The organism is Yeosuana aromativorans, assembly GCF_014646655.1.
GTDB lineage: Bacteria > Bacteroidota > Bacteroidia > Flavobacteriales > Flavobacteriaceae > Yeosuana > Yeosuana aromativorans.
On the sequence record NZ_BMNR01000002.1, the window covers coordinates 1 to 213,223 of the forward strand.

General features: G+C 34.9%; 199 protein-coding genes, 1 tRNA gene, 1 rRNA gene and 1 pseudogene. 109 read left to right on the plus strand and 93 right to left on the minus strand.

The genetic code is table 11. The features are described 5' to 3' along the window. Together rrf and IEW94_RS03315 are read left to right on the plus strand one after the other, a co-directional pair. A 5S ribosomal RNA gene (rrf, locus tag IEW94_RS03310) occupies nucleotides 1-95 on the plus strand; the annotation flags it as partial. Between the two features lie 118 nt (nucleotides 96-213). Beyond that, complete coding sequence (locus IEW94_RS03315) at nucleotides 214-714, plus strand: hypothetical protein (RefSeq protein WP_188649991.1); 501 nt, start codon at nucleotides 214-216, stop codon at nucleotides 712-714. Here IEW94_RS03315 and IEW94_RS03320 read toward each other — a convergent pair. The 12 genes from IEW94_RS03320 to IEW94_RS03375 form a co-directional block, all read right to left on the minus strand. Beyond that, entirely contained in the window at nucleotides 711-947 is a 237-nt protein-coding gene (locus IEW94_RS03320) for a DUF6095 family protein (protein ID WP_188649993.1), read from the minus strand. The genes IEW94_RS03315 and IEW94_RS03320 overlap by 4 nt on opposite strands. Continuing rightward, entirely contained in the window at nucleotides 934-1,755 is an 822-nt protein-coding gene (gene murQ / locus IEW94_RS03325; RefSeq protein WP_188649995.1) for an N-acetylmuramic acid 6-phosphate etherase, read from the minus strand. Before murQ ends, IEW94_RS03320 begins: the two co-directional genes overlap by 14 nt. 38 nt (nucleotides 1,756-1,793) lie before the next feature. After that, nucleotides 1,794-2,609: a DUF4249 family protein gene (locus tag IEW94_RS03330; RefSeq protein ID WP_188649998.1), complete on the minus strand. Its 816-nt coding sequence runs from the start codon at nucleotides 2,607-2,609 to the stop codon at nucleotides 1,794-1,796. Between the two features lies 1 nt (nucleotide 2,610). Beyond that, entirely contained in the window at nucleotides 2,611-4,986 is a 2,376-nt protein-coding gene (locus IEW94_RS03335) for a TonB-dependent receptor (protein ID WP_188649999.1), read from the minus strand. 73 nt (nucleotides 4,987-5,059) lie between these two features. Further along, on the minus strand, nucleotides 5,060-7,279 hold the full coding sequence (locus IEW94_RS03340; RefSeq protein WP_188650001.1) for an NADP-dependent isocitrate dehydrogenase: 2,220 nt from the start codon (nucleotides 7,277-7,279) through the stop codon (nucleotides 5,060-5,062). Between the two features lie 865 nt (nucleotides 7,280-8,144). After that, the gene (gene rplS / locus IEW94_RS03345; RefSeq protein ID WP_188650003.1) at nucleotides 8,145-8,495 is read right to left on the minus strand and encodes a 50S ribosomal protein L19; all 351 of its coding nucleotides are present in this window, start codon (nucleotides 8,493-8,495) and stop codon (nucleotides 8,145-8,147) included. A 209-nt stretch (nucleotides 8,496-8,704) separates the two neighbouring features. After that, nucleotides 8,705-9,382 (minus strand): tRNA (guanosine(37)-N1)-methyltransferase TrmD, encoded by a 678-nt coding sequence (gene trmD / locus IEW94_RS03350; protein WP_188650006.1) that lies wholly within the window; start codon nucleotides 9,380-9,382, stop codon nucleotides 8,705-8,707. A gap of 106 nt (nucleotides 9,383-9,488) precedes the next feature. After that, nucleotides 9,489-11,186 (minus strand): hypothetical protein, encoded by a 1,698-nt coding sequence (locus IEW94_RS03355; protein WP_188650008.1) that lies wholly within the window; start codon nucleotides 11,184-11,186, stop codon nucleotides 9,489-9,491. A 225-nt stretch (nucleotides 11,187-11,411) separates the two neighbouring features. Next, the gene (locus IEW94_RS03360) at nucleotides 11,412-11,972 is read right to left on the minus strand and encodes a type 1 glutamine amidotransferase domain-containing protein (protein WP_188650010.1); all 561 of its coding nucleotides are present in this window, start codon (nucleotides 11,970-11,972) and stop codon (nucleotides 11,412-11,414) included. A gap of 235 nt (nucleotides 11,973-12,207) precedes the next feature. Further along, nucleotides 12,208-12,846, minus strand: a complete 639-nt coding sequence (locus IEW94_RS03365) for a tRNA (guanine-N1)-methyltransferase (RefSeq protein ID WP_188650012.1) — start codon at nucleotides 12,844-12,846, stop codon at nucleotides 12,208-12,210. Between the two features lie 142 nt (nucleotides 12,847-12,988). Next, complete coding sequence (locus tag IEW94_RS03370) at nucleotides 12,989-14,437, minus strand: glyceraldehyde-3-phosphate dehydrogenase (protein WP_188650014.1); 1,449 nt, start codon at nucleotides 14,435-14,437, stop codon at nucleotides 12,989-12,991. Between the two features lie 140 nt (nucleotides 14,438-14,577). Further along, entirely contained in the window at nucleotides 14,578-15,987 is a 1,410-nt protein-coding gene (locus IEW94_RS03375) for a trypsin-like peptidase domain-containing protein (RefSeq protein WP_188650017.1), read from the minus strand. Between the two features lie 156 nt (nucleotides 15,988-16,143). Here IEW94_RS03375 and dapF point away from each other — a divergent pair, with 156 nt between their 5' ends. The 5 genes from dapF (at nucleotide 16,144) to IEW94_RS03400 (ending at nucleotide 20,166) form a co-directional block, all read left to right on the plus strand. Then, entirely contained in the window at nucleotides 16,144-16,917 is a 774-nt protein-coding gene (gene dapF, locus IEW94_RS03380; protein WP_188650019.1) for a diaminopimelate epimerase, read from the plus strand. After that, a complete protein-coding gene (locus tag IEW94_RS03385; protein ID WP_188650021.1) occupies nucleotides 16,914-17,438 on the plus strand; it encodes a GNAT family N-acetyltransferase in 525 nt (174 codons plus the stop codon). Before dapF ends, IEW94_RS03385 begins: the two co-directional genes overlap by 4 nt. Further along, nucleotides 17,439-18,482 (plus strand): endolytic transglycosylase MltG, encoded by a 1,044-nt coding sequence (gene mltG / locus IEW94_RS03390; protein ID WP_188650023.1) that lies wholly within the window; start codon nucleotides 17,439-17,441, stop codon nucleotides 18,480-18,482. 8 nt (nucleotides 18,483-18,490) lie between these two features. After that, nucleotides 18,491-19,393 carry a DUF2279 domain-containing protein gene (locus IEW94_RS03395; protein ID WP_229669436.1) on the plus strand — a complete coding sequence of 301 codons (903 nt, stop codon included), beginning with the start codon at nucleotides 18,491-18,493 and terminating at the stop codon, nucleotides 19,391-19,393. A gap of 110 nt (nucleotides 19,394-19,503) precedes the next feature. After that, nucleotides 19,504-20,166: a peptidoglycan-binding protein LysM gene (locus IEW94_RS03400; RefSeq protein ID WP_188650026.1), complete on the plus strand. Its 663-nt coding sequence runs from the start codon at nucleotides 19,504-19,506 to the stop codon at nucleotides 20,164-20,166. An 8-nt stretch (nucleotides 20,167-20,174) separates the two neighbouring features. On the opposite strand, the gene IEW94_RS03405 is transcribed toward IEW94_RS03400, so the two are convergent. The 3 genes from IEW94_RS03405 to dnaA all read right to left on the minus strand — a co-directional run bounded on the left by IEW94_RS03405 (nucleotide 20,175) and on the right by dnaA (nucleotide 22,844). Further along, a complete protein-coding gene (locus tag IEW94_RS03405; protein ID WP_188650028.1) occupies nucleotides 20,175-20,891 on the minus strand; it encodes an SAM-dependent methyltransferase in 717 nt (238 codons plus the stop codon). 61 nt (nucleotides 20,892-20,952) lie between these two features. Beyond that, entirely contained in the window at nucleotides 20,953-21,405 is a 453-nt protein-coding gene (locus tag IEW94_RS03410; protein ID WP_229669437.1) for a low molecular weight protein-tyrosine-phosphatase, read from the minus strand. A gap of 11 nt (nucleotides 21,406-21,416) precedes the next feature. Then, the gene (gene dnaA, locus IEW94_RS03415) at nucleotides 21,417-22,844 is read right to left on the minus strand and encodes a chromosomal replication initiator protein DnaA (protein WP_188650030.1); all 1,428 of its coding nucleotides are present in this window, start codon (nucleotides 22,842-22,844) and stop codon (nucleotides 21,417-21,419) included. A gap of 183 nt (nucleotides 22,845-23,027) precedes the next feature. On the opposite strand from dnaA, the gene IEW94_RS03420 reads away from it, so the two are divergent. Next, on the plus strand, nucleotides 23,028-23,426 hold the full coding sequence (locus IEW94_RS03420) for an acyl-CoA thioesterase (RefSeq protein ID WP_188650032.1): 399 nt from the start codon (nucleotides 23,028-23,030) through the stop codon (nucleotides 23,424-23,426). A 1-nt stretch (nucleotide 23,427) separates the two neighbouring features. Here the strand turns inward: IEW94_RS03420 and IEW94_RS03425 are convergent, their stop codons facing one another. Genes IEW94_RS03425 through ribD form a run of 3 tightly spaced genes read right to left on the minus strand, consistent with a single transcriptional unit; the run spans nucleotide 23,428 to nucleotide 25,644 of the window. Further along, nucleotides 23,428-24,036 carry an IMPACT family protein gene (locus IEW94_RS03425; RefSeq protein ID WP_188650035.1) on the minus strand — a complete coding sequence of 203 codons (609 nt, stop codon included), beginning with the start codon at nucleotides 24,034-24,036 and terminating at the stop codon, nucleotides 23,428-23,430. Between the two features lie 5 nt (nucleotides 24,037-24,041). Next, on the minus strand, nucleotides 24,042-24,653 hold the full coding sequence (locus IEW94_RS03430) for an HAD-IA family hydrolase (RefSeq protein WP_188650037.1): 612 nt from the start codon (nucleotides 24,651-24,653) through the stop codon (nucleotides 24,042-24,044). After that, the gene (ribD, locus tag IEW94_RS03435; RefSeq protein ID WP_188650039.1) at nucleotides 24,646-25,644 is read right to left on the minus strand and encodes a bifunctional diaminohydroxyphosphoribosylaminopyrimidine deaminase/5-amino-6-(5-phosphoribosylamino)uracil reductase RibD; all 999 of its coding nucleotides are present in this window, start codon (nucleotides 25,642-25,644) and stop codon (nucleotides 24,646-24,648) included. Before ribD ends, IEW94_RS03430 begins: the two co-directional genes overlap by 8 nt. A 22-nt stretch (nucleotides 25,645-25,666) precedes the next feature. Here ribD and IEW94_RS03440 point away from each other — a divergent pair, with 22 nt between their 5' ends. The 4 genes from IEW94_RS03440 (at nucleotide 25,667) to IEW94_RS03455 (ending at nucleotide 29,807) form a co-directional block, all read left to right on the plus strand. Further along, nucleotides 25,667-26,158 (plus strand): GNAT family N-acetyltransferase, encoded by a 492-nt coding sequence (locus IEW94_RS03440; RefSeq protein ID WP_188650041.1) that lies wholly within the window; start codon nucleotides 25,667-25,669, stop codon nucleotides 26,156-26,158. Beyond that, entirely contained in the window at nucleotides 26,155-27,024 is an 870-nt protein-coding gene (prmC, locus tag IEW94_RS03445; protein ID WP_188650043.1) for a peptide chain release factor N(5)-glutamine methyltransferase, read from the plus strand. Before IEW94_RS03440 ends, prmC begins: the two co-directional genes overlap by 4 nt. Further along, a complete protein-coding gene (gene ligA / locus IEW94_RS03450) occupies nucleotides 27,021-29,018 on the plus strand; it encodes an NAD-dependent DNA ligase LigA (RefSeq protein WP_188650045.1) in 1,998 nt (665 codons plus the stop codon). The genes prmC and ligA overlap by 4 nt, the downstream gene beginning before the upstream one ends. Before the next feature lie 84 nt (nucleotides 29,019-29,102). Beyond that, nucleotides 29,103-29,807, plus strand: a complete 705-nt coding sequence (locus IEW94_RS03455; protein WP_188650047.1) for a hypothetical protein — start codon at nucleotides 29,103-29,105, stop codon at nucleotides 29,805-29,807. A gap of 4 nt (nucleotides 29,808-29,811) precedes the next feature. On the opposite strand, the gene IEW94_RS03460 is transcribed toward IEW94_RS03455, so the two are convergent. After that, on the minus strand, nucleotides 29,812-30,201 hold the full coding sequence (locus IEW94_RS03460) for a DoxX family membrane protein (protein WP_188650050.1): 390 nt from the start codon (nucleotides 30,199-30,201) through the stop codon (nucleotides 29,812-29,814). Nucleotides 30,202-30,378: 177 nt separating this feature from the next. Between IEW94_RS03460 and IEW94_RS03465 the strand changes: the two genes are divergently transcribed. From IEW94_RS03465 to IEW94_RS03535, 15 genes are all read left to right on the plus strand, one after another. Then, a complete protein-coding gene (locus IEW94_RS03465) occupies nucleotides 30,379-31,128 on the plus strand; it encodes a hypothetical protein (RefSeq protein ID WP_188650052.1) in 750 nt (249 codons plus the stop codon). A 262-nt stretch (nucleotides 31,129-31,390) separates the two neighbouring features. Continuing rightward, on the plus strand, nucleotides 31,391-31,921 hold the full coding sequence (locus tag IEW94_RS03470) for a DUF6913 domain-containing protein (protein ID WP_188650054.1): 531 nt from the start codon (nucleotides 31,391-31,393) through the stop codon (nucleotides 31,919-31,921). Next, complete coding sequence (gene dapA, locus IEW94_RS03475) at nucleotides 31,911-32,789, plus strand: 4-hydroxy-tetrahydrodipicolinate synthase (RefSeq protein ID WP_188650056.1); 879 nt, start codon at nucleotides 31,911-31,913, stop codon at nucleotides 32,787-32,789. The genes IEW94_RS03470 and dapA overlap by 11 nt, the downstream gene beginning before the upstream one ends. A 1-nt stretch (nucleotide 32,790) precedes the next feature. Beyond that, complete coding sequence (locus IEW94_RS03480; RefSeq protein ID WP_188650058.1) at nucleotides 32,791-33,714, plus strand: ion channel; 924 nt, start codon at nucleotides 32,791-32,793, stop codon at nucleotides 33,712-33,714. 108 nt (nucleotides 33,715-33,822) lie between these two features. Beyond that, complete coding sequence (locus IEW94_RS03485; RefSeq protein ID WP_188650060.1) at nucleotides 33,823-34,629, plus strand: outer membrane protein assembly factor BamD; 807 nt, start codon at nucleotides 33,823-33,825, stop codon at nucleotides 34,627-34,629. Nucleotides 34,630-34,634: 5 nt separating this feature from the next. After that, the gene (locus IEW94_RS03490) at nucleotides 34,635-34,964 is read left to right on the plus strand and encodes a DNA-directed RNA polymerase subunit omega (protein ID WP_188651316.1); all 330 of its coding nucleotides are present in this window, start codon (nucleotides 34,635-34,637) and stop codon (nucleotides 34,962-34,964) included. A 7-nt stretch (nucleotides 34,965-34,971) separates the two neighbouring features. Next, the gene (coaBC, locus tag IEW94_RS03495) at nucleotides 34,972-36,183 is read left to right on the plus strand and encodes a bifunctional phosphopantothenoylcysteine decarboxylase/phosphopantothenate--cysteine ligase CoaBC (protein ID WP_188650062.1); all 1,212 of its coding nucleotides are present in this window, start codon (nucleotides 34,972-34,974) and stop codon (nucleotides 36,181-36,183) included. Then, nucleotides 36,176-37,063 (plus strand): type IX secretion system protein PorD, encoded by an 888-nt coding sequence (gene porD / locus IEW94_RS03500; protein WP_188650065.1) that lies wholly within the window; start codon nucleotides 36,176-36,178, stop codon nucleotides 37,061-37,063. The genes coaBC and porD overlap by 8 nt, the downstream gene beginning before the upstream one ends. Before the next feature lie 62 nt (nucleotides 37,064-37,125). After that, the gene (gene recN, locus IEW94_RS03505; RefSeq protein ID WP_188650067.1) at nucleotides 37,126-38,778 is read left to right on the plus strand and encodes a DNA repair protein RecN; all 1,653 of its coding nucleotides are present in this window, start codon (nucleotides 37,126-37,128) and stop codon (nucleotides 38,776-38,778) included. A gap of 55 nt (nucleotides 38,779-38,833) precedes the next feature. Continuing rightward, nucleotides 38,834-39,649 carry an enoyl-ACP reductase FabI gene (locus IEW94_RS03510; RefSeq protein WP_188650069.1) on the plus strand — a complete coding sequence of 272 codons (816 nt, stop codon included), beginning with the start codon at nucleotides 38,834-38,836 and terminating at the stop codon, nucleotides 39,647-39,649. A 208-nt stretch (nucleotides 39,650-39,857) separates the two neighbouring features. Continuing rightward, on the plus strand, nucleotides 39,858-40,862 hold the full coding sequence (locus tag IEW94_RS03515; protein ID WP_188650071.1) for a glycosyltransferase family 2 protein: 1,005 nt from the start codon (nucleotides 39,858-39,860) through the stop codon (nucleotides 40,860-40,862). Nucleotides 40,863-40,918: 56 nt separating this feature from the next. Beyond that, nucleotides 40,919-41,827, plus strand: a complete 909-nt coding sequence (locus tag IEW94_RS03520) for a CdaR family protein (protein WP_229669438.1) — start codon at nucleotides 40,919-40,921, stop codon at nucleotides 41,825-41,827. After that, nucleotides 41,824-42,411, plus strand: a complete 588-nt coding sequence (gene coaE, locus IEW94_RS03525) for a dephospho-CoA kinase (RefSeq protein ID WP_188650073.1) — start codon at nucleotides 41,824-41,826, stop codon at nucleotides 42,409-42,411. Before IEW94_RS03520 ends, coaE begins: the two co-directional genes overlap by 4 nt. A gap of 77 nt (nucleotides 42,412-42,488) precedes the next feature. Continuing rightward, complete coding sequence (locus tag IEW94_RS03530) at nucleotides 42,489-44,060, plus strand: sensor histidine kinase (protein ID WP_188650075.1); 1,572 nt, start codon at nucleotides 42,489-42,491, stop codon at nucleotides 44,058-44,060. A gap of 2 nt (nucleotides 44,061-44,062) precedes the next feature. Further along, nucleotides 44,063-44,767 carry a response regulator transcription factor gene (locus tag IEW94_RS03535; RefSeq protein WP_188650077.1) on the plus strand — a complete coding sequence of 235 codons (705 nt, stop codon included), beginning with the start codon at nucleotides 44,063-44,065 and terminating at the stop codon, nucleotides 44,765-44,767. A 110-nt stretch (nucleotides 44,768-44,877) separates the two neighbouring features. Here IEW94_RS03535 and IEW94_RS03540 read toward each other — a convergent pair whose 3' ends face one another. From IEW94_RS03540 to IEW94_RS03565, 6 genes are all read right to left on the minus strand, one after another. Further along, nucleotides 44,878-46,626 carry a thiamine pyrophosphate-binding protein gene (locus tag IEW94_RS03540; RefSeq protein ID WP_188650079.1) on the minus strand — a complete coding sequence of 583 codons (1,749 nt, stop codon included), beginning with the start codon at nucleotides 46,624-46,626 and terminating at the stop codon, nucleotides 44,878-44,880. Between the two features lie 268 nt (nucleotides 46,627-46,894). Beyond that, nucleotides 46,895-47,086, minus strand: coding sequence for a hypothetical protein (locus IEW94_RS03545; RefSeq protein WP_188650080.1), 192 nt, complete (start codon nucleotides 47,084-47,086; stop codon nucleotides 46,895-46,897). Nucleotides 47,087-47,122: 36 nt separating this feature from the next. Further along, entirely contained in the window at nucleotides 47,123-47,782 is a 660-nt protein-coding gene (locus IEW94_RS03550; protein ID WP_188650082.1) for an alpha/beta hydrolase, read from the minus strand. Further along, complete coding sequence (locus IEW94_RS03555) at nucleotides 47,783-48,115, minus strand: hypothetical protein (RefSeq protein WP_188650084.1); 333 nt, start codon at nucleotides 48,113-48,115, stop codon at nucleotides 47,783-47,785. 5 nt (nucleotides 48,116-48,120) lie between these two features. Then, nucleotides 48,121-49,374 (minus strand): dihydroorotase, encoded by a 1,254-nt coding sequence (locus IEW94_RS03560; protein WP_188650086.1) that lies wholly within the window; start codon nucleotides 49,372-49,374, stop codon nucleotides 48,121-48,123. Then, nucleotides 49,371-51,290, minus strand: a complete 1,920-nt coding sequence (locus IEW94_RS03565; protein WP_188650088.1) for a vWA domain-containing protein — start codon at nucleotides 51,288-51,290, stop codon at nucleotides 49,371-49,373. Before IEW94_RS03565 ends, IEW94_RS03560 begins: the two co-directional genes overlap by 4 nt. Before the next feature lie 243 nt (nucleotides 51,291-51,533). Here IEW94_RS03565 and IEW94_RS03570 point away from each other — a divergent pair, with 243 nt between their 5' ends. Continuing rightward, nucleotides 51,534-53,426, plus strand: coding sequence for a M61 family metallopeptidase (locus IEW94_RS03570; RefSeq protein WP_188650090.1), 1,893 nt, complete (start codon nucleotides 51,534-51,536; stop codon nucleotides 53,424-53,426). Nucleotides 53,427-53,478: 52 nt separating this feature from the next. On the opposite strand, the gene IEW94_RS03575 is transcribed toward IEW94_RS03570, so the two are convergent. Further along, a complete protein-coding gene (locus tag IEW94_RS03575; RefSeq protein ID WP_188650092.1) occupies nucleotides 53,479-54,963 on the minus strand; it encodes a S10 family peptidase in 1,485 nt (494 codons plus the stop codon). A 43-nt stretch (nucleotides 54,964-55,006) separates the two neighbouring features. Further along, nucleotides 55,007-55,771 carry a TIGR02757 family protein gene (locus tag IEW94_RS03580; RefSeq protein ID WP_188650094.1) on the minus strand — a complete coding sequence of 255 codons (765 nt, stop codon included), beginning with the start codon at nucleotides 55,769-55,771 and terminating at the stop codon, nucleotides 55,007-55,009. A 104-nt stretch (nucleotides 55,772-55,875) separates the two neighbouring features. On the opposite strand from IEW94_RS03580, the gene IEW94_RS03585 reads away from it, so the two are divergent. Next, nucleotides 55,876-57,165, plus strand: a complete 1,290-nt coding sequence (locus tag IEW94_RS03585; protein ID WP_188650096.1) for an MgtC/SapB family protein — start codon at nucleotides 55,876-55,878, stop codon at nucleotides 57,163-57,165. Nucleotides 57,166-57,167: 2 nt separating this feature from the next. On the opposite strand, the gene IEW94_RS03590 is transcribed toward IEW94_RS03585, so the two are convergent. Next, nucleotides 57,168-57,830 (minus strand): ABC transporter ATP-binding protein, encoded by a 663-nt coding sequence (locus IEW94_RS03590; protein ID WP_188650098.1) that lies wholly within the window; start codon nucleotides 57,828-57,830, stop codon nucleotides 57,168-57,170. Nucleotides 57,831-57,880: 50 nt separating this feature from the next. Continuing rightward, the gene (locus tag IEW94_RS03595) at nucleotides 57,881-60,316 is read right to left on the minus strand and encodes a DUF5916 domain-containing protein (RefSeq protein ID WP_188650100.1); all 2,436 of its coding nucleotides are present in this window, start codon (nucleotides 60,314-60,316) and stop codon (nucleotides 57,881-57,883) included. Nucleotides 60,317-60,487: 171 nt separating this feature from the next. On the opposite strand from IEW94_RS03595, the gene msrA reads away from it, so the two are divergent. Genes msrA through IEW94_RS03610 form a run of 3 tightly spaced genes read left to right on the plus strand, consistent with a single transcriptional unit; the run spans nucleotide 60,488 to nucleotide 61,929 of the window. Beyond that, a complete protein-coding gene (msrA, locus tag IEW94_RS03600) occupies nucleotides 60,488-61,039 on the plus strand; it encodes a peptide-methionine (S)-S-oxide reductase MsrA (RefSeq protein WP_188650102.1) in 552 nt (183 codons plus the stop codon). 1 nt (nucleotide 61,040) lies between these two features. Then, nucleotides 61,041-61,628 (plus strand): GTP cyclohydrolase I FolE, encoded by a 588-nt coding sequence (gene folE / locus IEW94_RS03605; RefSeq protein WP_188650104.1) that lies wholly within the window; start codon nucleotides 61,041-61,043, stop codon nucleotides 61,626-61,628. Between the two features lie 37 nt (nucleotides 61,629-61,665). Further along, nucleotides 61,666-61,929 carry a hypothetical protein gene (locus IEW94_RS03610; protein WP_188650106.1) on the plus strand — a complete coding sequence of 88 codons (264 nt, stop codon included), beginning with the start codon at nucleotides 61,666-61,668 and terminating at the stop codon, nucleotides 61,927-61,929. Nucleotides 61,930-61,971: 42 nt separating this feature from the next. Here IEW94_RS03610 and IEW94_RS03615 read toward each other — a convergent pair whose 3' ends face one another. The 8 genes and pseudogenes from IEW94_RS03615 to IEW94_RS03650 form a co-directional block, all read right to left on the minus strand. Next, on the minus strand, nucleotides 61,972-64,149 hold the full coding sequence (locus IEW94_RS03615; RefSeq protein WP_188650108.1) for a TonB-dependent receptor: 2,178 nt from the start codon (nucleotides 64,147-64,149) through the stop codon (nucleotides 61,972-61,974). A 60-nt stretch (nucleotides 64,150-64,209) separates the two neighbouring features. Then, nucleotides 64,210-64,542: a hypothetical protein gene (locus IEW94_RS03620; protein ID WP_188650110.1), complete on the minus strand. Its 333-nt coding sequence runs from the start codon at nucleotides 64,540-64,542 to the stop codon at nucleotides 64,210-64,212. Further along, nucleotides 64,539-65,036: a DUF6787 family protein gene (locus IEW94_RS03625; RefSeq protein WP_188650112.1), complete on the minus strand. Its 498-nt coding sequence runs from the start codon at nucleotides 65,034-65,036 to the stop codon at nucleotides 64,539-64,541. Before IEW94_RS03625 ends, IEW94_RS03620 begins: the two co-directional genes overlap by 4 nt. Nucleotides 65,037-65,069: 33 nt before the next feature. Then, nucleotides 65,070-65,510, minus strand: a complete 441-nt coding sequence (locus IEW94_RS03630) for a DUF6146 family protein (RefSeq protein ID WP_188650114.1) — start codon at nucleotides 65,508-65,510, stop codon at nucleotides 65,070-65,072. Between the two features lie 126 nt (nucleotides 65,511-65,636). After that, nucleotides 65,637-66,275, minus strand: a complete 639-nt coding sequence (locus tag IEW94_RS03635) for a DUF937 domain-containing protein (RefSeq protein ID WP_188650116.1) — start codon at nucleotides 66,273-66,275, stop codon at nucleotides 65,637-65,639. Between the two features lie 100 nt (nucleotides 66,276-66,375). Further along, a pseudogene (locus IEW94_RS03640) lies at nucleotides 66,376-67,327 on the minus strand (D-2-hydroxyacid dehydrogenase). A gap of 163 nt (nucleotides 67,328-67,490) precedes the next feature. Beyond that, nucleotides 67,491-68,555: a 3-phosphoserine/phosphohydroxythreonine transaminase gene (gene serC, locus IEW94_RS03645; protein WP_188650118.1), complete on the minus strand. Its 1,065-nt coding sequence runs from the start codon at nucleotides 68,553-68,555 to the stop codon at nucleotides 67,491-67,493. Between the two features lie 77 nt (nucleotides 68,556-68,632). Further along, nucleotides 68,633-69,691 carry an acyl-CoA reductase gene (locus IEW94_RS03650; protein WP_188650120.1) on the minus strand — a complete coding sequence of 353 codons (1,059 nt, stop codon included), beginning with the start codon at nucleotides 69,689-69,691 and terminating at the stop codon, nucleotides 68,633-68,635. Between the two features lie 67 nt (nucleotides 69,692-69,758). On the opposite strand from IEW94_RS03650, the gene IEW94_RS03655 reads away from it, so the two are divergent. The 10 genes from IEW94_RS03655 to IEW94_RS03700 all read left to right on the plus strand — a co-directional run bounded on the left by IEW94_RS03655 (nucleotide 69,759) and on the right by IEW94_RS03700 (nucleotide 78,059). Then, entirely contained in the window at nucleotides 69,759-70,112 is a 354-nt protein-coding gene (locus IEW94_RS03655) for a 4Fe-4S dicluster domain-containing protein (RefSeq protein ID WP_188650122.1), read from the plus strand. A gap of 70 nt (nucleotides 70,113-70,182) precedes the next feature. Further along, nucleotides 70,183-71,139, plus strand: a complete 957-nt coding sequence (locus IEW94_RS03660; RefSeq protein ID WP_188650124.1) for an L-threonylcarbamoyladenylate synthase — start codon at nucleotides 70,183-70,185, stop codon at nucleotides 71,137-71,139. A gap of 171 nt (nucleotides 71,140-71,310) precedes the next feature. Then, nucleotides 71,311-72,150 carry a 5'-nucleotidase, lipoprotein e(P4) family gene (locus IEW94_RS03665; protein WP_188650126.1) on the plus strand — a complete coding sequence of 280 codons (840 nt, stop codon included), beginning with the start codon at nucleotides 71,311-71,313 and terminating at the stop codon, nucleotides 72,148-72,150. Between the two features lie 150 nt (nucleotides 72,151-72,300). Next, on the plus strand, nucleotides 72,301-72,624 hold the full coding sequence (locus IEW94_RS03670; RefSeq protein WP_188650127.1) for an ArsR/SmtB family transcription factor: 324 nt from the start codon (nucleotides 72,301-72,303) through the stop codon (nucleotides 72,622-72,624). Continuing rightward, nucleotides 72,621-73,496 carry an SRPBCC family protein gene (locus tag IEW94_RS16875; protein ID WP_229669439.1) on the plus strand — a complete coding sequence of 292 codons (876 nt, stop codon included), beginning with the start codon at nucleotides 72,621-72,623 and terminating at the stop codon, nucleotides 73,494-73,496. Before IEW94_RS03670 ends, IEW94_RS16875 begins: the two co-directional genes overlap by 4 nt. A gap of 11 nt (nucleotides 73,497-73,507) precedes the next feature. Next, nucleotides 73,508-74,005 (plus strand): SRPBCC family protein, encoded by a 498-nt coding sequence (locus tag IEW94_RS03680; protein WP_188650129.1) that lies wholly within the window; start codon nucleotides 73,508-73,510, stop codon nucleotides 74,003-74,005. Between the two features lie 4 nt (nucleotides 74,006-74,009). Continuing rightward, complete coding sequence (locus IEW94_RS03685; RefSeq protein WP_188650131.1) at nucleotides 74,010-74,516, plus strand: SRPBCC family protein; 507 nt, start codon at nucleotides 74,010-74,012, stop codon at nucleotides 74,514-74,516. A gap of 182 nt (nucleotides 74,517-74,698) precedes the next feature. Beyond that, nucleotides 74,699-75,799: an SGNH/GDSL hydrolase family protein gene (locus IEW94_RS03690; protein ID WP_188650133.1), complete on the plus strand. Its 1,101-nt coding sequence runs from the start codon at nucleotides 74,699-74,701 to the stop codon at nucleotides 75,797-75,799. 261 nt (nucleotides 75,800-76,060) lie between these two features. Next, on the plus strand, nucleotides 76,061-76,696 hold the full coding sequence (locus IEW94_RS03695) for a class I SAM-dependent methyltransferase (protein ID WP_188650135.1): 636 nt from the start codon (nucleotides 76,061-76,063) through the stop codon (nucleotides 76,694-76,696). A 190-nt stretch (nucleotides 76,697-76,886) separates the two neighbouring features. Continuing rightward, complete coding sequence (locus tag IEW94_RS03700; protein ID WP_188650137.1) at nucleotides 76,887-78,059, plus strand: DUF4062 domain-containing protein; 1,173 nt, start codon at nucleotides 76,887-76,889, stop codon at nucleotides 78,057-78,059. Between the two features lie 36 nt (nucleotides 78,060-78,095). Here IEW94_RS03700 and IEW94_RS03705 read toward each other — a convergent pair whose 3' ends face one another. Next, entirely contained in the window at nucleotides 78,096-79,568 is a 1,473-nt protein-coding gene (locus IEW94_RS03705) for a carboxypeptidase-like regulatory domain-containing protein (protein WP_188650139.1), read from the minus strand. Between the two features lie 132 nt (nucleotides 79,569-79,700). On the opposite strand from IEW94_RS03705, the gene ychF reads away from it, so the two are divergent. The 4 genes from ychF (at nucleotide 79,701) to IEW94_RS03725 (ending at nucleotide 86,599) form a co-directional block, all read left to right on the plus strand. Then, nucleotides 79,701-80,795: a redox-regulated ATPase YchF gene (ychF, locus tag IEW94_RS03710; protein ID WP_188650141.1), complete on the plus strand. Its 1,095-nt coding sequence runs from the start codon at nucleotides 79,701-79,703 to the stop codon at nucleotides 80,793-80,795. A gap of 96 nt (nucleotides 80,796-80,891) precedes the next feature. Next, a complete protein-coding gene (locus tag IEW94_RS03715; protein ID WP_188650143.1) occupies nucleotides 80,892-81,791 on the plus strand; it encodes a DMT family transporter in 900 nt (299 codons plus the stop codon). Nucleotides 81,792-81,938: 147 nt separating this feature from the next. Further along, nucleotides 81,939-83,795, plus strand: a complete 1,857-nt coding sequence (locus IEW94_RS03720; protein WP_188650145.1) for a DNA topoisomerase IV subunit B — start codon at nucleotides 81,939-81,941, stop codon at nucleotides 83,793-83,795. 143 nt (nucleotides 83,796-83,938) lie between these two features. Then, nucleotides 83,939-86,599, plus strand: a complete 2,661-nt coding sequence (locus tag IEW94_RS03725; protein WP_188650147.1) for a DNA gyrase/topoisomerase IV subunit A — start codon at nucleotides 83,939-83,941, stop codon at nucleotides 86,597-86,599. 18 nt (nucleotides 86,600-86,617) lie between these two features. Here the strand turns inward: IEW94_RS03725 and IEW94_RS03730 are convergent, their stop codons facing one another. The 13 genes from IEW94_RS03730 to IEW94_RS03785 form a co-directional block, all read right to left on the minus strand. Further along, nucleotides 86,618-87,919 carry an alpha/beta hydrolase family protein gene (locus tag IEW94_RS03730; RefSeq protein WP_188650150.1) on the minus strand — a complete coding sequence of 434 codons (1,302 nt, stop codon included), beginning with the start codon at nucleotides 87,917-87,919 and terminating at the stop codon, nucleotides 86,618-86,620. Continuing rightward, complete coding sequence (locus IEW94_RS03735; protein ID WP_188650152.1) at nucleotides 87,912-90,317, minus strand: ABC transporter permease; 2,406 nt, start codon at nucleotides 90,315-90,317, stop codon at nucleotides 87,912-87,914. Before IEW94_RS03735 ends, IEW94_RS03730 begins: the two co-directional genes overlap by 8 nt. 17 nt (nucleotides 90,318-90,334) lie before the next feature. Further along, nucleotides 90,335-91,030, minus strand: a complete 696-nt coding sequence (locus IEW94_RS03740) for an ABC transporter ATP-binding protein (protein ID WP_188650154.1) — start codon at nucleotides 91,028-91,030, stop codon at nucleotides 90,335-90,337. Nucleotides 91,031-91,042: 12 nt separating this feature from the next. Further along, nucleotides 91,043-92,305, minus strand: coding sequence for an efflux RND transporter periplasmic adaptor subunit (locus IEW94_RS03745; protein WP_188650156.1), 1,263 nt, complete (start codon nucleotides 92,303-92,305; stop codon nucleotides 91,043-91,045). Nucleotides 92,306-92,399: 94 nt separating this feature from the next. Continuing rightward, nucleotides 92,400-92,528, minus strand: coding sequence for a hypothetical protein (locus tag IEW94_RS16960; protein WP_262890494.1), 129 nt, complete (start codon nucleotides 92,526-92,528; stop codon nucleotides 92,400-92,402). Nucleotides 92,529-92,903: 375 nt separating this feature from the next. Further along, a complete protein-coding gene (locus IEW94_RS03750; protein WP_188650158.1) occupies nucleotides 92,904-93,695 on the minus strand; it encodes a TerC family protein in 792 nt (263 codons plus the stop codon). Between the two features lie 71 nt (nucleotides 93,696-93,766). Continuing rightward, nucleotides 93,767-94,678 (minus strand): tRNA (adenosine(37)-N6)-dimethylallyltransferase MiaA, encoded by a 912-nt coding sequence (gene miaA, locus IEW94_RS03755; protein ID WP_188650161.1) that lies wholly within the window; start codon nucleotides 94,676-94,678, stop codon nucleotides 93,767-93,769. Then, the gene (locus IEW94_RS03760; RefSeq protein ID WP_188650163.1) at nucleotides 94,671-95,522 is read right to left on the minus strand and encodes an ion transporter; all 852 of its coding nucleotides are present in this window, start codon (nucleotides 95,520-95,522) and stop codon (nucleotides 94,671-94,673) included. The genes miaA and IEW94_RS03760 overlap by 8 nt, the downstream gene beginning before the upstream one ends. Before the next feature lie 28 nt (nucleotides 95,523-95,550). Beyond that, nucleotides 95,551-96,924: an exonuclease domain-containing protein gene (locus IEW94_RS03765; RefSeq protein ID WP_188650165.1), complete on the minus strand. Its 1,374-nt coding sequence runs from the start codon at nucleotides 96,922-96,924 to the stop codon at nucleotides 95,551-95,553. 96 nt (nucleotides 96,925-97,020) lie between these two features. Further along, the gene (locus IEW94_RS03770; RefSeq protein ID WP_188650167.1) at nucleotides 97,021-97,689 is read right to left on the minus strand and encodes a YggS family pyridoxal phosphate-dependent enzyme; all 669 of its coding nucleotides are present in this window, start codon (nucleotides 97,687-97,689) and stop codon (nucleotides 97,021-97,023) included. A gap of 4 nt (nucleotides 97,690-97,693) precedes the next feature. Further along, nucleotides 97,694-98,938, minus strand: coding sequence for a DUF1015 domain-containing protein (locus IEW94_RS03775; RefSeq protein WP_188650169.1), 1,245 nt, complete (start codon nucleotides 98,936-98,938; stop codon nucleotides 97,694-97,696). Nucleotides 98,939-99,042: 104 nt separating this feature from the next. Then, complete coding sequence (locus tag IEW94_RS03780) at nucleotides 99,043-99,930, minus strand: 3-hydroxyacyl-CoA dehydrogenase family protein (RefSeq protein WP_188650171.1); 888 nt, start codon at nucleotides 99,928-99,930, stop codon at nucleotides 99,043-99,045. A gap of 2 nt (nucleotides 99,931-99,932) precedes the next feature. Further along, complete coding sequence (locus IEW94_RS03785) at nucleotides 99,933-100,904, minus strand: Gfo/Idh/MocA family protein (RefSeq protein WP_188650173.1); 972 nt, start codon at nucleotides 100,902-100,904, stop codon at nucleotides 99,933-99,935. 156 nt (nucleotides 100,905-101,060) lie between these two features. On the opposite strand from IEW94_RS03785, the gene IEW94_RS03790 reads away from it, so the two are divergent. Then, entirely contained in the window at nucleotides 101,061-101,702 is a 642-nt protein-coding gene (locus IEW94_RS03790) for a protein-L-isoaspartate(D-aspartate) O-methyltransferase (RefSeq protein ID WP_188650175.1), read from the plus strand. Here IEW94_RS03790 and IEW94_RS03795 read toward each other — a convergent pair. From IEW94_RS03795 to smpB, 3 genes are all read right to left on the minus strand, one after another. After that, the gene (locus IEW94_RS03795; protein ID WP_188650177.1) at nucleotides 101,699-102,142 is read right to left on the minus strand and encodes a YybH family protein; all 444 of its coding nucleotides are present in this window, start codon (nucleotides 102,140-102,142) and stop codon (nucleotides 101,699-101,701) included. The two genes, IEW94_RS03790 and IEW94_RS03795, sit on opposite strands and share 4 nt — an antisense overlap. Nucleotides 102,143-102,148: 6 nt before the next feature. After that, nucleotides 102,149-104,182: a M61 family metallopeptidase gene (locus IEW94_RS03800; protein ID WP_188650179.1), complete on the minus strand. Its 2,034-nt coding sequence runs from the start codon at nucleotides 104,180-104,182 to the stop codon at nucleotides 102,149-102,151. Nucleotides 104,183-104,254: 72 nt separating this feature from the next. Continuing rightward, nucleotides 104,255-104,713, minus strand: a complete 459-nt coding sequence (gene smpB / locus IEW94_RS03805; protein ID WP_188650181.1) for an SsrA-binding protein SmpB — start codon at nucleotides 104,711-104,713, stop codon at nucleotides 104,255-104,257. Nucleotides 104,714-104,878: 165 nt separating this feature from the next. On the opposite strand from smpB, the gene lpdA reads away from it, so the two are divergent. Both lpdA and IEW94_RS03815 read left to right on the plus strand, forming a co-directional pair. Beyond that, a complete protein-coding gene (lpdA, locus tag IEW94_RS03810; protein WP_188650183.1) occupies nucleotides 104,879-106,279 on the plus strand; it encodes a dihydrolipoyl dehydrogenase in 1,401 nt (466 codons plus the stop codon). 259 nt (nucleotides 106,280-106,538) lie between these two features. Next, nucleotides 106,539-108,062: a T9SS type A sorting domain-containing protein gene (locus IEW94_RS03815; RefSeq protein ID WP_188650185.1), complete on the plus strand. Its 1,524-nt coding sequence runs from the start codon at nucleotides 106,539-106,541 to the stop codon at nucleotides 108,060-108,062. Nucleotides 108,063-108,108: 46 nt separating this feature from the next. Here the strand turns inward: IEW94_RS03815 and IEW94_RS03820 are convergent, their stop codons facing one another. Both IEW94_RS03820 and IEW94_RS03825 read right to left on the minus strand, forming a co-directional pair. Further along, nucleotides 108,109-108,825: a LytR/AlgR family response regulator transcription factor gene (locus IEW94_RS03820; protein ID WP_188650187.1), complete on the minus strand. Its 717-nt coding sequence runs from the start codon at nucleotides 108,823-108,825 to the stop codon at nucleotides 108,109-108,111. Then, entirely contained in the window at nucleotides 108,822-109,874 is a 1,053-nt protein-coding gene (locus tag IEW94_RS03825) for a sensor histidine kinase (protein ID WP_188650189.1), read from the minus strand. The genes IEW94_RS03820 and IEW94_RS03825 overlap by 4 nt, the downstream gene beginning before the upstream one ends. Nucleotides 109,875-110,063: 189 nt before the next feature. Between IEW94_RS03825 and IEW94_RS03830 the strand changes: the two genes are divergently transcribed. Beyond that, the gene (locus tag IEW94_RS03830; RefSeq protein ID WP_188650191.1) at nucleotides 110,064-110,486 is read left to right on the plus strand and encodes a MotA/TolQ/ExbB proton channel family protein; all 423 of its coding nucleotides are present in this window, start codon (nucleotides 110,064-110,066) and stop codon (nucleotides 110,484-110,486) included. Between the two features lie 80 nt (nucleotides 110,487-110,566). Here the strand turns inward: IEW94_RS03830 and IEW94_RS03835 are convergent, their stop codons facing one another. The 3 genes from IEW94_RS03835 to IEW94_RS03845 form a co-directional block, all read right to left on the minus strand. Next, nucleotides 110,567-111,346, minus strand: a complete 780-nt coding sequence (locus IEW94_RS03835; protein ID WP_188650192.1) for a S1/P1 nuclease — start codon at nucleotides 111,344-111,346, stop codon at nucleotides 110,567-110,569. A gap of 68 nt (nucleotides 111,347-111,414) precedes the next feature. Then, entirely contained in the window at nucleotides 111,415-111,903 is a 489-nt protein-coding gene (locus tag IEW94_RS03840) for a threonine/serine exporter family protein (RefSeq protein WP_188650194.1), read from the minus strand. A gap of 1 nt (nucleotide 111,904) precedes the next feature. After that, the gene (locus IEW94_RS03845) at nucleotides 111,905-112,672 is read right to left on the minus strand and encodes a threonine/serine exporter family protein (RefSeq protein ID WP_188650198.1); all 768 of its coding nucleotides are present in this window, start codon (nucleotides 112,670-112,672) and stop codon (nucleotides 111,905-111,907) included. Nucleotides 112,673-113,007: 335 nt separating this feature from the next. Between IEW94_RS03845 and IEW94_RS03850 the strand changes: the two genes are divergently transcribed. The 5 genes from IEW94_RS03850 to IEW94_RS03870 are packed head-to-tail and all read left to right on the plus strand — an operon-like array spanning nucleotide 113,008 to nucleotide 115,805. After that, on the plus strand, nucleotides 113,008-113,601 hold the full coding sequence (locus tag IEW94_RS03850) for a Crp/Fnr family transcriptional regulator (protein ID WP_188650206.1): 594 nt from the start codon (nucleotides 113,008-113,010) through the stop codon (nucleotides 113,599-113,601). Between the two features lie 25 nt (nucleotides 113,602-113,626). Then, the gene (locus IEW94_RS03855; RefSeq protein ID WP_229669440.1) at nucleotides 113,627-114,016 is read left to right on the plus strand and encodes a cupin domain-containing protein; all 390 of its coding nucleotides are present in this window, start codon (nucleotides 113,627-113,629) and stop codon (nucleotides 114,014-114,016) included. Between the two features lie 30 nt (nucleotides 114,017-114,046). Beyond that, nucleotides 114,047-115,009: a zinc-dependent alcohol dehydrogenase family protein gene (locus IEW94_RS03860; protein ID WP_194446397.1), complete on the plus strand. Its 963-nt coding sequence runs from the start codon at nucleotides 114,047-114,049 to the stop codon at nucleotides 115,007-115,009. A gap of 57 nt (nucleotides 115,010-115,066) precedes the next feature. Then, on the plus strand, nucleotides 115,067-115,354 hold the full coding sequence (locus IEW94_RS03865; protein ID WP_188650211.1) for a YciI family protein: 288 nt from the start codon (nucleotides 115,067-115,069) through the stop codon (nucleotides 115,352-115,354). A 13-nt stretch (nucleotides 115,355-115,367) separates the two neighbouring features. Beyond that, on the plus strand, nucleotides 115,368-115,805 hold the full coding sequence (locus tag IEW94_RS03870; protein WP_188650213.1) for an SRPBCC family protein: 438 nt from the start codon (nucleotides 115,368-115,370) through the stop codon (nucleotides 115,803-115,805). Nucleotides 115,806-115,961: 156 nt separating this feature from the next. Here IEW94_RS03870 and IEW94_RS03875 read toward each other — a convergent pair whose 3' ends face one another. Together IEW94_RS03875 and IEW94_RS03880 are read right to left on the minus strand one after the other, a co-directional pair. Next, nucleotides 115,962-117,302, minus strand: a complete 1,341-nt coding sequence (locus IEW94_RS03875) for a DEAD/DEAH box helicase (RefSeq protein ID WP_188650215.1) — start codon at nucleotides 117,300-117,302, stop codon at nucleotides 115,962-115,964. A 42-nt stretch (nucleotides 117,303-117,344) separates the two neighbouring features. Further along, nucleotides 117,345-118,238 carry an aldose 1-epimerase family protein gene (locus IEW94_RS03880; RefSeq protein ID WP_188650218.1) on the minus strand — a complete coding sequence of 298 codons (894 nt, stop codon included), beginning with the start codon at nucleotides 118,236-118,238 and terminating at the stop codon, nucleotides 117,345-117,347. Nucleotides 118,239-118,315: 77 nt separating this feature from the next. On the opposite strand from IEW94_RS03880, the gene pabB reads away from it, so the two are divergent. Next, nucleotides 118,316-119,608, plus strand: coding sequence for an aminodeoxychorismate synthase component I (gene pabB / locus IEW94_RS03885; RefSeq protein WP_188650220.1), 1,293 nt, complete (start codon nucleotides 118,316-118,318; stop codon nucleotides 119,606-119,608). Here the strand turns inward: pabB and IEW94_RS03890 are convergent. Continuing rightward, nucleotides 119,605-120,297, minus strand: a complete 693-nt coding sequence (locus tag IEW94_RS03890; protein ID WP_188650222.1) for a hypothetical protein — start codon at nucleotides 120,295-120,297, stop codon at nucleotides 119,605-119,607. The genes pabB and IEW94_RS03890 overlap by 4 nt on opposite strands. 124 nt (nucleotides 120,298-120,421) lie before the next feature. Between IEW94_RS03890 and tilS the strand changes: the two genes are divergently transcribed. The 8 genes from tilS to IEW94_RS03930 all read left to right on the plus strand — a co-directional run bounded on the left by tilS (nucleotide 120,422) and on the right by IEW94_RS03930 (nucleotide 129,989). Further along, nucleotides 120,422-121,735, plus strand: a complete 1,314-nt coding sequence (gene tilS / locus IEW94_RS03895; protein WP_188650230.1) for a tRNA lysidine(34) synthetase TilS — start codon at nucleotides 120,422-120,424, stop codon at nucleotides 121,733-121,735. A gap of 38 nt (nucleotides 121,736-121,773) precedes the next feature. Further along, on the plus strand, nucleotides 121,774-123,393 hold the full coding sequence (ade, locus tag IEW94_RS03900) for an adenine deaminase (protein WP_188650232.1): 1,620 nt from the start codon (nucleotides 121,774-121,776) through the stop codon (nucleotides 123,391-123,393). A gap of 4 nt (nucleotides 123,394-123,397) precedes the next feature. Beyond that, nucleotides 123,398-124,357, plus strand: coding sequence for a YheT family hydrolase (locus IEW94_RS03905; RefSeq protein WP_188650234.1), 960 nt, complete (start codon nucleotides 123,398-123,400; stop codon nucleotides 124,355-124,357). A gap of 50 nt (nucleotides 124,358-124,407) precedes the next feature. Then, nucleotides 124,408-125,946 carry a YifB family Mg chelatase-like AAA ATPase gene (locus tag IEW94_RS03910; RefSeq protein WP_188650236.1) on the plus strand — a complete coding sequence of 513 codons (1,539 nt, stop codon included), beginning with the start codon at nucleotides 124,408-124,410 and terminating at the stop codon, nucleotides 125,944-125,946. A gap of 497 nt (nucleotides 125,947-126,443) precedes the next feature. Further along, nucleotides 126,444-127,676 (plus strand): Nramp family divalent metal transporter, encoded by a 1,233-nt coding sequence (locus IEW94_RS03915; RefSeq protein ID WP_188650238.1) that lies wholly within the window; start codon nucleotides 126,444-126,446, stop codon nucleotides 127,674-127,676. Continuing rightward, on the plus strand, nucleotides 127,676-128,416 hold the full coding sequence (gene pxpA / locus IEW94_RS03920) for a 5-oxoprolinase subunit PxpA (protein WP_188650240.1): 741 nt from the start codon (nucleotides 127,676-127,678) through the stop codon (nucleotides 128,414-128,416). The genes IEW94_RS03915 and pxpA overlap by 1 nt, the downstream gene beginning before the upstream one ends. 3 nt (nucleotides 128,417-128,419) lie before the next feature. Beyond that, nucleotides 128,420-129,151 (plus strand): 5-oxoprolinase subunit PxpB, encoded by a 732-nt coding sequence (pxpB, locus tag IEW94_RS03925; RefSeq protein WP_188650242.1) that lies wholly within the window; start codon nucleotides 128,420-128,422, stop codon nucleotides 129,149-129,151. Continuing rightward, a complete protein-coding gene (locus tag IEW94_RS03930; RefSeq protein ID WP_188650244.1) occupies nucleotides 129,144-129,989 on the plus strand; it encodes a 5-oxoprolinase subunit C family protein in 846 nt (281 codons plus the stop codon). Before pxpB ends, IEW94_RS03930 begins: the two co-directional genes overlap by 8 nt. Here the strand turns inward: IEW94_RS03930 and deoD are convergent. The 4 genes from deoD to clpB all read right to left on the minus strand — a co-directional run bounded on the left by deoD (nucleotide 129,986) and on the right by clpB (nucleotide 135,075). Further along, the gene (deoD, locus tag IEW94_RS03935) at nucleotides 129,986-130,684 is read right to left on the minus strand and encodes a purine-nucleoside phosphorylase (RefSeq protein WP_188650246.1); all 699 of its coding nucleotides are present in this window, start codon (nucleotides 130,682-130,684) and stop codon (nucleotides 129,986-129,988) included. The genes IEW94_RS03930 and deoD overlap by 4 nt on opposite strands. A 19-nt stretch (nucleotides 130,685-130,703) precedes the next feature. Next, complete coding sequence (gene deoC, locus IEW94_RS03940; protein WP_188650248.1) at nucleotides 130,704-131,369, minus strand: deoxyribose-phosphate aldolase; 666 nt, start codon at nucleotides 131,367-131,369, stop codon at nucleotides 130,704-130,706. A gap of 127 nt (nucleotides 131,370-131,496) precedes the next feature. Continuing rightward, the gene (gene deoC, locus IEW94_RS03945) at nucleotides 131,497-132,159 is read right to left on the minus strand and encodes a deoxyribose-phosphate aldolase (protein ID WP_188650250.1); all 663 of its coding nucleotides are present in this window, start codon (nucleotides 132,157-132,159) and stop codon (nucleotides 131,497-131,499) included. Between the two features lie 306 nt (nucleotides 132,160-132,465). Next, entirely contained in the window at nucleotides 132,466-135,075 is a 2,610-nt protein-coding gene (gene clpB, locus IEW94_RS03950; protein ID WP_188650252.1) for an ATP-dependent chaperone ClpB, read from the minus strand. Nucleotides 135,076-135,231: 156 nt separating this feature from the next. On the opposite strand from clpB, the gene ytxJ reads away from it, so the two are divergent. Then, complete coding sequence (ytxJ, locus tag IEW94_RS03955; RefSeq protein WP_188650254.1) at nucleotides 135,232-135,621, plus strand: bacillithiol system redox-active protein YtxJ; 390 nt, start codon at nucleotides 135,232-135,234, stop codon at nucleotides 135,619-135,621. Nucleotides 135,622-135,728: 107 nt separating this feature from the next. Then, on the plus strand, nucleotides 135,729-136,358 hold the full coding sequence (locus IEW94_RS03960; protein ID WP_188650256.1) for a metal-dependent hydrolase: 630 nt from the start codon (nucleotides 135,729-135,731) through the stop codon (nucleotides 136,356-136,358). 57 nt (nucleotides 136,359-136,415) lie between these two features. Here the strand turns inward: IEW94_RS03960 and IEW94_RS03965 are convergent, their stop codons facing one another. Both IEW94_RS03965 and fahA read right to left on the minus strand, forming a co-directional pair. Then, the gene (locus IEW94_RS03965; RefSeq protein WP_188650258.1) at nucleotides 136,416-137,591 is read right to left on the minus strand and encodes a hypothetical protein; all 1,176 of its coding nucleotides are present in this window, start codon (nucleotides 137,589-137,591) and stop codon (nucleotides 136,416-136,418) included. 106 nt (nucleotides 137,592-137,697) lie between these two features. After that, entirely contained in the window at nucleotides 137,698-138,981 is a 1,284-nt protein-coding gene (gene fahA, locus IEW94_RS03970) for a fumarylacetoacetase (RefSeq protein WP_188650260.1), read from the minus strand. A gap of 203 nt (nucleotides 138,982-139,184) precedes the next feature. Between fahA and glyA the strand changes: the two genes are divergently transcribed. Next, the gene (gene glyA, locus IEW94_RS03975; RefSeq protein WP_188650262.1) at nucleotides 139,185-140,456 is read left to right on the plus strand and encodes a serine hydroxymethyltransferase; all 1,272 of its coding nucleotides are present in this window, start codon (nucleotides 139,185-139,187) and stop codon (nucleotides 140,454-140,456) included. Between the two features lie 274 nt (nucleotides 140,457-140,730). On the opposite strand, the gene IEW94_RS03980 is transcribed toward glyA, so the two are convergent. From IEW94_RS03980 to IEW94_RS03995, 4 genes are all read right to left on the minus strand, one after another. Then, on the minus strand, nucleotides 140,731-140,898 hold the full coding sequence (locus IEW94_RS03980; protein ID WP_188650264.1) for a hypothetical protein: 168 nt from the start codon (nucleotides 140,896-140,898) through the stop codon (nucleotides 140,731-140,733). A 1-nt stretch (nucleotide 140,899) separates the two neighbouring features. Next, nucleotides 140,900-141,592, minus strand: coding sequence for a hypothetical protein (locus IEW94_RS03985; RefSeq protein WP_188650266.1), 693 nt, complete (start codon nucleotides 141,590-141,592; stop codon nucleotides 140,900-140,902). Nucleotides 141,593-141,763: 171 nt separating this feature from the next. Then, the gene (locus IEW94_RS03990) at nucleotides 141,764-143,326 is read right to left on the minus strand and encodes a hypothetical protein (RefSeq protein WP_188650267.1); all 1,563 of its coding nucleotides are present in this window, start codon (nucleotides 143,324-143,326) and stop codon (nucleotides 141,764-141,766) included. Between the two features lie 51 nt (nucleotides 143,327-143,377). Next, nucleotides 143,378-143,761: an acyl-CoA thioesterase gene (locus IEW94_RS03995; protein WP_188650269.1), complete on the minus strand. Its 384-nt coding sequence runs from the start codon at nucleotides 143,759-143,761 to the stop codon at nucleotides 143,378-143,380. A 194-nt stretch (nucleotides 143,762-143,955) separates the two neighbouring features. Here IEW94_RS03995 and IEW94_RS04000 point away from each other — a divergent pair, with 194 nt between their 5' ends. The 17 genes from IEW94_RS04000 (at nucleotide 143,956) to IEW94_RS04080 (ending at nucleotide 165,376) form a co-directional block, all read left to right on the plus strand. Next, entirely contained in the window at nucleotides 143,956-146,217 is a 2,262-nt protein-coding gene (locus IEW94_RS04000; protein WP_229669441.1) for a tetratricopeptide repeat protein, read from the plus strand. A gap of 275 nt (nucleotides 146,218-146,492) precedes the next feature. Further along, the gene (locus tag IEW94_RS04005; RefSeq protein WP_188650271.1) at nucleotides 146,493-147,794 is read left to right on the plus strand and encodes a site-specific integrase; all 1,302 of its coding nucleotides are present in this window, start codon (nucleotides 146,493-146,495) and stop codon (nucleotides 147,792-147,794) included. A 95-nt stretch (nucleotides 147,795-147,889) separates the two neighbouring features. Next, on the plus strand, nucleotides 147,890-148,654 hold the full coding sequence (locus IEW94_RS04010) for a hypothetical protein (protein ID WP_188650273.1): 765 nt from the start codon (nucleotides 147,890-147,892) through the stop codon (nucleotides 148,652-148,654). 17 nt (nucleotides 148,655-148,671) lie between these two features. Then, nucleotides 148,672-149,568: a hypothetical protein gene (locus IEW94_RS04015; protein WP_188650275.1), complete on the plus strand. Its 897-nt coding sequence runs from the start codon at nucleotides 148,672-148,674 to the stop codon at nucleotides 149,566-149,568. Nucleotides 149,569-149,649: 81 nt separating this feature from the next. Continuing rightward, nucleotides 149,650-149,946 carry a helix-turn-helix domain-containing protein gene (locus IEW94_RS04020; RefSeq protein WP_188650277.1) on the plus strand — a complete coding sequence of 99 codons (297 nt, stop codon included), beginning with the start codon at nucleotides 149,650-149,652 and terminating at the stop codon, nucleotides 149,944-149,946. A gap of 2 nt (nucleotides 149,947-149,948) precedes the next feature. After that, nucleotides 149,949-150,239: a helix-turn-helix domain-containing protein gene (locus IEW94_RS04025; protein ID WP_188650279.1), complete on the plus strand. Its 291-nt coding sequence runs from the start codon at nucleotides 149,949-149,951 to the stop codon at nucleotides 150,237-150,239. A 10-nt stretch (nucleotides 150,240-150,249) separates the two neighbouring features. Continuing rightward, nucleotides 150,250-150,975: a hypothetical protein gene (locus tag IEW94_RS04030; RefSeq protein ID WP_188650281.1), complete on the plus strand. Its 726-nt coding sequence runs from the start codon at nucleotides 150,250-150,252 to the stop codon at nucleotides 150,973-150,975. A 292-nt stretch (nucleotides 150,976-151,267) separates the two neighbouring features. Further along, the gene (locus IEW94_RS04035; RefSeq protein ID WP_188650283.1) at nucleotides 151,268-155,503 is read left to right on the plus strand and encodes a DUF6079 family protein; all 4,236 of its coding nucleotides are present in this window, start codon (nucleotides 151,268-151,270) and stop codon (nucleotides 155,501-155,503) included. A gap of 3 nt (nucleotides 155,504-155,506) precedes the next feature. After that, entirely contained in the window at nucleotides 155,507-157,999 is a 2,493-nt protein-coding gene (locus IEW94_RS04040) for a DNA methyltransferase (protein WP_188650285.1), read from the plus strand. After that, nucleotides 157,999-159,438 carry a PglZ domain-containing protein gene (locus IEW94_RS04045; RefSeq protein ID WP_188650287.1) on the plus strand — a complete coding sequence of 480 codons (1,440 nt, stop codon included), beginning with the start codon at nucleotides 157,999-158,001 and terminating at the stop codon, nucleotides 159,436-159,438. The genes IEW94_RS04040 and IEW94_RS04045 overlap by 1 nt, the downstream gene beginning before the upstream one ends. Continuing rightward, nucleotides 159,435-160,142, plus strand: coding sequence for a hypothetical protein (locus IEW94_RS04050; protein WP_188650289.1), 708 nt, complete (start codon nucleotides 159,435-159,437; stop codon nucleotides 160,140-160,142). The genes IEW94_RS04045 and IEW94_RS04050 overlap by 4 nt, the downstream gene beginning before the upstream one ends. Nucleotides 160,143-160,186: 44 nt before the next feature. Continuing rightward, nucleotides 160,187-160,711, plus strand: a complete 525-nt coding sequence (locus IEW94_RS04055; protein ID WP_188650291.1) for a hypothetical protein — start codon at nucleotides 160,187-160,189, stop codon at nucleotides 160,709-160,711. 23 nt (nucleotides 160,712-160,734) lie between these two features. Next, nucleotides 160,735-161,535 (plus strand): hypothetical protein, encoded by an 801-nt coding sequence (locus IEW94_RS04060; protein ID WP_188650292.1) that lies wholly within the window; start codon nucleotides 160,735-160,737, stop codon nucleotides 161,533-161,535. A gap of 61 nt (nucleotides 161,536-161,596) precedes the next feature. Next, complete coding sequence (locus tag IEW94_RS04065; RefSeq protein WP_188650294.1) at nucleotides 161,597-162,568, plus strand: SMEK domain-containing protein; 972 nt, start codon at nucleotides 161,597-161,599, stop codon at nucleotides 162,566-162,568. Nucleotides 162,569-163,617: 1,049 nt separating this feature from the next. Beyond that, on the plus strand, nucleotides 163,618-163,911 hold the full coding sequence (locus IEW94_RS04070) for a helix-turn-helix domain-containing protein (protein ID WP_188650296.1): 294 nt from the start codon (nucleotides 163,618-163,620) through the stop codon (nucleotides 163,909-163,911). A 253-nt stretch (nucleotides 163,912-164,164) separates the two neighbouring features. Then, nucleotides 164,165-164,578 carry a DUF6943 family protein gene (locus IEW94_RS04075; RefSeq protein ID WP_188650298.1) on the plus strand — a complete coding sequence of 138 codons (414 nt, stop codon included), beginning with the start codon at nucleotides 164,165-164,167 and terminating at the stop codon, nucleotides 164,576-164,578. A gap of 156 nt (nucleotides 164,579-164,734) precedes the next feature. Next, complete coding sequence (locus tag IEW94_RS04080; RefSeq protein ID WP_188650300.1) at nucleotides 164,735-165,376, plus strand: DUF6266 family protein; 642 nt, start codon at nucleotides 164,735-164,737, stop codon at nucleotides 165,374-165,376. A gap of 156 nt (nucleotides 165,377-165,532) precedes the next feature. On the opposite strand, the gene IEW94_RS04085 is transcribed toward IEW94_RS04080, so the two are convergent. Beyond that, nucleotides 165,533-165,617 (minus strand) — tRNA-Ser (locus tag IEW94_RS04085). Between the two features lie 103 nt (nucleotides 165,618-165,720). Between IEW94_RS04085 and IEW94_RS04090 the strand changes: the two genes are divergently transcribed. From IEW94_RS04090 to IEW94_RS04105, 4 genes are all read left to right on the plus strand, one after another. Next, the gene (locus IEW94_RS04090; protein ID WP_188650302.1) at nucleotides 165,721-166,476 is read left to right on the plus strand and encodes a sulfite exporter TauE/SafE family protein; all 756 of its coding nucleotides are present in this window, start codon (nucleotides 165,721-165,723) and stop codon (nucleotides 166,474-166,476) included. A 12-nt stretch (nucleotides 166,477-166,488) separates the two neighbouring features. Further along, nucleotides 166,489-167,124 carry an NAD(P)H-dependent oxidoreductase gene (locus tag IEW94_RS04095; RefSeq protein WP_188650304.1) on the plus strand — a complete coding sequence of 212 codons (636 nt, stop codon included), beginning with the start codon at nucleotides 166,489-166,491 and terminating at the stop codon, nucleotides 167,122-167,124. Nucleotides 167,125-167,135: 11 nt separating this feature from the next. Then, nucleotides 167,136-168,332 carry a DegT/DnrJ/EryC1/StrS family aminotransferase gene (locus IEW94_RS04100; protein ID WP_188650307.1) on the plus strand — a complete coding sequence of 399 codons (1,197 nt, stop codon included), beginning with the start codon at nucleotides 167,136-167,138 and terminating at the stop codon, nucleotides 168,330-168,332. Between the two features lie 115 nt (nucleotides 168,333-168,447). Further along, complete coding sequence (locus IEW94_RS04105) at nucleotides 168,448-169,542, plus strand: glycoside hydrolase family 16 protein (RefSeq protein ID WP_188650309.1); 1,095 nt, start codon at nucleotides 168,448-168,450, stop codon at nucleotides 169,540-169,542. On the opposite strand, the gene ribB is transcribed toward IEW94_RS04105, so the two are convergent. The 6 genes from ribB to tpx form a co-directional block, all read right to left on the minus strand. After that, nucleotides 169,539-170,699 (minus strand): 3,4-dihydroxy-2-butanone-4-phosphate synthase, encoded by a 1,161-nt coding sequence (ribB, locus tag IEW94_RS04110; RefSeq protein WP_188650311.1) that lies wholly within the window; start codon nucleotides 170,697-170,699, stop codon nucleotides 169,539-169,541. The genes IEW94_RS04105 and ribB overlap by 4 nt on opposite strands. Before the next feature lie 16 nt (nucleotides 170,700-170,715). Further along, the gene (locus tag IEW94_RS04115; RefSeq protein WP_373286589.1) at nucleotides 170,716-172,656 is read right to left on the minus strand and encodes an LptF/LptG family permease; all 1,941 of its coding nucleotides are present in this window, start codon (nucleotides 172,654-172,656) and stop codon (nucleotides 170,716-170,718) included. Between the two features lie 61 nt (nucleotides 172,657-172,717). After that, on the minus strand, nucleotides 172,718-173,353 hold the full coding sequence (gene lolA1, locus IEW94_RS04120; protein WP_188650315.1) for an outer membrane lipoprotein periplasmic chaperone LolA1: 636 nt from the start codon (nucleotides 173,351-173,353) through the stop codon (nucleotides 172,718-172,720). A gap of 18 nt (nucleotides 173,354-173,371) precedes the next feature. Next, on the minus strand, nucleotides 173,372-175,738 hold the full coding sequence (locus IEW94_RS04125) for an FtsK/SpoIIIE family DNA translocase (RefSeq protein ID WP_188650317.1): 2,367 nt from the start codon (nucleotides 175,736-175,738) through the stop codon (nucleotides 173,372-173,374). 137 nt (nucleotides 175,739-175,875) lie between these two features. After that, the gene (locus IEW94_RS04130; protein ID WP_188650319.1) at nucleotides 175,876-176,250 is read right to left on the minus strand and encodes a diacylglycerol kinase; all 375 of its coding nucleotides are present in this window, start codon (nucleotides 176,248-176,250) and stop codon (nucleotides 175,876-175,878) included. A 19-nt stretch (nucleotides 176,251-176,269) separates the two neighbouring features. Next, a complete protein-coding gene (gene tpx, locus IEW94_RS04135; RefSeq protein ID WP_188650321.1) occupies nucleotides 176,270-176,770 on the minus strand; it encodes a thiol peroxidase in 501 nt (166 codons plus the stop codon). A 322-nt stretch (nucleotides 176,771-177,092) separates the two neighbouring features. Here tpx and katG point away from each other — a divergent pair, with 322 nt between their 5' ends. Continuing rightward, on the plus strand, nucleotides 177,093-179,258 hold the full coding sequence (gene katG / locus IEW94_RS04140; RefSeq protein ID WP_188650323.1) for a catalase/peroxidase HPI: 2,166 nt from the start codon (nucleotides 177,093-177,095) through the stop codon (nucleotides 179,256-179,258). A gap of 80 nt (nucleotides 179,259-179,338) precedes the next feature. Here katG and IEW94_RS04145 read toward each other — a convergent pair whose 3' ends face one another. From IEW94_RS04145 to IEW94_RS04165, 5 genes are all read right to left on the minus strand, one after another. After that, complete coding sequence (locus tag IEW94_RS04145) at nucleotides 179,339-179,596, minus strand: DUF6952 family protein (protein WP_188650325.1); 258 nt, start codon at nucleotides 179,594-179,596, stop codon at nucleotides 179,339-179,341. Further along, a complete protein-coding gene (locus tag IEW94_RS04150; protein ID WP_188650327.1) occupies nucleotides 179,577-179,891 on the minus strand; it encodes a thioredoxin family protein in 315 nt (104 codons plus the stop codon). The genes IEW94_RS04145 and IEW94_RS04150 overlap by 20 nt, the downstream gene beginning before the upstream one ends. Before the next feature lie 5 nt (nucleotides 179,892-179,896). After that, the gene (locus tag IEW94_RS04155) at nucleotides 179,897-180,541 is read right to left on the minus strand and encodes a peroxiredoxin (RefSeq protein WP_188650329.1); all 645 of its coding nucleotides are present in this window, start codon (nucleotides 180,539-180,541) and stop codon (nucleotides 179,897-179,899) included. Between the two features lie 140 nt (nucleotides 180,542-180,681). Further along, nucleotides 180,682-182,172, minus strand: coding sequence for a Na+/H+ antiporter NhaC (nhaC, locus tag IEW94_RS04160; RefSeq protein ID WP_188650331.1), 1,491 nt, complete (start codon nucleotides 182,170-182,172; stop codon nucleotides 180,682-180,684). A gap of 103 nt (nucleotides 182,173-182,275) precedes the next feature. Then, nucleotides 182,276-183,481, minus strand: a complete 1,206-nt coding sequence (locus IEW94_RS04165; protein WP_188650333.1) for an aminotransferase class I/II-fold pyridoxal phosphate-dependent enzyme — start codon at nucleotides 183,479-183,481, stop codon at nucleotides 182,276-182,278. Nucleotides 183,482-183,640: 159 nt separating this feature from the next. Between IEW94_RS04165 and IEW94_RS04170 the strand changes: the two genes are divergently transcribed. The 5 genes from IEW94_RS04170 to IEW94_RS04190 all read left to right on the plus strand — a co-directional run bounded on the left by IEW94_RS04170 (nucleotide 183,641) and on the right by IEW94_RS04190 (nucleotide 186,798). Beyond that, on the plus strand, nucleotides 183,641-184,099 hold the full coding sequence (locus IEW94_RS04170; protein WP_188650334.1) for an Lrp/AsnC family transcriptional regulator: 459 nt from the start codon (nucleotides 183,641-183,643) through the stop codon (nucleotides 184,097-184,099). A 1-nt stretch (nucleotide 184,100) separates the two neighbouring features. Beyond that, nucleotides 184,101-184,727 carry a CPBP family intramembrane glutamic endopeptidase gene (locus IEW94_RS04175; RefSeq protein WP_188650336.1) on the plus strand — a complete coding sequence of 209 codons (627 nt, stop codon included), beginning with the start codon at nucleotides 184,101-184,103 and terminating at the stop codon, nucleotides 184,725-184,727. Nucleotides 184,728-184,791: 64 nt separating this feature from the next. Continuing rightward, the gene (locus IEW94_RS04180) at nucleotides 184,792-185,289 is read left to right on the plus strand and encodes a hypothetical protein (protein ID WP_188650338.1); all 498 of its coding nucleotides are present in this window, start codon (nucleotides 184,792-184,794) and stop codon (nucleotides 185,287-185,289) included. 58 nt (nucleotides 185,290-185,347) lie between these two features. Continuing rightward, nucleotides 185,348-186,016: a hypothetical protein gene (locus IEW94_RS04185; protein WP_229669442.1), complete on the plus strand. Its 669-nt coding sequence runs from the start codon at nucleotides 185,348-185,350 to the stop codon at nucleotides 186,014-186,016. Further along, on the plus strand, nucleotides 185,992-186,798 hold the full coding sequence (locus IEW94_RS04190) for a sensor histidine kinase (RefSeq protein ID WP_188650342.1): 807 nt from the start codon (nucleotides 185,992-185,994) through the stop codon (nucleotides 186,796-186,798). Before IEW94_RS04185 ends, IEW94_RS04190 begins: the two co-directional genes overlap by 25 nt. On the opposite strand, the gene IEW94_RS04195 is transcribed toward IEW94_RS04190, so the two are convergent. The 3 genes from IEW94_RS04195 to panB are packed head-to-tail and all read right to left on the minus strand — an operon-like array spanning nucleotide 186,795 to nucleotide 189,713. After that, nucleotides 186,795-188,165, minus strand: coding sequence for an aldehyde dehydrogenase (locus IEW94_RS04195; protein ID WP_188651326.1), 1,371 nt, complete (start codon nucleotides 188,163-188,165; stop codon nucleotides 186,795-186,797). The genes IEW94_RS04190 and IEW94_RS04195 overlap by 4 nt on opposite strands. Before the next feature lie 34 nt (nucleotides 188,166-188,199). Beyond that, nucleotides 188,200-188,895: an RluA family pseudouridine synthase gene (locus IEW94_RS04200; protein ID WP_188650344.1), complete on the minus strand. Its 696-nt coding sequence runs from the start codon at nucleotides 188,893-188,895 to the stop codon at nucleotides 188,200-188,202. Further along, on the minus strand, nucleotides 188,895-189,713 hold the full coding sequence (gene panB / locus IEW94_RS04205; RefSeq protein WP_188650345.1) for a 3-methyl-2-oxobutanoate hydroxymethyltransferase: 819 nt from the start codon (nucleotides 189,711-189,713) through the stop codon (nucleotides 188,895-188,897). The genes IEW94_RS04200 and panB overlap by 1 nt, the downstream gene beginning before the upstream one ends. Nucleotides 189,714-189,835: 122 nt before the next feature. On the opposite strand from panB, the gene IEW94_RS04210 reads away from it, so the two are divergent. Then, nucleotides 189,836-190,297, plus strand: a complete 462-nt coding sequence (locus tag IEW94_RS04210; RefSeq protein ID WP_188650347.1) for a nuclear transport factor 2 family protein — start codon at nucleotides 189,836-189,838, stop codon at nucleotides 190,295-190,297. 28 nt (nucleotides 190,298-190,325) lie between these two features. Here IEW94_RS04210 and IEW94_RS04215 read toward each other — a convergent pair whose 3' ends face one another. Further along, complete coding sequence (locus IEW94_RS04215; protein ID WP_188650349.1) at nucleotides 190,326-191,747, minus strand: L-serine ammonia-lyase; 1,422 nt, start codon at nucleotides 191,745-191,747, stop codon at nucleotides 190,326-190,328. 214 nt (nucleotides 191,748-191,961) lie between these two features. Between IEW94_RS04215 and dnaK the strand changes: the two genes are divergently transcribed. Both dnaK and IEW94_RS04225 read left to right on the plus strand, forming a co-directional pair. After that, on the plus strand, nucleotides 191,962-193,872 hold the full coding sequence (gene dnaK, locus IEW94_RS04220; protein ID WP_188650351.1) for a molecular chaperone DnaK: 1,911 nt from the start codon (nucleotides 191,962-191,964) through the stop codon (nucleotides 193,870-193,872). Between the two features lie 82 nt (nucleotides 193,873-193,954). Next, nucleotides 193,955-194,983: an NAD(P)H-dependent flavin oxidoreductase gene (locus IEW94_RS04225; RefSeq protein ID WP_188650353.1), complete on the plus strand. Its 1,029-nt coding sequence runs from the start codon at nucleotides 193,955-193,957 to the stop codon at nucleotides 194,981-194,983. 3 nt (nucleotides 194,984-194,986) lie between these two features. Here IEW94_RS04225 and IEW94_RS04230 read toward each other — a convergent pair whose 3' ends face one another. Next, nucleotides 194,987-197,047: a DUF3857 domain-containing transglutaminase family protein gene (locus tag IEW94_RS04230; protein ID WP_188650355.1), complete on the minus strand. Its 2,061-nt coding sequence runs from the start codon at nucleotides 197,045-197,047 to the stop codon at nucleotides 194,987-194,989. 279 nt (nucleotides 197,048-197,326) lie between these two features. Here IEW94_RS04230 and IEW94_RS04235 point away from each other — a divergent pair, with 279 nt between their 5' ends. Next, nucleotides 197,327-198,769, plus strand: a complete 1,443-nt coding sequence (locus IEW94_RS04235) for an MFS transporter (protein ID WP_188650357.1) — start codon at nucleotides 197,327-197,329, stop codon at nucleotides 198,767-198,769. A gap of 98 nt (nucleotides 198,770-198,867) precedes the next feature. Then, nucleotides 198,868-199,551, plus strand: a complete 684-nt coding sequence (locus IEW94_RS04240; protein ID WP_188650359.1) for an SGNH/GDSL hydrolase family protein — start codon at nucleotides 198,868-198,870, stop codon at nucleotides 199,549-199,551. Nucleotides 199,552-199,562: 11 nt separating this feature from the next. On the opposite strand, the gene IEW94_RS04245 is transcribed toward IEW94_RS04240, so the two are convergent. Together IEW94_RS04245 and IEW94_RS04250 are read right to left on the minus strand one after the other, a co-directional pair. Next, nucleotides 199,563-200,126 (minus strand): GNAT family N-acetyltransferase, encoded by a 564-nt coding sequence (locus IEW94_RS04245; protein WP_188650361.1) that lies wholly within the window; start codon nucleotides 200,124-200,126, stop codon nucleotides 199,563-199,565. Then, complete coding sequence (locus tag IEW94_RS04250) at nucleotides 200,123-200,770, minus strand: alpha/beta hydrolase (RefSeq protein WP_188650363.1); 648 nt, start codon at nucleotides 200,768-200,770, stop codon at nucleotides 200,123-200,125. The genes IEW94_RS04245 and IEW94_RS04250 overlap by 4 nt, the downstream gene beginning before the upstream one ends. A gap of 53 nt (nucleotides 200,771-200,823) precedes the next feature. Here IEW94_RS04250 and IEW94_RS04255 point away from each other — a divergent pair, with 53 nt between their 5' ends. The 7 genes from IEW94_RS04255 to IEW94_RS04285 all read left to right on the plus strand — a co-directional run bounded on the left by IEW94_RS04255 (nucleotide 200,824) and on the right by IEW94_RS04285 (nucleotide 208,288). Further along, on the plus strand, nucleotides 200,824-201,249 hold the full coding sequence (locus IEW94_RS04255; RefSeq protein WP_188650365.1) for a PaaI family thioesterase: 426 nt from the start codon (nucleotides 200,824-200,826) through the stop codon (nucleotides 201,247-201,249). A gap of 2 nt (nucleotides 201,250-201,251) precedes the next feature. Beyond that, on the plus strand, nucleotides 201,252-202,370 hold the full coding sequence (locus tag IEW94_RS04260; RefSeq protein WP_308423681.1) for a chorismate-binding protein: 1,119 nt from the start codon (nucleotides 201,252-201,254) through the stop codon (nucleotides 202,368-202,370). Between the two features lie 50 nt (nucleotides 202,371-202,420). After that, nucleotides 202,421-204,181, plus strand: coding sequence for a 2-succinyl-5-enolpyruvyl-6-hydroxy-3-cyclohexene-1-carboxylate synthase (menD, locus tag IEW94_RS04265; RefSeq protein WP_188650367.1), 1,761 nt, complete (start codon nucleotides 202,421-202,423; stop codon nucleotides 204,179-204,181). 86 nt (nucleotides 204,182-204,267) lie between these two features. After that, nucleotides 204,268-204,606: a DUF2853 family protein gene (locus tag IEW94_RS04270; protein ID WP_188650369.1), complete on the plus strand. Its 339-nt coding sequence runs from the start codon at nucleotides 204,268-204,270 to the stop codon at nucleotides 204,604-204,606. Nucleotides 204,607-204,691: 85 nt separating this feature from the next. After that, a complete protein-coding gene (locus IEW94_RS04275; protein ID WP_188650371.1) occupies nucleotides 204,692-205,522 on the plus strand; it encodes a CvfB family protein in 831 nt (276 codons plus the stop codon). Between the two features lie 55 nt (nucleotides 205,523-205,577). Beyond that, nucleotides 205,578-206,966 (plus strand): tRNA uridine-5-carboxymethylaminomethyl(34) synthesis GTPase MnmE, encoded by a 1,389-nt coding sequence (gene mnmE, locus IEW94_RS04280; protein WP_188650373.1) that lies wholly within the window; start codon nucleotides 205,578-205,580, stop codon nucleotides 206,964-206,966. 164 nt (nucleotides 206,967-207,130) lie between these two features. Then, the gene (locus IEW94_RS04285) at nucleotides 207,131-208,288 is read left to right on the plus strand and encodes a site-specific integrase (RefSeq protein WP_188651329.1); all 1,158 of its coding nucleotides are present in this window, start codon (nucleotides 207,131-207,133) and stop codon (nucleotides 208,286-208,288) included. A gap of 200 nt (nucleotides 208,289-208,488) precedes the next feature. Here the strand turns inward: IEW94_RS04285 and IEW94_RS04290 are convergent, their stop codons facing one another. Together IEW94_RS04290 and IEW94_RS04295 are read right to left on the minus strand one after the other, a co-directional pair. Next, nucleotides 208,489-209,286, minus strand: coding sequence for a phospholipase D-like domain-containing protein (locus IEW94_RS04290; protein ID WP_188650375.1), 798 nt, complete (start codon nucleotides 209,284-209,286; stop codon nucleotides 208,489-208,491). A 270-nt stretch (nucleotides 209,287-209,556) separates the two neighbouring features. After that, on the minus strand, nucleotides 209,557-210,369 hold the full coding sequence (locus tag IEW94_RS04295) for a hypothetical protein (RefSeq protein ID WP_188650377.1): 813 nt from the start codon (nucleotides 210,367-210,369) through the stop codon (nucleotides 209,557-209,559). Between the two features lie 468 nt (nucleotides 210,370-210,837). On the opposite strand from IEW94_RS04295, the gene IEW94_RS04300 reads away from it, so the two are divergent. The 3 genes from IEW94_RS04300 to IEW94_RS16840 all read left to right on the plus strand — a co-directional run. Then, entirely contained in the window at nucleotides 210,838-211,128 is a 291-nt protein-coding gene (locus tag IEW94_RS04300) for a helix-turn-helix domain-containing protein (RefSeq protein ID WP_188650379.1), read from the plus strand. A 57-nt stretch (nucleotides 211,129-211,185) separates the two neighbouring features. Next, entirely contained in the window at nucleotides 211,186-212,391 is a 1,206-nt protein-coding gene (locus IEW94_RS04305; protein WP_188650381.1) for a primase-helicase family protein, read from the plus strand. A 123-nt stretch (nucleotides 212,392-212,514) separates the two neighbouring features. Continuing rightward, on the plus strand, nucleotides 212,515-213,223 hold a 709-nt coding region (locus tag IEW94_RS16840), incomplete at its 3' end, for a DUF8464 domain-containing protein (RefSeq protein WP_194446398.1).

Sequence of the window (213,223 nt, forward strand, 5' to 3'; positions counted from 1 at the left end):
GCGACGGGGCTCACCTCTTACCTTTCCGAACAGAGAAGTTAAGCCCGTTAGCGCCGATGGTACTGCATTTGTGGGAGAGTAGGTCGTTGCCTTTCTTGAATCCCGATTCTTTTTAGAGTCGGGATTTTTTTTGTCTTATTGTAAGGTATTGTTTCTTGTTAGACTAATGTATTTATTATTTTAAATCCATTTATTTTAGTTAAATTGGCCTACATGAATAAAATTTTACAATCTACTTTAAAAACACTCAATCGGACCGATTTTATATTATCGCTTTTAAATGATGAATTATTAAGTGATGCTACTATTCCACCATATAAATCCAGTATTGGTTCACATATCCGACATATTTTAGATTTTTATAACTGTATCTTAAACTTAAATTCAGAAAACAGGGTTGATTTAACCTTGCGAAAGCGGGATTTATTAGTTGAATCAAATTGTTATGCTGCTTTACAGTATTGTAATCACATAAAAGATAAACTTATGCTAATCAATTATGATTTTGATAAGAGTGTGACTGTTGTGGATGATTTGGGTATGGGAAAGATTGAGATTAATTATACGTTAGGGGCTCTATTTGCCCAAGCTAATAGCCACACAATTCATCATTATGCCATTATTAACTATATTATGGAAGGCTTGAGAATAACAGTAAATGATGCAGATTTTGGTTATAACCCAACAACGCCTAAACCAAGTGCTCTTAATTAAGGTTTATTGTTGAACATGCTGTTAATAATTGTTTTTATTCCTTTAAAAATTAAAAATACTGCCATTGCAGAAATCAAGCAACCAACAATCAATATTGGAATATAAAGTGGTTTTTCTTTATTGCTAAAGGCAACATTTAAAAACATAGGCCCTAAAAAAAGGGTCATTATTGCAAATATTAGTGTTTTGATACCTTGTACTAGTACTTTTTTATCTGTTTTATTTGTTTCCATCTTTGTAGTTTTTAATTGCTAAGCGTACATTTTTAAAAGTTTTAAGTAATTCACTGGCTTCTTTTTGTGATATATTAAGTTCATTCATAATCATTTTTGTACCTCTATCTACCAGTTTATTATTACTCAATTGCATATCTACCATTTTATTACCTTTTACATGGCCTAATTGGATCATGGTTGTTGTTGTTATCATATTGAGCACTAATTTTTGTGCTGTTCCAGCTTTCATTCTTGAACTTCCGGTAACGACTTCTGGTCCAACAATAACTTCAATTGGAAATTTTGCGGTTCTTGATAACGGACTATTATGATTGCACGTAATACAGCCTGTTGTAATATTATGTTCATTACAGGCTTTTAAAGCACCAATAACATATGGGGTTGTTCCTGATGCAGCAATGCCAACAACTATATCATTTGTATTAATGTTTTGTGATTTTAGGTCTTCCCAGCCAAGGGTTGTGGAATCCTCTGCAAATTCAACTGCTTTTCTAATGGCTTTATCACCACCAGCTATGATTCCAATGACCAATTCGTGAGGAACTCCAAAGGTTGGTGGGCATTCAGAGGCATCTAAAATCCCTAATCTGCCACTGGTTCCAGCTCCTATATAAAATAATCGACCTCCTTTTTTAAGCTGGGCAACTGCTGCTTCAATCAGTTTTTCAATTTGAGGTAGTGCTTTTTCTACGGCACTAGGTACCGTTTTGTCTTCGGTGTTTATATTAACCAATAATTCCTTAATGCTCATCTGTTCTAGATGATTGTAATAGGAATCTTGTTCGGTGGTTTTTATAAAATCCATATTTCAAAAATACGTTTTTTTGCTTGTGTTATAAAGGTTTATTTGGTGGTATAAATATATTCATCAACTTGAGAAAGTCTAAAGTAACCTAGCGGATAATTCTCCGGATTAGTCTGATTAATGCAATTACCACGAACAGTGGCAGGTTGTGTTTCAAAAGGACCACCACCTTCTTGGCTATTTTGCTGTAACAAAACAAACATATAATTATAAAATTGTTCGGAAATACCATAATTGCGAATTGTAACAATGTCTCCAGTAGTCAAATCCTCTTCGGTGTAAAAACCAAACATTTCATTACCATTGGTAAACTCGTCTTTATAGACTTCCAAACTTGGTATTACGGGAATATCACTAATAAATTCAAAGAAATAATAATTTTTCTCATCTGCAGGGTCTTTATAGAAGGCTTTTAACTCTGTTTCATTTCCAGAAAAGCCACCATTGTCATTTTGGTCTACATAATCAATACTGGCCACAGATTTTAGTGTTTCGGTTGCTGTATAGGTTTCGTTTTTATAGATAATGGTTAATGTATACGTTTCATCTATTACAGGAATAAAATTATTGTTTGTATAAATACCGGTTTGGCCGTCTTCAATAAAATTAAATACTTGATTATTTGAATCAACTACTAAAACTTGTGCCCCATTTGCAGGTGGTACCGAATTGTTAAAATAAGGCGCTGTGAGTGTAAGTTTAATGTCTTGTTCGTTACCTGTAGTTCCTTTAAACCAATTTATGGATGCATCAATAACTAGTCTTGGTTTTTCAGTAGGGGTTTTGACATCTATAACATCTTCACAAGATATTATGAGTATGGAGAGTAATATTAAATATGCGACTTTTTTCATTCTAAAATTTAAAATTATATGAAAAAGAAGGAATTATTCCAAATATCGATAGCCTAATGGCCTCGTTATTTCTTGTGTTTCTGTTCTGCCTAAATGTTATTGAACTAGCATTTTTCCTATTGTAGGCGTTGTAGATACTAAACACCCAGTAACTTTGATAGCCATGATTTTTATTGGGTTTTGGTGTGTATTTCATAGACAAATCCAAGCGATGATAGGATGGAAGCCTGCTAGCGTTTCTGCTATTAAAATTAGCTATGGTTACACCATTATATTCATATTGACTGACAGGAAAGCTAGTTGGTTGTCCTGTTTGAAAGATAAAATTAGAGTTCAGTTCCCATTTATCATTGAATGTATACTGTCCTGTAACAGAAATATCGTGGGTTTTGTCATATGGGGTATTGTACCAATTGCCGTTATTGATACCAAGTTCAGAGGGTGTTCTACCTTTTGTTTGCTGTTCTGATTTTGATAGGGTATAGGCAAGCCATCCGTTAAACCGTCCTTGGTTTTTTCTTAATAGCAATTCCAAACCATATGCCCTTGCTTTGCCGTTTAAAATAACTTGTTCAATGGCATCATTGGCAATTAAATCGGCTCCATCAATATAATCAATCCTGTTTTGTATGGTTTTAAAAAAACTTTCAATTTCTAAGGAATAGCTGTTTTTGTCGAAATTTTTATAATAGCCAATTGCAATTTGATCTAAAAGTTGTGGTTTTATGTACTTGCCACTGGGTGTCCAAACATCTAATGGTGTTGGTGAACTGGTATTGGATAACAAGTGTGAATATTGACTTAATCTATTGTAACTGGCTTTTATTGACGAATGGTCACTTACTTGATAAGCTATGGAAAAACGTGGCTCAAGATTGTAAAACGACTTAATAACATGACTCTTTTTAAAAGTTTCCACTCCCGTTGGTTCTGCCTTTTCATAAATTTGAAGTTCCTCATTGAAATTAACCGCTTGATTGTTGCTGTAGGTATTTAGTTCTGATTGCCCCAAGCGTAAAAAGGAACTTAAGCGCAAACCGTATGAAAGCTGTATTTTATCAGACAGTTGATGTTCTATATCAACATATAAGTCATTTTCAAAAGCAAATTTATCAGTAAGTTTATAAGGGTTGATGCCTGAAGTTTCAGATGAAGGTTCTATTTTGCCTGGATTAAACTTGTAATAAATACTGTTCAGTCCATAATACAGTTTAAATTTATCATTTAAATAATCCTTAAAATCATACTTCACATTAAAATTTTGAATGCCAGAATTCCAATTGAACTCAACAAAATTAAGTTTGAGTCCGTAATAGTAATCCGAATAAATCAATGAAAGATTGGAGAATAATTTGTTTGAAAATAGGTGGTTCCACCTTAGATTAATGACCGAATTTCCATACGTGTTTTCAAAACTATCAGCAATACTAAATACATCGCGACCAAAATAGCCAGACAGATACATGTTATTTTTACTGTTTATTTTATAACTTAATTTGGTGTTTAAGTCGTAAAAATAAGCAACGTTATCACTGTTAAACAATGGCAAAAACAAATGCGCATAAGATGACCTGCCTCCAAAAAGAAAGGAACCCGTATTTTTTTTAATGGGACCTTCAGCCAAAAGCCTGCTTGCCACAAGTCCAATGCCTCCGTTGGCATGAAATTCATTACTATTCCCTTCCTTTTGATAAATATCCAAAACGGATGAGACCCGCCCTCCATAACGGGCAGGAATGCCGCCTTTGTATAATTTTAAATCCTTAATAGCATCTGGATTAAAAACAGAAAATAGACCAAACAAATGTGATGAGTTATAAATTGTCGCCTCATCCAACAATATTAAATTTTGATCCGCTGCGCCCCCGCGAACGTTAAAACCTGATGAATTTTCTCCGGCATTTGAAACGCCCGGAAGCAATGTGATTGCTTTTATAACATCGGCTTCTCCCAATACTACCGGAATTTGTTTTATGGTATTTGCAGATAGTACATTCACACTCATTTGAGGTTTTGAAATATTTATTTCCTCTATGTTCTTGGTAATTACAACTTCATCCAGATTTTCCAGGGTTTCTTCCAACTGAAAATCCTGCTTTAAATTAGTTGACAGATTAATGGTTTTGGAGATATTGGTATACCCCAAATAACTTACAATGATTTTATAGTTGCCTTTGGGAATTGTTATGGAATAAAAGCCATATTCATTGGTTACAGTACCTGTGTTAAGTTCTGGAAATAAAATATTGACACCAATAAGGGTTTCGTTATTATTTTGATCAGAAACAACACCACTGATTGTAAACTTTTCTTGCGCAAGCGTCATAGAAACATTTAGACAAAACCCTAAAAGGCAGCAAGCCAAAATGTATTTCATAAAAGGCAATTTTTTATAAAAATATTAAAAAAGCCCCTAAAAAAAGGAGCTTTTAATATTAACTTTATTTAATTTAAGCAATCTTGCTCAGTATGGTATTAAATGTTTTACTGGGGCGCATACTGGCATTTACCAGTTTTTCATTGGGTATATAATAGCCGCCAATATCAACAGGAGAACCTTGGGCGTCATTTAACTCTTTTATAATTTTCGCTTCATTGTCAACCAAAGCTTTAGAGATTTCAGAAAAATGATTTTTCAATTCAGTATTTTCATTTTGTGAAGCCAAAGCCTGTGCCCAATACATAGCCAGATAAAAATGGCTTCCTCTATTGTCCAATTCTCCAACAACACGAGATGGCGATTTTTTATTGTCAAGGAATTTATCTGTAGCTTCATCTAAGGTGTCTGCTAAAACCAGCGCTTTTTTGTTATGCTGTTTTTCACTTAAAAACTCTAGGGATACAGCCAATGCTAAAAACTCTCCAAGGGAATCCCAACGTAAGTGGCCTTCATGCAAAAACTGTTCTACGTGTTTGGGAGCAGATCCACCTGCGCCTGTTTCAAACAAACCACCACCATTCATTAATGGAACGATCGATAACATTTTTGCACTGGTTCCAACTTCCAAAATAGGGAATAAGTCTGTTAGATAATCCCTTAAAACATTTCCTGAAACTGAAATGGTGTCTTTACCGTCTTTAAGTCTTTGGCAAGTGTAAGTAGTTGCTTCGATGGGTGATAGAATTTTGATGTCCAACCCAGTAGTATCATGATTAGGTAAATACTTGTTTACTTTTTTAATTAATTCTTTATCATGGGCTCGTTTGCTGTCCAACCAAAAAACAGCAGGTGTGTTAGTGGCTCTCGCTCTACTTACCGCTAATTTTATCCAGTCTTGAATAGGGGCATCTTTTACTTGACACATTCTCCAAATGTCACCAGCTTCAACCGTGTGTTCCATCAAAACTTTTCCAGATGCGTCAACAACTTTGACAACACCATCCGATTGGATTTCAAATGTTTTATCATGAGAGCCATATTCCTCGGCCTTTTGTGCCATCAAACCTACATTAGGTACAGTTCCCATGGTGGTAGGGTCAAAAGCACCATTCTTTTTGCAAAAATCAATGGTTGCTTGATAGATTCCAGCATAACTACTGTCTGGAATAACGGCTTTTGTGTCTTGAGCCTTTCCTCGCGCATTCCACATCTGACCAGAGTTACGAATCATTGCTGGCATGGAGGCATCTACAATCACATCACTTGGGACATTTAAATTGGTGATTCCTTTTTCGCTATTGACCATGGCCAAAGCAGGACCATTTTTAAGTGCTAATTCAATATCAGCTTCAATTTCTTCTCGTTTAACTTCAGGCAGTTCCTGGATTTTTGATAATAAATTACCAAAGCCATTGTTTGGATCTACGTGTAAACTTTTTAATACTGCTTCATGTTTTTCAAAAACGGATGCAAAGAATACTTTAACAGCGTAACCAAACATGATGGGGTCAGACACTTTCATCATGGTCGCTTTTAGATGCAGTGAAAACAAAACGTTTTTGGCCTTGGCATCGGCAACTTGCTCTTTTAAAAACTTGATTAAAGCTTTTTTGCTCATTACCGTAGCATCTATGATCTCGTCTTTTAGAATAGATATGTTGTCTTTTAAAACGGTTTTGTGACCGTTAGTGTCATAATGTTCTATTGATACAGTTGTAGCTGCTTTAAGTGTCAGGGATTTTTCATTGTGTGCAAAATCGCCTTCAGTCATGGTAGCAACATGAGATTTAGAGTCTTTGCTCCAAGCTCCCATGCTGTGTGGATTTTTTCTGGCGTAATTTTTAATGGCTTTAGGTGCGCGTCTATCAGAGTTCCCTTCTCTTAAAACAGGGTTTACGGCACTTCCCTTTACCTTATCATACGCTGCTTTTATAGCTTTTTCTTCATCATTGCTGGGAGTGTCAGGGTAGTCGGGTAACGCATAACCTTTTGCTTGCAATTCCTCTATAGCATCTTTTAATTGAGGGATTGAGGCACTTATATTTGGCAGTTTTATAATATTGGTGTCTGGTTTTTTAGCAAGTTCAGCTAATTCAGCCAAGTCATCCGATACTTTTTGGCCTTCAGATAAGAGGTCGGGAAAATTGGATAAAATTCTGCCGGCCAAAGAAATATTTTTGGTTTCAATGGTGATTCCTGAAGATTTTGTGAATGCTCGTATTATAGGTAAAAGTGAATGAGTTGCCAAAGCAGGTGCTTCGTCTGTTAATGTGTAAATAATTTTTGACATTGTTGTCTCTCTGTTTAATTAATATACTATGAGAAAATCAGTAAAATAATCGATTATTTTTTTGCTCTGCGAATATACAAAATTTGACTTTTAAACAGAGGTTATTGACCAAATGAACTACAATAAAACAGGATATTTTATAAAAAAACAAAAATTCAAATATTAAAAACAAATTAGGCAAGAAAAGAGTAGGAAATTCATAAAAAAACAAAAGCCATATCACTGTAGAACTTAATCTACTCTGACATGGCTTTCTTTGAAACAATTTCCCGTGATCTATTTAGTATTGCTACTAAAATCAATTTACGCTTTCGCACAAATCTTTTCGATTCAAGTTCCATCATTTCAATGAAACATTTTGTGATGTAATTTTCAATATGCATTGACCTATTACCAAAATGCTTCAGTTTTAATTGTTTTTCTTGATGCCGATTGTTTACCTTTCGTTTTCACGTTGGGCTTACGTACTGCATTGCTTTTAGTCTGGCATTTACTTTCGCTCCTGCCAACTTTCAAAGCTTTCAACCGCACTAGTTGCCATCTACTTGCGCATCTGGGACTTTTTACAGTATCTTGGTTCTTTGCTCACACACGCTTACACGTGGCACATCCAAACCTCAAAAAACAATTAGTATAAAGAACGTTACTTCATATAGAATTTAATATTAATTCACTTTTGAAATGAAAACAACATTTAGCTGTTATTAAATTCTTAAGCTAAGATAGTTTAAGAAACCAAAAAAGCAAATTTTTTAAGGTATTAGATATCAACTTTTTATAAACCATACTTATTAACAAATGTTCATAAAAAAAGCCTTGATAATTCAAGGCTTTAATGCTTCTGCAAGAGCAGTAATACGTTTTATTAATGTCTGCTTTCTTTGATTCTTGCTTTTTTACCGGTAAGATCTCTAAAGTAGAATATACGCGCTCTACGCACTTTACCTCTTTTGTTGACCTCGATTTTTTGTAAAGCAGGAAGGTTGATTGGGAAGATACGCTCTACACCAATGGTTCCAGACATTTTTCTAATGGTAAAAGTCTCAGTAGATCCTGATCCTCTTCTTTGAATGACTACACCTCTAAAAAACTGAGTACGCACTTTTTCGCCTTCTCTAATTTCATAGTAAACGGTAATTGTGTCTCCAGCTCCAAACTCTGGAAAGTCTTTTTTTGCTACAAACTCGTCTTGTACAAATTTTACTAAAGATTCCATATCTTTAAAAATTAAATGGTTGATTCAGAACAACATTCACGATTTTCGCCAGAGGTTAACCCGAAATTGGGTGCAAAGATAATTAATAAATGCAAATGAACAATTAATATTTTTTAAATTTTTGGTGTTTCCTTTTGCTATGCAAAAAGGCCAGGCTATCCGCTATATCTTTTGTGTTCACAAAAGGATGCCGCTGCTATCCTTAACACTTACTCATCCAATAAATCGGGACGTCGTTCTTTTGTTCTTAAGTAGGCCTGCTCTTCGCGCCATTTTTCAATTTCAGGTAAATTACCGCTAAACAACAATTCAGGCACTTTCATGCCTTTGTACTCGCGCGGTTTGGTATAAATGGGTGGCGCCAATAAATTATCCTGAAACGAATCCGTTAGGGCAGAGGTCTCATTGCCTAAAACACCTGGTATTAAACGTATCACGGCATCGCACAATACAGCAGCAGCCAATTCGCCACCGGACAACACATAATCGCCAATAGAGATTTCCTTGGTTATATAATGGTCCCGTACCCGTTGGTCAACGCCCTTATAATGTCCGCATAAAATAATGATGTTTTCCTTGAGTGATATTTGATTGGCAATACCTTGTTTTAAGGTTTCGCCATCAGGTGTCATGTAAATCACCTCGTCATAATGGCGTTCTGCTTTTAAGGCAGAAATACATTTGTCAATGGGTTCTATCATCATGACCATGCCAGCACCTCCGCCAAATTGAGTATCATCAACTGATTTGTAATTGTCGGTCGTGTAATCACGTAAGTTATGAAAATGGATTTCAACCAAATTAGCTTCAATGGCACGTTTTAAAATAGACGCTTCAAAAGGGCTTTTAAGCAGTTCTGGTAATACGGTAATGATATCGATTCGCATTGGTTTGTTTTAAGACATGCAAAGATAATTGAATAGTTTAAGAGTTCTTATGATTTTGAAAACTTCTGTAATTGTTTTTTATTTGAGTTATGGTAGACTTTTAGTGCTATTCATTTAATAAATTATCAGAACCTTCTTTTAATTCTGGGTCTCCATAATTGCCACTTTGTAAGTTCATAAGGTAAGGTGTTAGGTTGTGTTTAAATTCATTTATAATTGAATTCATTAATTCATCATTCTTTTCAATATTTACAACAAACCTTGGGATACTTTTGATTTTAGAACTGACCAAATAAGGATGTACGAATATGCTACTTGTCACTTTGCAAACCTCAATATCGGGTGTAAAATCTGTAAATGTATCCTTTCTTTTCATGCCTCCAGTTTTATGCTCGTACTCATCATAATTTCCATAGGCTTTAAAAAGAATGAGATCCGAAGAAAAGAAAATTTCGGTATTAAAAAATAAAAATATTTCATAAACCAATCGGTTTCCAAAAAAGTATATGGCGGTACCAAACAAGATTAAAAAGAGACTTATAAGAATTTTAGGGGCATAAGCGATCAGTAATTCATTGGTATCATGAATTAATGCTTCGTTATATAAACTAGGCACTTTAATAATACCCATAAAAAAAATAATCAAACCTAAACAAATAAGAATGGTTCCAGTTTTATGAATGTTTGAAAGTTTATTTTCAATTTTTTTGTCATAAGTGGTTGAAATTAATTTTGGATTTGTTTCATAAACATATTCAAAATTAAAATGGCCTTTATGGACTTGGTCACCTGCTAGCAAACCACCTGTTTTTTCTGTTGAGCTTTTAAAATACCATCCTGTTTTTCTCTTAATGATATTATCAAATTGTTGTTCAATATTATTTGGCTGAGTTGCAACGCGATGTGTGGTTAAATCTATATCAGATACTTGAACATCAATTTCCTTACGGTTAGAAAACGTGTTTTCTATGAGTTTGAATGATACCAAAGACGTATAAATAATGACTACTGCTAAAACAAGGATAGATGTCAATAAGGCAACGTTAATGGTTCCGTTGTATGGTTTGAACAAAAAAATAGTTATTAAATAGAATGTGATAAAAAACAAAATTCTATTTCTTATTTCATTTTTAGAATTCTTGCTAATTACAGAATCTATTTTAGAAGGTCTCCATAAGGTTAGCAAGCCAATAAGAATAAAAAGATTGACCCAAACCATACTGAAACTAATGATTTCTAAATATGCAATAAAACCAAATACCATTAGAATAAACAAGAAAAAGCCAATTAATGAAACAGGCCTCGATTGGTTTGAAATAAAATTGGTAATTGGATACGGTACATACTCAAATATATCTGACAATCCTTTTTTTGAAACAAGCTTGTAGAAAATAAACTGCCAGTCTTTAACAGTTCCTTTTTCATTACTGGAAAAACTAAAATTTTTACTTCTAAAAATATTGGCGTATTCTTTTGCTAGTTGTTGCGAATCAGAAGACCGTTGCCCTAGTAAATTCTTTATGTATATTTCCCTGGTAGGATCAAATATGTCTTTAGCGCTAAAGCTGTATTCGTTTTTATAACCTCTCCAAACTGATTTTATTCCCATGAATAAAAACCCTAATGCAGAAGCCATTTTTACAATGGTTAAAAAAACATCTTTATTTTTAAAATCTGTTTTAACTAGAAAAAGAAGAGCTAATCCAAAAAGTATTGAAATGACCCCTTTAATAAACGAAACCTTTGATAGTTTTCTAAAAGGAAATGTTTCTGTAATTAGATTTTCGGTTGGTTGAGTGTCCATATTTCAAATGTTGTTTAATTGTCTAAAAAAAAACCATTATTATTTTAGATTGAGTAAATGATTTGAAATGGGACTTTTTTTACTTTGTAATGGATTAATTATGTGCTTATTACATGTTTGGAACTAAAAATAGTATATTTTTTTTAAAAATTCAATATAAATGTTTTTTTTGAAAAAGCGCGAATTGTTACATTCGCGCTTTATATAATATGATTATTGATTTCATTATGCCATATGCACAGCATACTTGTCTTCATAAATTTCTTCAATTAACTTGGCATTAAAGGCTTCAATATCTTGTGGATTTCTACTGGTGATAAGCCCTTGGTCTACAACAACTGCTTCATCAAGCCAATGGGCTCCAGCATTTTCAATATCTTTTTTTATGGAATTATAAGAGGTCACTTTACGGCCTTTAAGTACATCTGCTTCAATCAATAATGATGGGCCATGGCAAATTGCCGCAATGGGTTTTCCATTTTCAAAAAATGATCGTACAAATGATACGGCCTTTTTATTTTTTCTAAGTGTATCAGGATTGATTACACCGCCTGGAAGCATTAAAGCATCATAATGGTCTTGGGTAACATGGTCTAAAGTGGTATTTACATCATACGATTTGCCCCAATTACCGTTGGCCCATGATTTAATGGTGCCTTCATTTTCAGAAACAATGTCAACGTGAGCACCAGCTTGTTCTAAAGCTTTTTTTGGTTCGCTTAATTCACTTTCTTCAAATCCGTTGGTTGCAAGGATAGCAACGCGTTTTTTGCTTAATTTTTCCATTTTTAAAGATTTTAAATTAATAATTTATTTATTTAAAAGTACTTTAAAATGAAGGCTTGAAAGAATTTTAAAAGCGGTTTAACTTGAATTTATCACCTAGTGTTAAAGCGGTGAAAAGATAACGTTAAAGGCTCTGTTAAATTTATATTTTTGTTTAGAATCGCTAAAAAGGCCAATAAAAAAATCCGTAAGGTTTAGTTACGGATTTTAAATAAGTGTGGTTTTATTTTAAAGATTACTTACTACTGCCTTTGGTTGTTTTTTGCTTGTTGATTTCATCTTGTAATTGGCGTCTTACTTTTTGTTCGCGTTCCAAAGCAGTTTTACGGTGTTCTTCAAATTCTTCTTCCATTTCAGAAAGGGCCCGTTTGGCTTCTTTGGTCACTACATTACTATTGTTAAACTTATAGACAAATAACAAGAACAAAGCCAATAAGGCAGCTATAATAGTCCACATTAACCCATTGTAGCCACTTTTACTCATTTGCAATCCAAACAATGACATACTGTCTTTCTCTTTGTTAGTTTTGTCTAAATCATTTTGGGTATTGGCAAGATTGTTTTTTAAATCTGTTATTTCTTTTGATTGATCACTAACCACTTTTTGTGTTTCCAGTAATTCTTTATGAACAGCTTTTAAAGAGTCCAATGTATGGGCTTTTAATTCATCCAGCCAATTACGTTTGGTAACTTTGTAGGTTTGGCCGCGTTCATCTCTCCAACTACTTGATTTTTGAATAACGTACTCAAATTGGTTGTCAATGCTGCCACTATCTAGTGAAAGTGATTCTTCTTCTTGATCTGTTTGTGCAAAAGCGCTAAGGGTAACTAGTGAAAAAAACAATATAGCGGCTAATGATTTCATGTGATTCATGATAGAATTGGTTTAATTAGATTAAATATGATTTACGAAGTTATAAAATATTGTCAAGTAATATGATTAAATTTTAACAAAAAGCCTCACTATGTGAGGCTGAATTATATACGGAACAAACAAAAATTTGGATGTTTCAATATTAATAATAGGTATAACGCCTAACTTTTGAAATATATTTTGCAAGCCTAATAACTTGATGGCTGTAACCATATTCATTATCATACCAAATATATAGGACAACATTTTTACCATCAGGTCTTACAATGGTGGCCTTGCTGTCATAAATGGCGGGAGCTGAACTTCCAATAATATCCGAGGAAACCAGTTCGTCACTTAATTCGTATTTTATTTGTTCAACCAAATCACCTTCAAGGGCATATTTTTTTATAATTGTATTCATGCCAGAAACAGATGTAGCTGTTTCCAACTCTAAATTGAGAATAGCTAATGACCCATTGGGCACGGGCACTCTTATGGCGTTTGATGTTAATTTGCCTTCCAGGGTAGGTAGCGCTTTTGCGACGGCACTTCCAGCACCGGTTTCGGTTATGACCATATTTAAGGCAGCGGCACGGCCACGGCGGTATTTTTTATGGAAGTTATCAACTAAATTTTGGTCGTTTGTATAGGCATGAATGGTTTCTAAATGGCCGCTTTTTACACCAAAAGAATCTTCAACGGCTTTTAAAATAGGGGTAATGGCATTTGTTGTACAAGATGCAGCAGAGAAGATATTGATTTTATCTGGATCATGCTCTAAGTGATTGACGCCATGAACAATATTGGGAACACCTTTGCCAGGAGCAGTTAATAACACTTTGTCAACACCTTTTGATTTGAGATGCCTACTTAACGCATCCTTGTCCCTAAAAGCACCAGTATTATCAATAACCAAGGCTTTTTTGATATGATATACTGTATAATCGATATCCTCAGGCTGATTGGCCGAAATGATATGGACTGTTGTGCCATTAATAATTAAAGCTTGGTTTTCAATATCAACTGATACTGTTCCAGAGAAATCACCATGAACAGAGTCATTGCGCAAAAGGGCTGCTCTTTTTTCAAGCGTAATTTCATCTATAACACCACGGGTCACAATAGCTCTTAAACGCAATTGGGTTCCTTTACCGGTTCTGGCCATAAGCTCACGAGCCACCAAACGGCCAATTCTACCAAAGCCATACAAGACCACATCTTTGGGTTGGATACCACTGTTTTTTCCGGCATCTTTTAATTTTTTTGATACAAAAGCTGTGGCATTAGTGTATTTATCACTTTCTAAATGAAACTCATACGTCAGCTTGCCAATATCTAGCTTGGCTGGCGGGATATCTAAAGTTTTAATGGCTTGGGCAATTTCTACGGAATCAAAAATTGAAATAGGTTTTTGAACAAATTTACCTGCATATTCGTGCAAGTTTAATATTTGGCTTACGTTTCTGTCAATCAATTGATTTCTAAAAAGCACCAATTCAATGGATTTGTCATACCAAAGATCACTTACTATTTTAATAAATTCTACGGTTGCTCGTCGTCTATCTGCCTGAAAGACCAATTCCTTTTCATAGGTTTTGTTAAAACTCATGGTGAAATGTTTAGTTTGTTTTTATAAATTTTCGCAAAAATACTATATTTCAAACGTTTTCGTAAAGCATTTAGCCAAAAAAATAACCCTCTTTGTTTTTACTCAAAAGAGGGTTAAATCAATTAATGTATTTACAGTTGTTATCTAAAATTATAGCGTTCTTTTTCGCCGTTTTTGTTTATCAGTTCTATTCTTAAAGGCTCATAAGGAGATCTGTTTTTTATAATATTTTGGGCGTCATCCACGGTTTTAATTTTCTCATCATTAATGGCTGTTATGATAGCGCCTTCTTCAATGCCATTGTTCATCCAATATTCAGCATATTTGGCATCTAATTGAACAATTTTTATTCCGTTTGAAACATTATATTTTTTCAAATCGGCTGGTTTGGCATTTTTAACTTGACCAACCATGGGTAGGGTAATTGTGGTATTCTTCATTAATTTGACAGATACTGTTTTTGGACTGCCATCTCTCAGCAATTTCACTGTCACAACATCATCAGGGCGTTTGGTACTTAAATGACCTTTTAAATCTGAAAATTTAGAAATTTTCAAGCCATCAATTTCCTTAATGATATCACCGTTTTGAATACCGGCTTTTTCAGCACCAGAGTCTTCCATCACACTCTGTACATAAAAACCTTCGGTATCTGTAATTCCAATTTTCTCAGCAAAATCACTATTAAGAGCACCGCCAGTAACACCAAGAACACCATTTTGCACGTTTCCATACTCCATAATATCTTCAATCACTTTTCTAGCAATGTTACTTGGAACGGCAAAAGAATAGCCTATATAAGAACCTGTTTGTGAAGTTATGGCTGTGTTGATTCCAATCAATTCACCTTTTGTATTTACTAAAGCACCACCAGAGTTACCAGGATTCACTGCGGCATCAGTTTGAATGAATGATTGAATATGCTCACCTGTTGGGTCTAAACTTCTTGATTTAGCACTTATGATACCCGCCGTAACAGTTGATGTTAGGTTAAACGGATTTCCAACGGCCAATACCCATTCTCCAATTTTAGCGTTATCAGAGTCCCCAAAAGTTGCATATGGCAAGTCTTCATCTGCATCAATTTTTATAAGCGCTATATCGGTTTTTGGATCAGAACCAATAATTTTGGCATCGTAGGTTTTATTGTTGTTTAAAGTAACCGATAATTCCTGTGAATTCTCGATAACATGGTTATTGGTAATAATATAACCATCAGCAGTAATAATCACTCCAGAGCCTGTACCTATTTGGGCGCGTTGCGGACTTCTACCTAAAAACAAATCCTCAATAGTCATTTGCCCAGTGCTTACTGAAAGGTTTTTAACATGCACAACAGTGTTAATGCTGTTTTCGGCAGCTACCGTTAAGTCGGGTGCTTCATACGGGGTTTTTACATTACTTACATTACTTGCCGGAAGAAATGTAGGATTTGATTCCGCAGAAGATAAAACTATACTTTTGTTGTCATTTAAAAATAACTTGTAGGCACCAAGCGTTAATATACCACCCAGAGCAGAGGCCAATACTAAGGTTAAGATTTTTTTCATTTGTATATGTTTTAAGATTGTGTTTTTAATTAAATAACGATTAAAATTAAATATTTATTGAATGTCATATTTTCTTTTAACGATTTTTAACGCCAATTTTAACGCCCATTTAACACCTAAAAAAACGGTTTAATATTTATATATTTGTGCCTGATTATGGAACAGACATTTTATAAATACCAAGGAACGGGAAATGATTTTGTGATGATAGACAATCGTCAGCAAACATTTGACAAAAGCAATACCAAGCATATTGCCTTTTTGTGTGATAGACGATTTGGAATAGGTGCCGATGGATTGATTTTATTGGAAAACCACAAGAGTCTGGATTTTAAAATGGTCTATTACAATGCCGATGGTAATGAGAGTTCCATGTGTGGTAATGGTGGGCGTTGTTTGGTAGCCTTTGCAAAGCAGTTAGGAATTATTACAGACAAAGCAACATTTGAAGCCATTGACGGCCCGCACTATGCAACCATAAATGACAATATAGTTACATTGCAAATGCAAGATGTGAATACGGTTGATAAATATGATACTCATGTGTTTTTAAACACGGGTTCACCACATCATGTGCAATTTGAAGACCACATTGAGGATTTTGACATACAAACAAAAGGGGCCAACATACGATATGGATCTCCTTATAATGAGGCTGGCAGTAATGTGAACTTTGTGAAAAAGATTTCAGATGCCACGTTTGCGGTTAGGACTTATGAGCGAGGTGTTGAAGGAGAAACCTTTTCCTGTGGCACAGGTGTGACAGCCGTGGCAATAGCCATGAATTTTTTAGGAGAAACCAATCAAAACCTTGTCACTTTACAAACACAAGGCGGCGAGCTTAAGGTGTCATTTGCAAAAAAAGGCGATTTATATACCAATGTTTGTTTAATTGGGCCAGCCACATTTGTTTTTAAAGGCTCCATATGATTACATTAAAAGGAGAACATATTTATTTACGGGCACTTGAGCCAGAAGATTTGGAGTTTATCCATACCATTGAAAATGATGAATCCATTTGGGAACTGAGCAATACTTTAGTACCATATTCAAAATTTTTGATCAGGCAGTATTTGGAGCAGTCCCAAAAAGATATTTTTGAAGTGAAACAGTTGCGTTTGGTTATTTCCAGTTATGAAAATGAAGCATTGGGAATGATAGATTTGTTTGATTTTGATTTTAAAAATGCTAGGGCAGGTGTTGGTATTTTAGTGAGAGACCATGAAAAAAGGCAGATGGGTTATGGGCGAGAAGCCCTTCAGCTATTGATCAATTACAGTTTCAATCATCTTGACTTGCACCAATTATATTGCAATGTTTCTGAAGGTAACCAAGCCAGTATAAAGCTATTTGAAGGTCAGGGATTTGTCAAAATCGGATTAAAAAAGGATTGGAACTACGTCAATGGTGCCTTTAAAAACGAATATATATATCAGCTTTTAAATAATTAAATGTATTTAAAGAAAATAATAATTACCATAGCACTTTTAGGGTTGGTTGTGGCATCATATTTTGCTTACTATGTATACAGTGTTATGCTCAAGCCCAACACAGCCTTTAATAATAGCACAGCTTATATTTATGTGCCAACCAATGCAACCTATAAAGATGTTAGGGAGCAACTAGTTCCGTTGTTGAAGGACATTGACAAGTTTGATGCATTGGCCGAGCAGAAAAAATATGTCAATAATGTAAAAGCGGGCAGGTACATCATAAAAAAAGGAATGAATAATAATGATATTATCAATTCTATTAGAAGCAGAAATGTGCCTATAAGACTTTCCTTTAATAATCAAGAAACTATACAAAAACTTGCTGGGCGTATTGGCTCGCAGATTGAGGCAGATAGTTTATCATTGGTAAAAGCCATGTTGGATGATTCATTTTTAAACAAGCACGGTTTTAATAAGGCTACCGCTTTGGGAATGTACATTCCCAACAGTTATGAGTTCTTTTGGAATACATCTGCAGAGCAGTTTAGGGAAAGAATGCTTAAGGAATATAACCGTTTTTGGACCGAATCAAGAATTGAAAAAGCCAAAGCTTTGGGGCTGTCTCCATCACAGGTTATCGCACTGGCATCAATTGTTTATGAAGAATCCAAACAAGCTGATGAACAGCCAAAGATAGCTGGTGTATATATCAATAGATTGAAAATAGGCATTCCATTGCAGGCAGATCCCACTATTAAATATGCGGCTTATCAATTGCCAAAATATAAGAACACGGTTATCAGACGTGTATTAAATGTTCATAAGGAAATTGATTCACCATATAATACCTATAAATATGCCGGTTTGCCTCCTGGTTTGATAGCTATGCCAGATGTGTCGGCTATTGATGCGGTTTTAAACTATGAAAAGCATTCCTATTTATATTTTGCTGCCGATCCCAACAAATTAGGATATCATAAGTTTGCCAAAACATTATCCCAGCATAATGCTAATGCAAGAGCCTATCAACGATATTTATCATCCCATGGCATAAATAAATAGATTTGTTAGTGAGGCTCAAATATGGTTTGCTTTTAATTTTAATATCAAACCTTGCCTTTTCACAATCTAAACTCAATTCTTTTTTAAAACCAAGTGATTCCTTAAACACTTCTAGGAGAAATGCTGTTGTTATATCGGAGACCTCGTTAGCTGGATTGACCCTTATTGGATTGAACCAATTGTGGTATGCTGATTATGAAAAGTCTCAGTTTCACACTATAAACGATAATAATGAGTGGCTGCAGATGGATAAGTTTGGACACGTTTTTTCATCTTATCAATTGGGAAGAGTAGGAGCTGATGTTTTAAATTGGAGCGGCGTTAGCAAAAAGGACCAATTGATTTATGGTGCCACATTAGGATTTGCATTTTTAACAACGGTTGAAATTTTCGATGGATTTTCAAAAGAATGGGGCTTTTCTTGGGGTGACATTCTGGCAAACGGAACTGGCACTGGGTTGTATATTGGTCAAGAATTGCTATGGAATGAACAACGAATTGCTTTAAAGTTCTCGTTTCATCAAACCAGATATGCCTTGCAGAGTCCGGATAAGCTAGGACAAAACTTTACGGAACAGTTATTGAAGGATTATAACGGGCAAACGTATTGGTTGAGTGCTAACCTTCATGCGTTCTTTAAACAAAGTAAAATTCCAAAATGGCTAAACATTGCCTTTGGTTATGGGGCTGACGGGATGTTGAGCGGCACTAAAGATATTGACAATCAGTTGTTAACAAATTATGACAGGCATAGGCAGTTCTATTTAAGTTTTGATGTAAATTTGAATAATATTAAAACAGAGTCGCATATTTTGAAGTCAGTTTTTAGTGTTTTTAATGTTATAAAAGTTCCTTTTCCCGCCCTAGAATTTAGTAAAAACAGATGTGTTTTTCATCTGTTCTACTATTAAAAATAGCACATAAACGAGTAATTTTGAATTAATTAAAAAAATGTGTAATTTTGCACGCTCAAATTTTCAGGCATATTTTTTGTAAAATATACCGAAGAAATTTAAAGCTTATGAAAAAAAATATTGCAAGTTATTTAGTAGTACTTACAATATGTATTTTATTGTACGCATCGTTTTCATCTGACAAAACGATAGATTCAAGTAAATATTCAACAGCTGGCTTAGTATTGAACTATACAGTAAGCCAAGATGCAGGATCTAACGATAGAGACCTAGCATTATTGAACTCAAACAAAGCATATTCACCGTATTTAGGGAAATCTTTTGTAGGATTTAAGGAGGCTTTGGCGTTTAAAGAATCAAGAGGAGATTATTTTACCATTAATAGTTTAGGTTATTTGGGTAAATATCAATTTGGAAAAGGAACGCTAAGATTATTGGGAATACATGATTTTGAAGAATTTCTAAACAACCCAGAACTTCAGGAAAAAGCTTTTATTGCCAATGCAGAACGTAACAAGTGGATTTTAAGACGCGATATCAAACGTTTTGTGGGTAAGAAAATAAATGGAATAACCATTACAGAGTCTGGTATTTTAGCAGCTGCCCATTTGGCTGGTCCAGGTAGTGTGAAACACTATTTAAGGAGTTATGGTGTAGATAATTTTGCTGATGCTTACGGAACAACCATTGAGTACTACATGAAAAAATTCTCTGGTTATGACACCTCTTTCTTAAAGCCAAATCAGAAAGCCAAGGCAACCTCTGTTTAAAACAATAATTATATTTTATGGATTATAAATATTGTAGGTCTCTTATGTAGGTCTACAATATTTTTTTTCCATTCACTGGCCGTTTTGGTTTTTATAAACTCGGTAGACAATGTAATGTCACATGCCACACATATAAGCGTATTTGCTGCTAAGGTGTTGCTTAATTCTTCCAGCATTTTATTGTTTCTATAGGGTGTTTCAATAAAAATTTGGGATTGGTTTTGCTCAAATGACAAACGTTCCAAGCGTTTAATCTCATTTTTGCGTTCGTTTTTGTCAATAGGTAAATAGCCATTGAACGTAAAGCTTTGTCCGTTCATTCCAGAACTCATCATGGCCATTAAAATAGATGAAGGGCCAACAAGAGGCACTACCTTAATGCCTTTTTGATGAGCTAATCTAACAATATCAGCGCCAGGATCTGCAATACCGGGGCATCCGGCATCAGATAATAATCCCACATGGGTGCCATTTAAGCAAGGTTCTAGATATTCAGGAAGTATGCTTGTGTGGGTAAATTTGTTTAAAGGGAAAAGCTGTAATGCGGATTGTGATTTCCCGGAACTTACTTTTTTTATAAATCGTCTGGCTGTCTTTTCGTTTTCTACAATGTAAAAATTTACCTGCTCAATGGTTTTTTTAACAGATATTGGTAATACTTCCAAAGGCTCGTTGTCTCCTAAAGTAGTTGGTATAAGGTAAAGATTTCCTTTTTCAGAATCCATAAACGCTATTTCTGTTGAAAATTAAGAATTAAAAATACTAAATTTTTAGCAGTAAAAAATGCTAAGACAATTTATCAGCAATAATGGAACAAGCTTCATCAAGCATTTTAAAAACGTTTTCAAAACCATGTTCGCCACCGTAATAGGGATCTGGGACATCATAGTTTTGGTTTGGATATACTTCGTTTAAAATCAACGCTACCTTTTCTTTGTCTTCTTCAGATCTTGCCAATGATATAACATGCTTGTAATTGGATTCATCCATAACATAAATGAAATCAAAATCATCAAAATCCTTTGAGCAAAATTGTCTGCCTTTTAGGCTTGAAATATCTATACCGTACTTTTTGGCCACTGCTACAGACCGCCTGTCAGGAGAGCTTCCAACATGGTAGTTGGCTGTCCCGGCAGAGTCAATTATGAAATGTTCTTTTGGTAGTTTGGATTTTAAAATGCCTTCTGCCAAAGGAGAACGGCAAATATTCCCCAGGCAAACCATTAAAATTTTAGTCATTTGGTATTGGTTTATACAGATAGCTTTTTACTGATATCCTCAACATATTTTCTGAATTGTTTATCAGTTGAAGATAAGTTGTCTACAGTTTTGCAGGCATGAAGTACAGTGGCATGATCTCTTTTGCCAATTTGAGAACCAATGCTTGCCAATGATGCTTTTGTGAATTTTTTTGCAAAAAACATGGCTAGTTGCCTGGCTTGAACAATATGGCGCTTTCTGGTTTTAGACTGGAGGGTATCAATATCCATTTGGAAATAATCCGACACCACTTTTTGTATATAATCTATAGAAACTTCCCGCTTGGTATTTTTTACAAATTTTTCAACAATTTGTCTGGCAAGATCAATAGTTATCTCTTTTTTATTGAATGAGGACTGTGCGATTAAAGAAATAATGGCGCCTTCTAATTCACGTACATTTGTTTTGATATTTTTCGCAACAAATTCAATGATATCATCGGGCATTTCAACACCATCACGATACAATTTGTTTTTTAAGATAGAGACTCTGGTTTCAAAATCTGGATTTTGCAGTTCAGCTGAAAGTCCCCATTTAAAACGGGATAACAAGCGTTGCTCGATATCCTGCATATCCACAGGTGCTTTGTCACTGGTTAGGATAACCTGTTTGCCATTTTGATGTAAATGGTTGAAAATATGGAAAAATACGTCTTGGGTTCCAGATTTTCCAGATAAAAACTGAACATCATCAATAATAAGAACGTCGATAATTTGATAGAAATGAATAAAGTCGTTTCTATTATTTTTCTTAACGGAGTCTATATATTGCTGTGTAAACTTTTCAGCAGAAATGTATAAAACGGTTTTCTCAGGATATTTATCTTTGATGTCAACACCAATAGCGTGAGCCAAATGGGTTTTTCCTAGACCAACACCTCCAAAAATCAATAACGGATTGAATGATGTTCCTCCAGGTTTGTTTGCTACAGCAAGTCCTGCGCTACGAGCTAAACGATTTGAATCGCCCTCAAGGAAATTTTCAAAACTATAGTTTGGGTTTAGCTGAGATTCAATTTTTACGTTTCTAATACCTGGAATTACAAATGGATTACGTAATTCTGGATTTTTATTGTTTAAAGGAATATCAACATCTTGCGCTTTAACAGATGATCTGTTAGAACTTGGAATCCTTTCAGTAAAGGGTTGTTTGTTGCCATAGGTATTTTCCATTTTTATAATGTATACCAGTTTGGCGTTTTCTCCTAATTCTTTTGTAAGTGATACTTTAAGTATTTTTACGTAATGTTCTTCAAGCCATTCGTAGAAGAATTTGCTGGGTACTTGAATGCTAAGAGCGCTATCAGCAAGTTTAACTGCTTTGATGGGTTCAAACCAAGTTTTATAGGCTTGCGGTTGAATATTATCTTTTATAAATTCAAGACAATTATTCCATACCGATTCCGCAGTTATACTCATTAATTTAAATTTATGGTTTGTTAGTTAGTTGAATAACAGAGAAGCTAATTCTCATCCCCCTTTTGCTTGACAAATATGTGAACAAAATTCTTAAAAAAAAAATCATTTCCTATTGAATTTTAAGAAAAATTTTCGCATGTTTAATCCGTAGCCGAATCTACGAAAAAATATTTAAATAGGTCTATGAAATTCGATGAAATTCAAATAAGAGTGAGGTATGGTGAAACTGACCAGATGGGCGTAGTGCATCACGGGAATTATGCTCTATATCTAGAAATGGGTAGAATTGAGTGGTTGCGAAAAATGGGAGTGTCCTATAAAAAAATGGAAGAAGAGGGCATTATGCTTCCTGTGATTTCCATGACGCTAAACTTTAAAAAGCCAGCCCATTATGATGATGTAATTAATGTAAAAACTCAACTAAAAAATAGGCCTTCTGCTAAGATAGAATTTGACTATGAAATCACGGATGAAATGGGTCAAATTATTACAACCGCAACTGTTGTTTTAGCCTTTATTGATATGAAAACCAATAGGCCTATGAGAGCACCAAAGTATATTTTGGATGTGATTGATGCTTAATTTATATTGATTCTATATTAATTTCAAATACATTATTAAAGATTTCAAAAACCATATTGGCCTCTTTTTTTCTAACGGAAATTATTATTTCACAATCCAATTCCATTTTTTGGTCAATAATGTTTAAGTTTTTTTCCTTAATAATACGCATGACCTTGTTCATATTTTTGTAATCAAATGAGATGCGGTATTTATTATTGATGGTTTTTTCTATAATGGTTGTGTGCTCTAAAGCCAATTGAGCGGCCGTTTTATAGGCGTTAATTAATCCACCAACGCCCAACTTTACACCTCCAAAATAGCGTACCACAACAATTAAAATATTGGTAACCTCGAAGGATTGTATTTGCCCGTAAATGGGCATGCCTGCCGAGTTATTGGGTTCGCCATCATCATTGGCCCTAAATTGCATGTCTTCAGTCCCTAATTGGTAGGCATAACACCAGTGCCGAGCGGCATGATGCGTTTTTTTTAGTTCTGCTAAATGGGTTTTAACATCGTCTTCGTTTGAAACCGGAAAGGCATAGCCAAAAAATCTACTGTTTTTGTCTTTGAACAGGACTTCCTCGGAAGGTTTATCAATGGTTTTATATGTGTCCTTTTCAATCAATAGGTTTAAAATAAGTCCTTTTTTGTATTAAAAAGTGTCGTAACATCTTCATTTTCAGGATTTATGTTCCATACTTGATAACCTGACTTTTTCGCCGCATTGGTGTTATCTGAGTTGTCATCAATAAATAGTGTGTTTTCTGGTTGTATGTTGTTTTCATTCAAAACAAACTTAAAAACATCGTCATTTGGTTTTCTTAATTTGATTTCATGGGACAGATAAAATTCATGAAAGCAATTTTTAAAATCTTCATAAAAAGCTATGTGTTTCTTTACCCAATCTATATGGAGCTCATTGGTATTGCTCAACAAGAAGAGTTTGTATTGAGACGATTTTTTAAGATTTTTCAAAAAATCCAGACGGTGCGGAGGAAAATCCTTCAGCATAAAATTCCAGGTATCAATAATGTTTTCCTTTGAAAGATGATTGAAATTATCAGCATAAAAATCAATAAATTCATTGGTTGCAATCAACCCCTGTTCATATAGGCTGTTAACGGCAATCATGTCTTCAGGAAACTCCTTAAGTTTTAAGACATTGAGAGTGTTTTGTATAGCGCCATCAATATCAATATTTAGAAATACGTTTCCAAAATCAAAAACCAAATTTTTAATCATTGTAGTATATTTTTAAAACATCCTCATTAATACAGATTTCATGATCCAATCGTCCTGAAAAACTTGGTGCATTCACGCCTTGTTTAAACAGCTTATTTCCTGTAAAAACCCTAGCTTCGTCCCATAGATTTTCATCAATAAAATCTTGAAGTGTTTTGGCGCCACCTTCAATAATAACCGATGTTATTTCATTCTTAAACAAAATAGCACAAATTTGAGAAGCGCGTTGTTTTGTAAAGTCTATATCGTTTTTAGTTATTGTTTCAGCTTCAGAATTGTATATATCGTAGGATTTTGATATATTTTGGTCTCTATCAATTACAATTCTGACAGGGTTTTCTCCACTCCAATCCCTTACTGTTAAGCTGGGATTGTCCTGTAAAACCGTATTGGCTCCCACCAAAATAGCTTGCTCCTCGGCACGCCATTTGTGTACTAATTGCCTTGAGTATTCATTGGTTATCCAAACCGGTTTTTGTTCGTTTTTGGCTATTGGAGCTATAAATCCATCCTTGGTTTCTGCCCATTTTAAAATAATGTAGGGTCGTTTTTTGTTGTGAAACGTAAAAAACCGTTTATGGTGTGTTTTGCAGGCTTCCTCTAAAACCCCAACAGTAACATGGCACCCAGCATTGATAAGTTTTTCAATACCTTTGCCGGCAACTAATTTATTGTCATCAATACAACCAATAACAACTTTTGGTATTTTATTGGCAATAATTAAATCACTACACGGTGGTGTTTTTCCATAATGGCTGCAAGGTTCAAGTGTAACATACAATGTTGCTTGTTTTAAAAGCGATTTGTTTTTAACAGACTGAATGGCATTGACTTCGGCATGGTTGCCGCCATATTTACTGGTAAATCCTTCTCCTATAATACTATTATTATGAACAATAACACATCCTACCATAGGGTTGGGGCGTGTGGTTCCCAATCCATTTTTGGCAATTTGTATACATCTGTTTATGTATTTTTCATGTATATTCACAGCACAAAAATAAGATTAAAAAATGGGGATAAACAATATCGCTGTAAGAGAAATTCAACCTCAAGACAATGCTCAGATAGAACAAGTAATAAGAGCCTGCTTTCATGAATTTAAAATCCCATTAAAAGGCACGGCCTATGAAGATGAGGAAACACCCCGCATGTATGAGTCCTATCAAAATAACAATGAGGTTTATTATGTGATTGATGTTAATGGGGAAGTGCTAGGTGGCGGAGGCGTTAAACCGCTTAAGGATTTTGAAGGGGATGTGTGTGAAATCCAGAAAATGTATTTTTCGCCTAAAATCAGAGGAAAAGGGTACGGCAAACTACTATTTGAAAAATGCATTGAAACCGCAAAGGGTTTGGGTTACAAGCAATGTTACTTAGAATCGGCTTCACAGCTTAAAGCGGCCATTCATATTTACGAATCCTTTGGTTTTAAGCATTTAGATGGCGCATTAGGTAATACGGGTCATTTTTCATGTGGAGTTTGGATGATTAAAGATTTATGAAGCTAAAAGACACAAGGGAATTATTCCGAAATGAGTTATATGGATTATATGACAGAGAAGAGATTGATAATTTCTTTTATATGCTCCTGCAATCATATTTGGGGGTGAAGCGGTTGGATCTTGCCATAAAGCCAGAATTGTCTTTCGCAAAGGAAGAGCAAATCTCAATTCTAAAAGCGTTAGATTCTTTAAAAAAACATATCCCTATACAATATATATTAGGAGAAACAGAATTTTTCGGATTATCATTTAAAGTAAGTCCGAGTGTGTTAATACCAAGGCCAGAAACTGAGGAATTGATAGATTGGATAATCAATTGTCATGGAAATAGCAACAAACAGCTTCGCGTTTTGGATATTGGAACGGGGAGTGGCTGTATAGCAGTTTCCTTGGCAAAAAAGTTGCCCCAAGCCAAAGTTTATGCGTTAGATGTTAGTGAAGATGCCATTTGTGTTGCTAAACAAAATGCTGAATTAAATCATGTTGAAATTGAATTTATCCAAGCCGATATACTCAACCCAAAAACTTGGGATTTAGCATTTAAGGAATTGGAATTTGACATTATTGTTTCCAATCCGCCTTACGTTCGAAAACAGGAAAAATCACAAATGAAGGATAATGTTTTGATGTATGAACCACATTTAGCATTGTTTGTTGAAGACGATGATCCACTTGTATTTTATAAAGCCATAGTGCAATATGCTGTTGATAAATTATCCCAAAACGGTAATTTATATTTTGAAATCAATGAGTATCTTGGAACCCCAATGACACAGTTATTATACGAATATCATTTTTCAGATATTGAATTAAAACAAGATGTTTTCAAAAAGGATAGAATGATTAAAGGAACAAAAACCACATGACAGTTCAAGAGCAAATACAAAAACTTAGAGAGGAACTAAATCAGCATAATTACAACTATTACGTGCTTGATAACCCAACTATTTCGGATTTTGAGTTTGATGTAAAACTTAAAGAACTTCAGGAACTGGAAACCAAACACCCAGAGTTTTTCGATGCCAATTCGCCTACACAGCGAGTGGGAGGAGAAATAACCAAAAATTTTGAAACCATTCCACATGAATATCGCATGTATTCCTTGGATAATTCATATTCAAAAGACGATTTAAAAGATTGGGAGGCCCGCATTAAAAAAATTATTGAAGGGGATGTTCAATATACCTGCGAACTGAAATATGATGGTGCATCCATTAGTATAACTTATGAAAATGGCTTGATGGTTAGGGCATTGACCAGAGGAGATGGGTTTCAAGGTGATAATGTTACCGCCAACGTAAAAACCATCAAATCGGTTCCTTTGAAACTAAAGGGCGATTTTCCACCAAAATTTGATATCAGGGGTGAAATTGTCTTGCCTTTTGAAGGATTTAATAAAATGAACGAAGAGCGGATTGAGATAGGGGAGGAACCATACCGAAATCCCAGAAATACAGCATCAGGTAGCTTGAAACTGCAGGACAGTACCGAAGTGGCCAAACGCCCGTTGGATTGTTTGCTCTATAATTTAATAGGTACTAACCTTGGAGTGGATACGCAGTTTGAAAGTTTGGAAAAAGCCAGAGCTTGGGGCTTTAAAGTGCCAAGTGCCGCAAAATTGGTCAATTCCTTGGAAGGTGTTTTTGACTATATTAACCATTGGGGCCTGCACCGGCATGAGTTACCATTTGAGACAGATGGTGTAGTTGTAAAAGTGAACAGTTTGCAGCAACAAGAAGAACTGGGATATACTGCCAAATCACCACGATGGGCTATTGCGTATAAGTTTAAGGCAGAGCAAGTTTCAACCCGGCTTAATAGCATTTCATATCAAGTTGGCAGAACGGGTGCCATTACACCCGTGGCCAATCTTGAACCCGTTGAGTTAGCTGGAACAACTGTAAAGCGAGCTTCATTACACAATGCCGATCAAATTGAAAAATTGGATATTCGCATAGGTGATGAGGTATTTGTTGAGAAAGGCGGCGAAATCATCCCTAAGATCATAGCTGTAGATTTAACAAAGCGTCCCGTAGATTCTCTGCCCACAGAATACATCACCCATTGTCCGGAATGCCATACAGAATTGGTGAGGCAAGAAGGGGAGGCACAGCATTATTGTCCGAACTACAATGGATGTAAACCTCAAATCATTGGACGCATCCAGCACTATATTTCACGTAAGGCTATGGATATTGAAGGCCTTGGCGGCGAAACAGTAACTTTATTGGTCAATGCAGGTCTTATTGGCAATTATTCAGATTTATATGAATTGACCAAGGAGCAAGTTGTTCCTTTGGAACGCATGGCAGATAAGAGTGCTGATAATTTGATAAAGGGAATTGAACTATCCAAACAAATTCCTTTTGAGCGAGTTTTATATGCATTAGGAATACGTTACGTTGGTGAAACCGTAGCCAAAAAGTTAGCAAAGCATTATAAAAATATTGACGCTATTGTCAATGCAACTGTAGACGATTTGGTCAATGTGGATGAAATAGGCATTAAAATAGCCGAAAGTGTCCATGAGTTTTTTGGTTCAGAAGAAAACATGAAAATCATCAATCGATTGAGATATTTTGGGGTTCAGTTGGAGATTTCTGAAGAGCAGCTTAAAGGGCAAACAGATATCCTTAAAGGAGAATCTATAGTGATTTCTGGTGTGTTTGAGACTGTTTCAAGAGATGAACTCAAAAAACTTATAGAAGATAATGGCGGAAAAGTAAGCAGTTCCATTTCATCAAAAACAAGTTTTATTGTAGCTGGCGATAATATGGGGCCTAGTAAAAAACAGAAGGCAGAACAGTTAAAAATCTCCATCATAAATGAGTATGAATTCTTACAAAAAATAAAAAAATAAAAAAATATATCGACAAAAAGCAATTATTTATCGTTTAATTACATTTTTTTATTATATTTGTCCAATAACTATTAATTCATGTTCATGAATAAGTCGAAAGTATTGGTAGGAATCATCTTATTGGTTTATTTGGCATTTATTGTCTCTCAGTTTAGTAACCATCATTATTTGGCTACAGTTTTTGATGCGCTTATTCTTCCGCTTATTACTATTACTTATTTTATAGGTGATCATAAAAAACAAGTACTTTTCATTGTTTTTTTATTGGCGTATTCTATTTCAGATCTTATGGTTTTGATTGTTGACCATATTCCCTATGAATTGTATTATTATATAGGAAATGGACTTTACATTCTAGCCTATTTAACACTGTTGGTTAAAGTATTAAAATCACTTTCTTTTTTGGAAATCATCAAAAACTTTAAGTTGCATTTAATTGTCTTGATAGGTTTAAATGTTTATATAGCCTATGTGTTGCAAGTCATTGTAAATCCTTATGTTTCCATGACAAATGAATATTTTGTGGAAATAATTTATAATGTTAGCATGTTGCTGTTATTGTCAGCATCATTATTAGCTTATTTCTATAAAGATAACAAGAAGTCCTTGTTTATGTTTTTAGGGTCTTTATCAATAGTTTTTTCTGAAGTTATTGGCGTTGCTTACATGTATGTGGCACAACAAAACCTGCTTAATTTCATTTCAACAACATTAACCATATTGGCATTTTATTTCTTTTGTAAGCAAACTAAATTGAGTAATGAGGAAGTCAATCAATTTGTTGGCTGACTGCCTAAGAATTAAAAACACGTCTAAAAAACGGAATGCTTTTTCTGTGCAAGTAAAGTATAATTGCAGATAGTATAAATGTTACCCATGCGGTAATAAATAAAGTGCCCCCATCATGATTTACTTCAATTCCAATAAGGGTGAGGTGCATAAAGATGGCGCCTCCAATAATGCCTAAAGTTAATAACGCACCGGCCCAAATTGTTTTTGGAATGAGCAACAAGATACTTGCAATAAGTTCCAATATCCCTATTCCTATTCGTCCAACAGGCTCCAGTCCTGCCTTTGTAAAAATGTATACGCTGTCTGGATGTCCAGTAAATTTAAACCGTAGCGTTTGAAGCAATATGAAAGCTACTACTATTCTTAAAACCAAAGGAAAATGTTTTTTCATAATATTTGTGTTTAGTTTGTCGCTATTTGGTCGAATAAAGCCAATTAACATTTCTTAACTCTATTTCAAATTTTTTAAAAAATGTAATCGAATGCATTTCATCGATAAAAACAATAAGTATATCGAGTAAAACATTTTTTTTATTAAATTTGATCAACCTACTTATGAATATGTGTCATGAAAAGTCTTTTAAATGTAAGCTTTAATAAAGTTTTTGTTGGAGTTTTGCTTCTCTTAGTTGGAGTAAATGTAATAGGCGCTGTCAGTGAGAATGCCTTGTTTTTGCAATCTACAAAGATGTTGTTTGTCCCCAGCTTTTTACTGTTCTTTTTCATTAAAAGAAACAGCATTAAAATTCCATTTGTTTTGTGTTTGATATATTTCTTTTTTGGAGATTCAGCATCATTGTTCTTTGCCAATGATATGTTTTTAAATGCTTCAAATGTTTTGTATTTTTTAAGTTACCTATGCCTAATCATTTTTGTGTCCCAAAAATTTAGGATTATGGAGTTCAATAAGATAATTGCATACTATTTAATAGTGGTTTTTCTTATTAATCTGTACTTTTTGTATACTACTTGCAGTATTTTAAGGGTTATCGTGCCAGATGGTGCTGAGGTTTTTATTTTTGGATTAAAAAGTGTCTCTTTGATTATTTTGCTTTTTATCTCTTTTGGTGTGTATTTAAATTCTGAGAGCAAAATGTCCATTGTTTTTCTTCTGATGGCTTTTAGTTTTGCATGTTCTGATTTATTGGATTATGTAAACCATTATTATGTTTATAACTGGAGCTTTTTAATGTTGGAAAGAATACTGCATGTTGTAGGATTGTTTTTCTTGTTTAACTATATAGTTGCTTATAATAAATTGTTTAAAAAACAAGAAATCAGGGAAGTTATAAGAGGATCAGAAAACGTTTTGGTCTAAATCCATTTTTATAGCCAGTAATATTTATTTTTTCTCCTAGCTAAAAGCACATATATAGGTTTAATTAATCCTTAAATTTTTGGCCCACTTTAATAAAAAAGGGTCAGAAAGTTTCTTTTCTTATATTTTTAAATCATGAGATTTCTTCAATTTTCAATCCAAAAAGAAAAAATTATAACAAAAAAGCCAAATCTGTAAAGCTCTTGTATAAAATAAATAATTTGAAAGTACTTTTGTTACCTTTGCGGAAAGTAAAAAGTAAATGATTTTAAAGGGTTTTAAGGAAAAATCTAATATAAAGCGCCTAAACAAACTCGTATCAATCCGCAATGTTGATGTCAACAACAGCAAAATTGAAAGTCTTGGTGTTATTATGCATATTGATGAAATTGATGATTTTGAGCTGTTCAGGTCTCTGGCTTCAGACTTAAATATTCGTCCAAAAAATCTTAAAGTCATTGCGTTTTCTAATGGCAAAAAAGAAGACCATAATTCATGGGATATGTGTTTTGACCCAAAAGATTTTGGTTGGAGAGGCACAATCAAGGATGTAGAATTGCAATCTTTTTTAGACACTAAATTTGACGCCTTGATAAGTTATTATGCAAAGGATCAATTAGAGTTGAAATTGTTAACGGCCTTATCAAAAGCCAAGTTTAAAATCGGTATTTTACAGATCGATGAGCGTTTAAATGATTTAATTATAAAATCAAATATATCAGAATTCAACGTATTTAAGGATGAACTCATTAAATACTTAACTATACTAAATAAAATTAAAAATGAACAGTAAATTCCTAGGAACAGGAGTCGCATTGGTAACGCCTTTTAAAACAGACTTAAGTGTGGACCATGATGCTTTGGCAAACATTGTAAATTTCAATGTAAATAATGGAGTGGATTATCTTGTTGTAAGTGGTACAACAGGTGAAAGTGTGACAATAACGAGGCAAGAAAAAAAGGATATTATAGCTACCATTGCTAAAGCAAACAAAGGAAGAGTACCCATGGTTTTGGGTATTGGAGGAAACAATACTGCACAGGTTATTGAAGAAATCAACGCTACTGATTTGAGTATTTTTGATGCAATTTTATCCGTTTCACCATATTACAGCAAGCCTTCCCAAGAAGGGCTTTATCAGCATTTCAAAGCGGTTTCTGAAGCTTGCCCAATTGATGTTATTTTGTATAACGTTCCAGGGCGAACGTCTAAAAACATGGAACCCGAAACTACCTTGCGGTTGGCAAATGATTTTAAAAATATCATAGGAGTAAAAGAAGCCGGAAACAATGTGGCTCAATATTTAAAATTGCTAAAAGACAAACCAGACGATTTCTTGATTATTTCAGGAGATGATGACCTGGCTTTGGGTATTGTCTTGGCTGGTGGTGCTGGTGTGATTTCTGTAATAGGACAAGCTTTTCCAAAAGAGTTTTCAAATATGATTAGATTAGGCTTGAAAGGTGAAAACAAAGAATCCTACAAAATACATTTTAAGTTAATGGATGTTATTGGTTACATTTTTGAGGAGAACAACCCAGCTGGAATCAAAGCGGTTTTTGAAGCTTTAAACTTATGTCAAGATACTGTTAGGTTGCCATTGGTGCCAGCTTCAGATAAGCTAAAAGAAAAGATAAAAAACTACGTAGCGAACTTTTAAATTGGGAAAAAAGATAAAAGATCCTGGATTGGGAAACTCATCTTCAGCGCATGCTAAACGGATGATGAATTCAGATGGGTCTTTTAATCTTGAGCATCTAAATAAGCCCCGCAGGTTTTCAGAAGCCTATCACTATTTAGTACATATTTCTTGGATTCATTTTTTTGTATTGACCTTTTTAGGAGGGTTTCTTATCAATGCTGTTTTTGCAGTCATCTATCTAGTTATTGGAATTGAACAAATTATTCCAACTACAGGAGATATTTTAAATGATTTTTTGAATGCCTTTTTCTTTTCAACCCAAACATTTACAACTTTGGGTTATGGGTTTATGGCACCGCACGGTATAGCAAGTGGCATTGTATCTTCATTTGAAGCATTTACTGGGTTATTGCTGTTTGCTTTTATAACAGGTTTGTTATATGGTCGTTTTTCTAAACCCAAAGCATCTGTCAGGTTCAGTAAACATTTGGTTTTAAGAGCATTTAATAATCAAAATGCCATCATGTTCAGGCTTGTCAACAACAGGAGAAGCACCATGATTTATCCTAAAATTTCAGTCACGCTGGCGCTTTCAAAAGTCAGTTCTAATGGTGATTATGTTAATGAATTTTATGCGCTTGATTTAGAAAGGGATACCATAAATTATTTGCCAACCACATGGACAATTGTACATGAAATTGATAAGGAAAGCCCTTTGTTTGAATTTTCTAAAGAAGATTTAATTAATCAGCATGGCGAATTAATAATCATGATAAGTTATTATGATGAATCTTTTAATCAGGAAGTCCATCAAATGCATTCTTATTTTCTTAATGAAATTTGTTTGGATCACACATTTGTAAAAGCCTATTATTACAATGATGATGGTAAAATGGTTTTAGACCACAAGCTTTTTGACAGTATAGAACCATTAAAAAGTTAAATATAACTTAAACCCTATAAAAGCTATATCTCAAGGTTTATTTTAGCGTTAAAATTATATTTTTAAATTCCATAATAATAGCTTAATTTTGCGTCCTGTTTTTTATTTATGAAGAAATTTATATACATAGTATTAGTACTTGGCTTATTTAGTTCATGTAGTGAGTATCAAAAAGCCTTAAAATCTGAAGATACCGCCACTAAGTTTAAGTTAGGACAAGAACTGTACGATAGTGGTAAATTTGAAAAGGCCAATAAGCTTTTTGCCCAAATAGTTCCGGATTACAGAGGTAAGCCGCAAGCAGAAAAATTGATGTACTTATACTCACAGACATTCTATAAAATGAAGGATTATTATGTGGCTGGTTATCAGTTTGAGCGATTTGCATCCAGTTATCCTAAAAGTGAAAAAGTTGATGAAGCCAGTTTTTTAGCGGCCAAAAGTAATTACATGTTGTCTCCGGTATACTCAAAGGATCAAACCGAAACCAAAAAGGCCATTGAAAAATTACAGGAATTTATCAATTTATACCCAGAGTCAGAATACCTTCCAGAAGCCAACAAGCTTGTTAAGGAATTGGATTATAAATTGGAAAAAAAGGCTTTTGAAATAGCGAAGCAATATGATAGAATCTCAGATTACGAAGCGTCTATAAAATCGTTTGATAATTTTATTTTTGACTTTCCGGGTTCTACATTGCGTGAAGATGCCTTGTTTTATAAATTAGATGCATCTTATAAATTGGCCATCAATAGTGTGGAGTACAAGAAACAAAAACGATTACATGCTGCTGAGTTAAATGCAGAAACATTTATAAAATCATTTGCAGATTCAAAATACATGGATCAGGTAAATGATATGCTGGTAAACATAAAAGAACAATTAAAAAATTACAGCACTAAAGCTAATACATAATGAAGATAGATTTAAAAAAGACCACTGCTCCTGTTAATACCGTAACGTATGACAGAAACCAAATTGATGAGCCGACAGAAAATATCTATGAGGCCATTTCAATTATTTCTAAACGTGCTGAGCAAATTAACTCAGAAATCAAAAAAGAATTGATTGACAAGTTAGAAGAGTTTGCTACTTACAATGACAGTCTTGAGGAAATTTTTGAAAACAAAGAGCAAATTGAGGTATCTAAATTTTACGAAAAATTACCAAAACCTCATGCATTAGCCGTTCAAGAGTGGCTAACCGACAAAATTTATTACAGAAATACTGAGGAAGACTCTCAGGAATAATTTCGCCATGTCAATATTAAGCGGCAAAAATATACTTTTAGGCATCAGTGCCGGTATTGCCGCTTATAAAACGGCTTCATTAGTCAGGCTTTTTGTCAAAGCTGGTGCCAATGTAAAAGTTGTCATGACACCTGCTTCAAAAGACTTTGTAACGCCTTTAACCTTATCAACGCTATCCAAAAATCCAGTCTATTCGTCTTTTACTTCTGAAGAGGATGATAATGCTGTATGGAACAGCCATGTGGATTTGGGTCTTTGGGCTGATTTCTTTTTAATTGCTCCGGCAACAGCCAATACCTTGTCAAAAATGGCAAATGGCGTTTGTGATAATTTATTGTTGGCAACTTACCTATCAGCAAAATGTCCTGTTTATTATGCACCAGCAATGGATTTGGACATGTACAAGCATCCCAGCACAATGCGGTCTTTTAGTGTTTTAAAGAGCTTTGGAAACATTATGATTCCCGCAACCAGTGGAGAATTGGCAAGTGGTTTGGTAGGCGAAGGAAGAATGGCCGAACCTGAAGATATTGTGTCGTTTATTGAGCATGATATTTTAGACAAACTACCGCTTAAAGGAAAAAAAATACTTATCACAGCTGGGCCAACCTACGAAGCCATTGATCCTGTAAGGTTTATAGGGAATCATTCCAGTGGTAAAATGGGCTTTGAAATTGCAAAAGTATCCGCTAGTTTGGGCGCCAATGTGGTCTTGATATCAGGGCCAACACATCAAACGGTTTCCCATAGTCTAATTAAGTTTATTCCCGTTGAATCCGCGCAAGACATGTATGATGCGGTTCATCAACATTTTGAAACAGCAGACGTAGCCATTCTTTCAGCGGCTGTGGCCGACTTTAAACCAAAGCAAGTTGCTTTGCAAAAAATAAAAAAGGCTGATAATACGTTAACTTTGGAATTAGAGAAAACCAAAGATATTTTAGCATCTTTGGGCGCCATTAAAACCCATCAGTTTTTGGTTGGGTTTGCTTTAGAAACTAATAATGAATTGGAAAACTCAAAAGCTAAATTAAAAGCTAAGAATTTAAATTTAATTGTTTTAAATTCGTTAAATGATTCAGGTGCCGGTTTTAAAACTGACACCAATAAAGTCACGTTTATTGACGATAAAGGAAGCGTTAACGAATTTCAATTAAAAACCAAAGCCGAAGTTGCCAAGGATTTATTGGATGAAATCATAAAACAAATTCATGCGTAATATCTTATTTATACTTTTTCTGTCTGTTGGATTTTTTGGTTTTTCACAGGAACTTAATTGTAATGTGGTGGTCAATGCCCAACAAACAGGTGATGAAAACCTGCCCATTTTTAAGACGCTTCAAAAACAGTTAACAGAATTTGTTAACAACACCAAATGGACCAATAAAACGTTTTTGCCCCAAGAACGGATTAATTGCAGTATGGTCATTAACATTAATGATTATAGTGGCGAAGTATTTCAAGGCACTATTCAGGTACAATCATCTAGACCAGTTTATGGATCTTCCTATAGCACACCGCTTTATAACTTTAATGATAAAGATTTTACGTTTCGGTATTTAGAATTTCAAAATTTGAATTTCAGTCTAACCCAATTTGAATCCAATCTAATATCGGTTTTAGCCTTTCATGTATATATGATATTAGCTTTAGATGCAGATTCATTTGCTAAAAATGGCGGAGATGCCTATTATAAACAAGCTCAAATAATTGCAAACTATTCACAACAACAAAATTATAAAGGCTGGAAAGTAGAGGACGGTCTGCAAAGCAGATTTGCTTTAATTGATAATGTATTATCCCCAACGTTTAAGGAATTTCGGGATGTTATGTATACCTATCACAGAAATGGATTGGATGTAATGAGTGATAATCCTAAGCAAGGAAAGGAAAACATTGCCTCAGCATTGAAAGAATTTGAAGCCATGAACAGTCGCCGTCCCAACTCGTTTTTGTTGCGTACTTTTTTTGATGCAAAAGCCGATGAGATAGAACAAGTGTTCAGTGACGGTCCCAGTGTGAATATAGCCAGTGTAAAAGAGACCTTGCAAAAAGTAGCACCTACCTACGCAAGTAAATGGCGAAATATTAAGTTTTAAGTTGCATTGAAATTAAAACTCTCCTATCTTTAGTTTTATAATTTTAAACTCATTACCAAACATTGTTAACATCATTATCCATACAGAATTACGCCTTGATAGATAATCTTCAGGTTAATTTTAACAGCGGATTATCAATTATTACGGGAGAAACTGGAGCAGGAAAATCAATCCTATTGGGTGGTTTATCGTTGATTTTGGGAAAGCGTGCCGATTTAAGCAGTTTAAAAGATACCGATCAAAAGTGTATTATTGAAGCTGTTTTTGATGTGTCAAATTATAATCTGGAAGGACTTTTTAAAGCCGAGGATTTCGATTATGAACCGCAGACCATCATACGACGTGAGATTTTACCTTCTGGGAAATCAAGAGCTTTTGTAAATGACTCGCCCGTTAATTTAAATAGTCTTCAGGTTTTAGGTGAACGCTTGATTGATGTCCATTCGCAACATCAAACGCTTCAGTTGGTGAGTGATGATTTTCAGTTTGAGGTTATTGATGCCTTGGCAAAAAACGAAACGCTTTTGCAAGATTATAAACAGGAATTAAAACAGTATAAAACACTTAAAAAAGAGCTCAAGGAACTGCTTAATTTTCAAGCCGAAGCCATTAAGGAACATGATTATAACTCGTTTTTATTGCAGGAGCTGACCGAAGCACAACTGGTAGAGGGAGAACTTGAGCAACTTGAAGAAGAGTATGAAACGTTGAGCAATGTGGAAGCCATTCAAGAAAAGCTTTCCGAATCCTATCAATTGTTGAATGATGAACAAATAGGTGTATTGTCTTTATTGAACACATTAAAAGGCAATTTCCAAAAGCTAAAAGGCTATTCGTCAAGATATGAAGATTTATTCAATAGAATAGAAAGCAGTCTCATTGAAATGGATGATGTTTTTAGGGAAATAGACGCTTTACAAGACACGCTTGAAGCCAACCCAAATAGATTGGAAGCAGTGCATTCAAAATTGTTGCAAATCAATAATCTATTACAAAAGCATACAGCGCATGATGTTACAGAATTGATTGCTATCAAAAATGAGTTGGAAGAAAAAATTTCGGTTACAGAAAATCTGGATACAGCCATTCAGCAAAAAAACAATGATATTGACAATAAGACCAAACAACTTAATTCAATTTCGAAAAGCATTCATGACAACAGAAAGCAAGCCATTCCAAAATTGGTGTTGCAACTAGAAACCATTTTGGGTAGTTTAGGGATGCCAAATGCACAATTTAAAATAGATGTATTGTTTGGTGATGGTTTTTTTGCCAATGGTAAGGATGAACTTTCCTTTTTATTTACAGCTAATAAAGGCGGACAATTCAACGAATTGAAAAAAGCGGCTTCAGGTGGAGAATTGTCCAGGATTATGTTGGCCATTAAGTCGGTGCTTTCAAACTATATTCAATTGCCAACCATTATTTTTGACGAAATTGATTCAGGTGTTTCGGGCGAAATATCCAATAAAATGGGCGATATCATGTTATCTATGAGTAAAACCATGCAAGTTATTTCAATTACCCATTTACCGCAGATTGCAGCCAAGGGACATACGCATTTTAAAGTGTTTAAAGAAGATGTGGATGAGGTTACCAGAACCAATTTGGTTAAACTGAACCATGATGAACGGATTGTGGAAATAGCCCAAATGTTGGGTGGTGTTGAAATGTCATCTTCGGCCATTGCACATGCAAAAGAATTACTGAATTAATTAGTATCTTTGAGCACTAATTACAAATAAAAGAATCACATATAAACTAAAAAGGATGTCATACAATTTACTAAAAGGAAAGAAGGGAATCATCTTTGGAGCATTAGACTCCAATTCAATTGCATGGAAAACAGCAGAACGTGTTCATGAAGAAGGTGGTCAATTTGTATTAACAAACGCGCCGGTAGCCATGCGTATGGGGCAAATCAACGAGTTGGCAGAAAAAACAGGATCACAAATCATTCCTGCCGATGCTACTTCTGTTGAAGATTTAGAAAATTTAGTTGCTAAATCCATGGAAATCCTTGGAGGTAAAATTGATTTTGTATTGCATTCTATTGGCATGTCCATTAACGTTAGAAAAGGAAAACACTATACAGACCAAAATTATGAATGGACACAAAAAGGAACAGATGTGTCTGCCATGTCCTTTCATAAAGTGATGCAAACGCTTTATAAAGCAGATGCCATGAATGAATGGGGCAGTATTGTGGCCTTAACCTATATGGCAGCGCAACGTGTCTTTCCAGATTATAATGATATGGCCGATAATAAAGCCTATTTAGAAAGTATTGCCCGTAGTTTTGGATATTTCTTTGGAAGAGACAAAAAAGTACGTGTCAACACTATTTCGCAATCACCAACACCTACAACAGCAGGAAGTGGAGTAAAAGGATTTGATGGATTTATTGCCTACGCCGATAAAATGTCGCCTCTTGGTAATGCCACAGCAATGGATTGTGCCAATTACACTGTTACACTATTTAGTGACCTAACAAAACGTGTGACCTTGCAAAACCTATACAATGATGGTGGTTTTAGCAATATGGGAGTCAGTGATGCGGTTATGGAGACATTTATGAAGGAATAAATTTTTACGTAAGTAAGAAAAATAGCCACCCATAAAACGGTGGCTTTTTTGTTTTCGTCAATCTGAACTTGTTTCAGATTCAAATCCCAAAAAGTGATTATTGTTGAGATTCTGAAATACTGAAATAAATTCAGCATATGAAAATTCAGAATAGCGAGTTTGTTGATTTTAAAGACATTTTTATTGTAGTATTATTTACATTTGTGTTATGCAATTACAGTTTTCATTTATTATCCCTGTTTATAATCGTCCAGACGAAATACACGAGCTTTTGCAAAGCTTTACTGAGATGAAAACAGATGAAAACTATGAAATCGTTATTGTTGAAGATGGTTCAACAATACCATCAAAAGACGTGGTTGAAGGGTTTAAATCTTCTTTGAATATTTCCTACTTCTTTAAAAAAAATTCTGGTCCTGGCGATTCCAGAAATTTTGGAATGAAACATGCCAAGGGCAATTATTTTATCATCTTGGATTCTGATTGTATTTTGCCTTCAAATTATTTACAGGAAGTTTCCAAAAGCTTAAAACTCGAGTATGTAGATTGTTATGGCGGGCCAGATGCCGCACATGAATCGTTTTCAAATCTTCAGAAAGCCATAAACTTTTCCATGACATCATTCATTACAACAGGTGGCATTCGTGGAAACAAAAATAGTGTTGACCAATTTCAGCCTAGAAGTTTTAATATGGGAATTTCCAAAAAGGCCTTTGAAGCATCTCATGGTTTTGGAACTATTCATCCGGGTGAAGATCCTGATTTATCCATACGGCTCTGGAAATTAGGCTTTAAAACCAAATTAATACCTGAAGCTTATGTGTTTCACAAACGCCGCATATCTTGGAGCAAATTTTATAAGCAAGTCAACAAGTTTGGCATGGTAAGGCCCATTTTAAATCATTGGCATCCTACCACCAAAAAAATCACATATTGGTTTCCCACAGTATTTTGTTTGGGTTTTTTGCTGGCTGTATGTTTGTATTTTGTCAGCATACATTGGTTATTATTGGTATATATATTGTATTTTATACTGGCATTTTTGATAGCCTTGTGGAGTGTTAAAAATGTTAGTGTGGCTTTACTCTCAATATTGGCTATTGGCGTCCAGTTTTTTGGATATGGTTACGGTTTTTTAAAATCAACGATATTGTTGCAATATTCCAAAAATGAACCAGAAACCTTGTTTCCGGAGTTATTTTTTAAATTATAATGATAAAGAAATTAAAATCCCAGATTCTAACCAGTATCAGAAATAAAAAAATAAACATGTTTTTTTTATTTCTATTGATGTCATTGATAATTTTGATTTTTTCAAAACTGTCAAAAGAATATACAAATACAATTCCTTTTAAGATAAAAAAGGTCAATGTCCCACAAGAATATGTGATTTTAAAAGATTCCAACGCTACTATAAATATTACCCTAAAAGCGTATGGATTTAACTGGCTTAAATACTACATTTCTAATCCAGAACTCACAATAGACTTTAAAAAGGATGTTGTGAAAAAAATGAGCTATTTTGTCTGGGACAAAGCAACTGTTTTTTCGCATAGTGATGAATATTTTGGTAGCCAAGTGACATTGATTAATGTATCACCGAATGAATTGCATTTTAAATATGACACTAATTTGGTTAAAACAGTGCCCGTTATTGGTCAGGTCGCAATCAATTTCAAACCGGGATATGATATGATTAATCCGTATAAGATTGAGCCAGATTCCATTGATGTAATAGGACCAAAGGCTTTGGTTTCAAAAATTGAACTTGTGAAGACTGACAGTATTGTTCTGAACAATGTAAATTCGGATATTTCAAGACTTGTACAATTAAAAAAGCCAAGTGACAACAAAGGTGTTATATATTCAAAAAACCAAGTTAATATCAAAGGCCGAGTAGAACGTTTTACAGAAGGAACCCTAAAGGTGCCCATTAACATTATCAATGTTCCAAAAGACATAAAGGTAAAATACTTTCCTAAAGAGATTAATGTTGTTTACTATACCAGTTTAAAAAGCTATAGTGATATTTCAGCTAAAGACTTTAAGGTTATTTGTGACTTCAACCATGTTTCAAATAATCAATCTTTTTTATTGCCAGAGCTTATCAAAATTACCGACAAGGTTAAAACAGCAAAGATTAATCAACAGCACATTGAATTTATTATTGAAGAATGATTATAGTTGGTCTCACAGGTGGCATAGGAAGCGGTAAGACAACCGTGGCAAAAGCATTTAATGCTTTGGGGATTCCTGTGTATATTGCCGATGATGAGGCCAAAAAACTAATGCAGACATCAAAAGTCTTGAAACGCAAACTCATTGAGTTATTTGGAAAGGACGCTTATACAGATGGACACTTGAACAAGCAATTTATTGCCAATATTATTTTTCATGATAAAAACTATCTTGATAAAATGAATGCCATTGTTCATCCACAGGTGGCCAAGCATTTTAAAAAATGGCTTTTAAAACAGCATGCGCCTTATGTGATTAAGGAAGCGGCCATTTTATTTGAAAATGGCACGTATAAGCAATGTGATGTGCTAATAACGGTAACGGCACCTAAGGAACTAAAAATTGAGCGCCTGTTAAAACGTGATAACACAACGGTAGAAAAAATTGAAGCCATCATGAAAAACCAATGGAGTGATGAGCAAAAAATTAAGTTGTCTGATTTTGTTATTGATAACTCTGAGCTTGAAAAAACCAAACAGCAAGTGCTTAAAATCCATCAGCAAATTCTTAATAATCAACAATAAACCTTAAATTTTAACATTTTTGTTAATGTAAGGTTAAAACCCAAGAGCACTAAATGTTAAAATGTTAATTTTGAATGATGAGCAAGAGAATTTTTGTGTTATTGGTTCTATTAATGAGCATGTCTCTGGTAGGAATCATATTTGTTCAAGCATATTATATTAAGGATTCCGTTAAGAACGAAAGAGAACGATTTACGTTTAATGTAAAAAAAACATTGAGTTATGTATCCAACGCCATTGAGAAAAAAGAATTGGACACATACTTTAAAAAGTATCAAAATTTAGTTAATGCCAATAAACAATTGGATTCTGTAGCGGTTTCACAATTGTTTATTTACCAGCAAAACAACAATACAAAAGAAACACTTATTTATAAAAGTGGTATTTTAGAAGAAAACTATAAGTTATCTTCATCGCTCTTTGACATTGGTTTAGATAGTTTAACAATTAAAAATATTATTGGAAATTCAAAAGCTGAGATTTACAATAATGTGGACATTTCAGATAAGGACGTAGACAATGCGCCAATTGTGAACCTTATTCATGGGTATTTATCTGAAGCCCAGCAAAACAGTTTTGAAAAGAGTTTTAAGGCACTTTCAAAACGGTTGCCGGTTTATAAGCGTGTTTCTGAAAAGCAAATCTCAGATTTATTGTCAAAAAAACTGAAGGAAGATAATATTGATATAGATTACCAATTTGCCATTTACAGCAACGGGTTGGCCACCAAGGTTCGTAGTGAGGACTTTGAAAAAAATGAAGAGACCACCTTTAGCGTTCCCATTTTTTATGATGAGAATAACCAAACCAATTATAAGCTTTTGGTAAATTTTCCTGATGACAATAAGTTCATTCTGTCATCAATAATAGGCATGATACTATTATCGGTTATTTTTACATCCATCATCATTATAGCCTATTCAAGTGCCTTGTACCAATTGGTGAAACAGCGTAAAATATCGCAGATAAAAACAGATTTTATCAATAACATGACGCATGAATTTAAAACACCAATTGCTACGATAAATTTAGCACTTGATGCCATAAGAAACCCCAAGATTATTGATGATAAGGATAAAGTATTGCGTTATTTGGGTATGATTAAGGAAGAAAACAAACGGATGCACGCACAAGTGGAAAATGTATTGAGGATATCAAAACTGGAAAAGAATGAGCTGAACATCAGTAAGGATAGGGTCAAGTTGCACGACTTAATTGAAGAAGCCATTACCCATGTAGAGCTTATTGTAGAAGACAGAAAAGGTTCTATAAAGACGTTTTTGGAGGCAGAAAAGTCGTCAGTTTTGGCCAATGAAACTCATTTTACAAATGTAATAGTCAATATACTTGATAATGCTATCAAATATTCTCCAGAAGCACCTCAGATAGAAGTGTATACAGAGAATATAGGAACCAACATTATATTAAAAATTAAGGACCACGGTAGCGGTATGAGCAAAGCCGCCCAAAAACGAGTGTTCGAGAAATTTTATAGAGAACACACTGGAAATATACATAACGTTAAAGGCCACGGTCTTGGTTTGGCGTATGTAAAACGAATAGTAGATGACCATCAAGGTCATATTAAAGTTGAAAGTGAAAAAGATAAAGGAAGCACATTTATCATCAAGCTTCCACTAATAACATAACTATGGAAGAACAAAACAAGAAAATTTTACTGGTTGAAGACGATCCCAATTTTGGAACTGTATTGAAAGACTATTTAGTGATGAATGATTACGATGTGGTACATGCCAAAAACGGTATGGAAGGTTTTGAAAAGTTCAAAAAAGACGATTTTGATTTATGCATCTTGGATGTCATGATGCCTTATAAGGACGGTTTTACCCTAGCCAAGGAAATACGGGAAAAAAACAAAGATGTTCCCATTGTGTTCCTAACAGCCAAAGCCATGAAAGAAGATGTACTGAAAGGCTACAAAGTTGGTGCCGATGATTATCTAAACAAGCCGTTTGACAGTGAGGTATTGTTAATGAAGATAAAAGCCATTATGCAGCGCAAGGCCACCGAAACCATTTCGGATAGCAAACAATTTGAATTTAAGATTGGTGATTTTGATTTAAATTCAAAACTTCGGTTTTTACGTTACAAAGGTGGTGAACCAGTCAAATTATCACCAAAGGAAAATGAATTGTTACGCTTGTTGGCATTGCATGAAAATGACTTGATGCCACGCCAATTGGCATTGACAAAAATTTGGAGAGATGACAATTACTTTACATCACGTAGTATGGATGTGTACATTGCCAAATTACGTAAGTATTTAAAATTGGATGAAAAGGTAGAAATCCTAAACATTCATGGAGAAGGATTTAGGTTAGTGGTTAATAGTTAACCGATTTTAAAAAAGAATAAAAATCCAGCAAATTGCTGGATTTTTTTGTTCAACATTAAATTTGCATATTTTGCAAATCACAGCATTTTATTGTGTTGTGTTTTCAAAAATTAGAACTCCTTGTCAATATAGGCCTTGATTTCATTTTTGATGCTTTCCCATTGTGTTTTATCTCCTTTAGCGGCTTCAATAAGCTCCTTTATTTTTGATATACCAAAATTTTTAGCTTGTTTAAAATCAATGCTAGGGGGCAAAGACAATTCTCCTCCCGTGACATGTGCGTTGAGGATAAAAGGAGTTTTAGATTTTTCGGCTTGTTCAACAGCTGATATGATTTCATTGTTTTTTGATACGTTTACCCCATCTCCGCCAACTAATTTTGCATATTGGGCAAAATCAAAATTTTCAACTTTCAGAGCGTCATAATTTGGAGCCAATCCAGCTTCTTCCATTTCAATTTTTACAAAGCCAAGTTCAGCGTTGTTTAGTATCACAATTTTAATGGGTAACTTGTATTCTACAGCAGTTGAAAAATCATGTAGTGACATATTAAATGCACCATCTCCAACAATGGCCCAAACTTCTCTATTGGGAAATTGTATTTGGGCGCCAATGGCAGCAGGAAGCCCTACAGCCATAGAGCCATGATTGAATGATCCGATGATTCTCCTATCCGAATGAAAATTCATAAAGTTGCTTGACCAAATGGCGGACGTACCAGTGTCAATTACAAAAATGGCATCATCTGCAGCTATATCACTTATTTCCCTTGCTACTACTTGAGGATGTGTCACTTTAAAATCTTTCTCGGCATCAGATATCTTGCAGTTGTGTTCTAACCATTCTTTAAATTCATCATTAAGTTTTTTAGTCCAAGTGCTATCTTTTTTAGGGAGGCATTTGTCATTAACATAATTCATGAAATGCTTGATGTCAGAATGCACGCCAAGTGTTACTGGGGTACGATTACCAATATTCTCTGAGCGAATATCCACTTGAATGGTTTTGGTTGTATCTGGAAGGAAATGGGAATACGGAAAATCAGTTCCTAACATAATTAACAAATCACATTCCATTACTGCTTCATAGCCTGACGGATTTCCTATCAGTCCCGTGAGGCCAACAACATTTTTGCTACTATGGTCAAAAATATCCGATGCACGCACTGTATGGGTAATAGGAGCGTTTACTTTTTGAGCAAATTTTAATACCTCCTCTCTTGCAGAACGGCATCCTGCACCAGCTAAAATGCCTATTTTATTCGCTTCGTCTATTAATTTCACTGCTTTTTTTAAACTATCTTCATCTGGTGCTAGACTTGATTGAGAGCGAAAAACGCGATGGATAAAATCGGTGTTTTTTGCTGGCATAGCCGCAATGTCAGCTGGTAGTTCAATTCTACAAACACATTTATGATTTATGGCAATACGCAATGCCCTTAATATGATTCTTGGGGCTTCTTCAGGAGAACGAATAATAGCTTGATATTCACAAATATCATCAAACACTTTGGTTAAATCAACTTCTTGATGATAATTGGTTCCTATGTATTCTATGGGAACTTGACCTGTAATTGCTAAAACAGGAGAGCGTTCTTTTTTTGCATTGTAAAAACCATTGACCAAATGCAAAGCACCTGGCCCAACTGTACTGGCACATACGCCAATATTTCCGTTGAGTTCTCCTTGTGCAAAAGCAGCAAATGAGGCATTTCCTTCATGCTTCATTTTTATCCATTTCACTTCTTTTTGCTTTGCAATTGCTGAAACCAGAGGATTTAAAGCATCGCCAGCAACACCAAAAATATGTTTGACACCTTCATCAGTTAGAATTTTTAATAATTGTTCAGATACATCCATTTTCTATATTCAATCTTTTAAACTTAATACGGTATATGTTTCAACAGGATTGATTTAAACACAATCTAAACTATTAAAACGATGTCACACAAGTTAATGAAGTTCGTTTGTTATAAAAAAAGTAAAATCAGAAAACCTTGTTAAAACTTGTTTTTATTGGATTCGTTTTGAAAGCCAATCTATAAGCTCATAAAAATTTTGAGGTGCTACTACATCGTGTAATGAAATCTGAAATTTATAGAATTGATTTCATTTTATTGCTTTAAAGCTAAAAACCATATTTTTTTTTGTTATTTAGTATGGTTTCTACAATCTCAGAACCTTTAATCCTTTCGATATCAATTTGAAGTAAGATGCCTACTGCATCCTCTTTTCTATTCTTTTTTATAGCTTTTTCAAAATCAGACATAAGTCCTGACAAATATAATTTTTCATTTAGTGTCATTGCCGGAGATTTCATGGTTTTCAATATGTTTGAAAGGCAATATGATAAAAACTATTTGATTTTTTTTAATAACCAATCTCTAAACTCATAAAAGTTTTGAGGAGCTACACCATGGCCAACAGGAAACTCGGAATATTGGTGTTTGATATGCAGACTGCTTAAAAAAGGTGGTGTTTGCCTGGCCCATTCTACTGGGATTACTTGGTCTACACTACCATGGGAACAGTAAAAATCAAGATGCGAATAGTCTTTGCGTTCAATATCTTTTGGCAAGATATTTTTATTGATGTACCCACTTAAAGCAATGATGTTTTTGACTTTTTCAGGATAGGTGAGTGCTACTGCATAACTTAATATGGTACCTTGGCTAAACCCTAAAAGGGTTATATTATGTTTGTTTACAGGATATGTTTGTGTTGTTTCGTCAATAAATGTGGCTATTAAATCCCTGGATTGTTTGGCCTGGTCATCATCGCTCCATTTTCCCTGTATAGCATCAAAATTGATGGCATACCAAGCATTTCCAAAAGGCTGTAACGGATAGGGAGCTCTTACTGAAATAATGAAAAGTTCTTTAGGCAATTCGTTTGCAAACGAAAACAAATCGTTTTCATCACTGCCATAGCCGTGCAGCATGATAAGTAATGGAGCGTTTTCAGTTAAACTGGATTCTCGAATAATATGGTGTAAAGACAGGGATTGGTTTACCATTTAGTGACCAATATTAGCAAATATTCTTTGAAAAAAATCACCAACAAGTGGAACAGATTGCTGTTTTCCAGCTATTGCATTAACAAAACCATAGATAAAGAGCACACCAAAAAACATATAAAAACCAAGGGTTGCAAACCAACTATCAAAAGCACTTGTTATAAAACCCAATATAGGAAACATGATCCATAGTCCTAAAGACTGTCTTATGTGAAAGCTTGAATAAGCATTTTTCTTATCATTATTCAAAAAATAGGCGACAATAGTACCAATAATTGAAAGATAACTAATTATGGCAATTCCTTTTCCTTCTTCAATCTCTTGTGCATTCATAATGTTTAATTTAAAAACAATTGGCCATTTGAAATAATGCCGTATGCTTTTCCTTTTAGAGCCTGATTTTCAAAAATAGCATTTTTTGATTTAGAAATAATGTCTTTTGTAGAAAAGGTATATTTGATATCTGGATTAAAAAGTGTGACATTCAATGCGTTACCAATATTGATGGTAGATTGTTCAATACCAAACCGCGCTTTTCCTTTGGTTAAAATATCAATGGTTTTCTTGAGAGTAAAGAGCGATTGCAAGGCTCCAAAAGCACTTTCCAGACCAATGGTTCCATAGGCGGCATGGTCAAATTCAACCTTTTTTAGTTCTATATCAATTGGGTTGTGGTCACTGGTTACCATATCGATTGTGCCATCTTTTACACCTTCAATCAAGGCATCTACATCTTCTTGTGTTCTAAGTGGCGGCAATACTTTATACGCCGTATTGAAATCGGTTATTATGTCGTCTGTAAAAAATAAATTATGGATGGCAACACTACAGGTAACGTCCAGCTTTTTCTTTTTGGCCTCACGTATTAATGAAACAGAACCTGCTGTTGAAATTGTAGGTATATGCAGTTTTCCCTGGGTATATTCTAATAAAAACAAATCCCTTGAAACTTGCAGTTCTTCCGATAGGTTAGGATTCCCCTTTAAACCTAATGATGTACTGGTTATGTTTTCGTTCATGACACCCAAGCCCGTAATTTTGTTGTCTTGAGGAAATGAACATACCAATCCATCAAAGTTACTGGTGTATTGCAGTGCCAATTTCATAAGGTTGGGATTGGCAATGGGCTTTTTATAATCATAAAATGCAATAGCGCCTGCATTTTTCATGTCATAAAGCTCAGCAAGATCCTCGCCTTTAGATTCTCTGGTCAGGGCACCAATAGCCAATAGTGTTACCGAATGGTTTTGTGCTTTTGATTGTACAAAGGCAATATCAGAATTGGAATCAATAACAGGATGTGTATTGGCATTCATGGCAACAGTCGTAAAGCCCGAAACAGCTGCTGTTTTCAGTCCGTTTTTAATGGTCTCGCGTTCTTCAAAACCAGGTTCGCCAAAACAGACACTGCTATCAAACCAACCTTGTGATATGTGCAGGTTCTCAAACGTGATTTCTTGATATTTCTTTGGATTTTTTAAATGCTGTCCAATTTGTGAAATAATGCCTTTCTCAACTAAAATGTCCTGAGTTGTGTTATGAAACTCACTTTTAGGATCTATGATGGTAGCAGATTTAATAAGTATGTTCATTTAAAATATTTTAATATGAGCATTTCAATAATCAAGAACGCTAATGCAAAAATAGCAAACCATTTCCATAGCTCATTAACTTTTGAGTCACTTTTTAGCGTATTAAAAATGTCTGTGATTGAATTGCTCAAATGGATGTTTTTTAGGTTTGAAATATCTTGGTAAACTAAGTTGCTTTCATGTCTGGCATAATTATAACTTATGTTTTGAATGCTTTTATTATTATCTTTAATGGTATAAATACCGGCAGTTGACGGTTCATCATACGTATGAATCACCACTTTGTTGTTAAAATATTGTTGCTGCGGAATCATATTGACCGTCTTGTTTTCAAGTGACAAAATATCATCTTGGTGCAACTGGACGGAAACATCATATGTGTTTTCTTTTCCAATGCTGTAATACAATTCAGGAAATTTTAAACTCATTTTACCAATATTGTATAAGGTTGGTACAATTAAAGGCGAATTTATGAAGTTTGAATTAGCTTCATTTAAGGACGCGGTAAACACAAAAGCTTGGTTGCTTTTCAATAAAAACGGTTTATTGTCTTCAAATAGAAGGACATCATTTCCGTTATTGGATATATTATAAAACGATTTAACGTTTGGATATTGAAAGTTGGTAACACGTTTCTCAAATACGCCGTTTGAATATAATGGATTTGAAAAATTGATAGTCGTTATCTGTTTTTCATGATCCATAAAATCACCAAAACTTATAGTATAATTTTTAAGCAATGTATTGTACGAATCTGAAGAAATAGTGTTGCTTGGTATTATGATTAAAATGCCTCCTTGTTTGGTAAACGCGTTTAAAACGCCTACCAAGGTGTTCGGAATGGTATTAAGTTCGTTTAAAACAATCAGATTTTGTTGGTTTATAATGTTGTAATCCAGTGTATTGATTGTTGTTGCTGTATAATTGAACTCATCTGTTGTGTAAATACGTTTCAAAAAGGAATCATTGGCATTGTTTATAGCCAACACATTGATTTTTGATGTATTGTTTACATTAAAAAATAAACTATTGTCATACTGCAAGTCTGGAGAGTCAATCGATAGTTTGCCATTGATAATTTGGCCTGAAGGCAATGTAAAGGATGTAGTGGTATCCTTGTTGAATGCCACCGATGTTTTAGCTATTAATTGGTCATTATTAAACAATGAAACCGGAAGATTGTCAATAAAATCACCTTGGTTTTTTAAAACGACCTTGAGTTCCAGTGAACTGCCATTGGTTTTTGAAATATAAGCCGAATCAATATCAATATTGTGATTGTTAACAGGGTTTAGTTTTACGGCATAAATTTCATAAAGCGGATCTTCATCTGGTTTAAAATCAGATTCTTGTTGCTGAAAATCTGAAATAAACACAATATTTCTCAAGTTACTACTCTGTTTAAAAAGCTTTTTGCATTTCAATAAGGCCGCATGATAGCTTAAATGTTTGGAGGAGTAGTCAAGTTGTAAAAGATTATTTTTAATTGCTTTAAGGGTAGTGTTCTTAAAAATGTCATCATTGGTTAGCAGTGAAATGGTTTTATCTTCTGGAACATTACTGATAATATCTTGTACGGCACGTTTCAATAGTTCACCTTGACTACCTTTAGCTTGCATACTATACGAGTTATCCAAATAAATAACTGTTTCTGCTTTTGTGTTTAATGCAAGTTGTTTTGTTGAAAACGGTTGTGCAAAAGCTATGATTATACATGCAAAAAGTAGCATTCTGGTCAAAAGGGTCAACCATTTTTTTAATTGGGAACTCTTGCGTGTTTGTAAGGTTACTGCTTTTAAAAAGGCAACATTTGTAAAATCTTCTTTCTGGAATTTTCTAAACTGGAATAAATGAACAATGATTGGTATTAGCAGTAAAAATAAAGCGTAAAGAAGTTCTGGGTGTTTAAACTGCATGCCTTTTTTAGATTTTTCAAACCTACATATTTTTTTTCATTTTTAATCATAGTTTATGTTGAAAAAAACATAAAAAGAGTAAGCTTTGTTTGGTGTCTTATGATGTTTTTAGGGAATGTGGGTTGAAAACAAAAAGTATGGCATCACAATCAATAAACGAATATTAACATAAACTTAAGAAATTTACCAGTAACATAATCTTACTTTTAGCGTCCTTAAAACGAAGACAAAAAAATACAATACATGAAGAGACAACTTTTATTGGTATTTGCAGCCGCCATATTGTTGGCTAGCTGTGGAACAACAAAAAACAGTGGAAATGATTTAGCTCAGGCAACGCCCATTGATTCACAAATTGATTTAACCCAAGTGCAAAACGATAAAGTACCGGTAACCATTGATCCAGGTAGGTTTACGGTTGAATCCGTTACCTATCGTTTACCCAAAGTCGTTCAAGGAACCTATGCCATCAGTAATTTTGGTAAATATGTGGACGATTTCAAGGCATTTGATTACAAAGGAAACGAACTGTCCGTAGTTAAATCTGATGTCAATACTTGGATTATTTCAAATGCCAAGCAATTGGATAAAATAACTTACTTGGTGAACGATACGTTTGATATTGAACAAGAAGGAGGCATAGGCAAGGAACAGCCCTTTTCGCCATCAGGCACAGATATTGAGCCAAATGAGTATGTACTCAACCTTCATGGATTTATTGGGTATTTTGATTCATTGAAAAATAATCAATATAAATTAGAGGTCACGGCACCTTCAGATTTTAAGCGCTCTTCGGCCTTGCAACAAACTAGTTTCACAACCAGTACCGATGGAAAGACGGCTACAAGCAGTTATTTTGCGCCGCGATATTTTGATATTACCGATAACCCCATGATGTATGGAAAGTTTACTGTTGAAGAATTTCAGGTGGGCGATATCAAAATTGTGTTAAGTGTATATTCTCCCAACAACAAACATTCGGCTGAGTCCCTTAAACCAACCATGTTTAAAATGATGAAAGCCCAAAAGGCTTTTTTAGGTGACATCAACTCTACGCCACGCTATGATATATTTTTATATCTGTCTGATGGTAGTGAAACCTCACCAAAAGGTTTTGGAGCTTTAGAGCATCATAAATCTACCATGGTGGTCATGCCAGAAGATGAAAGCCAAGATGAACTTGCCAAAGGTATGATAGATGTGGTGTCTCATGAATTTTTTCATATTGTAACACCACTAAGTGTGCATTCTGAAGATGTCCATTATTTTGATTATAACAACCCAACATTCTCAAAACATCTTTGGATGTATGAGGGTGTTACCGAGTATTTTGCCACGTTGTTTCAGGTAAACCAAGGATTGGTTTCAGAGGATGAGTTCTATGATAAAATCATGGATAAAATCCAGTATTCATTACAAATGGATGATACCATGAGTTTTACAAAAATGAGTGAAAACGTTATAAGCCAACCTTATAAAGACCAATATATTAACGTTTATCAAAAAGGAGCATTAATCGGTATGTGTTTAGATATCATATTACGAGAAGAAAGCCATGGGCAACGCGGTATTTTATCTTTAATGAAAGAGCTATCAAAAAAATATGGTGTAGACAAACCATTTGAGGATGATAAATTGATTGATGAAATTACGGCTATGACATATCCATCGGTGGGGGCATTCCTAAATACCCATGTAGTAGGAACAACACCAATAGATTACAATACATTTTTTGATAAAGTAGGTTTGGAAATTGCTGATGGGAAGGCCAAGACTAACTATATTCAAAATGGTACTGATTTAATTGTTTCTGGTGACGGACAAAAAGGCATTGTGTTTTTTACAGATCAAGTGTTAGAAAACAGTTTTTGGAAGGACCAAGGTGTTCAGCCTAATGATATTATCAAAGAGATCAATGGAACTACCGTAACACTACAAAACGCCAATCAGATTTTTCAAGGAGTGTTTATGTGGAAACCAGGTGAAGATATAGAAGTCAAGTTGGATAGAAATGGCAAAGAAATTACCATAAAAACAACAACAACGCAATCTTACACCACGGGCAAGGTGTTAAAAGAAAAACCAAATGCTACACCGGCAGAGATTGCATTGCGTGAAGCTTGGTTGAAAGGATAAGTGATTTTAATGATACATAAAAAAGCCTGGTAAACTTACCAGGCTTTTTTATTTAATATTTTGCAGGGTTTCCTTTTGATGACGAACTAATGATAAACTCGCGGATATCGTCAGTGGCGGTATGCAGGTCTTCCTTGCGCAAATACATCATATGACCACTTCTGTATCCTTTAAAAGTAAATCGATCTTTCATTTTTCCACTGGGATCTACTTGATGCATAGTATATTTTGCTCCAAAATAGGTGCAAGCTCCATCATAATATCCAGATTGGATTAGCACTTTTAAATAGGGGTTTTGTGCCATAGCTTTCCTAAGGTCATCTCTGGTATTGTCATTTCTGTTGTCCCAAGGATGAACATCGCCAAACATATTATATTTTATATCAGTTTTAAAGTTAAGTTGCTCACTGATATAGTAATTGATGGCTGGGGTAAACGCATGTAGCCAAGCTGTTAATTCAGGATTGAAATCCGGATTGTCTCCTGCCTCGGTTTTGTCAATGCCTAAATATCTGGAATCCAATCTTCCAACGGTTTGCCCAGTTTTGTTTCGTAACAAATCCTTCCAAAAAAAGCTATTGGGTACATTTAAGTTGTTCTGTAAAACGGAAGTTTCACTGAGGCCTGAGTAATAGGCCACTTGTTTTGCAACTTGTTGTTTTTCGTCATCAGAAATAAAACCACCTTGCGCCAATGCGGGCATCAATTTTTGTATGGCATAATCCTCAACTTCGGGCAAAATATCCAATAAATCTTGGTTCTGTAAAGCTGGCGGTAATACTTTATGGTACCATGCTGTTGCCGTAAAATAGGGTAGGCTTAAAGCAGAGTAAACGGGTTGATTTGTGTTGTAGAGTTTATAATCGGCGGGAGACACCATAATCACACCATTCAAATACATCCATTGGCTACTTTGCAATTCATTGGCCAATCCCATTACGCGTGTGCCACCATAACTTTCGCCAATAATGTATTTTGGGGATTGCCATCTGTTTACTCTTGAAACAAACGTATTCATCCATCCGGCTAAGTATTTAATATCAGAATTAATCCCGAAAAATGTACTTCTGTCTGGTAGTTTTCCATCTTTATCAGCAATCATTCTTGAATATCCAGTATTTACTGGGTCTATATAGACTATATCAGCTACATCTAAAATAGAATTTGGATTGTCTTCAACACCATATGGTTGAATGGGATAGCCTTCTGGATCAATGTTTAATACCTTTGGGCCTGTATAGGCAATATGCATCCATGCTGAGGCAGAACCGGGTCCACCATTAAAAGAAAAGATAAGTGGTCTATTTTTTTTGTCGACTTTATCACGTTCATAATAGGTGTAAAATAAAGTGGCAATTGGTTCGCCTTTTTCATTCCAGACGGGTTGTGTGCCCGCAATGGCTTTGTATGAAATAAGCTGATTTTTTATGGTTACAGTATGAGTCGTGACAACTGAAGTGTCAGCAGGAATCTTAATGTTTTGAGAATTTACGCTATAAACTGAAATGCAGAATACGATTAATAAAATTTTTTTCATGATACTTTAATTAATTTAGATATAAATATAAAGAATACAATTGTTAAAAACCTTCAAAAACCCCCAATCCAAATAAAGCGTAATCATATTTTACAGGGTCAATTGGGTCTAATTGCCTTAAGGAATTATCTAATTCCAAAAGGGCTTTGGCGTCATTTTGTTTACGTTTAAGTAAGCCTAGTTTACGCGCTACATTACCAGAATGCACATCCAAAGGACAAGACAATTGGGCAGGAGTGAGGCTTTTCCAAATACCAAAATCCACACCTGCGTTATCCCGTCTTACCATCCACCTTAAAAACATATTGATGTGTTTTGCGGCTGAATTTTTTAGCGGATCACTAATATGTTTTTGCGTTCTTTGTAAATGGTCAATTTCAAAAAAGTGCGACTTAAACTGGGATATGGTAGGTTGTACGGATGTTCCGTTAGTGTATTTGGTAAATATATTTTCCAATCCACCGTGGTTTTCATAGATATGCTGAAGCGATTTAACAAACTGTATTAAGTCATCGCCATTAAAAGTTCTGTGGACAAAACCTTCCAATTTTTCTAAATCTGATGAGGTATGGTTTGTGATAAAATCATAAGGTGACTGATCTAATAATTCCATCATCCTATGTGCATTATTAATGATGCTTTTTCTATTTCCCCAAGCTATGGTAGCTGTTAAAAAGCCAGCAATTTCAATGTCTTTTTTTTTATTGAATTGATGGGGGACTTGTATGGGATCGCTTTCAATAAACCGGGGATGGTTGTATTGCGTTACTTTAGAGTCTAGAAATTCTTTGAGTTCTCTTTGGTTCAAATGGTTCAATTTAAAATTCAAAGTTACATTTCTTATTCTTTTTGTGAGATATAATAAAAACAAAAACAGTCTAATTTTGTATATTAGATATATTCTTACAGGTTATGCAACACGTTTCTGAAATATTGGATTTTATTCCTGCAGACAGTATTAAATTTTTACTGGTCACCTTGTTTTCACTTCTTATTGGCATGGAGCAACGTCGGCATCATCTTGATGAAACCGAAGAGAGTTTATTTGGAACGGACAGAACCTTTACGCTTATTGGTATTTTGGGCTATATTTTATATGTATTAGACCCTAAAAACCTCGTTCCATTTCTTTTTGGAGCAGTTGTTATAGGTGTTTTATTGGCAATCTATTACTACCAAAAAATGCACATTCACAATAGATTTGGAATGACTTCCTTAGTTATTGCACTAATTACGTATTGTTTGGCGCCTTTAATTTACACACAACCCAATTGGTTGGTTATTTTAATCATAGTTGTGGTTTTGGTGATTACCGAAATGAAAGAAACATTATTTAAATTGTCTAGAAAATTTGATAATGACGAATTTATAACCCTTGCCAAATTCTTGGCTGTGGCGGGTGTGGTATTGCCATTATTACCCGATACATCTATATCTAATGACATCAATATATCCCCTTATAAATTTTGGTTGGCCATCGTGGTGGTGTCATGCATTTCTTATGTGAGTTATATTCTTAAAAAATTTGTGTTTCCAAACTCTGGAATTATACTTACTGGTATTTTAGGAGGGCTTTATAGCAGTACGGCAACCACCATTATATTGGCCCGAAAAAGCAACGAATTTAATGAAAGCAATAAGGTAGCTACCGCTATTATTTTGGCCACAACAATGATGTATTTACGCATATTTTTATTGGCTTTTATTTTTAACAAAAGTATTGCGTTTCAACTTATCCCTCCATTTTTAGTGTTTATTGTAGTTACTATTGCCATTGCTATTTACAGCTATAAATTTCACACTGGCATAGTAACAGAACCATCCAAATCAATTAGTATTAATTCTAATAGCAATCCTTTGGAGTTTAAAACGGCCTTGGTGTTTGCTGGCTTGTTTATTTTGTTTGGATTAATCACTGGAATGGTGAATAACAATTATGGCACAGCTGGTATTAATGCACTATCGTTTATTGTAGGTGTTACCGATATTGACCCTTTTATATTAAACCTATTTCAAAGTAAATGGAATATTGATAATGCTGTCTTGGCGACAGCTGTTTTGAATGCTGTTACTAGTAACAATCTGTTGAAAATGATATATGGACTTTCTTTTGGAAATACGTCTATTAGAAAACCGTTAATAATTGGCTTTAGCGTGTTGATTGTTTTAGGTTTGTTGATGGCTTTTGTAATTCACCTTTAGTATCATCTTAAGATTTTCCCATCAACCATGGTCAATTTACGGTCAGCCATATTGGCCAATTCTTCATTATGGGTAACAATGACAAAAGTTTGACCAAATTCATCACGAAGTTTAAAAAACAGGTTATGTAAGTTTTCTGCAGATTCGCTATCCAGATTACCAGAAGGTTCATCAGCAAAAATCAAATCAGGGTTATTAATCAAGGCTCTGGCAACGGCAACACGTTGCTGTTCTCCACCCGATAATTCGTTGGGTTTGTGATGTTGACGATGGGAGAGTCCTAAAAAATCCAAAAGTTCTTTGGCTCGTTTTTCAGCATCAAGCTTTTTAATGCCTTTTATGAATGCTGGAAGACAAACATTTTCTATAGCTGTAAATTCAGGAAGTAGTTGGTGAAACTGAAAAATGAAACCAATATGTTCGTTTCTGAATTTTGCCAGTCCTTTTTCATTCAGCGAATTGATGTCAACACCATTTATACTTAAATCAAAAGTATCCTTTTTTGAAGCTTTATCAAGTGTTCCCAATATTTGTAACAAGGTTGTTTTTCCAGCTCCAGAGGCCCCAACAATAGATACAATCTCACTTTTTTTTACATGAATATCAACGCCTTTTAAAACGTGCAGTGCGTCGTAGTATTTATGTATGTTTGTTGCTTGAATCATAAACAATAAATATAATGTGTGAATTTACTACTTTAATGTATCATGCACAATTATGAATTGTTATTATTCTTGAATGTGTTTTTGAGATTGACATAATCTATAAAATACTGAATGCGCAACGATAGCGTATTTTTAATGGGTTGATTAAATAAGGTTTTTAAACTGCCACCATATGAATCCATGGAAGCACTGTCCATATTGAATAATTGATTTCTGTACAATGCTGTTATAAAGCTGCCAGGTGCAAATTGCCAAGAGTAGTTTAAATCCAGATTCCAGGTATTGTAATTGATATTGGGGTTATCTTCCAAATCATTAATTTGGTAACCAGAGTTTGAATTTAACCGGCCATTATCTTGTAAGGTAAACAAGCTGTTTTTGTAGTTTACGGTAGACCAATAATTCCTGAAGGTTAATGATATACCATGAAACGAGTTGAATGTATAATTTGCAGATAGGCTGTTTACTTGTGTCTTTCTATCCCGTTCTCCAAAAATAATGTCATCATTAAGTTTAGCTGCGTAACCTCTATCATTGAAATCCTTACTGTAACTAAAAGAAAACGTTATCAATAATTTGTCATTAAACCGTACTCTAGGGCTTAATTCAAACCAAAGTTCATCAGTATTCCTATTTTTTTCAAAAAATGTGGCACCACCTATACTTGCATCAAAAGCGAATACTTTATTATAGTTTGATGAAAACCAAATGTTTGAATTTAGTCTGTTTTCATAAATGAAAAAGCGGCCTTCTGTTCTGGGTTCAAAATAGTCATATTGTTTGCCAACTTGAAAATTTAAGTTTCCCCCAAAGTTGTGAAGGGTTTTTGTTTCGGCATTATAGTTAAAACCAAAACTGCTTCCGGTATAAACACCTGGCTTTGCAAGTCTTGTATAGTTAACGTAAGTGCCTATATAGTATTTGTTTAATTTTTTTATTGGTTCAAATATTTGGTAAGACAGGTCAATTCCAAAATTGTTGTAATTATTTCGCTGTAATAAGCCTAAATCATTAATATCATATTTGGTATCAGCATATCTGTGGTCAAAACTGTACCTGAAATTGCCATGTGATTTTCTGGCCATGAAAAATGAGCTGTATCCATTAGAACTACTATCCATTATATGAACATTGCTCATTTTGGCTTCACCGTACAAGTTGTAGGTATTTCTTTTGTTTGAAAGATCAAAGACCAATCCGGTAACATTGGCATCCCTAAAATTCCCGTTTCTGGTTACATTGGTGTTGATTAGGCTAACCGAAGAATTTTTGTTGAATTGTTGATCCAGAACCAGAATATTATAATTGGCGATGGGCTCTACCGTTTCTTCCCTGGTTTCACCAGAAATAGTGTCTCTTACAATCGCTTTTGTTTTTTCTGTAATAGCATTAAAAACCCCAATGCCCAGACCATTTTTGGTTCTACCAGATACTTTGATGGCATTTAGTACTTTGACGGCATTTGGATAGTTTTTGATTACTTCATTGGTGTTTAATTCAACATCACCAGTTGGACTACTTCCAATGCGTCTTGAAAAAAACAAATCCCCTTTATTGAATAAATTCACGCCTTCTGTAAAAAATTGGCGCTGTTCAGAATAGGTTTGCTCAAAAGGGCCCAAATTAAGTTCTAAATTATCAAAACCAGCCTGACTGAAATCAGGTATCAACGTGGCATCTAAAGTAAAGTTTTCTGTAATTCCATATTTAACATCCAGACCAAAGTTTAAATCGGTTTCAGTTTTTCCATCATAAGTATTGACCAATCCTGAGGTAAATGGGTAAAAACTGAGCCTTATGGGAGGTTTTATGTTTTCAATAGGTTCTAATTGCCCATGGTACAGGCCAGAGTAACCTTTTGTCCTATCAATAGGATTCCATGTGTATTGCGAACGGTCACGCCTAAAATGCCTGTGGAATTGTAGTCCCCAAGTTTGTACATCTTGATTTGAAAACCTAAGCGTACTGTATGGAATTTTTACTTCAACAATCCAGCCATCTTTAACCATGTTGACTTTGCTTTCCCAAACGGCATTCCAGCCAAAATCCTCTCCGTTGCTTGGGTTTGAAATGGCATCGGCTTGTGTGCCTGAACTGAACACAAAAAACTCCGTATCGTTTTGGGCGTCATTATTAGGGTTGATGATTATTCCAAAAAAATCCGATTGCCCAAAATTGTCCCTAGTTGTCAATTGCCGCATGATTTTTGAAGGGTCATCATGCAAATAGGCCCCAAAATAAATAGCATTGTCGTCGTATGTAACTTTAACTATGGTTTTGATTTCGGTACTATCCTTAATGCCCATTTTTGGTCTAAATTCTGTAAAATCTTTTGCCTCTTCACAATTTTTCCAAGCGCCATCGTCTAAAACACCATCAATTTTAGGCGCTTTAGTAGCTCTGTGAATGTGATAGATTTTTTTATCTTGTGAGTAACTATAGAAGTTTGAAATAATTAAAAAGAAAATTAGAATGAAAATTCTCATTGATTTAGTTTGATTTGATTGATGATAAAAACCCAATATTGGTTTAATGGGTTCCTAGATTGCAAAATTAGTTTTGTTAGTATTTTTTTATCATAATTTAAAGTTAAAATCCTATTTGATGTAAGGTTTATAACCTTTTGATGAACTAAAATTTGATTAACTTTATACCTTATGGAACAAAATTTACAAGTAGCTACATTTGCAGGTGGCTGTTTTTGGTGTACTGAAGCCGTTTTTAACAGACTGGAAGGTGTGGAACGCGTTGTTTCAGGATACACGGGCGGGCACATAAAAAATCCGGCTTACAGAGAAATTTGTACAGGACGCACAGGACACGCAGAAGCCATTCAAATATTTTACGATCAGGCAAGGATATCCTATAAAGAATTATTGGAAATATTCTTTGCCACACATGATCCAACAACTTTAAACCGACAAGGGAATGATGTGGGTACACAATATCGGTCTGCAATTTTTTTCAGCGATGATTACCAAAGAGACGAAGCATTGGATTTTATACGTTTTTTAGAACAAGAACAAGTCTTTAAAAATCCCATAACCACAGAAGTGGTAAAGTTGGAAACGTTTTACAATGCTGAAGATTATCATCAGGATTATTACAACTTGAATAAAGACCAACCGTATTGCCAGTTTATCATCAATCCCAAAATAAAAAAGTTAAAGGAAACGTTTACCAATAAACTAAAGAAACAAACCAACTAAGATGCCATACAAAAAGTTTGAGGAATACAATATTCAAGTGACAGATGATGTTAAAAACCGCTATAAAAGCATTATTGAGGATTTAGGTGAAAATGTGTCACGCGATGGCCTGTTGAAAACTCCTGAACGCGCTGCAAAAGCCATGCAGTTTTTAACACAAGGGTATCATCAAGACCCTGTTGAAATACTAAAAAGTGCCATGTTTAAGGAATCGTATAACGAAATGGTACTGGTCAAGGATATTGAGCTGTACTCGTTATGCGAACACCATATGTTACCTTTTTTTGGCAAGGCCCACATAGCTTATATCCCCAATGGGCATATTGTTGGCCTTAGTAAGTTGCCCAGAGTGGTAGATGTATTTGCTAGACGATTACAGGTTCAAGAGCGGTTAACCGAGCAAATTCTGGATTGTATCAATGATACCTTAAAACCCCAAGGTGTTGCCGTGGTTATTGAAGCAGCACACATGTGTATGATGATGCGCGGCGTTCAAAAACAAAACTCGGTGACTACAACTTCAGGATTTAGGGGACAGTTTGAAAAAATAGAGACCCGCAACGAGTTTTTAAAATTAATAGGGAAGTAATCGAGCACGTATTTAAAACAACTCATATATTTCTAAAATGAACAAATACAAAAAACTAGCTTTAGGTATTTTGTTGGATGCCATAGGATGTGTGTCGTTCATAATTCCTGGTATTGGTGAATTTTCAGATATCATTTGGGCTCCCATATCAGCCTGGCTTATGACCAAGCTTTACAAAGGGAAGTCTGGTAAAGTGGCAGCGGTTATCAATTTTGTTGAAGAAGCCCTGCCAGGTGTTGATTTAGTCCCGTCGTTTACCTTGATGTGGCTCTATACATATGTTTTAGCAAGAAAAAAATAAATTAAAAAGCGCAGTATAAAAATCTACTGCGCTTTTTGGTTTTTACAATTTATAGGTAACTCCAAAAGTTATATTGCGGCCCATATTATAAATCCCTTCTGTTTTAAAACGGGACAAATGATTGATATAGGTCTTATCGGTTAAATTGGTTCCAGAAATAGATAGAATTGCTTCTTTATTAAACAACTTAATGCTACCTCCTAAGCCAGCGCTTAACAAATTATACCCGCTTGTTGCTGTTTCAAAAGCACCAGTGTTGTTTTGGTCAAACGTACTTTTTAATGATACAAAAGCATAGCCATTTTTAAACCAGTTTTTATCAAACTCAACACGTAAGGTATTGGTTATGGAATTTGCAGGGATTAACGGTAAATAATTATCATTTGTTAGTTTACCGGTAACTGTTTCAAAACTGGACTCAATATGTAACCAATCCAATGGGTGTGGATGTAAGTGGAATCCAACTTCACCACCATAAAGATTGGCATTGTTTTGTGAATATACATACACATCATTACCATCAATAATCTGTCCGTTAGGTGCTATAAAAATATAGTCATTGATTTTATTATAGAATCCGTTGGCATAAAATTCAATGTGTTCATTTTTATATTCCAATGCTATATCTGTTTGGAAATTTTGTTCAATTTTTAAGTCGATATTTCCTTTTTCGTAACGATTGGTCCCTTCATGCACCCCGTCAACTGTTAATTCAGCTAAATTGGGGGCTCTAAAACCAGATGCTAAATTGACTCGAGCGGTTATATTTTTAGCAATATCGGTTTTAATACCGGCCGCTCCGTTAAAGCTGTTAAACTGTCTTTTTTCACCCGAGTCAGTGTCATTCACATTTCTGTTGTCAAACCGTGCGCCAAGTTGCACATCGGCCTTTTCAAAATGAATATGAGAAACCGCTAAAAACCCGATGTCATTTACCCTTGCATTCGGAATTAAAAATTCCTCTCCATAGTTGCCATTGGTTTGGTCCATTCCTTGTAAGCCCAGAATAGTTTCAAACTTACCTAGTTTAGGCAAATTATATTTTATATCGTAATTAAAGGTTTTTAGTTTTAAATGCAACCCAGCTTCATTATAGCCTAGGTCTTCACTGAATTCCTTTCTGTCGTTATAAATATAGCCCAAGTTGACATCTAAACTGGAATTGTTAAAAAAGACACTGGATTTTGAGCTAAACACATGATTGTATATTTCTTGAAACCCTAGCATAGGGCTTCTGCGTTTGGATTGGATGCCTATGGCTTCTGTAAGTCCTGGTTTTAAAACGTTTAAGTTATATCTAAACTCAGTTTTAAAATGGGTTCCAAGATAACCTATACCTGCTTTAAAATCTTGTTCTCTAAAACGGGAATTGGTTACCCGGTAGTCTTTGGTGTTGTAATCGGAATGTTCTGCAAGATTTCCTCTAAATAAAAACTGCCAATGGTCTCCTGATGATTTGTATCCGGCATTGGTACTATACCCAAGCGTATTGCTATAGTATTTTCCACCAAAATCACCGTCTGAGGTATTGATGCTTGCAAATTTTTCTGGATTTAAGTATAACACGCCACCAAGTGCATCACTACCATAAAGTAATGAAGCGGGTCCCTTAATAACTTCAACGCTTTCTATACCTGAATCGTTGATACCTAGGCCATGCTCATCACCAAACTGTTGATTTTCCAACCGAACACCTTGCGTGTAAACCAAAACCCTGTTATAACTTAACCCACGGATAACGGGTTTTCCTATGCTTAAGCCCGTTGTAACGCTTTCTACACCAGGAATATTTGTAATACCTTCTGATAAGTTTACAGCGCCTTTTTGTTGTAATTCACTAACCGTTTGTCGTTCCACTTTCATGACATTTTCACTCTGGAGTTTATGAAAAGGAGTGGACACAATTACTTCTTCCATTTCAAGAGCCGAAGGAATCATCATAATTTTTAAAGGGTCTTTGGTTGGGATTGTAATGTTCAAGGATTGTGTTTCATAACCAAGGTAGGAAACTATAATTTTGTAGTCTCCATTAGGTAAGTTTTCTATTGTAAATGATCCGTCGTCACTGGTGCTAATGCCTTTTTCAAGATCTGGAAAATAAACGTTGGCAAATGCTATGCCTTCTTTGGTGTCGTTATCGGTGACAGTTCCTTGTAGTGTGTTTTGTGAAAATATAAAAGTTGATGCCAGTAATAGCACGATTGTTGAAAATTGCTTCATGTGTTTTTTAATTTAATAATTGATTGATACTGAAAAGATTCAGATTTTTTTAATCGAATATTAAACTAAATATGGTGGTGCACGAAGCGAGAAATGAAGCGGTTGATGCTGATTTATAAAAGAATAATGCGAAACAATCTGTATTTGGTTTTCCTGCGGAATGAAAACATGTAATTGGGAATCTGGAGGTGAGGTTTGCGGAACGGCGATTTTGAATTTATAAAAATCGCAATTCTTGTTTATTTCATGTAAATGAGGTTTTTTAAAAATACCAAGACAAACATCATCCTTATGGTGTGTAAACAGGTGCGCAAACTTATGCTCATAAGGTTGCAATAGCGAAATGGCTAGCAAAAAAGCTATTATTTTATTTAGAAACGATGTTTTCTTCATTCTTTAAAAAAGCGTTTTAAGCCCAATTTGCTGAGCATCTTTTTTTCAAACTTCCAAAAAAAATCAAATTGACCAAAGAGCCAACCTATTGAAACCAGTAATATTTGATAAAAAACAAGCCCAAAAATACTATATAATGTCCAATATAGAATGGGATTTAAGGTTTCTTTAGTAATTCCAATAATGGTCATAAGTGGTCTTGAAACATAAACAGATGAGGTTCCCGTGACAGCAAATACAATAAAAATGGTTATCATTTCCCATTTATACTTGGGTTTCCATTTTGGTTGTAATTTTTTAAACAGAAACAAAAAGAATTTAAGCAGTATTACTGAAAGAAGAAGGGTGGTTAATGCCGTTAAAGAAATATGCACATCTTCAAGAAATACACGCGCTAACTTTATGGAAGAATAAATGATTGCCAAGATTCCTAAAAACGGAAAAATAAGCTGCCAGTTGTGTTTTATTTCCCAATGTTCTTTAAACGTCTTCACCAAGGCGGTTTCATGCAAAAATACACAAAGAAATTATATTCTGGGAACGAAACCAGCTAATTGTTGCTTGTATTTTAATTGAAAATAGATAAAATAATTGTAGAGTTTGTAATTAACCTCATAACCGTAATCAATGCCTTGTTGGTAATCTATTTGCATTTCGTATAGATTAGGGTCATACAGTTGCGGTTGCAGAACCCTATTGTTCCATTCATTGACGTAAATAATGTTTTTGGTTTCTAAATAGCCTTGCGAATAATAGCCTTCAGGTTTTGCCGTGCTGGCCAACCAAGAGTTAAAACCGGGTTCAATGATGATAATCTCATATTCTAAATCATCATTTTCAATTTTCACGGTATCATTGGCTACAACATTGTTTTTCTCTTGTGTAGCTTTTGTTGAAATAATTGTTTTTGATGAATTGCAACCAATAAGCAAACCAAGAACAAGTAGTATATAAATAGATGTTTTCATAGCATTTAATTAGTAATCTTAATTTACGAAAAAATACTCTTTTAAATGCGTGCTTTTACGATACTTTAACAAAAAAAAACGCCAATTAAAATAATTGACGTTTTAAAATTCATAGTAATGATTGTGTTATTTGCCTCCAAACATACCGCCAAGCAATCCTCCTAGGCCACCTTTCTTTTTGGAGCCACCTAAAACCATACCTGCAACATCATCAATCACACTGCCATCGCCATCTGCATCCAGTATGGATTCTAAGAAACTGTGTTCTTGATTAGCTGAATTTCCGCTGAGCAAACCACCTAAAAGACTTTCCATACCATTAGAACTGTTAACCTTTTTTTGTTTTGCTTGTTTTCCTAAATACCCCATGATGATTGGCGCTGCCACTTTTAATATTTGAGCCACTGATCCAGCATCAATTCCAGATTTTTGACTTAAAGCATTTTGAACATGTTGCTGTTTTGAACCCAGCACATGACCCAATATTTTTTCGCCATCATTTAAAACATTGGAATCCACACCACCGTTGAACAAATCCCCCAGACTATCTAAAATACTTCCGTCATGGGAGGTGTTTAAAGCGTTCATTAAACCTTCTGCACCTTGTGGTGTTGAGGCATTGCGTTTCATGGCTGCCATTAAAAGTGGCATGGCCATGGTTAACACATCTTGGGTCTTTTCTTTGGGTTGGTTGGTTTGATTGGCGACACCGCTAACAATGGTTTTTCCTAGATCACTGTTTAGTATATCTAATATTCCTGACATAATGTTACTGTTTGTATTAATAAGGCTTCAAAATACAAAAAAAACTTCTAACATTGCTGCCAGAAGTTTTTAATAAACTGTTATATGTGTTAAGAAAAGGTTATCCTAAAATGCTGATGATTTGTTCAGCTAATTCAGTACCAATTCTATCTTGCGCTTCATTGGTGGCCGCACCGGTATGAGGTGTTAATGACAATGCTGAATTCATCAATAACTGCATTTCTGGTTTGGGTTCGTTTTCAAAAACATCCAAAGCTGCGCCGGCAACTTTACCACTTTCAATAGCTTTTACAAGCGCTACTTCATTAACAACACCACCACGAGCTGCATTGGCAAGAATAACACCGTCTTTCATAAGTTTAAATTCGGCCTCATCAATAACGTAGTCTTTTTGTGCTGGAACGTGCAGGGTTAAAAAATCTGCTTGTTTTAAAACATCTTCTTTAGAAATGGTCTTGATTTCAAAATTCACACTTTGCCCATCAAAAAAGTCCAATTGTAAATTAGCCTTTTCAATAAAAGGGTCAAAGGCAACGACTTTCATACCTGCTCCCAAAGCCACTTTTGCTGTAGCTTGTCCAATACGTCCAAATCCTAAAACACCTAAGGTTTTCCCTTTTAGTTCAACGCCTTTTGCATAGGCTTTTTTAAGTCCTTTAAAATTAGAATCGCCTTCAAGTGGCATGTTTCTGTTTGATTGGTGTAAAAAACCGTGCTAATCCGTAAAAATGACCAAAAACCAATTCGGCTACAGAATGAGATGATGACGCTGGTGTATTGATCACGTGGATACCTTTGCTCTTGGCATAATCAACATCAATGTTGTCCATACCAACACCACCACGCCCAATGATTTTAATGCTTGGGCACGCATCAATAAGGTCTTTACGAACCGTTGTTGCACTACGAACCAATAACACACTGATGTTTTTTTCGTTGATATAGTTTATCAATTGGTCTTGTGCTACCGTTGTTGTGATGACTTCAAAACCTCCTTTTTCAAGTGCATCAATACCACTTTGTGAAATACCGTCGTTTGCTAATACTTTCATTTTTAAAGTTTAAAGTTTAAAGTTAAAAGTTAAAAGTTCAATGAACAATTAACAATTCAACTTAAAATTAATTTCATTTTTTTGTCATTGCGAGGAAGTATGACGTGGCAATCTATTAACGAGATTCCTTCACTTCGTTCGGAATGACGGTTTAGGCTTTTAATTAAGCTTTACTTTCCAATTCACTCATAACCTCTACCAGTGTTTTTACACTTTCAATAGGCAAAGCGTTGTACATAGATGCTCTGTAACCACCAACACTTCTATGGCCATTAAGACCACTGATTCCTGCTTCTTTAAGCATGGTTTCAAACGTGTCTTTTAAGTTGTCATTTTGAAGGGTGAACGTTGCATTCATCATGGATCGGTCTTCTTTGGTTGAAAACCCTTTGAATAATGGGTTTAAATCTATTTCAGAATACATAAGCGATGCTTTCTTTTCATTAAGCTCTTGGATAGCTTTGATACCGCCTAAACCTTTTATCCACTCAAGGGTTAACATTGAGGTGTAAACCGCAAAAACAGGAGGCGTATTGTACATACTACCTGCGCCAATGTGCAATTTATAATCCATCATGGATGGAATTTTACGGGATACTTTACCTAAAATATCTTCTTTTACAACGACCAAGGTTGTTCCGGCAGGGCCCATATTTTTTTGGGCACCGGCATATATTAACCCAAATTTTGAAAAATCCAATTCACGTGAAAAAATATCACTACTCATATCGCATACCATTGGAATTGGAGAATCTGGAAACGATTTCATTTGTGTTCCAAAAATGGTATTGTTTGAGGTACAGTGGAAATAGTCATAATCTTCAGGAATATCATATCCTTTTGGAATATAATTATAGTTGGCTTCTTTTGACGATGCCACTTCGTAAATATCATCTAAAAGCTTGGCTTCTTTAATGGCTTTGGCACTCCAAGTACCTGTATTTAAATAACCTGCTCTTTTTTCCAAGAGGTTCATGGCCACCATTAAAAATTGGGTGCTGGCACCACCTTGTAAAAACAACGCTTTATAGCCTTTACCTTCTAATCCTAAAAGTTCCAGTACCAATGCTCTGGCTTTTTCCATAACATCAACAAAAGACTTGCTTCTGTGTGATATTTCCAATAAGGATAATCCTTCGTTATTGAAATCTATAACGGCATGGGAAGCCTTTAGTAAAACTTCTTGGGGTAAAATACTGGGTCCGGCACTAAAGTTATGTTTTTTCATGTTTTTTATAAGAATTTAGAGATGCAAAGTTGCTAATAAATTGAAGAATTTATGTTATAAATTCCATAATTTTTTAGTCAAATCGTTAATAAAAATTCAATAGAATCCACATCATCCGCATAATCCCAAAGTTGTGGTTTTTGTGTGTGCCCAAAAGCAATTTCATTTTCAATAAATCCGTTGGAAACAATACATTGAATAGCGTCTTTTTGACTATATAGTTTTTCCTTTAATTGTTCGGCGGTGTCGTAATATTCATAAAATACCGTAGCAATAGGTGAAGCGTAACTTTCATCCTCTTTAATCATTAAAAAACCATTTTCCAGCATGTCAAATTCACTCATTAAGTACACAGCTTTGTTGTAATCATAATTATTGGCATACTTTGTTTTTTCAATAATAGGATGCCAATGGTACATGGCATTGAAAAATAACTCAAAATTATAGTTTTTGGGGACAAACAGTTTTGATACATTTCTGCAACCCAATCCGTAATATCTAAAAATATCTTCAGAAAGTGCTTGAAGTTCTTCAAGGGATTCCTTGCCCGATAAAACGGCAACAGAATTGCGGTTATTTCTTATTATGGATGGCTTGCCCTTAAAGTAATATTCAAAGTAGCGTGCCGTATTATTGCTGCCGGTGGCTATCACCGCATCAAAACCGTCCAATTTATCATCCGTGAAAGTAATGGTCCCTTTAAATTTAGGCTCTACAAATTCCAGATATTTAGCCAAATAGGGTAGTAGGTGCTTGTCATTTGAAGATTGTTTGACCAAAGCATGATGGCCACTGATCAATACCGAAAGAAAATCGTGAAACCCAACCAAAGGAATGTTTCCCGCCATAATAATGGCTACATTTTTGGGAGCCGCTATCTCCATATTATATTCAGACAGCCATTTATTGAGGTTTTCAGGTGTCAATGAGTTGGCCCATCCATTTATGGCATAGGCCATATTTTCTTTGGTGAACCACCCGTTGTTTTCTTCTGCTAATTTTAATTGGTGTTTAAAACCCTCAAAAAACATCGCATTGTGTTCAACTGTTTCTTTTTTTTGGATGATTTCGTTGGAAAATTGACTTAAAAACTCCCCTAATTTTACAAAAGCGTTAATTCTTTGCGGTAAATTCATTCTGCATTTGGTTATGAATGGTTTTGGCTTTAATTTAGCACTTGCAAATTTAGAAAAAGAAAACGCTATGGCAATTATTATAACTGACGAATGTATAAATTGTGGTGCTTGCGAACCGGAGTGCCCAAATACCGCAATATATGAAGCTGCTGATGACTGGCGCTACAACGATGGTACCAGTTTAAAAGGGAAAGTGGTTTTAACTGATGGAAAAGAAGTAGATGCCGATGAGGCCCAAGAGCCAATAAGTGATGAAGTATATTATATTGTACCAGATAAATGTACCGAATGCAAAGGCTTTCACGATGAGCCACAATGTGCCGCAGTTTGCCCAGTAGATTGTTGTGTGCCAGATGAAGACCATGTGGAAACCGAAGAACAACTGTTGGCTAAACAGCGTTTTATGCATCCAGAAGGTTAATTTTAAAATTTTAATTAATAATTAATCCTGAGTGTCTTGCTCGGGGTTTTTTGTTTTAGGTTAAAAAAATATGACAATCGTTTCCAAAGATATCAACAAGGCCGTTACAATATTAAATAATGAAGATGTAGTTGCCATACCAACAGAAACCGTTTATGGTTTGGCCGGTAATATTTACAGTGAAAAGGCCATTCATAAAATTTTTGAGATTAAACAGCGCCCGTTATTTAACCCTTTAATTGTTCACGTTCATTCTCTGGAAAAAGCTGAAGAACTGGTAAGTGATTTCCCAGAAAAGGCGCGACAATTGGCCAGGGCTTTTTGGCCAGGTTCTTTAACCTTGGTTTTGAAAAAAAGCCCAAGCATACCAGATTTAATAACTGCAGGAAAAGATACGGTCGCTATTCGCATGCCCAATCACCCCGTTACGTTACAGTTGTTACAAGAATTATCATTTCCTTTGGCGGCACCAAGTGCCAATCCGTTTGGTTGTATAAGCCCAACAAAGGCATCACATGTAGAGCGTTATTTTAAGAACAGTATTTCTATGGTGCTTGAAGGTGGCACTTGCAAAAATGGTATAGAGTCAACCATTATAGGATTTGAAGATAATGAACCTGTACTTTATAGACTCGGCTCCATTTCATTGGAAGATATCATAGACGTTATTGGAACGGTTAAAATTAAAAACAAGAAGGACATTGCGCCAGATGCTCCGGGAATGTTGGAACGGCATTATGCCCCCAAAACAAAAACCTATTTGGTTGAAGACGTCGAGTTGTTTATTCAAGAGTATAAAAACAAGAAAATAGGCGTTATACGATTTTCTGAACCCAAGCCGTTGCCAAGTGTTGAAATCTTGGAGGTTTTGTCTAAATCGGGAGATTTAAAAGAGGCAGCGTCCAAGCTGTACAGTACACTTCATAACTTAGACACCTTGCATTTAGATATGATTGTAGCCGAGGTATTTCCGGATTACGGACTTGGGAAATCCATTAATGATAGGTTGTCACGGGCCACTAAATAAATAATATTTCATGAGGAATAATTGTTTCTGTATTCCAAATTCAGATAATTTATGATTTAAGATAAAATCCCGAGCCAAAAGCTGGGGTTTTTTGTTTACAACTGTTTAAAATTTATGTTTTAAATTTTTAGGATTTGCTTTACCTTGCCCATCGATAACAATAGGTATTTTATGAAACAGTTTAAAATTAAAAATAGTTATATGGTTTTCTGTTTGCTCCTCTTTTTTGGATGCCGAACAACGATGCCCGAACAAACCAGCCAAAGCACACAACCATCAAGTAATAGCATAGCAAAGCGAGAGTATTCGGTACAATCTGTTTTGTGGGTTCAGCATGCAGCCGAGTATAAAGCCTTATGTTATCAAGCCTTCAATGTAGCCAAATTTCAATTGGACAAGGTGCTTTCAGAAGGCAATAATACGGGCAAACCACTGGCCATTGTGACGGATATTGACGAGACTATTTTTGACAACAGTCCTTATGAGGCAAAATTGATAACGGACAATGTGGAGTATTCCCATGATACATGGGTAGAATGGGAACAGTTACAAAAAGCCAAGCCCATACCAGGATCATTGGAATTTTTAAACTATGCTGAATCCAAAGGTGTGCAGGTGTTTTACATATCCAATATTTCTAAAATTCAAGAAGATTTAACCATGGAGCACCTTAAGAATCTTGGATTTCCTAATGTTGACAAACAACACATTTTGTTTAGGGATAAAACCAGCGGAAAAGAGGAGAGAAGGCAAACGGTTTCAAAAGATAATACCATTGTCATGCTGCTCGGGGATACACTTTCAGACTTTTCAAATGTGTTTGATAACAAGTCCACTGCCGAAAGAAACAGCGCAGCACAAAGTTTAAAGGAAAAATTTGGTAAAGAGTTTATTGTATTGCCTGGCCCAACTTATGGCGATTGGGAAATGAAAGGGATTTATGAAGGCAATTACAAATGGACCGAAGTACAGAAAGACTCCATTAGAAAGGCCAAATTGATTACGTATTAAAACAGTTATATATAAATGAACAAAACCCTAAGCGACTCGCTTGGGGTTTTTTATTTGATTCCTTTTCACCAAAAAAAATGTTAAAAAATTTGCGAAACCAAATAGTTGCATATATATTTGCAATCAATCAGTTTCATAAAAGCAAAAACGATGCGAAGAGATATCTTTCAAGCCATTGCAGACCCAACCAGACGCTCCATCATAGCATTGATAGCCGTGCAAGCCATGACGCCCAATGCAATTGCAGAAAATTTTGATATCACCCGTCAAGCCGTATCCAAACATTTAAGAATCTTGTCTGAATGTGATCTGCTCAAGCAAGAACAACAGGGACGCGAAATTTATTATCAACTGGAAATTGATAAAATGAAGGAAATCGACCAATGGTTGGAACAGTATAGACAAATCTGGGAAAGCCGTTTTGATCAACTTGATACGTATTTAGCTAAACTTCAAAAAGACAAAAAACAATGAATAAATCAGGCAATAGAGAACTTAGAATCTCAAAAACTTTGAGCGCTCCCATTGAACTGGCCTGGGAGGTGTGGACCAATCCAAACCATATAGCAAATTGGTGGGGACCCAATGGGTTTGCCAATACCATTCATAAGATGGACTTTCAAGAAGGAGGTGAATGGATTTTGACCATGCATGGGCCTGACGGCACTAACTACCCCAATAAGAGTGTGTTCAAGGAAATCATTCCGTTAAAAAAAATTGTGTTTGAACACTTCAATCCGCATTTTATTACAACCATTCAATTTGAAAGCAACGGGCAAAACACCTTATTGAATTGGTCTATGGTATTTGATACCTCAGAAATGCTAGAAACCGTCGTTAAAGCACATAAAGCAGATGAAGGCTTAAAACAAAATATAGAAAAATTAGAAAATTATCTGAGACAACATGTGAACCAACAAAATGTAATTGTTGAGCGTGTTTTTAATGCAGATAGACCATTGGTATGGCGAGCCATTACTGAAAAGGAAATGATGAAACAATGGTATTTTGACCTTACCGAATTTAAAGCTGTTGTGGGATTTAAGTTTGAGTTTATGGGAGGAAAAGAGGGTGGAAAACAATGGAAGCATTTATGTGAAATAACTGAAGTTGTTCCCGAAAACAAACTTACCTATTCATGGAAATATGAAGGTTGCCCGGGGATTTCTTACGTTACCTTTGAGCTTTTTAATGAGAACGAAAACACACGATTGAAATTAACTCATTCGGGTATAACTACATTTCCTGCAGATGTTCCTGACTTTGCCATTCATAACTTTGAACAAGGTTGGAATCATATCATAAATATTTCTATGAAAGAATTTTTTAAAAAAAACAATCATTAAAAAGGACCAACATGAAAACAGCATTATCATTCGACTTTACTGTAAACAAGGAAACTAGGACTGTTAATGTAATCAAGGAATTTGCGGCCAACCTTGATTTGGTTTGGAGCGCTTGGACAACCCCAGAAATCCTTGACCAGTGGTGGGCTCCAAAGCCTTTTCTTTCTAAAACAAAAGTTATGGATTTTGAAGTAGGAGGACGCCGATTTTATGCTATGGTAAGTCCAGAAGGACAACAGCATTGGTCGGTTCAGAAGTATATTTCCATCAATCCAAAAACCAATTTCAAAATGTATAATGCGTTTGCGGACAAAGACGAAAATCTTGACTTACCCGGTTCTGAATGGGACTTAAGTTTTAGTGAACAAAACGGCACCACAAAAGTAAGTATCACCATCAAAAACGATTCGCTTGAACGTATGGAGAAAATGATAGAAATGGGCTTCAAAGAAGGATTTACCGCAACCATAAACGAGTTGGACACATTATTATCAACCTTAAAAAGCTAATAAAATGAAACATAATCTTCAATTTGATTTCTTGGTAGATAAAGAAAAAAACACCTTGACCATTACACGGGAATTTGCAGCCAACCGCCAATTGGTATGGGATTGTTACACCAAAAGCGAACTGCTTGACCAATGGTTTGCACCTCAACCGTTGACCACCAAAACCAAATCAATGGATTTTAGCGAAGGTGGTCACTGGCATTACGCAATGGTAGAACCCAACGGAACCGAATACTGGGGGTTAACAGAATACCTTACCATCAAGCCCATAGATTACTACATAGCCTTAGATGCGTTTAGTAATGACAAAGGAGAAATAAACCCTGAGCTTCCGCGTGCCAAATGGAACGTAACCTTTACCGATAAAGGACATAACGCCATAGTTGAAACGATAGTAACCTACAACTCACTTGCCGATTTAGAGGCCGTTATCAACATGGGTATGAAAGATGGATTGACATCTACTTTAGAGCGTTTAGACAGCTTGTTGTTGACAATTAACAAAGGCTAACTAATAATTGATAATCAATAATCATCCCGAGCCTTTGGCTTGGGATTTGTTTTTTATAATTGTTTATACTCCAATTTTTAATTTTTGGTGATATAGATTAACTTCGCAAATCAAGCTATAAAAAATTGAATTGTTTTTAAAACTAACCACCTTTGTCTAGTAATCCCAAATGTATACAATACATGCTTAAAATCATTGAAAAAATACCCAAACTAATAGTTTTTCTGTCCGTTTTATTAATACTTGGTTGTTCAGGTGAAAAAAATCTTTTGGTGCAGTATTCAAATCCTGAAATTGACTATTGGGGACGGATAGATTCTACTGGAGTTGATGGAGTGAATTTATATTGGTCAGGAACGTCAATCAAGATGAATTTTCAGGGGCAGTCAATCAAGGCCTTGTTAAAAGATGAAACTGGAAATAATTATTACAATGTCATCATTGACAATGATAGTGCGGTTCTGTTAAGACCAGATACTACCAAAACATATTATCAATTGGCGTCACGGTTGCCCGAAGGGAACCATTCGGTTGAGATTTTTAAAAGGACCGAGTGGGATAGAGGTACAACTACTTTTTATGGGTTTGAAATTCAAAAGGGAGCAAAATTATTGCCAAAACCAGCACCTAAAAAAAGGCAAATAGAATTTTACGGAAACTCCATAACGGCAGGTTACGCTGTTGAAGATTATTCTGGTGGAGATTCCCCAGATAGCACCTATACCAATAACTATTTAAGCTATTCGGCAATTACCGCAAGACACTATGATGCCAAATACCAATGTATCTGTAAAAGCGGCATTGGTATAACCATTAGTTGGTTTCCGTTAATCATGCCGGACATCTACGATAGATTGAATCCTGCAGATTCTACAAGCACATGGGATTTTTCATTGTATAAACCCGATATTGTTGTGATTAATCTACTTCAGAACGATTCGTGGTTAGTCAATATGCCTGAAAGAGAAGAATTTAAGAAGAACTTTGGAGGTCAATTGCCTAGTGATGACTATTTTATAAACGCCTATCAGCAATTTGTGGCCAACATACGGAAACAATATCCAGAAGCAAATATCATATGCATGCTTGGGAATATGGATATTACCAAAGAAGGCTCAAAATGGATTGACTTTGTAAAAACAGCGGTAGCTAATTTAAAGGATGAGAATATTTACACCTGCATTGTACCTTTTAAAGGAACGCCCGGACATCCCTCAATACGAGAACAAGAAAGTTTGGCAAACAGTCTTATTCAATGTATTGATTCTAACATAGATTGGTGATTTGTCACTTCTAGTGGATTTGTGACGTAAAACGGCACAAATTTGTATCAAGAAGTGGGGTAGCGCGCCTAGTTCTCGATACAATTTTCCATTGAAAATCACTCGAACTGACTGAGTTTTGTTTGTTTATAACTCCTTACAACTTGATTTCTAGATTTGTAGGATTTGGATTAAATTAGCTTGTCTGATATAAAGCATTAAAAAATTTGAGAAACTGTCATCAATACTTGACATGTCTTCATCATAAATAAAGCTCTAATTATGCCTGAATTTTGGGAATCCGTTTATAAAAGCAATGAACGCATGTGGGGAGAGAACCCTACTGACAATGCAAGGAACGTACTTGCTTTCTTGCAGAAACACAATATTAAAAATTTATTGATTCCAGGATTTGGTTATGGTAGAAATGCCAAGGTGTTTTACGATGAAGGATTTGATGTTACCGGCATTGAAATATCCAAAACGGCCATAGAAAGAGCCAGAAACTATTTTGGCAGTGCTGTAACCATTCACCACGGCTCTGTTACAGAGATGCCCTTTGATACAAACCAATATCAATCAATCTACTGTTACTCGCTCATTCACCTTTTGAATGCGGCCGACAGAAAAAAACTAATTGCAGATTGTTATGCACAATTAAAGCCTAATGGCATCATGGTTTTTGTGGCATTATCTACAAACGATAAGCGATTTGGCTTGGGAGAAGAGCTGGATAAAAATACTTTCCATTCGCCTCAAGGACTGACCCTTTACTTTTATGACGAAGCCTCCATTCAAGCAGCGTTTGGTAATTACCATATTATTGAGGCGAAAGAAATCAATGAACCAGAAGAAAATCCAAATGAAAAACATTGGATGATTGTGTGTGAGAAAAAAACGGCCCACAACAACACCTAAAGCGTATGGCAGGTTAACGCACCTAGTTCTCGATACGATTTTCTAAAGAAAATCACTCGAACTGACAGGGTTGGTTTGTTTATAACTGTTAATAACTTGGGTTTTAACTTTGTAGGATTTGGATTAAATTAGCTTAACGGAAAGAATAGTTAATTTGATTTTTTCTATTATTAGTTAAGCTTAATCAGAAATGAAACAAATAAAAGAAATAAAGCTTTTTGTATCCTGCCCTAGTGATATTGTTGATGAGCTAGATTCTGTAAAACTAGTCGTTGAGGATATTAATAAAACGATGGGAGAACAAAATTCCTATGTTTTAAAACTTTTAAATTGGAAGACTGATACTTATACTCAAATTGGTTCTGATGCTCAAGAGGTAATCAACAATCAAATTGAAAGTCAATATGATATTTTGGTTGGTCTTGTTTGGCTTAAACTTGGTACTCCCACAAAAAGGGATAAATCTGGAACCGTAGAAGAGATTAATAGAGCGTTAAAAAATAATGAAAAAGAACAATTGATCTATTTTAAAACTGCTCCGCCAACTGATATAACAAAAATCAACCCAGAAGAATTGAAAAAAATTAATCAATTCAAGAATGAGTTGGGCGATAAGGGTGTTCTCTATCACGAATTTTCTTCGACAACAAAATTTGAATCTTTGTTTAGAATTCAATTAACAAAATTGATTTATGATAAACTGTCAAATAAAGATATCACTAAAAATGCTGATAGCAGAGGTTTGTCCGAAATTGTAGAGGATAAATATTCTCATATTACAAATTTAATTGCTGAAGTAGAAAATTTTGATGAGAGAATTATCGAGTTAGACATTTTTAACTCAGTAGAGGTTGCTGAATCACATTTAAACTTGGTTACAACTTCCCTAAATTCAATGAGTGAGTCAATGAATGATTGGACTATAAAAATGGAAAGCAGATCAAAGGAAATGAACGTGGTTAATAATATCAAGGACCAACGATTGAAACTTTCTAAGCAAAAAATAATTATTAATTTATTGGCATCAGAATTGTTAGATTTTAACAACCGGATTAAAAATGAGTTGCCAATTTTCTCCGAGAATTTTAGAAAAGTAGGCTCATCATATTCTAATGTACTTCTTATAGCTAAAAGTTTTAATACTAATGAGGTGGAAGGTATTAAAGAATCTGCAAAAAGCTTGCTTATTAGTTCTGAAAACTCATTAGAAAGTTTAGCTACTTTGTTAAAGACAATTATGGAATTACCTCCTTTAAATTTTAAGTTTAATAAAGCAAAGAGAGAGACGGAGATTACTATAAAAGACTTGACATTAGAAACGATGGAAGGCATCAAATTATTGAATGAGGCACTAAAGGATTAAGCTGAAAACTGTAATCTTAATTCTTTCATCAAAAACTCAATCGCCACCCTTAAACTCTTTCATTTCCTCTAACGGTTCCAGTGTTTGGTTGTCTTTCCAAATAGTGGCATCATAACTATGTAGCGTCATATAAGGCACGGTTTTGGCTTCGGTCAATGTTTTAAAATCCGTTTGGCTTATATTGCTATGAGCGGTCAGCAACAGTTCCTGTTTGGTCATGATGTTGCCCTCAATAGTAAAGTCAAAACTGGTCTTGTTCTTTTCGGGGCTGTTTTCAATAAATTTCAGGGGGCGACTCACATAAAAATAACGGCCTTCCTCAAGTTTGATGTATTGTGGCTGGTATATGTTTAGGCTGTCCTTTTGAAAAATAACAGTGCCTTGCCGTCTGTTTTCAACATACTTAACACCCAACAGCAATTTTAAATTAAACTTCTCGCCACGTTTGCCCTCGGCAAATTTAAAGTTCACCCGTGTGATGGCGTAGGTGTCATTGGTTATGTAAAGCGTGCCGGTGTATTTGGCCTTTGACCGCCTGGGTGCATAGTTGATGATGTAAATCAGCTCGTTATTAAAGCTGGAAACATCCACAAAGCGGTAGGTGTATAAATTGGCATCCAGCAGTTTTAAGAGCATGCTGTTGTCATAAAATTGTGAGCGCTTTAAAAGTTCGGTGGCTTGCCCTTTTAAATCATTAATTTCGTACTCGTTCTTTTTAGGCTCTTGTTTGTCTTTTTCCTTAAGCGATAAGGAATCCTCAATCTTAAACAGACCTGTTTTTAGTTTATAGGTTAGCGTGGTGTCCAAATATTTCAATATCACACGCTCGGTTCGGTTTTGAACCTCGTCAATGGACAGATTGTTTTTTTGGTCCAGCAGCTCGGTGGCTTTTTGAACGCTTAGTTTTGTTTGTGATGAGTCACCTACATACAATACGCCTTTAAAATCCTTAAAATGCTTGGTTTTACTATTGATAATGGCTTTTGACAGTGAATCTAGACTGCTATTGGCCAGCTTTAGGTTTCCTTTTTTGACGTGTGATGATTTTTCAATGTTAAAATCCAGTTTGTCAAAATCCATATAAGCAGTTTCCCTAGAAAATATATCGTGTTTGTATAAGTTGGTTTGGTAGTTTTTAGATAGGTTTCGGCGTGCCCTGGCAATGATGGAATCGGCATTGGGTTTTTTGTTGCTGATATAAACCGTACTGAGTTGGTTGATGGCTTCGTCTAGCGGAATGATAAAATGTAAATCCGTTATGTCCTGAACGCTTAGCGTTTTATTTGTGTAGCCCAAGCAGGAAATGGTCACCGTTTGGTTTTGGGCCGTGGCTTGAATGGTAAAATAGCCTTCTTCATTTGAGATAACGCCATTGTATTCGCCAGTTTTGATGGCTGCAAACGGAATGGGTTTTTCAGTGTTTTTGTCAACGAGCCTGGCCGTAATGTTTTGAGCACAAACAACTGTGGTGGCCAATAGCATGCAAAGTAGTGCAACGGTTTTTTTCATAATGATGGTCTTCACTAAACGGACGAATAACGCTCAAGAATGTTACAAATATAAAATAATAGTTATCATGCCGTTTTACTTTAAATAAAAGAGGAATTAACTACATTTGCACTCGCAAAAATTATCAAAATTATGAAAGCAGGAATTGTAGGATTGCCAAATGTTGGAAAATCAACCTTGTTCAATTGTTTGTCCAATGCCAAAGCGCAAAGTGCCAACTTTCCGTTTTGTACCATAGAACCCAATATTGGGGTGGTAAACGTGCCAGATAAGCGCTTGGAAAAATTGGAAGAACTGGTAAAACCTGTGAGGGTGCAACCTGCAACCGTTGAGATTGTTGACATTGCCGGATTGGTAAAAGGTGCCAGCAAAGGCGAAGGTTTGGGCAATCAGTTTTTGGCTAACATAAGGGAAACCGATGCCATTTTACATGTTTTGCGTTGCTTTGATAATGATAATATTGTGCATGTTGATGGTAAAGTTAATCCCATTCGAGACAAGGAAACCATTGACATGGAACTGCAACTGAAGGATTTGGAAACCGTTGACAAAAAACTGGATAAAGTAAAGCGTGCCGCCAAAACCGGTAATAAAGACGCCCAAAAAGAAGAAGCGGTACTGTTAAAAATAAAAGCAGGTTTGGAAGCAGGTAAGTCTGTTAGAACCTTGGAGTTTAGCGAAGATGATTACACTGATTTTGTAAAACCATCACAGTTTATCACCGATAAGCCAGTGATGTATATCTGTAATGTTGATGAAGCATCAGCCGTTTCAGGAAATGCTTATGTAGACAAGGTAAAAGAGGCCGTTAAGGATGAAAATGCTGAGGTATTGTTCTTGGCCGTTGCTACCGAAGCTGATATCAATGAATTGGATGATTATGAAGAGCGCCAGATGTTTCTTCAGGACATAGGATTGGATGAAGCCGGTTCAGCTAAGCTGATCCGTGCGGCTTATAAATTATTAAAACAGCAAACCTATTTTACGGCTGGTGTTAAGGAAGTCCGGGCTTGGACCATTGATGTTGGAGCTACTGCTCCCCAAGCTGCTGGTGTTATCCATACCGATTTTGAAAAAGGATTTATCAGGGCTGAGGTCATTGCTTATGATGATTACGTGGCTTATGGCAGTGAAGCCAAAGTAAAAGAAGCCGGAAAAATGCGTGTGGAAGGAAAAAACTACATTGTAAAGGATGGCGATGTGATGCACTTCCTGTTTAATGTGTAAGCAATGTGGTCTGGATTTTTAGAATTCAAATCTTGGACGTCGTAATTTCTCAAACTTTCGCCTCATTGTTAGGTCATCCGATTTTATTTTAGTCTTATGGCATCTACCAAGTCTTTTGTGTATGGCATTGTTTTGGGCCTTTTGGGAATCATTCTGTTTTCTTCAAAAGCAGTCATGGTCAAATTGGCCTATCAATACCAAATTGATGCGGTAAGTGTACTCTTGCTCAGAATGCTGTTTTCGTTTCCTTTTTATTTGGGTATAGCTATCTTTTCAAAACCTAGAAACCAAGGAGTTGCGTTAGTGAAAAAGGATTATGCTTGGGTGTTCATCTTGGGTTTTGTGGGGTATTACCTGTCCAGTTATTTTGACTTTGTGGGTTTGGTTTATATCAAGGCCAGCTTGGAACGCATCATCTTGTTTTTGTACCCAACCATAGTGATTTTTTTCAATAAGGTATTTTTAAAGCAGCCTGTTTCAAGGAATCAGATCTATGCCATTGTATTGACCTATGTGGGTATTATCATTGCGTTTTGGAATGAAGTCGTCATCTCGGGCAGTGATACGTATTTGGGCGGCTTGTTTATTTTGTTGTGTGCCATCACCTATGCGGTCTATATATCGGGTAGTGGTTGGCTCATTCCAAAATTTGGGGTTCTTAAATTTACGGCCTACGTCATGATTGTATCGTGTATTTGTGTGTTTGTCCATTACGGAATTGCCAATACGTTTGATATACTGAATTATCCTTGGCAAGTCTATTTGCTAGGATTTTTAATTGCCATATTTGCTACGGTTATTCCATCATTTTTGGTATCGGCATCCATAAAAATGATTAGTTCCTCAAATTTTGCTGTCATAGCAGCTGTGGGTCCCATTTCCACCATAATTTTGGCAGCCATCTTTTTAAATGAAAAGTTGACATGGTTACAATTATTAGGTGCATTTGCTGTCATAATTGGAATATCATTAGTATCTTTAAACAGGAAAAAATGACCCTTATATTTGGGTAAAAAAATGCTTGAATCTGGCTTCTCAACAAGATATTTTTGGTATTGTTGATTATTTTGTGTGATGGCAGTTTCATTTTTTATCATGATATATTATATTAGCAACCAATCTTAAAAATTGTGCTCAAAATCTATGGCTGAACAGTCCAATTATACTGAAGACAATATACGCTCGCTTGACTGGAAAGAACATATCCGTATGCGTCCAGGAATGTATATTGGTAAGTTGGGTGATGGCTCTTCTCCAGATGATGGTATTTATATTCTCCTAAAGGAAGTGTTGGACAACTCCATTGATGAGTACGTCATGGGTGCCGGAAAGACCATTGAGGTGTCCATTCAAGGCAACAAAGTGACCGTTAGGGATTACGGGCGTGGTATTCCGTTAGGGAAAGTGGTAGATGTGGTGTCCAAGATGAATACGGGCGGAAAGTACGATTCCAAAGCGTTTAAGAAATCCGTTGGACTGAATGGGGTTGGAACCAAAGCGGTTAATGCCTTATCTTCCTTTTTTAGGGTTGAATCTACTAGGGACAATAAATCGGCATCTGCAGAATTTGAACAAGGAAACTTAACCATTCAGGATATCTTGGACGACACTTCCAGAAGAAAAGGAACAAAAGTTTCGTTTATTCCAGATGAGACTATTTTCAAGAATTACAAGTACAGGAGCGAGTATGTCATCAGAATGCTTAAAAACTACGTATATCTTAATACGGGGTTGACCATAGTTTTTAATGGTGAAAAGTATTTCAGTGAAAACGGCCTTAAGGATTTGCTGTCTGAAAACATCAGTGAATCAGATATGCTGTATCCAATCATCCATTTAAGAGGTGATGATATAGAAGTTGCTTTAACACATAGCAAAACACAATATAGCGAGGAATACCATTCGTTTGTAAATGGGCAAAACACCACCCAAGGTGGTACGCATTTATCGGCTTACCGAGAAGCTTTGGTAAAAACGATAAGAGAGTTTTATGGTAAAAACTATGAAGCAGCGGATATCAGAAAATCGGTGGTGTCTGCTATGGCCATAAAAGTAATGGAACCCGTGTTTGAGAGTCAGACCAAAACCAAATTGGGCTCTACCGATATGGGTGGCGATTTGCCAACCGTAAGAACCTACATCAATGATTTTGTAAAAACACATCTGGATAACTATTTGCATAAAAACCCGGAAACTGCCGAAAAAATACAACGTAAAATTTTACAGGCAGAACATGAGCGTAAAGAACTTTCGGGTATCAGGAAACTGGCTAAAGACCGTGCTAAAAAAGCAAGCCTTCACAACAAGAAACTGCGGGATTGCCGTGTGCATTTTGGCGATATTAAAAACGAACGCAATTTAGAGACCACCCTGTTTATTACCGAAGGGGATTCGGCTTCCGGAAGTATTACAAAATCACGCGATGTCAATACCCAAGCGGTTTTTAGTTTAAAGGGAAAACCTTTGAATTCATACGGATTGAGCAAAAAAATTGTGTATGAAAATGAAGAGTTCAATTTGCTTCAAGCAGCCTTAAATATAGAAGAATCCATAGAAGATTTGCGTTATAATAACATTGTGATAGCTACCGATGCCGATGTGGATGGTATGCACATTAGACTATTGTTGATTACGTTTTTCTTGCAATTTTTCCCTGAACTGATCAAAGAAGGCCATTTGTATATTTTGCAAACGCCGTTGTTTAGGGTACGAAATAAAAAGGAAACCATTTATTGCTACTCAGAACAAGAACGCAGGGATGCCATTGAAAAATTAAAACCCAAACCAGAAATAACACGTTTCAAAGGACTTGGTGAAATATCGCCAGATGAATTTAAAAATTTTATTGGTGAGAGTATCCGCTTGGATCCTGTTATGTTAGACAGTCAATTATCCATTGAGGAACTATTGGAGTTTTATATGGGTAAAAATACACCAGACAGGCAAGAATTTATTATTAACAACCTTAAAGTTGAGTTAGATATTGTTGAAGAAACTTAATTAGTACAGTCATGTTATATCAAGAAAACAAACCTAAAAAACACCCTTATGTAAGTGCAGTCTTAGATTATCATTTAAGACGAAACGCACAAAAAGCAACTCCTAAAAACTCGTTATACATTAAGAGTAAAACAGCCTAATTAATGATTGAAGAAAACGACGATTTAATACATCCGCAAGGCGAAAACCAAGATACCATTACCAGAATTTCTGGCATGTACAAAGATTGGTTTCTAGATTATGCGTCTTATGTGATATTAGAACGTGCTGTACCTGCTATTGAGGATGGTTTTAAACCAGTTCAAAGGCGTATCATGCACTCTATGAAGGATTTAGATGATGGTCGTTATAACAAGGTAGCCAATATTGTAGGTCATACCATGCAATACCATCCACATGGTGATGCCAGTATAGCCGACGCCATGGTGCAAATTGGCCAAAAGGATTTGCTCATTGATACCCAAGGTAACTGGGGTAATATTTTAACAGGAGACAGTGCAGCTGCCTCACGATATATTGAGGCGCGCTTATCAAAGTTTGCCTTGGATGTTGTTTACAATCCTAAAATAACCGAATGGCAGGCATCGTATGATGGCCGAAGAAAAGAACCGGTCAATCTTCCGGTGATGTTCCCCTTGCTTTTGGCACAAGGTGGAGAAGGGATAGCAGTTGGATTGTCAACCAAGATTTTGCCACATAATTTTATTGAGCTCATCGATGCCTCGATAAAACACCTCAAAGGAAAGAGTTTTAAATTATATCCGGATTTTCCAACGGCTGGTATCATTGATGTCAGCGATTATAAAGATGGACTTCGCGGTGGTAGAGTACGCGTTCGGGCCAAAGTATCCCAATTGGATAAAAACACCTTGGTGATTACCGAAATACCTTATGGTACCAATACTACAACGCTTATTGATTCTATCTTAAAGGCCAATGATAAAGGCAAAATCAAGATCAAGAAAATAGAAGATAATACAGCTGCCGAGGTTGAGATTTTGGTGCATTTGCCTTCGGGAATTTCACCAGATAAAACCATTGATGCACTGTATGCATTTACCAATTGTGAAGTTTCTATTTCGCCTTTGGGCTGTGTAATTGAAGATAACAAGCCCTTGTTTGTCGGCGTTTCTGAAATGTTGAGGCGTTCAACTGATAACACCGTTCAGCTCCTAAAAAGCGATCTGGAAATCAAATTGGATGAGTTTGAAGCCCAATGGCATTTTGCATCTTTGGAACGCATATTTATTGAGAACAGGATTTATCGGGATATTGAAGAAGAAGAAACCTGGGAAGGCGTTATTCAAGCCATTGATAAAGGACTTAAACCACATATTAAGCATTTAAAACGAGCCATAACGCAGGAAGATATCGAGCGTTTGACCGAAATACGAATCAAGCGTATTTCAAAATTCGATATTGATAAAGCCCAACAAAAAATTCAGGCTTTAGAAGATCAGATAGCTGAGGTTAAACACCATCTTGACAATCTGATTGATTACGCCATTGCGTATTTTACCCGTTTGAAAAAGGACTATGGGGCAGGCCGTGAACGTAAAACTGAAATCAGGGCTTTTGATGATGTTGATGTTACCAAGGTCGTTATTCGAAACACCAAATTGTATGTCAATAAACAAGAAGGTTTTATTGGCACCTCACTGCGTAAGGATGAGTATGTATGTGATTGCAGTGATATAGATGACATCATTGTGTTTACCAAAGAAGGTAAAATGATGATTACCAAGGTGGACACAAAAACCTTCATAGGAAAAGACATCATTCATGTTGAGGTTTTTGACAAAAAAGATAGCCGTACCATATATAACATGATTTATAGAGATGGAACCAAAGGGCCATCGTATATCAAACGCTTTGCAGTGACCAGCATCACCCGCGATAAAGAATATGATTTGACCAATGGCACAAAGGGATCGACAGTGCTTTATTTTTCTGCAAATCCCAATGGAGAAGCCGAAGTGGTCACCATTCTGTTAAGACAGGTAGGAAGTATCAAAAAATTGAAATGGGATATTGATTTTGCCGAAATCTTAATCAAAGGACGAAATTCAAAAGGAAACTTAGTTACCAAATATCCAATCAAGCGGGTAGAGCTCAAAGAAAAGGGAATTTCTACATTAAAGCCACGCAAGATATGGTTTGATGATACCGTACAACGGTTGAATGTTGACGGAAGAGGTGAGTTGTTGGGTGAGTTTAGGGGAGAAGACAGATTGCTCATCATCACCCAATCGGGTACTGTAAAAACTATTTTACCTGAACTTACCACGCATTTTGAAGACGATATGATTGTGTTGGAAAAATGGATTCCTAAAAAACCAATTTCGTCCATTTATTATGATGGTGACAAAGAGCGTTATTTTGTAAAACGCTTTTTGATAGAAAACGAAAACAAGGAGGAAGTATTTATTTCAGAACACCCAAAGTCACAATTGGAAATCGTTACAACAGATTGGATACCGATTGCAGAAGTGGTGTTTTCTAAAGAACGCGGCAAAGACCAAAAAGATAATTTAGAGGTTAATCTAGAGGAATTTATAGCTATTAAAGGTATTAAAGCCCTTGGAAATCAATTGACAACCGATAAAGTAAAACAAATAAACTTGTTGGATCCATTGCCTTATGAAGCCCCCGAGGAAGTACATGCCGATGAAATAGAAGTTGTTGACGAAGAAACGGTTGCCTCTGATGAAAACACAGATACACCAACATCAAGTGACTCTAATAACGATTCAAAATCAGATGATACTGGTTTGAATGGCGAAGGGCAGATTACTTTGTTTTAGTTTTAGGTTTAATTTTTTTTATTTGATAATAATTGATGTCATCCAATTTGTCAAAGTCCCAATATAGTCAGAATGAAGTTTAGACCAATAAGGAAAATCACTTTCGCCAACATTATTCATAGCATGTGAAGCACCTTTCAGAAAATGTACTTCAAATTTATCATTGTTAGCTTTTTTAAGTGCTTCGGTTATAATTTGAGAACTTTCTATTGGAATAATTTCATCCTTTGTGCCTTGAACAATTAGTATAGGTTGTTTCACCTTTTCAAAATAAGGAATAGGTGAGTACAATAATTTCTTGTCGGTTTTTACTTCATCTAAATTTGGAATCCAAATATTTTTAAACCAGACCTTTTCTTTTTTGCTTTTAACATGTTTCTCTAAATCAGTTTTTGAAAGTGTGCCAGCAATAAACCTATAAATATCTCTTTGCAAATTAGCAGCGTCGTCTATGTCGTTTCCAATTTCATTAGAATTTAAATTTTTCCAGTAATTTAAGTCACTTTCCAATAATGTAACACCAGGACAACTTACTGCAATGCCATAATTAAGATCTGGTAATTTATCCAATATATAAGGAACTTTTGAAGCTCCTTGGCTACTTCCTTTGATGCCAATATTGGAAAGAGGGACATGGGTTTTATTTGAAAAATATTCAATGGCATTGATATCGTCAGAAACTAATTCATCAATAGTTGAAGATGTCCAATCACCTTCAGAATTTCCGGTTCCCCGTTTGTCATAATGAAATGTTGTGTAACCTTTTTTGGCAAACATAATTGCTTCAGCTCTAGAAGAACTTCTGTCTGCATTTCCAGATGAAGTTACTATAACTAATGCATTTCCATTACTTTTTTGCGGGTACCAAATAGTTCCATTTAAACCTAAATTATTTGATTTAAAAGTGATGTCTTCGCTTTTAAGGGCCTGGCCATTTTTTAATTCCTTCTCTAAAGAATAATTAACACTAACAGTGTCAACGGTCAAAGAACCTTGCAGTTTTTCATTATTATCAACCCATTTGTTTTTAAATGTGTAGGTGTAATAATCACTTTGAAGTTTAAAATTTATTGAATCTCCAACAACACTGATTTTTTGTAATGGAATTCTATTAGCATTTTGTTCTAAACTGGTAAAAAATACATGGTAATTTGAAGAATCTTTTTCAACTTCAAAAATAATATTATCAGTAAAATTTCCGTAAGAAAAAGTTCCACTATAGAGTCCTGATTTGTTTGTTTGGCTATTATGATAATTTTGCTTGCAAGAAGCAAGCAAAATTATCAGGATTAGAAATGATAAAATTTTAGTTTTATTCATATTTCAAAGAATTAACCGGATTTGAATTGGCTGCCAAATACGCTTGTGTGCTCACCGTAAGCATGGCAATAATAAGCGCCAATAACGTTGCAAACACATAAGGTAAAATAGGCATGTCAATTTGATATGAAAAGTTTGACAACCAGTTTTTTGCCAATAAAAATGTAATAGGCCAAGCAAAAATATTAGCAATAAGCACCAATTTAATAAAGTCTTTTGTTAGCATGTTCATAATTTGTGAAACCGATGCTCCCAGAACTTTTCGTATTCCAATTTCTTTCGTTCTCTGTTCAGCCGTAAAGGATGCCAATCCGTATAATCCCATAGCAGAAATAATAATGGCCAGTATGGTTAAAAATAAAAACATGGTTCCAAAATTTTCTTGCTGCCGTAACAACGCTCCAAACTTTTTATCTAAAAATGTATATCTAAACGGATGGGTTGGTTCTAATTTGTTCCATTCATCCTCAATAAAACTAATGGTAGAGTTAGCATTTTCTGGTGAAATCTTAAAAGCTGTAAACCAAGTATAATTGCTTATCCGCATGACCATTGGTCGAATGGGTTGATTAAATCCTTCAATATGAAAATCTTTTACAACACCAACAATTTTTCCATATTGAATATCACCATTGTTATTGATAAAAGTACCTAGTCGTTTTTCCAATGGGTTTTTTATGTTCAAATTATTGACAGCAGTTTCATTTACTATAAAGGTTGGAATGGAATCTGAATCTTGTTCTCTATTAAAAAACCGTCCTTCGGCAAGTTTTATGCCCATGGTTTCAAAAAAATCATAATCCACAGCCATATTCCAAAGCGGCAATTGATCTTGACTTCCTTCTAAGGTATACATGTTTTGATTGGGGAGGTCGCCAGGGAAAAACGAAGCCCTTGAAATACTTTCAACATGGCTGTTTTTTAAGAAGATACTTTTGTAATCTCTAAAATTATTGGCCATTTGATCTGTTTGTATGGGAACTATAATAACATTGTCACCTTTAAAACCAAGATCTTTGTGATGTAAAAAATCAATTTGTTTAAAAATAATGATCATCCCGATAATTAAAATGATTGAAGCTGTAAATTGGGTAACAACCAACGCTTTTCTTAAAAAAGCTCCATTTTTTGATTTGCTAAAATCTCCCTTTAAAACAGAAATGGGCTTGAATGATGACAAGAAAAATGCTGGATAACTTCCTGCAAACAGCCCATAAAACAATGTCACGATGATTGAAAAAATTAATGTCTGTGAAAAAGAGTCATTAAATAGTGTAATATTGGTTTCCAATACATTGTTAAATCCAGGCAATAACAATTTTACAAGAATGTAAGCTATCAACAAGGCAATAAAACTTTGGATAATGGATTCAACTAAAAATTGTGTGATCAACATCTTTCTGGATGCTCCCGATACTTTTCTAACACCCACTTCCTTGGCACGTTTTCCAGAGCGTGCTGTTGATAAGTTCATGAAATTAATACCCGCAATGATAAGCACTAAAATGGCAATACCTAAAAACACATAGATGTACATGATATTCCCGTTTTGTTGAATTTCAAAGTCTTTATGGGAATATAAATGAATATCTTTTATGGGCATAAGCTGATATTCAAAGGCGTTTCCTTGTTTCAAGAATTCATCCACACTAACTTTTAAAAAACGTTCCACATCGGGCTCAATTTTTTTCATGAAGTTGTTTTTCATTTGGGTTTCAAATGCATTGTAATCAGCTCCTTCTTTCAGTTTTACATAGGTAGTCCAACTGTTATTTATCCAAATATTTCTAACATCATTATCTGATACAAACAAATCAAAATCAAAATGCGCATGTCCTTTTGGTTCTTTAACAATTCCGGTCACGATCAGGTCTCGTCTGTTATCATAATTAACCACTTCTCCCATGGCACTTTTATCTCCAAATAGTTTTTGTTTGGACTCTTCAGTCAATACAATGGAATTGGATTCTTTTAAAGCGGTTTTTGGGTCACCATGAACGAACTCATAATTAAAGACTTTGAAAAATGAACTGTCTGCTTGGGCAATATGTTGAATATAAACCTTTGTTTGGTCATGCCGCATGAGTATTTCCTGTCTTCCAGCTTGTATTCTGGTAGCAGATTCCACATCGGTAAATTCTGTTCTAAAGGTATTGGCCATTGGACTACAGGAAACCGGTGCGTCCATTTTTTGGCCCATCATATCGGCTTTTATACCGGTTCTGTATATGCGTTCATAGCCATCCCAATGCTTTTCATAACTAGTTTCGTCTTTTATAAATAAAAAAACGAGTATGGATACGGCCAATCCTAAAGCTAATCCTAGGATATTTATAAAAGCATAAATCCTGTTTTTATTTAAGCTTCTCAGTGCTACTTTTAAATAATTTTCAAACATGGTTTTACGTTTTTAATTTAAACAGCAGCTTGACTTAATTTACTTTCTTTTTCAGAAACTATTTTCCCATCCAATAAATTAATGGTTCTGTTAGAGAAACTGGCATCATGAGCAGAGTGCGTTACCATAACAATGGTTGTGCCTGACTCATTGAGCTTGCACAATAAATCCATAACCTCATTACCATGTGATGTATCTAAATTTCCCGTTGGCTCATCGGCCAATATCAAGGAAGGATTGGTGACAAGCGCCCTTGCAACGGCAACACGTTGTTGTTGACCACCTGATAATTGTTGCGGATAATGATTGGAGCGATGGGAGATTCCGATTTTTTGAATGATTTCATCAACTCTCTTTTTTCTTTCTGAACTATTTATTTTATTATAAATGAGCGGTAATTCAATGTTTTCAAAAACAGTTAACTCTTCAATAAGGTTGAAGTTCTGAAAAATAAATCCAATGTTTTTTTTTCGTAGGTCAGACCGTTGCTTTTCATTGTATTGTGCGATTTCCGTTCCTAGGAATTCATAGCTTCCGCTTTCTGGTTTGTCCAATAGGCCTAAAACATTCAACAAGGTAGATTTTCCACATCCGGAAGGTCCCATGATAGATACAAACTCGCCTGGATTGATTTCAAAAGACACTTGGTTTAAAGCAGTTGATTCCAGTTCTTCCGTTCTGTAAACTTTTGTTAGATTTTTTAATTTGATCATCTGTTCGTTTTTTTATTGATTAATTTTGATTGATTCGTAGTTTTTAAAGTCATCATAAGAGGATGAAATAAACTCATCACCAGCATTAAGCCCTTCAAGAACTTGGTAATAGCTTGGGTTTTGATTCCCTAATTTTATATAGCGTTTATGGGCTTCGCCGTTTCCATCCAAGACAAAGACATATTGCCCGCCAGAGGCTTGGAAGTAGTTGCCCCTAGGGATCATGATTGATTTCTTGGATTTTGAAAGTTCTAACCTTACTTGAACCGATTGGCCTATTGTAATGTCTTTAGGCACGTCATTTTCAAAGACCAATTCTATTTCAAATTTTCTGTTCTTTACCTCTGGAAATACTTTTTTTACTTCCAGTTTAATAAGGTTGCCATTAAATGAAAAATTGGCAAGTTGCCCAGGTTTCACTGAGCTTAAATAATATTCGTCTACAAGTCCTTTAACCTTAAACCCTGATTGCACATCAATTTTAGCAACCGTTTGGTTTTTGTTATAGGATTCCCCGATATCTGGATCAAAACTGGACAGCATGCCCGAAACAGGTGCTCTTACCAACAGTTTTTCAATGTTTTCGCGAATTAAATTTAAATTGCGCTGCATCAATGAGATGGAGGTGTTAATCTGATCAATTTGCACCAAATTATCCTGCGAACTTTTTACAACGTTGGTTTTCATAAAGTCGCGTTTGTTCTTAAAGTACCTGTAGGATTCCTGTCGTTCAATAAAATCGTTTCTGGCAATGATATCTTTTGAATATAAAACAGAATCTACTTTATAATTGCGCTCTACCTCGGCCAGACTGTTTTCGCTATCAATTAACGATTCTTTCAAATCCCGTTGATCTTTTTCCAAAGACAGTTTTAAACTCCTTAGATTATTGATTTGTTCTACAATGGCTGTTTCTTGGTTCATATAACCTAAGGTGGCCGACGGATTGCTTAAACGCAATAGGGGTGTACCTTTTTCTACATACACGCCGTTTTCAATAAAAACCTCTTCTACGGTGCCGCCTTCCAGAGTATTGACTAAAACTAAATCGATGGGCTCTACATCTCCATCAATTAAGATAACATCCTGAAAATCGCCTTCAAAAGCCTTTTTTACTGAAATTTTTGAGGCATCAACTTTGTATATTTTTTTATTAAATACCTGTAAGCCAAAAGACGAGAGAACCAGTACAAACACGATTCCCGCTAATGTTAAGATTTTTTTCTGGCTCCAGGTTTTTTTCTCAATTTTTTTGTCCATTCCCGATTGGTCCATGATATGTTATTTTTGATTTTGGTTTGGTTATTTTAAAATAAAAGCACTTCAATAACTTTCATTATTAAATCTACTAGCGTTATGATTATTGATATCATGCTAAATGAAAATTAGGTTGAAGTTTGTCCCAACTGGAATGGTGTAGTCTTTTACTAAATCCTATATGAATTAAGTTTCTATGTTTTAAGTTTTCTTTTGAATTGTTAATGATTAATGTTGTCATAATGTTCGTTTTTTGATTGATGATGGTTATTTTATGGTTACTTATCTGTAACGTCTTTTGGTATTCCAATAATTACTTTTTGAAGTATTTGGAAACTCAGGTAATTGATAATTGTTTACTGTTTTCATGATTTTATAGTTTAATGGTTTTGTTTTATATTATACAGACGACTAGTTTTTAAAATTGTTACAGTACTTTGTATAACATAATAATAAAAAGCTAAATTTTAATTTTGAATGTTATGGAAAAGAATATACCATGGCCTCTTGAAAACAAGGGTTTTGTCTCAATTTCAAAAGGTTACAATCCAGAAAGTTCTAGATTAAATAAAATAGAATGGATTAAATCGTTTTAAGCGGTTTGCTATGCTCTTTTTTAATTTTTTTTGTTTTTTTCAATTCTGAAACTTAAAAACTCAACAAACAATGAGAAGGCTATGGCAAAATATAAATAGCCTTTAGGTATGGCACCCACCACATTTCCAAATAGTTTGGTATGTGATAAATGAGCAGCTTCGGTAATCAACATAAAACCAATCAGTATTAAAAAAGCCAAACCTAATAACTGCATACTTGGGTGCGCATCAATAAACTTTCTGATAGGATTGGCAAACCCAATCATGATAACAATGGAAATAACCACGGCTATCATCATTAAAACCAAGTTATAATTGTGGTTGGGGTGCAGTCCGTTGGTCATTCCAACAGCTGTTAATATGGAATCGATAGAGAAGATAAAATCAATGATTAAAATTTGCATAATAGCTTGTGACAACGATTTTATCTTTTTCCCTTTCAATTCTTTTTCATCATGTTTGGGTGATTCCACTTTTTCGTGGATTTCAGAGGTGCTTTTATAGATGAGGAACAAGCCACCACCAAACAGAATGATGGCTTGCCAACTAATGGCTATATGTAACCAACTTGTTTCAATAGTGTAAAAGGGGTCTTTTAATCCTACCAAAAATGATACAAAGAACAAAAGGATAAGACGTTGTACCATAGCCAGCAACAAACCAATATTTGTTGCTTTACCACGTTGGTTTTCGGGTAATTTATTAGCAGCAATTGAAATAAAAACAATGTTGTCTATCCCTAAAATTATTTCTAAAAAAGTTAGGGTAAGTAGCGCCATAATGGCATCGCTGGTAAATAGAAAATCTAACATGGATTATATTTCAGGTTTCAGATTCAAAAATAATTAAAAATATGTGGTAAAAATAATCCGCTGACCGAAATTTAAAGTTGTAACATCATCTTGTTTAACTTAGAAATTAAAGGTTCCAAGGATGTTTGATAATCAAACCACAAGATGCTTTTGTCTTTTCTAAACCAGGTCATCTGGCGTTTGGCAAAGCGGCGCGTGTTCTTTTTTATTTCAGAAACAGCAAAATCCAGTGTCCAAGTACCATCCAAATAATTGAACAGTTCTTTATAGCCAACCGTGTTTAGGGCATTCAATGACTTGTGGGGATATAAGGTTTTGACTTCATCCAGTAAACCATTAGCCATCATGATATCCACACGTTGGTTAATGCGATTGTAAATGGTTTCCCTATCTGCTGTTAAACCAATGGTAATGGTTGTAAAGGGACGTTTTGTTTTGTTTTTGTTTAAAAAGGATGAATAGGGTTTCCCACTGCCCAAGCAAATTTCAAGGGCACGAATCACGCGATGTGGATTGTCAATAGCTATAGTATGATAACTTTTAACATCAAGCGTTTTGAGTTGTTCTTGTAAAAACGGAAGGCCTTTGGTTTCTAAATCGATATTTAATTGTTCCCTAATATTGGGGTCTACATCTGGAAAATCATCCAAGCCCTTGGTAACAGCATCCACATATAACCCAGAGCCACCAACCATGATAACTACATTGTGCGTTTTAAAAAGTGTTTGTAAGGTTTGCAAGGCTTCTCTTTCAAAAGCACCAACATTATAATTGTCTTGTATGGATTTATGATGGATGCAATGATGTCTTGCGGCGTTTAATTCATCTGTTGATGGCGCTGCAGTTCCAATAGACATCTCCTTAAAAAATTGTCGGGAATCTGCCGAAATAATCTCAGTTTTAAAATGTTGGGCAAGCTTGATGCTTAAGGCTGTTTTGCCTATGGCTGTTGGACCTACAATAGAAATAAGATAGTTACCCATGGTTTAGTTTATGGCCACAATTATAGCAAAATTGAGCATTATCTTTGTGCTTCTCAGAAGAACAACTCGGGCAAGCTTGGGTGTTAAGATTCACCAAGTCGTTTTCTGAAACTGGTTTTGGTTTGCTTTGATGGGTGTATTCCGCTGACACGATACCTGTTGGAACGGCGATGATACCGTAACCTAAAATCATTATAAAAGTGGCTATAAGCTGTCCCAGTGGTGTTTGTGGAGCAATATCGCCAAAGCCAACAGTTGTAAGTGTAACAATACACCAATAGACGCTTTTAGGAATATTAGTAAAACCATTTTCTTCTCCCTCAACCATGTACATAATAGTTCCGAAAATAATGGACATAATAAGAACGGCAAATAAAAACACAAAAATTTTAGCTCGACTGGCCTTTAAGGCTGATACTAAATTATTGGAAGCGCCCAAATAGCGAGCTAATTTCAAGATTCTAAAGATGCGCAATAAACGAAGCGCTCTTAATGCGACCAAAGCATGCGACCCCGCAAATAAAATGGACACATATTTTGGAATGGTGGACAGTAAATCAATAACGCCATAAAAACTTGTAATATATTTTATTGGCTTTTTTACTGTAACTATCCTAGCTATATATTCCACACTAAAAAGAATGGTAATTATCCATTCCCCAATGTTTAAAATATCATGATACTTTGAATCGATGGTTTTTACACTTTCAAGCATGACCAAAACAATACTGGCAAGTATTGCAATAAGCAATATAATATCAAACAATTTTCCAGCAGGCGTGTCGGCCTCATAAATAATTTCATGAAGTCTTGCTTTCCAGTTCCTTTTATCGGGCTTGATCATTTAGTAAAAATAAGAAAAGATTGAAATATTAACTCTTTTTATCAAATTGTATCACTTTCAATCGCTTATTCTTTCTCATATAATTTTGAATGATGTGTTGGGTATCCCTGTTATTTTGCATGGGCGTGATAATGGATTCCAATACATCAATATTGTTTATTTGATAATTCAAGTTAAAAAAACCAACCCCTTTAAACACGCCATTTTCTATGTATATGGCACTACGTTCATCAATTTCCCGTCCTTTATCAATAATAACCATGTTCTTGTTTTTATAGCTGTTTTTATTGATGAAAGACTCCACACGTTTGTTGTACAGTTCAGGAGTTTCCTCACCTATGCAAGCACCATGGCATTCCTTGATATCATATTTAAAGCAACTGCTTTTTGTTTTGTAAATGCCCGTTAGTTTTTGGCATAGGTTGTATTCTTCAACCGTCTTGGTCATGAAACTCTTGGCGCTGTCCCGATTGCTGAATGTTGTGATGGGTTTTTTTCTGCCATCCACCTTGTCAATCTTTAAGTTGATGTAATTTTGATCATCCACAAAACTATATAAGGCATGTGTGAAAATAGTACGTCTTAAAGCTCGGTTGTAAATGGGTTTGTTACGTTTAATTTCTTCACTTTCTTTTAGTAAAGCAACCAACTCACTTCCGGTAGCTTCATAGGTAACAGCAGTTGCATGTAATTGGATTTTTTTGGATTTATGATTGGTGCTTGTAAAGTGCTGATTGATGCGCTTTTTTATGTTATTGCTTTTGCCAATGTAAATGATTTCCCCATCAGCTTTGTGAATGTAATAAACACCTGTAACGGAAGGCAAATCCTCTATAATATCAATATGTCTGGGTTCTAGTTGGCGTTTTGGGTTTAATCGAATGGATTCTTGGATTATTTGCTTTGAGGAATCCTTATCCAAGAGCATTTTAAATAATTTAACCGTTGCTAGGGCGTCACCAGAAGCGCGATGTCTATCAGTCACTGGAATCCCTAAAGAGCGAACCAATTTACCCAAGCTATACGAGGCTTGGTTTGGAATTAGGTTTTTTGATAACTCGACGGTGCAAAGCGTTTCGCGTGTAAACTCATAACCCAAACGTCTAAATTCGGTCACTAAAATACGGTAATCAAATTGGGCATTGTGGGCTACTAAAATGCAATCTTCTGTAATTTCAACAATGCGTTTGGCCACTTCGTAAAACTTGGGGGCATTGCGTAACATATTACTGTTTATACCGGTAAGATTGACAACAAAGGGTTGTATGTCTCGTTCTGGGTTTATAAGGCTGATAAACTGGTCAACTACTTGATGACCGTCATATTTATAGATTGCAATTTCTGTTATGCCTTCTTCATTATATTTTCCCCCAGTGGTTTCTATGTCCAGTATTGCGTACAAAAAATGGTAATTCGTTTATTTGTGATATGATATCGTAAGACTTTTTTAAGCCTAGACATTTTGCTTTAATTAATGAGTAACGGTTCTTTTAAAAACTTAATTGTAATTTCTGCTTCCAAAAATACTACTTCCTACACGAATCATGGTACTGCCACATGCTATGGCCAATGTATAATCACCACTCATTCCCATGGAAATAATTTTAGGGTTAAAGTTAAAAATTTCCAATGGTTTTAAGGAGTCAAAAGTCTGTTTTAAAAGATTGAACTCGGTCTTTATCTTATTTTCGTCATCGGTAAACGTTGCCATGCCCATAAGACCGGTTATTCGGATGTGTTTTAATTCGGAAAGCGCTTTCGATTGCAATAATGTTTTGGCATCACCTGGAGCCATTCCAAATTTGGAATCTTCTTCAGCAATTTTTATTTGAAGTAAACAGTCAATAATCCTATTGTGCTTTTTGGCTTGTTTGTTGATTTCTTTCAATAATTTAAAATTGTCCACACCATGTATCAAAGACACAAAGGGTGCCATATATTTTACCTTGTTTGTTTGAACATGCCCTATCATGTGCCATTCAATATCTTTAGGCAAGGCTTCAAATTTTTCAACCATTTCCTGAATCTTGTTTTCACCAAAAATGCGTTGTCCTGCGTTGTAGGCTTCCATAATATCAGAGACAGGTTTGGTTTTTGAAACGGCCACAAGTGTGACATGTTCGGGTATCGTTGATAGTATGTTTTGAAGATTTTCTTTTATTGACATGGTTTTAAAATTCATAAATGGTAATTCCACTTCTTAGTTTGGGTAAAATATACGTGCTTTTAGGAGGCATTTTTAGGCCATCATTGGCAATTTGTTTCATTTGTTCTATGGTTACAGCGCACATACCAAATCCTATTTTAAATTCGCCACTATCTACACTGCCTTTTATGTTTACCATTTCTATACTGCCGTGGGTATGCGAATACGAAATACGATTATCATTGCGTAAATCATTAATGCCTAAAATAGGTTTTAAAATGGTTTTGTATAATATTTGGGCATCCAAAGCATCTAACGAGGTTTTAAAATCATAGGTGTTCTTTCTTAAATATAACGAATAAAAATCACCATCCAAATACATGCTGAAATGATGTTGCTTGGTTGGCGTGTAGGGTGTGTTGCCTCTATTTTGTATTCTGAAATCAGCATCCAACTTCACTAAAAATTCTTCTTTGGTCAAGCCATTGAGGTCTTTAACCAATCTGTTAAATTCGTGGATTACCAAATCGGATTCTGGAATTAGATACGACATAAAGAAGTTGTATGATTCTGTTCCGTTATGGTTTGGGTTGTTTGCTTTTTCCTCTTGATATAACAAATATGAAGATGCCGACCTGTGATGCCCATCAGCAATATAAATGGTATCCATTTTTTTGAACTCATCCTGAATGGTTTTAATGACCGCTTCATCATCAACTTTCCAGAGATAATGCGTGTCTTTGTAAGTCATGGTAAATTCATATTCAGCATGCTTTTTTTGAGTTTCTTCTATAATGGATGCAATAGTGCTATTATCTGGATAGGTTAACAAAACCGGTTCAGCATTAAATCCTACGGTCTTTAAATAGTTTTTAAAGGTTTTTTCACGAGACTCGATTGTGTCTTCATGTTTTTTAATGATGTCCTTTTCGTAGTCTTCTGCACTGGTGGCTGCAATAATACCATTAAACGTTTGATGATGACGATTCACAATTTTGTAAACGTAAAACGAAGGTTTGTCATCTTGAATAAATACATGATCCTCCTTAAATTCCAAATATCTGTTTTTTACCAGTTTGTAGCGTTCTTCTCCAGTGATTACCTGATCATATTTGTAACCAGGATTGACAATATGTAGAAAGGTGTATGGGTTATATTCCATGCGGGCTTCGCGTTCTTCAATGGTGTAACTTTGATAGGAACGCGATGCAACCAAACCGACAATTGCTCTGGTAGGTCTTACCGCTCTAAAAGGAATTATTTTGGCCATAGTTTTTTTGTCATTACGAGGAGTGAAACGACGTGGTAATCTTTTTAAGGTAAAGAGATTGCCACAACTTTTTTCAAAAGTCTCGCAATGACATTATTATAATATTACAAAAACTGTTTTGCAATTTTCTCTGCTTTTTTACTTTCGGAATAATCATAAAAGCCTTCGCCAGATTTGACACCTAATTTACCGGCGCGTACCATGTTGACCAATAACGGGCAAGGGGCGTATTTAGGGTTTTTAAAGCCATCATACATAACATTTAAAATGGACAGACAGACATCCAAGCCTATAAAATCCGCTAATTGTAAAGGTCCCATAGGATGTGCCATACCTAGTTTCATGACTGTATCAATTTCATGAACACCTGCCACGCCATTGTACAGTGTTTCAATGGATTCATTGAGCATAGGCATAAGGATGCGGTTGGCTACAAATCCTGGATAATCATTGACTTCAACAGGAATTTTACCCAACGTTTTGGATAAATCCATTATTAATTTAGTGACTTCATCACTGGTATTGTACCCTCTTATAATTTCAACCAGTTTCATAATGGGAACGGGATTCATAAAGTGCATCCCGATTACATGGTCTGGTCTTGAGGTCACCGATGCAATTTGCGTAATGGAAATAGAAGAGGTGTTGCTTGCTAAAATGGTTCCTTCAGGGCAAGCTTCATCCAGTTGTTTGAAAATGTTAAGTTTTAAATCGATATTCTCAGTTGCCGCCTCAACCACCAAACTAGCATATTCAACCCCTTCGGTAATATTGGTAAAAGTTGTGATGTTTGATAGGGTTTCTGATTTTTGCTCTTCAGTAATGGTACCTTTACCAAGCATCCTATCTAAATTTTTGGTAATGGTATCCATGCCTTTTTTTAGGGCACTGTCATTGATGTCTATGAGTTGGACTCTAAATCCGCTTTGAGCAAATGTATGTGCAATACCATTTCCCATGGTGCCGGCCCCAATAACTGCAACATTTTTCATGATTATACTTTAGTGTTAAAACAATTTATTATTTGAGTGGCAACGCGCAGGGCTTCGGTACCATCATGCAGCGTTACGACTGGTTTTGTATTGTTGTTAATTGCATCGGCAAAAGATTCTAGCTCGTCTAAAATAGCATTATTGCTAGGAATGCTAGGGTTATCAAAATAAATCTGTTTTTTTACGCCTTCTGCGTTTTGAAGTACCATATCAAAATCACCAGGTTGTTCAGGAGCGTCTTTCATTTTGACCACTTCGCATTTTTTTTCCAAGAAATCTACTGATATATAAGCGTCTTTTTGAAAGAATCGGGTTTTGCGCATATTTTTTAACGAAATCCTGCTAGCCGTCAAATTGGCTACACAGCCGTTTTCAAATTCAATGCGGGCATTGGCAATATCTGGTGTATCACTAATAACAGCTACGCCACTGGCCGAAATGTGTTTAACCTTTGATTTTACCACGCTTAAAATGATGTCAATGTCATGAATCATCAAATCCAATACTACAGGTACATCGGTGCCTCTTGGATTAAATTCAGCCAAGCGATGGGTTTCAATAAACATGGGCGAGTGGATATCATTTTTTACTGCTATAAAGGCAGGATTGAAACGCTCTACATGACCCACTTGGCCTTTTACATGATTGGCGGCCAATATAGACCTTATTTCTTCAGCTTCTTCTACCGTATTGGTTATCGGTTTTTCAATAAAAATATGTTTCCCTTTGGCAATAGCCTTCAAAGCACAATCGTGATGTGATAGTGTTGGCGTTACAATATCCACCATATCAACGGCATTGATTAAATCATCAATACTATCAAAGAATTTATAACCAAATTCAGCTTCCACTTTTTTGCCGTTTGCGGTATCGGCATCATAAAATCCTACGAGTTCGTATTTATCAGATTGTTTGAGAAGTCTTAAGTGAATTTTTCCAAGGTGGCCTGCACCTAGTACACCAGCTTTTAGCATTTTCTTTAGGTTTTCAACAAAAATAATATATTTAATGCATGATTTTCATAATATGATCCTAATTTTTTATTGATTATTTATGAAAAATTAATCTGAATTTAGTTGCTTTTAGCTAAAATGTTTGACTAATTTTAGACTTGAAAATGATGACGACAATTGAAAGATACTTTTAAGCATAAAGGATTACGGCAGCAGTTGGTTAATATAATAAAAACCAAAGGGATACAGGATGAAAACGTTTTAAAGGCCATTGGCAATGTACCCAGGCATTTGTTTATGGATTCTGGTTTTTTAGACCATGCTTATCAAGATAAAGCGTTTCCCATTGCGGCAGACCAAACTATTTCACAACCCTACACGGTTGCATTCCAAACGGAATTACTGAACGTTAAAAAAGGAGATAAAATTCTTGAAATTGGAACAGGAAGTGGTTACCAAACTGCCGTTTTGTGTGAATTGGGTGCCAAAGTTTTCAGTATTGAGAGACAATTAGAATTATTTAAAAAAACGATCAACTTTTTACCAAAATTAGGCTACAGAGCTAAAAAGCTTGTTTTTGGAGATGGTTATAAAGGCTTACCTGAGGAAGCTCCTTTTGATGGCATTATTGTCACCGCCGGTGCGCCTTTTGTGCCAAAGCCCTTATTAAATCAATTAAAAATAGGCGGTAGGTTGGTTATCCCCGTTGGTAATGATGTACAGGTTATGACCCTTTTTATAAGAAAGGATGAGAAAGAGTTTGAGCAGCACGAGTTTGGGGAATTTCGGTTTGTACCTTTGTTAGAGGACAAAAATTAGTCCCAAACAAATTTCCAAGAACCATCTGGTTGCCGTTTCCAAACGGTATGGAATATGCCTTTACTAGTTACATCATTTCCTAAAGAATCTTGATACCTGTAAGTGTATTTGCCATACGTGTAGCCCAAATCTCCAGAATTGGAAACGTCCACAAAGTCGGGTTTCCAAGACAGACCTTTTGAAGTACTGTTCTTCATATATGACTTGATACTTTCCTTGCCTTTGATGAGCTTGTCATTTCTCAAGAGTACACCATTGTCTGCTACAAATGCTAAAAAAGCGGTGTTCATGCCTTCTTTTTGAGCCATATTAGAAAATCTCAGCTCTGTGTCCAAGATTTCTTGTTTCCAACTGTCTATCATGTTTGTATTGGTTTTTTTGTTGCATGATATAAAACTAAGCATTACCCAAAGAACGAAACAAAGAGATGGTGTTTTCATAATGGTTTAATCATTGGTTAAATACTCGCTGGGTATAAGTTGGTCTTTGCTCTCTTGGGCCCAGTAAACATTAATAATCCACCAGCGTGTCCCATCATATAATAATTGAATGCTATTAATACCTCTCATAAAAGGATACTTGTCTGTCTCACTTCTAAAGGATTCATAAGTGCTGAACACATGGGCCATATTACCAAAAGTATCAACCGTTCTATGGATTTCTTTTTCAAAAAAGCCATTATCGACTAGCCAGTCGTTGGAATTTTTTATATAATCCTCAGGTTTTAAATAACGCGCTTTCAATTCGTCTTTTTCATTTTTACCTGTTGGAATAAGTTTGGCTCCTGGAGCGAACAAATATTTAAACAGTTTCCAGTTTCGTTCCACGCCTTTTTCTCCCGAAATCACACCGTATAAAGTTTTGATGGTGTTATCTAAAGTTGATACTTTTTCTTCAAACTGATCTTCTGTTTTTGAATTTAATAAATCAAGCTGAAAAATATCAATGGGATGCATCCACTTATTGCGTAATTTCAGTTGAGTGTCCGTTGGGTATTTTTCAAGGGAAAATTTGTTGTTTTCTTCATCGTAATTAACCCCTATTTTTTCATAATATGTTTTTAGAGGCAATGGTTTTGAACCTATAACATAATCGTCAAAGAATGTTCTGATTTCTGGATAAGTCTCCTTGGTAAACGTATCAAAAAAGGTAGCATCATCAAAGGGTTTGTTTGGACCATATTCTTTGGCCAACCTCTTGATGACGTCAATTAAACCAACACTTCCGTTGGATAATTCAATTAATTTGATGTCCAAAAGGCCGGCAACCAAAGCACCTTTCATATAGATATTGTTATAGATTTTGTGGCCTATTGGGGTGTATGATGTTTTTGATAATTGCACCAAACTTATATCTGGGCTATACAAGTTCGTGCTGATATAAACTTTCTGCTTCAAAGTTTTAAAATAGTCATCCATTGATTTTTGTCCGGAACGCATCAACATCATATGGGCAGCCCATTCCGTGGTACCTTCGTAGAGCCATAGGTGGTCTGAAGGAACTGGAGTGACAAAATTAAAGTGGTCAATAATTTCACTATGGATGTTTAATGGTGTGACCACATGGAAAAACTCATGGGCAGCCACTTCTAAAACATTATTTTTGAGATGTTCCCAATCGGTTTCCCTATATACGTATTCCGAACTATACGAATGTTCCCAAGCACCTGCTGTTGTGTCCTCAAAATGAAACAAAAATGTATAATGCTTCACAGGAAGACCATTTAAAAACCCACTGGCTGCAAGCAACATGTCTTTCATGGAATTTAAAATTTGGTCCGATGTTATTTTTCCTGTTTCAGAATAGGTATAGATGTCAATCTCGGTGCCTTGCACATCCATGGATGCTTTGGTTAAATTTCCTAAAAGAATGGGAGAATCCACAACTTGGTCATAATCTTTCGCTAAATAATACCCGTCTTCAGATTTTTTCAAGGCCGTACCTATTCGCCAATCTTTTGGGCGGTCTATTTTTATTTTAATGGGACTGTCTTGTTTTCCTTTAAAATAACCAAAAACAGCCTGGCCATTTATCAGGGTATTGGTGTCTTCAATAGATGAACCGCACATTAAATAAATTTTGTTTTCGGTTACGGGCGTATCCCATGTTTCAGCTACTTGATACTCTATTTTGGCAATTTTTTCGGGAGTTGTTAGTTGGTATTGATTGGTTGAAATTTTCTGGATTTCCAGTTCGTTTCCATAAGTATCATAGGCTTTAAAACCAGATACGTAACGACCGATATCCATGGTTTCATAGGTTCCAGGAGCTGTTGATGCAAACTGAAAAATATTATTCTCGGCAGTTAGTGCCGGTGGTGTTACTTGAACTTTAAAGGTGTCATTAGACCGATCCAGCAAATTGACATGAAAACTCACTGCTGGTGCGCTTTGGATTTGCACGGGTGTTGTTTGGGCACTTCCACAGGAAATAAAAATAAACGCAAAAATGTAAGCTAATGGTTTTAGAAAATATCTCATGGTAATTTGTTGTTTAATTTCTGAAGAAAAATTGGCCAATATCAAAATTTGGTCACTAAAAAGATGCAGGTTTTATTTATATATTTTTTTAATTCTATCAAGATTGCGTTTATTGTCGCGGTCTTTAATGGTTTCGCGTTTATCATAAAGTTTTTTCCCTTTGGCTAGTGCAATATTCAGTTTTGCATAGCCTTTTTCGTTGATGAATAATTTTAAGGGAACAATGGTTAGTCCAGTATTTTGAACTTCCTTTTGTAGTTTTTTAAGTTCTTTTTTGTTTAAAAGCAACTTGCGATCGGCTTTAGGTCTATGGTTATAATAGGTGCCATAGGCATATTCCTCAATGGTCATGTTAATGACAAACAATTCGCCTTGGTCATTAAATTCACAAAAACTTTCAGCAATGGAGGCTTTACTGTTCCGAATCGATTTAATTTCGGTTCCGGTCAGTACAATACCAGCCGTATAGGTGTCCAATAATTCATATAGAAACCTGGCCTTTTTATTTTGTATGTTGATGTTTTTTTGCATGAACACAAAACTACATAATTTTAAACAGTCAATCTTTTATAAATTTTAGGTTTTTAATGATTGCAATACATGTTGTGGTTAAATGTATTAAAATTTGTTTTTTATTGCCTTGCCTTGAAAACATTTGTACTTTTGTTTTTCATTTTTTTTAAACACTTAGATTTTATGAATTCATATGATGTAGCCGTTATTGGCTCTGGTCCTGGAGGATATGTGGCAGCGATTCGTTGCGCGCAATTGGGCATGAAAACGGCCATAATAGAAAAATATAGCACACTTGGAGGTACTTGTTTAAACGTAGGATGTATTCCTAGTAAAGCCTTGTTGGACTCGTCACACCATTACGAAGATGCCATCAAGCATTTTGAGGAACACGGTATTGATATCCCAGGAGAGGTCAAGGTGAATTTAAAACAAATGATTGCCCGTAAGCAGGCGGTTGTAGATCAAACTACGGGTGGTATTGATTTCTTGATGAAGAAAAACAAGATTGATGTATATGAAGGTCTAGGAAGTTTTAAAGACGCTACCCATATTACCATAAAAGGGAAAGAAACTACTGAAATTGAAGCTAAAAACACCATTATAGCTACAGGTAGTAAACCTGCTAGCTTGCCATTCATCAAATTAGACAAAGAGCGCGTTATTACGTCTACAGAAGCTTTAAAACTAACAGAAATACCCAAACACCTTATTGTAATTGGTGGTGGTGTAATTGGTTTGGAACTGGGGCAAGTTTACAAACGTTTGGGCGCTGAGGTGACCGTGATTGAATATATGGATAGGATTATTCCAACTATGGATTCTGGGTTGTCAAAGGAATTGAATAAAGTGTTGAAAAAACAAAAATTCAATATCAATGTGTCCCATAAAGTAAAATCTGTAGAGCGAAAAGGCAAGGAAGTCATTGTGAAAGCGGACAATAAAAAAGGTGATGAAGTAGAGTTTAAAGGCGATTATTGTTTGGTGTCAGTAGGACGAAAACCTTATACAGATGGATTGAATGCCGAAGCCGCAGGCGTGAAATTAACTGAACGTGGACAAATAGAGGTGAATGATCATTTACAAACATCGGCTAAAAATATTTATGCCATTGGCGATGTGGTTAAAGGTGCTATGTTGGCCCATAAAGCTGAAGAAGAAGGTGTATTTGTTGCCGAAACGTTGGCTGGACAAAAACCACATATTGATTACAATTTAATTCCGGGTGTGGTTTACACTTGGCCAGAAGTAGCGAGTGTTGGACAAACAGAAGAACAATTAAAAGACGCCAAAGTAGAGTACAAAGTTGGGTCTTTTCCTATGCGTGCTCTAGGAAGAAGCAGGGCTAGTATGGACATTGACGGTTTTGTAAAAATATTGGCCGACAAGAAAACCGACGAAATATTAGGCGTTCACATGATTGGTGCCCGTGCTGCCGATATGATTGCTGAAGCTGTCGTGGCAATGGAATACAGAGCTTCTGCTGAAGATATATCCAGAATGTCACATGCGCATCCAACATTTACCGAAGCTATTAAAGAGGCGGCCTTGGCAGCGACTGATGATAGAGCATTACATGTTTAATTAATTCCTGTAAAAGCAGGAATCCCACAATACTAAAAAAGCAACCATTACGGTTGCTTTTTTTATAGATTTTTTTAAAAAATTATTAACTATCTGTTTTTCAGTTGTATATATTATTTTTTTTATTTATTTTAGTTAGTAAGAAATTTATTTTTTGAATTTCTTTATTCAAAAAGCCTCGAGTTTAAAGAGCATTTCTTTTCAAAAGCGTATGACTTTCCTGTTCATGTTATGTTATTAACTAACCAATTAACATATTATGAAAACAAAATTACTTACATTGATCCTTGCCCTGTTGAGTTTTGCAAACTACACACAAACCTATATTGAAGATCTTAATTTTGAGGCTTATCTAGAAGCTAACAGTATGGGTGATGGTATTGCAGGTAATCATTATGTCACGACATCCAATATTAATACGGTTGAAAATCTTGATATATCAGGATTAGGAATTCAATCAATGATAGGAATTGAAGACTTTGCAGCACTTAAAACTTTAAATTGTAGCAGTAATAATTTACTGCAAACATTAAATGTTTTCAACAACATAGCACTGACAGAACTAAGATGTTTTAATTGTGATATTACCAGTTTAACATTACCAAATAACAACTTACTTAGTTATTTAAGCTGTGGTAACAATAATTTGACCGGTTTAGATGTAAGCTCTTATCCCTTGTTAACTTATTTGGCATGCTCTAATAATGGCAGTAATAACTTGGGGACTTTGGATTTGTCTATGAACACGAATTTGATTACACTATATTGTCAAAATTCTGGTGTCTCTGGTTTGGATATCTCGCAATCACCCAATCTTGATTTGCTGGTTTGTTATGATAATTCATTTCCTACTTTAGATATCTCTGGAAACACTGCTTTGTCTGAAATTAGATGTTATAACAGTGGCATCAATACGTTTACAATTGCTAACAGTAACTATACAAATTTAACTTATTTAGATTGTAGTGATAATCCTATAGGCTCTTTGAACCTATCTTATTTCCCAAATTTGGAAACGTTATATTGTGCATATAATAACTTAAATACTTTAAATGTTTCCACCAACACACAACTCGTTAACTTTGGTTGTTGGAACAATAACCTTTCAAGTTTAGATGTTTCAAACAATAGTCTTTTGAATTATTTTGAATGTGGTAATAACACCTTACTTTCCAATAATTTAATATTGCCAACAAATAAAACAGCATTAACCTCTTTGTGGGTTTACAATATTGGTACATCATCTTTAAATTATAGTGACTATTTACAACTTGTAGATTTAGATATTGGGCTCAATAATTTTACTACAGCAGATGTAAGCATGCTTCAATTTCTTAATCAGTTTTATTGCAATGGTAATCAGTTGACATCTTTAGATATTAGTAATGGCCATAACGATACTCTAACTTGGATGTGGGCACAAAATAATGGTGCCAACCTCTGTATTCAAGTCGATGATTTAGTAGTGGCAGGAGGTAAGTCCAGTCCGCAATGGCAAAGAGACATCGGAAGTACTTTTTCCTTAAATTGTACTCTGGGTTCCAATGAGTTTGATCTGTCTCAGGTAATGATACATCCCAATCCGGCAAATGATAGGTTTTATATAGACCTTCCAATAGAGGCTAATTATACTTTATCCAATATGTTTGGTCAATTTATAAGAAAAGGGGCACTTTTTTCTGGGAAAAACGAGCTAGCCATCAATGCCCTTAAAAGTGGTCTTTATTTACTCAATCTAGAATCTGCCCAAGGGAGAGCAATCAAAAAGATTATAAAAAAATAATAATGCTTACAAAACAATACTAAAAAGCAACCATTCCGGTTGCTTTTTAGTATTGTTCCAATTGGTTTAAAACCTCTTTTTTGTAACTTCTGCTAATGGTCAAGGATTTATTGTCAACCGTTACATATTCATTGGTGAACGACGTGATGTGTTTTAGTGATACAATAAACGAACGGTGAATTCGTATAAATCCATTTGAGGGCAGTCTTGCTTCAATGGTGCTTATGGTCTCTCGGGTAACAATGGTTGTATCATTTAAGTGCAGTTTTAAGTAATCACTAAAACTTTCAATATAAATAATGTCATCAAATTCTATCTTGATCATTTTCCTATCGGCCCTGACAAAAATAAAGTTGTTTTTTTCTATTGTTGTACCAACTTGTTTTTGGGAATCGTTGTAGACTTCAAAGTAGGTATTGATAGCTTGAAGCAGACGTTCAAACGTAATGGGTTTAAGCAAATAGTCAACTGCTTTTAATTCAAATCCCTCAACGGCATAATCCCGATAGGCCGTTGTAAAAATAATCTTTACCTGTTTGTTAATGGATTTGGCAAAGGAAATCCCCGATATCTCGGGCATGTTAATATCTAAAAAAACCAAGTCTATTTCATGGTTGCTAATATAGTTGAAGGCTTCTAAGGCATTTTTGCATTGTGCAACAATCTCAATATTTTTTATTTTTGATAAATGTGTCACCAAAACATCCCTGGCTATGGCTTCGTCATCAACAACTAAACAGGCTATGGGTTTGTGTTTCTTCACGTGTTAAATAGTTTAAGGGTTACTTTAAAGAGGTTGTTTTTGGTATGGATATCAAGTGTATAATTGTCTTTGTATAATAAATTTAAGCGTTTTTTTATGTTGGTCAAACCAATACCTTTATTTTCTGAATCTTCTTGCATTATGGTGTTTTCAATTTTAAACTCAAGCGAGTTCTCATAACAGGTGAGCTGTATATTGATTGTTAGCACATTATTTTTTAAGGAACCATGTTTAAAACTATTTTCCACAAACGGCAGTAACAGCATGGGAGCAATTTTAAAATGGGTACAATTACCAAAGGTTTGAAAGGTAATGTTCAACGAATCGTTAAAGCGAATTTGTTCCAAATCAATATAGTCTTTTATATGATTTATCTCTTCTTCAACAGAAACAAAGGGTTTATCAATTTGGTACAACAGATAATCCAGAAGATTGGATAGTTTTACAATCATTTCAGGCGTTTCGTCTGCTTTTTTTAAAGCAAATCCATAAAGTGTATTTAACGTGTTAAATAGGAAATGTGGATGGATTTGCATCTTTAAATACTGAAGTTCTTGCTCTTTTAGTTTGAGCTGAGTTTCTAAAACCTTGGTTTCCAGTTTACTGGTTTTTTCGGCGTGTTTCAAATTGATCGTTAACAATTTAAAGGCACTAACCACAATGGTGACAAGATATACGGCAATCATAATAAAAATCATGTTTTTACTAATGGGTGCCATATTCCCGGTTTCAAAATGGGATAGATAAATCAATCCGTAAAAAATAGAAAGCACGATTAAATACGATGATATAACTAACGTGTAAATACTGTAAAGCACAAAAAGAGCATATCGTTTTTTTACTAAATAATTGGGGATTAAGATGTAAATTGAAACGTAGGTTGTAATAATGGTGATGGGCATTAAAAAGAGTGAAAACGAGAGCACATAATTAAAATTTTCTGACCCAACACCAAAAAAGTAGAGGTAAAACAATAGGACACCTACCCAAAATACCATGTGCATTAAAACCCGCGAGGTGAATTTTATAATGTGTTTTCTGATAAGCATATCCTTAAAAATAAGACAATATTACTGTAATTTTATAGTGAAATTAATTTTTGTAGACGAATGACCAATTTAATGCCGTTTTTAACATTACGGTTATTTAAGGACTTAAAAAGGTTATCCGTCGCATTTTAAAAAAGCACACGGATTTCAAGCTTAAGTTTGTGCTATAAATCCATAAATTTAGATATTATGATAGCAATAGTAATTTTACAGAATCCAGGTTTTTTTAGCGAATTATCAAAACGGTTTAATGAAGGAGGTCCCTTTTTTATGACCCTCATACTCATAACTTTATTGTTGTCGTTAGGGTTTTTAACCAAAGGGTTTTTAAGATTAAAAGACAATCCTGAAGCATTAAAAAAAATGCTTCGATTAGTTGGTGATACCAGTTTATTGGGATTGGTTTTAGGCTTTCTTGGTTCTATGATAGGGCTAATAGGTGCTTTTGACGCTATTGAAAGTTTTGATAAAATAAGTACAGCCATGATAGCAGGTGGGTTAAAAGTATCTTTTTTAACCACTGTTTTTGGCAGCCTTGTTTTTATAATTTCCAGAATAGGAATGCTAATCTTGAGAAGTATGGTTAAGGAACAAAATACTCAAGAAAAATAGATTGCCCAGTGAACAACATTACATCATCAAAAAAACAAATCAGTTATGTTGAAAAGGTTTGATTATATCAAGCCTTTTTTTTAGAATAAGTCATTCAACACTTTAGCCAGCCTGATACCTCCTTTTTGTAATTGATCACGAACGATGCCCATGTATTCATAAGAGTATTGATAGCGTAAATTGTCATTAGCTGTAACATTGGCATATACTTGTCTAGTCAATTTATGTGTATCATTTACCCAATTTATAACAGTGCCTTCCTGAATGTTTTTAACCTCTTCCTTGCTTAATTTTTCTGCGTTTTTGGCAAGTTCGGTGTAACTCATGCCATAATCGTCAATCATTTTATTGTCCCAAACACTGTGTAAATTGGTGTCTTTATAAAACCATTGTACTTTGAAGTCATTACCACCTCTATCTTCCGAAAGACCAACATGCAAAGGCTGGTGTAAATCGCCTATTAAGTGTACCAATAATTTTAGATAGAATATTTTGTCATCATCTGATGCGTTTTTGTCTGAAATGATTGTTTTACAATAGTTGATGCCAGAAACCAAATCGCCATCAGGGTTTTGTTTAGACGGATCATAATCAACATCCAAAGGCATATTGATATAGTGCCAGGTATAAAATTTGTCGTAACGCTTATCTGATTTTATTTCATCGGCATAGGTTGAAACAAGCGCTAGTGATTCTCCATGAAGTAATTTCTTAATTTTGCGTTTAGCATGGCCTTTTAAATACTGCTCGGCTATTCGTCCAACAGTACGGTGACCGGTCGCACCCCAATCGTCTGAAGCGTTGGTAGTACAAGGGATTAACAACAAAAACAACAACGCGCAGGTGAATAAATATTTCATACAAAAAGTTTGTGCTAATTTATAAATATGTAAGATACAAAGGTCTTAAAATTTTCATAAGAAACACCTTAATGTCCCAGGCGTTTTACGGTTTTTTTATTCAACAACAGCATGGGCAGCGCTACGCCTACGGTTAGCGATATCAAAATAAAAAACATGGTAAATCCGTTGGTGAAAATAGAGTCAATCAACGAGACGCGTTTTACGGGATTTTCTTCCATAAAAATGAAATCCATAATGGACAGAACCGTTTCGTAAGCAAAATACCCTGGAATCATGGGAATAACCGGTGGTATTGAAAACACCACGGGCGGTTGGTGTATTTTATGGGCCATGGGAATACATACCAGACCCACAAAAAAGGCTGCTACAAAACTGCTCAAAACCACATGTACGTTAAAATGGATCAGTAAAAATTTAATAAAACCGGCACCGGCACCTAACATAAAAACCGTGAGCACAGAATTTTTTGGAATATTAAACAATAGTCCAAACCCAACGGCAGCCACACCAGACCAAAACGATACTTCCAATAATTTTAATATAACTTCTAACATCTTAATTCAATTGAAAAATATACATTGCTAAAAACAAACCAATTGCCATAGCCAACACTATCATTAGACCAGTTGTAAAGCGTACCATACCATTGATGATATTGTTGTCCAGTAAATCGGTAAAGGAATTGATTAACGGCACACCGGGCACTAAAAACAAAATGGAAGTAGCCAAGGCTGTTGGCGGGTTAGAGCCTATGCCATACAGAATGCCAAACGATGCAGCAGTTGATGCCACAAACGACCCCAAAAATATGCGAATGTACAGATTGTATTTTAGCTTGTGGGTTTCCTGGAATACATAAAGCCCTAAAAAGGTACTTATAAAAGCCACTAACATATTCAGGTAATCACCTTTAAAAATGTTGCAAAATCCGGCGCCTGCCAAACTTACCGCCACAAGAACCAACCATCGTGGATAACGTTTCAGGGTTTTAATGCGTTCAATCTCATCAGAAATTTGTTCCAAGGTCCAATTCTCGCTAATGGCATTCCAACTGGCTTTACTGATGGCTGAGATAAACGAAAAATTAATAATGTAGGGCGGAATGTTTTTTACCCGGGTGCAACTGGTATGCGTTTCCTTGTCATATAAGGTCATCACAATGGTTTTATGGCTGATAAAGCTGGACGCTTTTACATTTAAGACCGAGGCAAACCGGTCAATACTTAAATTGACCCGAATGGTATTGGCACCAGAAACCATTAAAAGCGATGAAATATCTAAGAGCAGACGCGCTTTTTTGATGAGTTTTGAACTGTCATTCATATAACTGAAATTATAAGCTATAGCTAAACAAATTTAAGGGTTTCTTTCCGTTTAATGCCATAAAATACACGTAAAAATCCTTAAAAGTTAAGCCTTGTTTATGCTAAAAATATAAGGGAAAACGTATTCGTAATGCTATATTCTTAATGGATGGCTTTACACTGGTTTTTAATTCAGGAAAGGTTTTTGGTGTTGATAAGTTTTAGCAGGTCTTAGTTATAGTGTGTTGATTTTCTTATAAATAAAAACTAACTTCGTTTATATGTGCTGAATGTGTTTCAGTATAGTTTGATGTAAACTATTAAAAATTCATAATTATCGTAAACATTTTAACATTGAAATCATTTAAGAATATATTAATTGACAAGATTGGACTTGATGAAGAACTTTATTTCGCCCTAGAAAAAACATTAATACGAATAAAACTTAAGAAGAAAGATTTTCTGATTAAAGAGGGAGAAACCTGTTCATTCATTGGGTTTATAAAAGCAGGAGTACTCCGCTCTTATATTTTAAAGGATGGTAATGAATTCAATATTGATTTTTACTTACCAGATTCATTGGTAAGTTCTTACACAAGCTTCCTGACTCAAACTCCATCGGTTGGAAATATTCAGGCTTTATCTGAATCAGAAATCTATATTATAAATCTTTCTGATTACAACAAGTTGCTTAAATTAAATACAGAATATTATAAATTCGGAAAGTACGTTTCAGATGTTCTTTTTATTAGAAAATGTAAAAGAGAGGCTTCTTTATTAATGGATTCAGCTAACGATAGGTACAAATTTCTTTTAACACTTTTTCCTCAAATTGAACAATTAGTACCCCAGTACCATATTGCATCTTATTTGGGTATAAAACCCGAATCATTGAGTAGGATAAAACACTTAACATATATCAATGAAAAAGTGCTCTTAAAAAAATAATTTTGCTTCCATAAAAAAGATAGTTATGAAAACAAAAATTGTACTAGCAATATTGTTAATCATTTCGATTATGGAAACAAAAGCACAAACCTTAGTTAAAAGAAATGAATTATCAAGTGTCAATATTGGAAAAAGAGAGGTTTCTTCAGTTAAAATTGTAGAAATTGAGTTTCAGCCCGGTCAAAAGGCGCCATATCATCAACATCCTTGCCCAATTGTTGGCCAAATTGTTTCAGGAACTTGCCTGGTTCAGATTGAAGGAGAAAAACCGAAAATTTTGAATCCAGGAGATACATTTTACGAACCTGCTCTAACTCCAGTGATTCACTTTGATAACTACTCAAAGACAAAGCCAATGAAATTCGTTGCCTACTATTTGACGAATGGTGAAAAAGAATTAATTGAACTATTATAAAAGTAATTGATTACACACACAATGAAAGTATTGTTTTTTGAGGAAAAAGGTGACGCCTTAAAAGTTTTAAAATCGGGAGAGCAAAACATCCCAGAGTTACATAGTAATGAAGTTAAAGTAAAAGTGCTTGCAAGCCCCATTAATCCAGCCGATTTTATGTTTATTGAAAAACAGTATCGAGTGAAGCCCGAATTTCCTCAAATTGCTGGTTTTGAGGGAACGGGCATTATAGTGGACAATGGTGGAGATGAAAATTTTCCAAGCAACGCAATTGTTGCATTTAGACATAAAAATATTTGGGCTGAATTTGCCAATATCCCCAAGGATAAAATCATTCTTTTACCGAAAAACTTTTCAATTGAAAAAGCTGCTCAATTATCTTTAAATCCATTGACTGCCTGGGCTCTTTTAGAGGAGTCAAATGCTAAAGAGAATGAATGGGTTGTGCTTTCGGCAGCAAGTTCAGCGGTAAGCAAACTCATCATCCAATTCGCCAAAAATAAGAGAGTAAAAACCATGGCTATTGTTCGGGATTTTGAGCAAAAGGAAGCATTATTAAGTCTTGGTGCAAACATGGTTTTAATTTCTGATGATGACATAATAGAAAAACAAATTCGAGAACTTGGAAAAACAGAAAGAATTGCCAGCTTTTTGGATGCTGTAGGAGGAGATTTAGCTTCAACAATTATTAAAACAATCTCTCCCAATAGTAAAATAATACACTATGGCTTATATAGCGACCAAAATGTAACATATCACAATTCAGATATAATCTTTAAAAACTTAACCATCAAAGGATTTGGAATTGATGGATGGATGAATGGCAAATCAAAAACAGAAATCAAAAAAATATGGAATAATATCATCCAAGAGCTTATGAACCAAGACTTTAAAATGGAAGTTTCGGGAACTTATCCATTAGAAGATTTTAAACAGGCAATCATTGAAAGTAGGAACATCAAAAGTGGAAAAAACCTTTTTTGGATGAATTAAGACCTTTCAGTATTATAAAAGAAAAGCAATAAACAATAATTTTAAAAACAGTAAAAAATGTTCATTATTAACCTAACGTACAAAACACAACTCGACAAAATTGACCAATATTTAAATGAACATATTGATTTCTTGAATGAGCAATATGAATTAGAAAACTTTCTGGTTTCAGGAAGAAAAATCCCGAGGACAGGAGGCATAATTTTGTCTAAAGCTAGCAGTAAATTGGAATTGGAAAAAATTATTGAGAAAGACCCTTTCAAGATAAATGAATTGGCCGATTATGAAATTACTGAATTCGTACCAAGTAAGACCAGCGAGGAATTGAAGTTTTTAATAGAATAAAGGTATAATTAACATGAATATTTCCATCAACGAAAATGCTCCTGTTAAATCTTCGGGTAAAATTGAAATTAAAGCACCAATAGATAAAGTTTGGCAAATACTGGTATCCATTAACGACTGGCCTTCGTGGCAATCAGAAGTTACGGAGTCAAATTTACAAGAGGATCTTAAAGAAGGCGCTATCTTTAAATGGAAAGCAGGCGGACTATCTTTTACGTCACAACTTCACACGGTTGAACCAAAAAATAAATTGGGCTGGACAGGAAAAACCATTGGTGCAAGTGCCGTCCATAATTGGTTTTTTATGCTTGAAAACAATACTACCGTTGTTAAAGTTGAAGAAAGTCTACAAGGTATTTTTCCTGAACTATTTAAAAACTATTTTCAAAGAAATTTAGACAAGGGAATTCGATTGAATTTGGAAGACTTAAAACGTGCTTCAGAAAAATAATTACAAGTAAAAGCTTTTAACAAGCGATTACGGAGGAACTTTTAAAAAGGATTATAACCCTTGCGGTCATTAGACTTACTTGGTTTGTAGGTTTTTAAACCATAACTGGCAGATATACAGAGTAAATAAGCGTAACTCTTTAAACTACTACTACTACTACTTTTTCCGTTTATTGTAATTTTTGTCTCCCCGTGTTTTTGGCTTTTTATACTTTTTGGCAATTTTAAATTTGTATGACCCACCTAAATTTTCCTTTTGGTTTTTGGCTTTTTTCTCGTGGAAAGCTGGACCAACAGTTTCATCTTTTTTTGCGGGGTTGTGGCGTTCTTTTATTTGTGGACGTTCTTCTTCAATCAACTGATCAGCTATAGCAACAGTTTCAGGAAATTCCATAACAGGTATGGTCATGCCCATTAGTGTTTCAATCTGTTTCACAAATTCAAGTTCTGCTTCGGTAGAAAACAAAATAGAACAGCCTTCTCGTTCGGCACGGCCCGTTCTACCAATACGGTGCATGTAGTTTTCAGGATACTCAGGCGTATCAAAATTAATCACATGCGATACGTTGTCAATGTCCAATCCACGTGCCATGATATCAGTAGCCACTAAAATACGGTTTATACCATTTCGGAATTGCTCAATACTGCGCAGTCTGTAATTTTGTGTTTTGTTGGAATGGATGACGCAAGAGTCATCAGGAAATATCGCTTCCAGTTTTTCAAACACCATATCCGCCCATTTTTTGGTACTTATAAAGACCAAGACCTTGTTAAAGGTATTGTCATCTTTCAGGAGATGGATCAGTAAATTGACTTTGGTATAAAAATTAGGAACGTTATAACCTTGTTGGGAAATGTTTTCCAAAGGCGTTCCCGATACGGCAATGGATACGCGCTCGGGGCTTTTAAAAAAGTCCGAAATCAATACATCCACATCATGCGTCATGGTTGCCGAAAACATGATGTTTTGTCGACGTTCCGGTAGGATGTCAAAAATATTGATCAGTTGGTGCCTAAAGCCTAAATCCAGCATGACATCAACTTCATCTATCACCAACCGTTGAATGGATTTTAGCTGAAGCACACGGCTTAAAGCCAAATCGTATAATCTGCCAGGTGTTGCCACCAAAATATCCAGTCCTTCGGCGATGGCTTGTTTTTGGGTATTGATATTGGTGCCACCGTAAACACCCTGTACACGCACATTGATATATTTAGCCAGCTTTTCTATGTCGTCAACTACTTGCACCACGAGTTCCCGTGTTGGTACCAATATTAAAATGCGCGGTGTTTCCTGTGTTGAAAACGGTAGATTTTTAAGAATAGGCAGCATGTAAGCATAGGTTTTACCAGTACCGGTTTGTGCTATCCCAACCATGTCTTTTCCAGAGGCCACCACATTGAAAGCCTCAGCCTGAATAGGAGTGGGCGTGGTAAACCCTAAGTCATCCAGGGCATTGTATAAGGGTGTGTTTAAATTTAAATCGTTGAAGGTCACGGTTTGCTATTTAGCTGGCAAAGTTACGGCTAATATTGTTATCTAAATGAGATGATTGTTGTGAATTTCAATACTGTAGGCAGCACTAAACGTTTCGTTTGCTGGTAACGACAAGATACCCTCTTTGGTTTTTAGGTCTTGATTAGTGTTTTCGTGGTCTGCAATACCTAACCAAGGCTCAATACAAACATAGTCGCCCGTAGGTTTTGCCCAAATGCCCAAATACGGAAAATCGTTAAAGCTTACGGTCAGAATGGCGCCATAGGTATCACTTTTTAAAGTCACTTTTCTAGAAGTTAAATCCTTGAACACAAGAGCATCTTTTTGAAATAAATCATGGGTTAAACGTATTCTATTGGAATGATGAAAAACTGGTTGTGTGTTTGATGAAATCAATCCGTTCCCCATATTGATTAGATGCCGTTCGGAATTTTCAATATGTTCAAACTCTAAAAAATAATCATCATAAAACTCATTGCCATAAACAGGACAGGCAAATGCCGGATGACCGCCAACCGAAAAATACATGGTTTTTGTATCTATATTTGTAACGGTATGGGTGATTTCAATTCTGTTGTCCGTGAGTTTGTAGGTAATTAGAAATTCAAATTTAAACGGATATGATTTTAGGGTCGATTCATTGTATTTAAGCTTAAAAATCAAGCTATCCTTGGTTTGCTCGAGTAATTTGATATCCTCATTATACCTTATAAAACCATGCTTGACAAGGTTGTAGGTGTCTCCTTCAAAAATAAAAGAATCATTTTTTAACGCCCCAATAATGGGAAATAGGTTAGGTGCATGGTTTGCCCAAACATCAGGGTTGGCATCCCACATAAATTCATTCACATTTTGAACGGATGAAATCTCGCACAGTTCGGCGCCTACCTCATTGACGGCTATTTTAAGCTTGTTGTTTTGTAGTGTATACTTCATGGATATCGTTTAAACTAAAATACAAAATTTGTAATTTTTTAAGGATTCTAACTAACTTTACACAATAAATATTCTTATTGAGAACAAAGCAAATTCATAAAATTGATAATCCGGAATTATTTAAGTATCAGTTGTTGGTTTGGAGCCAACAATTTGATGATGTGGTTTGGTTGGATTCCAATAACTACCAGCAAACCTATTCCAGTTACGATGCTGTTTTGGCTGTAGATAGTCTTACAAGTATTCAAACCCAAGCTATTGGCGCTTTCAATACCCTTAAAGCCTATCAAAGCACAGCAAAGGACTGGATTTTTGGATATTTGTCCTATGATTTGAAAAATGATGTGGAAGCTTTGGAATCCCATAATTTTGATGGCTTACAGTTTCCGGAGTTGTATTTTTTTCAACCCAAAAAACTGTTTTTAATAAAAGGGAATAAGGTTGAAATACGCTATCTAAAGGCGTTTAAAGGCGACATAAAAAATGATTTAAAGGCTATCAGTCATTGCGAGGAGGAACGACGTGGCAATCTGCCAAACAACATTAAAATAAAACTTCGTATTCACAAGGACGATTATTTTGAAAAGGTAAAAAACATGTTGTTCCACATTCACCGAGGCGATATTTATGAAGCCAATTTTTGTCAGGAGTTTTATGCCGAAGATACCGAAATCAATCCGTTGGAGACCTATTTTAAACTTAATGAGATTTCTAAACCGCCCTTTGCCACGTTTTTAAAATGTTTGGATTTGTATTTGTTATCGTCCTCTCCCGAGCGTTATTTAATGAAACACGGCCAAACCATTATTTCGCAACCCATCAAGGGAACTGCTAAACGGTCAGCAGACCCGGTTGAAGACGCTCAATTGAAATTAGAATTATCGCAAGACGAAAAGGAACGCAGTGAGAACATTATGATTCTTGATTTAATGCGCAATGACCTCTCAAAAACGGCCATTAAAGGCAGTGTGCATGTTGAGGAGTTGTGCAAGGTGTACACCTTTGACCAAGTACACCAAATGATCTCTACCGTAACTTCCAAAATTGATAAAAAAGTACATCCTGTTGATGTGATAAAAAGTACCTTTCCTATGGGAAGTATGACGGGCGCTCCAAAAATTTCGGCCATGAAAATCATCGAGGAATTGGAAGAAACCAAACGAGGCCTGTATTCTGGGGCGGTTGGCTATTTTTCCCCAGATGGCGATTTTGATTTCAATGTGGTTATCCGCAGTATTTTATACAACCAGACCAAACAATACGTGTCTTATTCAGTTGGTGGCGCCATTACCGCAAAGAGCGACCCACTCAAAGAATATGAAGAGTGTTTGGTTAAGGCTAAAGCCATGCGCGAGGTTTTGGAAGGCTAATCCAAATGATCTTTAAACTGCCTTTTAACCTCCTCATAAATAAATTCAACACGCTTTTTTTCTATGGATTTCACTTTTGAAATCTCCTCAAAGTTTAATTTGCCAAAAACCAACAAATCAATGACACTAGAGACATTTAGCGGTAACCAGGTGTAAAGACTGCCGAGGATTTTTTTAGACTTGTGGGCTGCAACATCTTCAATATCCAAAGCAGACAAGACAGAACTGTCATTATCATCATATAAAAACAAATGTTTGTGCTTGTGGTCTTGTTTATAGGAAATATCATTTAGTTCTTCATTCATCACAAAATCCCAATCCGCATCCATGGTGTATTGTTCTTCCAAATCGTCCAATTCTTCTTCTAAAATAGAATTGGTGCTCACCGTATTTTGGTGAAAAGCCTCTGTTTTGAATAGATTGTCCAAGTTGGTGTCAACCAGTTTAAAGAGCTTGAGTTTAATAGTGGAAACATCACTGTCTATATCATATCCGTTTTCATAAAACTGAGCAATGGCATCATCAATAATACCGTTTGATGTATACATGTTTTTTGGGATAATGCGTGTAGATTCTGCAATGTACAATCTATGTTTAACATACGTATGTAAATGTTGTGTGGCCGTAATAACACGTTTATCAAACGCGGTTTTGGTGGCCTTGTCATTGAGTTTGTCTAAAGTGCACATAATATTGGAATTTAAAATTCACTCCTTTAAGATACTCATTTTTGGATGCATAATCCATGATTTATGTCATTTTATATTAACAACTTGATATGAATTTGAATATTGTAAGTTGTATATTTGAAACATGATTGCGCAGTTTCAACATCACATCAACAACAAGCTTCCGTTTTTAAAGCAAGGAAAGCTGTTGATTGCCATTTCAGGCGGATTGGACAGCGTGGTATTGACCCATTTATGCCATAAATTAAAGCTGAATATTGCCTTGGCGCATTGTAATTTTAATTTAAGAGGTGAAGAAAGTGATGCCGATGAGGATTTTGTTCTGCAATTGGCTGACGATTTGGATTTAGAAGTTTTTATTGAAAGTTTTGATACTACTTCCTATGCCCAAGAGTTTAAAATGTCCATTCAAATGGCTGCTAGGGATTTGCGTTACCATTGGTTTCAAGAACTGAAAGAGCAATTAAAATTCGATTATATTTTAACGGCCCACCATGCGGATGATAATCTAGAAACATTTTTAATCAATTTATCACGAGGAACCGGGCTGGATGGTTTAACGGGCATTCCAGAGGTCAATGCCTCTATTGTAAGGCCGCTTTTGCAGTTTCCCAGACAAGCCATTGAAGATTATGCGAACCAACATAAGCTTACTTGGCGGAACGATAGCAGTAATGCCTCAACCAAATATTTGCGAAATAAACTGCGCCATGATGTGATTCCAATCCTAAAGGAAATCAATCCACAGTTGCTGCAAAATTTTCAGACTACTGTTAATAATTTAAATGATTCGGCCGATATTGTTGACGATGCCCTAAATGCAGTTTTAAAATGCGCCATTGTTAATATCGATGTCAACACATTGAAGTTTAAAATATCAGAATTCAAAGCATTAAAAAATCCTAAAGCTTATCTTCATGAATTTTTAAAGGATTTTGGATTTACCGAATGGCATGATGTGGTTAATTTATTGGATGCCCAATCAGGGAAACAAGTGTTTTCACCAACCCACCGCTTATTGAAAGACAGAGAGTATTTGATATTGACCGATTTAACAGCTGATGACGATTCCCAATCAATTTCAATTGCCGAAAACGATACCAATATTCAAATCCCATTAGGTGTGCTGCATTTTAGTGAGGTGGATACTATGTCAACCATAAATCCAAACATTCTCTATGTAGATAAAGCACTTTTAAAGTATCCATTGTCCGTTAGAAAATGGCTAGAAGGCGATATCTTTTATCCGTTGGGTATGAACGGAAAAAAGAAATTGAGCAAGTATTTAAAAGACGAAAAGCTATCTTTAATTGAAAAAGAAAACATCTGGTTGTTGACGTCTGGTGAGGCGATTGTTTGGGTGATTGGAAAACGGGCTGATGACCGGTTTAAGGTGACCGACAACACAGAACAGATTTTAAAAATTGAATTAATATAGATTCTTTCCTTTGGAGAGATGTCTGAAAGACAGAGAGGATGATATTACAAGGCCAAATAGTTGACATATTAAATAAACGCATTTTCAAAGGCGAAGTCGCTATTGAACATGGTAAAATCACATCTATTATTGAAAAAAAGCATAATGTAAATAACTATATTTTACCTGGTTTTATTGATGCCCATATCCATATAGAAAGTTCTATGTTGGTTCCCAGTGAGTTCGCCCGTTTGGCTGTTAGGCACGGAACAGTTGCTACGGTGTCTGATCCACATGAAATAGCCAATGTATTGGGTGTGGAGGGTGTTGAATTTATGATTGAAAACGGCAAGAAAGCACCTTTTAAGTTTAATTTTGGAGCGCCATCCTGTGTGCCGGCGACCAGTTTTGAATCGGCGGGCGCTGTAATTGATTCCAAGGACATTCAAAAATTACTTCAAAACCCAGATATTACCTATCTGACCGAAATGATGAATTATCCCGGCGTTTTGTTTGATGATAAAGAGGTCTTGAAAAAAATAGCTTGGGCCAAACACTATAAAAAAACCGTTGATGGCCATGCTCCGGGATTACGGGGAGACGATTTAACCAAATACATAAACGCTGGTATTTCAACAGACCATGAATGTTTTACGTTTGAAGAAGGCTTGGAAAAACTCCAAAAAGGCATGAAGGTTTTGATTAGAGAGGGGAGTGCTGCCAAAAATTTTGAGGCTTTAATTGATTTGTTGCCCGAACATTTTGAAAATATGATGTTTTGTAGTGATGATAAACATCCAGATGATCTGTTGTTGGGTCATATCAATACATTATGTGCCAGAGCGGTTGCCAAGGGCATCGATGTTTTTAAGGTTTTGCAAGCGGCATGTATCAATCCTGTGAAACATTATAACCTGAAAGTTGGTTTGCTGAATGAAGGCGATGTCGCCGATTGCATAGTCGTTGAGGATTTAGTGGATTTTAAAACGCTTCAAACCTATATTAATGGGGACTTGGTTTTTAATAACGGTCAAACATTAATTAAACCGGTGGAATTTGAACGTTTAAATAATTTTAATGCCAATAAAAAGACGGTTTCAGATTTCAGATTTGAATCTTCAACAAAAAAAATACGAGTTATTGAAGCACTCGAAGGCCAATTGGTGACCAATGAGTTAATTGAAGACGCTTTGATGGAAAACGGAAATATCATTTCAAGTGTTGAAAATGATGTATTAAAAATGACCGTTGTTAATCGCTACCAAAACCAAAAACCAGCCATAGCCTTTATCAAGAATTTTGGATTAAAAGAAGGTGCTATTGCTTCGTCGGTTGGGCACGATTCGCATAATATCATTGCCGTTGGTGTGAGTGATGAAGCTATTTGTAAGGCTGTCAACCTCATTATAGAAAACAAAGGCGGTATTTGTGCTATATCCAATTCAGAAGAAAAAGTGTTGCCACTTCCCGTTGCAGGTATTATAAGTGACCAAGATGGAGAAACCGTTGGAAAACAGTACGCCGAATTAGATACAATGGCCAAGCAATTGGGTAGCAATTTGCATGCCCCTTATATGACCTTGTCGTTTATGGCGTTATTGGTCATTCCGTCATTGAAATTAAGTGATAAAGGACTGTTTGATGGTACAACATTTCAGTTTACTACTTTAGAAGTGTAGTTATATGCCTGTTTTAGAGAGTTATTATAAAGCACCATTTTTATTTAGGAACGGACACATATCAACCATTTACTCGGGGTTGGTTAGGCAAGTAAAGGATGTACTTCAAGAACGCGAACGCATTACCTTGCCAGACGGTGATTTTCTGGATTTGGATTGGAGTTTTTCAGAAGAAAAAACCAATAAAGTCATCATTTTGCTTCACGGTTTAGAGGGTAATGCCCAACGACCGTATATGACAGGCACAGCCAAACTGTTCAACAACAATCAAATTGATGCTGTTTGTGTGAATTTTAGAGGTTGTAGCGGAATGGATAATCTAAAATACAGATCCTATCATTCAGGTGCTACAGAAGATTTAGAAGTAGTGATCAATCACGTAATCAATAAAGAAACATATAATGATGTTTTTATAAAAGGCGTTAGCCTTGGCGGCAACATGGTGTTGAAATATTTAGGGGAACGTGACCGTGTTCCTGAACAAATCAAAGCGGTCGTTGCTGTTTCTGTACCATGTTCCTTGCAAGGTTCCGCTGGTAAATTACACACTTTTGAGAATAGATTGTATCACGATAGATTTAAAAAACATTTGGTTGATAGATTAAAAACCAAGCAGCAACGATTTCCGGACAGATTAAGTTTTGAAACTCTTAACTCCATAAAAACCTTGTATGATTTTGATAATGTCTATACGGCAAAAGCCCACGGTTTTAAAAGTGGCTCAGATTATTACAAGCAATGTAGTTGTTTGCAGTTTTTACCTCAGATAAAAATCCCAACGCTTATCATCAATGCACTAAACGATTCGTTTTTGTCACATGACTGTTATCCGGTTAAGGAAGCCAAACAAAACCCAAATGTGTTTTTGGAAATGCCAAAATACGGCGGACATGTTGGTTTTGCTGATAAAAGTAACGTGTATTATAACGAACACAGAGCCTTAAACTTTATTAGTCAACTTTAATTTCTTGATTTTATCATACTTTTCTTATTTTTAAATTCTAAAGAAACTGTATGCTTAAAAAAGTATTTGGAAGCGCTGTTTTTGGTGTGGAGGCTACTACCATTACCGTTGAGGTGAATGTTGATTCCGGAATAGGATATCATTTAGTCGGATTGCCAGATAATGCCATTAAGGAAAGTAATTACCGCATTGCTGCGGCTCTGCAAAACAACGGTTATAAAATTCCAGGAAAAAAGATTACCATCAATATGGCACCGGCCGATTTAAGAAAGGAGGGCAGTGCTTACGATTTGACTTTGGCGGTTGGTGTTTTAGCGGCCTCAAATCAAATACAATCTGATAATCTGGACGAATACATCATCATGGGCGAATTGTCTTTGGACGGTAGTTTGCAACCCATAAAAGGGGCGTTGCCCATTGCTGTTAAAGCGAGAGAGGAAGGATTTAAAAAGTTTATTCTACCTAGTCAAAATGCTAAGGAAGCTGCCATTGTTGATAATCTGGAAGTATATGGTGTGGATAACATCAAACAGGTTATTGATTATTTTGATAAAGGCGAAGCGCTTGAGCAGACTATTATCAATACCAGAGAGGAATTTTATAAAAAACTAGAGTTTCCTGAACATGATTTTGCGGATGTAAAAGGACAAGAAGGTATTAAACGTTGTATGGAAATCGCAGCAGCCGGAGGGCATAATATTATCTTAATAGGGCCACCAGGTGCAGGAAAAACCATGTTGGCCAAACGCCTACCCAGTATTTTGCCGCCCATGACGCTTCATGAGGCGTTGGAAACCACGAAAATCCATTCGGTAGTTGGACGCGTTAAAGAACATACGGGTTTGATGGCGCAACGTCCGTTTAGGAGTCCACATCACACAATTAGCGATGTAGCCTTGGTAGGAGGCGGAGCGTTTCCGCAACCAGGCGAAATATCCTTATCACATAATGGAGTTTTATTTTTGGATGAATTGCCCGAATTTAAGCGCAGTGTTTTGGAGGTGTTACGTCAGCCTTTAGAAGACAGGGAAGTGACCATTTCAAGAGCTAAATTCACGGTAACCTATCCATCGTCGTTTATGTTGGTGGCTAGTATGAACCCTAGTCCGGGTGGTTATTTTAATGACCCTGATGCACCTGTGACGTCAAGTCCTGCGGAGATGCAACGCTATTTAAGCAAGATTTCCGGGCCGTTGTTGGACAGAATCGATATTCATATAGAAGTCACGCCTGTGCCGTTTGAGAAATTATCGGATGACAGGAAAGGTGAAAGCTCTGTTGAAATACGCAAACGGGTTACCAAAGCACGTGCCATACAAACCAAGCGTTTTGCAGAATCCGATACCGTACATTATAATGCTCAAATGAGTAGTAAGCAAATCCGTAAGTATTGTGTGTTGGATGAAGCCTCTAAGCAATTGTTAAAAACAGCCATGGAACGTCTAAACCTGTCTGCCAGAGCCTACGACAGGATTTTAAAAGTAGCCAGAACAATTGCTGATTTAGAAGGTGTTGAAGACGTGAATGGTTCACATATTAGTGAAGCCATTCAATACAGAAGTTTGGATAGAGACGGGTGGTTGGGATAAATTGTCATTTCTGCTATTTAAAAATCTCTTTTTAATTTTATTATTAGAAAAAAAGAAAGTAAATGTTTAACAATAGAATTATTATTTCTAGATAAGTTAGATTTTTAGGATTATCAGATATTTTACTTTTAAATGTAATATCAGATAAAATTGATATCTTAAGATTAATTTTTTTACTGCCCATTATTAATGTTTTTTCAAATGTAGAAAATAATTTTCATATTATTTTTAAGTAACTGTAAATCAAAATGTTAATAATTTTTTTTTAGAATTTAATTAAATAAAAAATTAACAAAATCACATAAAACCTAAAACATAATTTTATATAAATTCATTAAACTAAAATAACAACAATATAAGTTTTTGATTATTTTTTTTTAATAGTAAACTGTTAATAACTTTTAAAAATTGGAAACTATTAAGTTATGGGAAGTTAAGGTCATTTTAAGAACTAAATCCCTTTTAAGTATAGTAAATGAGATATATAATCTTTGAATATGATAAAAAACTGGTTTAAAAACATAGGGCCAGGGACATTGGTTGCCGCCGCTTTTATTGGTCCAGGTACTGTGACTGTTTGCACGCTGGCAGGCGTTAATTTTGGTTATTCATTGCTTTGGGCCATGACCTTATCCATTATAGCTACGGTTGTTTTGCAGGAAATGTCAGCCAGATTGGGTATCATATCCCAAAAAGGTCTGGCAGAGCTTATAAAAACTGAAATAAAGAATCCGGTTTTTAAGATACTAGCCATAATATTGATTTTTTCTGCCATAGTTTTGGGCAATGCAGCTTATGAAGCTGGTAATATTACCGGTGGTGTTTTGGGTTTGGAGACTTTGGTTGGAAATCCGCAAATCATTTTTGGAGGCTTTTCAATTCACATGTTAAGTATTTGCATCGGATTTTTAGCTTTCTTATTGTTGTATATTGGTAATTATAAAATTCTCGAAAAGGTCTTGGTGTCCATGGTTATACTAATGAGTTTTTCATTTTTGGTTACTGCCGTTATTACCAAACCAGATATTTTTGCTATTTTAAAAGGGATGTTTATTCCAAAATTCCCAAAAGACAGTTTATTGAGCGTTATTGGTCTTATAGGCACTACGGTTGTTCCATACAATTTATTTTTACACGCTTCACTTGTAAAAGAAAAATGGTATGATGAAAGTGATTTAAGATTTGCCAGAAAAGATGCGGTTACAGCTATTGTTTTAGGAGGATTGGTTTCAATGTGTATTATAGTTTCCTCGGCTTCAATACAAGCCAAAGATATCAGTAATGCAATTGATCTTGCAAAAGGGTTAGAGCCCTTGTTTGGGAGTTTTGCAAAATATTTTCTGTCAATTGGCTTATTCGCAGCTGGAATTACCAGTGCCATTACAGCACCTTTGGCAGCGGCTTATGTAGCTAGCGGTTGTTTGGGGTGGAAATCAGATATGAAATCAAAAAAATTCAGAAGTGTATGGATGTTTATCTTGTTTTTAGGTATTTTGTTTTCATCGCTAGGAATCAAACCTATTGATATCATAAAATTTGCCCAAGTAGCCAATGGTATTTTATTACCTGTAATTGCAGGGTTTTTGATTTGGGTTATGAATCAGGAATCCATTTTTGGGATTTATAAAAATTCCATAAAGCAAAATTTGCTTGCATTTATTATTTTAGGTATAAGTGTTTTGTTGTCTTTGGCCACACTTAATAAAGTTTTTAATTTAAACATCTTTTAATGCAACCCATAAGAATTGACATCAATGCCGATGTGGGCGAGGGTATCAACAATGAATCCCAACTGATGCCATATATCTCATCCTGCAATATTGCTTGTGGCGGTCATGCTGGTGATTTAGATACCATGCGAACAGTTGTTAAAATGGCTAAAACACATCGGATTAAAATAGGGGCGCATCCATCGTTTCCTGACAAAGATAATTTTGGACGACAACCTATGGATATAAGTTATGCGGCGTTGTATACATCCCTCAAGCATCAGATTGATGGTTTAATGAAGGTTTTAACTGAAGAACAGGTTGGTTTGCATCATGTAAAACCTCATGGCGCACTCTATAATATGGCCGCCATTGATAGTAATATAGCTACTGTGATAGTTGAGGTCATGAAAAGTTATGCAAGGTCTATTTCGTTGTACGTCCCATATGGATCTGTTATAGAAAAAATAGCAATTGAAAATAATATCCCTATTTTGTATGAGGCGTTTGCCGATAGAAATTATAATGATGATGGCACCTTGGTTTCCAGGCAGAACAGTCATGCACTAATAACAGATTCCGAAGTTATGTTTGAGCATGTTTACAGAATTATAACATCCCAAAAAGTTAAAACAGTTAATGGCTTGGAAATAGATTTAAAAGCAGACACATTTTGTGTTCACGGTGATAATCCCAAAGCAGTTGATTTGATTAAAAAACTAAAAAAAAGGCTGGAAGACAACCATATCCAAATATACTAATTCATGGGTTTTGAACTTACATATAAACCTTTTGGAGAACGGTCAATTTTGGTGGAATGGCCATCTGTAATTAATGAGCAAATATTAAAAGATATTATTGGTTTTAAAACAGCTATTAAAGAAAAAAATGTTAAATCAATTGTTGAAATAAAATCAGCATATAACTCGTTATTAATAACTTATAATTCAATTTGTAGGAATTTTGAAAATGAGGTAAAAATATTAAAAAACATATATGAATTATCCAAAAAAAATAATGACAGGATGTCAGTTTTATGGAAAATCCCGGTGTGTTATGACGATTGTTTTGGAATAGATTTAGATGCCATTTCAGAAGAAAAAAAGTTGTCCAAAAAGGACATAATCAAGATTCATTCACAAGCTGTTTACACCGTTTATTTTATTGGGTTTTTACCAGGCTTTTTGTATTTGGGAGGACTTGATGAGCGCTTGCATGTTGACAGAAAACAAACACCAAGGTTAACCATTGAAAAAGGTACTGTTGCAATTGGCGGGCAACAAACAGGTGTTTACCCTAACGAAAGTCCCGGCGGATGGAACGTTATAGGGAACACTCCTATTTCTTTTTTTGACGTGACAAAAGAAGAGCCTTGTTTTGCAAATCCTGGTGACCAGATTATTTTTAACCCCATTACTTTAGAAGAATATAATCATGTTAAAATATTAGTAGAGGCTGGTGTTTATCAAATGGAAAGCGAGGTGATTGATGGTTGAGGTTGTAAAAGCGGGATTTTATGATACCATTCAGGATTTAGGCCGTGCAGGATTTCAACATTACGGTGTGCCGTATTCGGGAGTCATGGATATGTATGCTGCTGCATTGGCCAATAGCTTACTAGGAAATGATTTACATGCTTCGGTTATGGAAATTACCATGACCGGTCCCGTTCTTAAATTTCACTGCAACACCAACATCTGTTTATCAGGAGCAGATATGAGTCCAACTTTGAATAGTCAATCAATACTTAACAACACAGCTATTGCGGTAAAGACTGGAGATGTATTGTCTTTTGGAAAATTGCGTCACGGATTTAGGTGTTATTTAGCAGTTTCTGAAGGTTTTAAAACTGAAACCGTCATGAATAGTTTTAGTATGTATAAAGGCATTACAACTAAGCATAAGCTTGATAAAAATGATAGATTGCCAATTTCAGAAAGTGTGGCTTTTAAAATCAAAAATGCTTCTTTAAAAATTGACGATTCGTATTTGAATACTAATATAGTAGAAGTGTTTGAAGGACCTGAATTCCATCACCTTTCAAAACAGCAAAAAAAAGTGTTGTTTTCAAAAGAGTTCGCTATTTCAAAGTACAATAGCAGAATGGCATACCAATTGGTGGAAACACTAGACAATACACTAAAACCCATTATTACCTCATTGGTGCTTCCAGGAACCGTACAATTAACACCTGCTGGAAAGCTTATCGTGTTGATGAAAGATTGCCAAACCACAGGTGGCTATCCTAGAGTATTACAGTTAAAAGAATCTGCTTTGGATGTATTGGCACAAAAGTTTTCTGGAAATCCAATCAGGTTTCAATTGATAGATTAGGCCAATTCCAAGGCAATTTCAATCATGCCCTTAAATGTTGTTTCACGTTCAGCACTTGTTGTTCGTTCTCCAGTCACCAAGGAATCTGAAATTGTTAAAATGGAGAGGGCGTTCACATTGTGTTTGGCAGCAATGGTGTACAATCCTGCTGTTTCCATTTCCACGCACAGTACACCAAATTTTGACCATTTTTTATAGGATTCAAAATCGTCTGCATAAAACTCATCCGAAGTGAAAATATTACCAGCTTTTATTTTGATATTTTTGGTTTTAGCCGTTTCAACTGCTTTTTGAAACAACTCAAAACTGGCTGTAGGAGCAAAATCAGCACCGCCAAAACGCAATTCATTGATACCAGAATTGGATGAAGCAGCCATAGCCAGTACAATATCCCTGATCTTTATTTCGGTTTGGTAAGAGCCAGCACTGCCTACCCGAATTAAATTTTTAACTCCGTATTCAGTAATGAGCTCATGTGCATAGATGGAAATGCTAGGGACACCCATGCCGGTTCCCATAACGGAAATAGGTTTGCCTTTGTAAGTCCCCGTGAATCCTAGCATGCCTCGTATTTTGTTGAAACAAATAGGGTTTTCAAAAAAAGTTTCAGCTATCCATTTTGCTCTTAAAGGATCACCTGGTAATAAAACGGTTTCAGCAATCTCTCCCTTTTTGGCTTCTATATGTACACTCATGTTTTTTGTGGTTTGGTAATTAATAATTAGAATTAGATGTTTCGCCATTAAGTATGGCAATTCCTGAAGAGGTTCCTAAGCGCTCAACGCCAAGGTTTATGTATTCTAAAGCGGTCTGCGTATCTCTAATGCCACCTGAGGCTTTAATTTTAACAGGAGTGCCTTTGGTGGCATTTTTCATTAATTCAATGTCATGAATATTGGCGCCTCTGGACCCAAATCCTGTTGATGTTTTAATAAAATCAGCTCCGGCCTCTATGGCAAGTTCGCTGGCTTTTATGATTTCGTGGTCTTCAAGATAGCAGGTTTCCAAAATGACTTTCAGAGTATTATGGGGCATTATTTTTTTCACTGATTCAATGTCGTTTTTGACCTTATCAAAATCCTGGCTTTTCAGAAAGCCAACATTCATAACCATATCAATTTCGTCAGCACCTTCTTGAAGCGCCGTTTGGGTTTCAGATACTTTTGCAAGTGTGGACATGGCTCCTAACGGAAACCCTATAACACTACAGACTTTAATTTTTGAGTGTTTTAATTGTTGATAAGCTAAGGGAACATAACAGCTATTTACACATACGGAGAAGAACTCATAAGCGATGGCTTCTTCACATAGTTTGATGATATCTTGTTCTGTTGCGGTGGGTTTTAAAAGGGTGTGGTCAATATACGTGTTGATAGTCATTATAAAGAAAAAAATTAAAATAAAACATCATATAAAGATACAACAATGCTTTTAATAAGAATGAATCCATTCTTATTAAAAGCATTAAATTTTATTGGTTTTTATAACGAATTGTGCAACGGGCTTTTTAATAGACCTTTGATACTATTTTTGCTTTTGATTTTTTTATTTCAGGATTTGTGCCTATACTTTCAACACCTAGTTCTATGTATTTTTTGGCCGTTTCAATATCGTTGATATTACCAGAAGCTGCTATTTTAGCTTGGTCTTTGATGGTTTTTTTAATAATCTTTACAGAAGTCAGAGTGCTTCCTTTGGTGCCTATTCCTGTGCATGTTTTAATATAATCGGCTTTGGCATCAAGGCAAATTTCACAGGCCTTAATGACCTCATTTTTGGATAATTTGTTGATTTCTATAATCACTTTTAAAGGCTTTTTGCCAATAGCTAATTTTACATCAATAATATCCTTTAAAAGCGCCATGTAGTTTCTGCTTTTTAAAAGCCCAATATTAATCACCATTTCAATCTCATCAGCACCATCTTCAATAGCTTTTTTAGCCTCAAACACTTTAGCTGCTGTTGACATGGCTCCAAGCGGAAACCCAACAACAGAGCATATTTTAACAGGTGTTTTACGCAATAATTGATTTGCTAACAATACATAACAACTGTTTATGCAAACAGATTTGTAATTGTTGGTAAGCGCTTCATTGCAAAGTGAAACAATATCACGCTCCGTAGCAGATGCATCTAAAAGTGTTAAGTCTAAAAAAGAGTAAATATCCATTTAAGTAGGTCGTTTATAGGGTTAATTTGTTAATAAATAATAGATTTGAGAGGGAAATGACGATTAATTCATCGATGAAATGGATGATTTAATCGACGAATCAAATTTAATAAATTAATTTATAATAGATAATGGAAAAAAGTAATTTTTATTGTTTAGCCAGAAATATTTTAGATAAAAATTAACAAAAAAAGCAATGCTCATCATTGTTATTCTGTTAAATAACTGATTTACATTGCTTTTAACTAACCAACCAAATATAAGACTGTTATTTTTTGTGATTGTTACAGTTTGTCGAATAGTTTGTTAAACTTCATTTGAAATTAAGTCGACTTGATTTCTAAAGACCAATTTATCATCAAAAGCGTCCAATAAAATGACGCTGTCTGTATTAATCGTTCCAGCTAAAATTTCTTTACTCAATTGATTTAAAACTTCTTTTTGTATCACTCGTTTAACGGGTCTGGCACCGTATTCCGGATTATATCCCTTTTTGGCTAAATAAGCTATTGCTTCTGGAGTGGCATCAAAAGTAATTCCTTGTTTGGCAATCATTTTTGTAATTCCTTTTATTTGCAAGCCAACGATATCAATAATATTGCCTTGTGTTAAAGGGGTGAACATGATAGTATCATCAATTCTATTTAAAAACTCAGGTCTTATGGTTTTCTTTAAAAGACCTAGAACATCAATTTTAGCAGCTTCAATGGCTGAATCGATATCTTTGGTGGATTCAAATCGCTCTTGGATCATTTGGCTTCCTAAATTAGATGTCATGATGATAATACAGTTTTTAAAATCTGCCACACGACCTTTATTGTCTGTCAAGCGTCCTTCGTCAAGGACTTGCAAGAGTATGTTAAAGGTATCGGGATGTGCTTTTTCAATTTCATCCAAAAGAATTACTGAATATGGTTTTCTCCTAACGGCTTCTGTTAATTGTCCGCCTTCTTCATAGCCAATATATCCTGGAGGTGCACCAACCAATCTGCTCACGGCATGACGTTCTTGATATTCACTCATGTCAATTCTGGTCATGGCGTTTTCGTCATCAAACAAATATTCGGCTAAGGCTTTGGCTAACTCCGTTTTACCCACACCTGTGGTTCCTAAAAACAGAAAGGTTCCTATTGGTTTTTGCGGATTTTGCAACCCTGCTCTGCTACGTCTTACGGCATCACTCACAGCTACAATGGCTTCCTCTTGGCCAATGACCCGTTTGTGGAGTTCATCTTCCAATTTCAGTAATTTTTCACGTTCGCTTTGCAGCATCTTAACCACAGGAATACCGGTCCACTTGGCAACTACTTCGGCAATATCATCATAAGTGACTTCCTCTTTGATAAGCGAATTGCCTGATTGGTTTTCTTGCAATTCTTTTTGCAATTTTTCCAATTGTTCTTGGGCTTCTTTTATTTTGCCATAGCGTAATTCGGCTACTTTACCGTAATCGCCATCTCGTTCAGCACGTTCAGCTTCCAATTTATAGTTTTCAATATCTTGTTTTGTGTTTTGGATATTGTCAACCACTTCTTTTTCACTTTTCCATTTGGCATAAATGTCGTTGCGTTCTTCCTTGATATTAGCTAAATCTGAACGTAATGCTTTAAGTTTTGTCTCGTCTTTTTCACGTTTAATGGCTTCTATTTCAATTTCCAACTGCATAATTTTTCTGTCCAAGACATCCAGTTCTTCTGGTTTGGAATTGATTTCCATACGCAATTTTGAAGCGGCCTCATCCATTAAGTCAATAGCCTTATCTGGAAGGAATCTATTGGTTATGTAGCGTTGTGATAATTCTACGGCACCAATAATGGCCTCATCTTTTATACGGACTTTGTGATGTGTTTCATATTTTTCCTTAATTCCTCGTAGTATGGAAATGGCACTTTCGGTATCAGGCTCATAAACCATTACTTTTTGGAAACGACGTTCAAGCGCTTTATCTTTTTCAAAATACTTTTGATATTCATCCAACGTGGTCGCGCCAATGGCTCGTAACTCGCCTCTGGCAAGTGCTGGTTTTAAAATATTGGCGGCATCCATAGCGCCTTGACCACCACCTGCACCAACAAGAGTGTGGATTTCATCAATAAACAGTACAATATCACCTTCGCTGGTGGTAACTTCTTTAATGACAGCTTTTAAACGTTCCTCAAATTCACCTTTGTATTTAGCACCAGCTATTAAAGCACCCATATCTAAGGCGAAAATTTGCTTATCCTTTAAGTTTTCTGGAACATCACCATCTACAATTCTGTGCGCCAATCCTTCGGCTATGGCTGTTTTACCAGTACCGGGTTCACCCACTAAAATGGGGTTGTTTTTGGTTCTGCGGGATAAGATTTGAAGAATACGTCTTATTTCCTCATCACGACCAATAACAGGGTCCAGTTTACCGTCTTTGGCAAGTTGGTTGAGGTTTTTGGCATATTTATTAAGGGCGTTGTACGTTTCCTCTTGGCTTTGGGAGGTTACGTTTTCACCTTTACGCAATTCATCAATGGCAGCTTGCAAGGTTTTTTCGGTAACACCTTGATCTTTGAGCATTTGGGCTATTTTACTGTTTGATTTGAATATGGCCAGAATTAAATGCTCAACCGATACAAAATCGTCTTTCATTTTTTTTGCAACAATGGATGCTTCATTAAGCGTTTTTCCTGCTTCACGAGACAACATGATATCACCACCGGATACTTTTGGCAAACTTTCCAATTGTTTGTCAAGTGTTTGTTGCAAGATGATGACGTTTACATTCAATTTTTTTAAAATGAATGGAAGCACATTCTCATCAACATCAAAGAGCGCTTTAAAAATGTGCTCGTTTTCTATTTGTTGATGTGAGAAACCTTGAGCAATTTGTTGCGCTTGCTGGATGGCTTCTTGCGATTTTATTGTATAATTATTTAAGTTCATAGTATTTATTGTTTTCTTTACATTTTAATAAAGTCAACAACCTTACCATTGCAATTTATAAGACAAAAAGTCAGCTAAAATCACTATTGGCGCGACTTTTCGTCAGTTTGTAAGATTTGAAAAGGATTACGACCTAAGAGAAAAAAGTTACAATTTATGGGATTATTTGACAAGTTATTTAACAGTTCATCTGAAGCACAAGAGCAAAGGGAGTTGCCTTGGAAGGCATTGACAAGCGTAAGGCAATTGGATGAGATTACAAAAAAATCATTAATCAAGCCACAAGTGATTTTTAAACATTCCACCCGTTGTGGGATTAGCAGAATGGTCAAAAAACAATTTGAAAACGATTTTAATTTATCTGACGATGCATTGGATTTATATTATCTTGACTTATTGTCTTACAGGGATATTTCCAATGAAATTCAAAATACTTTTAACGTGCAGCACGAATCACCCCAACTTATTATTTTGGCTAATAAAAATGTGGTAGCCCACGCATCTCATGGAGCCATTAATGATTTGGATTTAAAGACATTCCTTTAATTTGATTTCAAAAAATTACTTGAATGTATGCGATTTGCTTTTTTTTAAAGTTGATAAAATTATTAAAAACAATTAACTTCGTTTTTATAATTTAAAATTCATCTAATATGTTTATCGGACATTATGGACTTGCTTTTGGAGCCAAAAAAATTGACAAGTTGCCATCATTGGCAATCATGTTTGTAGCGGCTCAATTTTTAGATTTATTGTGGCCAATTTTTGTTTTAACAGGACTTGAAACCTTTAAAATTGATGTTGGTAATACCGTTTTAACGCCGCTTAATTTTACAGATTATCCCTATTCCCATAGTCTGATGATGGCTATTGTTTGGGGAATTTTATTTGCGCTTGTTTATTTTGGGTTCACCAAAAACAAGAAAGGATCTATTTTGCTTGGAATGTTGGTATTAAGCCATTGGGTTCTGGATTTTATAGTACACCGCGCAGATTTACCGCTGTCTCCGTTTAGCGACTTGAAAGTTGGACTGGGATTGTGGAATATACCAATTATTGAAATTGTTCTTGAAACAGGATTGTTCCTTTTAGGTATTTATTTATACATTAAAACTGTTGGTACAAAACGAAAGATTGCTTTTTGGTCTTTGGTTATGGTGTTTTTGATCGTTCATTTCCTAAATGTCTTTGGGCCACCGCCGCCATCCATAAACGCAGTAGCATGGTCTGCCAATTTGATGTGGCTTTTTGTGCTTTGGGCTTGGTGGATAGAGAAGAAGTAAAGAACATTAAATACCTGCCTAAAAAAACCTCCCAAAATATTTTGGGAGGTTTTTTGTTTATGTTCTAAATTTTCGAATAATGTTTTTAAGCTTTGCTTTTAAATCCTCACCGGTATCATATACCATTTGCTCATTGGATGGAAACGGGATTCTTCGGTTGTTCAGCAAATTGATATCATCCTTGGTCAAGGCTCGTTTATCGCCTTTGTAGGCTGCAAAAATGTTTTGAAACGTATACCCACTACTAATGGGAAACGTATCTACCAATTGATTGGTTTTTAGGTCCACATAAACCACATCGCCTAGAATTTCAGTGGATTTTACCTGTGTAAATTCTGAATAGCGAGCCTTTACATTTACTATTTTGTCTATTTTGATGTCATTTCCAAGACTATCTTTCATCACATTACCTTTTCTGCCCAGTTTGTATTCCCAGCCATCCACTATGTTTCGCTCGCGTACTATTTGCTTTTCCTTGATTTGCTCAGGAGAAATGTTGATGCGTTTTAACTGTAGTTTCATGGCGTAATCATAATGAATATTGGCATCAGGATTGGCATGATATACGGTCCAGAATTGGTTTAAACCATAAGTGTCAAAGTTCAGTAAATCATCCTCCAATCGTCTTGGAATGATTTGATTGGTTTGGTTTTCTATATCAACCATCACATAATTGGTGCCTCTGGCATGCGCTTCATCCATAAATTCCCTTGTTTTTTCGTAGTTAGGATTGATGGATTCAATGTAACTGTAGATATCATAGGCTTGTCTGATGTCAGCTTTTGATTCAGAATCTAAAAGAGCAAGTCCTTTTTCATATAAGTAATCTGAGGTTTTATTTCTGTAAGTTATTAAGGCATCACTATAGTCATTGAATTTAAAATTAATAGTCTTGCCATTAACTTGTAAGGGCATCAATGGTTTGATGGCTTCTTGCCTGTTGTTCAATGCTCTAAAGGTTTCAAAAATATCTTGATAGTGTTCAGGATTGTTGTCTTTTTCAAGAAATTTTATGGAATTTAAATCTCTGTCTACTGCTTTTAGGTAAGCGTCTTTTAACATGACAATGTAATCTTCCTTGCTTTTCTTGCTTTTATTCGTTTCCAGTTTATCTAAGGCATCCGAAATGGCCTTATCATAATTTCCGGAATTAATGGATTTTTCAACCTGCTTTCTGGTACTGCACGATAACAGGGTAGTCAATAGTATTGTAATGAGTAGCGCTCGTTTCATAAGCTTGCATTTAGGGGTTTTGTTTGTAAATCCAATTTTGGTGCCAAAATATAAAAAAACCCTCAAATTAAATCTTTGAGGGTTTTTGATATCAATGCAAAATTATTTATTTCTTCTTAAAAACAGGCAATAATTTGGTAGAAACTTCACCAAAGCCTATTCTGGTACCATCTTTCTCACAATGGCCTCGCATAATTACAGTATCATTGTCGTTGATGAACTTGCGTTCTGTACCATCTTTCATTTTAAGTGGTTTCTCGCCACGCCAGGTCAGTTCCAGCATAGAGCCGTACGAGTCTGGTGTAGGACCGGAGATGGTGCCACTGCCCATCATATCGCCCGAATTCACCGGACAACCATTTACGGTATGGTGCGCCAGCTGTTGGGACATGTTCCAATACATGTATTTAAAATTTGATTTTGTGACCACGGTTTCTTTAGCTCCTTGTGGTTGTATAGCCACTTCTAAATGGATGTCAAAACTCTTTTTGCCTTTGTACTGCAAGTAAGGCAATTGTGGTTTGATGGGTTTAGGACTTTCCACACGATAGGGTTCCAGTGCATCCAAGGTCACAATCCATGGAGAGATGGAGGATGCAAAATTCTTTGATAGAAAAGGCCCTAAAGGCACATATTCCCATTTTTGAATGTCACGCGCACTCCAATCATTGAACAATACCAATCCAAAAATATATTCTTCGGCTTCATCTACGGGAATGGGTTCCCCTAAATCATTGGCATCGGTTGTGATAAAGGCCATTTCCAATTCAAAATCTACAGCTTTTGAAGGCCCAAATACAGGTTCCTTAGCACCTTCAGAAAAGGTTTGACCTTGTGGTCTGTGTACTGGTATTCCAGAAGGTATAATAGAAGAACTCCTGCCGTGGTAACCAACCGGAATATGCAACCAGTTTGGTAACAATGCATTATCTGGATCCCTAAACATAGTGCCTACATTGGTGGCGTGTTCAATACTTGAGTAAAAATCGGTATAGTCTCCAATCTGAACAGGCAATTGCATTTCTATTTCATCCAGTCTGAACAGGACGATTTCCTTATGCTTTTTATTGTCTTTTAGAGAAGTGTTTTCTGAATCAAAAATATGGGCAATCCTATTCCTTACGGCCCGCCATGTTTTTCTGCCATCCGCAATAAAATCGTTTAAAGTGTCCTGCAGGAAAATATCATCAGTCAATGGAATGCCATCAAAATAGCCTAATTGGTGCAATGCCCCAAGATCAATGGCCGTATCACCAATACGGGTTCCGATGGTGATAATGTCATCACGCGTTAAAAACACACCAAAGGGAATGTTCTGAATGGGGAAATCAGAATGTTTATCAACGTGCAACCACGATTTTCTATCTGGATTGTTAGCAAATATGGGCATAAATTATTTGTTTATCGTTTTATTGAATTCTATTCAAACCTACACATTTTTTTTATTTTAATGGAATAAAACAGGTAAAAATTAGGTTTCTTTCAACCGTTGATAAAACAGTTAAAAACTTCAGGGTAAATATATGTTTTTTGATGTATTTAACTAATCTATTTGCTATTTTTGCCGAATATTTAACTTGATTTTATAAAAATATGCAACGCGACGAACAAATTTTTGAACTCATTCAAGCAGAAAAAGAAAGACAACTACATGGTATTGAACTGATTGCATCAGAGAATTTTGTTAGCAACCAGGTTATGGAAGCTGCAGGCTCTGTACTGACCAACAAATATGCAGAAGGCTATCCAGGAAAACGATATTATGGCGGTTGCGAAGTGGTTGATGAAGTAGAGCAAATTGCTATTGATAGAGCAAAAACCTTGTTTGGGGCCGAATATGTTAACGTACAACCACACTCTGGAAGTCAAGCTAACACTGCTGTTTACCATGCGTGTTTAACACCAGGTGATAAAATATTGGGATTTGACTTATCGCACGGTGGGCATTTAACCCATGGTTCTCCGGTTAACTTTTCAGGTAAGTTGTACAATCCGGTGTTTTATGGCGTAGAGCAGGAGACAGGTGTGTTGAATTATGATAAAATTCAGGAGATAGCTACCAAGGAGCAGCCCAAGTTGATTATTGCGGGCGCTTCGGCTTATTCAAGGGATATTGACTTTAAAAGATTCAGGGAAATTGCTGATAGCGTTGGAGCCATTTTATTGGCCGATATATCACATCCAGCTGGATTGATTGCCAAAGGCATTTTAAATGACCCGCTACCACATTGCCATATTGTGACCACGACCACACACAAAACCTTACGCGGACCTCGTGGCGGTATGATTATGATGGGCAAGGATTTTGATAATCCCTTTGGACAGACCTTAAAAAATGGCAGTCTTAAAAAGATGTCTGCATTGCTGGACTCAGCGGTTTTTCCAGGAAACCAAGGTGGCCCATTAGAGCATATTATCGCTGCCAAAGCTATTGCCTTTGGTGAAGCGTTGACCGATGACTTTTTGCATTACATTTTACAAGTCAAGAAAAATGCCGATGCCATGGCACAAGCATTCGTGGGTAAAGGCTATCATATCATTTCTGGTGGAACCGACAACCACATGATGTTAATTGATTTGCGCAATAAAAACGTATCTGGTAAAGATGCTGAGCAAGCCTTGGTAAAAGCCGATATTACCGTGAACAAAAATATGGTGCCGTTTGATGATAAATCGCCGTTTGTAACCTCCGGTATCCGTGTGGGAACGGCAGCAATCACTACCAGAGGACTAAAAGAAGCTGATATGGCCGGTATTGTGGACTTGATTGATGAGGTAATCATGAATTTTGAAGATGAAGCGGTTTTAGATGCTGTAAAAACCAAAGTAAATGCCATGATGAAAGGCAAACCGTTGTTTGTATAAACTTATGGTCATACTGAATTTATTTCAGCATCACACAAAACATATAATTAGAACCTGAAACCAGTTTAGGTTGATAAAAAAAATCCTGTTCAAAGCAGGGTTTTTTGTTTTTGGGCGTTACCTAATTTTTTCAAAATTAGGTCGGGCTTTACGCGTTACATGGTAACTGGCTTCAATCCCTAACGCAAAAGGAGTTTCGTTTGACGGTTTTGTGTGTGGTATTTTGAGAAAAAGCCAGAAGCAATTAATCTATAACTGATGTTAGCAACAGTTATTAATTTCGGTCAAGTGCTGATTCCAATTCAGACATTCTGAATTTCAATCCTTCATTTTCTTTACTTGTTGTTTCCAAGTCATTTCGCAAATATTGAATTTCAATAATTAGAGATTCTATTGTTTCTTTTAACGAGTTGATTTCGTTTGCAAGTTGTCTATTGTCCATATTAATTTTCTTTTTTATTCAAGTAGTTATTCACATTATCTTTACCATAAAGAAATGAAACATTTCTTATTAGATTATCATAAAAACTTGGATTTTGATCATAAAACATAGTCGGAACATCAAGACTAAATGTATATGATAGATTATCAATTAAAGTTTGATAAACTATTGAAGTATTATAATACTCTAAGTCTAATTCACGTACTAAATATTTAAATTGTCTTTTCAATGTAGTTTTATTCTTTATATATGTTTTACTTGCTCGAAAATCTTCAACTTTAGAGTTGAATTGTTTTGGGATTAAAACCTTATATGTGTAATCCATTTTTACTTTTTGAATTTGATACATTTCCCAAATGTCTGGTGCTTTTTCGTTTTCGTCCATTTTTAATTCGATAACATTAATAGCAAATGAAATAGCTGAATCTTGCTGAAAAGTCCTAAAAATTGTGTGTTCTGAAACTCCTGTGTCAGAAGACCAATGATTTGGTGCATCGAATGCTACTTTATATTTGTAATTGGAATATAAATTATTTGTCGAGTCAAAGTGTTCAGTATAATCTGGCAATGATTCAGAATCTTTTTGTTCTTTATAAGATTTCTCAAAATCGTCAGTAACATCAGTTTTCTTTTTATTCTCTTGACAAGAAGAAAATATGATTGTAAAAATCAAAAGTAAAACAATGTTTTTCATAAGTTAGTTTTAATTGTTTATATCAGCCATTACTGAAACAAGTTCAGCAAAAGTAAACGAAGTTAGGGTTTTAAGTTTAAAAAACCCATACGCAGTTGTAAGTATTTTTATATGACCACTTCTCGATACAAATTTGTTCACTATAGTTTCACAAATCCACTCGAAGTGATGTTAATTGTTTTCTGGAAACGTAATATGTTGGTAAGCCCCTAAATCTGGTGAAGCGGTTCGGTCAACATTTAAAATATCAAAGGGTACTTGGTTGGCATAGATTGAATTTCCTTGACCGTTGGCAGCTGAGGCCTCACCAATAATCAATTGGTTTAAACTAGTATCCAGAAAATCAGGATCTTGGTTAAAGAGATTACCTTCGTAATGGGCAGTGTCATTCAGATCATAGTTAGCGCCCGTAAAATTGTTATTGCTGTCTTCAAACCGTATTAAGCAATTGGTGAACTTAAAATTAAAACTTACGGAAGCATCCTCAATTTCATCCAATAAAATCTCAGGGTTATCATTACCGTAAATGATGCAGTTGTTGAAATTAGCTTCGGTTAAGTCGGCCAAAATAGCATTATTATCCTGGTCAACAACAAAATTGTTCAATAGAACTGAAGGGAATTGCCTAAAACCATTGTTCCAATAATTGGCCAATGTGCAATGTGTAAAATTGTAGGCACCACCTAATGTTCCGGCAAATGAGGATTGCCCAGAATTGTTAATCACCACATTTTCTCCAGTAATGGATGTGTTTCTTCCCAAAATACCAAAGGCACTGGAGTTGAATATTTGCGAATTGGTGATATGAAGTTTGCTGTTGGATTCATTGGGATTACCATCACATAATAAACCTACCGTAGCATTTTTTATGGTGGTGTAATTGATGGTGTTATTTAGGCTACCATCCAGCAACCAGATAGCGCTCCATTGTCCGGGAACATCAGAGAAATCAGGTTCTAAACGGTCACCTTCTAAAATGACTTCATTTTCCAAAGCATCTTGATCTGTGCTGTAATTACCATTGATATGAATGGAAGCGCCTTCTGAAACCAATAACCCGGAATTATTGTGAAAATGGATGCGTGCACCAGGATCAATGGTTAATGTTTCTCCGCTTGGCACGGCTGCAAAACCATAAATCACGTAGGGTTTTTCATTGGTAAAAGTCAATTCATCGGGCTGTAGTTCGCGCCCTTGTAAATCGGTTTCCACTGCTTCGCCACCAATGTTTAGCGTTAAGGTTTCAATAACCTTGGTCTCGTTATCTCTGTTTGGATAGATAAAAACCGCATCGTTAACAAGTGTAACCAGCTCTACCTTTTGAAGGTTGCTATTGGAGTCAAACTCAATTTGGTCAGTGTATAAAAAGGTATTGGAATTTGTAAAATTATTGATATCAACCGTTGTTTCCACAAAAATATATAAACTGTCCTTTGCCAAAATTTGTACGTTGCCAAAGGTTTTTCCTGAAACGCCATCAATATTCAAACGGTAAGCCGATGTTTCTCCTAAACCCAACTTGACAGTTGGAATGACAATATCTTCATTACTTCTGTTATAAACCTTTAAGTTATAGGTACTGGAACCAATATTGGTAAAAACCGTATCCAAATACACGGTATCTTTTGAAAATTCCAAACTGCCTGTACTTGGCGAAAATTGAAAATCCTTTCTGCAGGAGCTCCAAAGCAATACAATTGAAAATATAAGAATGTAATAAAAGATTCGCTTCATGCAACAAATATAAATGTTAGCTTTTAATATTGATTGTTTTTTCTATGGTAATCATGCAAATAAATCGGTTATCTCTTTGGTAATTCTGGCAGGTCGTTTCGTTTGTGCACTCATAAGGCACCAAGTGGTTTGGGACTTGGCTACCAATAGGTCATTATGACTTATTTCCACAACGCGTGTGCAAGTAGCTGCTTTGTAATCGGAAATATAGGTTTTGAGTTTGAGGGTATCTCCCAATACGGCAGGATTTTTATATTCAATGTAATGGTTTAGCATCACCCAAAAATAGTTTTCTAAAACAGCTTTGGAAGCATCGTTTTGCCAATGTTGTTTGGCCACATCCTGCACCCATTGTACATACCTGACATTATTAACATGGTTTAGTTCATCCAAATCTTCAGGAGTGACCGTTATAAAATTTTCAAATGCATACATGTATTCAAGGGTTTATGCAAAAATAGGCCTATTTTATTTAATATCCGAAACGTATGTAGTGACAGGATGTTGTCTTTTTGAGTAAATAAAACATCATTTTCAAAAAATGAAAAGAATAGTAAAAAGATATTTTAATAACACTTTTTTTTAAAGTATTTTTAGCACTTATTTTGAACTTCTATTTTGTAAATAATTTGAATTTTTCTAAATACAAGAAATACATTTGGGGACGTATTAGAACAACATCCTTGGTTTTTGCATCCCTCATGGTTTTTTTTTCCTGTAAGAAGGATGTTACCTATGAAAATATTACCAAAGAAAATGCCTTTATATCAGATAAAATTATTCCAGACGGTAATTTTTTAGGAGATAAAAATTGCAAGGAATGTCATGCCAAGGAGTTTGATGAATGGCATGGTTCAGATCATGACAAAGCCATGCAAATTGCCGACAGCCTATCAGTTTTGGGCGATTTTAACAACAATGTATTTAAAAGCCAAGGTGTCACTTCCCGATTTTTTAAACAAGGACAAGATTTTTATGTCAATACTGAAGGGCCTGATGGCAAAAACCATGATTACAAGATTATTTACACGTTTGGGGTGAGGCCCCTTCAGCAATACATTGTGAAGTTCCCCAATGGACATTATCAGTGTTTAAGAACGGCTTGGGACACCGTTAAAAAGCGATGGTTTGATTTGTACCCGGATTTTAAAGTAGTACATTCAGAGTGGTTGCATTGGTCCAGAGGCGGTTTAAACTGGAACAATATGTGTTCCGATTGCCATTCCACAAATGTGCGGGAAAACTATGACCAAAAAACCGACACCTACAATACCAAATATGCGCTAATCAATGTGAATTGTGAAGCGTGCCATGGGCCCGGCAAACAGCATGTGGAAGATGTAAAGCGTTTGGGGGATGCTTACCAGGATTCAGGAACCATGCACATGACCATGAAAACCAGCCCAAGGGATTTGGTTGACCAATGTGCCCGATGCCATATGCGCCGTGAGCAGTTTTCAGCGAATTTTAATTTTGAAGGTACTTTATTGGACCATTATTTTCCGCAATTGATAGAAACCCCAATTTATTATCCAGACGGGCAAATTTCAGATGAGGATTACGTGTATGGGTCTTTTATTCAAAGTAAAATGTACCGCAACAATGTGGCCTGCAACAATTGCCATAACACGCATTCACTAAAGCTAAAATTTGAAGGCAATGCGTTATGCGCCCAGTGCCACCTTCCTCAAAAGTTTGATACACCTGAGCACCATTTCCATAAAATGGGAACCGAAGGCGCCATGTGCATCAATTGCCACATGCCCGGAAAATACTATATGGGGGTTGATTTTAGACGCGACCATAGCTTTAGGGTGCCTCGGCCAGATTTGAGTTTAAAATACGGTACGCCCAACGCTTGTGCCGGATGCCATAAAAAAGATGATAAATGGGCTTGGGAAGCATTTCAAAAGCTATATGGAGCCGTTGATTCCACACATTTTTCTGATAAACTGGTCCCCGGTATTGTTGGAGATCCTAAAGGAGATGTCTTGTTACTGGATCTTATTAACGACCACAAACAGCCGGAGATGGTTCGTGCCTCTGCAGTCAAGGCCCTATCACATTATAATTCGGCCGGTAAAACAGAAACGCTTCTTGGTCTATTATATGATGAATCGGCTTTGGTCAGGGGAACCAGTGTAGATGTTTTGTCACAGGATAATACATCGGATTATGCCAATAACCTATTACCATTGCTCGAGGATCCAAAGCGTACCGTAAGGGTGAAAGCTTTTTATGGATTGGGAAGCTTAAGAGAAGACCAAATTCCTGAACAATACAAGACAGCTTATCAACGGGTAAAAAAAGAGTTTTTTACTTATTTGGATATCAATTCAGATTTTCCGGGAGGCCAAATTAAGGAAGGGGATTACTATTTGAAAAAAGGAAATATTCAACATGCCATAGAAAGTTACGAAAAAGCACTGAAGATTGATAACATAAACAACCAAGCACGATTTAATCTAGCCAACTTATATTACAATAATGGCAATTTTGATAAGGCCGAAGCTGCTTTTAAAACCATCATTGAGCAAGAACCTGAATTCGGGCCAACATATTATTCGTTGGCATTGTTGTTTGCTGAACAAGGGCGTCATGAAGAAGCGATACCACTATTGCAAAAAGCCAGCAAGATCATGCCCGATAATGTTAGGGTTTACTATAACTTAAGTTTGTTATATGATAAAACCAACCAACCTGATCTAGCTGAGAAAGCCTTGATTAATGGCCTGAAGATTGATGCCAATAATGAAAGCCTATTGTATGCTTTGGCATTTCATTACGCAAATACAAAGCAGAATGAAAAGGCAAAAAATATACTCATGAAATTGGTCCAGTTGTTTCCAAACAATCCTCAATACTCAAATTTTTTAAGGCAATTGAATTAAGAGAAGTCTTTTTTAGACCATTAATAATTAAAAATTTAAAACCCCGTAAATCTAGTTTACGGGGTTTTTTGCGGAGAAAGAGGAACCCACCAGCCCTTTTTCCATATATCACATACTTGTCTAAAACCTCTAAAAACCCTTATATATAAAGGGTTTTACTGTTTTTGGAATCAAAATTTAATTAAGCAAATAATGTATAAATATAGTAATTGTGGGGATAATGTGGGGATAATTTTGTATCTTTATATTGCTCACTTTTAAGATATTATCACATTATGGCTACTATTAATTACCTTGTAAAAGGTACAAAAGGATATTCTAATGTCCTACTACGTTTTAAAAACGGAAGAAAATTTGACTACACAGCTTCAACAGATTTAAAGGTACTACCTAATCATTGGAGTCAAGCAAAGCAAAAAGTTAAAAATACTAATGATGCAGCTTACAAAGACGAAGTAAACCAACATTTATTTGAACTCGAAAACTTTATAATTACTGAATTTAATTCAGATAATTCTAAAGGCGTTTATATTGATAGAGATTGGCTTAAAACTAAAATAGCTAATCATTTTAATAGACCTGTAAATGATGATGCAATCGACCAAGTATTTTTTCTTCCATTTGTAGAGCGGTTTATTGAGTTAGCTCCTTCAAGAATTATTAAGGGTAAAAATAAGCCTGTAAGTTCTGGCACAATTACAAAGTACACAACAACCAAGAATAAAATAATTGAGTATGAAAAAAAGTTTAAAACAAAGCTAAAATTCACAGATTTAAACTTAACCTTTTATGATAGGTTTGTAAACTACTTAACCCAAGAGCAAAAAATTAATTTAGGTACAGTAGGTAATTATATTGGCACTATCAAAACAATGGCCAGAGATGCAAAACTTCAAGGCCTACCAGTTCACGAACATATTAATCATCCTAAATTCTTTGCGCCTAAAGTAAAAGCCGATAGCATCTATTTAAAAGATTCTGAAATCAATAAAATATACAATCACGATTACAAAGGTGTTGAGCGTTTAGAAAACGCAAGAGATTTGTTTATAATAGGTTTGAGAACCGGATTAAGAATATCAGATTTTTTAAGATTGAAAGCAACAAATATAAAAGAAGGTTTTATTGAAATTGAAACTCAAAAAACTGGACAAAACGTAGTTATACCTATGCATCCACAAGTAAAAGAAATACTTGAAAAACATAATGGATTCCCAAGAAAAATATCAGACCAAAAGTTTAATTTACATATTAAAGATGTTTGTGAGGAAGCAGGATTTACGCAAGAAATTGAAGGAAGTATGATTAACCCTCTAACCAAAAGAAAAGAGAAAGGAACATATCCTATGCATAAGTTAGTAACCTCTCACATATGTCGTAGAAGCTTCGCTTCTAACTTATATGGTAAACTACCTAATATGGTTATTATGGCTATTACAGGGCATCAAACAGAGGCACAATTCTTAAAATACATAAAAATAACTCCTAAAGAGAATGCAAAAACACTTCAAGATTATTGGTTAAAACAGAATAAAAAAAATAATATTGAAAAGCTAAAAATGAAAGTTATTAAGTGATATGTCTCACTTATCTAAATTTATGTTAAGCGTATTTTTAAAATATGTAAGTTTATTTTTATTAGTTTTATTTTTTCAAATCTATCCAGATTAATATGAATAATAAATATCTTGAAGCATTTTGTAATGCAATAAGTGATGAAGGCGTAGTAAAGAGGACCTGTTTTTCTTTATTATATGATACTTCAATAACACATTACACGCCATATCTTGAATCTGAAATAATGGAAAACCTATTACTGTTGCCTTCAGAGAAAAAAGATGACTATATAAATTTTGCAATTGATAAAATTAACAAAACACCATTAAGATATACTAATAAGAATATTTTAGATAAATGGTTAGTAAAGTATAACGTTGATTTGTCAACTTTCCCTAAATTTTCAAATGAAGATTTAACCGCTGTACTTAAAACTTATTACAGTGGTCATTTGTTTAATACTCATAAAGAACAACATTACATATTAGATATACAAATTGATTTTTTTTGCTATGCCGCAATGTTGGAAGCTGAAAAAATAATAACTTTTTTAGAAAATAAAAGAATTATTAACACGGTTTCAACTGAACATTTAAATCAAAATGATACCTTAAAAATTAAATGGATAGGTAAACCTTCACAATTAGGTTTTATAATCTCAAACCTTGCGCATTTAGGTTATATTGAACCACCGTTAAAAAAGGATGGAGAAATTAATTATTCTCAATTTGCTAATATGGTTTTAGGCACTTTTGAAGCTGATACGACAAATAATACATTAGAAAAATACTTGAATTTAGATTCTGAAAAGGGGCAAGAAACTTTAAGAAAGTTTAATTCCAAAGATTTTTCAATACCTAATATTAGAGAAGTGAGCTAATTTATAAACTATATTATTTGAAATCCACTGCCAAATTTTTAAAAGCTCTTTCCCAAAACTATTATCTAGAGTTCTTGATAGATATTGACGATGATAAGTTTGATATTTCACAAGAATACACACCAGTTATTTATAAAAATAAATCTTTATATGAATTTGATGTTGTAAAAATTCAAAGTTTAATAAAGAATATACTTTCAACCATCTATGAGTTATACTTTAAGGCAAAAAGTGAAATATATTTAGAGTTTTCAAAAACTGAGTATAATGATCTGGAAAATTTTGTGACTTTCACGATCAAGGCACTTAAAGTAAACTTAAGCTTATTAAAAAACGATTTTTATATTGACGACGAAAAATCGAGGTACTATTCTAAATTTGATGAGTATTTTATATCTGTTTCCTTATCTCAAGCATATAACAATTTTTTGAAAGAAAATCATAGTTTCATTAAAGATGGAAATATTGACGTTTCAAAAGTGCCTTTTGATGATGAATTAAGATTATATTCAACTTATAGATTTAAGCTTGTAAGTTTACTTCCGTTTTCCTTGTTCAATATTGGAAATACTTTTCTTAATGATTTATATGAACTTGAAGAAGCTATTGTAAATCATAAAAACAATGAACAAACTATAAATGACTTAAAAATTAGTTGGGATTCAAGGGCTGCTCATTTAGGGTATATTATGGGTGTGCTTGCTGATTTAGAATTTATAAATGCTCCTAGACGCCAAAACGGAGAGATAAATTATACCCAATTTGCAAAGCAAGTTTATAATGTTTTTGATGTTAAAACTACAGAAAGCACACTTTGTAAATATCTTAACACATCTACTGAAAAGGCTCAGGAAACCGAGAGAAACTTCAATAAAGCAAGTTTTAATATACCACATAAAAAAGAGGTTAACTAATACCGTTCGAGTACCTTTCGGTACGTTTACTTAAACACTTCTAATTTACTTTTACATCGTCGAACATAAACACGTATCACGATGGAACAAGGTAAAATCACACAAGTTTTCGGTATTACACCAACCCAATTAAAAGAAGACATCATCAATGATGTAAGAGCAGAATTAAGTGTAATTGCTCAAAATTTCCAACCCATTAAACCTGCCGAATATCTAACCAGACAAGAAGTAGCGACTATCCTCAAAGTATCATTAGTAACCCTAACCGATTGGAATAAAAAAGGAGTATTAAAACCTTATAGATTAGGTAATTTAATAAGATATAAGCGTGCCGAATTGGAAGAAGCTTTAATTAGTATTAATAACAAAAAACAATAATTATGACAGCATTCGCGCATCCAATTAATGATAGTTTAAATAAGATTCTAGAGCGTTTAGAGTTTTTAATTAAACAAAGCAAACTTAAAAATATTCAAGACCCCAAATATGTGATTTTAGATAATGCAGATATTTTGCAACTGTTTAAAATTAGTTCTAAAACAGCTTCAAACTGGAGAGAAGAAGGGATATTGCCTTATTCACAGATTAAAGGGAAATTGTATTATAAACTTTCTGATATTCATAGCATAATAGACAATCACTATTCTGTTAAAAAAAATAGCAGTCGCTAAACATATCAGTGTGCCAATAGAAATGTTTATTGATGCACAAAGCAATAACTATTCAAAAGAATTAAAATTCTTTTTATTACTAAAGTTAATGTACCCAGGTGGTAAAGCACAATTAAATAATGAAGCCTTACAATTTATTCAATTAGTAGAAGAAATCAACAGTCGTAAAACCTTAAATAAATACATCAATTTTTTAATGGAAATAGGCTGGATAGTTTACAATCAAAAAACACAGTTTTATGTATTCAAGTCATTTGATAGAATTAGAAAAGAAAACAACTGGATCAGAAGACAAGCATTTCAAATAGACTTTAATAATTACTATAAAATCAAAGCAGTTACAGGAGCAGTAATTTATGGTTATCTTCATAAAGATTTTTGGAGAAAAGTTAAGAAACAAAAAAGCGTACAATTAAAGGGAAGTACCTATCATTTTTTGTCTCCTAAATTTAACTATAAAAAACAATACGCTCCTGTTTCTGTTAATGGTGTTATGCAACTTTTTAATATGTCTACTGCCACAGCATCAAGACTTAAAAATGAAGCTTACAATGAAGGCTTAATTAAGTTGAAAAAGAATTATTCTAAAACGCCTATTAATAAAAAAATCATGCAATACTATCTTGATTACAATGATATGAAACAAAATATTGTTTACAACAATGGTAATTATCGTTTACAGCTGATTGACACGTTATATCCTCTTTTTTATTTCACAAAGCGGAAATCTCTGTAAACATAAATAAAGGGAATAATAGAAATAGGAATAAATAAAAGTGTAAGAATATATAAATAATTAATATCTTTAAACTCTCCCTAAACTATTAAAAGTTGTAATAACATTAATATAGTTTTATTAGTTAATTAAAACAAACAAAAAATTTATACTATAATCCTTTAAAAGGTTATTTTATGCTGAAGAAATAGGTTAGTATCATGAGTCAAAATTTTCCTAACTTTCCTAAATTCACTTACTATATATCATTAATATATTTTTACTTTTAACGTTTTGAATCAAACAATTTTCAATGGCTAATCAATCAAAACACATAGACACATATTTATCATTATCTGAAAGCTTGAGGTTCAAACTTTGGGCAGTAATTGGTAAAGACAGCAGTAAAAAAAATAACATAACTAAATATCTAACAGATTTAGGTTTTAAAGAAATAAATGTAGGTGCTGAATTGGCTGATTTATATGAGGAAATTGAAAAAGCAGACCAGCCTATTCACGACATAGGTCAAAAAATAAAGGAATGGTTCCTGTCTAAACCAGACAAATTAATCTTAACAAATGCAAGTATTCTATACGATAAAGCATTTATGAACATCTCTCCTGTTGGAGCATTTAAGTATAATGCACGCAACAAACATTGTGTACTTTTTTTAGAGGAAGAAAATTTATTTAGTAATAGAGTGTCTTACGGACAAGTAGGTTCTGATGATTACTATGACAAAGATATTAATGACATCCTTATTACAAAGATTGACGATGTAGAGGAGAATTATAAAAGTATCGTTTCAGAAGGTCCAACAGATTATACTAAAGTTGAGAAGAAAGATTTAGACAAAAATGCTATTGGTAATCTATTCAATTATACAATAATAAAAGATGTAGTTGATATTGATACCGATTTAAAAGAATCAGATTTTCAAGATGAATTAATATCAAGTTACATTATTACTGAAGGTTTAGAACAACAGGTAATAGATTTCTTTGATAATTTAGATCAACCAAATCATAAGGCTGTTAAAATCATAGGTAACTATGGAAGCGGTAAATCCCATTTAATTGGTTTCTTAATTAGCATTATAGCGCACCCAGAAAAAAGAAAATTAGTAAAAAACTCTAAAGTTCGTGCTAAAGCAGAAAAGGTAAGTCGTAAATTCTTTTCTGTTCAGTTTGAGTTACAACCTGTTAATGTTGACCTTTCTTATTTCTTTTTTAAAGAATTAGAAAAGCAGATTAAAAGAGATTATAATATTGAAATCCCTAAATATGAAGATGGGAAAACACTTAACATCAAAGATCATTTAGTTTCTATTATTGATAAATTAAAAGAAACTGATGCCTCTAAAGGCTTGTTGGTAGTTGTTGATGAAGTTTCAGATTTTATTCAATCAAAAGAAGCTTATCAAATAAAAAGAGATTTCCAGTTTTTAAGAGTTGTGGCTCAAGTATGTCAAGCTAATGATATGCTATTAGTAACCTCTATGCAAGAGGATATTTATTCAAGTCCTAAATTAAAAAACATTGCTGCCGATGAGGATAGAATAAGCCAACGTTTCCAAAATATAATAATTCGTCGTGAAGCTGCTAAACAAGTAATTGCGCAAAGAATTGTAGCTAAAACAACAGAACAAAAATTAGAGATAGAGCAAAAACTAAAACCTTATATAGAAAAAATTGAAGATGTAGGTAACAAACAGGAAGAATATATAGAGTTGTTTCCGTTTACACCGTTTCTATTAGACCTATTTCACGAATTGCCTTATTTTGAAAAACGAGGTATTATACAATTTGCACAAACAGAACTTAAATATGTTATAGGTAAACCATTTCCTTACTTTTTTACATTCGACCGTATCTATGATATTTTAGCCAATAACCCAAATAATAGAAATTTAGAAGGTGTTTATGATTTGGTAAAAGTTGTAAATATTGTAAAAGACAAAATAGTTGGTAACCTTGAAAATAAACTACAGGAAAATGCTATTAAAATTATCAAAGGTTTAGCAATCTATTCGTTGTGGAGTAAAGGTGAAAATGGAGCTACAGCTAAAGAATTGGCTGAACGATTAATGATAATACCTGAAAACAAAGCTTTTGAGGCTTTTATGCAAGTGTCATTGATAGTTAAAAAAATTAGAGAAGCTACGGATGGTTTTTATTTAAAAATTGTACGTGATGAAGCTACAGGTAACGACTACTTTAAGTTCGATCCTGCTATTGATGGTAAAGACCCAGAAGAAAGAATTGAAAATGAAATTGTAGCCGTTGGTGGTGATGAAAGCAAGCAAGAGGAAATACTATTTGAACAAATTCAAGAAGTACTCGACTTAACCAATTTTAAAAACATACCAAACGTCTTTGAAAGTGAAGCACCTTGGCTTTCTGTAAAATCCTTTAGAAAAGGTTTTGTGATTTTCCAGAGAAAAGGACAAGAAGTAAGTAGTATTGAATCAGCGGACTATGTTATTAATTTCATTTCTCCATATAGCAAACAAGCACCTATTAAATATACTGGGAATCAAATCAATATCAAATTAGATTTTGGTAAACAGGAAAATTTAGAATTAATAAAACGAATTGTGGCAATAAAGTCTTTGAAAGACAAGAATATTTTAGTAGCTGCAATGAGTAAAAAGTTAGAAGATACAATTAATGGTTATAGAAATCCTGCGGGTATTATTGTGCCTGGTATAAAATATAGAATTGCCAAATGGGTAACTAATTTGTCTCAAACAACTTTGAATGATGAGGCTATTTCAATTAAATCTATTTTAGGCAAAGAGTATAATAACCTATCAGAAATTGTTAAAGAATTAAAAGGTAAAGCATTTGACGATTGTTTTAATCAGCAATTTCCTGAACATCCTAAATATGCTGAAAACTTATCATCCTCGAATATTACACATACATTATCATTGATAGCAGATGAAGTTGTAAAAGGTGATTTTAGGGCAATGAGCCATAGAGCTAAAAACTTTATGTCCTCTCTTAATTTATTAAATACAAATGGGGACCCGGACGTATCAGCTAATAAATTCACACAAATAATATTAACTACAGTAGATGCTAAAAAAGGAAAGGTTGTTGATATTGAAAAAGAATTGGTAAAAGAACTGGGTCAAGCACCTTATGGTGTTGAACCTGAAATCACGCACTTCTTATTATTAGTGCTTACTACATTGGGCAAAATAGCCCTTAAAGCAAGAGGTGGTGATGAAATAGATATAACTAATGTTAGAGAAAAATTCAGAAACATAAGTCAATTTGAGAATATTGTATATGTTATTAAAAAAGATGAACTGTCTTATGATTTTGCTCAAAATCTCTTAAACGCATTAGGTTTAAATGGAGCTGCTATACTTACAGAAAAAAGCAGAAACGATGCCTTTGTGGAATACAAAAACAAAGTAAGAGATATACTTTCAGATATAGGTGCAGTAGATGCGCTAATAAGTCAATTAGACAATCGTACTCAACTACATTTAAATAGTGATGATGTAAAAGAAGTGCGTAAAAAAATTGAGGTTATTGATTGGTCTGTTTTAGACATAAATAACCACGCAAAATTTAATGACATATTTAAATTAAGCTCAAAATTAGCTGATGTATCTTTAGCCTTGTCAACACTTTCAAATCTTAAAGATGCCATTACAGAGTATAACAAAAATATACATAGTGGTATTAGTTATATGAAAGAAGCAATTGAAATTGTAAAAGCTAATCAAAACTATGATAAGGCGAAAGAAGTATTAGATGCGTTAACCCAACATTACGATGAAACAAATATAATTGTTTCAGATTTCAGTAAGTTTAGCCAATTGCAATATAGATTTCCATTAGTAGGTAAGTTAGAAGCTTTTAAAAACATATATGTTAAAGACTTCTATTATCCAGCACTTCAAAATACCATTGGTAACAAAGTGCATTGGGATAAATTAGATAACATAAATAGTAATACTGAATTAAAAGCGGCCCGATTATTAGCAGAATTAGATTGTAATGTAGAAGCAAAACTATTTCAGAAATTAGTCGAATGGCAGAATTTAACATCAAATAAAGCTACTAATGTAGATATTGAAGAATTATATAGAAATCCATTCGATAATATCTCTATGTTTATGAAAGTACCTCGTAACTATGGTAATATTAATGAAGTGATTAAGAATATAGACAATGATATTAAAACTATTTACAATGAGTATTGTAAAACCACAGTGGCAGAGGTTATAAAAAACAAAGAACAATTAAAATTAGTTAAGCTTTCAGACAGTCAAAAACAACTCATTCAAGGTATTATTGACAAACAAGAACTACCAAATAGCATTGATGAAAATTTAGTACAGGCAATCAACAAATTGTTTGTAAATATTAAAATAGTAAGCTTGAAAAAAGCTGATGTCATTAAGTCCATTTTTGGCAATAACGATTTGGTAACCATTAGGCAAATGGAAGAAGCTTTTTATAATTTGGCTGAAAGAATTAAGAAAGAAAATAAAGGCGAAGAAATTAGAATTAAAATAGAAGAATAATAGATGGATTATAAAGAAGATTTAAGAAAAAGACTGCCAGAACTAAAAAAGATTGAAGGTTTTCCTTTAGGCGAAGATGAAGATATTATCAATCTATCCAATCCACCTTTTTATACAGCTTGCCCTAATCCATATATTGAAGAGTTTATTGAAAAGAATGGGACCAAGTATGATGAGACCAATGATAATTATAATAGAACACCTTACATAGATGATTTAGACACAAGAAAAAATGATGCGTTGTCTAATGCTCATTCCTATCACACTAAATCACCTTTCAATGCGATTAAACAATACATTGAGCATTATACAAAACCGGGAGACATTATTCTTGATGTGTTTTCTGGTAGTGGTATGTCAGGTATTGCTGCTCACAAATCAAAGCGTAATGCTATTTTATGTGATTTATCACCCATAGCATCCTTTTTGACTCATAATTATAGTTCGTCAGCAGATCCATTTGATTTTCAAAACACAGGTGTTGAAATAATTAATAAAGTAAAAGAAAAAACAGATTACTTATTCTATACAATCCATAAAAACAACAATAAAGGATTCATTAATTCGGTGTTATACTCTCAAATTTTTAGGTGTCCAATTTGCGATACTGAATATAATCTTTGGGATTATGCCGCAAATCATAAAGATGGAAAATTAATGGATGAATACTCTTGTAAATCTTGTAACGCCATTATTAATAAGAAAGATTCTAAAAAAGTGTTTACAAAACGTTTTGATTTTGGTTTAAATAAAGAAATAGAATTGTTGAAAAATAAACCTGTTGAAATAGTATATACATATGCAGGTAAAAGATATAAAAAAGTTCCAGATGAAAATGACATTAATTTAATTGAAGCTGCTAACAATTATAAAATACCATTTTGGTATCCTACGGATGCCATTCCTGATGGTGATGAAATAAAAAGATTGAAAAAGTCTTTATCAATTGAAAATGTTCATCACCTTTTTGAGAAAAGAACGTTGATAGTTCTTTCCCATTTGTTTAATGAAATTAATACAGTGTCTAATGTTGATATAAAAAACAAATTATTAATAACTTTCAATAGTTTGCTTTTAAGAGCATCCAAAAAAGCAATTTTACACGTTTCTAATTATTTTCACGGTGGTGGTGGTTATATAAGTACAATAAGTGGTAATTGGTATGTTCCTTCTTTATATTTTGAAGTACCAGTAATGGAACAATTTGAAAATAGAATTAGTAAAATTAACAATATAAATAAATCATTATTCAAAAAGGAAAATGTAATTGTGTCAACACAATCAGCAACTGATTTAAGTAATATTCCTTCAAATTCAATTGATTTTATATTTGTCGATCCACCATTTGGTGCTAACTTAATGTATTCTGAACTAAATTTTCTATATGAATGCTGGCTAAAATTTTTAACTAATACTAAAGAAGAAGCTATTATCAATAAAAACCAAAATAAAGAAATTGACGAATATGGGGACTTGATATTAGGTTCACTATCTGAATTGTTTAGAGTTTTGAAACCAGAACGTTGGTTAACATTAGAATTTCATAGTTCTAAATCTTCAATTTGGAATATTATTCAAAGTTCTATTAATAAATCTGGATTTATTCTTTCACACACATCTATTCTTAAAAATAAAGGTAAAAGTTTTGTGATAAATGTAGCACCTAATGCTGTTTCAAACGACTTAATACTACATCTATATAAACCATCTGCTAATTTTATAAAACAGTTTAAATCAAATAATGGAGAAGGGTTAGAGGTTAATTTTATCAATGAATTTCTTAACTCTCTACCAGTTAAGCATTCAATTGAGAGAACTGAAAAGATGTTGTTTTCAAAGTATATTTCTTATTATTTAAAAAACGGATATGAAATCTTAATGGATGCAAATGTGTTTTATAATATGCTTTCAAATAACTTTATTAATGAGGATGGTTTCTGGTTTAATTCAAATCAAATTAATTCATATTTAGAATATAAGAAAAAAGAAAAACTTAACGGTATTGATCAGATTAAAAGTGGAGTAATAAGTTTATTTATTTCAGATGAAAAATCAGCTTTAATTTGGTTATATGGGTTTTTAAATAATCCAAAATCATTTTCAGATATACTTACTGAATTTACTCAATTAGCAAATATTCAAGATGATGAGGTTCCTGAATTATTAACTTTGTTGGAAGACAATTTTATAAAAGAAAATAATAATTACAGAAGACCTGTATCAGAAGAAGAACATAGTTCTATCGTTTTGAAAAGGGAGAAGGTCTTAATGCGGGAATTTGAAAGTTTACTTTTAAAAAGTAATACAGAAAAAACTAAAATAAAAAGTGTCAGAAAAGAAGCATTATTGTTTGGTTTTGAAGTTTGTTATAAAAACAAACGTTTCAAGGATATTATTTCACTTTCAGAACGATTAGATAACAGCATAATAGAAAATACTTCTGAAATAAATGATTTTGTAGAAGCTGCTAAAATAATGGTTGAGGGTATTAGTTAATGGGATGGCAACAACGCATAGCAACAGCATTAAGTTTTACAGAGAAATCACCCAAGATTATTTCTGATACCATTGGTGTGCTATCGTCTCAAGTATTCAAAGACTATTTAAGCAAGAAAAGCATAGAAGTTATATATTCTGATAAAAGTTCTGAAATGTTGTTGTCAGCTAACAATAATGAGCAAATAACTTACATAACAACTAAACCAAGTATTCCACAGTTTTTAAAGCCATATTTTGAGCATAAAAGTTTTGAGTATTCAAACTTACCTTTAAATGGAGATGTTTCTGTTTTAAAGGGATTAGATAGTGATACAATTGTTTCTATTTGTAATTATGTATTTAGTCATAATCCACATATAGTATTATCTCAATCCAATATCAAAGAGATTTTAGTAAATGCAAAAAACGATGATAGTTTAAAAGTTCTATATGAGATTAAGACTTCAGTAAAAGAATTATTAGCAACAGAAAAAACAATCCCAAATGTAATTAACATGGCAGAAAATTGGGGTAAATTAATATATCAATCTTACATACAAAATGATGAAGCTTTTTTAGAGGATATTACAAGTATTGATGAGGTATCTAAAGAATTAATAGACACAAAAACCTTTGAACAAGTGGCTTTCGCTTCAACAGCTTCTAAACCACTATCAATTGATAAAATTATACCATACATAAAAAATAAAAAGGAAAGTAAAGCTGCTCTATTATGTTTTGATTGTATGGGCATTGCTGAATGGCAACTATTAAAAGAATATTTAAAGGACTTAAACCTAAACTTTGCAGAACAATATCTGTTTACATTGTTACCTTCGGTAACGTCTATATGCAGAACAGCCATATTTCACGGTTCATCAAATGTTTATGAAGTAAAAAACCCAGGAAGAAAAGACGAATCTAAAGCATTTGCAGAGTTTTTTAAAGGTAATCAAACAAAGTATTTTGTAGAAGAAGATGTAATAAATGATGATACTTTATTGGGTTATGATATGGTAAGTATTTTATTTAATTTCTTTGATGATTTATGCCACAGCACCTTGTTTCCTGCCAACGAAAACACAAAGACTATTTACTTTAATAACTGTAAACAATATTTAGAAAAATCTAATGTAAAGCAAGCAATTAAAACATTGTTAGAAAATGATTTTGCAATATACTTTTGCTCAGATCACGGTTCGGTTATAGCTAAAGGAAATGGTGAAAAATTACAAAAGTATTTAATAGATGATTTTGCTAAAAGAGCAGTCATTATTCCAGAAGAAGCATCAGAATTAACAGAGTTCGAAAAGATTGATATTCCATTTGTGAAAAATAAAAAAATAGTGTTACCGAAAGGAAGAACAATGTTTACTCAAAAAGATAAAATTGAAATTAATCACGGAGGCATCAGTCTTGAAGAGATTGTTGTTCCCTTTATTACAGTAAAAAAATGATAGGATACGATAGGCCATTAAAAGCAGAATGGATATATAAATCATTGCAATTAGTTGAAGCAGGTCATAAACCACAAGAATACTATGAAAAATATGATAATATTGCAGTTGAATTAACAGGAAAGGATGGAAGAAGAAAAACAAGAACAGTTTTATTCAGAACATTTATTTTCAATTTTCAAGAAACAACTTCAATTATTAATGACAATATTCTAATTAGACTTTGTAAAGAAAAAAGCTTTGAATATATGAAGCCAGTACTTCTATCAAAGTTTATAATTGATTATGAAATTTTAAGACAGTTTTCAACATTATATTCTAAAATATTTGATGATTCTCAAGAAATAAGCTCTACGGCAATAACTAAAAGAATGGTGGAATCCTTTGGTGATTCTGAAATAATCAAAAGGTCCACAAGAGCATTTCTTAAAACATTACAGTCGTTTGGGATAATTGAACCCTTAACAGGAACATCCTATGCACAACTTCCAAAAGCAGAATTATCTATTGAACAAGTAAAGGATATTTTATTGTTGTATGCGGTTTCAAACCACACTAAACAAATAGACATAAAACATATTGATAAGTCTTTATTTGCCTATTATAAAATTCCTTCAATATCGGATGTAGCAAACAAATATCACACCAACGAATGGGAATACATTAGAGGTACTGATAGGGAGTTGTTAATGTTAAATAGTTAATATATAAAAAGGTAACAATAGAACTATCTTAACAGGTCTAAAATATGAATATAGAGGAAATTGATTTTTACGAATTATGTCTTGACGAAGGAGCCCCATTCTATCGTGAAATATTTATTTTAAATAAAAATGAATTCAATGATTGGATTAGAAACAATCTAGCTGAAATATCTACCATCGAATCATATAACTCTATTCTGCCAAGTGAAATTGTGTTTAACGAATTCGTTCAAAAGGGTTATGAGCATATTCATTATCAATGTCATTACTCAGCTAAAGCATTAAGTATTTTGGATGAAGACTATAAGTATTTTACTGGTTTTGTGGAAAGGAACACTGCACATTATTCTATTATTACTCATAGTTTCAATTTCAAAGATGATACAATTGTGGATTTTGCAAGAATAAATGATCCTGAGTACCAATTGACCGAAGAAGAATGTGGACTTCCTAATACTTATTATGGAATCGAAATTCCTCGAGATTTTGTGTTGAACTATCAAAAGGAAACTTTCGAAGACAAATCAATGAAGCCTTTATTATATGAATGGTTTCTTGAGAATAATTAATGTTTTTTTTAAGTATTATCAAAATGAACTATCAAGACGAGATTAAACAATTTGTAATCAAGGGATACAAAAATGTACATAAGTCATATTTAACTAAAGCCAATGGAATAGAATTAATCAATAGAGAAGAAAATTTTATTACTATTCCTCAATCAGATTTTAAATACCATAAACGGGCAGGTAGTTTTAAAAGTTCTCAAGCATTTGCATACAACATTTTCTCAGGAATTCAAAACAGAAACAGCAAATTTGAATTTCCAATGCCTGTTTTTACTTCAGATGCCAAAATAGATTTTATGATGGAGAATGTGGAGTCAAACACAATAGAATTGTATGAGGTAAAGGCTTTTGAAATAGTAGATAATGATAATATAGAATTTGTTGATAAATATTATAAATTAGATAAATATAGAAATCAAGAATTAGCTCAAGATTTTATTTTTTTTCTAAACAAAACTGTCCAAAACTTTGAGGGTAAAATTATATATGGTGGTGGTATTAAACAATTATGCAGTCATTTACTAGGTATATTAAATATTATGAATAATAAAGAATATCAATCAAAAAAAATCAAGCTCTTTAGTCTTTGCTTTGATAATTGTTTTACTTCAGAATTTAGAGAAGACTTAGAAAGTTATAGGAACGCTATAAAAGAATTCAAAGTATTAGTTGATGAATTTCTATTTAAGTATAATCTTCAGTCACGTATTGAATACTATGGGTTTTTATCTGCGTATGAATACATAAATAAAAAACGTAAATTAATAGGAGAGGAAAATTATAATTATGTTTTAAAAAGGTATTATTATAAGTATCAAGGTTAAAATAATTTATTAACCTTTTTTACTAACTATTCACGGGATTACCCTATTTATACTTTAAATTATGAAGACTGTTAAAATTGCTGAAAAGATTAAAGATTACTTGATTAGGTTTCATTTAGAAATTAAGGTAAGTAATGACGTTGGTCTTTATGATGTAAATAAATTATCACAAGGGTTTTGCGCGAAATTATTAAATATATTTTATCACAAGGAGAACCTTAATCTTGTAGATTTAGATATCATAAAATATAACTATAAGGCAATTGATTTGGGAGACGATAATACAAAAGTTGCATATCAAATAACCTCTCAAAATGATTTTGGAAAAATTAATAGCACAATAGACAAGTATTTGACAAATAATGATTTTAAAGATGGTGTTTATACTGACCTACGATTCTTAATCTTAAACACTTTTAGTTGGAGTCAAGAGGACATAAAGAAAGTTAAAAAAAAATATAAATCCGCTGGCTTGTCTTACGATAATAAGAAGCAAATTGTATCTCTTGATAGTCTTGGAAAAAATATAAAGTATTTGGGAGATGATGATCGTGAAAAGCTGTATAAAATATTAAAAAAAGAATTTAAAAATATTCCTGTTTCAAATGTTATAACTTTTGATCACAAGCTGTTCAAAAAGTTTAATAAAATATTAAACGAGAGTGTCTTAAGAAATATATTCGAAAGTCTATACGCAGGGGGGCCATTTAACTGCATTGATTTACACCACAACATTATTGATCCTTACATAACTCTTGCTTCTCAAACAACAGGAGTTTTTGTTAATCCAAATCTTAAAGATACACACGGTCCTTTTCTTGAATCGCTCGGTCAACTTTCACAATTCCTAATGGACAATTATTCATCAGGTATTGGTAGTCTACATTATTTAATGGTACCAGAGAGTCTCTCCGGGTGGGAAGCAATGATATATAAGGATAATTTAACTAATAAATTAAATAAAATTCTTGATGAAATGAGACAGTCTTATACAGAATTTAGAGGAAATATTAAAGATATCTATTTCATTTAATTTTTTTTAATCAGTTTCCAAAAGAAGCAGCAGTACTAATACAAGCATTCGTGCAGGTAATAAGGTGTTCGTCAGTCGTTCCATTTAGTTACATAAAACATATCTGCAAGCCAATTATCAATTTTACCTCATTGCGTAAGTCGTGTATCAATCCCCAAAATCATAATAGTTTTAAATTCAAAGGGCTTGCATATACCATAAATAGTACCACTGCGGCAGCACGTCCTCGTTGGCACTATTCATTTGTTTTATTGCACACATTCTCTCCTTCCTCACCCGTAGCTACTTTTGTACCCAAACCCAATAAGGTTTCGCTACGCGAGTTTTTTTTATTGGGTACAACCGCTACTTAATGTTATGCGAGCCTGCGGGTCGCTTCGGGCAAAACCCAAATGACTTTTGTATAAATTTGATATTTAGTATTTTTTTAAACTCTATTTATTCTAGAAAAATTGAATTATTAAGTTTGGGTTTACGGGTGTCACATTTTTTGAACTTCCCAAGTTTGCAAATAAGATAACCGCAGTAAAATCAAGGATACTTTAGTATTCCATTTAAATGGTAGCTTCTAAAGACAAATAGAACTTCAATGAATACTGCGGATTATCCTATTTCGCAAGCAGCACACAAGAGCAACTCATTCAGTCGGTAATTCCATCCCACGCTTTATAGTTTTTACATTACAGTTTGGCTTTTATTACATAATAATTTGTCTTTCGCTCAAAATACTTAAATCCTTAAAGTTCTTGCACAAATGAATATAACGCCAAACCTTAAATGAAAACTACATCCAAACCTTCCATTACCTCCTTCATTCCTTGCACTTGCCTAAACATGATTATTTTGTACTACCAATAAAAATCTTCCTGTTACAATATTAGAATCAAAAAATCCGCCACCCTTGCGGTAAACCGTTGCTGTGGTACGCCCTTTTGCAGAAAAATGCAACGGGCTATTTACCCCAGCACCCTTGCTCAACTCGCAGCCGGCTCGCTCGGCTAGATTACCTGCGAAATAATATCTTTAGGTAATATTAAATACAACTTAAAATGATAACAAAAACAATTCAAATCCAAGAAGTAACAGTTGACGAATTAGCAGAAAAAGTAGCTGATAAACTCCTTTTGAAAATGGAAGCTTATTTAAAACAAATTAGTTCTACAAAAGACGAAGGCTTATTAACAAGACAAGAAACTGCCGATTATTTAAAAGTAAGTTTAGTAACTATTCATCAATGGGCTAATTATGGTATTATAAATCGAGTTCATATTGGAAACCGTGTTTATTTTCAAAAACAAGCAATTTTAGATTTAATAGAAAGACAAACGATAAGAAAAAAATAAAAAAAGATAGCAAATATAAGAGGCTTCCTTAGCCCACCGCACAAAGCTATAAAGGTCAAGCCCTACGGGTTTTGAATAAAACTTTTTTTTCAGAAGTCTTTAGTTTTTATTGATACATTTTTATTTAAAAAAACTTTTATCCAAAAACCTTGACAGCCTTATCCACGCCACCTAAAAATCGGCTTTCTTTTTTTCTTTTCTTTTAAAAAATTTATGGCGCGAAGCGTAGCGAAGCAATTTAAATTGGATAGCTATGTCAACTTTTGAAATGAAAACACACCAAATCGGAAAAACTTATTCGCATCATCATTTTTTTATACTAAACAAAGGTCTTAACAGCGGGAAACCGCTCCCAGATCCTTGTCCTAACTGTTTTGTGGTCCTAACATCAACCAAAAAAGAAAAACACACCCTTTTTCATTTATCTATGATGCTTCAAATAGGTGGTTTTTATGCTTATTATTTAAAAGGAAGTGTTATTCCTTTTATATCAATAGATGATTGTAGAAACACTCTAAAAAACGCATTTTCAAGAAAAATTGAAATTGAAAAATACATTAAAGTAGTATGTTCTATAAATCAAAAGCAATTACAACTTACAGAGGCTCTTTCAAAGTTTGAAAAACTAAAAACCTCATATATTCAAATATGTTTTAAAACAAAGTAAACAGATGTAAACAACGGCAAAGGAGGAGAAAGAGACAAAATAAACGAACAAAAGGACTTATTTTTCGTTTAATATTATAAAGCATCGAGTTGTTTTATCTATATAAAGTCCGTACCAAGTCCGAATGAATATTAATTAAAAATTGTTATATATGTTATGGGAAAAATTGGTCAAGGAATCCTAGGAGGATTATCAGGAAAAGTAGGAAATGTGATTGGTGGAAGTTGGAAAGGTATTGATTACATCAGAATTAAGCCGACGAGTGTGGCTAATCCTCGAACAGAGGGACAAGTAAATCAGCGTAATAAATTTACTATTACATTGGAGTATTTGCAGGCTACAAGCGATTTTATTAAAATCGGTTATAAGTCTTTTGCTGTTAAAAAAACAGCATTTAATGCAGCAATGTCTTATGTGTTAAATAATGCAGTAGGAGGTATAGCTCCTAACTTCACGATTGACTATTCTTTAGCTCTATTAAGTAGAGGTTCTTTATCTGGAGTTTTAAATGGTACAACCAATTTAGCAACCCCAGGACAAGTAACTTTTAATTGGGATGATAATTCGACAGAAGCTAATGCTAATGTAACAGACAAAGCTATGGTACTAGTTTATAACCCAAGTAAGAAAGAATCAATTTCTATTCTTAATGGTGCAGTTAGAACTATACAAACACAAACTGTTACAATTCCAAACTCCTATACAGGAGATATTGTAGAGCTTTTTATGGCATTTGTATCTGAAGATGGTTCTCAAGTTTCAAATAGCGTTTATTTAGGTAGTGGTACGGCATCTTAAAAGTGATCCTAATTAAATGGTTAAATGACCGTTGCATTAATTTGTAACGGTTTTTTTATGCTTTTTTATAATAAAATATAGTGGGGATTATGTGGGGATATTGACAAAATAAAAACCCTAACTAATTGATTTTCAATTGTTAGGGTTTGTTTTTAGCGGAGAAAGAGGGATTCGAACCCCCGGAGGTGTGACCCTCAACAGTTTTCAAGACTGCCGCATTCGACCACTCTGCCATTTCTCCAAATGCGGTTGCAAATATAGAAACCTTTTTCCTATCTAAAAAACCTTTTTTCTTTTTTTTGTTTTATTCATTCTAATTCGTTTTTAGACCCTATTTTTGTTCTATGGAACATTGGTATTACTATCTGCTTTTAGTTGCTGTAGGTATTTTGGTGGGAATTATTAATACCATGAGTGGTGGCGGTTCTTTGCTTACACTTCCTGTCTTGATCTTTGTTGGATTGCCTTCAAATATTGCTAATGGAACCAATAGGATAGCTGTATTGATTCAAACGTTTTTCAACATTGCAGGATACAAAAGCAAAGGGGCAATCGGTAAATCGCCTTTCCCTTTTTATTTATCAATATCGGCAACTGTTGGGGCTGTTATAGGAGCTAAATTGGCTATAGATATTAGGGGTGAATTATTTAATAAAATTTTAGCCATCGTCATGATTACCGTTGTGGGTTTCATGGTTTTTAGGCCCAAACAGAATTTTAATGAATTAGCAGATAGAATTACAGGAAAGTATTTAAAATACAGCATCATCGTATTTTTCTTTATTGGTATATATGGAGGTTTTATTCAAGCAGGAGCTGGTTTATTTATTCTGTTGGCTTTATCCTCCATAAATCATTTAACCTTAATCAAATCCAATGTCATTAAAGTGCTGGTTATCTTTACGTATTCCATAGTTGCACTTTTTATGTTTGGAATTAACTTGAAATTGGACTGGGGGGCTGGATTAACCTTAGCTTCCGGACAAGCGGTTGGCGGGTGGTTTACCAGCCGATGGTCCATAAATAAAGGCGATGGAATTGTGAAAATATTTTTGATAATAATGGTAATGGGAATGGCCATTAAACTATGGTTTTTTTAAAATGATTACATAATGAGTGATATTATAGAACAATTGGAATGGCGCTATGCCACCAAAAAATTTGATAGAAACAAAAAGCTGCCACAAGATAAAATAGATACCTTAAAACAAGCTTTTAATCTTACAGCAACGTCTTTTGGGCTTCAAACCTTGAGTTTGATTGTTGTGAGCAATGAGGACTTAAAATCTGCATTGGTTCCTTATTCATATAACCAAAAACAGGTAGCAGATGCATCACAATTGTTGGTGATTTGTATTCAGGATAATATATCGGATTTAGATGTGGTTGATTATTACAATAATATCAAAACCACCAGAAATACACCTGATGAAATTCTAAAGCCATACAGAAATGATTTGATAAAAATGATTCAAAAAATGACTATAGAAGAACAGCAGCAATGGTCCTTGAACCAAGCTTACATTGCATTGGGTAATCTAATGACGGTTTGTGCTATTGAAGAAATTGATTCTTGTCCTATGGAAGGCTTTATACCAGAAAAATATGATGACATTCTGAATTTAAAAGAAAAAGGATTAAAATCCGTTTTATTGCTGCCGGTAGGCTACAGAGCTGAAGATGATATGTTTGCCGATTTTAAAAAGGTGAGAAAACCATTAGACGAAACGATTATTGAATTAAATTAAAAAAGGAGTATATGCCAGGATTTGAATTATTTGGAGATAACGAACGCAAAGAGGTGAATGATGTTTTAAACAGTGGCGTTTTGATGCGCTATGGCTTTGATGGCATGCGGAAAGGCCATTGGAAATCCAAGGAATTGGAAACCGAAATTCAAAACCAGTTTCAAGTTAAACACGCCCAATTGTTAAGCAGTGGTACGGCCGCTGTTTCGGTATCATTGGCTATTGCAGGTGTTGGCGCTGGTGATGAAGTGATTATGCCATGTTTTACGTTTGTAGCCAGTTTTGAGGCCGTTATGATGTTAGGTGCCATTCCTGTTTTAGTGGATATTGATGATACATTAACCCTGGACATAGATTCAGTAAAAAATGCCATTTCCCCAAAGACTAAAGCTATTATGCCAGTTCATATGTGTGGTAGTATGGCCAACTTGCAAGCATTGAAAGCTATTTGTGATGCACATCATCTTGTTTTGGTAGAAGATGCCTGCCAAGCTATTGGTGGAACTTACCAAGGAAAAGCCTTGGGCAGTTACGGCGATGTGGGCAGTTTTTCCTTTGATTTTGTTAAAACTATTACTTGTGGTGAAGGTGGTGCCGTTATTACTAACAATTCAAAGTTTGCCCAAAATGCTGATCATTTTTCAGACCATGGTCATGACCATGTAGGAACTGATAGGGGAGCAGAAACCCATCCGTTTTTGGGATATAATTTCAGGATTTCAGAACTTAATGCAGCGGTAGGATTGGCACAAGTTAGGCGCTTAAACGAGTTCATAGCCATTCAAAAGAAACATTACACCATTTTAAGGGAGGCATTATCAGAAATACCCGAAGTTGTGTTTAGAACTGTTCCAGAAGGCGGTGAGGAAAATTATTCATTTTTAAACTTCTTTTTACCAGATTTGGAAGCAACCCGAAAAGTATCAGTTGCTTTTAAAGAACAAGGAATTGACGGATGCTTTCATTACTATGACAACAATTGGCACTATGTCCGTAAATGGGAGCACTTAAAAAATATTAAAACATTGTACCCCATTCATGAGGATGTTAGAAATGGGCTGAAATATTTGGAAACCAAAACTTTTGAAAAGTCTGATTATTTCATAGGAAGAAATTTGTCTTGTTTAATTAAACTGTCCTGGACAGAAGGAGAAACAAAAGAAAGAGCTAGAAAAATGGTTAACATCATTCGTTCAGTTTTGAGCTAGCTTTGAGCTTTTACAGAAGCTGTATGGTTTTTGTATAGGTTGATTTTTATAAGGTTTCAGATTATTAATGTATTATTGTTAAATTCTATTAAAATATAAAAATCAATACTTAACTATGAGGCAGTTTTATATTCTTACCACTTTCGTTTTCGTTTTATCTTTTAACCAATTTTGCATAGCTCAAGTAGATGTTGTTTATGATAATTTAGTATGGTCAGATGAATTTGATACTGCCGGAACCAATCCTGTGAATTCCACCAATTGGTTTCACCAAACCCAGTTGCCTGCTGGTGGCGGTTGGTACAACGGAGAAGAACAGCACTACAGCAATAGAATTGATAATTCGTTTGTAAGTGGTGGATTCTTGAATATTGTAGCCAAGAAAGAATCGTTTACAGATCAAAGCGTTACAAAACAATATACTTCGGCACGACTAAATTCAAAGTTTGCATTTACCTACGGACGGATTGATGTTAGAGCCAAATTGCCGATAGAATCTGGAACTTGGCCTGCCATTTGGACCCTAGGTAAAAACATCAATGAAAATGGTGGTTATTGGGATGCAACCTACGGAACAACCAATTGGCCATATTGTGGTGAAATAGACATTATGGAACACGGTATTTTCCCGGGGCAAGATATTAATTTTGTGCAAAGCGCCCTGCATACGCCATCTTCAAATGGAAATACTTATAACAAAGGCGGCGTTGTGGCTTCTGATATCCAAAATAATTTTCATGTGTATTCCATGAATTGGTCACCTGACCAAATTTCATTTTTGCTGGACGGCGTCATATACTATACATACAACCCGACCGTTAAAGATGCCAATACATGGCCTTTTGATAAAGATCAGTACATTTTGTTGAATGTTGCTATGGGTGGTGTAGCCGGGACCATTGATCCAGCATTCACTCAAAGTTCCATGGTGATTGATTATGTAAGGGTGTATCAGTTAAGTGCTTTAAGTAATTCAGAACATGAAATTTCTGATGTAAAGGTTTTTCCAAATCCTGCTCATTCACAAATTACTATTTCCACGTCATCTGTTATTGATAAGGTTGAACTTTATGATGTTTTTGGAAAGCGTATATTGAGTCAGACAAAAAAAATGAAGACTTTAGATGTCAGCAATCTAAATGCTGGATTTTATTTGCTCAACATATATTCAGGCAATAAAAAATCATCCAAAAAGGTAATCATAAATTAATAGGCTACATACTCAACAATCTCCAAGCCATAACCAATCAATCCAACCCGTTTGGTTTGTTCGGAGTTTGAAATAATGCGCAGTTTATGGATATTTAAATCGTGCAATATTTGAGCGCCAATACCAAAATCCCTACTGTCCATATCAACTCGTGGCGCTTTTGCTACTTTGTTGGGCTTTTGATTGTTCTTTAAAAATTCCAAACGTTTTAAGATGTTCATGGATTGCACTTCTTGGTTAATAAAGATAATAGCCCCTTTGCCTTCATCATTGATGACCTTGAACATATCATCCAGTTGCTTATCAACATTATTGGTTAGCGTTCCAAGGATATCATTATTGACCAATGTGGAGTTTATTCTGGTAAGAACAGGCTCATTGTCTTTCCATTGTCCTTTAGTGAGTGCTATATGTATTTGGTTATTGGTTGTTTGCTGATAGGCTCTTAACCTAAAACTACCAAAACGGGTCTCTATTTGAAAATCCTCTTTTTTATCAATTAACGAGTCGTGCTGCATTCTATAGGCCACTAAATCTTCAATGGAAACAATTTTAAGATTTAATTTTTTGGCTACTTCAATAAGCTGTGGCAAACGCGCCATACTTCCATCTTCATTCATGATTTCAACAATAACACCAGCTGGTTTTAAGCCTGCTAATCTGGCAAAATCAATGGCGGCTTCTGTATGTCCAGTTCGTCTCAACACGCCTCCTTCTTTGGCAACCAATGGAAACACATGTCCTGGTTTCGCCAATTCAAACGGTTTGGTATCGGGGTTGATAAGTGCTTTTATGGTTTTTGCCCTATCACTGGCTGATATGCCAGTTGTAACACCATTTCCACGCAAATCAACGGACACCGTAAATGCGGTTTCCATGTGGTCTGTGTTGTTTCTCACCATCATGTTCAACTCCAGCTCATTACATCTGTTTTCTGTAAGCGGTGCACAAATAAGGCCTCTACCGTGGGTAGCCATGAAGTTTATCATTTGTGGTGTCACTTTATCAGCAGCTGCTACAAAATCGCCTTCATTCTCCCTGTTTTCATCATCTACTACAATAATGACCTTACCATTTCTTATATCGTCAATGGCGTCATGAATGGTATCTAGCTTAAATTCAGTTGGTTTTGAAGGTGTTTTCATTTCTATAATCATGGCGCAAAGATATTGCTTATTTTAAACTATCTAAACAATTTTGTTTTAAATCGTCTTTAATCTTCCTTTTCAAAAGGAAATAATTAAGGAAGTAAAATGGTAATCCAATGAGTTGAATAATGATATGTGGGGTTCTGCTTTTTTTGTTGATGGTTGCATAAAAGCCTCTTATGTTTACGTAAGATTTGATTGTGTAAACAACAAATAAAAACAGTGAAATGATACTTAATTGTATGGATGCTGAAGCTAATGACGGTAGCTTATTGTTTCTGAAAATAAAAAACAGAATTAATATAACAGCACCAATCCAATACAAAACTATCGCAAATTTTGAATGTTCTAGGTAGTCATTACTTAGTTTAGTGGCATCATCAAATGTTCTGTTTATGTCAATGCCTTGTTGCCTGAGTTCATCCAAAGAGATATCCCGTGAATTTAATATTTTGATGGCTTCATATCGGCTTCCTTCATCATAGCCTAATGAATCATAATTGTTTACAACGTCCATTAATCTCTCATTGGTGAAAGACAACAAAAACTTATAGTCCAGACTTTCATCGTCTTTAATGTTGAGTAACTTTTTTAAAGGCTCGATAAAGTTTCCAAATTCAAATAAACCTCTGTCTTCAGTAGCTCTTTTTGTTAAAAATATACTTAACGGAAACATGACCAATGTAGAAAACCAAGTGGCAATAATAGGATTTAAACCACCACTTTTGGCGCTATTTGTAGCAAATATTCCTATGAAGTGATAGGTCAAAAACAATAATATGGCTACAACCATTGGCAGTCCTATACCACCTTTTCTGATTAGGGCACCTAATGGTGCACCCACAAAAAACAGAATGATACATGCAAATCCAAGCGCCAATTTTTCATGCAAAGCTATGATGTGCTTGTTGAATGTTATTCTTGAAATTTTAAAGGCATTCTTTCTTCTGTCAACATCTAAACTGGTGCTTTTGACAGTATTAAGGGCAATATTTAATATTTGCGTTTTCTTTTTTGTGTCAAAAAGGTCAAGAATGTTACCGGCATAAATAGAATCGTTTTTTTGCTCAACTTCTTTTTTGGGAGACGTTGTTATGGCCTTGTTTATTGATGGCGTTATAGTACGCTGGTACATTCTATTGGAAAACTCCTCAAATTCTTTGTGGTTTTGTTGCGATAATGAATCAAGTGTATAATCCAGATCGCTAACGTTTAACATATTGTATTTATTAGTGACACTCTTATCATCTAAATCATCCTCATTGTTCAGAAAAGACAAATCAATATTGATGGTATATTTTTCAAACTTGCTTTTTGCAAAAGGGACTTTATCTCGGTCCTTGTAACTTTTAGGTTTCAAATCACTATAATAATTACCATCAAAAAGGACAAGTTTTAAAACGTTTGATTCTTCAGAACTGATAAGTTCTCCAGATTTTGATTTTATGGTCGTTGCATTGGTTCGGCCATCACTTCCTTTGATATGAATGATAACATTTTTTAAATACTGGCCTTTATCACCACTCTTATCGGAAAATTTAATATTGTATGGCGTACCGGTAATGTCATTAAACTGGTCTTTTGCCAAAATCATTGCCGGTTTTCGCTTGGCTATATTTTTACGAAGATTAAACGAATTGTATTCTGCCCATGGAATAACGTTATTGGAAAAGAAAAACGTAGTAATACCTAAGATAACAATAAAAACACCTAATCCAGACATAGCTCTCATTAATGAGATTCCTGTGGATTTCATGGCGGCAAACTCATAATTTTCAGCAAAATCCCCAAATACCATGATGGATGCCAAAAGAATGGTCAATGGTAATACCAAAGGAATAAGCTTTGGCATGAAGTAAATCAAAAACTTAAAAATTACACCCATATCCAAATCCTTACCTGCCAATTCGCGTATGTAAAGCCAAATGGTCTGTAATACAAAAATCAGCATGAGAATTAAAAACACGCTGATAAACGTTTTAAGGTAGGAGGTTAATATGTATCGGTCCAGTATTTTCAAGTGCTACCTAATCTAGTTTGTTGATATAGTAATCTTTGTATTTAGTAGCATCAAAGTTAAATAAGGTTTTTGATAACGGCTCATTTGTTTTGAATGAATTAACAGTCAATGTTGTTTTGGTACCGTTTTTTCCTATTTGGATTAAATTATAAATGTGTTTTGTTTGAGAATCAATACCAAGCAAGATATATTTTATATCAGAATTTGAATCGATAGGGATAAGTTTAACATATTGAATTTTCCGACCTTTTACATCTTGTATGATATCCATTTTGCTGGTATATCCATTTTCATAAAACGACAGCATTTTACTGGGCGCCACAATGTCATCATCGTCATCATGTGCGGTTGACACGGTCACTTCTTCATCCTCTGGGCTTATGTTATAGAGTGTTTTTCCGTCAAATAAACGTGTTACACCAAGAATGTTAAGTTTGTATTTGTCACCTTCTAAAACAACATCGCCACGTGTTTCTTGTTTGATGTTTTCTGCTGTGTTTTCAAGGACATATTTAAAGTCAATAGAAATATTGTCGTAACTATTTACTTTATCAGAGACTTCCTTTAATAAGGCTTTTCCACTTTTTTGTGCAAAACTGTTTATGTTCAACAACACAAAAAATACTACTATTAAATGCTTCATGTTCAATCTTTAATTATTTTATGAATTTTCGTTTTCTAAAAGTTTATCCAATGCTGTTAAATCGGGTACTAAAACTTGTCTGGCTTTACTACCTTCAAAAGGACCAACAATGCCAGCAGCTTCCAGTTGGTCAATCAATCTTCCAGCTCGGTTATAACCCAATTTAAGTTTGCGTTGCAAAAGTGATGCAGAACCTTGTTGTGCGGTAACGATTACTTCAGCGGCTTCCCTAAATAGTTTATCCCTGTCTGATATATCTATATCAAGACTTGTGCCGCTTTCTTCGCCAATGTACTCTGGTAAAATAAAAGCTTCAGGATAGGCTTTTTGTGAACCGATAAACTCAGTTATTTTTTCAATTTCTGGTGTGTCAACAAAGGCACATTGTACGCGTATTAAATCATTTCCTTGGGTAAAGAGCATATCACCACGACCAATAAGCTGATCGGCACCAGAACCGTCCAAAATCGTTCTGGAGTCTATTTTTGACGTTACCCTAAACGCTATACGCGCCGGGAAATTGGCCTTAATAATTCCCGTAATAACGTTAACCGATGGGCGTTGGGTAGCAATGATTAAATGGATACCAATGGCACGGGCAAGCTGAGCCAAACGTGCAATGGGTGTTTCTACTTCCTTGCCTGCGGTCATGATTAAATCGGCAAACTCATCAATTACCAAGACAATGTAAGGCAAGAATTGATGCCCCTCATTTGGGTTTAATTTCCGGGCTTTAAATTTCACATTGTATTCGGCAATGTTTCGGCATAAAGCATTTTTAAGGAGCTCATACCGGTTGTCCATTTCAATACACAATGAGTTTAGTGTATTGATGACCTTATTGTTGTCTGTTATGATAGCATCCTCACTATCAGGCAGCTTAGCTAAATAATGGCGTTCAATTTTATTGAACAGTGTTAGTTCCACTTTTTTGGGATCCACCAAAACAAACTTAACCTCGGCTGGATGTTTTTTATAAAGCAACGATGTTAAAACGGCATTCAATCCGACTGATTTACCTTGCCCTGTTGCACCGGCCATAAGCAAGTGGGGCATTTTGGCAAGATCAACCACAAAGGTTTCGTTACTAATGGTTTTACCTAAAGCAATTGGCAATTGCATCTCAGAATTTTGAAACTTTTTGGACGCAATGACTGAGCGCATGGATACTATGGTGGCGTTGGTGTTGGGCACTTCAATACCAATGGTTCCTTTTCCTGGTATAGGAGCAATAATACGGATACCCAATGCCGAAAGCGATAAGGCAATATCATCTTCCAGATTTTTGATTTTTGAAATTCTCACACCAGCATTCGGAACTATTTCATAGAGCGTCACGGTTGGTCCAATGGTTGCTTTAATGCTAGCTATACCAATATTATAATTGTTCAGGGTTTCAACAATCCTGTTTTTATTGGTTTCTAATTCCTCTTGATTGATTGTGATGCCTTCAGAATCATATTTCTTTAAGAGATCTAAATGCGGAAATTGGTAATTCCCCAGCTCTAAAGTTGGGTCAAATTGACCATAGTCTTCAACAAGTTTATTAGCTAGATTATCCGTTTCCGAAAGTTCTTCCTCGGCTTTTTCAACAATCATCTCTAAATCAGTATCATCAGTTTTTGAGGCCGTCTCTTTTTTTGTGTCCTTGACTGAATGTTTAGTTTCAATGGTATCTTCCTCTAAAGGTATTTCATAAGCTGATTTTATTGCTTCCGCCTCAAGAGATAAATCGTTGTCTAAAGAAACGTTGAAATTATCATCCTCATAGTTGAACTCATCTTTAAAATCTTTTTTTGCTGATTTGAATAATCTTGCAAAACTCTCTGTTGTAACTTTAAATCGAATGGCAAGAAATGTTATCAATGTGAACAATAACAGCAGTGAGGTTCCTATTATGCCCAAATAATCCTGTAAAAAACTATTGATTTCAAAACCGACCGTACCACCAAGTGCATCATTGTAATTGGTAAAAAAACCAAAAAGAACGGATAACCAAATAATGCTTATAATGCCCCAAAACCAATGCTTTCTGAGTTTTGCTCTACTGGAATCCAAAAGGACATAAATGCCAGATAGAAAAACCAATCCAGAAAATATAAATGAAGACACACCAAACCCTCGTTGTATAAAAAAATCACTTAGCCAAGCCCCAGATTTATTCAACCAATTATCTGCTTTTGTTTTGCGCGAGGCAAATTCAGATAAGGTGCTTTGGTCAGCATCTCCAGTAAAGAAAAATGAGATAAAGGCAATGCATAATATAATGCCAAAAATAACTAAAAAGCTACCCAAAATTAGCTTTTGCTGATTGGATAGCTTAAAGCTTTTGAATTTAAATTTGGGTTTAGAAGGTTTTTTAGTTTTGGTTTTGGTCTTCGCCATTAATGCGCTGTTATTTTAAACAAAAATACAAATTACTACCATTAACGAAACTTTATTTTAAAAAATTGCAAAACGATAGTTCAATACAAGGTTGTTTGCCAAATGTGTCACTGTTTGTAATACGAAAAAAAGTGATGTTATAGTTGGAAAATTTTAGGGACATAAATAATCAAACCAACAATACTGGCAAAAAACGCAGCTATAAAAACGGCGCCAGCGGCAATGTCTTTTATCAAGCCAATTTTTTTATGATTTTCTGGGTGGATAAAATCAGCTATTGCTTCAATGGCCGTATTGATGCTTTCAATGCTAATAACCAATCCGATGGCTAATATTTGAAATAGCCATTCAACAGTGGAAATCTTAAAATAAAAACCCAAACCGGTTAAAACTACAGCAATAACAAATTGAACTTGAATGCTGGCTTCGGTTTTTAAAAGAAACATAGCGCCCTTAAAAGCAAACCCTATACTCTTTAATCTGTTTACAATAAAGGATTTCTTCTGGCCCATTAAAATATGTTTTCTTGTATTATTTGAGAGCCTTTAAAGCTGCAGAATAATCGGGTTCATTAACGGTTTCGCTCACTTGCTCTGTGTGGGTAATAATACCATGTTCATCAATTACAACAACAGATCTGGACAATAAACTTTCCAATGGTCCGGTAATAAAATCTACACCATAGGTTTTGCCAAAACTACCATTTTTGTAATCAGATAAACTCACTACATTGTTCAACCCTTCAGCCCCACAAAAACGGCTGTGCGCAAAAGGTAAGTCTTTAGAAATGCACAATACCTTCGTGTTTTTAAGCTCACTGGCTTCTTTGTTAAACTGTCTAACAGATTGTGCACAGGTACCTGTATCAATACTTGGGAAGATATTGAGCACTAATTGATGCCCCTTGAAATCATTTAAGGTCCTGGTTGATAAGTCTGTAGCGGTTAGCTTAAAATCTGGTGCTTTACTGCCAATTTTTGGGAGGTTTCCAGATGTTTCAATGGTGTTGCCTTTAAGTGTTACTGTTGCCATAATTATAATTTATACTAAACCGTAAAATTACTAATATTTAATAATTTTGATAAATGTCACAGATGGTTTTTTTGAATGAAATTGTTAAAATATTCTTAATCAGATAGACATAAAACATCTTTGATGTTTGATGGGAGACCATTTTAAAAAGCAGAGTGCTGATCCGGAATTCAATTGCTACTTCTTATTGGGTTGACCTTGCTAATAAATTTTATCAATTTTAAGATAATATTTTAAAATCGATTAGGTCTTTTATTTAACTAGTTATTCATAACTTTAAGGATGACAAGATTTACTCAATTATAACTAAATATTTAAGAATATGAACAGTTCAAAACAAGGAAAATGCCCTGTTATGCATGGCGGTAACACCATTACTGAAAAATCGGTAACCGATTGGTGGCCAAACACGCTAAATCTGGACATTTTGCACCAACATGACACCAAGACAAATCCTTTGGAGAAAGATTTCAATTATCGTGAAGAATTAAAAAAATTAGATGTTGAAGCACTTAAGAAGGATTTGCATGATTTAATGACGGATAGCCAAGATTGGTGGCCTGCAGATTGGGGTCACTATGGAGGATTGATGATACGTATGGCTTGGCATGCAGCAGGCTCGTATAGGATTGCTGATGGCCGTGGTGGTGGTGGAACCGGAAACCAACGTTTTGCACCATTGAATTCTTGGCCAGACAATGTAAGTTTGGATAAAGCCAGACGATTGCTTTGGCCTATTAAGAAAAAATATGGGAATAAAGTCAGTTGGGCAGACTTGATTATTTTGGCTGGAAATATTGCCTATGAAAGCATGGGGTTCAAAACCTTTGGTTTTGCCTTTGGAAGAGAGGATATTTGGGGGCCAGAAAAAGACACGTATTGGGGCGCAGAAAAAGAATGGTTAGCACCAAGTGACAATCGTTATGAGGATGTTTCCAAGCCATCTACTATGGAAAATCCTTTGGCAGCTGTGCAAATGGGATTGATTTATGTAAATCCTGAAGGTGTCAACGGTAATCCTGACCCTATGAAAACGGCCGCACAGGTTAGGGAAACATTTAAGCGAATGGCCATGAATGATGAGGAAACGGTTGCTCTAACGGCTGGTGGACACACCGTTGGAAAAACACATGGAAACGGAGATGCCAGTATTTTAGGGCCTGCACCTGAGGCTGCTCCAGTTGAAGAGCAAGGATTTGGATGGTCCAACCCTACAAGAACCGGTAAAGGGCGTGATACGGTAACCAGCGGATTGGAAGGTGCCTGGACAAAACATCCTACAAAATGGGATAATGGCTATTTTGAAATGTTGTTCAATCATGAGTGGGAATCACGTAAAAGTCCTGCAGGAGCTTGGCAATGGGAACCAGTAAGCATCAACAAAGAAGATATGCCCGTTGATGTAGAAGATATGAAAACTCCTCAGAATCCTATTATGACCGATGCTGATATGGCTATGAAAGTTGATCCTACGTATCGAGAAATCTCATTGAAGTTCAAAAATGATTTTGAGGCATTTTCTGATGCTTTTGCCCGTGCTTGGTTTAAATTAACGCATCGTGATATGGGCCCAAAAGATAGATATTATGGGCCTGATGTGCCTCAAGAAGATTTAATCTGGCAAGACCCTATTCCAAAAGGCAAAAAAGATTACAATGTAGAGGCAGTAAAAGCTAAAATAGCGGCTTCAGGACTTTCTATTGCAGACATGGTTTCTACTGCTTGGGACAGTGCCCGTACCTTTAGAGGGTCTGACTACAGAGGAGGTGCCAATGGTGCAAGAATACGTTTGGCACCCCAAAAAGATTGGGAAGGAAATGAGCCAAAACGTTTAGCCCATGTGCTTTCAGTTTTAGAGCCCATTGCAGCTGAATTTGGTATTAGTATTGCTGATACCATTGTTTTGGCAGGTAATGTTGGGTTGGAAAAAGCCATTCAAAATGCGGGTATGAACATAAAAGTACCATTTGCACCTGGACGTGGCGATGCAACAGCCGACATGACCGATGCGGAATCATTTGAACCATTAGAACCTCTGGCAGATGGTTACAGAAATTGGTTGAAGAAAGATTATGTGGTAACCCCAGAGGAATTAATGTTAGACCGTACCCAGTTGATGGGATTAACTGCGCCTGAAATGACTGTTTTGGTAGGCGGTATGCGTGTGATGGGAACCAATCATGGCGGTACAAAACATGGTGTTTTAACGAACAATGAAGGGGCGTTAACCAATGACTTTTTTGTAAATCTAACCGACATGGCCAATTACTGGAAACCTACCCAAAATGGTATTTACGAAATTTGTGACCGTAAAACAGGAAAAGCCAAATGGACCGCGACCAGAATGGATTTGGTTTTTGGATCGAACTCTATTTTAAGGGCCTACGCCGAAGTGTATGCACAAGATGATAACAAAGAAAAGTTTGTTAAGGACTTTGTAAATGCTTGGGTAAAAGTGATGAATGCCGATCGCTTTGATTTAGCATAAATCATTTGGATATATTAAACAAAAAGGGCTTCAACATGTTGAAGCCCTTTTTTATTATCAATGTAACAAAGTATTACTTTCTATTTGTCAATAGAGCCTAAAACCCTTGACATAAATTGGTTTAAGGCCTCTTTTTTAGGCGTACCATCCTTAACCATTTTGTTAACTTCTAAAGCACCATACATATTGGATATCAATTCTCCAATAACATCCAGTTCTTCATCTTTTAACGAAGGTACTTCAGTAAGGTTTTCTAAAGTCTCAATGGTTTCAACAATAAAATCCTCATCGTTGTCCTCTATAAACTGTGTTAAATGTTTAATTACTGGTAACTTCATTTACTAGATCTTTTAAAACATCAAACTTATTGGTTTGCACCTGATTGACAAAAGCTCCATTTTTAAAAGCAGCAAAGGTTGGTAAATTGTCAACCGTAGCCAGCTTTCTGGATTCTGGAAATTGTTCAGCATCAGCAATAACAAATGTGATAGCATCATTCTCTGAAGCCAGTTTTTTTACTTTTGGCTTCATGATTCTGCAGTTGCCACACCAGGTAGCTGAGTATTGAACAACTACGGTGTCATTGTTTGCAATGATATCTTGTAAGTTATCTTGTTCTAATTCTTGAAGCATATTTGTTAATTTAATTGTGCTGATAAATACTCTGCAGTAGAATGTCTATCTGCTTTCATAGCGTTTTTACCGTCTTCCCAGTTTGCAGGGCACACTTCGCCTTTTTCTTGAACATGTGTCAAAGCATCAATGATACGGATGAACTCATTTACATTTCTACCAATTGGCATGTTGTTGATGCCTTCGTGTTGTACAATACCGTTTTCATCAATAATGTAAGTAGCTCTATAGGTTACGTTGTCACCTTCTACAGTATATAAACCGGTTTCTTCATTGTATTGTTCATTGGTGATGTCTAAAATACCTAATGCAGAAGCAAGATTTCTGTTGGAATCAGCTAGGATAGGGTAGGTTACACCTTCAATGCCACCATTGTTTTTTGGAGTATTTAACCAAGCAAAATGGACTTCTGGCGTGTCACAAGAGGCACCAATTACAATTGTGTTTCTTTTGTCAAACTCACCTAAAGCTGCTTGAAAAGCATGCAATTCAGTTGGACAAACAAAGGTAAAATCTTTAGGATACCAAAAAAGGATTACTTTTTTCTTGTTGTTGATAGCTTCTTCTAGAACGTTTACTTTAAAAGTATCGCCCATATCGTTCATTGCGTCAACGTTTAAATTTGGAAATTTTTTTCCTACAAATGCCATGTGTTTTTATTTTTAATTGTTAAAATTTTCTGACGGCAAATATAATATGCATCGTAAAAATTCAACTTGAAAAAAATTTTAAATTCTTATGGCATAATAGAATTTTATTATTGAAAAAAATCAGCTAAAGAAATAGAAATTTATTTGGATGTCAGCTTTCTTATTTTAATGTTGAAATAAGCGAATATCAAGGTCATTATGGGACTGATCAAATTGAAAAAGGCGTACCAAACATATTCACCTGTTCCAACACCCAATGTTTTGGACTGATAGGCACCACCTGTGTTCCAAGGGAACAAAATGGACGTTACGGTTCCAGAATCTTCTAGGGTTCTACTAAGGTTTTCTGGCGCTAAACCACGGTCATTAAAAGCTTTTTGATACATTTTCCCTGGTACTACTATGGCGAGGTATTGATCGCTGGCAGTTCCGTTAAAGAAAATACACGTAAACGTTGTGCTGGCAAACAATCCAAAAGTGGATTTGGCTACTTTTAGCAAGCTATCGCTTATTTTTTGCAAGGCACCAATTTCTTGCATGATGCCACCAAAAAACATGGCGCACAATATCAACCAAATAGTGGATAACATACCGCCCATGCCTCCTGATGAAAATAATTCATTTTCATCCAGTATTTTATTTCCCGAGGGAATATAGACATCGGTAGTCATGGCGTTCATAACGCCTTTATAAGCCGAATCAAAATTAAAGGTGTCACTTCCAGCAATTTTCATCACAATTTCCGGTTGAAAAATAACCGCAAAAATTCCGGCTAAAATCGTTCCTACAAACAAAGCGGTCAATGGCTTTGCTTTTTTAACAATCATGATGATTACAACAAGTGGCACAATAAACAGCAAGGGGTTGACATTAAAGGTGTTTTGTATGCTGCTTACCAATGCCGAATTATCTTGTAAGTCAACACTTTCATGTTGAAATCCCAAAATAAGAAATAGTATCAATGTTATGGTTATGGTGGGAACTGTGGTGTAAGCCATGTATTTAACATGTGTAAAAACATCTGTTCCAGCCATGGCGGGAGCTAGGTTGGTGGTATCGCTTAAAGGTGACATTTTATCACCAAAGTAGGCTCCAGACAATACGGCACCGGCAATCATGCCAGGCGGTAATTCCAAGGCTTTTCCAATGCCCATTAAGGCAATTCCAATAGTGGCTGTTGTAGTCCATGAGCTTCCTGTGGCCAATGAAATGATGCAACAAATAAGCAAGGCAGCTGCTAGAAAGAAGGTAGGGTTTAATATTTTTAATCCGTAAAAAATCATGGTTGGTATAATACCGCTAATCAGCCATGTGCCAGCCAAGGCACCAACCATTAACAATATAAAAATGGCAGAGCCAGTCGATTTTACGTTGTCAACCACAGCCTCAAGCATATCGTTGTAACGTATGTTTTTTGAAAAGCCAATAATGGCAGCAACTACGCCCGCAAAAATCAATGCGAACTGATTGGGGCCGCTAGTGGCTTCATCAGAATAAATATAAACGTTATATGCCAGTAAAATGATTAAAACAATAATTGGGATTAAGGCTTCCCAAAAGCGAAGGGATTTGTTGTCGTGTAAAATAATATCATCAATATCTATGTCTAGATTATCGTTTTTATGTTGCATGCTTTTTATTTTGGATTGTAATGTTACGCTTTTAGATTAAAAATTACAAAGCAAAAACCCAAAAGTTAGCTTTTGGGTTTTATCAATATCAAATTAAAAAAGTTTATGCAGTTAAAATATTAAGTTGCTCCATACATTGTCGCATCATCTTGTAGGTTCTCTCAATATCATCATCCAATCCTATGGAAAAGCGTATCAATCCATCACTCAAACCCATTTCTTTTTGTTCGTCTTCAGGAATTTCACTGGATGTTGATGTTCCAGGCGCACTAAATAAGGTTTTGTAAAACCCAAGGCTTACTGCCAAATAACCAAGATTGTTATTCTGCATAAGTTCCATAAGTTCATTGGCTTTGTCAAGTGAACCTACATCAATGGTAAGCATGCCTCCAAAACCATAATCTGGGTGCATCATGCTTTTAAACAACTCATGGGATGGGTGCGATTTTAGACCAGGATAAACCGTTTTAAGACCATCAGCCTCAAATTTTTCAGCAAGAAATAACGCATTTTTGCTGTGTTGCTTCATTCGGATATGAAGCGTTCTTAAGTTTTTCAATACCGAAGCGGCTCTCAAGCTATCCATGGTGGCGCCCAGCAGCATGCAAGCACCATTGTTAACATTGCGCAAATCATTAATGAATTCCTGTGTGCCACAAACCACACCGCCAACCGTGTCACTGGATCCATTGATGAATTTTGTTAAACTATGAATAACCACGTCAGCACCTAAAATAGCAGGCGAAATGGAAAGCGGTGAAAAGGTATTGTCAATGATCAGTTTAAGGTTGTGTTTTTTAGCAATTTTAGCTAAAGCAGGAATGTCGGCAACCTCCAAAAGCGGATTACTAACCGATTCGCAATAAATTACTTTGGTGTTTTTATTGATAGCTGCCTCAACAGCTTTGGGGTTTGTTATATCGACAAACGAGGTTTTTATATTCATTCTAGGAATGAAATTCTTTAAAAAGGCGTACGTTCCCCCATAAATGGTGCGGCTACTTACAATATGATCACCAGATTGGCAAAGTTGCAATAACACGGGTGTAATGGCTCCCATTCCTGATGCCGTAACATTAGCAGTTTCTGTGCCTTCCATGGCGGCCAAGGCTTCTCCCAAATATAAATTGGAAGGGGAGGAATGCCTGGAATATAAATAACAACCATCGGCATTTCCTTCAAAGGTGTCAAACATGGTTTTTGCTGAGAGAAAGGTGTATGTGGAGGAATCTGATATAGAAGGATTGACACCTCCAAATTCACCAAAATATTGTAAATCCTGTATGTTGTTTGCGGGTTTGAATGACATAAAATTTAGTTTTTTGATTCTATCAAATTTCTTATTTTTTAGATTAAAAAACAATGAATATGGTGTTATTTAGATAATAAAACTATAAATTATTATATTTGGTGATAAATAACAATTTGTTAGTTGATTTAATGAATGATTGATGAAAAATTTTCTGTTATGATATTAGACTCTATTGATAGGCAATTATTGACATATTTACAGCAGGATTGTAAACAGACCAATAAGGAGTTGTCCAATAAACTGCATCTTTCGGTAACGGCGGTTTATGAGCGTATTAAAAAGCTTGAAAAAGAAGGAATAATTGATAAATATGTTGCTTTAGTTAAAAAAGAAAAAGTTGACAAAGCATTTGTTGCATTTTGTCATATTAAACTTATTCAACATGCCCAGGATTACGTGGTGAAATTTGAGAGAGAAGTGGCCACTTTGAGCGAAGTAATGGAATGTTACCATATTAGTGGGGATTATGATTATTTATTAAAAGTTATGGTAACCGATATGGAATCCTTTAGGGAATTCATGGTCAATAAACTGACCAATATTGATCACATTGGCAGTACGCACAGTATGTTTGTAATCAATGAGGTGAAACATACAACGGCCATAAATATTTGATATGAAATCTGTTAATTACAAACTCATAGAATTGTTCATTGTTTTTATTTTGTTGCCAATAAGTTTTGCCATTACATTTTCGGTATGGATAAAACTAGCAATTGGTTTTTTAGGATTTTGGTATATCATTTATGTGCTTTTAAAAATAGAAAGATGCAAATTCAAATTGGCGTCAAATCTAAATTGGAAATCCTTTTGGAAAGAAACCTTTCTAAAGTTTGTTATTATAGTTCTGGTAACAATGGGTTATGTCTATTTTACAGATGCTTCAGCGCTTTTTAGGGTAGTGGCAGACAAACCAACGTTGTGGCTGTTTGTTTTATTTATTTATAGTGTGTTTTCAGTATACCCCCAGGAATTGATTTACAGAACGTTTTTCTTTAAGCGTTATGAAGCATTCTTTACAAAAAAGAGCCAGTTGCAATTTTTGAATGCCGTGGTTTTTTCTCTCGGTCATATTTTCTTTAAGAATACGTTGGTACTTGTGCTTACTTTTTTAGGAGGCTTGTTATTTGCTTATACATACAGCAAAACAAAATCTACGGTTTTGGTGTCAATTGAGCATGCTATTTATGGGTGTTGGCTATTTACGGTAGGAATGGGCGGGATGCTGGGATTTCCTTCTTAAGTTTGGTTTTTGAAACTATTGTCTAAACTTTTTTGTTATTTTTAGCAATAAATAAATGCCTAGTATGAAAAAAGCGAGTTATGTTTTAATTGGAATTATCATTGGGGCTTTGGCAACCTATTTTTTTTGTCCGAGACTCCCCGAGAATTATAATGATAAAATAGTTAAACCAAAGGGGCTTATTACACCAGCTGAAGCCAAGGAATTAAATTATAATTGGACCAAAACAAGGAAAAAAGCGGTTGATTCTGCCGCAGGAAAAGTTGATGATCGTTCTTCCTCATGGTCTTTATCAGATATTGAAAATTATTTAGCATACGCTAAAAACCAATCAGACAGTTTGGGCTATGATATGACTGGAATACGCGTATATTTGGGTGTTTATCCCGGAAATGCACCAAATGGAAAAGCGGATTATACAACTATGTTCATAGTTCCAACGGGTAAGAAATCGGTATCAGAAGCAAGTATTATGGATATCATGTTGCCACCACCAACTAGTGATTTACCAGTAAACCCGTTAAACGATGGTAGTGGAAGTGGTGATGGTTATCCACAATGAATTAATGCAAGATTTTTTACTAAATAACTACAGTTTATTAACCCATTGTTTTGAGGCCATGGCTGCTTTAACAGGGTTGTTTTTATTTAATAGGTATAAATATTCTACAGCAAAATACTTTATTTATTTTTTGGTTTATGTAATTGTTGGTGATTTTACAAACATGTATACTTGGCTAGTGTACCCAGATAAATTGCTGGGCTTTCTCATGGGTACCCTAATAGAAAAAAATTACTGGTGGTCTACATTATTTTGGAGAATAGGGGCTATTATGTTTTTTGCTTTTTATTATCGTAAAGTTATTAAAAATCAATCTTTTAAAAAAGTAATAAAATACACTAGTTACGGATTTTTGAGTTTTTCAGTTGGCTATATACTATTGAATTGGAAAGCTTTTTTCACAAGTTATTTTCCAATCATAAGTATTTTAGGTGCAATTATTGTGTTTTTGTGTACGGTTTTTTATTTTATTGAAATATTGAGAAGTGATGAAATTTTGACTTTTTATAAATCAATAAATTTTTACATAAGTTTTGCCATTTTTATTTGGTGGTTAATTATAACACCTATAGTTTTTTATGATAACTATACGAGTTATGAAGTTTCAGTTTATCAGAGGGACTGGGATTATATTAAATTAAGAAGGTTTATTTATCTCTCTGCCAATATATTTATGTACTCAACTTTTACATTTGCTTTGATATGGTGCAGACCACAGAAAAAATAGCCAGTACGGCATCCGAAAGATATTTACTGATTTACATGATAGCCGTGTTGGTTATAGTCACTTCATTGGTCATTATATTTTTTGTTGTGTTTTTAAAGCGAAAAAATAATTTGTTGATTGATAAAATAAAGCAGCAACAGGCTTTTGAAGAAGAGATAGCACAAGCACAAACTGAGACCCAAGAGCAAACCTTAAAGAACATAGGTTGGGAACTTCATGATAATGTGGGGCAATTATTGGCATTTGCCAGTATGCAGTTGAGTATCTTGAAAATGCAGGTAACTGATGATGTTAAGGAGAAATTTAAGGATACCTCAGAAGCGCTCAAAGAAAGCTTGAAAGAGGTGAGGGCGCTTTCAAAATCGTTAAACAATGAGGTAGTCTTGAATATTGGTTTTGAAAAATCAATTACCAACGAGTTGAATCGACTTAAGAAGTTGAAATTTACTTCGGCAGAGCTTGAAATCATTGGAGAAAAAATGGAGTTTACCAATAGGAAGCATGAGATCATACTGTTCAGGATTATTCAGGAATTTTTGTCCAATTCAGTCAAATATTCCGAAGCCAAAAACCTGCATATCACATTAAACTATCAGCAAGACAAATTGATTATTTCTGCAAAAGATGATGGTAAAGGGTTTAATTTAGAAGAAGTAGAACAGGGTTCGGGATTATTGAACATGAAGAGTAGGGCTGCTTTAATCCATGCTACATCAAAAATTATTTCAAATCCCAATGAAGGTGTGCAGTTAATCATAGAATATCCCTATGAAAAAAATTAAAAGTACTTTAAGAAGAATTTTATTAGCTTAATTTTACCTTTATATGGTGCGTATCGCAAAGGGACATCTATCCAATTACCTCGTTTTACCACGGGTTTTTTATGCGAAAATGTTAAAAAAGTTTGTTTTCCATGATACGCTCCAATACCACTGGAACCAACGCCACCAAAAGGTAATCTAGGGTTTGCAAAGTGAATCAAGGTATCATTTATTGTACCCCCACCAAAAGAAAAATTGGTGATTATTTTTTTTGTAAATGATTTGTTGGTGCTAAAAATATATAGTGATAACGGTTTGTTGTATTGATTAATAATATCTTTAATTTCCGCTTCATTTTGATAACTCAAAACAGGTAAAATAGGACCAAAAATTTCCTCTCTCATCAGGTCACTGTCTAAACTAGGCTCATCAATAACAGTAGGCCCCACGTAAAGATTATCTTTATTGGTTTCGCCACCAATTGAGATGGATTCATTTTTCAACATATTGACCAAACGCTCATAATTTTTTAAGTTTATAATTCGTGCAAAATCATGGGATTCTTCTGGACGCCTTGAATAAGAGACTTCTATCTCTTTGCGAAGCACTTCAATAAAGTGTTGTTTGACAGATTTATGAATAATTATATAATCTGGGGCAATACACGTTTGTCCTGCATTTAAAAATTTACCCCAAACAATGCGTTTGGCAGCCAATTTAATATTGGCAATTTCATCAATGATACAAGGGTTTTTGCCACCAAGTTCCAAGGTTGTAGGTGTAAGGTGTTCGGCAGCAGATTTGGCTACAATTTTACCAACATTTACACTGCCCGTAAAGAAAATGTAGTCCCATTTTTGCTTCAATAATTCCTGTGCTATGGTTGCATCACCTTGTACAACCGCAACATGTTCTTCCTTAAAAACATTCCTGATTATTGTTTCAATTATTTTAGCTGTGTTTGATGCCAGTTCACTCGGTTTTAAAACCACAGTGTTGCCAGCTGCAATAGCACCAATAACCGGTAATAATGATAATTGGTATGGATAGTTCCAAGGAGCAATGACCAAGATTGTTCCATAGGGTTCATAATATATTTTGTCGGTAGAAGGGAAATTCAAAAAAGACGGCCTAATCCGTTTTGGTTTACTCCAAGACTTTAATTTTTTCAAGGTCAAATTGAGCTCAGCAAGTACAATACCCGTTTCGGATAAAACCGATTCAAAAACGGGTTTTTTAAAATCGGCGTACAATGCATCAATGATGGCTTGTTCCTGTTTAATAAGTTCAGATTTTAAACGCAATAACATATTTTTTCTGAAGACTAAAGATTTGGTTTCTCCGGTTAAGAAATAGGCTTTTTGTGTACTGACTAGCTTTGAAATCATAGGTGATGTAAATACTATAAATCTACAAAAAATATCATGAGCAAGCGTCCCAAATTGGGTCTTTTGGTAAGGGAGCTGTGATTTCAATCGGTTCATTTTTTACCGGATGGATAAAGGCGATATGTCTGGCGTGTAAATGAATACTGGCGTCATCATTGCTTCGGTCAAAACCATATTTTAAATCACCTTTAATGGGGCAGCCAATGTTTGATAATTGTGACCTGATTTGATGGTGCCTCCCGGTTTCCAAGGTAACTTCAAGCAAAAAATAGGTTTTCATTTCTTTTAATAGGTTGTAATGAAGAATGGCTTTTTTACTATTGGCAACCTCCTTTTTATATGCGTAGGATTTATTGTTTTTAGGATTCTTTTTTAACCAATCCACCAAGGTGTCTTTACCTTTTTCTGGTCTATTCTTTACAATGGCCCAATATGTTTTGTTAATGTCTTTTGAAACAAATAAAGCGTTTAGCCTTGGTAATACTTTGCTGGTTTTTGCAAAAATAACCAAGCCTGTGGTTGGCCTGTCAAGCCTGTGGACAACACCTAAATACACGTTTCCCGGTTTGTTGTATTTTTCAGCAATATATTCTTTCACAACCTCGCTTAAAGGTTTGTCGCCCGTCTTATCACCTTGAACAATATCGCCTGCACGTTTGTTGACAACTATGATGTGGTTGTCTTCATAGAGAAGCTGAAGATTATCTTTGTTTGATAAAATTTTTGACACTAGTATTGTTCATTATCATTTGGAAAATCACTGCTTTTTACATCGGTTACGTACTGTGAAATAGCATTGGTCATTTCTTCATATAAACTCATGTAACGCCTTAAAAACCTGGGGTTGAACTCATGGGTAATGCCCAACATGTCATGAAGCACCAAAACCTGTCCGTCAACACCATTTCCAGCACCAATACCTATCACGGGAATGCTCACGCTTTCTGCTACCTGTTGTGCCAACTTTGCAGGTATTTTTTCAAGTACAATTCCAAAACACCCTACACGCTCTAACATTTTAGCATCATCAATTAATTTTGCTGCCTCTTCATCTTCTTTTGCCCGGACCGTATAAGTTCCAAATTTATAAATGGATTGTGGTGTTAATCCTAAATGGCCCATCACCGGAATTCCTGCATTTAAAATACGTTTGATGGATTCCTTGATTTCTTTACCGCCTTCCATTTTTACGGCATGTCCACCACTTTCTTTCATGATTCTAATGGCAGAGCGCAAGGCTTCTTTAGGGTCACTTTGATAACTCCCAAAAGGTAAATCCACAACAACAAGAGCTCTTTCAACAGCACGAATCACAGATGACGCATGGTAAATCATTTGATCTAGAGTAATAGGTAAAGTGGTTTCATGGCCAGCCATGACATTACTGGCCGAATCGCCAACTAAAATAACGTCTATACCGGCGCCATCCACAATTTTGGCCATGGAATAATCATAGGCTGTCAACATGGATATTTTTTCACCATTGGCTTTCATATCAACCAAGGTTTTTACGGTAATTCGTTTGTACTCTTTTTTAGCTGTAGACATAGTTTGTTTATTATTTCATGTAAAAGTAATAAATATTATAAAGCCAGAAATAGTGTTAAACTTTTCTTTAACTCAATGCGAAGCGCAAAATAAAGTTTAAATTAGTTTTAAAAGCAAAAAGTATGGCCAGAATTATCACTTATATATGTATTGTTTTGACTTCTGCCTTGTATGCACAAGAAGATGAAAACAAAAACATAAAAGCAACCATAGACACATTTTTTGAAGGGTTCCATAAAGGCGATACTACCTTGATGAAATCTGTCATGATGGATAACATGATACTACAAACAACGTTCACAAATAAAGAAGGTGAAAACATGCTGGTTACTGAAGAGCCTGAGAAACTTATTGAAGCCATAGCAAACAGAACCAGTGACCAAAAATGGGATGAGCGGCTTTTGGATTATAGCATTCAGGTTGATGGAACCATGGCCAATGTGTGGACACCTTATGAGTTTTGGTATAACGACACATTCAGTCACTGTGGTGTGAATTCGTTTCAATTGTTTAATGATGATGGCACATGGAAAATCATTTATTTAATTGATACTAGAAGAAAAGAAGGCTGTGACCCAAAATGATTATTAATTTGGGAATAAATAAAAATCACTAACAATCCGACAAATTGACGCCAACAGCCAAGCCTCCTTGAGAGGTTTCCTTGTATTTGGAGTTCATATCCTTGGCCGTTTCCCACATGGTTGCAATCACTTTGTCAATAGGTACTTTAATGTTTTCGGGATTGGTTTCAAGTGCTAATTCTGCAGCGTTTATCGCTTTGATGGCTCCCATGGAATTGCGTTCTATACAAGGAACTTGAACCAATCCACCAATAGGGTCGCAGGTAAGGCCCAAATGATGTTCCATGGCAATTTCAGCAGCCATTAAAACCTGTTCCGGCGTTCCGCCAAGTAATTCCGTTAAGGCACCAGCTGCCATGGCTGAAGACACACCAATTTCTGCCTGGCAGCCACCCATTGCGGCAGAAATAGTTGCACCTTTCTTAAAAAGACTACCAATCTCTCCAGCAACCAGTAAAAACTTTTTGATATGCTCAAAATTGGCATCATGGTTTTCAATAACCAAATAATACATTAAAACAGCAGGAATAACACCTGCACTTCCATTAGTAGGAGCGGTAACTACACGTCCCAAAGACGCATTGACTTCATTAACGCTAAGTGCAAAACAACTGACCCATTTTAATATCTGTCTGAACTTAACTTCGGTTTGGCGTATGGTTTCAAGCCACTCTTGAGGATTGTTATAAGGTAAATCTCCTTTTAGGTTTTTTAGGATATCATTGGCACGCCGTCTAACATGTAATCCTCCAGGGAGGTTGCCTTCTGTATGGCAGCCAATGTACATGCATTCCAGCATGGTATTCCAAATGCGGTATAGTTCAAAATTGATAGCATCTTCAGTTCGTAGGGATTTTTCGTTTTCCAAAACTACCTCTGAAACAGACATGTTTAGATCACTGCAATATGCCAAAAGTTCTGTTCCTAATTTTATGGGATATGGAAATGTCTTAAAAATTTCTATATTTTTCTTGGCATTTTTACGTTCTTCTTTAACCACAAATCCGCCACCAATGGAATAGAACGTTGATTTTTTGTTTTTTCCATTAACTGTTGCGGTAAACACCAAACCATTGGCATGAAAAGGAAGGAATTTTTTATTAAAAACTAAATCTGAATCTGGGTTGAATTCCAGAGGGGTTTCATTATTGAATACAAGCTTTTTGTTATGTTTAATGGAATCAATTATAGTTTTAATGTCATCTACAGGAATCATTTCAGGGTCAGCACCACTTAAGCCAAGCATGATGGCTAAATCTGTGGCATGTCCTTTCCCTGTTAGTGATAACGAACCATATAAATCCACTTTTATTTTTTCAACTTTATCAAACAGATTGGCCGTTTTCAATTCTTTAATCCACCGTTCGGCAGCGCGCCAAGGGCCTAAAGTATGTGAACTTGAAGGGCCAATGCCAATTTTTAGCATATCAAAAACTGAAATACATTCCATAAAAAACTTTACAAATTTTGACAAATATAGAGATTTATAGTGCAATTAAATTGAAATCAAAGCAAAGCTAAAATCTAAAATTCTCAAAAGATTCTCAATTTAGTTGAGAATTAAATGACATCATGTCAGTATTTTTTTTGTTGGCATAATCATTGACTTTAACTCCATGAATTTGAAAACGAACATTCAACAGAATTTATAAAGTAAACATATTATGAGTAAAATTATTGGAATTGATTTAGGAACAACCAACTCTTGCGTTTCAGTGATGGAAGGTAATGAGCCTGTTGTAATCCCAAACGCAGAAGGTAAGCGAACCACGCCCTCAGTCATTGCTTTTGTAGAAGGAGGCGAAATAAAAGTTGGTGATCCAGCTAAACGTCAGGCAGTTACAAACCCCACAAAAACGGTTTCTTCAATTAAGCGTTTTATGGGGAATAAATATTCAGAATCTAAAAATGAAGCAGAGCGTGTGCCTTACAAAGTGGTGAAAGGTGATAATGATACACCAAGAGTTGATATTGACGGTCGTTTGTATACACCACAAGAATTGTCAGCTATGATTCTTCAAAAAATGAAGAAAACAGCCGAAGATTATTTAGGAACCACCGTAAGTGAAGCGGTTATTACAGTACCTGCTTACTTTAATGATTCACAACGTCAAGCAACTAAAGAGGCCGGAGAAATTGCAGGATTAAAAGTAAGGAGAATTATCAACGAACCTACAGCTGCGGCTTTAGCTTATGGATTGGATAAAAAAGGAAAAGACCAAAAAATAGTGGTATTTGACTTTGGTGGTGGTACACATGATGTATCTATCCTTGAATTAGGTGACGGTGTATTTGAAGTATTATCTACTGATGGTGATACCCACTTAGGTGGTGATGATGTGGATGAAAAAATCATCAATTGGTTAGCCGACGAGTTCAAAGCAGAAGAAGATATGGATTTGCGTAAAGACCCGATGTCTTTACAACGTTTAAAAGAAGCTGCTGAAAAGGCAAAAATTGAATTGTCGTCTTCTACACAAACAGAAATCAACTTACCATATATCACAGCAACTGCCAGTGGGCCAAAACACTTGGTGCGCACGTTGACAAGAGCTAAATTTGAACAGTTGATCGATGATTTGGTTAAACGTACCATTGCACCTTGCGAATCAGCTTTAAAAGCGGCAAAAGTATCCAAAAGCGATATTGATGAAATAATTTTGGTGGGTGGTTCAACACGTATCCCTGCTGTTCAAGCTGCCGTTGAAAAATTCTTTGGAAAAGCACCAAGCAAAGGTGTAAATCCAGATGAAGTGGTTGCCATTGGAGCCGGAATTCAAGGTGGTGTACTAACAGGAGATGTTAAAGATGTATTGCTTTTAGATGTGACACCTTTATCACTTGGTATTGAAACCATGGGTAACGTAATGACCAAGCTTATAGAAGCCAATACAACCATCCCAACCAAAAAATCACAGATATTCTCAACAGCTGCAGACAATCAGCCGTCTGTTGAAATACATGTGTTACAAGGAGAGCGCGCTATGGCCGCAGACAATAAAACCATTGGTCGTTTCCACTTAGATGGTATACCACCAGCAAGACGCGGAACACCTCAAATTGAAGTAACGTTTGACATTGATGCCAATGGTATCATACATGTGACTGCGACTGATAAAGCAACAAATAAAACACAAGATATTCGTATTGAAGCATCTTCAGGTTTGACAGAAGAGGAAATTAAAAAAATGAAAGCTGAAGCTGAAGCCAATGCTGAAGCTGACAAAAAAGCTAAGGAAAAGGCCGAAAAACTAAATGCAGCTGATGCGATGATTTTCCAAACTGAAAGCCAGCTTAAAGAATTTGGTGATAAATTATCTGACGATAAAAAGAAACCGATTGAAGAAGCTTTGGAAGAGCTTAAAAAAGCTTATGAAACAAAAGATGTTGCCGTTATTGAGCCAGCTTTAGAGAAAATTAATGAGGCATGGAAAGTGGCTTCAGAAGAAATGTACAAAGCGCAAGCTGAAGCTCAGCAAGCAGGAGGAGATGCTCAACCAGGACCAGACGCCAGTCAAAATGGTCAAGGAGAATCCAGCGATGTTGAAGACGTAGACTTCGAAGAAGTCAAGTAGCCTGTCCTGAGCGAAGCCGAAGGATAGACTTTGAAAGAAGTGAAATAAATTTTTTAATAACTGTAAAAAGGCGCAATCAGAAATGGTTGCGTTTTTTTATGTGACCACTAAATGTTATGCGCGCATAATATTTGTTATATTTGTTCTTCTTAATAAAATAAACATGACAGGCAAACTATCTGAAATTCTGAATATTAAATATCCCATTATTCAAGCACCTATGTTTTTAGTATCCAATACGGATATGGTGAAAGAAGCCATGAAAGGCGGTATTGCGGGTTGTATTCCTGCATTGAATTATAGGACCTTGGAAGAGTTAAGAGCTGCTCTTAAGGAATTGAAAGCAGCTAAGATAGAAGGTGGGGCTTATGGATTTAATTTGATTGTCAACAAATCAAATGTAAAGTATAAAGGTCAGTTGGATGTCATTTGTGAGGAAGGTTGTGATTTTATCATAACATCTTTAGGAAGTCCAGAAGAAACCATTAAACAGGCACACAAAGCGGGAATCAAAGTGTTTTGTGATGTGGTGGATTTAAAATTTGCTCAAAAAGTAGAGCATTTGGGTGCTGATGCCGTTATAGCTGTTAATAACCAAGCGGGCGGGCACAGAGGTAATATAAGCCCTAAAGAATTAATAACAGAGCTGGTTTCTAATTGTAACATCCCAATCATTTCGGCTGGAGGTGTGGGTTGCAAAGCAGATATTGACAAAATGTTGGGTTATGGAGCTGCAGGCGTATCAGTAGGAAGTCCTTTTATAGCATCTGTTGAAGCCAATGTTACTGACGAATATAAACAAGCCTGTGTAGATTATGGCGCTCAAGATATTGTTGTGACTGAACGAATCTCAGGTACGCCTTGTACTGTTATTAATACTCCCTATGTCCAAAAGATAGGAACCAAAGCCACGTGGTTAGAGAAGGTTTTAAACAAAAACAAAAAACTTAAAAAGTGGGTTAAGATGATTCGGTTTTCAATTGGTATGAATGCCACCAAAAATGCCGCAACCAAAGCGACCTACAAGACGGTTTGGGTGGCTGGCCCAAGTATAGAGCATACAAAAGCGGTACTGCCAACCAAGGCAATCATAAAAAAGTTGGTTAGTTAATTGTCATACGGTTTTTTTATTTCCAAAATACCAAAACAGAAATAATGCTAAAGCAACAAAACCACCAAATATTAGTGCAATTTTAAAAATGATGAATAAGCCTCCTAAAATATTGGTATTGCTAGTTGTAAAATTTGATTGTGTATAACTTTTAGGAATATAAATAAGATAAGCACTACTTTGATCTACTTTTTTAATGTCTTGAATGTACTGTTTATATTCTTCCTTATTTATATGATCTTTTTGTGTTTTTAAATAATAATTAAGATTTATAATTTTATTTGGTTTATCATAATCTACTTCCCATTCGTAATAAAAACCTGGTGAACTTACAAATAGCTTATCATTTTCAATTCCCCAATCCCTGGGTAAGTTAATTTTAATATGATGTTCTCTAATTATAGGGTATAATAGAGATAAATCTGTATTTCTTTCATTTTTATTGGGTACATATAGAGTATTTAATAGACTGTTTGCAATAAAGGTTGCTGAAATATAGTTTTCTTTTTCTGGCATGGGTTGCCAAATGCTATCTAATTTATATTCTTCATATACTTTAAAAATGTTCAAACGCAACTTGTCCTCAAAACGTGGTGGATTTAAAGCCGTTACATTGTAATATGTTTTTGAATAAAAATCCTCATATTCTTTTTTAATGGAGTTAATGCTGTTGAGTTTAAAATAATTACGCATGTTATCGGCTTCACCTTCATGGTATGTGGTAGTAACTTTCAATGTTGCTCCCTTGCCAATTGTATCAATTGTAAATTCTTCAAGAGTTTCAATTTTATTTTCTGAATACGGCTCTATTTCATCAAAAGAATCGTTATCTTTTTTTAGTACTAAACCAAAAGAATAATCAGGAAAATCAGTACTGTCATATTCGCCTCCTTGATTTGTTATTGTTGGGTCATACCAATAAGCACTTCCATTATTTATAACCTTTACAACGCAATGATCAAAAAAAATGGGAGAGGGTAACAAGTCTTTAATAGTTTGCTTTAATGACGTGTTAACAAGCATGGGGTATGCTTCAATATCCATTTTGTTAAGCATGGTGGCCATTAATAAACTTTTGTCTTTACAATCTCCAAAGCGTTGTTTAAAAACCTTATTAGGAGAAAATGGTTTGTAGTTTCCAATGCCAGACTCTAATCCTAAATACCTAATTTCATTTTGAACGAAATCTAAAGTTGATTTTATTTTTTCTCCTTGGGTTTCATATTTAGAGTTAATTTTATCAATTTTTGCTTGTAGTTCTGGATCAATTTCCCCACTTGTTTTAAATACATCCAATCCCCAATTCACTACATCTTCCCAAGATTTAAACTCACTAACAGAAACAGATTCGTAAAGTAATTTCCAAGCGGGCGTGTAGTCTTCATAATCTGTTTTTTTAGTGTCTATATTCATCCAATTGTATCTGTATAGACCATTGTCTCTAGAGATAGTGGGTTCAAGAGACGTGTTAAATGATTTATAGTTTAGTTTGTTTTTGGATAACAACGTAATGTTTATTTTTCCAGTTGATTCTATGTCATTTAAATAGAAATAATTAGAAAAAATATTTTTATGAATAGGATTAAAACCAATAATGGAGTAGGAGTAATCTATAATATCTTCTGTTCTTACGTCAGAAATATTCATTACAGCTGATAAAGAACCATCATATAAGTAGTTTTCGGCATTTAATTCACGCCTCATTACTTGGATGTCAGAAATGTTTAATTTATCAATAACCTGGTTATTTCTTATGATATTTATTTTATGAAATTGCAATTTTTGATAACTAGGATCATAACTGATATTAATGGTTGAAGCCTTTTGAATGCCTACATTATCTATTACTTTGGTTGTAACTCTATGGTAGCTTTTTTGTTCAGGAATGTTAATTTGATTGTCAAGAAGTAAAACATGAGTGCCAGCTGAGACATCATTTTTATTAATTTCAGATTTTGAAAAACTGACTTTGTTTATCCAGGTAGGCTCAAATCCTTTGGTTATTTGGGAATTTGCTTTAAGAAAACAAAACACAATAACTAAACTGGTAATGATTTGTCTCATAAATTGTAAAAATTTTATCTAAGTAAAAATAAATGTTTAAAAAAATACTTACAAATAATATTGTTTTAAATATTTGGAATACTTTTTCATAAAACCTTATAAGCTAATTCATTTAAGGTATATTCATCATGTTTTAGAAATTTTTAAAAAGATTAAATCTGATAATGATTGTAAGTAATTGTACAATTTCAGATCATTTTTATACCTGATTTGATAATAATATAGTTATTTTTATCACCTTAAAATCAATTCTAATCAAACTAAAACTTAACGTATCTTATGAGTACTGATAATTCACCAACCAGATGGGGACAATTCATTCCACTGGCTACTGTTTTCTTTTTTTGGGGATTTGTTGCTGCAAGCAATGATATTCTTATTCCTGTATTTAAAAAAGCATTTGATTTGACCCAAGGAGAAAGCCAATTGGTCTCTTTCGCATTTTATATTGCGTATACAGTTGGTTCGCTTATTTACATGGGCATTTCAATTTTAATTAAAAAGGATATCGTCAATACAATAGGTTATAAAAACGGACTTGTATTAGGGCTTGGAATTTCAGCCTTAGGAACGTTGTTGTTTTATCCAGCGGCAAACACAGGTTCCTTTGCTTTAATGCTTTCTGGACTGTTTATTGTGGCTTTAGGATTTTCGCTTCAGCAAACGGTGGCAAATCCTTTGGCAATAGCACTTGGTCCTGTTGCAACCGGTTCGCAACGTTTAACCATGGCCGGAGGCATCAATAATTTTGGAACAACCATTGGGCCTCTTATTGTGAGTTTTGCCATTTTTGGAACGCCACTTGCAGGTGCCGCTGCAAATATGAGTATTGAAAGTGTAAAGGTTCCTTATCTGGTTCTTGGTTTAGCCTTTTTGCTTGTTGCCGTCTTATTAAAATTTTCATCCTTACCAGATAAACCCAAAATGATTGTAGAGGAGGAGGATAGCACCAAAGAGAAAGCCAGATCATCAGCGCTAAAATATCCACAATTGGTTTTAGGTATGATAGGTATTTTTGTATATGTAGGTGTAGAAGTGTCAACAGCCAGTAATTTACCGGCGTATATGGAACACAATTTAGGTTTCGCTATTTCAGATATAGCACCCTATATTTCGTTGTATTGGGCCAGTTTAATGATTGGTCGTTGGACAGGTGCTGTTGAAGCTTTTACAGGTGATATCAATCTTCGTAAAATATTACGTTTTGTAGCACCCTATCTAGCCTTTGGAGTCTTTTTAGCGGTCAATGCAATTGCAAAACATGATTTAACACCTTTTTATATTTATGCCTTAGTGATTTTGGTTTTGATAGCTGCTGATATTGCCAGTAAAGGAAACCCAGCCCGCATGTTATTGATATTTTCGCTTTTAGGAATTCTGGCTTTAGCCGTTGGAATGTCAAATGACGGCATGGTCAGTGTCTATGCTTTTACTAGTGTTGGGCTGTTTTGTAGTACCTTATGGCCTTGTATTTTCACATTGGCTGTTAGTGGTTTGGGTAATAATACAAGCCAAGGAAGTAGTTTTTTAATTATGATGATTATGGGTGGTGGTATTATCAGTGTGTTGCAAGGCTTGGTGTCCGAAAGTATTGGTATTCATGCCAGTTACATTGTTGGCGTGGTTTGTTTTGCGTATTTAGCTTTTTATGCATGGCGAGTTAAGGGCATTTTAAAAGCACAAGGCATTAGCTTTGATGAGAAAATAGCTGGCGGCCATTAAAAAATAGTTTTGTTTGCAAAAAGAAAATCCTAATGCTTGTCATTGGGATTTTTTATAATTAGCTGTAATTTTTATAAATAGAAAAAAGATTAATTTTTATGACATATTTTAAATTGTTTTTGTTGAGCAGTATGTTGTTTTTTCTTGATCATAATTTATTTGCTCAAGATTGGGCAAATTTGAACAGATTTCAAAAGGCAAATGCAGACATAATGAATTCAAGTATTAAATCAAATAGAGTGGTTTTTATGGGCAATTCAATTACTGAGGGCTGGTTGAAGTATCACCCAGAGTTTTTTGAGGGGAAACCATATATCAACAGAGGTATTAGTGGGCAAACCACACCACAAATGTTGGTACGGTTTAGACAAGATGTTATTGATTTAAATCCATCTGTCGTAGTTATTTTAGCTGGCATAAATGATATAGCCCAAAACACCGGACCAATTTCTTTGGAAATGACTTTTGGTAATATTAAATCAATGGTTGAACTGGCTAAGGCAAATCATATACAAGTCATATTATGCTCGTTACTTCCGGCTAATTCTTTTTCTTGGAGACCAAGTATAATTCCTACTGAAAAGGTCATTGAACTTAACCATTTTTTAAAATCATATGCTTTGGCTAACAATATATTTTACGTGGATTACTTTTCGGCTATGGTAGATGCATCTAATGGTTTAAAAAAAGAATTAGGAATTGATACGGTGCATCCAAACAAAGAAGGGTATTTAGTAATGGAACCTCTTCTGGAAGAGGCTTTAAAACAAGCTTTAAATTAAAAAATGAGTTGCTAAAAATTAGTTGTTTTTATAGTATTCCATTCCTCTTTTAAAATGCCATAGCAGCACGTATTACGTTTAAAACCATCTTTTAAGTATACATTTTTGCGAAGAATGCCTTCTAGAGTTGCACCAATTTTTTCAACTGCTTTTCTGGATCGAATATTACGTTCATCAACTCTAAATTCTACCTTTTCAAAGTTTAAGGTTTCAAATGCATATTCTAACATTAAAAACTTCACCTGTTTATTTAAACCAGTTCCTTGAAATTCCCTGCCAATCCAAGTGGAACCTATTTCCAAAACTTTATAATTCCAGTTCATATTCATATATCGCGAACTGCCTGCATAAGCGTTTTTAGTTTTGTCAAAAATGATGAATGGAATGGTGGTTTTATGGTAATAGCCATCAACGGCTTTTGCAACATAATCCTTTAGTTTTTCAGGGGTTGAAATATCGCTCGGAGAGTATTGAATTAAGTCTTTTTGTGACGCAATAGGAATCAGATGCTTGTAATTGCTCAGATCGAGCAGTGATAGTTTAACGCGTTCATTTTCTAGGGTTGGTGCTTTCATGAGTTGCCAATTGTGTTGATGATGTCTTTATTTACTTCATGTTTTCCTTTAAACGGGATAATCTGTACCGTTTCACCAAATAATTCCAATACCTTTTTCTTTTCATAAGCAATTCGCTCGTCATTTAAATATTCATCATCCGTTCCATAAATCATTGAAACCTTGGTCTTTTCTTTTAAAAAAGCAAAATCATTTGGGGTTAATTCCTTGGGAATTCCGCCTGACATAATAATGAGGCGATAGCATGCTAATTGCCGTTTTGCCACGTAGCGCATAGCAACCGAAACACCTTGTGAGTACCCTAAAACAATTAGTTTGCAATATTTTGGTACTGGTTCAGCTTTAAAAACGGCATCAAAATATCGCATTATATTTTCAGTTTCAGATGTGGTTTTTTCTTTGGTAAGCCAACTAGCACCAACATGTTTAAAATCGGGTTTAATATAATATTTACTGGGAGCTTGTGGGGAGATGATATAGTGCTCTTCCGGGTTCAACGCATCAAAGTATTTTAAGAAATACCGGCTTAAATGCCCCATGCCATGACATACAAACCAAATATATTTTGTGCTGCTGGTTAATGTATTTAATGTTGAATAGGTATTGGTAACTTGAAACGATATTTCTTTTTCAGTTGAATTCATTTTAAGCTTTGGTTTTGTACTTTTACAATCGACTTTAAAAATACATTATTTCTATGCAATTATCTAAGGAAGCTGTTTTAGCTGAAGCAAATTTGGTTTTTAAAGGAACCTTGATGGAAACCTTAAATATTGAAATGATTGATTATGGCAATGACTTTTTGATAGCCAGAATGCCCGTTAATTCAAGAGTTTATCAGCCCGATGGTGTGCTTCATGGTGGTGCCACAGCTGCTTTGGCAGAAAGTGTTGGTAGTTTTGCGTCGCATATTTTTTTAGATACAGAAAAATTTTTTGTTCGAGGTATCGAAATTACGGCCAATCATTTAAAAAGTGTTACTGAAGGGTTTGTTTATGCCAAGGCTACGTTTTTACACAAGGGAAGAACAACCCAATTATTGGACATTAAAGTAACTGATGATCATGGCAATTTGGTTTCCGTTTGCAGATTGTCAACCATTTCATTACCTAAAAATAAATAGATTTGATTACTTCAGACATGTTTTTTGAAACCATTCAAAAACAGCATACTAATCAATTACCTTTTGTGGCTTACAGAAAGCCAAATTCCACAGAAGTTAAAGCGTTATTGCAAACAGATGATACGGTTCATTATATTGATGATTACAGTGAATCAGGTTTTGTATTTGCTCCTTTTGACACTGCCAACAAAAGTATTTTAATACCTTTTGAACAGGCCGATAGTCTAGATATGTCTTATTCAAATCTTGGTATTCAAGCAAGACACAATGAAATTTCATTAGCTGAAAAGAACAAACAAAACCACATCAATCTCGTTGAAAAAGGAATTCAAGCCATAGCAAACCAAACGTTTAAAAAGGTGGTTTTATCAAGAAAAGAAACAGTTGTGCTTACAAAATTTAATGTGGTTCAAACTTTTAAGAAGTTGTTGGATACATATCCACTTGCATTTGTGTACTGTTGGTATCACCCAAAAATAGGACTTTGGTTAGGTGCCACACCAGAAACCTTAATGAAAATAGAAGGTAACCAATTTTCTATGATGTCTTTGGCCGGTACACAGGAATATAACGGGAGTATTAATGTTGCTTGGGAGGACAAGGAAAAAGAAGAACAACAAATAGTAACGGATTTTATCGTCAATGGTTTAAAGCCTTTTGTACAAGATATACAAACATCTGATGTTGAAACGGTTAAAGCTGGTAATTTACTGCACTTAAAAACCATCATTTCAGCCAGGCTCAAACAAGAGGAATTTAATTTTAAAGCGCTTATTCATGCTCTTCATCCAACACCTGCGGTATGTGGATTTCCCAAAAAAGCGGCGAAAGCATTTATAATGAAAAACGAACACTACAACCGGGAATTTTATACAGGATATTTGGGTGAGTTGAACTTAGAAACAAAACGTCATCCCAGAGCTAGCAAGCGAAATATTGAAAATAGAGCCTACGCTATTACCAAAAAAAGCACACAATTGTACGTGAATTTGCGTTGTATGCAGATTAAAGACCACAAAGCCTTGATTTATGTGGGCGGTGGCATTACTAAAATATCCAATGCTGAAAAGGAATGGGAGGAAACCGTCTCAAAATCAAAGGTTATTAAAAGTATTTTGTAATAGGTTTATGTAATCCCTATTTCTTATTTTTGTTACAATAAATACAATCAATGATATACCCAAAAATCCCGCTTGCACAAACGGTTATTCAACTGTGCAAAGCAAAAAACATACAACATATTGTCATCTCTCCAGGAAGTAGGAATGCACCATTAACATTGGGGTTTACCAATGATGATTTTTTTAAGTGCTATAGTATTGTTGATGAGCGTAGTGCTGCTTTTTTTGCATTGGGAATAGCGCAGCAATTAAAACATCCAGTGGCATTGGTGTGCACTTCAGGCAGTGCTTTGCTCAATTATTATCCGGCCATTTCTGAAGCTTTTTATAGCGATATCCCTTTAATCGTGATGTCGGCAGATAGACCCAAGCATTTGATTGATATTGGTGATGGGCAGACCATTAATCAAAAATTTGTGTTTGAAAACCATATTTTGTATTCGGCAAATCTCAAATTGGATTTAAAGGATGAAAAAAACATCCCTGAAAATGAGGAGTTGCCAATTATGAAGAATCTGGAGGATAAATTGGAACGCTTTTTAGGGTTTCAAAAGGATATCCAGTCGCATAATGAATTTGAAATCAATACGGCCATCAATAACGCTTTAATGCAAAGTGGACCCGTACATGTCAATATTCCTTTTGACGAGCCGCTTTATGAAACAGTTGATAAGCTGACTGTTGAGCCTAAAGCATCAGAGGTCGTAATCAAACCCAAGCAAATAGATTCGTACACCTTGCAGGAGTGTTTGGAATATTGGAATTCATATTCAAAAAAAATGATATTGGTAGGGGTTAACGCACCAAACCAAATTGAGCAACGCTGGTTGGATGAAATTGCTAAGGACGACAGTGTTATTGTGTTTACCGAAACAACCTCAAACCTTCATGAAGATAGTTTTTTCCCCAGTATAGATCAAATGATAGCGCCGCTTTCTGAAGACGAACAAAAGCAACTGCAACCCGATGTTCTTTTAACATTTGGAGGTTTGATAGTGTCCAAAAAGATAAAAGCATTATTAAGAAAATTTCAACCTAAACACCATTGGCATATAGACAAAAAAAGAGCCAACGATACATTTTTTTGTTTAAGTATGCATGTTGAAACCACACCTAATCATTTTTTTGAAACAGTACTGCCAAAAATAACCCATTATGTAAAGAGTAACTACAAAGATGATTGGTCACTTGTTAGAAAAAAGCGATTGGAAAAGCATGAAAGCTATCTTAAAGCGATTCCATATTCAGATTTTAAGGTTTTTGATGTGATTTTAAAATCCATTCCTGATAACTCCATTTTGCAAGTTGGTAATAGTTCTGCCATTCGATATACACAATTGTTCAGCATAAACAAGACATTGGAGGTTTTCTGTAACAGAGGCACCAGTGGAATAGATGGCTGTACCAGTACAGCAGTTGGTTGTGCCGCCATAAGCAATAAGCCAACGGTCTTCATTACGGGTGATTTGAGTTTTTTGTACGATAGTAATGGTTTGTGGAATAATTACATTCCAAACAATTTTAGGATTATTGTAATCAATAACCAAGGCGGCGGAATTTTTAGAATTTTGCCAGGACAGAAAAACACGGATAATTTTGATTATTTCTTTGAAACCAAACACAACTTAAATGCAAAACATTTGAGCAATATGTATGGTTTTGAATATGCGAGTGCTAAGACGGAACGACAGCTAAAAAACAAACTGCAAGCGTTTTATTCAGAATCTGAAGAACCAAAGCTGCTAGAGGTTTTCACCCCAAGAACCATAAATGATGAGGTGTTATTATCCTATTTTGAGTATATTAAATAAAAGTTAATTCATTGATTGATAGTCTGTCAATAAAAATAAAATGAGTTATATTTAAGCTTAATTCTTTAATCACTAAATATAAAACAATGAACAAAAGAGAAGAACTTATTGAAAAATATGCTGCAGATTTAAAAGACAAATTTGGAGTCCATGCAGATATGGATTTATTAACAAAAGTAACAATAGGTTGTGGGCCATCAATTTATAATGCTGATTCAGAAACGGTTTCAAGTTCTGATGATTCTGAATTAGCTACCGTAAAAAACAATTTCTTGATTAAAAAATTGGGATTAAATGACGGGCCAGAATTAGATAAAGCCATTGATTCAGTAATGGAAACTTATGGAAAGTCCAACCGAAACAAATACAGAGTTGTTGTTTATTACATGTTAACAAAGCATTTTAAAAAAGAATCTGTTTATTGAACAGTGTTTAAACATAAAATTTAAAGGCGTTACAAATGGTAACGCTTTTTTATTTTCCAAAAACTAATATCACTACCTTTGCAAAATGATACATTTAGGAGAAACCAATACATTAGAGATTATACGTGAAACCCCTCAAGGGTTATACATTGCTGATGAAGAAGGGAATGAGGTGTTATTGCCAAATAGATATGTTCCGGAAAACTTTAAGATTTGGGATAAAATTGATGTATTTGTCTATTTAGACAACGAAGAAAGACCCGTTGCAACTACAGATAAACCCTATGTAGAGCGCAATGATTTTGCGGTTTTACGTTGTAATCAAGTTACTGATTATGGTGCCTTTTTGGATTGGGGATTGGTAAAGGAACTGTTTTGTCCGTTTAAAGAGCAAGCTTTTAAAATGAAACCAGGTGGTTGGTATTTGGTGTATTGCTATTTAGATGAAAAGACCGATAGGTTAGTGGCATCCAGTAAAACCAATCAGTTTTTAGATAATAAAGAACTGACTGTTAAGGAGTTTGATGAGGTAGATTTGATTGTGTCGCATCCTTCTGAAATTGGTATGAACGTGATAGTCAATAAAGTTCATTCCGGGTTGATTTATAAAGATGCTATTTTTAAGGATTTAAGTATTGGTGACAAACTGAAAGGAATTGTCAAAAAAATTCGTCCCGGTAACAAATTGGATATTGCGCTGGGACAAATAGGATACAGAAATATTGAGCCCAATGCAGATCTGATCATGAAAGAGCTTAATGATAATGGCGGCTACCTTAACCTCACAGATAAATCGGACCCCGAAGCGATTAGGGAGCAGCTTCAAATGAGCAAAAAGAACTTCAAGAAAGCCATTGGAACTTTATACAAGCAGAAGTTGATTACTTTAAAGGATGACGGGGTGTATCTTAATTAAATCCTTTTATTCGTACAATTCAATCAATAGCATTCAATTTTAGTATTTTTGCTGTATGATATATCAAGATACCATAGTGGCTTTGGCAACACCATCAGGAGTTGGTGCCATAGCTGTTATAAGATTATCAGGCAAGGATGCCATAACCATTGCTGAAAAACAGTTTAAATCGGTTTCTGGAAAATCTTTATCCAAACAAAAAACACATACCATACATTTAGGTCATATTGTTGATGGAAACAAAACCATTGACGAAGTTTTGGTGTCTGTCTTTAAGAATCCCAATTCCTATACAGGTGAAGATGTTGTTGAGATATCGTGTCATGGCTCCCATTACATTCAACAAGAAATCATTCAGTTGTTTTTAAGAAATGGCTGTAGAATGGCAACGGCGGGGGAATTTACATTAAGGGCATTCTTGAACGGAAAGCTCGATTTAAGCCAAGCAGAAGCGGTGGCCGATTTAATAAACAGTGATAATGAGGCCTCGCACCAAATAGCCATGCAGCAAATGCGTGGTGGGTTTTCTTCTGAAATAGCAAAACTTCGTGAAGAACTCTTAAATTTTGCATCACTTATTGAACTGGAACTTGATTTTGCTGAAGAAGATGTTGAGTTTGCCGATAGAAGCCAATTCAAGGCATTAATAGAACGGATTACCTTTGTTTTAAAGCGATTGATAGATTCCTTTGCTGTTGGTAATGTGATTAAAAACGGCATTCCCGTTGCTATTGTTGGAGAGCCTAATGTTGGTAAATCCACCTTGTTAAATGCCCTGTTGAATGAGGAACGTGCCATTGTTTCAGAAATAGCAGGAACTACCAGGGATACTATTGAAGATGAAATTTCAATAGGCGGGATAGGGTTTCGGTTTATTGATACAGCGGGAATACGAGAAACCAAGGATGTTGTTGAGAGTATTGGTATAAAAAAGACCTTTGAGAAAATTGAACAGGCCCAAGTAATTATTTATTTGTTTGATAGTACCCAATTCCAATCCATGGGGTCTCAATTTAAGGTTGAACTTGAGAAGATTAAAAACAAATACCCACAAAAACCACTTATTATTCTTGCCAATAAGGTCGACCAAATTGACGACAAGCAGATTGAAAAAATGCAAATGGATATTCCGGATATCCAGCTATTGTCAGCTAAAACAGGTTTTGGTGTGGAGGAATTAACCAATACACTCCTCAATTTAATCAATACAGGCGCTTTAAGAAATAATGAAACTATCATTACAAATTCAAGACACTATGACGCTTTGTTAAAAGCTTTTGATGATATTCAAAAGGTGAAATATGGTCTTGAAACAGATTTGTCCGGCGATTTAATGGCCATTGATATTCGACAAGCATTATATCACTTTGGGGAAATCACAGGTGAGATTACCAATGACGATTTGTTAGGAAACATATTTGCAAATTTCTGCATCGGGAAATAGATTTTAATTTTATTTAATTTCATTTATTATTAAATGATTGTAAATCAAATGATTGTTAATAAATTTTAAAATCTTGTTTTCTGTTGACATAACTATTTTCGTACTTTTATTGTGTCTCACGTGTGTCTCAAATATGACGAGACACAAAAAAATGTGTCGCAATGATAAAAGTCCACCTAAGAAAGAAAAAATTAAAAACAGGAAAACTGAGTTTATACATTGAGTATTATAATGGTATCCAGACATTAGCTAATGGAAAAATTAAACACCTTAGAGATTACGAATACCTCCAACTCTATTTAATACAGGTTCCTAATACTGCTGACGAAAAGAAAAAGAATAAAGAACAGCTCGAACTTGCTGAACAAATCCTAGCCATACGGCAAGCAGAAATTTATCAAGGAAAGTTCAAAATCCAAAACAATCATAAAGGCAAAACAACTCTTTTAACCTTTTACGAACAAAAGAAAGAAGAGCGTTACCAAACGAAAGGCAATTATGATAATTGGGATGCTGCACAAAAGCATTTAGAACAGTATTGTCCTGCTCATATTACTTTTAATGATGTTGATGTAGAATTCATTAAGGGATATAGAAAATACCTTGATAACGTTGCAGTTACGAAGAGTCAAAAGAAGCTTTCACAAAATACCAAGCACACCTACTTTAATAAATTCAAGGCTTGTTTGAATGCTGCATTTGATGAAGGTTATTTAAAAGAAAATCTGATGAAGAAGGTTAAAGGATTTTCCATGGGAGAATCTACCAGAGAATATCTTACATCGGAGGAACTACAAAAGTTATCTCAAACTGACTGTTCAATACCTTTGTTAAAACGAGCCTTTCTTTTTTCAGCATTAACTGGGATTAGATGGTCTGACGTTAATAAGCTAAAATGGTCAGAAGTACGTGAGGAAGGTATTGATGATTCCGGGAACCATGTATTTAGAGTTGTATTTCAACAAAAGAAAACCGATGGTGTGGAGTATTTGTACATTTCCCAACAGGCTAGGGAACTTTTGGGTGAAAGAAAAGATCATAAAGAGCGAGTATTTAAAGGGCTTCGTTATAGTGCTCATATGAATCTTCAATTGTTACGTTGGTGCATGTTGGCAGGAATTACTAAACACATTACATTTCATTCCGCTAGACATACAAATGCTGTTTTATTGTTGGAAAATGGTGCGGATATTTACACGGTTTCTAAAAGGTTAGGACATAAAGAAATTAGAACCACAGAGATTTATGCCAAAATAATAGACAAGAAAATGAAAGAGGCAGCTAATTTGATTCCGAAATTGGAATTAGATACGATTGGGTGAATATTGATTTGATAAAAATTTTGGTGTCGATTTTCGAATTTTGCAGTCATTTGCATGATACACAACGGTTTTGAATATCTTGGAAAGTTGCGTATTTGTGTGCATGGGTTTTCCGAAGAAAAAAAAGAAGCTAGCAAATGAGCAACTAACTTTGGTTCAGCTAAATCTATCAATTTATACGGCTTGTTGGTAATAGTAATTCATTTTGTTAACCTTACATATTCCTGAGAAAATCTTGTCGCTTGTTCTGGGTCCTTCTCAATAGTAATATTTTCATCATTTCTAAATTCTGCATTATTAGTCCAATTGTAAGAACCTGTTAAAACAATTTGATTGTCAACTACACAAAATTTGTCATGCATTAATCCACCACGCACACCTCGTTTTATTAAATCATGGGGAACTTTTGAAATATCAATCCCATGTTTTTTGTTAATTCCGTCATCATAAATAGCAACTTTAACATCTATTCCTTGATTATATTTCTCAACTAATTTATCAAATAATAAATCATTCGTGAACCAGGCCATTACAACCCTAATTGATACTTTAGCTTCATTTAGAACATTTAAGATTCTGTTTTGGATATCTTGAAAATGTGCCTCATTAACAACAGGTTTACTTTTGATAATTACTCCTCCTTGCAATATTAATTGTCCGTTTTTCAATAGAACACTAAAACCTTCAGGATTGAGTATTTCATTTAGATTATCAACAGAATCAGCTTTGTTTTCAAGTTCATCAAAAACGTTTTGTAGTAGTTCTCTAAGTTCAGTTGTATTAGATAAACTTTCAATTCTGTTTCTTGTGTATTCTTTTCTTGATGGACGATGACCATTTTTTTTCCCAATATCAGGAAGTCCCATTTCGTCATAGACATCTCTTGCTCCAAACTTATTAAAAAGAGCTATTAATTGAGGTCCACTTCGTCTTGGAAGATTTTCATCTCCATTTATATATGGCACTAATTCATTAATTGTGAATTGAGTTATTTTCATTAGCTATGATTGGTTTTTTTATTGCTAATAACATGATTCTATAAAATTAGCTGCGTGTTTAAGCACCTAAATTGGCAAATACAGCCCAAAAAGAAAATCCTCGAGTATTTTCGCTAGTAGGCTAGAACAAAGCAATTATTTTTACACGGCTTGCCATTAGTACTTTACCCCAATAGGCGGACTTGACAGATGTCCATCAAGTCGCACCGACAGAACCTAACACCGCTTTTCTTTAAAATTCAATTTAGAGCGGTTTGGGGATTTGCTTCTTTATACTCTTAAAGGATTTGGTTGCCTTTGAGCCTTTTCTTTTATTTTCATTGAATTCCCATCACATATCTCCATTAATTCATTTCTCCATTGGATATTGTCAAAGTTAGTTAAATTATCGATTTGAACTCCTTGGAAATATCTTTTTCCCTTATATATAATTCCATAATGTCTTGCATTCCCAATTCGATACAGGCCTACTAATTGAGGTGCTCCTCCACAATATTTATTTTCAATGTCAATTAAAGTATCTGTAAAACAATGAAATAATGCCCGACTTGTTTTTTTACTTTCACTTTCCCAATATTTTTCATATTTGGTTAGAAATTCAGATGATCCAGAACCTACAACAAATAGTTTATCAGAATGTTCCCCAAGTTCAATTGTTTCTCCTGACCACTTATTAGTTGATTTTTCCCATTTTATTTTTTTGCAATAGAAATTGAATTTGTCATATCTACTGCAATGAATTATTTCTAACGAATTTGCTGTTATTCCGTTAACCTCATTAGGATAATTTTTAAATGACTGGATTAACTTATTTATTACCGCTTGTGATTTTTCTTCACAAGTTGCATTTTCTTTAAAGAGCAAACCGTGGTCTGCAATATTGATTATTTGGTTCAAAACTATCGAAGGAAAAAGTACATCTCCGCAATAACCAAAAATGTCTGGTGAGTTGTTACATCCAAACACCTTTTTTCCATAATCAAAATTTACCTTGTTTCCCCAAGATATCCGACTGTCACTCAAGATGTAAATTGAAGATGGCTTTCTAGAATCGACTCCAAGCCAAGATGATAGTAATGTCATTCGTTTTTTTTTGTATTTATGGCAACAATTAAATATAAAAAATTGTCTATATCCCCAATATAGCACTAATATAATAAATCTTACATTTTACTGACTCAAATAATATTTTATATTTCTCAACCACATACTATTCTAATAATTGGTTTTATGCGTTTTCAAATCCAAACTTTTCTAAAAATCTTTTGTCTCAATTGTTAACAACTCTAAAACAACCCGGAAACGTTCCTTTTCTGTTCATTAAGATTGATACCATTTGAGTTCATAAAAAGTCAAAGAAAATAATCAAGTTTTAATGGTCATAAAACTTGATATAAATTGATTTAATCTATTGTCTATTAAATATTTGTGGATAACTATTTGAAATCCTTTCCTCTTTCAACAGCAATGTTCTATACCTTTATTTCCATGATCCCATAAGGGAAAACAAAAGCGCTTTTGTTCATTTTATTAACCTAAAAAACAATAAAAATGGACACTTTATTAATCCTTGAACGATTGGATCGTTTGGAAAAACTACTGATTGGCAGCAAAGAGGTACTGACCTTCGACGAAGCCTGTGACTATACAGGTATATCCAGGAGCTACCTATATAAACTGACAGCCTCGGGAAAGATCCCGCACTCCAAGCCCAACGGCAAGATGCTCTTTTTCGAGAAGAGGAAACTCGTGGACTGGCTGCTCCAGAACAAGCGCAAATCACAACAGGACATTGAGGCCGAGGCCTTGTCCCATGCCATGCGCCATAGAGCACATCGGTAACAATTTCATTTAACCACAATGACACCTTAATCCAATTAAGGCGCTAAAACCATTCTTATGAAACAGACACCATACATACGTGTGGGCACGTCCTATTACAAACGTGTCAAGGCCCCGACCATTGCAGGCCATTTTAACGAGATCCTTGTGCACTGGAACATGGAGACCATCAAACAGGACCATGGCAAGGACCATTTGAGCAAGGTTCCCAAATACGATGGGTTTACCTGTATCCCCAACCATATTGATTTTAAACAGGAATACCTGGGATTCTACAATATCTATTCCCCGTTGGGCAAAATGCCCAAAGAAGGGGGCACATCACTGTCACTTAAGTTTGTCAGGCACATTTTTGGAAAGCAATACGAACTGGGACTGGACTACCTGCAATTACTTTATACCAAACCCATCCAGGTATTGCCGATCCTTTGCTTGGTCTCCATGGAACGCTCCACGGGAAAGAGCACCTTCCTGAAATGGCTCAAGGCGATCTTCGAGAACAACCTGACCTATCTGACCAACGACAGCTTCAGCAGCCAGTTCAATGCAGACTGGGCAAACAAGCTGCTGATCTGTATTGACGAGGTACTGTTCAACAAGGAAGAGCTCACGGAGCGGATCAAGTACCTGAGCACCACCAACATCAACAAACTGGAGGCCAAGGGCAAGGACAAGCGAGAGGTGGAGTTCTTTGGAAAGTTCATCTTGTGCAGCAACAATGAGGATAGCTTTATAAAGATAGATGCCAACGAGACCCGGTTCTGGGTGATAAAAGTGCCCGTCTTGGAAGAGGAGCAGATCAATTTTCTAGAGAAATTAATTGAGGAGGTACCTGCCTTTCTGTATTATCTGTCAAAGCGAAAACTAAATTCAAGGCATCAGACCCGTATGTGGTTTACGCCCCAGCAGATCAGGACCAAGGCCTTGAGAAGGCTGGTGCAGAACAATCGCAACCGGGTCGAAAAGGAACTGGCGAGTATTCTCATGGGGGTCATTGAAAAATTTGATTTGGTCTCTGTGGACTTTTGTCCCATGGACGCCGTAATGGCCCTTAATAAGACCAGGGTGAAAACGGATCTGACACAGCTTAGGCGCATGCTCAAAAGAGATTGGAAACTGGGCAACCAGGGCAACTCAAACAGCTACCGGAAATTCGTCATCTGGTCGGACGGCGACATCAATCTCGTCGATGCCAAAGGGCGCTACTTCACGGTTGAAAAATCTTTTTTGACCCAGAATTTTGATGATTTGATGACAGGTTGAGGAACCCACTGTATTTGTTGGGGCAAGGCCGTCATCATGTGTTCATCATTTTGTCATCAAAAAAAATAATGATGACAAGATAGTACTTATAAAAACCGAGAATGATGAAACGATGACACATTGATGACTGAGAAAACGCACTGTTTATGGGGCTTAACGGATGAAATCATCAAAACATCAAAAAAACACATAAAAACACATTGGCCAATGAAAAGAAAAATAAATTGTGAAACAGCCCGTAATTTTCCAGTGACAGAGGCACTGGAAAAACTGGGGCACTTTCCCAAAAGGGAAACGGAACAAGACGCTTGGTTCCTGAGTCCTTTCAGGTCAGAAACACAAGCCTCTTTGAAGGTGTCCAAGAGAAAGAACCGATGGTATGACCATGGTGAGGGTGTTGGGGGGAACGTGATCGATCTGGTAAGCCGGGTCTTAAAATGTTCGATCGAGGAAACTTTGGAATTCTTGGATGCTGGCATGGCAATCAGACCAATTAAGCAGCGACCAATTTTCAATAAAAAAGAAACAAAAATAGACATTGTAAAAGTCCGGGACATCATGCACCCAGCCTTGGTTGAATATCTGAGCTTACGGTACATTCCGATAACAGTGGCCAAACGGTATTGCAAAGAGGTTTGGTATCAGTATAAGGACAACCGTTTTTTTGCCATTGGACTGGAGAACATTAAGGGAGGCTGGGAACTGCGGAACAAGCTTTTCAAGAACGGTAGCAGCCCTAAATCCTATACCTACCTCCAATATAACAAGAGTCAACTGATCATACTCGAGGGTATGTTTGATCTGCTGTCACTGGCCACTTTAGATGGCACTG

Coding starts and splice junctions, on each gene's coding strand:
- IEW94_RS03315 (WP_188649991.1), top strand. CDS start 214: ATGAATAAAATTTTACAATCTACTTTAAAAACACTCAATCGGACCGAT.
- IEW94_RS03320 (WP_188649993.1), bottom strand. CDS start 947: ATGGAAACAAATAAAACAGATAAAAAAGTACTAGTACAAGGTATCAAA.
- murQ (WP_188649995.1), bottom strand. CDS start 1,755: ATGGATTTTATAAAAACCACCGAACAAGATTCCTATTACAATCATCTA.
- IEW94_RS03330 (WP_188649998.1), bottom strand. CDS start 2,609: ATGAAAAAAGTCGCATATTTAATATTACTCTCCATACTCATAATATCT.
- IEW94_RS03335 (WP_188649999.1), bottom strand. CDS start 4,986: ATGAAATACATTTTGGCTTGCTGCCTTTTAGGGTTTTGTCTAAATGTT.
- IEW94_RS03340 (WP_188650001.1), bottom strand. CDS start 7,279: ATGTCAAAAATTATTTACACATTAACAGACGAAGCACCTGCTTTGGCA.
- rplS (WP_188650003.1), bottom strand. CDS start 8,495: ATGGAATCTTTAGTAAAATTTGTACAAGACGAGTTTGTAGCAAAAAAA.
- trmD (WP_188650006.1), bottom strand. CDS start 9,382: ATGCGAATCGATATCATTACCGTATTACCAGAACTGCTTAAAAGCCCT.
- IEW94_RS03355 (WP_188650008.1), bottom strand. CDS start 11,186: ATGGACACTCAACCAACCGAAAATCTAATTACAGAAACATTTCCTTTT.
- IEW94_RS03360 (WP_188650010.1), bottom strand. CDS start 11,972: ATGGAAAAATTAAGCAAAAAACGCGTTGCTATCCTTGCAACCAACGGA.
- IEW94_RS03365 (WP_188650012.1), bottom strand. CDS start 12,846: ATGAATCACATGAAATCATTAGCCGCTATATTGTTTTTTTCACTAGTT.
- IEW94_RS03370 (WP_188650014.1), bottom strand. CDS start 14,437: ATGAGTTTTAACAAAACCTATGAAAAGGAATTGGTCTTTCAGGCAGAT.
- IEW94_RS03375 (WP_188650017.1), bottom strand. CDS start 15,987: ATGAAAAAAATCTTAACCTTAGTATTGGCCTCTGCTCTGGGTGGTATA.
- dapF (WP_188650019.1), top strand. CDS start 16,144: ATGGAACAGACATTTTATAAATACCAAGGAACGGGAAATGATTTTGTG.
- IEW94_RS03385 (WP_188650021.1), top strand. CDS start 16,914: ATGATTACATTAAAAGGAGAACATATTTATTTACGGGCACTTGAGCCA.
- mltG (WP_188650023.1), top strand. CDS start 17,439: ATGTATTTAAAGAAAATAATAATTACCATAGCACTTTTAGGGTTGGTT.
- IEW94_RS03400 (WP_188650026.1), top strand. CDS start 19,504: ATGAAAAAAAATATTGCAAGTTATTTAGTAGTACTTACAATATGTATT.
- IEW94_RS03405 (WP_188650028.1), bottom strand. CDS start 20,891: ATGGATTCTGAAAAAGGAAATCTTTACCTTATACCAACTACTTTAGGA.
- IEW94_RS03410 (WP_229669437.1), bottom strand. CDS start 21,405: ATGACTAAAATTTTAATGGTTTGCCTGGGGAATATTTGCCGTTCTCCT.
- dnaA (WP_188650030.1), bottom strand. CDS start 22,844: ATGAGTATAACTGCGGAATCGGTATGGAATAATTGTCTTGAATTTATA.
- IEW94_RS03420 (WP_188650032.1), top strand. CDS start 23,028: ATGAAATTCGATGAAATTCAAATAAGAGTGAGGTATGGTGAAACTGAC.
- IEW94_RS03430 (WP_188650037.1), bottom strand. CDS start 24,653: ATGATTAAAAATTTGGTTTTTGATTTTGGAAACGTATTTCTAAATATT.
- IEW94_RS03440 (WP_188650041.1), top strand. CDS start 25,667: ATGGGGATAAACAATATCGCTGTAAGAGAAATTCAACCTCAAGACAAT.
- prmC (WP_188650043.1), top strand. CDS start 26,155: ATGAAGCTAAAAGACACAAGGGAATTATTCCGAAATGAGTTATATGGA.
- ligA (WP_188650045.1), top strand. CDS start 27,021: ATGACAGTTCAAGAGCAAATACAAAAACTTAGAGAGGAACTAAATCAG.
- IEW94_RS03455 (WP_188650047.1), top strand. CDS start 29,103: ATGAATAAGTCGAAAGTATTGGTAGGAATCATCTTATTGGTTTATTTG.
- IEW94_RS03460 (WP_188650050.1), bottom strand. CDS start 30,201: ATGAAAAAACATTTTCCTTTGGTTTTAAGAATAGTAGTAGCTTTCATA.
- IEW94_RS03465 (WP_188650052.1), top strand. CDS start 30,379: ATGAAAAGTCTTTTAAATGTAAGCTTTAATAAAGTTTTTGTTGGAGTT.
- IEW94_RS03470 (WP_188650054.1), top strand. CDS start 31,391: ATGATTTTAAAGGGTTTTAAGGAAAAATCTAATATAAAGCGCCTAAAC.
- dapA (WP_188650056.1), top strand. CDS start 31,911: ATGAACAGTAAATTCCTAGGAACAGGAGTCGCATTGGTAACGCCTTTT.
- IEW94_RS03485 (WP_188650060.1), top strand. CDS start 33,823: ATGAAGAAATTTATATACATAGTATTAGTACTTGGCTTATTTAGTTCA.
- coaBC (WP_188650062.1), top strand. CDS start 34,972: ATGTCAATATTAAGCGGCAAAAATATACTTTTAGGCATCAGTGCCGGT.
- porD (WP_188650065.1), top strand. CDS start 36,176: ATGCGTAATATCTTATTTATACTTTTTCTGTCTGTTGGATTTTTTGGT.
- IEW94_RS03510 (WP_188650069.1), top strand. CDS start 38,834: ATGTCATACAATTTACTAAAAGGAAAGAAGGGAATCATCTTTGGAGCA.
- IEW94_RS03515 (WP_188650071.1), top strand. CDS start 39,858: ATGCAATTACAGTTTTCATTTATTATCCCTGTTTATAATCGTCCAGAC.
- IEW94_RS03520 (WP_229669438.1), top strand. CDS start 40,919: ATGTTTTTTTTATTTCTATTGATGTCATTGATAATTTTGATTTTTTCA.
- coaE (WP_188650073.1), top strand. CDS start 41,824: ATGATTATAGTTGGTCTCACAGGTGGCATAGGAAGCGGTAAGACAACC.
- IEW94_RS03530 (WP_188650075.1), top strand. CDS start 42,489: ATGAGCAAGAGAATTTTTGTGTTATTGGTTCTATTAATGAGCATGTCT.
- IEW94_RS03535 (WP_188650077.1), top strand. CDS start 44,063: ATGGAAGAACAAAACAAGAAAATTTTACTGGTTGAAGACGATCCCAAT.
- IEW94_RS03540 (WP_188650079.1), bottom strand. CDS start 46,626: ATGGATGTATCTGAACAATTATTAAAAATTCTAACTGATGAAGGTGTC.
- IEW94_RS03545 (WP_188650080.1), bottom strand. CDS start 47,086: ATGAAATCTCCGGCAATGACACTAAATGAAAAATTATATTTGTCAGGA.
- IEW94_RS03550 (WP_188650082.1), bottom strand. CDS start 47,782: ATGGTAAACCAATCCCTGTCTTTACACCATATTATTCGAGAATCCAGT.
- IEW94_RS03555 (WP_188650084.1), bottom strand. CDS start 48,115: ATGAATGCACAAGAGATTGAAGAAGGAAAAGGAATTGCCATAATTAGT.
- IEW94_RS03560 (WP_188650086.1), bottom strand. CDS start 49,374: ATGAACATACTTATTAAATCTGCTACCATCATAGATCCTAAAAGTGAG.
- IEW94_RS03565 (WP_188650088.1), bottom strand. CDS start 51,290: ATGCAGTTTAAACACCCAGAACTTCTTTACGCTTTATTTTTACTGCTA.
- IEW94_RS03570 (WP_188650090.1), top strand. CDS start 51,534: ATGAAGAGACAACTTTTATTGGTATTTGCAGCCGCCATATTGTTGGCT.
- IEW94_RS03575 (WP_188650092.1), bottom strand. CDS start 54,963: ATGAAAAAAATTTTATTAATCGTATTCTGCATTTCAGTTTATAGCGTA.
- IEW94_RS03585 (WP_188650096.1), top strand. CDS start 55,876: ATGCAACACGTTTCTGAAATATTGGATTTTATTCCTGCAGACAGTATT.
- IEW94_RS03590 (WP_188650098.1), bottom strand. CDS start 57,830: ATGATTCAAGCAACAAACATACATAAATACTACGACGCACTGCACGTT.
- IEW94_RS03595 (WP_188650100.1), bottom strand. CDS start 60,316: ATGAGAATTTTCATTCTAATTTTCTTTTTAATTATTTCAAACTTCTAT.
- msrA (WP_188650102.1), top strand. CDS start 60,488: ATGGAACAAAATTTACAAGTAGCTACATTTGCAGGTGGCTGTTTTTGG.
- folE (WP_188650104.1), top strand. CDS start 61,041: ATGCCATACAAAAAGTTTGAGGAATACAATATTCAAGTGACAGATGAT.
- IEW94_RS03610 (WP_188650106.1), top strand. CDS start 61,666: ATGAACAAATACAAAAAACTAGCTTTAGGTATTTTGTTGGATGCCATA.
- IEW94_RS03615 (WP_188650108.1), bottom strand. CDS start 64,149: ATGAAGCAATTTTCAACAATCGTGCTATTACTGGCATCAACTTTTATA.
- IEW94_RS03620 (WP_188650110.1), bottom strand. CDS start 64,542: ATGAAGAAAACATCGTTTCTAAATAAAATAATAGCTTTTTTGCTAGCC.
- IEW94_RS03630 (WP_188650114.1), bottom strand. CDS start 65,510: ATGAAAACATCTATTTATATACTACTTGTTCTTGGTTTGCTTATTGGT.
- IEW94_RS03635 (WP_188650116.1), bottom strand. CDS start 66,275: ATGTCAGGAATATTAGATATACTAAACAGTGATCTAGGAAAAACCATT.
- serC (WP_188650118.1), bottom strand. CDS start 68,555: ATGAAAAAACATAACTTTAGTGCCGGACCCAGTATTTTACCCCAAGAA.
- IEW94_RS03650 (WP_188650120.1), bottom strand. CDS start 69,691: ATGAATTTACCGCAAAGAATTAACGCTTTTGTAAAATTAGGGGAGTTT.
- IEW94_RS03655 (WP_188650122.1), top strand. CDS start 69,759: ATGGCAATTATTATAACTGACGAATGTATAAATTGTGGTGCTTGCGAA.
- IEW94_RS03660 (WP_188650124.1), top strand. CDS start 70,183: ATGACAATCGTTTCCAAAGATATCAACAAGGCCGTTACAATATTAAAT.
- IEW94_RS03665 (WP_188650126.1), top strand. CDS start 71,311: ATGAAACAGTTTAAAATTAAAAATAGTTATATGGTTTTCTGTTTGCTC.
- IEW94_RS03670 (WP_188650127.1), top strand. CDS start 72,301: ATGCGAAGAGATATCTTTCAAGCCATTGCAGACCCAACCAGACGCTCC.
- IEW94_RS16875 (WP_229669439.1), top strand. CDS start 72,621: ATGAATAAATCAGGCAATAGAGAACTTAGAATCTCAAAAACTTTGAGC.
- IEW94_RS03680 (WP_188650129.1), top strand. CDS start 73,508: ATGAAAACAGCATTATCATTCGACTTTACTGTAAACAAGGAAACTAGG.
- IEW94_RS03685 (WP_188650131.1), top strand. CDS start 74,010: ATGAAACATAATCTTCAATTTGATTTCTTGGTAGATAAAGAAAAAAAC.
- IEW94_RS03690 (WP_188650133.1), top strand. CDS start 74,699: ATGCTTAAAATCATTGAAAAAATACCCAAACTAATAGTTTTTCTGTCC.
- IEW94_RS03695 (WP_188650135.1), top strand. CDS start 76,061: ATGCCTGAATTTTGGGAATCCGTTTATAAAAGCAATGAACGCATGTGG.
- IEW94_RS03700 (WP_188650137.1), top strand. CDS start 76,887: ATGAAACAAATAAAAGAAATAAAGCTTTTTGTATCCTGCCCTAGTGAT.
- IEW94_RS03705 (WP_188650139.1), bottom strand. CDS start 79,568: ATGAAAAAAACCGTTGCACTACTTTGCATGCTATTGGCCACCACAGTT.
- ychF (WP_188650141.1), top strand. CDS start 79,701: ATGAAAGCAGGAATTGTAGGATTGCCAAATGTTGGAAAATCAACCTTG.
- IEW94_RS03715 (WP_188650143.1), top strand. CDS start 80,892: ATGGCATCTACCAAGTCTTTTGTGTATGGCATTGTTTTGGGCCTTTTG.
- IEW94_RS03720 (WP_188650145.1), top strand. CDS start 81,939: ATGGCTGAACAGTCCAATTATACTGAAGACAATATACGCTCGCTTGAC.
- IEW94_RS03725 (WP_188650147.1), top strand. CDS start 83,939: ATGATTGAAGAAAACGACGATTTAATACATCCGCAAGGCGAAAACCAA.
- IEW94_RS03730 (WP_188650150.1), bottom strand. CDS start 87,919: ATGAATAAAACTAAAATTTTATCATTTCTAATCCTGATAATTTTGCTT.
- IEW94_RS03735 (WP_188650152.1), bottom strand. CDS start 90,317: ATGTTTGAAAATTATTTAAAAGTAGCACTGAGAAGCTTAAATAAAAAC.
- IEW94_RS03740 (WP_188650154.1), bottom strand. CDS start 91,030: ATGATCAAATTAAAAAATCTAACAAAAGTTTACAGAACGGAAGAACTG.
- IEW94_RS03745 (WP_188650156.1), bottom strand. CDS start 92,305: ATGGACCAATCGGGAATGGACAAAAAAATTGAGAAAAAAACCTGGAGC.
- IEW94_RS16960 (WP_262890494.1), bottom strand. CDS start 92,528: ATGACAACATTAATCATTAACAATTCAAAAGAAAACTTAAAACATAGA.
- IEW94_RS03750 (WP_188650158.1), bottom strand. CDS start 93,695: ATGTTAGATTTTCTATTTACCAGCGATGCCATTATGGCGCTACTTACC.
- miaA (WP_188650161.1), bottom strand. CDS start 94,678: ATGGGTAACTATCTTATTTCTATTGTAGGTCCAACAGCCATAGGCAAA.
- IEW94_RS03760 (WP_188650163.1), bottom strand. CDS start 95,522: ATGATCAAGCCCGATAAAAGGAACTGGAAAGCAAGACTTCATGAAATT.
- IEW94_RS03770 (WP_188650167.1), bottom strand. CDS start 97,689: ATGTCAATAAAAGAAAATCTTCAAAACATACTATCAACGATACCCGAA.
- IEW94_RS03775 (WP_188650169.1), bottom strand. CDS start 98,938: ATGGCCAAAATAATTCCTTTTAGAGCGGTAAGACCTACCAGAGCAATT.
- IEW94_RS03780 (WP_188650171.1), bottom strand. CDS start 99,930: ATGAAAAATGTTGCAGTTATTGGGGCCGGCACCATGGGAAATGGTATT.
- IEW94_RS03785 (WP_188650173.1), bottom strand. CDS start 100,904: ATGCTAAAAGCTGGTGTACTAGGTGCAGGCCACCTTGGAAAAATTCAC.
- IEW94_RS03795 (WP_188650177.1), bottom strand. CDS start 102,142: ATGAAAACACCATCTCTTTGTTTCGTTCTTTGGGTAATGCTTAGTTTT.
- IEW94_RS03800 (WP_188650179.1), bottom strand. CDS start 104,182: ATGAGATATTTTCTAAAACCATTAGCTTACATTTTTGCGTTTATTTTT.
- smpB (WP_188650181.1), bottom strand. CDS start 104,713: ATGCAAAAAAACATCAACATACAAAATAAAAAGGCCAGGTTTCTATAT.
- lpdA (WP_188650183.1), top strand. CDS start 104,879: ATGAATTCATATGATGTAGCCGTTATTGGCTCTGGTCCTGGAGGATAT.
- IEW94_RS03815 (WP_188650185.1), top strand. CDS start 106,539: ATGAAAACAAAATTACTTACATTGATCCTTGCCCTGTTGAGTTTTGCA.
- IEW94_RS03825 (WP_188650189.1), bottom strand. CDS start 109,874: ATGCTTATCAGAAAACACATTATAAAATTCACCTCGCGGGTTTTAATG.
- IEW94_RS03830 (WP_188650191.1), top strand. CDS start 110,064: ATGATAGCAATAGTAATTTTACAGAATCCAGGTTTTTTTAGCGAATTA.
- IEW94_RS03835 (WP_188650192.1), bottom strand. CDS start 111,346: ATGAAATATTTATTCACCTGCGCGTTGTTGTTTTTGTTGTTAATCCCT.
- IEW94_RS03840 (WP_188650194.1), bottom strand. CDS start 111,903: ATGTTAGAAGTTATATTAAAATTATTGGAAGTATCGTTTTGGTCTGGT.
- IEW94_RS03845 (WP_188650198.1), bottom strand. CDS start 112,672: ATGAATGACAGTTCAAAACTCATCAAAAAAGCGCGTCTGCTCTTAGAT.
- IEW94_RS03855 (WP_229669440.1), top strand. CDS start 113,627: ATGAAAACAAAAATTGTACTAGCAATATTGTTAATCATTTCGATTATG.
- IEW94_RS03865 (WP_188650211.1), top strand. CDS start 115,067: ATGTTCATTATTAACCTAACGTACAAAACACAACTCGACAAAATTGAC.
- IEW94_RS03870 (WP_188650213.1), top strand. CDS start 115,368: ATGAATATTTCCATCAACGAAAATGCTCCTGTTAAATCTTCGGGTAAA.
- IEW94_RS03880 (WP_188650218.1), bottom strand. CDS start 118,238: ATGAAGTATACACTACAAAACAACAAGCTTAAAATAGCCGTCAATGAG.
- IEW94_RS03890 (WP_188650222.1), bottom strand. CDS start 120,297: ATGTGCACTTTAGACAAACTCAATGACAAGGCCACCAAAACCGCGTTT.
- tilS (WP_188650230.1), top strand. CDS start 120,422: ATGATTGCGCAGTTTCAACATCACATCAACAACAAGCTTCCGTTTTTA.
- ade (WP_188650232.1), top strand. CDS start 121,774: ATGATATTACAAGGCCAAATAGTTGACATATTAAATAAACGCATTTTC.
- IEW94_RS03905 (WP_188650234.1), top strand. CDS start 123,398: ATGCCTGTTTTAGAGAGTTATTATAAAGCACCATTTTTATTTAGGAAC.
- IEW94_RS03910 (WP_188650236.1), top strand. CDS start 124,408: ATGCTTAAAAAAGTATTTGGAAGCGCTGTTTTTGGTGTGGAGGCTACT.
- IEW94_RS03915 (WP_188650238.1), top strand. CDS start 126,444: ATGATAAAAAACTGGTTTAAAAACATAGGGCCAGGGACATTGGTTGCC.
- pxpA (WP_188650240.1), top strand. CDS start 127,676: ATGCAACCCATAAGAATTGACATCAATGCCGATGTGGGCGAGGGTATC.
- pxpB (WP_188650242.1), top strand. CDS start 128,420: ATGGGTTTTGAACTTACATATAAACCTTTTGGAGAACGGTCAATTTTG.
- IEW94_RS03930 (WP_188650244.1), top strand. CDS start 129,144: ATGGTTGAGGTTGTAAAAGCGGGATTTTATGATACCATTCAGGATTTA.
- deoD (WP_188650246.1), bottom strand. CDS start 130,684: ATGAGTGTACATATAGAAGCCAAAAAGGGAGAGATTGCTGAAACCGTT.
- deoC (WP_188650248.1), bottom strand. CDS start 131,369: ATGACTATCAACACGTATATTGACCACACCCTTTTAAAACCCACCGCA.
- deoC (WP_188650250.1), bottom strand. CDS start 132,159: ATGGATATTTACTCTTTTTTAGACTTAACACTTTTAGATGCATCTGCT.
- clpB (WP_188650252.1), bottom strand. CDS start 135,075: ATGAACTTAAATAATTATACAATAAAATCGCAAGAAGCCATCCAGCAA.
- ytxJ (WP_188650254.1), top strand. CDS start 135,232: ATGGGATTATTTGACAAGTTATTTAACAGTTCATCTGAAGCACAAGAG.
- IEW94_RS03960 (WP_188650256.1), top strand. CDS start 135,729: ATGTTTATCGGACATTATGGACTTGCTTTTGGAGCCAAAAAAATTGAC.
- IEW94_RS03965 (WP_188650258.1), bottom strand. CDS start 137,591: ATGAAACGAGCGCTACTCATTACAATACTATTGACTACCCTGTTATCG.
- fahA (WP_188650260.1), bottom strand. CDS start 138,981: ATGCCCATATTTGCTAACAATCCAGATAGAAAATCGTGGTTGCACGTT.
- glyA (WP_188650262.1), top strand. CDS start 139,185: ATGCAACGCGACGAACAAATTTTTGAACTCATTCAAGCAGAAAAAGAA.
- IEW94_RS03980 (WP_188650264.1), bottom strand. CDS start 140,898: ATGGACAATAGACAACTTGCAAACGAAATCAACTCGTTAAAAGAAACA.
- IEW94_RS03985 (WP_188650266.1), bottom strand. CDS start 141,592: ATGAAAAACATTGTTTTACTTTTGATTTTTACAATCATATTTTCTTCT.
- IEW94_RS03990 (WP_188650267.1), bottom strand. CDS start 143,326: ATGAAGCGAATCTTTTATTACATTCTTATATTTTCAATTGTATTGCTT.
- IEW94_RS03995 (WP_188650269.1), bottom strand. CDS start 143,761: ATGTATGCATTTGAAAATTTTATAACGGTCACTCCTGAAGATTTGGAT.
- IEW94_RS04005 (WP_188650271.1), top strand. CDS start 146,493: ATGGCTACTATTAATTACCTTGTAAAAGGTACAAAAGGATATTCTAAT.
- IEW94_RS04010 (WP_188650273.1), top strand. CDS start 147,890: ATGAATAATAAATATCTTGAAGCATTTTGTAATGCAATAAGTGATGAA.
- IEW94_RS04020 (WP_188650277.1), top strand. CDS start 149,650: ATGGAACAAGGTAAAATCACACAAGTTTTCGGTATTACACCAACCCAA.
- IEW94_RS04025 (WP_188650279.1), top strand. CDS start 149,949: ATGACAGCATTCGCGCATCCAATTAATGATAGTTTAAATAAGATTCTA.
- IEW94_RS04035 (WP_188650283.1), top strand. CDS start 151,268: ATGGCTAATCAATCAAAACACATAGACACATATTTATCATTATCTGAA.
- IEW94_RS04040 (WP_188650285.1), top strand. CDS start 155,507: ATGGATTATAAAGAAGATTTAAGAAAAAGACTGCCAGAACTAAAAAAG.
- IEW94_RS04045 (WP_188650287.1), top strand. CDS start 157,999: ATGGGATGGCAACAACGCATAGCAACAGCATTAAGTTTTACAGAGAAA.
- IEW94_RS04050 (WP_188650289.1), top strand. CDS start 159,435: ATGATAGGATACGATAGGCCATTAAAAGCAGAATGGATATATAAATCA.
- IEW94_RS04055 (WP_188650291.1), top strand. CDS start 160,187: ATGAATATAGAGGAAATTGATTTTTACGAATTATGTCTTGACGAAGGA.
- IEW94_RS04060 (WP_188650292.1), top strand. CDS start 160,735: ATGAACTATCAAGACGAGATTAAACAATTTGTAATCAAGGGATACAAA.
- IEW94_RS04065 (WP_188650294.1), top strand. CDS start 161,597: ATGAAGACTGTTAAAATTGCTGAAAAGATTAAAGATTACTTGATTAGG.
- IEW94_RS04070 (WP_188650296.1), top strand. CDS start 163,618: ATGATAACAAAAACAATTCAAATCCAAGAAGTAACAGTTGACGAATTA.
- IEW94_RS04075 (WP_188650298.1), top strand. CDS start 164,165: ATGTCAACTTTTGAAATGAAAACACACCAAATCGGAAAAACTTATTCG.
- IEW94_RS04080 (WP_188650300.1), top strand. CDS start 164,735: ATGGGAAAAATTGGTCAAGGAATCCTAGGAGGATTATCAGGAAAAGTA.
- IEW94_RS04090 (WP_188650302.1), top strand. CDS start 165,721: ATGGAACATTGGTATTACTATCTGCTTTTAGTTGCTGTAGGTATTTTG.
- IEW94_RS04095 (WP_188650304.1), top strand. CDS start 166,489: ATGAGTGATATTATAGAACAATTGGAATGGCGCTATGCCACCAAAAAA.
- IEW94_RS04100 (WP_188650307.1), top strand. CDS start 167,136: ATGCCAGGATTTGAATTATTTGGAGATAACGAACGCAAAGAGGTGAAT.
- IEW94_RS04105 (WP_188650309.1), top strand. CDS start 168,448: ATGAGGCAGTTTTATATTCTTACCACTTTCGTTTTCGTTTTATCTTTT.
- ribB (WP_188650311.1), bottom strand. CDS start 170,699: ATGATTATAGAAATGAAAACACCTTCAAAACCAACTGAATTTAAGCTA.
- lolA1 (WP_188650315.1), bottom strand. CDS start 173,353: ATGAAGCATTTAATAGTAGTATTTTTTGTGTTGTTGAACATAAACAGT.
- IEW94_RS04125 (WP_188650317.1), bottom strand. CDS start 175,738: ATGGCGAAGACCAAAACCAAAACTAAAAAACCTTCTAAACCCAAATTT.
- IEW94_RS04130 (WP_188650319.1), bottom strand. CDS start 176,250: ATGGGCCAGAAGAAATCCTTTATTGTAAACAGATTAAAGAGTATAGGG.
- tpx (WP_188650321.1), bottom strand. CDS start 176,770: ATGGCAACAGTAACACTTAAAGGCAACACCATTGAAACATCTGGAAAC.
- katG (WP_188650323.1), top strand. CDS start 177,093: ATGAACAGTTCAAAACAAGGAAAATGCCCTGTTATGCATGGCGGTAAC.
- IEW94_RS04145 (WP_188650325.1), bottom strand. CDS start 179,596: ATGAAGTTACCAGTAATTAAACATTTAACACAGTTTATAGAGGACAAC.
- IEW94_RS04150 (WP_188650327.1), bottom strand. CDS start 179,891: ATGCTTCAAGAATTAGAACAAGATAACTTACAAGATATCATTGCAAAC.
- IEW94_RS04155 (WP_188650329.1), bottom strand. CDS start 180,541: ATGGCATTTGTAGGAAAAAAATTTCCAAATTTAAACGTTGACGCAATG.
- nhaC (WP_188650331.1), bottom strand. CDS start 182,172: ATGCAACATAAAAACGATAATCTAGACATAGATATTGATGATATTATT.
- IEW94_RS04165 (WP_188650333.1), bottom strand. CDS start 183,481: ATGTCATTCAAACCCGCAAACAACATACAGGATTTACAATATTTTGGT.
- IEW94_RS04170 (WP_188650334.1), top strand. CDS start 183,641: ATGATATTAGACTCTATTGATAGGCAATTATTGACATATTTACAGCAG.
- IEW94_RS04175 (WP_188650336.1), top strand. CDS start 184,101: ATGAAATCTGTTAATTACAAACTCATAGAATTGTTCATTGTTTTTATT.
- IEW94_RS04180 (WP_188650338.1), top strand. CDS start 184,792: ATGAAAAAAGCGAGTTATGTTTTAATTGGAATTATCATTGGGGCTTTG.
- IEW94_RS04185 (WP_229669442.1), top strand. CDS start 185,348: ATGGCTGCTTTAACAGGGTTGTTTTTATTTAATAGGTATAAATATTCT.
- IEW94_RS04190 (WP_188650342.1), top strand. CDS start 185,992: ATGGTGCAGACCACAGAAAAAATAGCCAGTACGGCATCCGAAAGATAT.
- IEW94_RS04195 (WP_188651326.1), bottom strand. CDS start 188,165: ATGATTTCAAAGCTAGTCAGTACACAAAAAGCCTATTTCTTAACCGGA.
- panB (WP_188650345.1), bottom strand. CDS start 189,713: ATGTCTACAGCTAAAAAAGAGTACAAACGAATTACCGTAAAAACCTTG.
- IEW94_RS04210 (WP_188650347.1), top strand. CDS start 189,836: ATGGCCAGAATTATCACTTATATATGTATTGTTTTGACTTCTGCCTTG.
- IEW94_RS04215 (WP_188650349.1), bottom strand. CDS start 191,747: ATGGAATGTATTTCAGTTTTTGATATGCTAAAAATTGGCATTGGCCCT.
- dnaK (WP_188650351.1), top strand. CDS start 191,962: ATGAGTAAAATTATTGGAATTGATTTAGGAACAACCAACTCTTGCGTT.
- IEW94_RS04225 (WP_188650353.1), top strand. CDS start 193,955: ATGGTTGCGTTTTTTTATGTGACCACTAAATGTTATGCGCGCATAATA.
- IEW94_RS04230 (WP_188650355.1), bottom strand. CDS start 197,047: ATGAGACAAATCATTACCAGTTTAGTTATTGTGTTTTGTTTTCTTAAA.
- IEW94_RS04235 (WP_188650357.1), top strand. CDS start 197,327: ATGAGTACTGATAATTCACCAACCAGATGGGGACAATTCATTCCACTG.
- IEW94_RS04240 (WP_188650359.1), top strand. CDS start 198,868: ATGACATATTTTAAATTGTTTTTGTTGAGCAGTATGTTGTTTTTTCTT.
- IEW94_RS04245 (WP_188650361.1), bottom strand. CDS start 200,126: ATGAAAGCACCAACCCTAGAAAATGAACGCGTTAAACTATCACTGCTC.
- IEW94_RS04250 (WP_188650363.1), bottom strand. CDS start 200,770: ATGAATTCAACTGAAAAAGAAATATCGTTTCAAGTTACCAATACCTAT.
- IEW94_RS04255 (WP_188650365.1), top strand. CDS start 200,824: ATGCAATTATCTAAGGAAGCTGTTTTAGCTGAAGCAAATTTGGTTTTT.
- menD (WP_188650367.1), top strand. CDS start 202,421: ATGATATACCCAAAAATCCCGCTTGCACAAACGGTTATTCAACTGTGC.
- IEW94_RS04270 (WP_188650369.1), top strand. CDS start 204,268: ATGAACAAAAGAGAAGAACTTATTGAAAAATATGCTGCAGATTTAAAA.
- IEW94_RS04275 (WP_188650371.1), top strand. CDS start 204,692: ATGATACATTTAGGAGAAACCAATACATTAGAGATTATACGTGAAACC.
- mnmE (WP_188650373.1), top strand. CDS start 205,578: ATGATATATCAAGATACCATAGTGGCTTTGGCAACACCATCAGGAGTT.
- IEW94_RS04290 (WP_188650375.1), bottom strand. CDS start 209,286: ATGAAAATAACTCAATTCACAATTAATGAATTAGTGCCATATATAAAT.
- IEW94_RS04295 (WP_188650377.1), bottom strand. CDS start 210,369: ATGACATTACTATCATCTTGGCTTGGAGTCGATTCTAGAAAGCCATCT.
- IEW94_RS04300 (WP_188650379.1), top strand. CDS start 210,838: ATGGACACTTTATTAATCCTTGAACGATTGGATCGTTTGGAAAAACTA.
- IEW94_RS04305 (WP_188650381.1), top strand. CDS start 211,186: ATGAAACAGACACCATACATACGTGTGGGCACGTCCTATTACAAACGT.